The 227691-nt window shown below is 62.0% G+C and carries 208 protein-coding genes, 2 tRNA genes and 3 pseudogenes (2 of these 213 only partly in view); 94 read left to right on the top strand and 119 right to left on the bottom strand.

Annotated features, from left to right (window positions below; all coding sequences use genetic code 11):
* Together KO539_RS13835 and KO539_RS13830 are read left to right on the top strand one after the other, a co-directional pair.
* A protein-coding gene (locus KO539_RS13835; protein WP_219310172.1) for a hypothetical protein crosses the window boundary here: on the top strand, window positions 1-160 show its 3' portion. 59 nt of this gene lie to the left of the window's left edge; the window shows 160 of its 219 coding nt (coding positions 60-219); its start codon lies beyond the left edge, outside the window; its stop codon occupies window positions 158-160.
* A gap of 61 nt (window positions 161-221) precedes the next feature.
* Window positions 222-863 carry a hypothetical protein gene (locus KO539_RS13830; protein WP_219310170.1) on the top strand — a complete coding sequence of 214 codons (642 nt, stop codon included), beginning with the start codon at window positions 222-224 and terminating at the stop codon, window positions 861-863.
* Window positions 864-953: 90 nt separating this feature from the next.
* Here KO539_RS13830 and KO539_RS30700 read toward each other — a convergent pair.
* The 6 genes and pseudogenes from KO539_RS30700 to KO539_RS13805 form a co-directional block, all read right to left on the bottom strand.
* A pseudogene (locus KO539_RS30700) lies at window positions 954-1925 on the bottom strand (DUF3387 domain-containing protein); the annotation flags it as partial.
* Between the two features lie 66 nt (window positions 1926-1991).
* A pseudogene (locus KO539_RS13825) lies at window positions 1992-4115 on the bottom strand (type I restriction endonuclease subunit R); the annotation flags it as partial.
* Window positions 4116-4417: 302 nt separating this feature from the next.
* Window positions 4418-5830 carry an ATP-binding protein gene (locus tag KO539_RS13820; RefSeq protein WP_219310168.1) on the bottom strand — a complete coding sequence of 471 codons (1413 nt, stop codon included), beginning with the start codon at window positions 5828-5830 and terminating at the stop codon, window positions 4418-4420.
* Window positions 5827-7158 carry a restriction endonuclease subunit S gene (locus tag KO539_RS13815; RefSeq protein ID WP_219310167.1) on the bottom strand — a complete coding sequence of 444 codons (1332 nt, stop codon included), beginning with the start codon at window positions 7156-7158 and terminating at the stop codon, window positions 5827-5829. The genes KO539_RS13820 and KO539_RS13815 overlap by 4 nt, the downstream gene beginning before the upstream one ends.
* Window positions 7148-8713 (bottom strand): class I SAM-dependent DNA methyltransferase, encoded by a 1566-nt coding sequence (locus KO539_RS13810; protein ID WP_219310165.1) that lies wholly within the window; start codon window positions 8711-8713, stop codon window positions 7148-7150. The genes KO539_RS13815 and KO539_RS13810 overlap by 11 nt, the downstream gene beginning before the upstream one ends.
* Before the next feature lie 177 nt (window positions 8714-8890).
* Window positions 8891-8966 (bottom strand) — tRNA-Arg (locus KO539_RS13805).
* Window positions 8967-9165: 199 nt separating this feature from the next.
* Here KO539_RS13805 and KO539_RS13800 point away from each other — a divergent pair.
* Window positions 9166-9726, top strand: a complete 561-nt coding sequence (locus KO539_RS13800) for a cytochrome c5 family protein (protein WP_035823637.1) — start codon at window positions 9166-9168, stop codon at window positions 9724-9726.
* A 138-nt stretch (window positions 9727-9864) separates the two neighbouring features.
* On the opposite strand, the gene KO539_RS13795 is transcribed toward KO539_RS13800, so the two are convergent.
* Together KO539_RS13795 and KO539_RS13790 are read right to left on the bottom strand one after the other, a co-directional pair.
* The gene (locus KO539_RS13795) at window positions 9865-11934 is read right to left on the bottom strand and encodes a M13 family metallopeptidase (protein WP_374106406.1); all 2070 of its coding nucleotides are present in this window, start codon (window positions 11932-11934) and stop codon (window positions 9865-9867) included.
* A 181-nt stretch (window positions 11935-12115) separates the two neighbouring features.
* Window positions 12116-14191: a M13-type metalloendopeptidase gene (locus KO539_RS13790; RefSeq protein ID WP_219310162.1), complete on the bottom strand. Its 2076-nt coding sequence runs from the start codon at window positions 14189-14191 to the stop codon at window positions 12116-12118.
* 496 nt (window positions 14192-14687) lie between these two features.
* On the opposite strand from KO539_RS13790, the gene KO539_RS13785 reads away from it, so the two are divergent.
* From KO539_RS13785 to ybaL, 3 genes are all read left to right on the top strand, one after another.
* The gene (locus KO539_RS13785; protein ID WP_219310160.1) at window positions 14688-16130 is read left to right on the top strand and encodes a S41 family peptidase; all 1443 of its coding nucleotides are present in this window, start codon (window positions 14688-14690) and stop codon (window positions 16128-16130) included.
* A gap of 196 nt (window positions 16131-16326) precedes the next feature.
* Window positions 16327-17448 (top strand): beta-ketoacyl-ACP synthase III, encoded by a 1122-nt coding sequence (locus KO539_RS13780; protein ID WP_219310159.1) that lies wholly within the window; start codon window positions 16327-16329, stop codon window positions 17446-17448.
* A 209-nt stretch (window positions 17449-17657) separates the two neighbouring features.
* Complete coding sequence (ybaL, locus tag KO539_RS13775) at window positions 17658-19367, top strand: YbaL family putative K(+) efflux transporter (protein ID WP_219310157.1); 1710 nt, start codon at window positions 17658-17660, stop codon at window positions 19365-19367.
* Window positions 19368-19446: 79 nt separating this feature from the next.
* Here the strand turns inward: ybaL and KO539_RS13770 are convergent, their stop codons facing one another.
* Complete coding sequence (locus KO539_RS13770) at window positions 19447-21492, bottom strand: NADPH-dependent 2,4-dienoyl-CoA reductase (RefSeq protein ID WP_219310156.1); 2046 nt, start codon at window positions 21490-21492, stop codon at window positions 19447-19449.
* A 160-nt stretch (window positions 21493-21652) separates the two neighbouring features.
* Here KO539_RS13770 and KO539_RS13765 point away from each other — a divergent pair, with 160 nt between their 5' ends.
* Entirely contained in the window at window positions 21653-22234 is a 582-nt protein-coding gene (locus KO539_RS13765) for an SRPBCC family protein (protein WP_307789120.1), read from the top strand.
* Between the two features lie 2 nt (window positions 22235-22236).
* Here the strand turns inward: KO539_RS13765 and KO539_RS13760 are convergent, their stop codons facing one another.
* The 4 genes from KO539_RS13760 to KO539_RS13745 form a co-directional block, all read right to left on the bottom strand.
* The gene (locus KO539_RS13760) at window positions 22237-22692 is read right to left on the bottom strand and encodes a hypothetical protein (RefSeq protein ID WP_035823624.1); all 456 of its coding nucleotides are present in this window, start codon (window positions 22690-22692) and stop codon (window positions 22237-22239) included.
* A gap of 42 nt (window positions 22693-22734) precedes the next feature.
* Window positions 22735-23175 carry a DUF2721 domain-containing protein gene (locus KO539_RS13755; protein WP_035823621.1) on the bottom strand — a complete coding sequence of 147 codons (441 nt, stop codon included), beginning with the start codon at window positions 23173-23175 and terminating at the stop codon, window positions 22735-22737.
* A 112-nt stretch (window positions 23176-23287) separates the two neighbouring features.
* Window positions 23288-24244, bottom strand: coding sequence for a prolyl aminopeptidase (pip, locus tag KO539_RS13750; protein WP_219310155.1), 957 nt, complete (start codon window positions 24242-24244; stop codon window positions 23288-23290).
* 78 nt (window positions 24245-24322) lie between these two features.
* Window positions 24323-24805, bottom strand: a complete 483-nt coding sequence (locus tag KO539_RS13745) for an Lrp/AsnC family transcriptional regulator (protein ID WP_034752896.1) — start codon at window positions 24803-24805, stop codon at window positions 24323-24325.
* Window positions 24806-24957: 152 nt separating this feature from the next.
* Here KO539_RS13745 and KO539_RS13740 point away from each other — a divergent pair, with 152 nt between their 5' ends.
* Window positions 24958-25578 (top strand): LysE family translocator, encoded by a 621-nt coding sequence (locus KO539_RS13740; RefSeq protein WP_257626289.1) that lies wholly within the window; start codon window positions 24958-24960, stop codon window positions 25576-25578.
* Here KO539_RS13740 and KO539_RS13735 read toward each other — a convergent pair.
* The 5 genes from KO539_RS13735 to KO539_RS13715 form a co-directional block, all read right to left on the bottom strand.
* Entirely contained in the window at window positions 25515-26951 is a 1437-nt protein-coding gene (locus KO539_RS13735; RefSeq protein WP_219310154.1) for a hypothetical protein, read from the bottom strand. The two genes, KO539_RS13740 and KO539_RS13735, sit on opposite strands and share 64 nt — an antisense overlap.
* A gap of 117 nt (window positions 26952-27068) precedes the next feature.
* Window positions 27069-27809 carry an acetoacetyl-CoA reductase gene (gene phbB, locus KO539_RS13730; protein WP_099377910.1) on the bottom strand — a complete coding sequence of 247 codons (741 nt, stop codon included), beginning with the start codon at window positions 27807-27809 and terminating at the stop codon, window positions 27069-27071.
* A gap of 141 nt (window positions 27810-27950) precedes the next feature.
* On the bottom strand, window positions 27951-29129 hold the full coding sequence (locus KO539_RS13725; RefSeq protein ID WP_035823614.1) for an acetyl-CoA C-acetyltransferase: 1179 nt from the start codon (window positions 29127-29129) through the stop codon (window positions 27951-27953).
* Window positions 29130-29343: 214 nt separating this feature from the next.
* Entirely contained in the window at window positions 29344-29829 is a 486-nt protein-coding gene (locus KO539_RS13720; RefSeq protein ID WP_035823613.1) for a phasin family protein, read from the bottom strand.
* Window positions 29830-29958: 129 nt separating this feature from the next.
* On the bottom strand, window positions 29959-30867 hold the full coding sequence (locus KO539_RS13715) for a LysR family transcriptional regulator (protein WP_219310153.1): 909 nt from the start codon (window positions 30865-30867) through the stop codon (window positions 29959-29961).
* Window positions 30868-30985: 118 nt separating this feature from the next.
* Here KO539_RS13715 and KO539_RS13710 point away from each other — a divergent pair, with 118 nt between their 5' ends.
* The 4 genes from KO539_RS13710 to minE all read left to right on the top strand — a co-directional run bounded on the left by KO539_RS13710 (window position 30986) and on the right by minE (window position 34962).
* Entirely contained in the window at window positions 30986-32878 is a 1893-nt protein-coding gene (locus KO539_RS13710) for a 5-methyltetrahydropteroyltriglutamate--homocysteine S-methyltransferase (RefSeq protein WP_219310152.1), read from the top strand.
* A 228-nt stretch (window positions 32879-33106) separates the two neighbouring features.
* On the top strand, window positions 33107-33856 hold the full coding sequence (minC, locus tag KO539_RS13705) for a septum site-determining protein MinC (RefSeq protein WP_035828495.1): 750 nt from the start codon (window positions 33107-33109) through the stop codon (window positions 33854-33856).
* A gap of 37 nt (window positions 33857-33893) precedes the next feature.
* Entirely contained in the window at window positions 33894-34709 is an 816-nt protein-coding gene (gene minD, locus KO539_RS13700) for a septum site-determining protein MinD (protein WP_034752889.1), read from the top strand.
* A gap of 1 nt (window position 34710) precedes the next feature.
* Complete coding sequence (gene minE / locus KO539_RS13695; RefSeq protein ID WP_034752886.1) at window positions 34711-34962, top strand: cell division topological specificity factor MinE; 252 nt, start codon at window positions 34711-34713, stop codon at window positions 34960-34962.
* Window positions 34963-34965: 3 nt separating this feature from the next.
* Here the strand turns inward: minE and KO539_RS13690 are convergent, their stop codons facing one another.
* Window positions 34966-35469: a YcjF family protein gene (locus tag KO539_RS13690; RefSeq protein ID WP_219310151.1), complete on the bottom strand. Its 504-nt coding sequence runs from the start codon at window positions 35467-35469 to the stop codon at window positions 34966-34968.
* Window positions 35470-35637: 168 nt separating this feature from the next.
* On the opposite strand from KO539_RS13690, the gene KO539_RS13685 reads away from it, so the two are divergent.
* The 7 genes from KO539_RS13685 to KO539_RS13655 all read left to right on the top strand — a co-directional run bounded on the left by KO539_RS13685 (window position 35638) and on the right by KO539_RS13655 (window position 43241).
* Window positions 35638-36327, top strand: coding sequence for a response regulator transcription factor (locus tag KO539_RS13685; protein ID WP_099401159.1), 690 nt, complete (start codon window positions 35638-35640; stop codon window positions 36325-36327).
* A gap of 81 nt (window positions 36328-36408) precedes the next feature.
* On the top strand, window positions 36409-37683 hold the full coding sequence (gene hemA, locus KO539_RS13680) for a glutamyl-tRNA reductase (protein WP_219310150.1): 1275 nt from the start codon (window positions 36409-36411) through the stop codon (window positions 37681-37683).
* A 95-nt stretch (window positions 37684-37778) separates the two neighbouring features.
* Window positions 37779-38855 carry a peptide chain release factor 1 gene (gene prfA, locus KO539_RS13675; protein ID WP_219310149.1) on the top strand — a complete coding sequence of 359 codons (1077 nt, stop codon included), beginning with the start codon at window positions 37779-37781 and terminating at the stop codon, window positions 38853-38855.
* 183 nt (window positions 38856-39038) lie between these two features.
* Entirely contained in the window at window positions 39039-39509 is a 471-nt protein-coding gene (locus KO539_RS13670; RefSeq protein ID WP_099401432.1) for a disulfide bond formation protein B, read from the top strand.
* An 11-nt stretch (window positions 39510-39520) separates the two neighbouring features.
* The gene (prmC, locus tag KO539_RS13665; RefSeq protein ID WP_219310148.1) at window positions 39521-40351 is read left to right on the top strand and encodes a peptide chain release factor N(5)-glutamine methyltransferase; all 831 of its coding nucleotides are present in this window, start codon (window positions 39521-39523) and stop codon (window positions 40349-40351) included.
* A gap of 216 nt (window positions 40352-40567) precedes the next feature.
* On the top strand, window positions 40568-42169 hold the full coding sequence (gshA, locus tag KO539_RS13660) for a glutamate--cysteine ligase (RefSeq protein WP_219310147.1): 1602 nt from the start codon (window positions 40568-40570) through the stop codon (window positions 42167-42169).
* Window positions 42170-42197: 28 nt separating this feature from the next.
* Window positions 42198-43241 (top strand): histone deacetylase family protein, encoded by a 1044-nt coding sequence (locus KO539_RS13655; protein ID WP_219310146.1) that lies wholly within the window; start codon window positions 42198-42200, stop codon window positions 43239-43241.
* 82 nt (window positions 43242-43323) lie between these two features.
* On the opposite strand, the gene KO539_RS13650 is transcribed toward KO539_RS13655, so the two are convergent.
* Window positions 43324-44106 carry a LytTR family DNA-binding domain-containing protein gene (locus KO539_RS13650; RefSeq protein ID WP_219310145.1) on the bottom strand — a complete coding sequence of 261 codons (783 nt, stop codon included), beginning with the start codon at window positions 44104-44106 and terminating at the stop codon, window positions 43324-43326.
* Window positions 44093-45358, bottom strand: a complete 1266-nt coding sequence (locus KO539_RS13645; RefSeq protein WP_035823591.1) for a histidine kinase — start codon at window positions 45356-45358, stop codon at window positions 44093-44095. The genes KO539_RS13650 and KO539_RS13645 overlap by 14 nt, the downstream gene beginning before the upstream one ends.
* A 285-nt stretch (window positions 45359-45643) precedes the next feature.
* On the opposite strand from KO539_RS13645, the gene KO539_RS13640 reads away from it, so the two are divergent.
* Window positions 45644-46069, top strand: coding sequence for an organic hydroperoxide resistance protein (locus KO539_RS13640; protein ID WP_035823589.1), 426 nt, complete (start codon window positions 45644-45646; stop codon window positions 46067-46069).
* A gap of 68 nt (window positions 46070-46137) precedes the next feature.
* Here the strand turns inward: KO539_RS13640 and KO539_RS13635 are convergent, their stop codons facing one another.
* Window positions 46138-46980: a type 1 glutamine amidotransferase domain-containing protein gene (locus KO539_RS13635; protein WP_257626288.1), complete on the bottom strand. Its 843-nt coding sequence runs from the start codon at window positions 46978-46980 to the stop codon at window positions 46138-46140.
* Between the two features lie 120 nt (window positions 46981-47100).
* Here KO539_RS13635 and KO539_RS13630 point away from each other — a divergent pair, with 120 nt between their 5' ends.
* Genes KO539_RS13630 through KO539_RS13620 form a run of 3 tightly spaced genes read left to right on the top strand, consistent with a single transcriptional unit; the run spans window position 47101 to window position 49194 of the window.
* Window positions 47101-48009: a LysR family transcriptional regulator gene (locus KO539_RS13630; RefSeq protein WP_219310143.1), complete on the top strand. Its 909-nt coding sequence runs from the start codon at window positions 47101-47103 to the stop codon at window positions 48007-48009.
* Window positions 48010-48049: 40 nt separating this feature from the next.
* Window positions 48050-48526, top strand: coding sequence for a GNAT family N-acetyltransferase (locus tag KO539_RS13625; RefSeq protein WP_219310142.1), 477 nt, complete (start codon window positions 48050-48052; stop codon window positions 48524-48526).
* A complete protein-coding gene (locus KO539_RS13620; protein WP_219310141.1) occupies window positions 48523-49194 on the top strand; it encodes a diphthine--ammonia ligase in 672 nt (223 codons plus the stop codon). Before KO539_RS13625 ends, KO539_RS13620 begins: the two co-directional genes overlap by 4 nt.
* 66 nt (window positions 49195-49260) lie before the next feature.
* Here the strand turns inward: KO539_RS13620 and KO539_RS13615 are convergent, their stop codons facing one another.
* A complete protein-coding gene (locus tag KO539_RS13615; protein ID WP_257626287.1) occupies window positions 49261-49737 on the bottom strand; it encodes an FKBP-type peptidyl-prolyl cis-trans isomerase in 477 nt (158 codons plus the stop codon).
* 145 nt (window positions 49738-49882) lie between these two features.
* Window positions 49883-51760 (bottom strand): potassium transporter Kup, encoded by a 1878-nt coding sequence (locus tag KO539_RS13610; protein WP_035823576.1) that lies wholly within the window; start codon window positions 51758-51760, stop codon window positions 49883-49885.
* A gap of 237 nt (window positions 51761-51997) precedes the next feature.
* On the opposite strand from KO539_RS13610, the gene rarD reads away from it, so the two are divergent.
* A complete protein-coding gene (gene rarD, locus KO539_RS13605) occupies window positions 51998-52882 on the top strand; it encodes an EamA family transporter RarD (protein WP_219310140.1) in 885 nt (294 codons plus the stop codon).
* Between the two features lie 96 nt (window positions 52883-52978).
* Window positions 52979-54649: an energy-dependent translational throttle protein EttA gene (gene ettA, locus KO539_RS13600; protein WP_219310139.1), complete on the top strand. Its 1671-nt coding sequence runs from the start codon at window positions 52979-52981 to the stop codon at window positions 54647-54649.
* Window positions 54650-54721: 72 nt separating this feature from the next.
* Here ettA and KO539_RS13595 read toward each other — a convergent pair whose 3' ends face one another.
* Window positions 54722-55303 (bottom strand): porin family protein, encoded by a 582-nt coding sequence (locus KO539_RS13595; RefSeq protein ID WP_219310137.1) that lies wholly within the window; start codon window positions 55301-55303, stop codon window positions 54722-54724.
* A gap of 223 nt (window positions 55304-55526) precedes the next feature.
* Here KO539_RS13595 and KO539_RS13590 point away from each other — a divergent pair, with 223 nt between their 5' ends.
* On the top strand, window positions 55527-56108 hold the full coding sequence (locus tag KO539_RS13590) for a molybdopterin-dependent oxidoreductase (RefSeq protein WP_219310135.1): 582 nt from the start codon (window positions 55527-55529) through the stop codon (window positions 56106-56108).
* Window positions 56109-56123: 15 nt separating this feature from the next.
* Here KO539_RS13590 and KO539_RS13585 read toward each other — a convergent pair whose 3' ends face one another.
* From KO539_RS13585 to KO539_RS13550, 8 genes are all read right to left on the bottom strand, one after another.
* On the bottom strand, window positions 56124-56486 hold the full coding sequence (locus KO539_RS13585) for a hypothetical protein (RefSeq protein WP_035823566.1): 363 nt from the start codon (window positions 56484-56486) through the stop codon (window positions 56124-56126).
* A 386-nt stretch (window positions 56487-56872) separates the two neighbouring features.
* On the bottom strand, window positions 56873-57700 hold the full coding sequence (locus KO539_RS13580) for a Rossmann-like and DUF2520 domain-containing protein (RefSeq protein WP_099401144.1): 828 nt from the start codon (window positions 57698-57700) through the stop codon (window positions 56873-56875).
* Window positions 57701-57709: 9 nt separating this feature from the next.
* Window positions 57710-58327, bottom strand: coding sequence for a DUF924 family protein (locus KO539_RS13575; RefSeq protein ID WP_257626286.1), 618 nt, complete (start codon window positions 58325-58327; stop codon window positions 57710-57712).
* Entirely contained in the window at window positions 58314-59054 is a 741-nt protein-coding gene (locus tag KO539_RS13570) for an MgtC/SapB family protein (protein WP_034752834.1), read from the bottom strand. The genes KO539_RS13575 and KO539_RS13570 overlap by 14 nt, the downstream gene beginning before the upstream one ends.
* Window positions 59055-59303, bottom strand: a complete 249-nt coding sequence (locus tag KO539_RS13565; RefSeq protein ID WP_071079957.1) for a hypothetical protein — start codon at window positions 59301-59303, stop codon at window positions 59055-59057.
* On the bottom strand, window positions 59303-61114 hold the full coding sequence (locus KO539_RS13560) for an aminopeptidase P family protein (RefSeq protein ID WP_219310133.1): 1812 nt from the start codon (window positions 61112-61114) through the stop codon (window positions 59303-59305). Before KO539_RS13560 ends, KO539_RS13565 begins: the two co-directional genes overlap by 1 nt.
* A gap of 101 nt (window positions 61115-61215) precedes the next feature.
* Window positions 61216-63264 carry a DUF4132 domain-containing protein gene (locus KO539_RS13555; RefSeq protein WP_219310131.1) on the bottom strand — a complete coding sequence of 683 codons (2049 nt, stop codon included), beginning with the start codon at window positions 63262-63264 and terminating at the stop codon, window positions 61216-61218.
* Window positions 63251-63949, bottom strand: coding sequence for a Crp/Fnr family transcriptional regulator (locus KO539_RS13550; protein ID WP_219310129.1), 699 nt, complete (start codon window positions 63947-63949; stop codon window positions 63251-63253). Before KO539_RS13550 ends, KO539_RS13555 begins: the two co-directional genes overlap by 14 nt.
* Window positions 63950-64129: 180 nt before the next feature.
* Between KO539_RS13550 and KO539_RS13545 the strand changes: the two genes are divergently transcribed.
* The 9 genes from KO539_RS13545 (at window position 64130) to KO539_RS13505 (ending at window position 73557) form a co-directional block, all read left to right on the top strand.
* On the top strand, window positions 64130-66061 hold the full coding sequence (locus tag KO539_RS13545) for an AMP-binding protein (RefSeq protein ID WP_219310127.1): 1932 nt from the start codon (window positions 64130-64132) through the stop codon (window positions 66059-66061).
* A gap of 14 nt (window positions 66062-66075) precedes the next feature.
* Window positions 66076-66891, top strand: coding sequence for an ABC transporter ATP-binding protein (locus tag KO539_RS13540; RefSeq protein WP_029496076.1), 816 nt, complete (start codon window positions 66076-66078; stop codon window positions 66889-66891).
* Between the two features lie 19 nt (window positions 66892-66910).
* Window positions 66911-67807 (top strand): branched-chain amino acid ABC transporter permease, encoded by an 897-nt coding sequence (locus KO539_RS13535; protein ID WP_200880402.1) that lies wholly within the window; start codon window positions 66911-66913, stop codon window positions 67805-67807.
* 79 nt (window positions 67808-67886) lie between these two features.
* Window positions 67887-68945: a branched-chain amino acid ABC transporter permease gene (locus KO539_RS13530; protein WP_176387882.1), complete on the top strand. Its 1059-nt coding sequence runs from the start codon at window positions 67887-67889 to the stop codon at window positions 68943-68945.
* A gap of 58 nt (window positions 68946-69003) precedes the next feature.
* Window positions 69004-70323, top strand: coding sequence for an ABC transporter substrate-binding protein (locus KO539_RS13525; protein WP_099401138.1), 1320 nt, complete (start codon window positions 69004-69006; stop codon window positions 70321-70323).
* Window positions 70324-70447: 124 nt separating this feature from the next.
* Window positions 70448-71284, top strand: a complete 837-nt coding sequence (locus tag KO539_RS13520; protein ID WP_058049338.1) for an ABC transporter ATP-binding protein — start codon at window positions 70448-70450, stop codon at window positions 71282-71284.
* A 15-nt stretch (window positions 71285-71299) separates the two neighbouring features.
* Window positions 71300-71659 (top strand): MmcQ/YjbR family DNA-binding protein, encoded by a 360-nt coding sequence (locus KO539_RS13515; RefSeq protein WP_219310125.1) that lies wholly within the window; start codon window positions 71300-71302, stop codon window positions 71657-71659.
* Complete coding sequence (locus KO539_RS13510; protein ID WP_219310123.1) at window positions 71656-72912, top strand: phenylacetate--CoA ligase family protein; 1257 nt, start codon at window positions 71656-71658, stop codon at window positions 72910-72912. The genes KO539_RS13515 and KO539_RS13510 overlap by 4 nt, the downstream gene beginning before the upstream one ends.
* 63 nt (window positions 72913-72975) lie before the next feature.
* Complete coding sequence (locus KO539_RS13505) at window positions 72976-73557, top strand: hypoxanthine-guanine phosphoribosyltransferase (RefSeq protein ID WP_099377742.1); 582 nt, start codon at window positions 72976-72978, stop codon at window positions 73555-73557.
* Window positions 73558-73659: 102 nt separating this feature from the next.
* Here KO539_RS13505 and KO539_RS13500 read toward each other — a convergent pair whose 3' ends face one another.
* The 3 genes from KO539_RS13500 to KO539_RS13490 all read right to left on the bottom strand — a co-directional run bounded on the left by KO539_RS13500 (window position 73660) and on the right by KO539_RS13490 (window position 75872).
* Entirely contained in the window at window positions 73660-74613 is a 954-nt protein-coding gene (locus tag KO539_RS13500) for a nitronate monooxygenase family protein (protein ID WP_034752807.1), read from the bottom strand.
* A gap of 100 nt (window positions 74614-74713) precedes the next feature.
* Window positions 74714-75637, bottom strand: a complete 924-nt coding sequence (locus KO539_RS13495; RefSeq protein ID WP_219310121.1) for an MBL fold metallo-hydrolase — start codon at window positions 75635-75637, stop codon at window positions 74714-74716.
* 7 nt (window positions 75638-75644) lie between these two features.
* Complete coding sequence (locus KO539_RS13490; protein ID WP_219310119.1) at window positions 75645-75872, bottom strand: DUF1289 domain-containing protein; 228 nt, start codon at window positions 75870-75872, stop codon at window positions 75645-75647.
* Between the two features lie 278 nt (window positions 75873-76150).
* Here KO539_RS13490 and KO539_RS13485 point away from each other — a divergent pair, with 278 nt between their 5' ends.
* Window positions 76151-76564 carry a CopG family transcriptional regulator gene (locus KO539_RS13485; RefSeq protein WP_219310117.1) on the top strand — a complete coding sequence of 138 codons (414 nt, stop codon included), beginning with the start codon at window positions 76151-76153 and terminating at the stop codon, window positions 76562-76564.
* Between the two features lie 54 nt (window positions 76565-76618).
* Window positions 76619-77863 carry a PHB depolymerase family esterase gene (locus KO539_RS13480; protein ID WP_225243110.1) on the top strand — a complete coding sequence of 415 codons (1245 nt, stop codon included), beginning with the start codon at window positions 76619-76621 and terminating at the stop codon, window positions 77861-77863.
* On the opposite strand, the gene KO539_RS13475 is transcribed toward KO539_RS13480, so the two are convergent.
* From KO539_RS13475 to KO539_RS13465, 3 genes are all read right to left on the bottom strand, one after another.
* Window positions 77856-79007 (bottom strand): two-component system response regulator, encoded by a 1152-nt coding sequence (locus KO539_RS13475; RefSeq protein WP_035823533.1) that lies wholly within the window; start codon window positions 79005-79007, stop codon window positions 77856-77858. The two genes, KO539_RS13480 and KO539_RS13475, sit on opposite strands and share 8 nt — an antisense overlap.
* Before the next feature lie 31 nt (window positions 79008-79038).
* The gene (locus KO539_RS13470; protein ID WP_219310115.1) at window positions 79039-82086 is read right to left on the bottom strand and encodes a response regulator; all 3048 of its coding nucleotides are present in this window, start codon (window positions 82084-82086) and stop codon (window positions 79039-79041) included.
* A gap of 95 nt (window positions 82087-82181) precedes the next feature.
* A complete protein-coding gene (locus tag KO539_RS13465; RefSeq protein WP_219310113.1) occupies window positions 82182-82379 on the bottom strand; it encodes a cysteine-rich CWC family protein in 198 nt (65 codons plus the stop codon).
* Window positions 82380-82610: 231 nt separating this feature from the next.
* On the opposite strand from KO539_RS13465, the gene argB reads away from it, so the two are divergent.
* Both argB and KO539_RS13455 read left to right on the top strand, forming a co-directional pair.
* A complete protein-coding gene (gene argB / locus KO539_RS13460) occupies window positions 82611-83504 on the top strand; it encodes an acetylglutamate kinase (protein WP_010393729.1) in 894 nt (297 codons plus the stop codon).
* Window positions 83505-83569: 65 nt separating this feature from the next.
* A tRNA-Thr gene (locus KO539_RS13455) sits at window positions 83570-83644 on the top strand.
* 251 nt (window positions 83645-83895) lie between these two features.
* Here the strand turns inward: KO539_RS13455 and KO539_RS13450 are convergent.
* On the bottom strand, window positions 83896-84765 hold the full coding sequence (locus tag KO539_RS13450) for a TraB/GumN family protein (RefSeq protein ID WP_257626285.1): 870 nt from the start codon (window positions 84763-84765) through the stop codon (window positions 83896-83898).
* Between the two features lie 95 nt (window positions 84766-84860).
* On the opposite strand from KO539_RS13450, the gene KO539_RS13445 reads away from it, so the two are divergent.
* From KO539_RS13445 to pabB, 3 genes are all read left to right on the top strand, one after another.
* The gene (locus tag KO539_RS13445; RefSeq protein ID WP_035823526.1) at window positions 84861-85595 is read left to right on the top strand and encodes a pyrimidine 5'-nucleotidase; all 735 of its coding nucleotides are present in this window, start codon (window positions 84861-84863) and stop codon (window positions 85593-85595) included.
* Window positions 85596-85697: 102 nt separating this feature from the next.
* On the top strand, window positions 85698-86273 hold the full coding sequence (gene slmA / locus KO539_RS13440) for a nucleoid occlusion factor SlmA (protein ID WP_035823524.1): 576 nt from the start codon (window positions 85698-85700) through the stop codon (window positions 86271-86273).
* A gap of 20 nt (window positions 86274-86293) precedes the next feature.
* Complete coding sequence (gene pabB / locus KO539_RS13435; protein WP_219310109.1) at window positions 86294-88132, top strand: aminodeoxychorismate synthase component I; 1839 nt, start codon at window positions 86294-86296, stop codon at window positions 88130-88132.
* Here the strand turns inward: pabB and KO539_RS13430 are convergent.
* Window positions 88125-88487, bottom strand: coding sequence for a DUF1428 domain-containing protein (locus KO539_RS13430; protein ID WP_046681873.1), 363 nt, complete (start codon window positions 88485-88487; stop codon window positions 88125-88127). The genes pabB and KO539_RS13430 overlap by 8 nt on opposite strands.
* A 115-nt stretch (window positions 88488-88602) precedes the next feature.
* Window positions 88603-89196, bottom strand: coding sequence for a glutathione peroxidase (locus tag KO539_RS13425; RefSeq protein ID WP_219310107.1), 594 nt, complete (start codon window positions 89194-89196; stop codon window positions 88603-88605).
* Between the two features lie 181 nt (window positions 89197-89377).
* Between KO539_RS13425 and KO539_RS13420 the strand changes: the two genes are divergently transcribed.
* Window positions 89378-90511: a poly(3-hydroxybutyrate) depolymerase gene (locus tag KO539_RS13420; protein WP_219310105.1), complete on the top strand. Its 1134-nt coding sequence runs from the start codon at window positions 89378-89380 to the stop codon at window positions 90509-90511.
* Window positions 90512-90517: 6 nt separating this feature from the next.
* Here the strand turns inward: KO539_RS13420 and gabD are convergent, their stop codons facing one another.
* The 15 genes from gabD to KO539_RS13345 all read right to left on the bottom strand — a co-directional run bounded on the left by gabD (window position 90518) and on the right by KO539_RS13345 (window position 107558).
* Complete coding sequence (gabD, locus tag KO539_RS13415) at window positions 90518-91972, bottom strand: NADP-dependent succinate-semialdehyde dehydrogenase (protein WP_219310103.1); 1455 nt, start codon at window positions 91970-91972, stop codon at window positions 90518-90520.
* A gap of 92 nt (window positions 91973-92064) precedes the next feature.
* Window positions 92065-92907, bottom strand: coding sequence for a PPK2 family polyphosphate kinase (locus KO539_RS13410; RefSeq protein ID WP_219310101.1), 843 nt, complete (start codon window positions 92905-92907; stop codon window positions 92065-92067).
* Window positions 92904-93326 carry a CoA-binding protein gene (locus KO539_RS13405; RefSeq protein ID WP_219310099.1) on the bottom strand — a complete coding sequence of 141 codons (423 nt, stop codon included), beginning with the start codon at window positions 93324-93326 and terminating at the stop codon, window positions 92904-92906. The genes KO539_RS13410 and KO539_RS13405 overlap by 4 nt, the downstream gene beginning before the upstream one ends.
* A gap of 64 nt (window positions 93327-93390) precedes the next feature.
* On the bottom strand, window positions 93391-94044 hold the full coding sequence (locus KO539_RS13400; protein ID WP_219310098.1) for a bifunctional 2-keto-4-hydroxyglutarate aldolase/2-keto-3-deoxy-6-phosphogluconate aldolase: 654 nt from the start codon (window positions 94042-94044) through the stop codon (window positions 93391-93393).
* Window positions 94045-94057: 13 nt separating this feature from the next.
* A complete protein-coding gene (locus KO539_RS13395) occupies window positions 94058-94951 on the bottom strand; it encodes an SMP-30/gluconolactonase/LRE family protein (RefSeq protein ID WP_219310096.1) in 894 nt (297 codons plus the stop codon).
* A gap of 14 nt (window positions 94952-94965) precedes the next feature.
* A complete protein-coding gene (gene araD / locus KO539_RS13390) occupies window positions 94966-96696 on the bottom strand; it encodes an L-arabinonate dehydratase (RefSeq protein WP_219310094.1) in 1731 nt (576 codons plus the stop codon).
* Window positions 96693-97706 (bottom strand): 2-dehydro-3-deoxygalactonokinase, encoded by a 1014-nt coding sequence (locus tag KO539_RS13385; protein ID WP_219310091.1) that lies wholly within the window; start codon window positions 97704-97706, stop codon window positions 96693-96695. The genes araD and KO539_RS13385 overlap by 4 nt, the downstream gene beginning before the upstream one ends.
* 84 nt (window positions 97707-97790) lie before the next feature.
* Window positions 97791-98564, bottom strand: coding sequence for a hypothetical protein (locus KO539_RS13380; protein WP_219310089.1), 774 nt, complete (start codon window positions 98562-98564; stop codon window positions 97791-97793).
* Entirely contained in the window at window positions 98561-99760 is a 1200-nt protein-coding gene (locus KO539_RS13375) for a DNA-binding transcriptional regulator (RefSeq protein ID WP_219310087.1), read from the bottom strand. The genes KO539_RS13380 and KO539_RS13375 overlap by 4 nt, the downstream gene beginning before the upstream one ends.
* A 157-nt stretch (window positions 99761-99917) precedes the next feature.
* Window positions 99918-101060, bottom strand: coding sequence for a sugar ABC transporter permease (locus KO539_RS13370; protein ID WP_035823500.1), 1143 nt, complete (start codon window positions 101058-101060; stop codon window positions 99918-99920).
* Window positions 101057-102628, bottom strand: a complete 1572-nt coding sequence (xylG, locus tag KO539_RS13365) for a D-xylose ABC transporter ATP-binding protein (RefSeq protein ID WP_219310077.1) — start codon at window positions 102626-102628, stop codon at window positions 101057-101059. Before xylG ends, KO539_RS13370 begins: the two co-directional genes overlap by 4 nt.
* Window positions 102629-102691: 63 nt before the next feature.
* Window positions 102692-103666 (bottom strand): D-xylose ABC transporter substrate-binding protein, encoded by a 975-nt coding sequence (gene xylF / locus KO539_RS13360; protein ID WP_099377905.1) that lies wholly within the window; start codon window positions 103664-103666, stop codon window positions 102692-102694.
* Window positions 103667-103818: 152 nt separating this feature from the next.
* Window positions 103819-105606 (bottom strand): IlvD/Edd family dehydratase, encoded by a 1788-nt coding sequence (locus KO539_RS13355; protein ID WP_219310075.1) that lies wholly within the window; start codon window positions 105604-105606, stop codon window positions 103819-103821.
* Window positions 105603-106370 (bottom strand): SDR family NAD(P)-dependent oxidoreductase, encoded by a 768-nt coding sequence (locus tag KO539_RS13350; RefSeq protein ID WP_219310073.1) that lies wholly within the window; start codon window positions 106368-106370, stop codon window positions 105603-105605. The genes KO539_RS13355 and KO539_RS13350 overlap by 4 nt, the downstream gene beginning before the upstream one ends.
* Window positions 106371-106397: 27 nt before the next feature.
* On the bottom strand, window positions 106398-107558 hold the full coding sequence (locus KO539_RS13345; protein WP_219310072.1) for a fumarylacetoacetate hydrolase family protein: 1161 nt from the start codon (window positions 107556-107558) through the stop codon (window positions 106398-106400).
* A 429-nt stretch (window positions 107559-107987) separates the two neighbouring features.
* Between KO539_RS13345 and chvE the strand changes: the two genes are divergently transcribed.
* From chvE to mmsB, 3 genes are all read left to right on the top strand, one after another.
* Window positions 107988-109010, top strand: a complete 1023-nt coding sequence (gene chvE, locus KO539_RS13340; protein WP_223278970.1) for a multiple monosaccharide ABC transporter substrate-binding protein — start codon at window positions 107988-107990, stop codon at window positions 109008-109010.
* 113 nt (window positions 109011-109123) lie between these two features.
* On the top strand, window positions 109124-110665 hold the full coding sequence (mmsA, locus tag KO539_RS13335) for a multiple monosaccharide ABC transporter ATP-binding protein (RefSeq protein ID WP_219310070.1): 1542 nt from the start codon (window positions 109124-109126) through the stop codon (window positions 110663-110665).
* Window positions 110655-111872 (top strand): multiple monosaccharide ABC transporter permease, encoded by a 1218-nt coding sequence (gene mmsB, locus KO539_RS13330; RefSeq protein WP_219310068.1) that lies wholly within the window; start codon window positions 110655-110657, stop codon window positions 111870-111872. Before mmsA ends, mmsB begins: the two co-directional genes overlap by 11 nt.
* Before the next feature lie 68 nt (window positions 111873-111940).
* Here the strand turns inward: mmsB and KO539_RS13325 are convergent, their stop codons facing one another.
* Window positions 111941-113572 (bottom strand): NAD(P)/FAD-dependent oxidoreductase, encoded by a 1632-nt coding sequence (locus KO539_RS13325; protein WP_219310066.1) that lies wholly within the window; start codon window positions 113570-113572, stop codon window positions 111941-111943.
* The gene (locus KO539_RS13320; protein WP_219310064.1) at window positions 113572-115083 is read right to left on the bottom strand and encodes a polyamine aminopropyltransferase; all 1512 of its coding nucleotides are present in this window, start codon (window positions 115081-115083) and stop codon (window positions 113572-113574) included. Before KO539_RS13320 ends, KO539_RS13325 begins: the two co-directional genes overlap by 1 nt.
* Before the next feature lie 59 nt (window positions 115084-115142).
* Here KO539_RS13320 and KO539_RS13315 point away from each other — a divergent pair, with 59 nt between their 5' ends.
* The 7 genes from KO539_RS13315 (at window position 115143) to rsgA (ending at window position 120576) form a co-directional block, all read left to right on the top strand.
* Complete coding sequence (locus KO539_RS13315) at window positions 115143-115529, top strand: DUF350 domain-containing protein (protein WP_081922834.1); 387 nt, start codon at window positions 115143-115145, stop codon at window positions 115527-115529.
* 27 nt (window positions 115530-115556) lie between these two features.
* The gene (locus tag KO539_RS13310) at window positions 115557-116591 is read left to right on the top strand and encodes an SPFH domain-containing protein (protein WP_219310062.1); all 1035 of its coding nucleotides are present in this window, start codon (window positions 115557-115559) and stop codon (window positions 116589-116591) included.
* 21 nt (window positions 116592-116612) lie between these two features.
* On the top strand, window positions 116613-118076 hold the full coding sequence (locus KO539_RS13305) for a DUF4178 domain-containing protein (protein ID WP_219310060.1): 1464 nt from the start codon (window positions 116613-116615) through the stop codon (window positions 118074-118076).
* Window positions 118073-118243: a hypothetical protein gene (locus KO539_RS13300; protein WP_157814714.1), complete on the top strand. Its 171-nt coding sequence runs from the start codon at window positions 118073-118075 to the stop codon at window positions 118241-118243. Before KO539_RS13305 ends, KO539_RS13300 begins: the two co-directional genes overlap by 4 nt.
* A 2-nt stretch (window positions 118244-118245) precedes the next feature.
* A complete protein-coding gene (gene speD / locus KO539_RS13295) occupies window positions 118246-118617 on the top strand; it encodes an adenosylmethionine decarboxylase (protein WP_219310058.1) in 372 nt (123 codons plus the stop codon).
* Window positions 118618-118680: 63 nt separating this feature from the next.
* A complete protein-coding gene (locus tag KO539_RS13290; RefSeq protein ID WP_099401114.1) occupies window positions 118681-119235 on the top strand; it encodes a hypothetical protein in 555 nt (184 codons plus the stop codon).
* Window positions 119236-119511: 276 nt separating this feature from the next.
* Window positions 119512-120576 carry a ribosome small subunit-dependent GTPase A gene (gene rsgA, locus KO539_RS13285; RefSeq protein WP_219310056.1) on the top strand — a complete coding sequence of 355 codons (1065 nt, stop codon included), beginning with the start codon at window positions 119512-119514 and terminating at the stop codon, window positions 120574-120576.
* A gap of 56 nt (window positions 120577-120632) precedes the next feature.
* Here rsgA and KO539_RS13280 read toward each other — a convergent pair whose 3' ends face one another.
* The 13 genes from KO539_RS13280 to mnmG form a co-directional block, all read right to left on the bottom strand.
* A complete protein-coding gene (locus KO539_RS13280; protein ID WP_034752707.1) occupies window positions 120633-121052 on the bottom strand; it encodes a F0F1 ATP synthase subunit epsilon in 420 nt (139 codons plus the stop codon).
* Between the two features lie 62 nt (window positions 121053-121114).
* Window positions 121115-122515 carry a F0F1 ATP synthase subunit beta gene (gene atpD, locus KO539_RS13275; RefSeq protein ID WP_034752705.1) on the bottom strand — a complete coding sequence of 467 codons (1401 nt, stop codon included), beginning with the start codon at window positions 122513-122515 and terminating at the stop codon, window positions 121115-121117.
* A 29-nt stretch (window positions 122516-122544) separates the two neighbouring features.
* Complete coding sequence (gene atpG / locus KO539_RS13270) at window positions 122545-123420, bottom strand: F0F1 ATP synthase subunit gamma (protein ID WP_035823466.1); 876 nt, start codon at window positions 123418-123420, stop codon at window positions 122545-122547.
* Window positions 123421-123482: 62 nt separating this feature from the next.
* Window positions 123483-125024: a F0F1 ATP synthase subunit alpha gene (atpA, locus tag KO539_RS13265; protein WP_034752701.1), complete on the bottom strand. Its 1542-nt coding sequence runs from the start codon at window positions 125022-125024 to the stop codon at window positions 123483-123485.
* A gap of 78 nt (window positions 125025-125102) precedes the next feature.
* Window positions 125103-125648, bottom strand: coding sequence for a F0F1 ATP synthase subunit delta (locus KO539_RS13260; RefSeq protein WP_034752699.1), 546 nt, complete (start codon window positions 125646-125648; stop codon window positions 125103-125105).
* 2 nt (window positions 125649-125650) lie between these two features.
* Window positions 125651-126121 carry a F0F1 ATP synthase subunit B gene (locus KO539_RS13255; protein WP_034752697.1) on the bottom strand — a complete coding sequence of 157 codons (471 nt, stop codon included), beginning with the start codon at window positions 126119-126121 and terminating at the stop codon, window positions 125651-125653.
* 43 nt (window positions 126122-126164) lie between these two features.
* Window positions 126165-126443 carry a F0F1 ATP synthase subunit C gene (atpE, locus tag KO539_RS13250; protein WP_034752695.1) on the bottom strand — a complete coding sequence of 93 codons (279 nt, stop codon included), beginning with the start codon at window positions 126441-126443 and terminating at the stop codon, window positions 126165-126167.
* Between the two features lie 59 nt (window positions 126444-126502).
* A complete protein-coding gene (atpB, locus tag KO539_RS13245; RefSeq protein WP_051959258.1) occupies window positions 126503-127312 on the bottom strand; it encodes a F0F1 ATP synthase subunit A in 810 nt (269 codons plus the stop codon).
* 51 nt (window positions 127313-127363) lie between these two features.
* Window positions 127364-127732 carry an ATP synthase subunit I gene (locus KO539_RS13240; RefSeq protein ID WP_035823464.1) on the bottom strand — a complete coding sequence of 123 codons (369 nt, stop codon included), beginning with the start codon at window positions 127730-127732 and terminating at the stop codon, window positions 127364-127366.
* 269 nt (window positions 127733-128001) lie between these two features.
* Window positions 128002-128889, bottom strand: a complete 888-nt coding sequence (locus KO539_RS13235; RefSeq protein ID WP_219310054.1) for a ParB/RepB/Spo0J family partition protein — start codon at window positions 128887-128889, stop codon at window positions 128002-128004.
* Window positions 128890-128953: 64 nt separating this feature from the next.
* Complete coding sequence (locus tag KO539_RS13230; RefSeq protein WP_034752687.1) at window positions 128954-129724, bottom strand: ParA family protein; 771 nt, start codon at window positions 129722-129724, stop codon at window positions 128954-128956.
* 158 nt (window positions 129725-129882) lie between these two features.
* A complete protein-coding gene (rsmG, locus tag KO539_RS13225; protein ID WP_219310052.1) occupies window positions 129883-130527 on the bottom strand; it encodes a 16S rRNA (guanine(527)-N(7))-methyltransferase RsmG in 645 nt (214 codons plus the stop codon).
* Window positions 130524-132473, bottom strand: coding sequence for a tRNA uridine-5-carboxymethylaminomethyl(34) synthesis enzyme MnmG (gene mnmG, locus KO539_RS13220; protein WP_219310050.1), 1950 nt, complete (start codon window positions 132471-132473; stop codon window positions 130524-130526). Before mnmG ends, rsmG begins: the two co-directional genes overlap by 4 nt.
* 316 nt (window positions 132474-132789) lie before the next feature.
* On the opposite strand from mnmG, the gene sugE reads away from it, so the two are divergent.
* The 4 genes from sugE to KO539_RS13200 all read left to right on the top strand — a co-directional run bounded on the left by sugE (window position 132790) and on the right by KO539_RS13200 (window position 135559).
* On the top strand, window positions 132790-133110 hold the full coding sequence (gene sugE, locus KO539_RS13215) for a quaternary ammonium compound efflux SMR transporter SugE (RefSeq protein WP_046681846.1): 321 nt from the start codon (window positions 132790-132792) through the stop codon (window positions 133108-133110).
* A 10-nt stretch (window positions 133111-133120) separates the two neighbouring features.
* Entirely contained in the window at window positions 133121-133480 is a 360-nt protein-coding gene (locus KO539_RS13210) for an NADH-quinone oxidoreductase subunit A (protein ID WP_099403835.1), read from the top strand.
* 85 nt (window positions 133481-133565) lie between these two features.
* Window positions 133566-134723 (top strand): iron-containing alcohol dehydrogenase, encoded by a 1158-nt coding sequence (locus KO539_RS13205; protein ID WP_219310041.1) that lies wholly within the window; start codon window positions 133566-133568, stop codon window positions 134721-134723.
* A gap of 44 nt (window positions 134724-134767) precedes the next feature.
* Window positions 134768-135559 (top strand): EAL domain-containing protein, encoded by a 792-nt coding sequence (locus KO539_RS13200; protein ID WP_099403836.1) that lies wholly within the window; start codon window positions 134768-134770, stop codon window positions 135557-135559.
* 46 nt (window positions 135560-135605) lie between these two features.
* Here the strand turns inward: KO539_RS13200 and KO539_RS13195 are convergent, their stop codons facing one another.
* The 7 genes from KO539_RS13195 to KO539_RS13165 all read right to left on the bottom strand — a co-directional run bounded on the left by KO539_RS13195 (window position 135606) and on the right by KO539_RS13165 (window position 144336).
* Complete coding sequence (locus KO539_RS13195; protein WP_219310039.1) at window positions 135606-137669, bottom strand: D-(-)-3-hydroxybutyrate oligomer hydrolase; 2064 nt, start codon at window positions 137667-137669, stop codon at window positions 135606-135608.
* Window positions 137670-137745: 76 nt separating this feature from the next.
* Window positions 137746-138726: a branched-chain amino acid ABC transporter permease gene (locus KO539_RS13190; RefSeq protein WP_035823444.1), complete on the bottom strand. Its 981-nt coding sequence runs from the start codon at window positions 138724-138726 to the stop codon at window positions 137746-137748.
* A 31-nt stretch (window positions 138727-138757) separates the two neighbouring features.
* On the bottom strand, window positions 138758-139642 hold the full coding sequence (locus KO539_RS13185) for a branched-chain amino acid ABC transporter permease (protein ID WP_034783850.1): 885 nt from the start codon (window positions 139640-139642) through the stop codon (window positions 138758-138760).
* 157 nt (window positions 139643-139799) lie between these two features.
* On the bottom strand, window positions 139800-141008 hold the full coding sequence (locus KO539_RS13180; protein WP_176387850.1) for an ABC transporter substrate-binding protein: 1209 nt from the start codon (window positions 141006-141008) through the stop codon (window positions 139800-139802).
* Between the two features lie 76 nt (window positions 141009-141084).
* A complete protein-coding gene (locus KO539_RS13175) occupies window positions 141085-141807 on the bottom strand; it encodes an ABC transporter ATP-binding protein (protein WP_035823439.1) in 723 nt (240 codons plus the stop codon).
* Window positions 141807-142577, bottom strand: a complete 771-nt coding sequence (locus KO539_RS13170) for an ABC transporter ATP-binding protein (protein ID WP_035823437.1) — start codon at window positions 142575-142577, stop codon at window positions 141807-141809. The genes KO539_RS13175 and KO539_RS13170 overlap by 1 nt, the downstream gene beginning before the upstream one ends.
* Before the next feature lie 133 nt (window positions 142578-142710).
* Complete coding sequence (locus tag KO539_RS13165; protein ID WP_219310037.1) at window positions 142711-144336, bottom strand: GMC family oxidoreductase; 1626 nt, start codon at window positions 144334-144336, stop codon at window positions 142711-142713.
* 1470 nt (window positions 144337-145806) lie between these two features.
* Between KO539_RS13165 and KO539_RS13160 the strand changes: the two genes are divergently transcribed.
* Complete coding sequence (locus KO539_RS13160) at window positions 145807-146583, top strand: 5'-methylthioadenosine/adenosylhomocysteine nucleosidase (protein WP_257626284.1); 777 nt, start codon at window positions 145807-145809, stop codon at window positions 146581-146583.
* 75 nt (window positions 146584-146658) lie between these two features.
* Here the strand turns inward: KO539_RS13160 and putA are convergent, their stop codons facing one another.
* The gene (putA, locus tag KO539_RS13155; protein WP_219310035.1) at window positions 146659-150312 is read right to left on the bottom strand and encodes a trifunctional transcriptional regulator/proline dehydrogenase/L-glutamate gamma-semialdehyde dehydrogenase; all 3654 of its coding nucleotides are present in this window, start codon (window positions 150310-150312) and stop codon (window positions 146659-146661) included.
* Between the two features lie 206 nt (window positions 150313-150518).
* On the opposite strand from putA, the gene KO539_RS13150 reads away from it, so the two are divergent.
* Window positions 150519-150974: an Lrp/AsnC ligand binding domain-containing protein gene (locus KO539_RS13150; RefSeq protein ID WP_010393827.1), complete on the top strand. Its 456-nt coding sequence runs from the start codon at window positions 150519-150521 to the stop codon at window positions 150972-150974.
* A gap of 204 nt (window positions 150975-151178) precedes the next feature.
* Window positions 151179-152738, top strand: a complete 1560-nt coding sequence (locus KO539_RS13145; RefSeq protein WP_219310033.1) for a methyl-accepting chemotaxis protein — start codon at window positions 151179-151181, stop codon at window positions 152736-152738.
* A gap of 52 nt (window positions 152739-152790) precedes the next feature.
* Here the strand turns inward: KO539_RS13145 and KO539_RS13140 are convergent, their stop codons facing one another.
* Entirely contained in the window at window positions 152791-153771 is a 981-nt protein-coding gene (locus KO539_RS13140) for a LysR family transcriptional regulator (protein WP_034752642.1), read from the bottom strand.
* 206 nt (window positions 153772-153977) lie between these two features.
* On the opposite strand from KO539_RS13140, the gene KO539_RS13135 reads away from it, so the two are divergent.
* Entirely contained in the window at window positions 153978-154283 is a 306-nt protein-coding gene (locus tag KO539_RS13135) for a hypothetical protein (RefSeq protein WP_035823429.1), read from the top strand.
* A 61-nt stretch (window positions 154284-154344) separates the two neighbouring features.
* Here KO539_RS13135 and KO539_RS13130 read toward each other — a convergent pair whose 3' ends face one another.
* The 5 genes from KO539_RS13130 to KO539_RS13110 form a co-directional block, all read right to left on the bottom strand.
* Complete coding sequence (locus KO539_RS13130; protein ID WP_099403844.1) at window positions 154345-154941, bottom strand: chalcone isomerase family protein; 597 nt, start codon at window positions 154939-154941, stop codon at window positions 154345-154347.
* A 112-nt stretch (window positions 154942-155053) separates the two neighbouring features.
* Entirely contained in the window at window positions 155054-155317 is a 264-nt protein-coding gene (locus KO539_RS13125; RefSeq protein ID WP_035823425.1) for a YfhL family 4Fe-4S dicluster ferredoxin, read from the bottom strand.
* Window positions 155318-155331: 14 nt separating this feature from the next.
* Window positions 155332-155829, bottom strand: a complete 498-nt coding sequence (gene coaD, locus KO539_RS13120; RefSeq protein ID WP_034752633.1) for a pantetheine-phosphate adenylyltransferase — start codon at window positions 155827-155829, stop codon at window positions 155332-155334.
* A gap of 112 nt (window positions 155830-155941) precedes the next feature.
* A complete protein-coding gene (gene rsmD / locus KO539_RS13115; RefSeq protein WP_219310031.1) occupies window positions 155942-156601 on the bottom strand; it encodes a 16S rRNA (guanine(966)-N(2))-methyltransferase RsmD in 660 nt (219 codons plus the stop codon).
* A 70-nt stretch (window positions 156602-156671) separates the two neighbouring features.
* The gene (locus KO539_RS13110) at window positions 156672-157577 is read right to left on the bottom strand and encodes a DUF6279 family lipoprotein (RefSeq protein ID WP_219310029.1); all 906 of its coding nucleotides are present in this window, start codon (window positions 157575-157577) and stop codon (window positions 156672-156674) included.
* 25 nt (window positions 157578-157602) lie between these two features.
* Between KO539_RS13110 and glmU the strand changes: the two genes are divergently transcribed.
* Complete coding sequence (gene glmU, locus KO539_RS13105) at window positions 157603-158979, top strand: bifunctional UDP-N-acetylglucosamine diphosphorylase/glucosamine-1-phosphate N-acetyltransferase GlmU (protein WP_219310027.1); 1377 nt, start codon at window positions 157603-157605, stop codon at window positions 158977-158979.
* 649 nt (window positions 158980-159628) lie between these two features.
* On the opposite strand, the gene KO539_RS13100 is transcribed toward glmU, so the two are convergent.
* Complete coding sequence (locus KO539_RS13100) at window positions 159629-160102, bottom strand: Lrp/AsnC family transcriptional regulator (protein ID WP_035823420.1); 474 nt, start codon at window positions 160100-160102, stop codon at window positions 159629-159631.
* Between the two features lie 161 nt (window positions 160103-160263).
* Between KO539_RS13100 and glmS the strand changes: the two genes are divergently transcribed.
* On the top strand, window positions 160264-162093 hold the full coding sequence (gene glmS / locus KO539_RS13095) for a glutamine--fructose-6-phosphate transaminase (isomerizing) (RefSeq protein WP_219310026.1): 1830 nt from the start codon (window positions 160264-160266) through the stop codon (window positions 162091-162093).
* Window positions 162094-162627: 534 nt separating this feature from the next.
* Here the strand turns inward: glmS and KO539_RS13090 are convergent.
* From KO539_RS13090 to KO539_RS13080, 3 genes are all read right to left on the bottom strand, one after another.
* On the bottom strand, window positions 162628-162765 hold the full coding sequence (locus tag KO539_RS13090; protein WP_257626283.1) for a restriction endonuclease: 138 nt from the start codon (window positions 162763-162765) through the stop codon (window positions 162628-162630).
* Window positions 162766-163148: 383 nt separating this feature from the next.
* Entirely contained in the window at window positions 163149-163946 is a 798-nt protein-coding gene (locus tag KO539_RS13085) for a hypothetical protein (protein WP_158300271.1), read from the bottom strand.
* Window positions 163943-164266: a tyrosine-type recombinase/integrase gene (locus KO539_RS13080; RefSeq protein WP_099403846.1), complete on the bottom strand. Its 324-nt coding sequence runs from the start codon at window positions 164264-164266 to the stop codon at window positions 163943-163945. Before KO539_RS13080 ends, KO539_RS13085 begins: the two co-directional genes overlap by 4 nt.
* A gap of 100 nt (window positions 164267-164366) precedes the next feature.
* On the opposite strand from KO539_RS13080, the pseudogene KO539_RS13075 reads away from it, so the two are divergent.
* From KO539_RS13075 to KO539_RS13065, 3 genes and pseudogenes are all read left to right on the top strand, one after another.
* Window positions 164367-164845: pseudogene (locus KO539_RS13075) on the top strand (transposase); the annotation flags it as partial.
* A 645-nt stretch (window positions 164846-165490) separates the two neighbouring features.
* Window positions 165491-167173, top strand: a complete 1683-nt coding sequence (locus KO539_RS13070) for an anti-phage dCTP deaminase (protein ID WP_099403847.1) — start codon at window positions 165491-165493, stop codon at window positions 167171-167173.
* 176 nt (window positions 167174-167349) lie between these two features.
* Window positions 167350-167571, top strand: a complete 222-nt coding sequence (locus KO539_RS13065) for a hypothetical protein (RefSeq protein ID WP_158300272.1) — start codon at window positions 167350-167352, stop codon at window positions 167569-167571.
* Between the two features lie 303 nt (window positions 167572-167874).
* Here KO539_RS13065 and KO539_RS13060 read toward each other — a convergent pair whose 3' ends face one another.
* From KO539_RS13060 to KO539_RS13050, 3 genes are all read right to left on the bottom strand, one after another.
* Window positions 167875-168360: a toll/interleukin-1 receptor domain-containing protein gene (locus KO539_RS13060; protein ID WP_374106402.1), complete on the bottom strand. Its 486-nt coding sequence runs from the start codon at window positions 168358-168360 to the stop codon at window positions 167875-167877.
* 708 nt (window positions 168361-169068) lie between these two features.
* Window positions 169069-169950: a methylenetetrahydrofolate reductase gene (locus tag KO539_RS13055; RefSeq protein ID WP_219310023.1), complete on the bottom strand. Its 882-nt coding sequence runs from the start codon at window positions 169948-169950 to the stop codon at window positions 169069-169071.
* A 4-nt stretch (window positions 169951-169954) separates the two neighbouring features.
* Window positions 169955-170854 carry a LysR family transcriptional regulator gene (locus KO539_RS13050; protein WP_219310022.1) on the bottom strand — a complete coding sequence of 300 codons (900 nt, stop codon included), beginning with the start codon at window positions 170852-170854 and terminating at the stop codon, window positions 169955-169957.
* Window positions 170855-170981: 127 nt separating this feature from the next.
* On the opposite strand from KO539_RS13050, the gene msuE reads away from it, so the two are divergent.
* From msuE to KO539_RS13035, 3 genes are all read left to right on the top strand, one after another.
* Window positions 170982-171563: an FMN reductase gene (gene msuE / locus KO539_RS13045; RefSeq protein ID WP_219310020.1), complete on the top strand. Its 582-nt coding sequence runs from the start codon at window positions 170982-170984 to the stop codon at window positions 171561-171563.
* A 67-nt stretch (window positions 171564-171630) separates the two neighbouring features.
* The gene (locus KO539_RS13040) at window positions 171631-172608 is read left to right on the top strand and encodes a DUF1852 domain-containing protein (protein WP_219310465.1); all 978 of its coding nucleotides are present in this window, start codon (window positions 171631-171633) and stop codon (window positions 172606-172608) included.
* 28 nt (window positions 172609-172636) lie between these two features.
* A complete protein-coding gene (locus KO539_RS13035) occupies window positions 172637-173662 on the top strand; it encodes a methionine synthase (protein WP_219310011.1) in 1026 nt (341 codons plus the stop codon).
* 25 nt (window positions 173663-173687) lie between these two features.
* Here the strand turns inward: KO539_RS13035 and KO539_RS13030 are convergent, their stop codons facing one another.
* The 3 genes from KO539_RS13030 to KO539_RS13020 form a co-directional block, all read right to left on the bottom strand.
* Window positions 173688-174932 (bottom strand): type II toxin-antitoxin system HipA family toxin, encoded by a 1245-nt coding sequence (locus KO539_RS13030; protein ID WP_219310009.1) that lies wholly within the window; start codon window positions 174930-174932, stop codon window positions 173688-173690.
* On the bottom strand, window positions 174919-175218 hold the full coding sequence (locus tag KO539_RS13025) for a helix-turn-helix transcriptional regulator (protein ID WP_219310007.1): 300 nt from the start codon (window positions 175216-175218) through the stop codon (window positions 174919-174921). Before KO539_RS13025 ends, KO539_RS13030 begins: the two co-directional genes overlap by 14 nt.
* 199 nt (window positions 175219-175417) lie before the next feature.
* Window positions 175418-177085, bottom strand: coding sequence for a methyl-accepting chemotaxis protein (locus tag KO539_RS13020; RefSeq protein ID WP_219310006.1), 1668 nt, complete (start codon window positions 177083-177085; stop codon window positions 175418-175420).
* Between the two features lie 268 nt (window positions 177086-177353).
* On the opposite strand from KO539_RS13020, the gene KO539_RS13015 reads away from it, so the two are divergent.
* Entirely contained in the window at window positions 177354-179777 is a 2424-nt protein-coding gene (locus KO539_RS13015) for a DUF3772 domain-containing protein (protein ID WP_219310004.1), read from the top strand.
* Here the strand turns inward: KO539_RS13015 and KO539_RS13010 are convergent, their stop codons facing one another.
* Window positions 179778-180266 (bottom strand): DUF2938 domain-containing protein, encoded by a 489-nt coding sequence (locus KO539_RS13010; protein WP_219310002.1) that lies wholly within the window; start codon window positions 180264-180266, stop codon window positions 179778-179780. It lies immediately after the preceding gene.
* A 59-nt stretch (window positions 180267-180325) separates the two neighbouring features.
* Between KO539_RS13010 and KO539_RS13005 the strand changes: the two genes are divergently transcribed.
* The 4 genes from KO539_RS13005 to KO539_RS12990 all read left to right on the top strand — a co-directional run bounded on the left by KO539_RS13005 (window position 180326) and on the right by KO539_RS12990 (window position 184353).
* Complete coding sequence (locus tag KO539_RS13005) at window positions 180326-180970, top strand: metalloregulator ArsR/SmtB family transcription factor (RefSeq protein ID WP_219310000.1); 645 nt, start codon at window positions 180326-180328, stop codon at window positions 180968-180970.
* On the top strand, window positions 180970-181482 hold the full coding sequence (locus KO539_RS13000; RefSeq protein ID WP_219309998.1) for a ClbS/DfsB family four-helix bundle protein: 513 nt from the start codon (window positions 180970-180972) through the stop codon (window positions 181480-181482). Before KO539_RS13005 ends, KO539_RS13000 begins: the two co-directional genes overlap by 1 nt.
* 94 nt (window positions 181483-181576) lie before the next feature.
* On the top strand, window positions 181577-183292 hold the full coding sequence (locus KO539_RS12995) for an NAD+ synthase (protein WP_219309996.1): 1716 nt from the start codon (window positions 181577-181579) through the stop codon (window positions 183290-183292).
* A complete protein-coding gene (locus KO539_RS12990; RefSeq protein ID WP_219309994.1) occupies window positions 183289-184353 on the top strand; it encodes a bifunctional nicotinamide-nucleotide adenylyltransferase/Nudix hydroxylase in 1065 nt (354 codons plus the stop codon). The genes KO539_RS12995 and KO539_RS12990 overlap by 4 nt, the downstream gene beginning before the upstream one ends.
* 23 nt (window positions 184354-184376) lie before the next feature.
* Here KO539_RS12990 and KO539_RS12985 read toward each other — a convergent pair whose 3' ends face one another.
* Together KO539_RS12985 and KO539_RS12980 are read right to left on the bottom strand one after the other, a co-directional pair.
* Window positions 184377-185207: a hypothetical protein gene (locus tag KO539_RS12985; protein ID WP_219309992.1), complete on the bottom strand. Its 831-nt coding sequence runs from the start codon at window positions 185205-185207 to the stop codon at window positions 184377-184379.
* A gap of 116 nt (window positions 185208-185323) precedes the next feature.
* Window positions 185324-186226, bottom strand: a complete 903-nt coding sequence (locus KO539_RS12980; RefSeq protein ID WP_219309990.1) for a LysR family transcriptional regulator — start codon at window positions 186224-186226, stop codon at window positions 185324-185326.
* A 127-nt stretch (window positions 186227-186353) separates the two neighbouring features.
* On the opposite strand from KO539_RS12980, the gene KO539_RS12975 reads away from it, so the two are divergent.
* The gene (locus KO539_RS12975; RefSeq protein ID WP_219309988.1) at window positions 186354-187775 is read left to right on the top strand and encodes an MFS transporter; all 1422 of its coding nucleotides are present in this window, start codon (window positions 186354-186356) and stop codon (window positions 187773-187775) included.
* Window positions 187772-188179, top strand: coding sequence for a DUF4440 domain-containing protein (locus tag KO539_RS12970; RefSeq protein WP_219309986.1), 408 nt, complete (start codon window positions 187772-187774; stop codon window positions 188177-188179). Before KO539_RS12975 ends, KO539_RS12970 begins: the two co-directional genes overlap by 4 nt.
* Window positions 188180-188235: 56 nt before the next feature.
* On the opposite strand, the gene KO539_RS12965 is transcribed toward KO539_RS12970, so the two are convergent.
* Together KO539_RS12965 and KO539_RS12960 are read right to left on the bottom strand one after the other, a co-directional pair.
* On the bottom strand, window positions 188236-188700 hold the full coding sequence (locus KO539_RS12965) for a DUF2269 domain-containing protein (RefSeq protein ID WP_219309984.1): 465 nt from the start codon (window positions 188698-188700) through the stop codon (window positions 188236-188238).
* The gene (locus KO539_RS12960) at window positions 188688-189998 is read right to left on the bottom strand and encodes an SDR family oxidoreductase (protein WP_219309982.1); all 1311 of its coding nucleotides are present in this window, start codon (window positions 189996-189998) and stop codon (window positions 188688-188690) included. The genes KO539_RS12965 and KO539_RS12960 overlap by 13 nt, the downstream gene beginning before the upstream one ends.
* Before the next feature lie 78 nt (window positions 189999-190076).
* Here KO539_RS12960 and KO539_RS12955 point away from each other — a divergent pair, with 78 nt between their 5' ends.
* The 4 genes from KO539_RS12955 to KO539_RS12940 all read left to right on the top strand — a co-directional run bounded on the left by KO539_RS12955 (window position 190077) and on the right by KO539_RS12940 (window position 193079).
* Window positions 190077-190712 carry a hypothetical protein gene (locus tag KO539_RS12955; RefSeq protein WP_219309980.1) on the top strand — a complete coding sequence of 212 codons (636 nt, stop codon included), beginning with the start codon at window positions 190077-190079 and terminating at the stop codon, window positions 190710-190712.
* 29 nt (window positions 190713-190741) lie between these two features.
* Window positions 190742-191650 (top strand): manganese catalase family protein, encoded by a 909-nt coding sequence (locus KO539_RS12950; RefSeq protein ID WP_219309978.1) that lies wholly within the window; start codon window positions 190742-190744, stop codon window positions 191648-191650.
* An 87-nt stretch (window positions 191651-191737) separates the two neighbouring features.
* Window positions 191738-192589, top strand: coding sequence for a ZIP family metal transporter (locus KO539_RS12945; protein WP_374106417.1), 852 nt, complete (start codon window positions 191738-191740; stop codon window positions 192587-192589).
* 73 nt (window positions 192590-192662) lie between these two features.
* The gene (locus tag KO539_RS12940; protein WP_219309976.1) at window positions 192663-193079 is read left to right on the top strand and encodes a hypothetical protein; all 417 of its coding nucleotides are present in this window, start codon (window positions 192663-192665) and stop codon (window positions 193077-193079) included.
* An 18-nt stretch (window positions 193080-193097) separates the two neighbouring features.
* On the opposite strand, the gene KO539_RS12935 is transcribed toward KO539_RS12940, so the two are convergent.
* From KO539_RS12935 to KO539_RS12915, 5 genes are read right to left on the bottom strand one after another with little or no spacing between them, the layout of a single operon-like run.
* The gene (locus KO539_RS12935; protein WP_219309975.1) at window positions 193098-193673 is read right to left on the bottom strand and encodes a DUF1349 domain-containing protein; all 576 of its coding nucleotides are present in this window, start codon (window positions 193671-193673) and stop codon (window positions 193098-193100) included.
* 25 nt (window positions 193674-193698) lie between these two features.
* Entirely contained in the window at window positions 193699-195087 is a 1389-nt protein-coding gene (locus KO539_RS12930; RefSeq protein ID WP_219309973.1) for an efflux transporter outer membrane subunit, read from the bottom strand.
* A complete protein-coding gene (locus tag KO539_RS12925; RefSeq protein WP_219309971.1) occupies window positions 195084-198176 on the bottom strand; it encodes a MexW/MexI family multidrug efflux RND transporter permease subunit in 3093 nt (1030 codons plus the stop codon). Before KO539_RS12925 ends, KO539_RS12930 begins: the two co-directional genes overlap by 4 nt.
* Window positions 198177-198191: 15 nt before the next feature.
* Window positions 198192-199292 carry an efflux RND transporter periplasmic adaptor subunit gene (locus tag KO539_RS12920; RefSeq protein WP_219309961.1) on the bottom strand — a complete coding sequence of 367 codons (1101 nt, stop codon included), beginning with the start codon at window positions 199290-199292 and terminating at the stop codon, window positions 198192-198194.
* A 48-nt stretch (window positions 199293-199340) separates the two neighbouring features.
* Window positions 199341-199823 carry a DUF2165 family protein gene (locus tag KO539_RS12915; RefSeq protein ID WP_219309959.1) on the bottom strand — a complete coding sequence of 161 codons (483 nt, stop codon included), beginning with the start codon at window positions 199821-199823 and terminating at the stop codon, window positions 199341-199343.
* A gap of 125 nt (window positions 199824-199948) precedes the next feature.
* Here KO539_RS12915 and KO539_RS12910 point away from each other — a divergent pair, with 125 nt between their 5' ends.
* Window positions 199949-200608, top strand: a complete 660-nt coding sequence (locus KO539_RS12910) for a metalloregulator ArsR/SmtB family transcription factor (protein WP_219309957.1) — start codon at window positions 199949-199951, stop codon at window positions 200606-200608.
* Here the strand turns inward: KO539_RS12910 and KO539_RS12905 are convergent.
* The gene (locus tag KO539_RS12905) at window positions 200605-201864 is read right to left on the bottom strand and encodes an MFS transporter (protein WP_219309955.1); all 1260 of its coding nucleotides are present in this window, start codon (window positions 201862-201864) and stop codon (window positions 200605-200607) included. The genes KO539_RS12910 and KO539_RS12905 overlap by 4 nt on opposite strands.
* 112 nt (window positions 201865-201976) lie before the next feature.
* On the opposite strand from KO539_RS12905, the gene KO539_RS12900 reads away from it, so the two are divergent.
* Window positions 201977-202876: a LysR substrate-binding domain-containing protein gene (locus KO539_RS12900; protein ID WP_219309952.1), complete on the top strand. Its 900-nt coding sequence runs from the start codon at window positions 201977-201979 to the stop codon at window positions 202874-202876.
* 12 nt (window positions 202877-202888) lie between these two features.
* On the opposite strand, the gene KO539_RS12895 is transcribed toward KO539_RS12900, so the two are convergent.
* Window positions 202889-203926, bottom strand: a complete 1038-nt coding sequence (locus tag KO539_RS12895) for a methyltransferase domain-containing protein (protein ID WP_219309950.1) — start codon at window positions 203924-203926, stop codon at window positions 202889-202891.
* A 127-nt stretch (window positions 203927-204053) separates the two neighbouring features.
* On the opposite strand from KO539_RS12895, the gene KO539_RS12890 reads away from it, so the two are divergent.
* The gene (locus KO539_RS12890; protein ID WP_219309948.1) at window positions 204054-204950 is read left to right on the top strand and encodes an AraC family transcriptional regulator; all 897 of its coding nucleotides are present in this window, start codon (window positions 204054-204056) and stop codon (window positions 204948-204950) included.
* 57 nt (window positions 204951-205007) lie between these two features.
* Window positions 205008-205412 (top strand): VOC family protein, encoded by a 405-nt coding sequence (locus KO539_RS12885; RefSeq protein ID WP_219310463.1) that lies wholly within the window; start codon window positions 205008-205010, stop codon window positions 205410-205412.
* Between the two features lie 124 nt (window positions 205413-205536).
* Here KO539_RS12885 and KO539_RS12880 read toward each other — a convergent pair whose 3' ends face one another.
* On the bottom strand, window positions 205537-208407 hold the full coding sequence (locus KO539_RS12880; RefSeq protein ID WP_219309938.1) for an insulinase family protein: 2871 nt from the start codon (window positions 208405-208407) through the stop codon (window positions 205537-205539).
* A 307-nt stretch (window positions 208408-208714) separates the two neighbouring features.
* Here KO539_RS12880 and KO539_RS12875 point away from each other — a divergent pair, with 307 nt between their 5' ends.
* The 5 genes from KO539_RS12875 (at window position 208715) to KO539_RS12855 (ending at window position 213875) form a co-directional block, all read left to right on the top strand.
* The gene (locus tag KO539_RS12875; protein WP_219309936.1) at window positions 208715-210127 is read left to right on the top strand and encodes an ATP-binding protein; all 1413 of its coding nucleotides are present in this window, start codon (window positions 208715-208717) and stop codon (window positions 210125-210127) included.
* On the top strand, window positions 210124-210669 hold the full coding sequence (locus KO539_RS12870; RefSeq protein ID WP_257626282.1) for a hypothetical protein: 546 nt from the start codon (window positions 210124-210126) through the stop codon (window positions 210667-210669). The genes KO539_RS12875 and KO539_RS12870 overlap by 4 nt, the downstream gene beginning before the upstream one ends.
* Entirely contained in the window at window positions 210666-212033 is a 1368-nt protein-coding gene (locus KO539_RS12865) for a sigma 54-interacting transcriptional regulator (protein WP_219309934.1), read from the top strand. The genes KO539_RS12870 and KO539_RS12865 overlap by 4 nt, the downstream gene beginning before the upstream one ends.
* A 267-nt stretch (window positions 212034-212300) precedes the next feature.
* Window positions 212301-212663, top strand: coding sequence for a BON domain-containing protein (locus KO539_RS12860; RefSeq protein ID WP_034752546.1), 363 nt, complete (start codon window positions 212301-212303; stop codon window positions 212661-212663).
* A 207-nt stretch (window positions 212664-212870) separates the two neighbouring features.
* The gene (locus tag KO539_RS12855) at window positions 212871-213875 is read left to right on the top strand and encodes a bile acid:sodium symporter family protein (protein WP_176387810.1); all 1005 of its coding nucleotides are present in this window, start codon (window positions 212871-212873) and stop codon (window positions 213873-213875) included.
* On the opposite strand, the gene KO539_RS12850 is transcribed toward KO539_RS12855, so the two are convergent.
* Complete coding sequence (locus KO539_RS12850; RefSeq protein ID WP_219309932.1) at window positions 213872-214621, bottom strand: sterol desaturase family protein; 750 nt, start codon at window positions 214619-214621, stop codon at window positions 213872-213874. The two genes, KO539_RS12855 and KO539_RS12850, sit on opposite strands and share 4 nt — an antisense overlap.
* A 198-nt stretch (window positions 214622-214819) precedes the next feature.
* Here KO539_RS12850 and modA point away from each other — a divergent pair, with 198 nt between their 5' ends.
* Genes modA through KO539_RS12830 form a run of 4 tightly spaced genes read left to right on the top strand, consistent with a single transcriptional unit; the run spans window position 214820 to window position 217765 of the window.
* On the top strand, window positions 214820-215578 hold the full coding sequence (modA, locus tag KO539_RS12845) for a molybdate ABC transporter substrate-binding protein (RefSeq protein WP_219309930.1): 759 nt from the start codon (window positions 214820-214822) through the stop codon (window positions 215576-215578).
* Window positions 215579-215593: 15 nt separating this feature from the next.
* A complete protein-coding gene (gene modB, locus KO539_RS12840; protein ID WP_035823318.1) occupies window positions 215594-216265 on the top strand; it encodes a molybdate ABC transporter permease subunit in 672 nt (223 codons plus the stop codon).
* Window positions 216262-216972, top strand: coding sequence for a sulfate/molybdate ABC transporter ATP-binding protein (locus KO539_RS12835; protein ID WP_225243185.1), 711 nt, complete (start codon window positions 216262-216264; stop codon window positions 216970-216972). Before modB ends, KO539_RS12835 begins: the two co-directional genes overlap by 4 nt.
* A gap of 25 nt (window positions 216973-216997) precedes the next feature.
* A complete protein-coding gene (locus KO539_RS12830) occupies window positions 216998-217765 on the top strand; it encodes a TOBE domain-containing protein (RefSeq protein ID WP_051959231.1) in 768 nt (255 codons plus the stop codon).
* A 98-nt stretch (window positions 217766-217863) separates the two neighbouring features.
* Here the strand turns inward: KO539_RS12830 and KO539_RS12825 are convergent, their stop codons facing one another.
* Entirely contained in the window at window positions 217864-220944 is a 3081-nt protein-coding gene (locus tag KO539_RS12825; RefSeq protein ID WP_219309928.1) for a response regulator, read from the bottom strand.
* A gap of 239 nt (window positions 220945-221183) precedes the next feature.
* Between KO539_RS12825 and fnr the strand changes: the two genes are divergently transcribed.
* Window positions 221184-221942, top strand: coding sequence for a fumarate/nitrate reduction transcriptional regulator Fnr (gene fnr / locus KO539_RS12820; RefSeq protein ID WP_035823313.1), 759 nt, complete (start codon window positions 221184-221186; stop codon window positions 221940-221942).
* 3 nt (window positions 221943-221945) lie between these two features.
* On the opposite strand, the gene KO539_RS12815 is transcribed toward fnr, so the two are convergent.
* From KO539_RS12815 to KO539_RS12780, 8 genes are all read right to left on the bottom strand, one after another.
* Window positions 221946-222470 (bottom strand): FixH family protein, encoded by a 525-nt coding sequence (locus KO539_RS12815; RefSeq protein ID WP_219309926.1) that lies wholly within the window; start codon window positions 222468-222470, stop codon window positions 221946-221948.
* A gap of 54 nt (window positions 222471-222524) precedes the next feature.
* Window positions 222525-223907: a cytochrome c oxidase accessory protein CcoG gene (ccoG, locus tag KO539_RS12810; RefSeq protein WP_035823309.1), complete on the bottom strand. Its 1383-nt coding sequence runs from the start codon at window positions 223905-223907 to the stop codon at window positions 222525-222527.
* A 2-nt stretch (window positions 223908-223909) separates the two neighbouring features.
* Window positions 223910-224830: a cytochrome-c oxidase, cbb3-type subunit III gene (ccoP, locus tag KO539_RS12805; RefSeq protein ID WP_219309924.1), complete on the bottom strand. Its 921-nt coding sequence runs from the start codon at window positions 224828-224830 to the stop codon at window positions 223910-223912.
* Window positions 224823-225026, bottom strand: a complete 204-nt coding sequence (locus tag KO539_RS12800; RefSeq protein ID WP_035823305.1) for a cbb3-type cytochrome c oxidase subunit 3 — start codon at window positions 225024-225026, stop codon at window positions 224823-224825. Before KO539_RS12800 ends, ccoP begins: the two co-directional genes overlap by 8 nt.
* A gap of 1 nt (window position 225027) precedes the next feature.
* Window positions 225028-225642 (bottom strand): cytochrome-c oxidase, cbb3-type subunit II, encoded by a 615-nt coding sequence (gene ccoO / locus KO539_RS12795; RefSeq protein WP_035823296.1) that lies wholly within the window; start codon window positions 225640-225642, stop codon window positions 225028-225030.
* A 15-nt stretch (window positions 225643-225657) separates the two neighbouring features.
* The gene (gene ccoN / locus KO539_RS12790) at window positions 225658-227085 is read right to left on the bottom strand and encodes a cytochrome-c oxidase, cbb3-type subunit I (protein WP_035823294.1); all 1428 of its coding nucleotides are present in this window, start codon (window positions 227083-227085) and stop codon (window positions 225658-225660) included.
* A 235-nt stretch (window positions 227086-227320) separates the two neighbouring features.
* The gene (gene ccoS, locus KO539_RS12785; RefSeq protein ID WP_219309922.1) at window positions 227321-227497 is read right to left on the bottom strand and encodes a cbb3-type cytochrome oxidase assembly protein CcoS; all 177 of its coding nucleotides are present in this window, start codon (window positions 227495-227497) and stop codon (window positions 227321-227323) included.
* 2 nt (window positions 227498-227499) lie between these two features.
* On the bottom strand, window positions 227500-227691 hold the 3' end of the coding sequence (locus KO539_RS12780) for a heavy metal translocating P-type ATPase (RefSeq protein ID WP_219309920.1). The gene runs 2247 nt beyond the window's last position; the window shows 192 of its 2439 coding nt (coding positions 2248-2439); the start codon falls outside the window, past its right edge; the stop codon is at window positions 227500-227502.

The raw sequence follows: 227691 nt of genomic DNA, 5'->3' as shown, positions 1-227691 counted from the left end.
AGCGCAGGTATTGCTGGTGTTGTTGAAACAGGGAAAATACCGACAGCATGGCACGGCAATGCGGCGCCCGGGATTTCTTGACACGGCAATCTCAATCAAATGGGGAAAAGTGGCACATGCGCAAGTCAATACCGGCGTACCCTCCATATTGCCAATTTGACATGTCAATTACCAACCGTTACACTAGGTTTGCTCCCCTCACCTCTCTCCCGAAAGAATCTATGCATTCTGATTCATCACCAGCAGGCCAGCGAACTACTGTCGTATTGTGGGGCGTCTTGGCTGTGCTAGCCATCGCTTCAATCATTCTTGCAGCCCTGTACTACCAAGCAACTCGCGACCTTGAAGCGCAGAAAATCACCGTTGCTGCTTTGCAGTTGGAGATTGCGAAGGAAGTCGCACGTTCGGCGGAACTGAAGTCAGACCTCAATTCCTCCCGTACCGATGCCCAGACCTTAGCTGCGAAGTCAGCTCAGCTGTCGTCGGAAGTGAATAGTAAGGAACAGGCTCTTGCAGTGGAAAGGGATAATGTCGAAGCGGAGAAATCTAAGGCCGAGTCTGCGCAAATGGCGCTCGACCAAGAAAAATCGCGCCTCCCCGTCCTTCCAGTGCGTATCGAAATGCGACGTTCCGCGATGGGCCGTGGACTTGTCGCCATATTCACGAACACGTCAGCCTTGCAACTGTCGGTTGTGATGGAAACGCTTAATCCAACGACAAAAGCCGCCTCCAGGAAGTCAATGCAGATAGCCCCAGGAACAAAGTTAGAAATTGGCTACCTTGAAGGCATCCAATTTGCATCTGGCGATGAAATCCGGATGCACACTGCGGGATTTGAGGAAACACATTACACCGTGCCATAAACATTGGAGCGTATAGCAATAACGGTTGGCGGACTAGGCCAGTTTCCCCCGGCCACACCAAAACCGCCAACGATACCCTGTTGAGAGTGGTCAGCTCCACTCCACGCACAGCGACTCGGCCTGTTCCAGAATCAGTTGCACAGCCGTATCCTGCTTAACGGGCGGATATTTATACTTGCGCAAAATTCGCTTCACCAGCAAACGTAGCTTGGCCCGAACGCTATCGCGTACAGCCCAGTCGATGCTGACGTTCTGCCGCAGGCTCTCTGCCAGTTCATGGGCGATTTTCTTTAACGTCTCGTCACCCAGCTCGCGCGCCGAGTCCTCGTTCTCCGCCAAGGCATCATAGAAGGCCAACTCGTCGGTATTGAGGCCAAGGTCGCTACCCCGGCCGACCGCCTCCTTGAACTTCTTCGCCATCGCAATCAGCTCTTCCATGACTTGGGCGGTCTCGATGGAGCGATTCTGATAACGCTTGATCACGTTGACCAGCATCTCGCTGAACTTGTTGTTCTGCACCACATTGGTGGCGAAACGGGCCTTGATCTCGCCTTCCAGCAGACGCTCCAGCAATTCGACCGCCAGGTTGCGCTCGGGCAGGTTGCGTACCTCATTCAGGAAATCGTCATCAAGGATGCCAATATTGGGCTTCTCCAGGCCGGCGGCATTGAAGATGTCGACAACCTCGTTCGAGACCAGCGCCGAACCGATGATCTGCCGGACCGCCAAGTCACGCTCCTCGTCTGTTCGCTTTTTGCTACTGATTTCCTTCTTGGTCAGCAGCACCTTGACGGCCTGAAAAAACGCGACCTCGTCGCGCACGGCCTTAGCCTCGTCGAGCGTGCAGCACAGCGTAAAGGCTTTCGACATGGCCAGTGCAGTATCGCAGAATCGCTTCTTGCCATCCTTCAGCCCGAGTATGTGGTTGGCCGCCTTGGCCAGCATGCCGTGTCCACCCGTCAGAAAACCGCTGTAATCGATACCATGCAACATGGCACGCAGCACATCCATCATCTCATCCAGCACGGCATACGCCTCGTGCGAGTCGACAGTGGGGCGTCCCCGCCCCTTGCTAGCGGTATACTCCTTCAACGCCTGCTTCAGGTCGCTGGCAATGCCGATGTAGTCCACGACCAGGCCACCCTGCTTGTCCTTGAATACGCGGTTGACGCGCGCGATTGCCTGCATCAGGTTGTGGCCCTTCATGGGCTTGTCCACATACATGGTGTGCACGCAGGGAGCATCGAAGCCGGTCAGCCACATGTCCCGCACGATCACCAGCCGCATCGGATCATCCGGATCCTTGAAGCGCTTCTCCATGCGTTTCTTGATCTGTTTTGAGTAGATATGCGGCCGCAGCAGCGGTTTGTCGCTGGATGAACCCGTCATGACCACCTTGATCACGCCCTTCTCTGGATCGTCGTCGTGCCAATCGGGACGCAGGGCGATGATGGCCTTGTACAGATGAGCGCAGATGTCACGGCTCATGGCCACGACCATGGCCTTGCCGGATTGCGCCTTGTCGCGCTCCTCGAAATGTCGCACCAGATCAGCTGCGACCTGCTGAATGCGCGGCTCGGCACCGACTACTTTTTCCAGCGCGGCCCAGCGGCTCTTGAGCAATGCCTTCTGGTCATCGTCTTCTTCGTCCTCTGCCAGCTCATCCACCTCATCATCGATGCCGGCAAGTGACTCTTCCTTCAGACCGAGCTTGGCCAGGCGCGACTCGTAATAGATCGCCACCGTGGCGCCATCGTCGCGCGCCTGCTGCATGTCGTAGATGTGAATATAGTCACCGAACACGGCGCGCGTATCGCGGTCTTCGTTTGATACCGGGGTGCCCGTGAAAGCGACGAAGGTGGCGTTCGGCAGCGCATCGCGCAGATTTTGCGCATAACCTACCTGATACCGCTCCAGATACTGCGCTGGCGCCTCTGCGGCGCCCAGTTCCGTCGCGGGCAGTGTTCCGGTACCCAACATACGGGAAGGTATTTTGCGGGTCTTCAGCCTGGCTTCAAAACCGTATTGAGTCCGATGCGCCTCATCAGCGATAACCACGATGTTGTGGCGGTCCGACAGCAGCGGATAGGTGTCTTCATCCTCGCCCGGCATGAATTTCTGAATCGTGGCAAAGACAATGCCGCCCGATGGCCGGTTCGCCAGCTTGGCGCGCAAGTCCTGCCGTGTCGTACCCTGCACCGGTTGCTCGCGCAGCAAATCCTGCGACAGCGAGAAAACCCCGAATAACTGCCCATCGAGATCATTGCGGTCAGTGATGACGACGATGGTCGGGTTTTCCATTGCCGTCTCGCGCATCACGCGCGCGGCGAAACAGGTCATGGTGATGCTCTTGCCCGATCCTTGGGTATGCCACACCACGCCACCTTTCTGGCCGCCACCCGGGCGCGACGCGGCTACCACCTGCGCAATCGCCGCGCGCACGGCATGGAACTGATGATAACCGGCGATTTTCTTGGTCAAGGTACCGTCATCCTCGAACAGCACGAAGAAGCGCAGGAAGTCCAGCAGGTAGGCCGGCGCCAGCACGCCACGCACCAGAGTCTCCAGTTCATTAAACTGCCCCAGCGGATCGAGCGTCACGCCGTCGATGGTGCGCCAGGCCATGTAGCGCTCGGCGTTGCTGGACAACGACCCCATGCGTGCCTCGCTGCCATCGGCGATCACCAGCACCTCGTTGTACTGGAACACGTCGGGTATCTGTTCCTTGTACGTTTCGATCTGGTCGTATGCCTTCCAGATGTCGGCATTTTCATCGGCCGGGTTCTTCAGCTCCAGCAGTACCAGCGGCAAGCCGTTGATGAAGAGGATGATGTCAGGGCGCCGCGTATGCTTGCTACCCTTGATCGAGAACTGGTTGATCGCCAGCCACTCGTTGGCCGCCACGTCGGCGAAGTCGATCAGGTGCACAAAGTCGCCACGGGTCTCGCCGTCGCGCTGGTATTCGACAGGCACGCCATTCACCAGCAGTCGATGGAATAGCCGGTTCGCCGACAGCAATACAGGCGTATCGAGGTGCAAGACCTGCTGTAACGCGTCTTCGCGGGCCACCAACGGGACCGAAGGGTTAAGCCTGGCAATGGCGCTGCGCAGGCGCTCAACCAGTACCACCTGCGTGTAGTTGACGCGCTCGGGCGCATCGCCGTCCAACGCTATGTTCGGCCCATAGACGTGGCTGTAGCCGGTATCAACCAGCCAGGTCAGGGTTTCTTGTTCGAGTTGGTCTTCAGTCATCAAGCGGCCCGCATATGTCGTTGAAATCGACACGTTGATCAAATTGTTTAAAAACGGCGCCAAAATCGACACGTTCACCACACGCACTTTAATGATCGGAAAAGCAATGCTCAATGTGCATCGCTAAATCGTTCTTTTAAGCAACAATATTATTGCATAAATACCAAATTAAAAAGCTTATTCCGATAACAACAGCTGGACTATACAGCGCAGACGACATTAGCGATTGAATGAAAATTATGTTTATTTTCAAAGGTTTACGCGAAAATACAGAGAATAATCACGTTTGTAATTAAATGAGTTTATGTCCAATATGGAACGTATTTGACATATCGCTTGGACAGGCTTTCAGGATCGTCCGGTTTGATCTTGTTTTGCTCTACCGCAGTAGCAATAATTTGTGATACGGCAGACACCTTGGCCCGCGTATCGTCGAGCTTGAAGCGCTCCCTCAGACTTTGATTGCTCATCTTTTCATTGCTGACATACTTCAGGCAACAATGCATGTAGCAGGCATTGACACGCTCCTTGGCATCCATGTCCACGAACTCCTTGTGCGCGAACAAGACGGCCGTCGTATGCATTGGTGCAACACGAAACTCGGGCGCAGGCAATTGGTAATATTCAGTGCTGGACACCACCTTGTCGATGCCACTGCCTTTTTCTTCACAGATGCCAAGGCGGCGCATCAAATCGGCCAGTTTTTCATTGCGCGAACTGTATTCATCAACGAAGCGCTCGGTAGGAATCAATGGCTGGCCGGGATTGGTAATTTCAATCCTGTCCGCGTAAATCTCGATCATCACCGAACTGCCCGTGGCTTCGAAGTCCTGATGCACCAAGGCATTGGCAACCAGTTCCCGAATGGCCAGCTCGGGAAACATGCGCACTTCTTCACGCAGTGCCTGACCGATCACCTCGTTGACCGGCAGCTGGACATTGACATAATGAATCAGGCTTTCAAAGCCGACGGCATATCCCTTCTGTCCGATCAGGTCGCGTTCGGTGTGCAGCTTGTTATTGCCCCGGTACTTGATCACCCGCACCGTCTTGCGTGTCAGGGAATCGAACTGGCGCATGTCTTTCGCCAGCAGCAAGGCACCCAGGTTGGTGATCGCGTACTGCGCGGCGACCGGCCGCACCAGCTTTTCGCTGACCAGGCGCGCCAGGACGCCCTCGCGCGTCGCCGGCAACGGCAACTTGATCAGATCAAAAAACGTCTGGACATCAAGCGCCGCGACCACCTGATCCGCATCGATGACGGCCGAAGCATCAAGCGCGAGAAAGTCCGCCTTTCCTTCGGCAAAAATACGGCCCAGCTGGTCCGGCGACATCGGCACCAGTTCTTCGCCTGAGCGCATCAGATACATGCCGCCGACATGCCGGGGAGTGCCAATGGGCCGGCCGGGAATATCAAACACAAGAATGCGCCCATCGGGATGATGTAGCTCTTCAATCTCGACCCGGAACTGCAGCGCAGTAAGAATGCGTCCCTTGGTCGCGCCAGTATCCAGGAATGCCTGGGTTCCAACAACACGCCGCGGAGCCTTGTCGCTGATACCCAGCACCAAGTGCCCGCCACCTTCATTGGCAAGCGCCACGCAATACTTGAGCAGTTTGTCCGTGTCGTATTGCTGCTTCGCTTCCTTGAATTCCAGATGCTCGGTTTCAGGTGCGCCAGACAGCCAACGGTCAACTTGCTCAGGCGTGATCATGCGATGGCTTCCTCAAGGATGGTTTCGGCTTCTGGCAGGCGCAATTTACCGGAGATCAGGCGGGGAAGCAGGGTGTCGCGAAGCGCAGCTAGAGTACGCCCTGTTTTATGATTTACCGCAATGCTTTTTTGAATCACTTCCACAACTCGGGCAAATGCAAAAGCGACATTTTCATCCGGCACGGCAAGCATGTAGCGCCCAAGCACATCATTTTGAACGCGCTGGCGCCCGCTGGTGCCAGACATGCTCTGAATCGCGTACTCCCTGAATTCCGGGTGCCGGCACAGCAAGTAGCCGAAATATTCTGGAAGTGGTTTTTTTGGGCGCAGTACCAAGAACTCCGTTGATCCCCATCCGATCTGATCATCCGCGAGAAAATCAACAAACGCCGCCTTGCCATTCTCCAGGCAAGGCGTGATGCGCGCCAGCAAAGTGTCGCCATTGCGAAATTTTGCACCAGAACCCATGTCACGTTGGATAGGCGCTTCAACGCAGTGCCCACTGGTGGACAAGCTCGCCATGTCAAGGTACGGCGCGCTAACTGATTTCTTGAGAGAACGTTTTGGGTTGATGTCGAACGCGTCGGCTAAAGTCGCTATCTGCCATCCCTTTGGCACAGTCCCCAACTCCGACTCGTCAAAACTATCCGGGAACAGCGCCGCAGTTGCCTCGTCCATGCCCTCGGGCACACGCCCCTCCAGCTTGGCACGCACGGGATCGAAGTCCACGAACCACGACTTGAACAGGGCTTGGGCGATGGCTTCGAGGGTGGCGTTGGTTTCACGCAGAAGAGCTATGCGGTCGTCGAGGGAACCCAAAACGCTGGCAATCCCGTTCTGCTCTCGAAGGGACGGCAATGCGAACGCAAACTCACAAATTCGTCCAGGCGAAGTATGTTTCACTGTGGAGCCTGTAGCGGTTGACACAACCCAATGGCGATAGTCACTGGCCCGCATCAGGTACTGTAAATAACGCGGCCGGATTGGTGCTTCAGGCTTGATCTGAACTAACCCCACACGTTGATTATGTAGCCACGTAGTTCCAGATGTCATCGGCACAAACGCTGCAAAGCCAAGAGTATCGGCGGCTTTACTTAAGTCGGTCATTGTGACGATTACGTCGCCAGGCCGCAGGATATAGTCGTTGGATATCGGCCCTGAATAATATTTCCCTTTGCCTGGCCGAAACCCACCTCCAACCGAAAAATTTCCAGGTGTTGTAAGCTGATAAGGTGTCTGTTCGTCAGTGAAAAACTCGCCTTTAAACGCAAATCCGTGCTTGATATTGATCACGTCAGCTAAGCGACATTCGCTCCATTCAGATCTCATATCCCAGCCCTCCCAGCTTCTGGCGTATCAGTTGATCCAGCTCCGCCCCCTTGGCCATCTGCTCACCCAACGTCTCGGTCAGCATCCGCATTTTGTCGTCAAATGCTTCATCATCATCTTCGATGGCTTCTGCGCCTACATAGCGGCCCGGCGTGAGGACATGGCCATGTTCGGCGATTTCGGCCAGCGTGACGCTGCGGCAAAACCCAGGCATATCCTGATATTCGCCTGTCTCCGCTTCGCCACGCCACGCCGCCACAATCCCTGCGATCTTGTCGATCACTTCCTCGGCAAATTCGCACTGTACGCGACTGATCATGCTTCCCAGTTTGCGCGCGTCGATGAACAACACTTCGCCTTGTCGGGCACGCTTTTCCTTGACCAGGAACCACAGACATGCAGGAATCTGGGTATTAGAAAAGAGCTGACCCGGCAATGCAATCATCACTTCAACCTTATCGGCATCGACCATCGCGCGGCGGATTTCGCCTTCGCTATTCTGACTTGAGGTCATGGAGCCGTTGGCCAGCACGATGCCGGCTCGGCCGGTGGACTTGAGGTGGTACAACATGTGCTGCAGCCACGCGTAGTTGGCATTGCCTTGCGGCGGCGTACCGTAGACCCAGCGCGGGTCGCCTTCCAGGCTGCCGTGCCACCAGTCGGAAATATTGAACGGCGGATTGGCCAGCACGAAGTCGGCGCGCAGGTCGGCGTGCTGGTCGCGTACGAAGGTGTCGGCCGGCTCCTTGCCCAGGTTGAAATCGATGCCGCGAATGGCCAGGTTCATCGCTGCCAGCCGCCATGTGGTCGGATTCGCTTCCTGGCCATAGATCGACACGTCGCCGATCTTGCCGCCGTGGGCTTCGATAAAACGTTCCGATTGCACGAACATGCCGCCCGAGCCGCAACACGGGTCATACACCTTGCCGTGGTGCGGCGCCAACACGGCGACCAGGGTCTTGACGATCGACGCAGGCGTGTAGAACTGGCCGCCACGCTTGCCTTCGGCACTGGCGAACTGCCCCAGGAAATACTCGTACACCTGCCCCAGCAAATCACGCGCGTGGTTTTTCGCCGTGTCACCGGACTCGCCAAAGCCGATGCTCGAAACCAAATCGACCAGTTCGCCGAGCTTGCCGTCTGGAAGTTGTACCCGCGCGTAGCGTTTGTCGAGGATGCCCTTGAGCTTGGGGTTTTCCAGCTCGATCAGGGATAGCGCATCGTCGATGCGCTTGCCAATGTCAGCCTGCTTGGCTTGCGCGCGCAGCGTTTCCCAGCGCGCCGCTTCCGGCACCCAGAAGACGTTGACTTCCTTGTAGTAGTCGCGGTCCTCCAGTTCCTCGGCCAGCATGTCTGCGTCGACGTCATGCAGGAAATAGTCGTCAGCAGTGTCGGCAAAGCGGCGGGTCAATTCATCGCGGCGGGTCTGAAAGGTGTCGGAGATGTACTTGACGAAGATGAGGCCAAGGACGATGTGCTTGTATTCGGCGGCGTCCATATTGGCGCGCAGTTTGTCGGCCGTAGCCCAAAGTGTTTTTTTGATGTCTTCTATCATGTTGAAGCGAGGCTGATGGATCGTGGTGAGACGGTCATCTTATCCTATGTGCGATAGCAAAAAATTTGCCAGCGACCTTCCCATCGGAAACGCATGGACACTAGGCTAGATTCTCGAAATAATACGATTTTTGAATAGAAATACTACTGAAATCTGGCGGAGAGCCCTGATTTATCTTGGTGCGGCTGGCGGGGATCGAACCCACGACCCTTGGCTTCGGAGGCCAATACTCTATCCACTGAGCTACAGCCGCGTAGGGGGAATTTCTGAAGTGATGCGAAGGATACCGTTTTTCTTTACCTACGTCTACGGAAACTGTCGTATCGCTGGCAATTGCATGTCACTGCTCAATTTTTGTGCCTATAATTGTGGGTTTCATAAAGGTTTACATCCAAGCATGTAAAAATGCTACCTTACACGGCCATCAGTTTCAAATCTGGACTAAGGACATCATGAGCGACGCACATAACGAACAACAATCAGCGATCAAAACGCCTAAACAATTGCTTGCCGCCGTAGCTGGCTTCTTCCTCATCACCGTCATCGGCATCATCCTGCTGGTGCAGTTCGTCACGGCGCAAAAACTGACGGGCGCCGGTACGGACAGCCAGTCGCCGGAAGCCATTGCCGAGCGTTTGAGCCCGGTGGCCAACGCCGGCTTTACCTTCAAGGATGCCAGCGGTCCGAAAGTGCTGCAAAGCGGTGAAGCCGTGTACACGGCGACCTGCGTGGCTTGCCATGGCGCCGGCGTGGCCGGTGCACCGAAGTTTGGCGACGCGGGTGGCTGGTCGGCCCGCCTGGCCCAGGGTTACGATACGGTCCTGAAACACGCCATCGAAGGCTTGCGCGCGATGCCGGCCAAGGGCGGCAATCCCGACCTCGACGATGTGGAAGTGGCGCGCGCCGTCGTCTATATCGCCAACGCGTCGGGCGGCAAGTTCAAGGAACCGGAAGTGCCAGCACCTGCCGCGGCCGCTGATGGCGCTGCTCCTGCAGCCGAGCCTGCCAAATAATTCAGCCAGCGCGCTGAACCAGGAACCGCCCGGATGGGCGGTTTTTTTTCGTCCGCAGTTTGTGCCAGATCACACGGCGTGAAAAAGCCGCCCGGCTTGATAGCGGGGCGGCTCGATGCTAGCGCGTTAGCACAGCTGTTACCACATGATGACGCGGTCTTTCGGTGGCAGATACATCTTGTCGCCCGGTTTCACGTCGAAGGCTTGATAGAAGCCGGGCTGGTTGCGCATGGTGCCGTTGGCGCGGAACTGGCCTGGCGAATGCGGGTCCGTTTTCAGCAAGACCAGTTGCTGCGCTTCGCGCATCTTCATGCGCCAGACCTGGGCAAAGCCCGCATAGAAACGCTGCTCGCCCGTGAAACCGTCGATGACAGGGGCTTTCTTGCCGTTCAGCGACAATTTGTACGCTTTATACGCGATCGCCACGCCGGAATTGTCGGCGATGTTCTCGCCCAGGGTCAGTTCGCCGTTGACGAAGTGGTCCTTGACGGGGCTGAAGCTGTTGTACTGCGCCACCAACTGCTTGGTTTTCTTGGCGAAGTTTTTATGGTCAGCCTTGGTCCACCAGTCGCGCAGGTTGCCGTCGCCGTCGTACTGGGCGCCCTGGTCGTCGAAACCGTGGCTGATTTCATGGCCGATCACGCCGCCGATGGCGCCATAGTTGACGGCGTCGTCCGCGTTGGCGTCGAAGAACGGCGCTTGCAGGATGGCGGCCGGGAAGACGATTTCGTTCAGTTCCGGGTTGTAATAGGCGTTCACGGTCTGTGGCGTCATGCCCCACTCGTCGCGGTCGATAGGCTGACCCAGCTTGTTCAATTCGCGGTTGTAGTTCAGCAAGTGCGAACGCTGGATGTTGCCGATCAAATCGTCCGGCGCCACCGTCAGACCCGAGTAATCGCGCCATTTGTTCGGGTAGCCGATCTTGGTGGTGAACTTGGCCAGCTTGATTTGCGCCTGTTTCTTGGTGACAGGGCTCATCCAGTCGAGCTTGTCGATGCTTTGCTGGTAGGCCGTCATCAGGTTTTTCACCAGCGCTTCCATGCGCACCTTGCGCTCGGCCGGGAAATATTGTTCCACGTACAGCTGGCCCACGGCTTCGCCCAGCGCGCCTTCGACGGCGCCCACGCCGCGTTTCCAGCGCGGACGCATTTCCGTCACGCCCGTCAGGGTGGTGCCATAGAAGGCGAAGTTTTCATCGACATACGCTTTCGGCAGGTAGCCGGCGTTCGCGTGCAGCAAGTGCCACTGGAAGTATGCTTTCCACGTGTCCAGCGGCGTCTTGTTGGCGATCTCGGCAAAGCCCTTCAGGTAGCTGGGCTGGCTGACAATCACATAATTGACCTTGCCGGCGATGCCCGTGTCCTTCAGGTAGCGGGCCCAGTCGTAGCCTGGCGCCACGCTGGCCAGTTTTGCCAGTTCCACCTTGTTGTAGGTTTTGACGGGGTCGCGGTTCTGCACATTGCTCCATTGCGCCTTGGCCAGTTCCGTTTCCAGCGCCACGATGGCCTTGGCATTGGCGGCGGCATTCGCGTCGCCAGCCAGGCTCAGCATTTTTTCCACGTGAGCCAGGTACTTGGCGCGCGTATCGGCCTTGCCCGCTTCCAGGTAATAATCGCGGTCAGGCAAACCCAGGCCGCTTTGCACGATGTCGGCCACGTATTTGGTGGAATCCTTGGCGTCCTGGTGGATGCCGAAGTCGTAAGGCGAAGTCACGCCCAGCTTGCTGAAGTGGGCGATCACGGCCGGCAATTCCGCCTTGTCCTGCAGCGCGGCGATCTTCGCCAGTTCCGCGTTCAATGGGCTCAAGCCCAGGCTTTCCAGCTTGGCTTCATCCATGAAGCTGTTATAAAAATCACCGATTTTCTGTGCATTCGAACCGGCTGCGCGTGCCTTGTCGGCGGCGGCGCCTTCGACGATGCCGCGCAGCTGCGTTTGCGTATCGTCGGCCAGCTTGGCAAAGCTGCCCCAGCTCGACTTGTCGGCTGGAATGACGGTTTCCGCCAGCCATTTGCCATTCAGGTGCTGGAACAGATCGTCTTGCGCGCGCACGGCAGGGTCGACGTATTCGACGGCGATGCCGGACGTCAGCGCCGCGGCGGCGACGGCCGTGGCGGGAGCGGCTTTCTTGGCGCTATCAGCGGCGCCAGCCATGCCGAACACGCCGGCCAGCAAACTCAGGGTCAATGCACTTAACAAATAACGATTCACGGTTGTCCTCTATATTATATTGTGTGGAATATAAGGGTCAGAAGGCCCAAGGCTTCTGGCCCGGTTTTTGACTGTAGCATACCGGCCGAAACGACAGAAAAAACTTTGACCAGAATGCAAAAAAGACCACGCAAGTGGTCTTTTTTGTTGTGACAAGATAACGTTTACATGGATATGACGTTTACCAGATGATCACGCGGTTTTCCGGGGCAACATACATCTTGTCGCCCGGTTTCACGCCAAACGCTTCATAGAAACCAGGCTGGTTGACCATGGTGCCATTCGCACGGTACTGGCCCGGCGAATGCGGATCGGTCTTGATTTGCACGATCTGCTGCGCTTCGCGCATCTTGCTGCGCCACACCTGGCCAAAGCCCATGTAGAAACGCTGGTCGCCCGTCAAGCCATCGAGCACGGGCGCCGGCTTGCCGCCCAGCGAAATCTTGTAGGCTTTATAGGCGATCGCGACGCCCGAGTTGTCGGCGATGTTTTCACCCAGGGTCAGCGCGCCGTTGACGTGGTAGCCCGGCAATGGACTGTAGCCATCGTATTGCTTGGTCAGCGCGTCGGCCTTGGCGGCGAAATTCTTGCGGTCGGCCGGGGTCCACCAGTCGCGCAGGTTGCCGTCGCCATCGGACTGGCTGCCCTTGTCGTCGAAGCCGTGGCTGATTTCATGGCCGATGACGGCGCCGATGGCGCCATAGTTGACGGCGTCGTCCGCGTTGGCGTCGAAGAACGGCGGCTGCAGAATCGAGGCCGGGAAGACGATTTCATTCATCGTCGAGCTGTAATACGCGTTCACCGTTTGCGGCGTCATGCCCCACTCTTCGCGGTCGATCGGCTTGCCCAGCTTGGCCACCTGGCGGGCGGAACCGAAATTGGCGGCGCGCATCATGTTGCCCACCAGGTCGCCTTGGACGATTTGCAGCTTCGTGTAATCGCGCCATTTGTTCGGATACGCGATCTTCGGCGTGAACTTGGCCAGCTTGGCTTGCGCTTCCTTCTTGGTTTCCGGGCTCATCCAGTCCAGGGTGTCGATGCTGTCCTTGTAGGCGGCCAGCACGTTTTTCACCAGTTCCTGCATGTGCGCCTTGCGCTCTGCCGGGAAATATTGCGCGACATACAATTTGCCGACGGCTTCGCCCAGCACGCCTTCGACGGCGCCCACGCCACGCTTCCAGCGCGGCTGGTTTTCCGTCACGCCGCTGAGTACCGTGCCGTAGAAGGCAAAGCTTTCATCGACGAAATTTTTCGACAGGTAGCTGGCATAGCTGCGCAGCAACTGCCATTCGAAATACGCTTTCACGGTGTCCAGGTCGGCGGATGCGAGTACCTTGTTGTAGCCGCTCAGGTAGCTCGGCTGGTTGACGATGACGTAATCGACCTTGTTGGCGATGCCGAGTGCCGCCAGGCCGGACTTCAGGTCGTAACCGGGAGTGAGCTCGTTGAGCTTGTTGATATCGGTCTTGTTGTAGCGTTTGACGGGGTCGCGGTTCTCGACTTTGGTCCATTGCACTTCGGCCAGGGCCGTTTCCAGCGCCACGACAGCCTTGGCGCGGGCGGCGGCGTTCTTGTCGCCGGCCATGGCCAGCATTTTTTCCACGTGCGCCTGGTATTTTTCCTTGACGCCAGCCTGCTTGGCTTCGAGGTAGTAGTCGCGGTCGGGCATGCCCAGGCCGCTCTGGCTCACGTATGCCGCATATTTCGTCGAGGCACGCGCATCCTGGCCCACGTAGACGGCGTACGGGGTCGACACGCCCGTCTGGCTCAGGTGAGCGATCAGGGCTGGTACGCCCTTCTTGTCACGCAGCGAGCGGATGCGGTTCAGTTCGCCGGCCAGCGGCTTCGTGCCCAGCGCTTCGAGCTTGGCTTCATCCATGTAGCTGGCGTACAGGTCGCTGATTTTTTGCGCTTCGGAACCGGCCTTCTTGTTTTTGTCCTGTTGCGTGGCGACGATGATGCCGCGCAATTGCGGCGTCGTGTCATCGCGCAACTTGGCGAACGAACCCCAGCTCGACTTGTCGGCAGGAATCTCGGCCGTGGCCAGCCACTTGCCATTCAAATGGGTGAAAAAATCGTCCTGCACGCGCACGGCAGGGTCGATGTACTGCACGTCGATGCCGGAAACGACGCCAGCGGCGGCAGGTGCGGCGCTTGGGGCCACGGTCGGGGCGGCAGCGGCGGATACGGGTTCGGCGGCATGGGCAAACGCAGCCAACAGGGTCAGGGTCAGACTGCTCAAGAGATAGCGATTCACGGATTGTCCTTATGGGGCATGTCAAAAAGACCGGGCGGATGGCTTCGGCGGATAGCCTGCCGCGCCAGGCGCTGCAGGAATGTAGCACGTGAGCATGCCATTTGGCCATCCTTGCCCCGGAATCGCCCCTCAGTTACCCATGCTCACGCCCGCGCCTGCCATGCGAGGTCATGCGGGCTCCGGATAAAAAAAAGCCTGCATCCGTAGACGCAGGCAAAACCACTTCGGGTCGAGAATGCGAGTCCACTATAGGGCCGCGGCACACGCTTTTTTTCGACTCTTACAAATGCTTACTCCCCTCAAGAGTAACTATACATCGCATACAAAACCGCAACATATGGCAAGCTGGCAGCCCCGTTTTCGCGCGTAGACTGGGCCCAGGCACGCTTTTTCCATGGCCGGCCCACGCCGGCAGAGATTCAGGTCTATACTTTCAACAAAGCGCCGCTCCACGGGGACTGGCGCTTGTGCAAGACACGCTAGCTGCAAAGGTGCAATGATGGGCAAACTCAAAAATACCGGCTTGATCGGCCTGGGCGTGGTGGCCGGCGTCGCCGTGTCGCTGCAATTTTCCGCCATGGCGCAAAAAACCGTCGAGCCGCCCCTGCCGCTGGAAGAACTGCGCCAGCTGGCCGATGTGTTTGGCCTGATCAAGTCCGATTACGTGGAACCCGTCGAAGACAAGAAACTGCTGGAAGACGCCATTTCCGGCATGGTTGCCTCGCTCGACCCCCATTCCGCCTACCTGGACAAGAAAGCCTACGCCGAACTGCGCGAAGGCTCCGAAGGCAAGTTCGTCGGCCTGGGCATTGAAATTGGCCTCAGCGAAGACGGCTACATCAAGATCGTCTCGCCCATCGAGGATTCGCCCGCCTACCGCGCCGGCATCAAGGCCGGCGACCTGATCACCCGCCTCGACGGCCAGCCCGTGAAAGGCATGAGCCTGGACGACAACGTCAAGCGCATGCGCGGCGAGCCGGGCACCAAGGTGTCGCTGACGATTGCCCGCAAGGATGAAGCGCAGCCGCTGGCCTTTACCATCACGCGCGAGGAAATCCATCAAAAGAGCGTGAAGGCGAAGATGGTCGAGCCGGGCTACGCCTGGCTGCGCGTATCGCAATTCCAGGAACCCACCGTCGACGACATGGCCGCGCAGATCACGGCGCTATATCAACAAGATCCGAACATCAAGGGCATGGTGCTGGACCTGCGCAACGATCCGGGCGGCGTGCTGCAGGGCGCCATCGGCGTCTCGGCCGCCTTCCTGCCGAAAGACGCGGCCATCGTCTCGACGAATGGCCAGTTGCCGGACTCGAAACAGGTGTTTTATGGCCGCGCCGAATACTATACCTTCCGCTCGGAAGGCGACGCGCTGGCGAAATTGCCGGCCGCCATCAAGAAAGTGCCGCTCGTAGTGCTGGTCAACACGGGTTCGGCCTCGGCCTCGGAAATCGTCGCCGGCGCCCTGCAGGATTACAAGCGCGCCACCATCATCGGCACGCAAACCTTCGGCAAGGGTTCCGTGCAAACCATCCGCCAATTGACGGCCGACACGGCCGTCAAGCTGACGACGGCCCGCTACTACACGCCGAACGGCCGCTCGATCCAGGCCAAGGGTATCGTGCCCGACTTGCTGGTCGATGAAAATGCGGATGGCGACGGCCTGAACGGCTTGCGCATCCGCGAAGCGGACCTGACCAAGCATCTGAGCAACGACCGCGACAAGGAAAGCGCCAAGGCGGCCCCCGTCAACGACGAGATGGAAGAGCAATTGCGCATCATCGCCCTGGAAAAGACCCGCAAGCCGCTGGAATTTGGCAGCAAGGACGATTTCCAATTGCACCAGGCGCTGAACCACCTGAAAGGTTTGCCGGTGCAACTGGCCAAGGCCGAACCGGTGGTGGTGCAAGCCGACGTCAAGAAAGAACAGAAAAAGTAAGCAGTTTGGGGTCAGACCCGGCGGGTCTGACCCCATCACACGCAATACCCCCAGCACCGCTCCACGCGACAAAAATCAATCTTCCGCCACACTTCCCCTGCCCCGCAACACGAAACTCTCTACAGTCGAGCCTGTTTGTGTAAAATTTGCTTCACTTATCGGCGCCACGTCGATTGCCAAATTTGAAAGTTTAACCATGAAACAAGTCGTCATCAGCGGTACCGGACTGTACACGCCGCCATTTTCGATCTCCAACGAAGAGCTGGTCACCTGCTTCAATGCCTACGCGGAAAAATTCAATGCCGACAACGCCGACGCGATCGCCGCGGGCACAGTGACGGCGCTGGATCTGTCGAGCGTGGCCTTCATCGAAAAGGCGTCCGGCATCAAGTCGCGCTTCGTGATGGAAAAGGAAGGCATCCTCGATCCGGCGCGCATGGTCTCGCGCATTGCGGAACGGGGCGATGACGAACTGTCGCTGCAGGCGGAAATGGCTGTGGCCGCCGCGCACGATGCGCTGGCCCGCGCCGGCCGCACGCCGGCCGATATCGACATGGTACTGGTCGCTTGCAGCAATATGCAGCGCGCCTACCCGGCCATGGCCGTGGAAGTGCAGGATGCGCTGGGTATCGACGGTTATGGTTTTGACATGAACGTGGCGTGCTCGTCCGCTACCTTCGGCATCCAGCAAGCCGTGGCCGCCGTGCAAAGCGGCCAGGCGCGCGCCGTGCTGGTCTTGAATCCCGAAATCACCAGCGGCCACCTGAACTGGCGCGACCGCGACAGCCATTTCATTTTCGGCGACGCCTGCACCGCCATCATCGTCGAAGCAAAAGACACGGCCGTGTCCCAGCACCAGTTCGAGATCATCGGCACGGAACTGAAAACGCGCTTCTCGAATGCCATCCGCAACAATTTCGGCTTCCTCAACCGTTTTGACGAATCCGGCGTGGGCAAGGCGGATAAACTGTTCCGCCAGCAAGGCCGCAAGGTCTTCAAGGAAGTGTGCCCGATGGCCGCCGAGATGATCAAGGCAACCCTGGCCAAGGCCGGCGTGGAAGTGGCGCAAGTCTCCCGCTACTGGCTGCACCAGGCCAACCTGAACATGAATTTGCTGATCGCGCGCCTGATCCTGGGCCGCGACGCGCAAGAGAACGAAGCGCCCGTGATCCTCGACACCTACGCCAACACCTCGTCGGCCGGTTCCATCATCGCCTTCCATAAATATCAGGATGATATGGCGGCAGGCAGCACCGGCGTCATCTGCTCGTTCGGCGCCGGCTATTCCATCGGCTGCGTGGTCGTGCGCAAGCTCTGAGCGCATGGGTGTAACATCGCCTGACTCCTGAATTAGGCGATGTTCGAGGTGGATGACATGCGTTCGCGGCCACCTGGACGAAGATAGTGCACAGGTTTTTTGCAATAAAGCCGCAGGAAATTTTCCGGCAGGGGCTTTGATGCGTTTATACTTGGTCGCTGAGCAACATCTTTTTCTACCCGCACGTCCCCATAAGGAACCCCACACGCATGCCCCATGACATCAGCCTGATCACCACCATCGCCGCCGCCCTCGGGTTCGGCCTCATCTTCGGCTTCATCGCCGCGCGCCTGAAACTGCCGGCACTGGTCGGCTATCTGGCCGCCGGCATCATCATCGGACCGGCCACGCCCGGTTTCGTGGCGGATGCGGAAATAGCGGGACAATTGGCGGAAATCGGGGTGATGCTGATGATGTTCGGTGTCGGCCTGCACTTTTCCATCGAGGACTTGTGGGACGTGCGCAAGATCGCGCTGCCCGGCGCCATCCTGCAGATCGGCGTCGCCACGGCGATGGGCATGGGCCTGGCGCACTGGTGGGGCTGGACCCTCGGTGGCGGACTGATCTTTGGACTGGCCCTGTCCGTGGCCAGTACCGTGGTGCTGCTGCGCGCGCTGGAAGAACGGGGCATCCTCGACTCGCTGAATGGCCGCATCGCCGTCGGCTGGCTGGTGGTGGAAGACCTCGTCACCGTGCTGGTCCTCGTGCTGCTGCCGGCGTTTGCCGGCGTGCTGGGCGGCAAGGTCGCGCCGGATGCCGAGGCCGTCAGCCTGTGGCAAACCCTGGCCGTGACCTTGGGGCAAGTAGCCGGCTTTATCGTCTTCATGCTGGTGGTCGGCCGCAAGCTGTTCCCATGGATCCTGTGGCAAGTGGCGCGCACCGGCTCGCGCGAGCTGTTCACCCTGTGCGTGATCGCCGCCGCCGTCGGCATCGCCTACGCTTCGACCAAGCTGTTCGGCGTGTCGTTCGCGCTGGGCGCCTTCTTCGCCGGCATGGTGCTGCGCGAATCCGAACTGAGCCACCGCGCCGCAGAAGAGTCGCTGCCTCTGCGCGACGCGTTTGCCGTGCTGTTCTTCGTTTCCGTCGGCATGCTGTTCGAACCGAACATCCTCATCGACAAGCCCCTGCAAGTGCTGGCCGTGTGCGCCATCATTATCTTCGGCAAGTCGATCGCCGCCTTTTTGCTGGTGATGGCGCTGCGCTATCCGCCGAAAACGGCCATCATCGTCTCGGCCAGTCTGGCGCAGATCGGTGAATTCTCGTTCATCCTGGCCGCGCTGGGCCTCTCCCTGGGCCTGATGCCGCAGGAAGGCCAAAGCCTGATCCTGGCTGGCGCCATCCTGTCGATCGCCCTCAACCCGCTCGTCTTCAGCATGGCCAAGCCGCTGCTGCGCGTGATGAGCAACAGCGATTTCGCGCGCAAGTTCGAACGCACCACCGACCCGCTGGCCGAGCTGCCGATGACGGTGCCGCAGGAAAAGCTGTCGGGCCAGATCGTCCTGGTCGGCTATGGCCGCGTGGGCCGGCGCATCGCCGCCGCCCTGATGGAACGGGGCATTCATTTTGTCGTCGCCGAGGAGAACCGCGAAATCGTCGATCAGCTGCGCAAGCAGGGCATCCCGGCCGTGGCCGGCAATGCGGGCGAACCGGCCGTGCTGATCCAGGCGCACATCACGCACGCCACCATGCTCGTGATCGCCACGCCGGACACCTTCCACGTGCGCGCCATGATCGAGACGGCGCGCGCGCTGAACCCGGGCATTCTGACAGTGGTGCGCACGCACAGCGAGGAAGAGGCGGAATTGCTGCGCGCGGAAAACGCCGGCAAGGTCTTTATCGGCGAGCACGAGCTGGCCAATGGCATGGCCGAGCACGTGCTGCAGAGTTTTGAGACAGCGAAGAAGGGGCATGGCCATTAAGGTTCTTTGATGCCGAACCTCTGCCCCATGCAAATGCCGGGGTCGGACCCTGAGGGTCCGACCCCAGTTTTTCTCCGGGTTATAAACTCGCCGCCAGCTCCGCCCCTTCCCGTATCGCCCGCTTGGCATCGAGTTCCGCCGCCAGCGCGGCGCCGCCAATCTTGTGGAAGCGCGGGCCGCCTGCAGCCAGCGGCTTGCCATCCTTGCCGACGGGTGGCATGAGTTCCGTGAGGCTGTCCTGGCCAGCGCAGATGACCACGTTGTCCACCGCCAGCAGGCGCTGCTCGCCGCCCACGGTGATGTGCAAGCCCTGCTCGTCGATCTTGTCGTAACTCACGCCGGCCAGCATGGCCACGCCGTTTCTCGCCAGCGCCGCGCGGTGCACCCAGCCCGACGTCTTGCCCAGCCCAGCGCCCACTTTCGAGGTCTTACGCTGCAACAGGAAGATTTGCCGCACGGGATGGGGGGCTGCGGGCGGCACCAGGCCGCCACCGGTGGCCGCGTTCAAGTCCACGCCCCACTCGCCCGCCCACGTCGCCACGGGTTGCGGCAGCGGGTGCGCCGGGTCGTGCAGCAGATACTCGCCCACATCGAAGCCGATGCCGCCCGCGCCGATGATGGCCACGCGCGCGCCCACGGGCTTCTTGGCTTGCAGCACATCGAGGTACGACAGCACCTTCGGGTGGTCGATGCCGGGAATGGCCGGCAAGCGCACCTTGATGCCGGTGGCGACGATGACGTCGTCATAGCCGCCGGCCAGCAATTGCTCGCGCGTCACGCGCTGGCCCAGGCGCAGCTTGACGTCCAGCAGTGCCAGCCGGCGCGCAAAATAGCGGATGGTTTCCGTAAATTCTTCCTTGCCCGGTATTTGCATGGCCACCTTGAACTGGCCGCCCACGCTGTCGCTGCTGTCGAACAGGGTCACCGCGTGCCCGCATTCGGCGGCCACGCAGGCGGCGGACAGGCCGGCCGGTCCCGCGCCGACGACGGCCACCCGGCGCGGCACGGCCTTTTTCGCGTACACGAGTTCCGTTTCATGGCAGGCGCGCGGGTTGACCAGGCAACTGGCGCGCTTGTTGGCGAACGTGTGGTCCAGGCACGCCTGGTTGCAACCGATGCAGGTGTTGATTTCGTCGGCACGGCCCGAGGCGGCCTTGGCGACAAAGTCGGGGTCGGCCAGGAAGGGGCGCGCCATCGACACGAGGTCGCAGTCGCCCCGCTCGAGGATGGCGTTGGCTTCGTGCGGCATGTTGATGCGGTTCGACGCCACCACGGGTATCGTCACTTCGCGGCGCAAGCGGCCCGCCACGGAAGCGAAGGCGGCGCGCGGCACCGAGGTGACGATGGTGGGCACCCTCGCCTCGTGCCAGCCGAAACCCGTATTCAAAATCGTCACGCCGGCCTGCTCCAAGGCCTTGGCCACCGTTACCACGTCCTCCCAGGTGTTGCCGCCCTCGACCAAGTCGAGCAGGGAATGACGGTACATGATGATGAAGTTGGGGCCGACGGCGGCGCGGATGCGGCGCACGATCTCCACGGGCAGGCGCATGCGGTTCTCGATCGTGCCGCCCCAGCGGTCCTGGCGCAGATTCGTGCGCGCGCACAGGAACTGGTTCAACAAATATCCTTCGCTGCCCATCACTTCGATGCCGTCGTAGCCCGCCTTTTGCGCCAGGCGCGCGCAGCGCACGTAATCGCAGATGGTGCGTTCGATGCCCCGTTCGCTCAAGGGACGGGGACGGAACGGCGAGATCGGCGACTTTTTCGCGGAGGCGGAAACGACGAACGGCTGATAGCCATAGCGGCCCGCATGCAGGATCTGCATGACGATCTTGCCGCCCTCCTCGTGCACGGCGCGCGTCACCTTGCGGTGGTTCGGCACGTCGCCGAGGAAATTGAGGGTGCCGCCGAACGGCAGCAGCCAGCCCTGGCGGTTGGGCGAGATGCCGCCCGTGACGATCAGCCCCACGCCACCGCGCGCCCGCTCGCGGTAAAAGGCGGCCAGCTTGCCATAATGATAAAAACGGTCTTCCAGGCCCGTATGCATGGACCCCATGATGACTCTGTTGCGCAAAGAGGTAAAACCCAGGTCGAGCGGGGCCAGCAGGTGGGGATAGGCAGTCATGGTGATCGGTCCGGTAGAGGTGGTATGCAGGCCGTACGGTAGCAAGCATTACCGATCGCCGCAGCGTATTTCTCTAGACCGGGAGTTCTAAATCGCCCGGCGCGCGGGCCGGCGATGGGTACAGCTTGTGCCGGGCGCAAGTTTCCCGTAGGCTAGGTGCATGACGCGACTCTTCCTTTGCCTGCTGATGCTGTGCGCCGTCCCCGCGACCGCGCTGGCACAGACGACACGCCTGGACAAGCTGAAGGTCGACGTCAAGCGCATCGAGGTCGACGGGCAGCGCATGTATGAAGTCGATGCCAGCGGCAGCGTGCAGGCGCCGCCGGCGTCCGTCTGGAAGACCCTGACCACCTACGAGCGCATGAATGAGTTCGTGCCCGACCTCAGCTCCTGCCGCGTGCTGTCGCGCAACGGCAATGAAGTCATCATCGAGCAGCAGGGCATGGCGCGCTTCCTGTTCATGAACCACCCCATCCACCTGGTGGTGCGGGCCACGGAAACGCCGTTCACGGCCATCGACATCGCCCTGATCTCCGGCGACATGCGGCACTACGAATCGCGCTGGAATTTGTATCCGATCCCCGAGACGGGTGGCACGCGCATCGTCTTTTCCAGCCGGCTGATGCCGGGCTTCTATGTGCCCGGCATGCTGGGCACGACCATGATACGCGGCGATATCGAGCGCATGATGGCGGCAGTACTCACCCGCATCGACAGCCAGTACGCCGATAAATCGGGCTAAAATTACGCCAGATACGTGTCGCGGTCGCGGATTTCCGCGAAGTTCTCCAGGCTGCCCAGCTTGACCGTCACGGGGTTCAGGCTCGCTTGCGGCTGCATCGAGCGCCAGGCGAACAGCCATTCCTGCTCGGCTGCTTCGGCGCGCGTCTTGGTGAAAGCGGCGCCCAGGGCGGCGCGCTGGCCATACTCAACGACGCCATCGATGCCGGCCCAGCTGGGCAAGGTGCGCTGCACGGCGCGGTGCAGGCGTTCGCCGAATTCTTCCGTATTGTGGATGATCAGACAGGCGTCGGCCGGAGCGAACAGGTCGAACAATTGCTTGTCCCACACTTGCGAAAAGCTCAGGGTCAGACAATTGCCCGCAGGCGCCAGGCGGAACTGGCCCAGGCTCAGCGCCAGCTCGAGTTCGCTGCGCTGGCCGTAGCGGTGCAGGGTGGGGGGACGTTTGTAATCGTGCATGCTGGACTCGTTCTTCAATAGTAGGGTAAACCGGCGCGCCGCTTAGCGTGGCGGGCGGATATGGCGCCGGATGCGCTGGGCCGTCGCGGCCAAATAAATTTCGCGCAGTAAATAAATAAAACAGCCGATCAGGCAGATCACGGCCAGCACAAAGAAGGCCGCGATGTATTTGTCCAGGGTCAGGTTCAGAATATCGCCCAAAAACAGCATGGCGATGATGACGCAGACGAAGAAACCGCACGCCGTGCTCAGCGAAATCGAATAATTGATCAGATGGGTACGCTGATACAAGGTATCTAGCTCATCCATATAGAAATCGTTGTAGCCGATGTCGAGCCGGTCTTCCAGCACGCGCGTGCGGTCGATGATGCGGCCCAGGCGGTTGGTCAGCACCACCAGCATGGTGCCGATGCCGGTCAACAGGAAAACCGGCGCAATCGCCAGCTGGATGATATGGCCGATGTCGCCGATCTGTATGTTCATGGATAAAAAGTCGTGGGTTCACACCGGCGCCCGACCCTGGCGCCAGCACAGGCCATAGTGTAGCAGGTGGCGCACGCCGGCTGGCCGCTTTGCCAACCGGCGTGGTCACGGCTCATGCGAAGCCGCGCCCCGGCACGAAGCGCTCGGTGGCGCGCACCAGCGCCGAAGCGATGCCGTGTTCGAGCGCGCCATGGCCCGCGTCCGGGATCATTTCCAGCTGCGCGCCGGGCCAGGCCTGCTGCAAACGGTAGGCCGACAGCGGCGGGCAGATGGCGTCGTAGCGGCCCTGCACGATGACGGCCGGCAAATGCGCGATGCGCCCCATGTTGCGGATCAGCTGGTCTTCCTCGAAAAAGCCCAGGTTGGCCATGTAATGCGATTCGAGCCGGCCCACGCCCAGGTCCAGCGCATCGTTCGGCGCATCTTCCGGTTGCGGCATCAGGTACACGCGGCGCCCTTCGAAGCGGCTCCAGGCGCGCGCGGCCGGCCAGTACACGGCGGGATCGCTGCTGAGGATGCGTTGCACGTAGGCTGCCAGCAAGTCGCCCCGCTCCTCTGCCGGAATGGGCGCGGCAAATTCTTCGTACAGTTCCGGATAAAACCAGCGCACGCCTTCGATGAACCAGTCGATTTCCGCCTGCGTGCACAGAAAAATGCCGCGCAACACGAAACCGAGGCAGGCTGCCGGATGCGCCTGGCCATACGCCAGCGCCAGGGTCGAACCCCAGGAGCCGCCAAACACCAGCCATTGACTAATGCCGAACTGGGCGCGCAGGCGTTCGATGTCCTCGATCAGCAACTGCGTCGTGTTGTTGCGCCATTCCCCCAGCGGCGTGGACTTGCCGGCGCCGCGCTGGTCGAACAGGATCACGCGGTAGCGCTGCGGGTCAAAAAAGCGGCGGTGCTGCGGCGACAGGCCCGCGCCTGGGCCGCCATGCAGGAACAGCACGGGAATGCCGTCGGGATTGCCGCACTCTTCCCAATAAATGGTGTGGATGTCATCGACCGCCAGCATGCCGTGCCGGTTCGGCGACAGGGCGGGAAACAGGGGTGACAGTGTATCTGGCATGGCGGTCCTTGGAGTGGCGGTCAGGGCGCCAGGCGCGAGTCCTGGCAACTATTTCAATTATAGTGCGCCCCCGGCGCCTCAGGCCAGCAGCAAAGGCAGGCGGTTCGACGACTTGATTTCGCGCATCGACAGGCTGGACTGGATTTCCGCCACGCCGGGCAGCCGGCGCAGCACGGTCGAGACGAATTCGCCATACGCTTCCAGGTCGCGCGCCACCACTTGCAGGAAATAATCGGCTTCGCCCGCCACATTGTGGCACGACAAAATCTCGGGAATCGTCGCGATCGCTTGCTCGAACTGCGACGGCTGTTCGCCGCCATGGTTGGCAAACACGACCCGCACGAAGGCCACCAGGCCGATGCCCAGCTTCTTGCGGTTGAGCAAAGCCTGATAGCCGGTAATGAAACCTTCCTCTTCCAGGCGGCGCAAGCGGCGCCAGACGGGGGTTTCGCTCAGTTTCAAGCGCTCGGCCAGGCGCGCATTCGACAGCCGTCCTTCATCCTGCAACAGCCTGAGTATCTGCAAATCGGTGGCGTCGAGGCTAACTTCTGAAATTTTCATCTAATTTTTGTTTTTATACGAGTGGAATCTACCCGAATACTAGGGCATGCAGGGCAGGAAAAGCAAGCACATTTCATCGCAGCAAGAACATAATGAGCTCCGGCGAGCAGGCTGCACCGTGCGCATGCTCCCGCTTTCTTTTCGACTGGCCCATGTCCGATTCTACCTTCCTGATGTACCTGCTGGCACTGGCTGGCGCCTTTTTATTACCGGGCCCCGACATGGCGCTGGTGCTGGCGACAGGCGCCGCGCGCGGCGTGGCCACGGCGCTGGTGACGGCCGTGGGCATCGCCGGCGCGCGCGCCGTGCATGTGGCGCTGTCGGGCGCGGGCCTGGCGGCCTTGATGGTGACGCATCCGCAAGCCTTGCAGTGGGTCAAATGGGCGGGCGCCGCCTACCTGCTGTACCTGGCGCTGCGTTTGCTGCAGTCGGCCCTGTCGGCCAAAACGGTGCAGGACGAAACCGCTCCTGCCACGGCGCATGGCGCCCGCGCCAGCCTGGTGCGCGGCTTCCTGACGAATCTGCTCAATCCGAAGGCACTGCTGTTTTGCAGCATGTTCCTGCCGCAATTCGTCGTCGGCAGCGAGCAGGTCGGCATGCAATATCTGCGCCTGGGCGCCGTGCTGGTGCTGATGGGCCTGCTGTTCGATGCCCTGTATGCGGTCCTGGCCGCGCGCCTGGCGCGCCGCCTGCGCGGCAAACCCTCGCCTTACGGCAAGTTCGTGCTGCCCACCGTCTTCGTCTTGCTGGCCGGGCGGCTGGTGCTGGGCTGACCTTCAGGCGGAAGCGTCGCCCCGTCGGCAAAGAAGGCGGGATAATCGTGCAGCAGGCTGCGCTCCAAATCGTTGACCTTGCGAAATTGCCGCAGCGACGGCGCCATGGCCCGTCCCGCATCCCAGCTGCGCCAGGCATTCGGCGCATCGAACTGCGCTAGCAAGGCGTCGCCCAGGTCCTGGTACACGGCCGCCATGTGCGGCCTGGCCTGCAGCACTTGCAGATACAAGGCCGTCGCTGCCGGCCATTGCCCCAGCTTGGCACGCAAATTCCCCTCGAACAAGGCCAGGACGGGCTGCTCCAGCCCCGTTTGCTTCCTCAATTCCTGCACGGTGGCCAGCGCGTCCGCGATGCCCTCTTGGTTCTTGGCCAGCAGCCCCCGCGTCAGATCGTGGATGGGCTGGCATTCCTGCATGGCCCGTATCTGCTGGGGCGACAGCTTGTCGACCAGTTCGCCCGTGGAAAAATGGTCTTCCAGCATGGTCAAGAAAGCCTCGAAGGGTTTTTCCGCGGCAAAGAGCTTTTCCGCCTCGGCCCGCAGCGCGAGATGTGCCTGGGGACTCAGCGGCGGCAGCGACGCCGCCTGCGCCAGCACGCTTTCGAGCGGCGGCGCATCGGCCGCCAGCGGGCGAGGCCGGTAAGCGGCCAGGGAATACGTGGCGGGCGCCCCCACCGTCATGGCGCTGATGCGGAAATGGCGCGCGACCTTGCCGCCCACTTCCTCATAGTGCAAGGTGAAGTCGGCGGGAAGACGCTTGCCGTCGGCCAGCAGCTTCAGCACCAGCGGATGGCCGCCCCAGGTGTAGCGCAAGTACTGGGCAAACGCCGTCGCATCGTCGTTACTGACGGGGCTGCCGGCTATCCCCAGACGCAGCAGGGGCTGTCCGTCGAGCGCCCACAGCACGGCGCCGTCGAGCACTTGCGGCGCCAGCGCGTTGCGCCGCCTGGCCGCCGACACGGACAACGCCTGTTCTTCATACACGGGCGGCGTGACGTGGGCTTGCAAGCCGCCAGCCTGGAGCGCGCCAGCCATGCCCTGGCGATGCGCGATCTCGATGCGGCGAAAACCCGCCACGTCGAACAGTGAATAGCTATCGTAGGTGGACGCCGCCATGTCGATCAGGTGGCGGCGGCGCGTGGCAAAGTCGAGCACGGTCAAGCTTTTGCCATCACGCACGCTGAGGTAATGTTCGCCCAGCACGATGTCGCTGTCCTGCGTATCACGCGCGGGCAGGCTGGTTTTCACGCCGGGCTTGAGGATGCGCTCGGTCGTCACCGTGACGTGGAAGGCGACGCTGGCCTGGGCCGCGCCAGCGCCCAGGAAAAAGATGGCGGCCACGCTGGCGCGGCGCAAGGCAGGAACTAGGGTCATGGAATGATGCGGTGAGGAAATGCTGATTCTAAGGCAAATCCGGCCATCCCCTTGTTTTGCTGGCCAGCATAAAAAAAGACAGCCGCAGCTGTCTTTTCCGTTTTACCTCAACAACGATTACGACATGTGCTGGCCGCCGTTGATCGAGATGTTGGCGCCCGTGACGAACGCCGCTTCATCGGAAGCCAGGTAAGCGACCAGGCCGGCCACTTCTTCCGGCTTGCCCAGGCGCGCCATCGGAATTTGCGGGATGATTTTGCTGTCGAGCACTTCCTGCGGAATCGCCATGACCATCTTGGTGCCGATGTAACCCGGCGAGATGGTGTTGACGGTGACGTTCTTGCGCGCCACTTCCAGCGCCAGCGACTTGGTGAAACCATGCATGCCGGCTTTCGCGGCCGAATAGTTGGTCTGGCCGAAGGCGCCCTTCTGGCCATTCACGGACGAGATATTGATGATGCGGCCCCAGCCGCGTTCCACCATGCCGTCGCAGACGGGCTTGGTCATGTTGAAGACGGAATCGAGGTTGGTGCCCATCACGGCGTCCCAGTTCGGCTTGTCCATCTTCTTGAACGTCATGTCGCGCGTGATGCCGGCGTTATTCACCAGCACGTCGACAGGACCGATGTCCTTTTCCACGGCCGCCACGCAGGCGGCCGCCGAATCGTAATCGGCCACATCGCACGGGTAGGCCTTGAAGTCATAACCCATGTCCTTCGTCGTCGCCAGCCAGTCAGCGACCTTCGGATTGCCTGGGGAATATGTGGTCACCACGCGATAGCCGAGCGCCGCCAGCTTGAAACACACCGCTTCGCCCAGACCGCCCATGCCACCAGTTACCAATGCAACTCTTGCCATTTTCATCCCCTCAGTGTCGTTCTGTTGCTAAAAAGTTAATTATTTAAATAAAGCAGCACAAAACCGCCGCATGACGGCGGCGTACCGCATCGAACCAGGCCGCCGCGCGTATGCGCAACAGCCTGGGTTCGTGCCAGCTACTTAATCGCGCTCGATCGCGAGCGCCACACCCATGCCGCCACCGATGCACAGTGCTGCCAGGCCTTTCTTGGCGTCGCGGCGTATCATTTCGTGGATCAGGGTGACCAGAATGCGTGCGCCGGACGCGCCGATCGGGTGGCCGATGGCGATCGCGCCGCCGTTCACGTTGATCTTGCTGGTATCCCAGCCCATTTCCTTGTTGACGGCAATCGCTTGCGCGGCAAACGCTTCGTTGATTTCCATCAGGTCCAGCTCTTCATGCGTCCAGCCGGCTTTTTTCAGGCACAGACGCGATGCGGAAACGGGGCCCATGCCCATGACGGCCGGGTCCAAGCCCGACGAGGCGTAGGCCTTGATGCGCGCCAGCGGCTTCAAGCCCAGTTCCTTCGCTTGCGAGGCGGACATCATGATGACGGCGGCAGCGCCGTCGTTCAGGCCCGACGCATTGCCGGCCGTGACAGTACCGTCCTTGGCGAACGCGGGGCGCAGGCCGGACAGCGATTCCAGGGTCGAACCAGGCTTGATGTATTCGTCGCTGTCGAAGACGACGGTGCCTTTTTTGTTGGCGATTTCCAGCGGCAGGATTTCATCCTTGAACTTGCCCGCTTTTTGCGCCGCTTCCGCCTTCAGTTGCGACTGCAGCGCGAACTCATCCTGCTCGGCGCGCGTCACTTCGTATTTCTTGGCGACGTTTTCCGCCGTGATGCCCATGTGGTATTGGTTGTACACGTCCCACAGGCCGTCGACGATCATGGTGTCGATCATCTTGAAGTCGCCCATGCGGAAACCGTCGCGCGAGCCGTTCATCGCGTGCGGCGAGGCGCTCATGTTTTCCTGGCCGCCAGCGATGATGATGTTGGCGTCGCCGCACTTGATCGCTTGCGCCGCCAGGTGCGTGGCCTTCAGGCCGCTGCCGCATACCTTGTTGATGGTAAATGCCGGGATGGAGCTAGGCAGGCCAGCCTTGATGACGGCCTGGCGCGCGGCGTTCTGGCCGACGGCGGCCGTCAGTACCTGGCCCAGGATCGCTTCGCCGATCAGGTTCGGGTCGATGCCGGTTTGTGCCAGCAAGCCCTTGATTACATGCGCGCCCAGTTCGGACGCAGGAATCTTGGCCAGACTGCCACCGAATTTGCCGACTGCGGTACGGCCGGCGGCCACGATTACGACATCATCCATTTATTTCTCCGATATGCAGGCCACGAGGGCCAAGGTCAAGGTGCTAATAGAATCCAATGAGAATCCGGGGAAGACACAGCAAGCTGCGTTTCATTCTAGCGCGGCATGCGCCGCAGTTCCAGCGCCGCACCGCAGGCGGCGGCGATGACAACCTGCTTGCGGTACTGGCGGGCGGACTGGCGCGGCGGATAGCCGCTGCCGGGCCGCAACACGCTTACGCCTGGCGAGCAGGACGCGTATTTTTATTTTTATCATACCCTTCATCGGCGCCGCCGAAAGTGGTTTTTAGAAAATTATTGAAGGGAATAATCAAGGGCACGGGCGTTTGCTTTACCACCTGCAACAGCTCGCCAAATTTTTGACGCGATGCAGCAAACTCACCCTTTGTCACAGTCTCGAATTTCTCCTGGGTTTCTTGAGCAACATCCTTTGCCTGGCGGCCATATGCACCGATGCGCTCGATGGCCAGTTGCGACTGCGTGCGCGACAGTTGCAGCAGCGCTTGCGTATCCTTCACGGACAGCAGCTGATTGCCCGCTACCGTAGCGGCGGCCAGCGCCGAGCGGGCCGTATCGAGCTGCAATTCCAGCACGCTGGCACCGCTGTCGACGACGGCCTGGGCATACGCTTGCGCGCTGATCAATTGTGCTTCCACCACGGCCTTGCCGGCCAGTGCCCATTGTTCGGAAAATGAAAACATGTCGTTTCTCCCCAAAGAGTAGGCGACGCCATGTTGCGCCGCACAGTGCTCAACTGTAAGCGGTGGTTCATTGCTGAACCTTGATATTTATCAAGCTTTCCTGTTGGTTTGTTTCCAACTCAACGTTGATCAGGACAACAACTTGATACCGTCGAGCGAGGCCGCGCACTGCTCGCGTATCACGCTGACGAAATCGCGCACGTACGCCTTGTCCTGCAGATGGTCCGGCACGGACACGTACAAATCGCTCCACAGGCCGTGCTCGCCCACCGAACGCGCCACCACATAATCGTAATCGACGTAATTCTTGATGGCCCAGTTCGGCAAGGCGGCGATGCCGCGCCGGCTCGCCACCAGCTGCAGCACGGCGACCGTCAATTCGGCCGTGCGGCGTTCAAACTGGATGCCGGCGGGCCGCAGCACTTCGCGGATCAGGTCGATGCGCTCTTCCGGCACGGGATAGGTAATCAAGGTCTCGCCCGTAAAATCGGCCGCCACCAGCCGGCGCTGCGCCTGCAGCCGGTGCTTCTGCGCCATCACCACCAGCATTTCAAAGCGGAACAGGGGAAACACGGTGAAATCGGGGCCGTACGGCGAGCCGATCACGAGGTCCGCCTCGCCCGAGCGCAGCAAGTCCGCCGGTTCGCTGTGAAAGCCGGAGACAAGATCGATTTCCACTTCGGGCCAGCGCTGGCGGAACGCATCCATCACGGGCATGAGCCAGTCGAAACAGGTATGGCATTCGAGCGCCACGCGCAGCTGCCCCTTGTCACCCTGCGACAGGCGCGCCACGTCGCGCTCGGCCAGCTCGATCTCGGGCAGCAGCTTGTCGGCCAGCTCCAGCAACCGGCTGCCCGTGGCCGTAAAGGCGATCGGCATCGATTTGCGCTCGAACAAAGGCGCCTTGTAGCGCTCTTCGAGCAAACGGATCTGGTGCGACAGGGCCGACTGGGTCAGGTTGAGCAGCTGCGCGGCGCGCACCAGGCTGCCGGACGAACGCAGGGCACTCAGGGTGCGCAGGTGGCGGATTTCTAGCATCGGGAAGTGGGGGGATGTGCGTGAATTATTTTCATGTTATTCGATAAAATGTTTCGTTTTGATTATAGACCAAGTTGCCGCACACTCTAGCGCATTCACATTAAATCTCGATGACATCATGACCATTCGTACCCACACCCTGGGCTTTCCCCGCATCGGCGCCGCGCGTGAGCTGACATTGGCGCTGGAAAGCCACTGGCGCGGCGAGGTGTCGGAGGCGGCCCTGGAAGCGACGGCCCAGCAACTGCGCGCGCGCCACTGGGCCTTGCAACGCGATGCCGGGCTCGATTACGTGACCGTGGGCGACTTCGCCTTGTATGACCAAGTGGCCAACCATATCCAGCTGCTGGGCTGCGAACCGGCCCGTTTCAACTTTGCGCCAGAGCAATCGCCGCTGGCGCGCTATTTCACGATGGCGCGTGGTGAAGCAACGCATGCGGAGCACGCGGACTGCGGCCATGCGAACCATAGCAACGCCGCAGGCACTGCCGCGCTGGAAATGAGCAAGTGGTTTGACACCAATTACCATTATCTGGTGCCCGAATTGTCGCCGCAAACCCAATTTTCGCTGGCCTGCGAGCGCTTGCTGGCAGAAGTGGCCGAGGCGCAGGCGCTCGGTCACCAGGTCAAGGCGGCCCTGATCGGCCCCCTCACCTTCCTCTGGCTGGGCAAGGAAAAGACGCCAGGCGAGTCGAGCTTTGACCGTCTGGCCCTGCTGGAACAATTGCTGCCCGTGTACGGCGCCCTGCTCGACCGCCTGAAGCAGCAAGGCGTGGAGTGGGTGCAGATCGACGAGCCGATCCTGGGCCTGGACTTGCCCAGCGCGTGGCGCAGCGCCTTCGAGAGCACCTATTGGCAGCTGAACCAGGTGGGTGTGAATATCCTGCTGGCCACGTATTTCTCGCCGCTGGAAGAAAACCTCAGCCTGACGTGCCGCCTGCCCGTGGCCGGCCTGCACGTGGACGGCATCCGCGCGCCGCATGAACTGATCAGTGTGACGGACTGGCTGCCCGCGCATAAAGTGTTGTCGATTGGCATCGTCGACGGGCGCAATATCTGGCGCACCGACCTCGACGCGGCCCTGGCCGTGCTGCAGCCGCTGGCGGCCAAGCGCAACGGCCAGCTGTGGCTGGCGCCGTCGTGCTCGCTGCTGCACGTGCCATTCAGCCTGGAAGCGGAAACGGCGCTCGACGGTGAAATCCGGACCTGGCTGGCGTTCGCCACGGAAAAACTGACGGAAATCGCCGTTCTCAAGGACGCGCTTGAAGGCCACCCCGATGACAGCGCACTGGCCGCATTGGCCACTTCCCGTCAGGCCATTGCCCGCCGCCGCCGCGCCAGCCATAAGCGGGGCGAACGTGGATCCGCCGAGTATGAAGCACCGATGCGCGCTGAAATCGCCCACGCTGTGGGACGCCAGGAAGCGCTGGGCCTGGACGTGCTCGTGCATGGCGAGGCGGAACGCAACGACATGGTCGACTACTTTGGCGAGCAACTCGACGGTTTTATCTTCACGCGCCACGGCTGGGTGCAATCGTACGGCTCGCGCTGTGTGAAACCGCCCGTCATCTACGGCGACGTGCAGCGCCCGGCCGCCATGACGGTGGCCTGGACGGTGCACGCGCAAAGCCTGACGAGCAAACCTGTGAAAGGCATGCTGACGGGTCCGGTGACGATCTTGCAATGGTCGTTCGTGCGCGACGACCAGCCGCGCGCCGCCACGGCGCTGCAGCTGGCCCTGGCCATCCGCGATGAAGTCCAGGATCTGGAAACGGCCGGCATCGGCATCATCCAGATCGACGAACCGGCCATCCGCGAAGGCTTGCCGCTGCGCCGCGGCCAGTGGGACGCCTGGCTGGACTGGGCCACGCGCGCCTACCGCACCGCCGTGATTCCACCAGCCCAGTTACGGGTCGACCCGGACTGCGGCCTGAAGACGCGGGGCTGGGCGGAAACGGAAGCGGCTTTAAAGAATATGCTCGCGGCGGCGCGGCAGATGCGCGCAGCTTGATCTCGGACCGCACCCTCAGGGCGCATTCTCGGCTGCTTCCAGGGCGGCGCAGCGGTTTTCCGGGGCGCCGTCCGTTTTTTTTGACCTGAAGTAGGTGTTGCCCTGCGGAATAGCACGCGCCAGGCCCCTGATGCTGATTTTTTTGCAGTAGAATGCAAGAAATTTACTGCTCCCATTGTTGCCGTACGGAACATCTGGCCTGCCGCAGTTTCACTTTGATAAATGTTTATGTCCAAAAGCCCGTCGCAGAAGCCTATCGAAATCAAGATTTCCACCGTCGTTGCTGTCTCCGCCATTCTGCATAGCGCCGATACGCAGGCACTCGACGCCGCCCTGCGCGACATGACGGGAGGCGTGGCCGACTTTTTCGAGGACGACCTGGCCGTGCTGGACGTGGCGGCCTTGCCGCCCGGCAGCGTGCCCATCGACTGGGCCGCCCTCGTGGCCTTGCTGAAAAAATACCGCTTGAATGCCGTTGCCGTGCGCAATGCGCCGGCCGACATGCATGACGCCATCCTGGCGCAAGGCTTGAGCCTTGACAGCGGCAAGACGCGCGACGATGCGCCGCCCAAGGATGGCCCCAAGGATACGCCCACGGCCGCCGCCCAGTCCGGCGCCGACGCCCAGGTGATGGTGATCGACACCCCCGTGCGGGCCGGCCAGCGCATTTATGCGCGCGGCTGCGACCTAATCATCACCGCCGTCGTCAACAATGGCGCCGAAATCATCGCCGACGGCAGCATCCACGTATATTCCTCGCTGTACGGCCGCGCGCTGGCCGGCGCCTCGGGCAATGCCCAGGCCCGCATCTTCGCGCTGGCCATGGAACCGGAACTGGTCTCGATCGCTGGCGTGTACCGCACGTTCGAGGATGGTTTCCCCGCAGAAATGGCGCGCGGACCCGCGCAAATTCGTTTGGCTGGCGACAGAATCGATATACACTCTGTCAATCCGGTCACTCCCGTGAACCGCTCTTAAGCTGCACAATTCAAGAGATATCTGAAAAGGATTATTTGTGGCAAGAATTATTGTTGTGACGTCCGGCAAGGGCGGTGTCGGCAAGACGACCTCTAGCGCCAGTTTTTCCACTGGCCTGGCCATGCGCGGCCACAAGACAGCCGTGCTCGACTTCGACGTGGGCCTGCGTAACCTCGACCTGATCATGGGTTGCGAGCGCCGCGTCGTCTACGACCTGATCAATGTGATCAACAAAGAGGCCACCCTGAACCAGGCCCTGATCAAGGACAAGCACTGCGACAACCTGTTCATCCTGCCCGCGTCGCAAACGCGCGACAAGGATGCCTTGTCGGAAGAAGGCGTGGAACGCGTGTTGAACGACCTGATCAACATGGGTTTCGAGTTCATCATCTGCGATTCGCCGGCCGGTATCGAGCATGGCGCGCTGATGGCGCTGACGTTCGCCGACGAAGCCATCATCGTCACCAACCCGGAAGTGTCGTCGGTGCGCGATTCGGACCGCATCCTCGGCATCCTGCAAGCCAAGTCGCGCCGCGCGCAGACGGGCGGCGAGCCGGTCAAGGAACATTTGCTGATCACCCGCTACTCGCCGAAACGCGTGGAATCGGATGAAATGCTGTCCTACCAGGACGTGCAGGAAATCCTGCGCATCCCGCTGGTGGGCATCATTCCGGAATCGGAGCAAGTGCTGGCCGCCTCGAACCAGGGCAATCCGGCCATCCATTTCACGGGCACGGACGTGGCGCAAGCCTATGAAGACGTGGTCTCGCGTTTCCTCGGCGAAGAAGTCGAGTTGCGCTTTACCAACTATGAAAAGCCTGGATTACTCCAGCGCATTTTTGGGGCGAAGTGATATGGCCTTGCTTTCTTTCCTCTTCCCCCCCAAGCCGAAGACGGCCACTGCGGCCAAGGAACGCCTGCAGATCATCATCGCCCGCGAACGCAGCGGACGCGATGGTCCGGACTTCCTGCCCGCCCTGCACAAGGAATTGATCGCCGTCATTTCCAAGTACACCAAGGTGAATGCCGACGACATCAAGATCTCGCTGGACCGCCAGGGCAACCTGGAGGTGCTCGACGTCAACGTGGTGCTGCCGGACGCGTAATAGTTAATCCGGCCTGACCGCGAGCAATTCCTGCGCCACCGCGGCGCAGGCGTTCACGTGCTGGTTGCCGATCTGGCGGAACACGGCGTAGCCAATGGCTGCCGCCACCGCCTGGCCGGCGAACGGCACGAAGCGCGCCACCTGCTTGGTGGCTATCTTGACGCCACTGCGCTTGAGCAGGTGGAGGATCAGTTCGCGCGACACCAACTTTCCCACCAGCATGCCCCCCATGCCCACCGCCGCGCGGTAGGCCATCATCTTGAACTGCGGGTTCAGGCGCTCGATCTGCTCGGGCGTCAGGCCAAATTCGTGGTTGATATCATTGATCAGCATGGAAAACAGGCCGACATCCGACATCAGATCGATGCCGGGAATGGGAATGGCCGAGGCGCCCGCCGACATCATGGCACGCCGCTGCACCAGGCGCCGGCAACGCTCGCGCACTTGCTCGATGTCCGCACGGCTGGCCGGTATCAGGGTCCAATCGGTAGTGCTCTTGTCTGGCATGGCCGTTTCTCCGCAGTATGAGGTAGATGAACAAGTGTAACGTAAAGGCCTGCGCTGCCGATTTCACTGGACACAGTTGCAATCTCTGTTATATTTCACTTGAGCATTCCTTAACATTACGATAAGCAGAGCGGACCGTCTGTTTGTTGCTACACACTCCAGCCAATTATGCGAATTGCCGTACTCGATAGCGACCATAGCCAGGCAGAACTGATCTGCCAGGTGCTCACCGCCGCCGGCCACGCTTGCCACGAGTTTCAAAGTGGTAAGGAAATGCTGGGCCAATTGCGCAAGGACAGTTGCGACATGCTCATCCTCGACTGGCATGTGAGCGATCTGGACGGTGCCGAAGTCTTGCGCCGTGCCCGGGAAAAACTGGCGCCCAAGGCACCCGTGTTGTTTATGACCAACAGCTCGGGCGAAGACGACGTGGTGGCGGGCATGACGGCCGGCGCCGACGACTACATGATCAAACCCCTGCGGCGCAGCGAACTGACCTTGCGCACCCAGGCGCTGCTGCGCGTGGCGTACCCGGCCCAGAATGGCGCCGAAACCTTGCAATTCGGTCAATATACGTTTGAAACCCGCCCCGGCCGCCTGCTGCGCGATGGCGACGTGCTCGATGTGACGCACAAGGAATTCGCCCTGGCGCTGCTGTTTTTCCGCAACCTGGGCCGTCCCCTGTCGCGCGCCTACATCCACGAAGCCGTGTGGCAGCGCGACACGGCCCTGCCCTCGCGCACCATGGATACCCACGTCTCGCGCGTGCGCAACAAGTTGCAGCTGAAACCGGAACACGGCTACAGGCTCGTGCCCGTCTACAGCTACGGTTATCGCCTGGAAAAACTGGGCGGCTGAATGGCGGCAAACGGCTGACCTGCTCAAAGCGCGGGCACAAAGCGTTATAATGTCGGCATAAGTCACCCCAACAGCCCTGAAATGCAACTGCTCGCCGTCGGCCTCAACCATACCACCGCTCCAGTGTCGCTCCGCGAACAGCTGGCGTTTGCGCCTGAGCACTTGGGTTCGGCGGTGATGGCGGCGCGTACCTGGTTCCAGCGCATCGACTTGCGCGACAACGACGAAGCGGCCATCCTGTCGACCTGCAACCGCACCGAGCTGTATGCGGCCAGCCACGTGCCGAACCCGCTCGACGCGGGCGCGCATTTCCTGGCCGACTATCACAAGCTCAACTACAGCGAGCTGCGCCCCCACTTATATATGCTGCCGCAGCACGATGCCGTGCGCCACACCTTCCGCGTCGCCTCCGGGCTCGATTCGATGGTGCTGGGCGAAACGCAGATCCTGGGCCAGATCAAGGACGCCATCCGAACGGCCGACGAGGCGGGCGGCCTGGGCACGTATCTGCACCAGTTGTTCCAGCGCAGCTTTTCCGTCGCCAAGGAAGTGCGCAGCAGTACGGAAATCGGCGCCCACAGCGTGTCCATGGCGGCCGCCGCCGTGCGCCTGTCGCAGCGCATCTTCGACAAGATCGCCGAGCAGAACGTGCTCTTCATCGGCGCCGGCGAAATGATCGAATTGTGCGCCACGCACTTCGCGGCGCAAAACCCGAAAAGCATCACGATTGCCAACCGCACCATGGAACGGGGCGAGGAACTGGCGCACCGCTTCAACGGCAAGGCCATCCGCCTGGCGGACTTGCCGGAGCAGTTGCACCAGTTCGACATCGTCATCTCGTGCACGGCGTCGTCCTTGCCGCTGCTGGGCCTGGGCCTGGTCGAGCGCGCCATCAAGGCGCGCCGCCACAAGCCCATGTTCATGGTCGACCTGGCCGTGCCGCGCGACATCGAAGCGGAAGTGGGACGCTTGAACGACGTCTTCCTGTACACGGTCGACGACCTGGGCAAGGTCGTGCAGACGGGCCTGGAAAGCCGGCAAGCGGCCGTGGCGCAAGCCGAAGCCATCATCGAGACGCGCGTGCAATCGTTCATGAGCTGGGTCGACGACCGCGCCATGGTGCCTATCATCCAGCATTTGCATGAAAACAGCGAAGCGCTGCGCCTGATGGAAGTGGAACGGGCGCGCAAAATGCTGGCCAAGGGCGCCGATATCGACGCCGTCCTGGAAGCGCTGTCGAAAGGCTTGACGGCCAAGTTCCTGCACGGCCCGCAGCAAGCGCTGCACCATGCGCAAGGCGACGAGCGCAAGCAGCTCGTCACCCTGCTGCCGAAACTGTTCCGCCCCCGCCGTTAGCGCAGCCCCGCTGGCCGCCTGCGCGGCCGCCCCCTGCCCGCCTGCCGGGCTTGCCGGACCCGCATCATCCCTACACTCTTTTACCGCGAATCGCTATGAAACCATCCATGCTGGCCAAACTCGATCAACTGGCGAACCGCCTGGTCGAACTCGACGAACTGCTGATGCACCCGGACGCCACGTCGAACATGGACAGCTACCGCAAGATGACGCGCGAGCACGCCGAACTGGGCCCGCTGGTGGCCCTGTACCGTTCCTATCAGGAAGCGGGCAACGATATTACGACGGCGCAAGAGATGCTGGGCGATCCGGACATGAAGGAATTCGCCCAGGAAGAAATCGAAGCGGCCAAGGCCACCATGGCGCGGCTGGAACGCGAATTGCAGACCATGCTGCTGCCGAAGGACGTCAATGACGAACGCAATATCTTCCTGGAAATTCGCGCGGGCACGGGCGGCGATGAATCGGCCCTGTTCGCCGGCGACCTGCTGCGCATGTACACGCGCTTTGCCGAGCGCAACCGCTGGCAAGTGGAACTCGTGTCGGCGTCCGACTCCGACCTGGGCGGCTACCGCGAAGTGATCGTGCGCGTGGTGGGCAATGGTGCATATTCCAAGCTGAAATTCGAGTCGGGCGGCCACCGCGTGCAGCGCGTGCCGGCCACGGAAACGCAGGGCCGCATCCACACCTCCGCCTGCACGGTGGCCGTGATGCCGGAAGCGGATGAAGTGGAAGACGTCAACATCAACCCGGCCGACCTGCGCATCGACACCTACCGCGCCTCGGGCGCCGGTGGACAGCACATCAACAAAACGGACTCCGCCGTGCGCATCACCCACTTGCCGACCGGCATCGTGGTCGAATGCCAGGATGACCGCAGCCAGCACAAGAACAAGGCGCAGGCGATGAAAGTGCTGGCCGCGCGCATCAAGGACGTGCAGCTGCGCGAACAGCAGTCGAAGGAAGCGGCCACCCGCAAGAGCCTGATCGGCTCGGGCGACCGCAGCGAGCGCATCCGTACTTACAATTTCCCGCAAGGCCGCCTGACGGACCACCGCATCAACCTGACCTTATATAAACTCGACTTCATCATGGATGGGGATTTGACGGATTTGACGAATGCCTTGGCGGCGGAGCACCAGGCGGAGTTGCTGGCGGCGCTGGGCGACTAAATGCTGACGCCATTGCGTCGGCTTACGCTGCGCTAAGCCGACCTACGCCGACCTATGCCGCAGTGGTAGGTCGGCTTAGCGCGCAGCGCGTAAGCCGACAGCTTTAAGTAGCGGCTAAGCAATAAAAATCCAGCCTTGTGCGAAAATGACCAGCTCGATTCCATCCACCTCACCGTGTCGCCCATGAAAAATTCACGCACCGTCCTCCTGTCGATCGCCGCCCTATGTTTCCTGATGCTCGGCGTGGCCATGTATTTGCAGCATGCCATGAACATGGCGCCGTGCCCGCTGTGCGTGATCCAGCGCTACCTGTTCCTCGCTATCGGCATCGCCTGCCTGGCCGGCGCGGCGGCAAACAAACCGAAAATCGGCGCCAGCGTCGGCTTGTTGGCAGCCTTGGGCGGCCTGGGCGTGGGCGCCAAGCATTTGTACGTGCTGGCCAACCCCGGCTTCTCGTGCGGCATCGATCCGGTGGAAACGGCGCTGAACAAGGTCTTCACGGCCGAACTCATGCCCTTCATGTTTGAATCGTATGGCGCCTGCGAAAGCGCCGGCGAACCGTTCTTCGGCCTGTCGATCCCGCAATGGGCATTCGCCTGGTTCGCCATCTTCGCCATCGCCATGCTGTGGACCTTGCTGCGCCGTCAGAAATAATTGAAAGCACCATGACAGAAACCTTGATTCCCGCCGGCAGCACTGTCGGCGCCCTGCAAATCCGTCCACTGCTCGATCCGCTCGACAACCGCATTTTGCTGGGCCACGCGCTGGGCCTGTCGCGCGTGAGCCTGATCACGCAATCGGAGCGCGTACTCACTCCCGCTGAAGCCGAACGTTTATCCGGCTTGCTGGCGCGCCGCCTGCAGGGCGAGCCGATCGCCTACATCGTCGGCCAGCGCGAATTTTTCGGCCTGCCGTTCGAAGTGAACGACGCCGTGCTGATCCCCCGCCCTGACACGGAAGTGCTGGTGGAACTGGCGCTCGAGCGCCTGCCGCCCGGCGGACGGGTGCTCGACATGGGCACGGGCAGCGGCGCCATCGCCGTCGCGCTGGCGCATACGCGGCCCGACGCCGTCGTCACGGCCCTGGACGTCAGCAGCACGGCGCTGGCCGTGGCGCGCCGCAACGCCAGCGCCAACGGCGTCAACATCACCTTCATGGCCAGCGACTGGTTCGAAGCGCTGGGCACGGAAAAGTTCGACCTGATCGTCTCCAATCCCCCCTACATCGCCAGCGGCGACCGTCACCTGGCCGAAGGCGATTTGCGCTTTGAACCGGCGGGCGCGCTGACCGACCATGCGGACGGCCTGTCGGCCCTGCGCAGCATCGTCTCCGGCGCCGCGCGCCATCTGGCAACCGGTGCCTGGCTGCTGATGGAACACGGCTATGACCAGGCGGCATCCGTGCGCGGCTTGCTGACCGACGCCGGCTACAACAAAGTGCAAAGCTGGCGCGACCTGGCCGGCATCGAACGAGTCAGCGGCGCCCGCCTGGGCTGACCGCCGCCACCTGCGCAAAGCTTGATCCGGCGGCGCGCCAGATGCCATCGCAGTTTGTTAAAATATCAAGCGAATTCCTGACCGAAGCGCCGCCCCCGTTCCCCGGGGCGGACGCTGGCGACGCGGCGTTTTTTGGGCCGGCGCCGACGCATTTGCCAAAATTCGGTTAATCTCAGCACAAATTATTTATATGCTGCACAAGAAAGGAAGCTCAAATTGCCCAACCTGTTGACTCGCCGCCTGGCATTGCTGACTGAAGATGCCAACCGCGCGCTGCTGGGCGGCTTGCGCGGCATCGAGCGTGAAACCCTGCGCGTCGACCACGCCGGCCATCTGGCTTCCACGCCTCACCCGATAGCCCTGGGCTCGGCGCTGACGCACCCTGAAATCACCACCGACTACGCCGAAGCGCTGCTCGAATTCATCACCCCGGCCGAAGCCGACATCGGCGTCACGCTCGACAAGCTCGACACCGTGCACCGCCATGCCTACAGCCGCCTCGGCGACGAGTTGCTGTGGAGCCAGTCGATGCCGTGCCAGCTGCCGCCCGAAGCGGACATCGAAATCGCCAACTACGGCACGTCGAACATGGGCATGCTCAAGCATGTCTACCGGCGCGGCCTGGCCTTGCGCTACGGTAAAGCCATGCAATGCATCGCCGGCATCCATTACAACTACTCGCTCGACGAACAGCTGTGGCAAGTGCTGGCCAGCAACCCGGACACCAGCGCCAGCGCCACGCAGGCAGCTGCCACGCCGAAAGACGTGCAGTCGGAAAGCTATCTGGCAACGATCCGCAATTTCCGCCGCTACAGCTGGCTGCTGATGTATCTGTTCGGCGCCTCGCCGGCCCTGTCCGCCGGTTTCCTGCGCGGCCGCGCGCACAAGCTCGAGACCCTGTCCGACGACACCCTGTTCCTGCCCTACGCCACCAGCCTGCGCATGAGCGACCTCGGCTACCAGAACGATGCCCAGTCCGGCCTGCGCCCGCACGAAAACAGCCTGGAAGACTACGTCAACGCGCTCACGCACGCCGTCAACGACCCGTATCCGCCGTACGAAACGCTGGGAACCAAAAAAGATGGCGAGTGGATTCAGCTGTCCACCAACGTGCTGCAGATCGAAAATGAATACTATTCGACCATCCGCCCGAAACGCGTGATCCGCACGGGCGAGCGCCCGATCCAGGCCCTGTGCCTGCGCGGCGTGCAATACATCGAAGTGCGCTGCATGGATGTCGATCCGTTCGAACCGGTCGGCATCAGCCTGGAAACGGGCCGCTTCCTCGACGCCTTTTTGCTGTTCTGCGCGCTCGACGACAGCGGCCCCATTTCGGCCGAGCAAAGCGCCTGCTACACGAACAATTTCGCCCGCACCGTGAAGGAAGGCCGCAAGCCGGGCCTGACCCTGCACCGCGATGGCGAAGAGATCACCCTGCAGGCCTGGGGCGAGGAATTGCTGGCACGCATCGCCCCCGTGGCGGCCTTGCTCGACTCTCGCCATGGCGGCACGCAGCACGCGGACAGCCTGGCGGCGCAAGCCGTCAAGCTGGCCGACCCCGATGCGACGCCGTCGGCGAAGGTATTGGCCGAGCTGCGCGCCAATGGCGGCTCGTTTGCCGCCTTCGGCCTGCAGCAAAGCGAACGCCATGCGGCGTTTTTCCGCGCGCATCCGCCAACATCGGAACAAAGTGCGTATTTCGACGCGATGGCCGCCAGCTCGCTGGCCGAGCAGCGCGCCATGGAAGCGGCGCCAGCCGGCAGCTTCGACGCTTTCGTCGCCGCCTACCGCGCCAGCACCCTGTGTTCGCACACCTGATCCTGCCTGACTTTTCGCCTGGCGCCCCATGCTGACCTTCTACAATGAATTGCACGGCCAGCACCGGGGCCGCTTCGAATGGTTTCGCGGCGCCATGGTGCCCTGCTTCGAGGCACCGGAACGGGCCGACATGGTGGTGGCCGAACTGGGACGGCGCAACCTGGGCCGCATCGTCACGCCGCACGGCGTGCCGCTGACCTCGCTCGAGCGCATCCACACGCCCCGTTACCTGCATTTTTTGCGCCACGCCTGGCACGACTGGCTGGCGCTCGACCCCGACAACGCGGGCAAGGACGCCTTGCCATCCGTCTGGCCCGTGCGCACCTTGCGCAGCGACATCGAACCGGACGACTTCACGGCCAAGCTGGGCCTGTACTCGATGGACAACGGCACGCCGCTGACGGCCGGCACGTGGACGGCGGCCAAGACGGGCGCCGACTGCGCCGTCAACGCGGCCCACGCGCTGCGCCTGGGCGAGCGGGCCACGTTCGCCCTGACGCGCCCGCCGGGCCACCACGCGGGCAGCGACTTTTTTGGCGGCTACTGTTTCCTGAACAACGCGGCCCTGGCCGCGCAGCATCTGCTCGACGACGGCGCCCGCAAGGTCGCGATCCTCGATATCGATTACCACCACGGCAACGGCACGCAAAGCATCTTTTACCAGCGCGACGACGTGCTGTTCGCCTCCCTCCACGCCGACCCGCGCAACGAATATCCGTTTTACCTGGGCCACGCCGACGAGACGGGCAGCGGCGCGGGACTCGGCTACAACGTCAACCTGCCGCTGCCGGCCGGCAGCACCACGGCCAGCTGGTTCGCCGCGCTGGAAACGGCCTGCCTGCGCATCAATATGTATGCGCCCGACGCGCTGGTGGTCTCGCTCGGCGTGGATACTTTCGCCGGCGACCCGCTGTCGCACTTCGCCCTGCAAAGCGGCGACTACCTGCGCGTGGGCGAGCGCCTCGCGCATTTGAATTTGCCCACCGCCTTCATCCTCGAAGGCGGCTATGCGGTGAAGGAAATCGGCATCAATGTCGTCAATGTGCTGGAAGGTTTTGAGACGGCGGAGTAATTCTGGGGTCAGCCCCCCCCTCCACGTTGACGGTGAGCCTGGCGTTAGCGGTGTTGAGGGTCTGACCCCGGCTTTAGCAGCGCTACATATTCCGAAACAAACTCATGAACGGCTGGCTCACGGCCAGGGTTTCCGGCCGCGTCTTCAGGCGCAGGGCGCCGCGGCCCACCTCGTCGCGCGTGACCGACGCCACCATCTTCATGTTGACGATGGTGGAGCGGTGGATCTGTTTGAAGATGGCCGGATCGAGCACGTCGAGCAGTTCGCGGATCGGCTTGCGCAGCAGCGCCTCGCCTTCCGCCGTCATGACGGCCGTGTACTTGGTGTCGGACTGAAAATAGGCGATGTCTTCCACCATGATCAACCGCGTATCCTTGCCGCTGCTGGCCGTCAGCCACACCAGCGGCGGCGACTTGGCGGCGGCCGGCAAGGCACTGCTCAATTGCTGCAGCAGGCCGGCCAGCGCGCCATCACCCGCCCGGGTCTTGCCGGCCCGTGCCTGCACGCGCTGCAAGGTCGCCTGCAGGCGCTCGCGGGCGATCGGTTTCAACAGATAATCGACGGCGCCCTTGTCGAAGGCGTCGATCGCGTACTGGTCGTAGGCCGTGACGAACACCACCTGCGTGGCGGGACTCGCGTCGAGCACGCCGGCCGCCACTTCCAGCCCCGTCAAGCCCGGCATGCGGATGTCGAGAAAGGCGACGTCGGGCTTGTGCGTGGCGATGGCCTCGAGCGCCGTGCCGCCGTCGTCGCAGGCGGCGACGATGCGCAAGTTGGGCCACTCCTCGGCCAGCAGGGCCACCAGCGCATCGCGCAGCAGGGTTTCATCTTCGGCGATGACGCAAGTCATCTCAGGCTGATGCATGGGACACTCCTTGCGCCGTGCTGTCGGGCACCGTGATGGTGGCCGTCACGCCATCGGGGAAATTGGCGACGATGGCAAACGCGGCGGTATTGCCGTAGGTCAGGCGCAGGCGTTCGCGTACATTGCGCAGGCCGATGCCCGTGCCGGCGCCATCGTCGCTGAACCCCTTGCCGTCGTCGGCCACCGTAACGATCACCGTGCCATTGCCGCTGCGCGCCATGATCCAGATGGTGCCGCCGCCGCTTTTCGGCTCCAGGCCATGCTTGATGGCGTTTTCCACCAGGGTTTGCAGCATCATCGGCGGCAGCTCCGCCTGGCGCAGGTATTGCGGCACTTCGATCTGCAGGTTCAGGCGCCCGCCCATGCGGATTTTCAAAATATCGAGGTAGGCGCGCGCCCGTTCCAGCTCCGTGCCCAGGGTCGACATGGCTTGCTCCGTGCGCGGCAGCGAGTGGCGCAGGTACAGGATCAGGTTGCCCAGCATCTCGTCGGCGCGCACGGGGTCGCTGCGCGTGAGCAGCTGCGCGCTGGCCAGGGTGTTGTACAGGAAGTGCGGTTCCACCTGCGCATGCAGCAGGCTCAGCTTGGCCACCGTGAGTTCCTTTTCCGTCACCGTCTGGCGCGCCTCGGCCTGCTCGCCGCGCCGGCGCTGCGCCACACGGCGCGTCATCGCCCGCGTCACCGCTTCCGCGTTTTCCAGGTTGCTGCCATGGTCGACGAGGAACCAGTCCGTCCACGCGTTGCGCGCCGGTTCGCAGATCAGGGTCACGCTGCCCGCTTCGCCATTCGGCGTGACGGTGGCGAGGATCTGGTTCGGCCGCGGCTCGAGGAAACCCAGCAGGCGCATGCGGGGCAAGCCCGTGTGCGTGTACGGCGCCGCGCGGCGCACTCTAGCCTGTACCTGCAGGCTGTCGCGCGCGCTTTCGACCACTTCGCTGCCCGGCAGTTCGCGGATGGCCGCGTCGATCATGTCGAACGCCTCACCCGCCTCGAACGGAATCTCGATCTGGCGCCGCTGGCGGCTCGACAGGGTGCCGGCGTTGACGGTGCCGGCGATCAGGCGCACGCGCCGCACGTGCGAAAACGCATTCGTGATGACGGCGCTGGCCAGCAGCGCGCCAACGATGACAAAGAAGCCTTCCGTGTGCCCGAAGATATAGCGCAAGAAATTCTCGACCAGGATCGCCGTGGCGATGATGTAGGCGACCATCGTGGCCACGGTGATGCGCAGGATAAAGAAGAGGCTAGTCATGATTTTTCCTTGGGGTGTGAAGTGGAGCCAAGCATAACCATCGGCCCCACCGGCGGTGGCCATTATGCGATGGAAGCCAGGTAGTGGCGACAAAGGCATCAAAATAAAGCATCAATATGCGCCGCTCTGAAATAAAATCGCTTGCAATTAAATAGTACACGATATATATTGTGTACATGGACGCCGGCAAACGCTTCTGCAGACAGGCATCCTGGGGTGACAGCCCACGAAACAAGTAGCACACTATTTAGTCGTTAACTATTTAACTCACCGAGGAAAACCATCATGTCGATCAAACAAGTCCTGTACCGCGCTCAAGCTACCGCCACCGGAGGCCGCGAAGGCCGTGCCGTATCGTCCGACAATGTGCTGGACGTCAAGCTGACCACGCCAAAAGAACTGGGCGGCAATGGCGCCGTCGGCACCAATCCGGAACAACTGTTTGCCGCCGGCTACTCGGCCTGCTTCATCGGCGCCATGAAATTCGTCGGCGGCCGCGACAAGATCGCCCTGCCAGCGGACCTGTCCATCGAAGGCAACGTCGGCATCGGCGCCATCGACACGGGCTTCGGCATCGAAGTGGAACTGAAAATCTCGCTGCCAGGCATGGAACGCGCCGCCGCCGAAGCGCTGGTCGCCGCCGCCCACATCGTGTGCCCGTACTCGAACGCCACGCGCGGCAATATCGACGTCACCCTGACGATCGTGTAATCCCCGCTGCACGCACTGCCTCCCCGGCCGCGCCCTGGCGCCGCCGGGGATTTTTCGTTAACGAGACGTTAACGAGACACCTGCAGCGCCTGCAGCAGCTTGTCCGCCAGGGCCGGCGCCGAGGCGGGATTCTGTCCCGTGATCAGTTCACGGTCGACCACCACGTTGCTGCTCCACGGCGCCTGGTTCTGCACATACTGCGCGCCGGCCGCCTGCAAGCCCGACTGCGGATAGAACTTCATCGTTCCGCCCTGCAGCGCGCCCTGCGCCGCCAACTCTTCCTGATTGCTGATCACCGTCATGCGGTAGCCGCTGTAGATCCAGTCCGCCGGGGTGGGCGGCGTGCGGCCCGCTTCCAGCGCGGCCGCAAACGCTGCCGCCTGCGGCAAGGCCGACAGCAAAGCGATGGGGCCGTGGCACAGCAGCGCCGTCGGCTTGCCGTCCGCGTGGAACTGGCGCAGCAAGGCGCCCAGCCTGGCATCCTTCAACAGATCCTGCATCGGCGCGTGGCCGCCCGGCACCAGCACGGCCGCGTAGTGGCCATAGCCGATCTGCTCCACCCGTTTCAGGCTGATCACGGGCGAGCGGCCCGGCACCGTCAGCGCCAGCTGGTCCAGCAACGCCTTGTGCGCCGCGTGCGCGGCCGCGTCGCCGCCAAAGTAGTCGACCGTATCCGAGCTGGCGTCCAGCGTGGGCGCCTGGCCCTGCGGCGTGGCGAACGTCACCGTGTGGCCCGCGTCGAGCAGTTTTTTCACGGGCTGCATCAATTCATTCAGATAAAAGCCCGTCGGGAAGACCTTGCCGTCGCGCAAGTCGAGGTGATTGGCGTCCGACAGCACGACGAGGACCTCGGCCGCCTGGGCGGTGGAAAAGGCGGCCAGCAACAGGCTGCTGATCAGTATTTTTTTCATGGTGTGGCCTTTCTGTAGAGAGGTCACCAGCATATTCCGAATCAAAATGGAGAAAAATGATGAATAATGCACAGCACTGATGCGTAATACGACTGAATAAAATCTCTGACTGGAACCGACATGGACAAATTGCAGGCGATGCAGCTGTTTCGCCGCGTGGCCGAGCTGGGCAGCTTTCGCCGCGCCGCCGATGAACTGGACTTGTCGGCCTCCTATGTGAGCCGGCGCATCGGCCAGCTGGAGCAGGAACTGGGTGGGCGCCTGATGACGCGCACCACGCGCCAGCTGGCCCTGACGGAAACGGGCGCCGCCTACCTTGAGCATTGCCGCAAGCTGCTCGACGAACTGGCGCAGGCGGAAGACATGGTGGCACACTCGACGGCGCACGTGACGGGCCGCCTGCGCATCAATGCGCCGCTGACCCTGGGCGTGGGCGAGCTGGCCGAAGGCCTGGCCGATTTCATGGCCGACTGGCCAGCCTTGCGCCTGGACGTCGACCTGAAGGATGAATACGTGGACCTGGCGGCGGCCAACTACGACCTGGGTTTTCGCGTCACCACCGCGCTCAACGATTCGAGCTATGTGGCGCGCCACATCCACGACTACCGCCTGCACATCTGCTGCGCGCCGGCCTACCTGGAACGCCACGGCCCCTTGCGGGAAGCCACGGACTTGACGCGCCAGCGCTGCTTCATCTACAGCCACGCGCTGTTCGGCAGCCGCTGGCCGCTGCGCCATGCGGGACCGCACAGCGACATCGAAGTGCCGAACTGGGTGCGCACGAACAACACCCTGTTCATGCGCAGCCTGATCCTGCGCGGCCTGGGCATCGGCATCCTGCCCACCTTCGTCTGCCGCGAGGAACTGGCCAGCGGCGCCCTGGTCGAGCTGTTTCCGGACATCGAGCGCCCCAGCCTGGCGCTGTTCGCCATCTATCCGTCGCGCCAGCTGGTGGCGCCCCGCGTGACGCGCTGCATCGAGCACCTGAAGCAGTGGTATGCGCAGCGCTATCCCGCGCCGGCGGTCTGAAGCCGGTAAAATCATGGCCACTCTCAATCAAGGATGACCCATGATCAGCTGGCAATGGAACACGTTCGACGAACTCGGCCCCCACGATTTGTACCAGGTGCTGGCCTTGCGCCAGCGCGTGTTCGTCATCGAACAGCAGTGCATTTACCCGGACCTGGACGGCCATGACCAGCAAGCCATGCATTTGCTGGGCTGGCAAACGGTCGATGGCCAACGCCGGCTGGCCGCCTACCTGCGCGTGCTGGCACCGGGCGCCAAGTATGTGGAAATGTCGCTGGGCCGCGTGCTGACGGCGCCCGAGGCGCGCACCACGGGCGCCGGCAAGCAGCTATTGCTTGAGGGCATCGCGCGCGCCGAACGCCAGCACCCCGGCCACGCCATCCGCATCGGCGCGCAGCAGTACCTGGAGCGCTTCTATCAATCCTTCGGCTTTGTCACCGTCAGCGCACCGTACGACGAAGACGGCATTGAGCACGTCGACATGCTGCGCGCGGTGGCGCCGGGAGTGGCGGCATGACGACGGCCCTGATTTCCTGGAGCGGCGGCAAGGATTCCTGCCTGGCCCTGTGGCGCGCGCGCAACGCCGGCATAGCCGTTCCCCTGTTAATCACGGCCATGGATGAAGACGGCCGCAAGTCGCGCTCGCACGGCGTGCCGCCCGAGCTGCTTGAGGTGCAGGCGGCCAGCCTGGGCGCGCGCCTGCAGCGCTATCACGCCAGCTGGGCCAGCTACGAAGAGCAATTCATCGCCATGCTGCGCGCGGCCAAGGCCGAGGGCATCGATCATGCGCTGTTTGGCGACATCGACCTGCAGCCGCACCGCGACTGGGAAGAAAAAGTCTGTGCGGCCGCCGGCCTGACGGCCCACCTGCCCCTGTGGGGCGGGGATCGCCGCGCGCTGGTCGACGAATTTCTCGCCGCCGGCTTCAAGGCCATCGTCGTGTGCATCAACGGCCAGCACCTGCCGCGCGCATTTTGCGGGCGCGAGTTCGACGCCGCCTTTCTGGCCGACCTGCCGCCCGGCGTCGACGCCTGCGGCGAAAACGGCGAATTCCACACCTTCGTCTACGACGGCCCCGCCTTCAGCGCACCGGTGGCGCTGCGCCGCACGCAAGTGCTGCAATATGACGCACCAGCCAATCTGGGCGGCGCCACGTACTACTTCCAGGAACTGGCGCCCGCCTGACTCCGCCGCAAAAGCAAAAAGGGCGACTCCATGGAGTCGCCCTTTGTCCGTGCACCTTGCGCGTGCTTACTTTTTCTCTACTTTTCGCAGCGTGATGTCGAACACCAGGCCAGCGTAAGGCGGGATCACCACCGCACCCGTCGCGTCACGGGTGCCGCCAACGCCATAGCCCAGGTCATACGGAATGAGCAGGCGGCGCGTGCCACCCTCTTGCATGCCGACCAGGCCACGGTCCCAGCCCAGAATCATTTTGCCGATGCCGAGGATAAACGTAAAACTTTTGGGAGGGAGTGTCGCATCGAACTGCGCGCCTTTGCCATCCGGCTTGCTCGCGTCATACAGCCAGCCCGTGTAGACCACCGTCAAGGTATCGCCCGCGGCGGCGGCCGTGCCGGTGCCTTTCACCAGGTCAGGAAAAATGAATTCTTTGACTTGCGTGTTCGGGTCAAGCACGACCGGCTTCTCGGTGTTGGCAGCAGCGCCACAAGCGGTCAGGGCCACGGCGCAAGCGAGGGTGGCGATCATTTGAAATACCGATTTCATGGTTTCCCTTTAAATATTGGTGTGTGGCTAAGTCCGTACGGTGCGGACCGGTACGGGCTGGAGTTTAACAGGACTCGCGTAGCCCATTTGTAAGCAGACGTAAGCAGGGCAATAAATGTGTCTCGATGCAACATTGACACAATATCTATATTTCCACCTGCGTGCCCAGTTCGATCACCCGGTTGCTCGGAATCTGATAGTAGTCGGCCGCCGTGCGCGCATTGCGCGACATGGTGACGAACAGGTGTTCGCGCCACGGCATCATGCCGGCACCGGGCGTCGAGATGATGGTCTGGCGCGCGATGAAGAACGACGTCTCCATCATCTCGAAATCGAGTCCCTGCTGCGCGCACTGCGCCAGCGCGGATGGAATATCCGGTTCATCCTTGAAGCCGTAATGCACATTCACCTGGTAGCACTGGTGGCCCAGGTCCACCACGCGCACGCGCTCCGATGGCGCCACCCACGGCTCTTCATGCATGAAAACGGTCAGGAAGATCACCCGTTCATGCAACACCTTGTTGTGCAGCAAGTTATGCAGCAACGCATGCGGCACGCCATCCGTTTCGCCGCGCAGGAAGATGGCCGTGCCGGGCACGCGCAGCGGCGGCGCGATGAACAGCGACGAGAGGAAATCGTCGAGCGGAATCGCATGCTTTTCCAGGTTCTGGAACACCAGCTGGCGGCCGCGCTTCCAGGTCAGCATGACGATGAACAAAATCGAGCCCAGCAGCAGCGGGAACCAGCCGCCATGGAACAGTTTCAGGGCAGTCGCCGACACCAGGTTGACGTCGATGATCAGGAAAAAACCCGTGGCGGCCCAGCACAGGGCCAGGTTCATCTTCCAGCGGTAGCGGATGACGAAGAACGTCAGGATGGTGGTCGACAGCATCGTGGCCGTGACGGCGATGCCGTAGGCGGCGGCCAGGTTTTCCGAGGAACCGAAGCCGATGACAGCCAGCAACACCACGGCCAGCTGCAGCCAGTTCACGGCAGGGATGTAAATCTGCCCGATTTCGCTTTCCGACGTGTGGCGCACGCGCATGCGCGGCAAGAAGCCCAGCGCGATCGCTTGCTTGGTCATCGAGAAGGTGCCGGAAATGGTTGCCTGCGAGGCGATCACCGTGGCCATGGTCGACAGGATCACCAGCGGGTACACGCTCCACGCGCCCAGCTGCTGGTAAAACGGATTCGTGACGGCTTCCGGATGGGCCAGCAGCAGACCACCCTGGCCCAGGTAATTCAGCGCCAGCGCGGGAAAGGCGATCAGGAACCAGGCCAGGCGGATCGGCTTCTTGCCGAAGTGGCCCATGTCGGCGTACAGCGCCTCGGCGCCCGTCAGCGCCAGCACCACGGCACCCAGGGCAACGAAGGCAACGAAGCCGTTATTCATCAGGAAGGTCGCCGCGTGCAGGGGATTGAGCGCGGCCAGGATGGCCGGCGACTTGATGATGTTGACCACGCCCATGCCGGCCAGCGCGGCAAACCACAGCACCATGATGGGGGCAAAATAGCGGCCGATGCCGGCCGTGCCATGCGACTGCACCGAATACAGCGCCACCAGCACCACCATCGTCAGCGGTACCACATACGGACTGAAGGCGGGCGTGGCCACTTCCAGGCCCTCGATCGCCGACAGCACGGAAATGGCCGGCGTGATCACGCTGTCGCCATAGAACAGAGTGGCGCCGAAGACGCCGATCACCATCAGCGGGAAATGCCAGCGCGACAGGCGGCTGACGGACGACAGCACCAGCGCCATCAAGGCCATGATGCCGCCCTCGCCGCGGTTGTCGGCGCGCAGCACCAGGGTCACGTACTTGAGCGAGACGATCAGGGTCAGGCCCCAGAAGATCAGCGAAACGATGCCCAGCAGGTTCTCTGGCGACAGCAGCAGGCCGTGGGCCGGGTCGAAGACCGTTTTGAGGGTGTACAGCGGACTGGTGCCGATATCGCCGTAAACGATGCCGACGGCCGCCAGGGTCATGCCGGCAAGGCCGCTTTTTTTATGTTCCGACGTCAAGATTGCACCCGTTTTTGTTTTGTTGCATCGCACAATATGATAGGTATTAGCAAATAGCAAGAGTATTTTTGCATGGTCCCGGGCTGCCCCAAAGTCGTGGTTTTATGCCGCTCCGCCTTGCTGCGCGGGCTTGCGGCCATTGATTTGTTGCCATTCTACGCCTCGCCAGCGGCGCCGGGCAGCCCCCGATGTTTTCCGCCATAATGACAGACTGTCTACTCTCCAGCGAAGCCCATCATGAATCCAGGCATGTTGTACGCCTCCCTCGCCTTCCTGTGCTGGGGCCTGTTCCCCCTGTACTTTCACGCCATCGGCGAGATCGCGCCGCAGGAAATCCTGGCGCACCGCATGGTCTGGTCGCTCTTGTTCCTCGGTATCGTGCTGACCGTGCGCCGCCAATGGAGCTGGCTGGGCAGCCTGAAAGCGCAGCCCAGGGTGGTGGCCAGCTTCGTCGCCAGTGCGTTTTTGCTCTCCGCCAACTGGTTCATCTATATCTGGGCCGTCAACAACGGCCACGTGGTCGACGCCAGCCTCGGTTACTTCATTACGCCCCTGATCAATGTCATGCTGGGCTTTTTGCTGCTGCACGAACGCCTGCGCCGCCTGCAGTGGCTGGCCATCGGCCTGGCCGCCTGCGGCGTGGCCTGGCTCACCTGGCAGGCGGGGCAAGTGCCCTGGATCGCCCTGCTGCTGGCGGCCACGTTTGGCGGCTATGGCTTGCTGCGCAAGACGGCCGCGCTCGGTGCGCTGGAAGGCCTGTCGTTCGAAACATTGATTCTGTTCCCTCTGGCGCTGGCCTACATGCTGTGGCTGGGCTGGCATGGCCAGAGCGGCTTCGTCAATACAGATTCCACCGCCACGCGCGCGCTGCTGCTGGCGTCCGGCCCCATCACGGCCATTCCCCTGCTGCTGTTTGCCGCCGGCGCGCGCCGCCTGCCGCTGGCCGTATTGGGCTTGCTGCAATACATCGCCCCCACGGGCCAGCTCCTGATCGGCGTGTGGGTCTTTCACGAATCGTTCACCCAAGAGCGCATGCTGGGCTTCCTCGTCATCTGGACGGCGCTGGGCCTGTATGCGGCCGAAGGGCTGTGGACGGCCCGCAAGGCGCGCGCCAGCACTTAGTCTTCCCCTCGCGTCCGTTTCCGCAGCGCGCAGCGCTGGCCGGAAGCGGGCGTTTACCGTATCCTGTCCGTCTTTGTATATCACCCGAGATTTCTAATGGCAAATTACGTCTACACCATGAATCGCGTGGGCAAAATCGTCCCGCCCAAGCGCCAGATTCTGAAAGATATTTCCCTGTCCTTCTTCCCAGGCGCGAAGATCGGCGTGCTGGGCCTGAACGGCTCCGGCAAATCGACCCTGCTGAAAATCATGGCAGGCATCGACACCGACATCCAGGGCGAAGCCGTGCCGATGCCGGGCCTGAACATCGGCTACCTGCCGCAGGAACCGCAGCTGGACCCGGAAAAAACCGTGCGCCAGGAAGTGGAATCGGGCCTGGGCGAAGTGTTTGAGGCGCAAGCCAAGCTGGAAGCCGTGTACGCCGCGTATGCCGAGGAAGACGCCGATTTCGACGCCCTGGCCACGGAACAGGCACGCCTGGAAGCGATCATCTCGACGTCCGACGGCGGCAATCTGAATCTGCAGCTGGAAATGGCCGCCGACGCGCTGCGCCTGCCGCCATGGGACGCCAAGGTCGGCGTGCTGTCCGGCGGTGAAAAGCGCCGCGTGGCGCTGTGCAAGCTGCTGCTGTCCAAGCCCGACATGCTGCTGCTCGACGAACCGACCAACCATCTGGATGCGGAATCGGTCGACTGGCTGGAACAATTCCTGCTGCGCTTCCCCGGCACCGTGGTGGCCATCACCCATGACCGCTACTTCCTCGACAACGCGGCAGAGTGGATCCTGGAACTGGACCGCGGCAGCGGCATTCCATGGAAGGGTAACTACTCGACCTGGCTGGAGCAGAAGCAAGCCCGCCTGAAGCAGGAAGAATCGACGGAATCGGCGCGCCAGAAGGCGCTGCAAAAGGAATTGGAATGGTCGCGCCAGAACCCGAAAGCGCGCCAGGCCAAGTCGAAAGCCCGCCTGGCCCGCTTCAACGAGCTGTCCGAGCACGAATACCAGAAACGCAACGAAACGCAAGAGATCTTCATTCCCGTGGCCGAACGCCTGGGCAATGACGTCATCGAGTTCAAGAACGTGTCGAAAGCGTTCGGTGACCGCCTGCTGATCGACAACCTGAGCTTTACCGTGCCGCCAGGCGCCATCGTCGGCATCATCGGCCCCAACGGCGCCGGTAAGTCGACCCTGTTCAAGATGATCACCGGCAAGGAAACACCGGACAGCGGCGAAGTGGCCATCGGCCAGACGGCGCGCGTCTCCATCGTCGACCAGAATCGCGGCGACTCGCTGTCGGACGGCAAGACCGTCTTCCAGGACGTGTGCGGCGGCGCCGACATGTTGACGGTCGGCCGCTTCGAAATGCCGTCGCGCGCCTACCTGGGCCGCTTCAACTTCAAGGGCGGCGACCAGCAAAAAATCGTCGGCAATCTGTCCGGCGGTGAACGTGGCCGTCTGCACCTGGCAAAAACCCTGCTGATGGGCGGCAACGTCCTGCTGCTCGATGAACCGTCGAACGATCTGGACGTGGAAACCTTGCGCGCGCTGGAAGACGCCTTGCTGGAATTTGCCGGCAGCGTGATGGTCATCTCGCATGATCGCTGGTTCCTCGACCGTATCGCCACGCACATCCTGGCATTCGAAGGCGATTCGCAGGTCACCTTCTTTGACGGCAACTATCAGGAATACGAAGCCGACAAGAAGAAACGCCTCGGTGACGAAGGCGCGAAACCAAAACGTATCCGCTACAAGCCCTTGACCACGTAATTTCGGTCCGGCCATGCAAAAAGGCAGTTACCTCGCGGTAACTGCCTTTTTTTTCAGCAAACTTCCGGTGAATTAGAAGTTGTAGCGTGCGCCAAGGGCCAGGCCGGTAGCCTTGCGGCCCTGGTCGGCGCTCTTGCCGAAGTGTTCCACTTCCGCCGTCAGCGAGACTTTCTCGTTGATCGCGTACTGGGCGCCAACGGAAGCGTATACGCCCGTCTTGTCGTTGCCGCTGATGCCGGTCGACAGACCCGTGCCGCTCAAGCTGTTCTTGACCTTGGCCACGCCCAGCTTGCCGAATACGCCGACCTTGTCGGTCACGGGCATGGTGGCCTTGCCGGCCAGGTAGTAGCCGTGCGAGTCGCTTTTCACGGAACCGTTGCCGGCGCCGGTGACATAGCTGTAATCCTTGCTGCCGAAATCGGCATAGCCGCCCTCGACCGCCCAGGTTTTATCGAAATCGTAACCGGCGAAGATCTTGGCGCCAGCCTTGTAGCCGCTGTGATTATCGGCGCTGGTGGCGCCAGGAATATCGAAGTTATAGCGGTTGCCCGTGACGCCAGCACCCACATAGGCGCCCTCGGCGTGGGCGGCGCTCATGCCGGTGAATGCGGTAACGGAAGCGATCATTGCAAACAGGATTTTCTTCTTCATCATGTTCTCTCTCAAATTAGTGAATGGTGCCTGGATTCGCAGTTCAGCGAAGTGCGATGAGGACACAATAACAGCCGAAAAAAGCTACGTCTTTCTCCATTGCGTAAGAACTGTGACAAGATGTAAGCCAACATTCCAAACTGACAATAACCGTAAAATGCGCACCGTTGAGCGAACTTAAGATAGACTTAAGAACTTTAGCGATTTCAGCCCAGAGGAGAAGTGCATGCACAAACGCCAGTTTCTCGCCGCCGCCATGGCCAGCGCGGCCCTGCCCGCCATCGCCCGGGCGGCGCCCGCCGGCCTGCGCGGTCCTGCCTTGCTGACCATCACGGGCAGCATCGACAAGCCGAACCGGGGTCCGTTCGACGCCGTGCGCGACCAGATGATGCACAAGCAAAAGATCAGTTTTGAGCGGGCGCGGGCCTTCGACTTCGCGGCGCTGGCGAACTTGCCGGCGCGCACCATCCACCCCACCCTGGAATACGATGGCAAGACACACGCCCTGCGCGGGCCGTTGCTGGTCGATGTCTTGAAGGCGGCGGGTGCGCCCGAGGAAGATGCCGTACGGCTAGTGCTGCGTGCCGTGGATGGCTATGCGGCGGCGCTGACCATGGCGCAAGCGCGCACGCAGCGTTTTATCGTCGCCACCCACCTGGACGGGCAGGCGATGGCGCTGGGCGGCCTGGGGCCGCTATGGGCGATCCACGATGCGGACCGCATCGCGCCCGTGGCGGCCCTGCCCCTGGCCGAACGTTTCGCCAGCTGCCCATGGGCGCTATATCACATTGGCGTGGAGGCGGGTTGAAGCGGTTGAGGCAGATTAAGCGTAGGCTTCCGCCATCGACATAACCCGTGGCGTAATAACGATGCCATGCTCCTCGAACAGCGCCGTGATGGCCGCCAGGTTGTGCGTGCACTCCTCGGTTTTCCAGCCTTTGAAGATATCCGTGCCATCTTTCTGGAAATGCAGGTCCAGCACTTTGCCCCCATCCTTGTGCAGGTAGGGCGAACTATAGGTGTTCTCGAAGCCGAGCACCTTCAATTGCCCCAGCAAGGCTGATGGTGGCTGGTCGGGATCGGTGGCGAGGAAAATGCCGAAGGTCTTGCCTGGTGGTTTGGCGGCGATGTCGACCTCGTAGATGCCCGGGGCCTTGCTGACGGACGTACTCTTTAAAAATAACATACAACACTCCCTGCGCGTAATGTCCCGCGCCTGAAACGGGCGGCAAGACAGGGGCGATGCGCAATGATTCCCCTCAACAAATCTTATTGCTTATTTGCATCTTTGTCGACAAATCGGCACTTTTATTTGGTAAGTCGTGGTTATCTTGTCGCGTTCGCCAGCGTAAATTATCAAGAAAGCCAGTTATCATTGCGCCAATACCCGCCCTGCTGCATGCTTTTGGCTTGCGTCACGATTGCCTTTGCGCCGGCCGCCCCTCGTCTGCATGCGTCTTCTGTCGATCAAGTACCGCCTGCTCATCGTCCTGCCCTTGATCCTGGGGGCGGGTTACATGGCCACCAGCCAGGCCAAGGAGCAAGGCCGCAACGGTGGGCACGCCGCCTGAGTCATTTCCCGCGCTTGCGTCTGGCCAGATCCTGCGTGGGCGCCACCAGCGCCCGGTATAACTCGCCCGTGGCGGCATCCCAGCTTTGCACGGCCAGCTGCTGGCGTTGCACGGTGGCCGAATCACCGCGCGCGATGGGGCCGGACAGCGCCGGCGCGGCGCCCAGGCGGAATACATTGGCCACCGCCTCAGTCACCAGCGGCTGCGCCAGTTCGCGCGCCACCGGCTCGGGAATGCCGGCCGCCTGGTAGGCGCGCAAGGCGGCGTCGAGCACCGTCACCAGATAATTGCTGGCAAAGACGGCGGCGGCGTGATACAGGGTCTTGGCGGCCGGATCGATGGGCACGGGGCGCGCGCCGATGGCGTTCAAGGCCGGCGTGAGGAAGGCCAGCGCCAGCGGGTCGCCTTCGACGCCGCAAAACGTGCCGTCAAAGGTGGCGGCCACTTGTGCCGGATCGGCAAAGCTGCGGATCGGGTGGGCGCTGGCGACAAACGCGCCGGCCTGCGTGGCCGCCAGCAGCACGTTCGAGGCCAGCGCGCCGCTGCAGTGAAACACGATGGCGCCCGCTTGCCGTCCCTCGGCCACCAGCGCCGCGCAGGCCGGGCCGATCTGGTCGTCGGACACGGCCAGCAGGGTGACGTCGGCGTGGCGCAAGGCCGCATAGCTGTCGACGGGCGTGCCGGCGCCGATGAAAGCGACGGCCGCCTGCGCCGAGGCCAACGAGCGCGTGAGCACGTCCTGCACGGCGACGCCTTCCACGCCGGCGAACAGACGGCCCAGCACGCGGCCCACGTGGCCGGCGCCGATGATATTCAAAGTGACGTTCATGATGATTTTCTAGAAGCTCGATCCCGGCTGGCGCAGAAATTCCACCTCTTGTGGCGTGGAAGCGCGGCCCAGGATGGCGTTGCGGTGCGGGAAACGGCCAAAGCGGGCGATCACTTCCTGGTGCCGCTCGGCGTAGTCGAGCATGCCGTCAAAACCGGGCTGCGCCTGCGACAGCAGCTGGAACAGCTCGACGGCGCGCGCCTGCATGGCCAGGTCTTCCGCGTGTTCGAACGGCAGGTAGGCAAAGGCGCGCAGCATCGGCGGCAATTGCTGGTCCTGCGCCGCTTGCGTCAAGGCGATGGCCAGCGCCAGCGCCCTGGTGTCGCCGGCAAAGGCGCGCGGCGTGCCGCGGTACACATTGCGCGTGAACTGATCGAGCACGATGAGGCGCGCCAGCGCACCGTGCGGCGTCGCATCCCATTCACGCAAGCCGCCATCGATGGCGGCATCGATCAGCGCGCCGAAACGCGCGCGTATCTGCGCGTCGAAGCCGTCATCCTTGCGAAACCACTCCATGCGCGACTGGCCATAGTCAGGGTTATCCGGCGGCAAAAACCAGAAATCGAGTACCGCTTGCGCCTGTGCATCCATGTCCATCCTCTCGGCATCCGTATCAATTGCGGGCATGCGACAGCTGGAAGCCGGCGATGCCTTCGAAGGCGGCCAGTTCGGCCGACATGGCCGACAGGCTGGCGCCCGTGTTCTTGCCATGCGCGATGGCGACAAAGCGCCATTCCTGCATGCCTTCGTTGCTGCCGATGGTCAGCGAGCCGCCGGCGATGTCGTAGCCGCGCTTGGCGGCCATGCGCCGCAGCGCATCCTCACGGGGAATGAACCCTTGCTTGAAGCGCATGGTGATGGCCACCGCGTGGCGCGACGGCAGCCAGTTCTCCAATTTTGACAGAAAAATCATCGCCATCGCGCACAGGAAGGCCAGGCCCATGGCCGACAGATAAAAGCCGATGCCGACCATGATGCCGATCACGGACGAGGCCCAGATCGAGGCGGCCGTCGTCAGGCCGCTGATGTTGAAACCCTCGCGCATGATGACGCCGGCGCCGAGAAAACCCACGCCCGTGACGATGCCCTGGATCACGCGCGTGGGATCACTGCCGACGATGGCGCCATGGCCGCCGTACCAGAACTCGGGATAGCCGCCCAGCACCGTCAGCGCGGCCGAAGCCATGCACACCAGGCTGTAGGTGCGCATGCCGGCAGCGCGCCCGTGATACGAACGCTCGTAACCCACCAATAAACCCAGCAGCAGCGCGCCCAGCAGGTTCAGCAGGATCACGCCATTCGTCGCCAGCTCGGCCGGCGACCAGTAGGCGCGCAGAAAGTCGATGGTCGGCATCTAAGGCTTTTTCGTCAGCTGCTTTTCAAACGCCACATCGAGCTTGCTGACGCGGCGCGCCTTTTGCGGTCCCAGGCCATTGACGAAGGCGACAAAGGCATCCAGTTCCAGCGGCGGGCACAAAGGCGGCAAGCCTGGGCCTTCCGTGAGGAAGAACAGTTCATCGCCCGTGCGCGCCATCGTGTAGAGGCGGTGGCCGGTGCGTTCCTTGAGCCGCTCGATGGCGGAGGTGGCGCGGGTCGAGCGCATCAGATGGCTCCCGTGCGCTGTTCCAGCCACGCCAGCGCACCGCCGGCCAGGTGCGGCGCCAGGCGCGCGCGCACGGTGGCGTGATAGTCGTTCAGCCACGCCGCCTCGTCGTCGCGCAACAGCGAGCGTTCCACGCAGCGCGTGTCGATCGGGCACAGGGTCAAGGTCTCAAAACGTAAAAACTCGCCAAACTGCGTCGTTTCCGCAGGCACGTTCAGCACCAGATTCTCGATGCGGATGCCCCACTGGCCGGGGCGGTAGATGCCCGGTTCGATGGAGGTGATCATGCCCGCTTCCATGGCCGTCTGCGGCTCCGGCATGGCGGACTGGGAAATCGATTGCGGCCCTTCGTGCACGTTGAGGAAAAAGCCCACGCCGTGACCCGTGCCGTGGCCAAAGTCGATGCCTTCGGCCCACAGCGGTGCGCGGGCAATCGAGTCGAGCATGGGCGACTTCACGCCGCGCGGGAACTGCGCGCGCGACAGGGCGATCATGCTGCGCAAGACCAGGGTGAAATCGCGTTTGTGCTCGGCCGTGATCGTGCCGACGGGGACCACGCGCGTGATGTCGGTGGTGCCGCCCCAATACTGGCCGCCCGAGTCGATCAGCAGCAAACCGTCGCCTTCGATGGTGGCGGCCGAATCCGCATGCGCGTGGTAATGCATGATGGCGCCATGCGCATTGAAGCCGGCGATGGTGCCGAAACTGGGGCTGACAAAGCCGGCGCGGCGGGCGCGCGCGGCCGTCAGGTGTTCGTCGACGCCGATTTCCGTCAGTGGCGCGCGCTGCGGGTCGGCCAGGGTGGCGTCCAGCCAGCTGAAAAACTCGCACAGGGCGGCGCCATCCTGCTCCATGGCGGCGCGCACGTGCGCCGCTTCGCCGTCCGTCTTGCGCGACTTGGCCAGGGTGGTCGGGTTGATGGATTCGACCACGCGCACAGCCTCGGCCACGGCCTGGCGCGTGCCGAACGTGATGCGGCGCGGGTCGAGCAGCAAGGTGGCGCCGGCCGGCAAGGCGGCCAAGGCGGCCGCCGTGCGGTCGTACGCGGCCACGTCCACTCCTTCGCTTTCCAGGGTGGCGCGCAGGGCCATCGGCACCTTGCCGTCGGCGACGAACAGGGTGGCGCGCTCCGGTCCCACCAGCGCATGCGCGAGGAAGACGGGGTTGTAGTGCACGTCGGCGCCGCGCAAGTTGAACAGATACGCGATATCGTCGAGCGTGGAAATGACGTGGTGGCTGGCGCCGTACACCGCCATGCCGGCGCGCAGGGCCGCCAGTTTTTGCGTGCGCGACAGCGATGGATACGCGGGCGCATGTTCATATACGGGCGCGGCGGGCATGGCCGGACGATCGGGCCAGACGGCTTGCAGCACGTCGATGTCCGTGCGCAGGGTCACTTGCGCGCCCAGCGCCTGCTGCAGCAGGCGCGCATTGGCCAGGCCCAGCACGGCGCCATCGACGGCCACCGTCTGCCCCGGCTGCATGGTCTCGCCCAGCCAGTCGATATACAGCACGCTGGCGCCGGACGGGATTTTTTTCAGGGCGATGCCGCTGCCGGCCAGTTCCTCTTCCGCCTGTTCCCAGTAACGGCCATCGGTCCACACGCCGGCGACATCCTGCGTCACGACCAGGGTGCCGACGGAACCCGTAAAGCCCGACAGCCATTCGCGGCCCTGCCAGCGGGCCGGCAGGTACTCGGACAAGTGCGGGTCGGCCGATGGCACGATCAGGGCATCGATCTGCTGCGCGTGCATGGCGGCGCGCAGCAAGGTCAAACGGGAGGCGGGATTACTGTGAACGGATGTCTGCATGGCGGCGAAAAGGTGCTGTGCTGGGAAGCGCTCATGATACTCCGATTGCCGGCAATGCAGTACTCACGCAGCCCAGGCCAGGATCAGGATGCGGCTCGTCTTCAATGCTGGAGCAGCTGGCCGGCGAGGCCGACGATTTTTTCCAGCAGCGCCTCATCGTGCGGCAGCCACGGCACGGCGCCCAGCTTGCTCCCCTTCGCTGCCACCTCGCTCGCTACCTCGGCGCCGTCCAGCGTGACCCTGCCGGTGGTCAGGTGAATCGCATGCCTGCCGACCATCAGGTGGCGCGCTTCGAGCGCCATGCGCCCGTCCTCGATCTGCTCCGCGAATACCTGTTCCAGCACCGTGCGCCGCATGCCCGCCATCGGCCCCGGCGCCAGATTGGCCAGGTAAAACAGGCGCTTTGCGCGCTGCACGCTTTGCTCTTCTTCCAGCAGCGCCAGGGCGCTGGCGCTGACCAGCAGATCCACCGCGCGGCACGCTTCCGAATACGCCACCGGCGCCATCGGCATCATCTGCGCGGGCGCCAGCCCATTGGATGTGCAGGCGCCGCCCGCGCCTGGATAGACGTGTCCCCCGAGGCGCAGCAATACGCGCCAGGCGCCGAACTGGCGCGACAAGCCTTCATCGTCATCGAGCCGCCAGCCTTCGCGGCGGGCCAGTCCCAGCAAGGTAGGCAGCGACAACTGGTAGCCGGCAAATGGGGCGCCGCCGTCGCCGGGCGGTGCATATATTTCACGATACACCTGGCGCAGCGGCTGGCGCACACGCCGCCGCGCGAGCAGCGCCTGCCAGGCGGCGCGCTGCTCCCCGCTGCCGTGCAGAGGATGCCACAGGCCGATGTCGCCTTGCTCAGGCAAATCCACTGGCTGCCCCTGCGCATCGATGGCGCCCTTCCCGTCGAGCATGAAGGCCTGGCCATCGCCCGTACGCCAGACCAGCGCGCGCGCCACCGTCTCGATATCGGCATCGTCGCGCAAGGCGCGCCATTGGTCCAGGCCAAACCACACTTCGCTGGCGTAACCCGCTTCCAGGCGGCGCGCCAGCATGGCCTGGCGCCGCTTGCCCATGGGGCCTGGCATGCCGACCCGCCACGCGATATCGGGTCGTTCGGCCAGCGCCCGTTCGGCCGGTTTCAGATTGCGTTCCAGCTTCTTGCGAATGCCCGCATGGCGCACCTGCGCCAGCGCCGTGCGCAGGGCCAGCAAGCTTTCCGGCGTGGGGATGGTTTCCACCGCATGGCCCAGCGCCATCGCCAGCGACTGCGACGGCGCGCTTTTTGCCGCGCCGGGCGCGACGCAGGCCAAGGGCAGCAAGACGGCGATCACGGGACGGAACCATCCATCATCGCGATAGGCGGCGACCCGCGCGGCGCGCGCCAGCACCGGAGAGTCTGCCGTGGCAAAGGCGGCATCGGCCGCATACGGCACGCTGCCGTCATGGATGGCGGCGATATGGCGCGCCGCCTGTTCCAGTATCACCCGCGCAAAAGCGGCATACGCCGCATCGTCGGCCAGCACGGCGGCGGGATCCGCCTCGCCGATACTGTTGCGGTTCCAGAAGCTGCTATGGGGCGAACCGGCCAGCGCCAGCAGGGACGCTTGCGCCAGCTGCGGCAGCAGTGCCAATTCCTGCAAGGTCAGTGGCATCGGATAACGGGCGTGACGCTCCTCCATCAGCTGCGCGAATTGGGCAGGGGCGTCGCCGCCGGCAAGGCACGCCAGCAGCCAGGCCTGGTAGGGCCGCTCGACCCAGCCCGAGGTTTCGCCGAGAATGCGCCGCGCCTGCGCCGCCGTGCCTGCCGGTGCCTCGCCCTGCAGGCAGGCCAGGCAGCCGATGACATACTCCCATTCCCGGTTGTAATCAGCGGCCGCGTCGAGCGCGTCGAGGAACACGGCACCGGCCAGCAACGGCGCCAGTCCGGCCTCAGTCACCTGTTCCAGCAGCGTGTGCGCCAGATTAAACCGCGCAACATCATCATGGCCGAAGCGCGCCGCGCGGTGCAGCGCCCCCCAGACGGCGCCCAGTTCTTCCGGTGTCCAGTCGTTGAAATCGACGGGCGGCCCCGTGAAACGCGCATGGTCGACGGCAGCACCCTCGAGGCGTTCACGCAGCGCTGTGGCACGGCTGGAGATTTCAGTCGCCATCATCGGCCTCGTAGCGGCGCAAGCCTTCCAGGTCCAGCACGCGGATGCCGCCGTAATCGAGGCGTAATAGCCCCTTTTTTTCCAGCACCTGCAAGGCCTGGTTGGCGCGCTGGCGCGAAGAACCGGACAGCAGGCCGATTTCCTCCTGCGACAGCTGCACCAGGGTTTCCACGCCCGGGTACAAATGCGAGTTGAACATCGAGGCCAGGCAGCGCGCCACGCGCGTGTTCAGGTCCAGCAGGCGCTCGTTTTCCACCATGCCGATGAACTGGCCCAGGCGCTCGTTGAGCTGCATCAGCAAAAAGCGCGTAAACGGCAGGCTCGTTTCCAGCAGCCAGTGGAAGGTGGCGCCGGGCAGGCGCGCCACGCGCGTGTCGCGCAGGGCCATGGTGTCGTATTTGCGGATCTCGTTCTTCAGCAATGAACCTTCGCCGAACCAGCTGCCGGGCGGCACGCCGATGAAGGTCATGGCCTTGCCGGAAGCGGAAAAATTATTCATCTTGACCATGCCGCTGATGACGCCGATCCAGTTGTCCACCGGCTCGCCCTTGCGGCAGACAAAGCCGCCTTTCGGCACGAAGGTTTCAAACACATCCGCTTCGACCCGGGCCAGTTGAACGGGGTCGAGCAGCTGTGCCCAGTGGGCCGCGCGCACGGCATCCTTGAGACTGATATCAGGGTAGGTCATTGTGCGATGCACCATCGAAAAGTGGGTAAATGTCCCCGAAAAGACAACTTGGCAAACTAACGCAAGCTACTATCATTGCACAAACGCCTGACACATAAAAAACACAGAGCGCCATCCAACGAGGTGGGGCCTGAGACAAGCAACAGGGAGACACTGGTGCAAACGAATACCACAGCAGCAATGCCGACTTTTCCGCGGCGCTTATTGCAACACGGGACAGTACGATCCGACAAGCCCGCCTTTCGCGAAAAACACCTGGGCATCTGGCAAACCTGGACCTGGCGCGAGGTCAACGAAGAAGTGCGCGCACTGGCCTGCGGCCTGACCGCCATCGGCTTCCAGCGCGGCATGAACCTGGCCATCATCGGCGACAATCGTCCGCGCCTGTACTGGGCCATGCTGGCTGCGCAAAGCCTGGGCGGCGTGCCTGTGCCACTGTATCAGGACGCGCCGGCCGCCGACATGGCCTATGTGCTGCAGGATGCGGAAATCCGCTACGCCATCGTCGAAGACCAGGAGCAGGTCGACAAGCTACTCGAACTCAAAGCCCTGTATCCGCACGTCGCCCACATCGCGTATGACGATGAACGGGGCATGCGCCACTACCGCCAGCCGGAGCTGACGTCCTTTGCCGCCCTGCAGACGCTGGGCCGTGCCTACGACCGCGAACACCCGGGCTTTTTCGACGCCGCCGTGGCAGCGGGCCAGGGCAGCGACTCGGCCGTGATCCTGTACACCTCGGGCACCACGGGCAAGCCGAAGGGCGTGTGCCAGAGCCACACGGCGCTGCTGGCCGCCGGCGTTGGCGGCGTGGCCTTCGACAAGCTCACCGACGCGGAAGACATCCTGTCCTACCTGCCCATGGCGTGGGTCGGCGACTGCCTGTTCTCGCTGGCGCAGGCGATGGTGGCCGGCTTCACCGTCAATTGCCCCGAATCGGGCGACACGGTGATGATCGACATGCGCGAGATCGGCCCCACCTGCTACTTTGCGCCGCCGCGCGTGTTCGAGAACATGCTCACCAGCGTGATGATACGCATGGAAGACGCGAGCAGCATCAAGCGCCATATGTTCAGCCATTTCATGGACGTGGCCAAGCGCTGCGGCGCGCAGATCCTCGACGGCAAGCCAGTCTCGCTGGCGGACCGTCTCAGCTACAAGTTGGGCGAGCTGCTCGTCTACGGCCCCTTGAAAAACGTGCTGGGACTGTCGCGCGTGCGCGTCGCCTACACGGCCGGCGCCGCCATCGGCCCAGACCTGTTCCGCTTCTACCGCTCGATCGGCGTCAACCTCAAGCAGCTGTACGGCTCCACCGAAACCTGCGCCTATGTATGTCTGCAGCCGGACGGCAATATCAAATTCGACAGCGTCGGCTTGCCGGCGCCGGGCGTGGAAGTCAAACTGGCGGCCAATGGCGAAGTGCTGGTGAAGTCACCGGCCACCATGAGCGGCTACTTCAGGCGTCCCGAAGCCACCGCCGAAGTGATCGATGCCGACGGCTACTTTCATACGGGCGACGCGGGCGTATTCGACAGCGAAGGCCACTTGAAAATCATCGACCGCGCAGCCGACGTCGGCAAGCTGACGTGCGGCGCCATCTTCGCGCCCAACTACATCGAAAACAAGCTCAAGTTTTTCCCCTTCATCAAGGAAGTGGTGGCCTTCGGCCATGCACGCGACCAGGTGTGCGCCTTCATCAACATCGATATCGAAGCGGTGGGCAACTGGTCGGAGCGGCGCGGCATCGCGTATGCCGGCTACACGGACCTGGCGGGGCGCGCCGAAACCTACGGCTTGATCCGCGACTGCATCGAGCAGGTCAACGCGGAACTGGCGACCGATCCGCTGATGGACCGCACGCAGATCCACCGCTTCCTGGTGCTGCACAAGGAACTCGACCCGGACGACGACGAACTGACGCGCACGCGCAAGGTGCGCCGCAAATTCATCGCTGAAAAGTACGCGGTGCTCATTTCCGCCCTGTACGAGGGCAAGGCAACGCAATACATCGAGACCCAGGTGAAATTCGAGGATGGCCGCCTTGGCTCGACCAGCGCCGACCTGCAGATCTGGGACAGCAAAACGTACCGGCCCCAGGGCCTGGCCGCATGATGGAGCACAGCACGATGCAAATGAACGAACCCGACGCCCATTTCGGCACGGCCCGCAAGACGGGCCCCGTGATCCTCGACTTGAAAAATATTTCGCTGTCGTTCGGCGGCGTAAAAGCGCTGACCGACATCTCGTTCGACGTGAAACAGCATGAAATCCGCGCCATCATCGGCCCGAACGGCGCGGGCAAAAGCTCGATGCTCAACGTGATCAATGGCGTGTACCGCCCGCAACAGGGCGAAATCATTTATCGGGGCGAACACAGGCGCGGCATGGATTGTTATGCGGCCGCCAAATCCGGCATCGCCCGCACCTTCCAGAACATCGCCCTGTTCAAAGGCATGACGGTGCTGGACAACATCATGACGGGCCGGAACCTCAAAATGAAGTCGAATTTCCTGCTGCAGGCCCTGTACTGGGGACCGGCGCGGCGCGAGGAAATCGAGCACCGCAAGAAGGCCGAAGAGATCATCGACTTCCTGGAAATCCAGGCCATCCGCAAGACGCCCGTGGGGCGTTTGCCTTACGGTCTGCAAAAGCGGGTGGAGCTGGGCCGCGCGCTGGTGGCCGAACCCGAGATTTTGCTGCTCGATGAACCGATGGCCGGCATGAACGTGGAAGAAAAGCAGGACATGTGCCGCTTCATCCTCGACGTCAACGATCAGCTGGGCACGACCATCGTGCTGATCGAACACGACATGGGCGTGGTGATGGATATCTCGGACAGGGTGGTGGTGCTCGACTACGGCAAGAAGATCGGCGACGGCACGCCCGACGAGGTGCGCAGCAACCAGGATGTCATCAACGCCTATCTCGGCGTGGCGCACTAGACGAGGAATAGCAATGAATATCAATTTTTTCTTTGAAGTGCTGATCGGCGGCCTGCTGTCGGGCGTCATGTACGCGCTGGTGGCGATCGGTTTTGTGCTGATCTACAAGGCCTCGGGCGTGTTCAACTTCGCGCAGGGAGCGATGGTGTTTTTCGCCGCCCTCACCTGCGTCGGCATCATGGACAAGTTCGGCCTGTCACTGTGGCTGGCCATCCCGCTGACGATGGTGACCATGATCGTGCTGGGCATGGCGATTGAAAGGGTGGTCTTGCGCCCGCTCGTCAACCAGCCGGAAATCACGCTGTTCATGGCCACCATCGGCCTGACCTTTTTCATCGAAGGCCTGGCGCAGCTGATGTGGGGCTCGCAGGTGCACAAGCTGGACCTGCCCATCGAAGACGTGCCGATGCAGTTTTTGATGGACCGCTTCGACATCAACATCTCGCAGTTCGACCTGATGGCGGCCGGCATCTGCGCGCTGCTGGTGATCTGCCTGGCCTTGCTGTTCTCGAAAACCAAGGTGGGCCGCGCCCTGCGCGCCGTCGCCGACGACCACCAAGCGGCGCTGGCGGTCGGCATCCCGCTGCAGCGCATCTGGGCCGTGGTGTGGGGCGTGGCCGGCCTGGTCGCCATGGTGGCAGGCTTGCTGTGGGGCGCGCGCAACGGGGTGCAGTTCGCCCTCACCTTCATCGCCCTGAAAGCGCTGCCGGTGCTGATCCTGGGCGGCTTTACATCGGTGCCGGGCGCCATCGTCGGTGGCCTGATCATCGGCGCGTCGGAAAAACTGGCCGAAGTCTACCTCGGCCCCATGGTGGGCGGCGGCATCGAAGGCTGGTTCCCGTATGTGCTGGCCCTGCTGTTCCTGCTGGTGCGCCCGGAAGGCCTGTTCGGCGAGAAAATCATCCGCCGAATATAAGGCCCCAAGAGCATCGTAGGTCGGATTAGCCGAAGGCGTAATCCGACAAACACCCCAATAGCCAGCAAAGGAGCACCCCATGATTTACCGTGAAGCAGGACAATTCAAGACCAGCTACCAGGCTGACAACCAGATTTTCCCGATCCGGCAAGACCGCCTGGCGCTGACGGCCACGCTGCTTATCGCCGTCTTCCTCCTGCCGTATGTCGCCTCGCCCTACATGCTGTCGGCGATCCTGATCCCCTTCCTGATCTTCGCCCTGGCCGCGCTGGGCCTGAACATCCTGACCGGTTACGCGGGCCAGCTGTCGCTGGGCACGGCCGCCTTCATGGCCGTGGGCGCCTTTGCCTCGTATAACTTCATGGCCCGCCTGCCAGGATTGCCGCTGCTCGTGTCCTTCATCCTCGGCGGCCTGTGCGCGGCCATGGTGGGCATCGCCTTCGGCCTGCCTTCCTTGCGCATCCGCGGCTTTTATTTGGCCGCCTCCACGCTGGCGACGCAGTTTTTTGTCGTCTGGTGCCTGACCAAGATCCCGTATCTGACCAACTACAGTTCCTCGGGCGTGATCACGGTGCAGAAGATGACCATCCTCGGCTACCAGTTCGACACGCCGCAAAGCAAATACCTGCTGGTGCTGGCCATCGTTGCCGGCATGGCGCTGCTGGCCAAGAACATGATCCGCTCGAACGTGGGCCGTTCGTGGATGGCCGTGCGCGACATGGACATGGCGGCCGAGGTGATCGGTTTCAGATTGATGCGCACCAAGCTGCTGGCGTTCGCCGTCAGTTCGTTCTACTGCGGCGTGGCCGGCGCCCTGTATGCGTACGCCTACCTGGGCACGGTGGAACCGGAAGCGTACAACCTGGACCTGTCCTTCCGCATCCTGTTCATGATCATCATCGGCGGCGTCGGTTCGATTTTAGGTTCCTTCCTCGGCGCGGCCTTCATCGTGCTGCTGCCCGTCTTCCTGAACACCATCGCGCACGGCCTGTCGCTGCCGACCAGCGTGGCCTCGAACCTGGAGCTGATGGTGTTCGGCGCGCTGATCATTTTCTTCCTGATCGTCGAGCCGCACGGCCTGGCCAGGCTGTGGCAGATCGCCAAGGAAAAATTGCGACTCTGGCCCTTCCCCCATTAAGTTTTAGCAGTCGATGTCGGTTCACTTGAATACCAAATAAAACAAGAGGAGACACACAATGAAACACATCAAATCGCTCATGCTGGCCACCGCCATCGCCAGTGCCGCACTCACCATGGCCGGCAGCGCCCAGGCGCAGGACAAGGAACAGTACATCGCCCTGCCATCCTACCGCGTGGGTCCGTACGCGGCCGGCGGCTCCGGTTTCTACGGCGGCATCATCGATTACTTCAACCTGGTCAACCAGGCTGGCGGCGTCAACGGCGTGAAAATCAGCTGGGAAGAATGCGAAACGGAATACAACCCGTCGCGCGGCGTCGAATGCTATGAACGCCTGAAAACCAAGCAGGGCGGCGCCACCCTGGTCGAAACCCTGTCCACCGGCGTCGCCTACGGCATCCTCGACCGCGTGGCGCAAGACAAAATTCCCATGACGATGATCGGCTACGGCCGCTCGGACGCCGCCAACGGCAAGGTCTTCCCGTACGTGTATCCGCTGATCTCCAGCTACTGGAGCCAGGCTGCCGGCATGATCAAGTACCTGGGCGACAAGGATGGCGGCATGGACAAGCTGAAAGGCAAAAAGATCGTCCACCTGTACCACGATTCGGCCTTCGGTAAGGAGCCGCTGCCCGTGCTCGAAGCGCTGTCGAAACAGTACGGCTTCGAACTGGTCAAGATCCCGGTCGCGCCGCCCGGCAGCGAACAGCAATCGCAATGGCTGCAAATCCGCCAGGCCAAGCCGGACCACGTGATCCTGTGGGGCTGGGGCGTGATGAACTCCGTTGCCATCAAGACGGCGCAGCGCAACGGCTTCCCGCGCGACAAAATGCTGGGCGTCTGGTGGGCCGGTTCCGAGGAAGACACGATTCCATCGGGCGAAGCGGCCAAGGGCTACACGGCGATGACGTTCAATACGCCAGGCAACTACCCTGTGCTCGACGACATCCGCAAAAAACTCTACGCGTCCGGCAAGGGCAACCTGTCCGACCAGTCGCGCATCGGCTCCGTCTACCACATGCGCGGCGTGACGGCCGGCATCCTGTGGGTCGAAGCGATCCGCGCGGCGCAGGAAAAATTCGGCAAGGGCAAGCCGATCACGGGCGAGCAGATGCGCTGGGGCCTGGAAAACCTGAACGTCGACGATGCGCGCCAGAAGGCCGTCGGCGCGCTAGGCATGTTCCCCACCGTGAAAACCAGCTGCGACGACCATGAAGGCTCGGGCGCCGTGAAAGTGCAGCAGTGGGATGGCAAGAAGTGGACCGCCATCACGCCGAAATGGATCGTCGGCGACAAGGCCCTGGTGCGCAAGCTGGTCGAGGAATCGTCGGGCAAGTACGCCGAAGAGAAAAAGATCACGCCGGCGTGCATGAAGTAAGCGGCTCTCAAAGTGGTGTCGGATTACGCGCGTTGCGCTAATCCGACCTACGCCGCATCCACGTAGGTCGGATTAGCGTAGCGTAATCCGACAAGCACCAACATCACATGAAAACGAAGCAGCCATGACACCCACTGCCACGCAAACACCAGACACCGCGCCGCCCTACCTGTCGGTGAACAATATCGAAGTCATCTACGACCATGTGATCCTGGTCCTGAAGGGCGTGTCGCTGCAAGTCCCGCAGGGCAAGATCGTGGCGCTGCTGGGCGCCAACGGGGCCGGCAAGTCGACCACCCTGAAAACCATCTCGACCCTGCTGCGCGGCGAACGGGGCGACGTCACCAAGGGCGAAGTCCAGTTCAAGGGCGAGCGCGTGGATCAATTGACGCCGAATGAACTGGTCAAGCGGGGCCTGTCGCAAGTGATGGAAGGGCGCCACTGTTTCGGCCACCTCACGATCGAGGAAAACCTGCTGACGGGCGCCTACACGCGCAGCCTGTCGCGCGGCGAACTGAAAGACGCGCTGGACAAGGTGTATCACTATTTTCCGCGCCTGAAAACGCGGCGCAGCAGCCAGGCCGGCTACACCTCGGGCGGCGAGCAGCAGATGTGCGCCATCGGCCGTGCGCTGATGGCCAAGCCGTCGATGATTTTACTGGACGAACCGTCGATGGGCATCGCGCCGCAGATCGTTGAAGAGATCTTCGGCATCGTCAAGGATTTGAACCACAAGGAAAACGTGTCTTTCCTGCTGGCCGAGCAGAACACCAATGTGGCCCTGCGCTACGCCGACTTCGGCTACATCCTGGAAAACGGCAGAGTCGTGATGGAAGGGCAAGCGCAGGAACTGGCCAGCAACGAAGACGTCAAAGAGTTTTACCTGGGCGTCTCCAGCGCCGGGCGCAAGAGCTTTCGCGACATGAAGTTCTACCGCCGCCGCAAGCGCTGGCTGGCCTGACGCAGGAGGCAAATCATGGACCTGGAACGGGCGAAGCAAGTGTGCCGCGGCTTTCCCGGCGCGACAGAAGACATCAAATGGAGCAACGTGCTGGCGTTTTGCGTCGGTGGCCGGCTGTTCGCCCTGTGCGGCGCGGAAGCGCACAGCACGCGCGGCATGAGCTTCAAGGTCGATGCGGAACGCTTCCTGGAATTGACGGACCGCCCCGGCTTTCGCCCGGCGCCCTACCTGGCGCGGGCCAAATGGGTGCTGGTCGCCAGTCCCGACGCCCTGGACGACGATGAAATGGCCGCCCTGCTGCACCGTTCATACAGCCTGATTGTGGCGAGGCTGACGAAAAAAATGCAACGTGACATTGGAGAATCAGCAACATGACCGATACGCTCGACAGTCTGGAAGCACGCGCCCCCGAAGCGCGCGAACGCGAATTGATGACCGGCCTGCCGCAGCTGATCGCGCGCGCGCAACAGGCGCCGGGCTGGGCCCGCATCCTCGACGGGATCAACGCGGCCGATATCACCAGCCGCGCCGCGCTGGCGCAGCTGCCCGTGACGCGCAAGTCCGACCTCAAGCAGTTGCAGCACGACGCGCTGCCGTTCGGCGGCTTGAACACGACGCCAAAAAACGCCCTGTCGCGCGTGTTCGTCTCGCCCGGCCCCATCTTTGATCCGGAAGGCCGCGGGCCCGACTGGTGGCGCTTCGCGCGCCCCATGTATGCGGCCGGCGTGCGCGCCGGCGGCTTGCTGCAGAACTGCTTTTCGTATCACTTCACGCCGGCCGCCTTCATGGTCGAAGGCGGCGCCGCGCGCATCGGCTGCACCGTCATCCCGGCCGGCATCGGCCAGACGGAAATGCAGGTACAGGCGATGGCCGACCTGAAGCCCGACACGTATATCGGCACGCCGTCATTTTTAAAACTGATCATCGAGAAGGCGCGCGAAATGGGTGCCGACATCAGCAGCGTCACCAAGGCCGTGATGGGCGCGGAAGCCTTGCCCGAGTCCTTGCGCAGCTGGTTTGCCGAAAACGGCGTGCCGCACGTGTTCCAGACCTATGCCTCGGCCGATATCGGCAGCATCGCCTATGAAACGGCCAGCAATGGCAAGCTCAATCCGGGCATGGTCGTCGATGAAAACGTGCTGCTGGAGATCGTCCATCCGGGCAGCGGCATTCCCGTCGCGCCGGGCGAGGTGGGCGAAGTCGTCGTCACCCTCTTCAATGCCGACTATCCGCTGATCCGCTTCGCCACGGGCGATCTGTCCGCCGTGCTGGTCGATGCGCCGGAGTCGCCGTGCGGCCGCACGAATACGCGCATCAAGGGCTGGATGGGGCGCGCCGATCAAACCACCAAGGTGCGCGCCATGTTCGTGCATCCGTCGCAGGTACATGAAATCGCGCGCCGCCACCCGCAAATCAAAAAGGCGCGGCTGGTGGTGTCGGGGCGCATGGCCAACGACGAGATGGCTTTGCATTGCGAAGTCGACGATCCGACGGACGCCAGCAGCGTGGAAGCCATCATCGGCTCAATCCGCGAACTGACCAAGCTGCGTGGCGAGGTGCTGCTGGTGGCCGTAGGCAGCCTGGCGCAGGACGGAAAAATAATCGACGACATGCGCGATTACAAATAAGGCCGATTTGCGGGATAATACCCGCATTCATCATCAGCCCCATTCATCGCCATGCAAGAGTCCATGCAAGAATTTCATCACAATCGTGCCCGTGACCTGATCAAGAACGCGGAACTGCTGTTCGACCAAGACGCCGTGCAAGCGTCGATCACGCGCATGGCCGATGTGCTCAACACGCGCTTCAACGCCGAGGACTCGAAAGAGTTCCCGCTGGTGCTGGGCGTGATGGGCGGCGCCGTCGTATTTACGGGCAACCTGCTGCCACAGCTGAGCTTTCCGCTCGAATTCGACTACATCCACGTGAGCCGCTACGGCGACGACGACAAGGGTGGCGAAGTGGTGTGGAAAGTCATCCCCCGCTCGAATGTAGCGGGCCGCACCGTGATCGTGCTCGACGATATTCTCGACGAAGGCGAAACCCTGGCGCACGTCAAGCAGCGCTTGCTGGACATGGGCGCTTCGGAAGTGATCCTGGCCGTGTTCGCGGACAAGGCCATCGGCAAAAAGAAACCGGTACAAGCCGACATCGTCGGCCTGGTGATCCCGAACCGCTTCGTCGTCGGCTTCGGCATGGATGCGTATGGCTACTGGCGCAATCTGCCAGGGCTGTGGGCCATCAAGCCTGAGGATTTGAAGCAGGAGTGATGATTTGTCGGATTACGCGCTGCGCGCTAATCCGACCTACGTCACCGGGTTCGAGTAGGTCGGATTAGGCCAAAGGCCGTAATCCGACAACTACCACCAGCGTTACAGCTTCAACCGCGCGCGCGCCGCATCGTATTCGGCTTTCAGGCGCGCCACCATCTCTTCCACGCTCGGCACGTCATCCATCAAGCCCACGCCCTGGCCCGCGCCCCAGATGTCGCGCCAGGCCTTGGCGCTGCCCGAGCCGAAATTCATCGCGCTCTTGTCCGCTTCGGGCAAGGCTTCCGGATCGAGTCCGGCCGCTTCGATCGATTTTTTCAGGTAGTTGCCGTGCACGCCAGTAAACAGGTTGGTGTAGACGATGTCCGCGGCGCTGGAATCGACAATGGCGTCGCGGTAGCCATCGCTGACGTTCGATTCCTTGGTTGCCAGCCAGCGCGAGCCGATGTAGGCAAAATCCGCGCCCATTGCTTGCGCGGCCAGTACGGCGTCGCCCGTGGCGATGGAGCCCGACAGCGCCAGCGGACCGTCGAAAAATTTGCGCACTTCACCCACCAGCGCGAACGGCGACAGGGTGCCCGCGTGGCCGCCGGCGCCGCTGGCGACCAGGATCAAGCCATCGACACCCGCTTCCAGCGCTTTTTTCGCGTGACGGATCGAGATCACGTCATGCAGCACGATGCCGCCATAGCTGTGGATGGCGTCGAGCATTTCCTTCGGTGGCGCGCGCAGCGAGGAAATGATGATGGGGATCTGGTGTTTCACGCACACCTCCACGTCATGCGCGAGGCGGTCGTTCGACTGGTGCACGATCTGGTTGACGGCGATCGGCCCGACTTTTTTATCGGGATTGGCGGCCTGGAAGGCGGCCAGCTCGGCCTGCAGCTCCGTGAGCCACGTATCGAGCAATTCGGCGGGACGCGCATTTAAGGCCGGGAAGGAACCGACGATGCCGGCCTTGCACTGCGCCGCGACGAGGGCCGGGCCGCTGGCGATGAACATCGGCGAGGCGATAACGGGTAAGGAGAGGTTTTGCAACGCAACAGGCAATGCCATGGCGGACTCGCTGGAAAGTTGATCGGACGTGAAAGACACACTGAAGGTTGATTATAGTGCAGAAAAAGTACGATCGTGCTGAATTTATCGCCTGGCCGTTTCAGCCTTCGTTGAGCAAGTACTCACCTTCGACCCGTGCCGCTGCAGCCCTCACCAGTTGCGACACGGCCCACTCGGCCAGCGCGGCCGCTTCCTGGCGCAGGAAGCGCCGGTTGGCCTCTTCGAAGATGGGCATGCCGCGCAGCAGCGCCGGTATGGCGGCGAGGGCGATGCGCTGGCGTTCCAGCAGCAGGAATTTCAGCAGCACTTTCACGGCATTCTGCGCATTGCGCACGGGGTCGGAAGACAGGTAATCGAGGCGAGACCAGGCACGCTGCAGGGCGCCGGCGGCATCCGTGAAGGGCCGTCCGTGGCCGGGGATCACCACGCGCACGTCCAGGCCGGCGATCAGGTCCAGGGTGGCGCGCGCCTCAGCAAAACCGGAGCCGCCATCGAGTTCCGGGAAGATCACGCCAAAGCCGTTTTCCCACAAGGCGTCGGCGGAGATCAGGATGCCCTCGTCGGCACAATAAAAAATCAGCGAGTGCGGATCGTGGCCGGGCGCGCCCAGCGCTTGCCAGCGCATGCCGGCCAAGGTCAACGTGTCGCCGGGCGAGACGGTGGCGTCAAAACCGAAGCGCGGGCATTGCTGGCCCGTGGCCTGGAAACTCAGGGCGTCGACGTCCCAGGCGCGCACCTTGTCCGCTTCCGACACGGGAATGGCCGTATGGCAGCCGTATTCCTCTTGCAGCAGCGCGTTGCCGCCGCAATGGTCGGAGTGCAGATGGGTGTTGAGCAGGCGGTCCAGGGGACGGCCATCGAGACTGTGGCGCAGCAGGGCCAGGGTTTGCGGCGCATGCGTGACATAGCCGCTGTCGATCAGCGCCGTGTCGTCCCGGCCCTGGAACAGGATGTTATTCGACGACAGCCAGCCACGTTCGAACACCTGCATGGCCTCGGGGAACAGCGCTGGCGATTGCGGCATGGCTTCCTCAGTAGTCGGGCTCGAAATCGAGCAGGGATTCGCGTCCTGGCAATTCGGCCCACACGGCGCGCTTGAAGTCGTCGTCGGCCTTGCTCCAGGCGATGATTTCGTCGAGCGTGCGCAAACAGCCTTCGCACAAGCCGCTGTTACGGTTCATCTTGCACAGGCTGACGCAGGGCGACGGCACCGGCGAGGGGAGCGGAATGGCTGGCGGAGGTGGGGGAGCGACCATCATGGAGCGGCATCGGTAAACGTGTAGGCTTTCATTATGCCGCGAAACGGCGCCGGCGAGTCGGCTGCATCGCCATGCAATGTTTCTGTGAATATATTTTCTATGGCAAAAATGATTAAAAAAGCATCTTCGGGAAATTTATTTTGCAGCCCATTCTCACTCTGCGGGTGCCCGTCCTACAACACGATCCGGCCAAATCCTGCTTGACTTGAGATATTACACAACTATACTACCATCCATACAGATGGCAAATGGATGCCACGTGGAGTTTTTGGAGAGATATGGCCAAGCAAGACAGCAAGCCCAAAATTGGGGAATCCGAGAAAATCACGATCAACCTCGGCTTGATCGACCTGGGGCAGATCGATTTGCTGGTTCAGGAGGGATTTTATTCCAACCGCACGGATCTGATCCGTACGGCCATACGCAACCAGCTGGGTATCCACGCCGACGTGGTGAAACAAACCGTCGCCCGTAAAAGCCTGGTATTGGGCATGCAGCATTATTCGCGCACCGACCTGGAGGCGATCCAGGCAGCCGGCCAGCGCCTGCAGATACAGGTGCTGGGACTGGCCAGTATCGCCAGCGATGTCTCCGTGGAACTGGCACTGGCCACCATCGAGTCGATTTTCGTATTAGGTGCCCTGCACGCCAGCACCGTCGTCAAGACGGCGCTCGCAGGGCGAATTCACTAGCGTATTGGTTCGCGGCGATGACCCGGCCGATGCGCGGCACCGTTAAGGATGGTCATGAAACTACCTGTCAACATGCTGGCGCAGATGCGCGCCGCAACCCGTAATCTGATGGGCAGCGGTCCCGCCGCCGCCACCGAAGCAATCCAGCAGGCGCTGTCCGCCGCCGGTCTGGCGCCGCAGGCGGCAGCCACGCAAGCACCGCCCATGCGTGATATCAATCCTCCGCCGGCACCGGCGCAGGCCCCATCCGAGCCGCCGCAAGCTGACGCCGTACCACCCACGCCCGCGCAGGCGGCGCAGGACTTCGCGCAGGATTTCATGGCGCGCCTGGGCGTGCCGGCCGGCCTGGGCCAGCACAGCTTCGACATGCCCAGCTTCGAGCTGCCGAATTTCCACCCGCCCGGTTTCAACGCGCCCGCCGCCACGCCGGTCGATGTGCCGGCCGGTGCCCAATTCATCGACGGCGTGTACCGCAACCATGCGGGCACGCGCTCCTACAAGCTGTATATCCCCAGCAGCTACCACGGCCAGGCCATGCCGCTGATCGTCATGCTGCACGGCTGTACGCAAAATCCCGACGATTTCGCCGCCGGCACGCAGATGAATGCGCTGGCCGAAGAAAAGGAGTGTTTTGTCGTCTATCCCGCGCAAACGCAGGGCGCCAACAGTTCGCGCTGCTGGAACTGGTTCAACGCCATCGACCAGCAGCGCGACCAGGGCGAGCCGTCGCTGATCGCCGGCATCGCCCGGCAAGTGATCGACGAATATCCTGTGAATGAACGCGAAGTGTTCGTCGCCGGCCTGTCGGCGGGCGGCGCCATGGCCGTCATCGTCGGCACCTTGTACCCGGATTTGTTTGCCGCCGTCGGCGTGCATTCTGGCCTGCCCTTCGCCTCGGCGCAGGACTTGCCGTCGGCGCTGGCCGCCATGAAGGGCGGCGCCATGCCCAATGCCCAGCGCAAGGCGCCGGCCGGCGGCGTGCCCATCATCGTTTTTCACGGCGACCGCGACACCACCGTCAATCCGCGCAATGGCGATGAACTGATCGCCCAGGGCGTGCGCAGCCAGGCCGGCGACAAGGCGGCCAAGGCCGCATCCATCGACGGCAGCGTGCCGAACGGCCACCGCTACACGCGCACCACGCACAGCCAGGCCGATGGTTCGCCACTGGGCGAGCACTGGGTCATCCACGGCGCCGGCCATGCCTGGTCCGGCGGCAGCCATAACGGCAGTTATACGGACGGCAAAGGGCCGGACGCCAGCCGCGAGATGCTGCGTTTCTTCAAGACCGTCAGCTGAGGTTTTCGGTGTAGGGCGCGATCTGCCGCTGCTTGTCGGCGATTTCGCACACGCCGTCCGCATAGCGGTGGGAGATGGCGATGAACTGGTCCTGGATCTGCAAAAAGGCGTCAACGATCTCGGCGTCGAAATGCGAGCCGCGTCCTTCGACGATGATCCGCACGGCCTGCGCATGGTCCATGCCCTGCTTGTAGATGCGCCGGCTGATCAGGGCGTCGTACACGTCGGCCAGCGCCATCAGGCGCGCCGAAATCGGGATGGCTTCGCCGGCCAGGCCTTGCGGGTAGCCGCTGCCATCCCACTTTTCATGGTGGCTGTAGGCGATCTCTTTCGCGTACTTGAGAAAATCGACTTCGATGCCCAGCTCGTGCTCGGCCGCCAGGATGGCGTCGCGCCCCAAGGTGGTGTGCGTTTTCATGATGGCCATTTCGTGCGGCTCGAAACGTCCCGGCTTGAGCAGGATATGGTCGGGGATGCCCACCTTGCCGATGTCGTGCAGCGGCGCCGTCTTGAACAGCAGTTCGATATTCTTGTCCGTCAAAAAATCGCGGAAGCGCGGCAAGCCGCGCACCTTCTCGGCCAGCGCCTTCAGGTAGTGCGAGGTACGGCGGATATGGTTGCCCGTCTCGCTGTCGCGCGTCTCGGCCAGCGAGGCCATGGCGTGAATCGTGACGTCCTGCAGCGCCGCCACTTCCTGCACCCGGCGCTCCACTTCCGTTTCCAGGTAATGATTCTGGTCGCGCAAAAAATCCTGCATCTGCTTCATCGCCAACTGCGTCCTGATGCGCGCCAGTACGATGGGCGCCGAGATCGGCTTGGTGATGTAATCGACGGCGCCCAGGGCCAGGCCCAGCTGCTCGTCCGCCACTTCGCTCATGGCCGTGACGAAAATCACGGGAATGCCGGCCGTGGCGGGATCGGCCTTCAGCGCGCGGCACACATCGTAGCCGCTCATGCCCGGCATCATGATGTCGAGCAGGATCAGGTCCGGCTGGTCGCTGCCGGCGGCGATCTTCAGAGCCCGCTCGCCGTTCACGGCGATCTTGGTGCGGTAATCGTCTTCCAGCACCGCGCGCAGCAGATCGATATTGTCTGGCGTGTCGTCGACCACCAGGATGGTTGGCTTGCTTGCCGGCGCTCTCATGCCCGTCCTTCGCTCTGCATAGTTATCCTTGTCACAGTGTCAGCTCCAGCGCATCGGCCACCTCGCCCAGCTGCGCCAGCGCACCTTCGAAATCGTATTGTCCCAGCATGCGCTTCAACTGGCGCGCGTGTTCCGCCTGCCCCGCCGCGACCAGCACGGGGCCGATGCCGTCGAGGTGCTTGACGGCCTGCGCATCATCCTGCTGCAGCAGCTGCGACAGCTCGCGCAAGCCGGCCTCCAGCTGCGCCCGGTCCACCGGCACCACGTGCGCCACCGCCGCGCCGCCCGCCTCGGCCGCATTGCCGCGCGACTGCATCGCCAGCACGATCTTCGGCACCAGCTCGTCGAGCGCCAGGGTGCAGGCGGCCAGCGCCTGCGGCAGACCGTCGTGCGAACCCAGGCTGAGCAAGTGCTCGACCCGCGCGGCGCTGTCGGCCAGGCCGCCGGCGCCGATATTGCCGGCCAGGCCCTTCAGGGTATGCGCTTCGCGGATCGCCGTCTCGAGCTGGTTGTTCTCGATGGCGGCAACGATGCGCTGCATGGCGTCGAACTGGGTTTCCACAAAACGCTCCAGCAATTTTCGCATCAAAGCGGCATTGCCGCCCACGCGGCGCATGGCCTCCGCCATTTTCAGGCCGGCGATCACGGGCAGCTCCGCTTCCGGCTGCGCCACCACCGCCGCAACTTCCTGCGGCGTGGCCGGCGCGATCCAGCGCGCCAGGGTGCCGAACAGCTGCGCCACGTCGATGGGCTTGGCGATGAAATCGTTCATGCCGGCGTCCAGGCATTTTTCTTTGTCGCCCACCATGGCATTGGCCGTCATGGCGATCACGGGCAAATTCGAATAACGCGGATCCTGGCGCAGCTTGCGCGTCGCTTGGTAGCCATCCATCACCGGCATCTGGCAATCCATCAGCACGCCGTCATAGGCGTTTTCCTCGATCTTCGCCAGGGCGATGGCGCCATTGCTGGCGATGTCGACGCGGATGCCGGCGTCGTTGAGAATATGCTGCGCCACTTCCTGGTTCACTTCATTATCCTCGACCAGCAACAGCCAGGCGCCGCGCAGAGCGCGCTCATCGTCGCGGTAGCTGCTCTGGCGCTGCGTCTTGCGGCTCTGCCCCGTCACGCCGCCAAACACGAACGCAATCTGGTCGAGCAGGGTCGAGGCGCTGACCGGCTTGTTCAAGACGCCGTCGAGCGGCAAGTCGCGCTGGCGCGCCGCTTCCAGCAGCGCTTCGCGATGGAAGGCCGTGACCATGATGCAAGCCGGCGTCGCATCGATGCCGGCGCCATCGGCGCGGATGCCGGCCAGGGTATCGAGGCCGCTCATGCCCGGCATTTTCCAGTCCATCAGCACCAGCCCGTACGGGCGTCCCTCGGCGCGCGCCTGCGCCACGGCGCCGATGGCCAGCGCGCCGCCAAGCACGGCGCGCGCCTCGAAACCGAGCGCCGTCAGCATGCTGACGAAAATTTCACGCGCACTGGGGTTGTCGTCGACCACCAGCACGCGCAGGCCATGGAATTGCTGTGGCAATAGTAAATTATCGCGCGGCACGGCAGCCAGACCGAAGCGGGCCGTGAAGAAAAAGGTGCTGCCCACGCCCGCTTCGCTGACCAGGTCGATCTCGCCTTCCATCATTTCCACCAGGCGCTTGCTGATGGTCAGCCCCAGGCCCGTGCCGCCATGGTGGCGCGTAGTGGACGTGTCGGCCTGGGTAAAAGCCTGGAACAATTTGCTGCGCTGAGGCGGCGTGAGGCCTATGCCCGTGTCGCGCACGTCCACGCGCAGCACGGCCGCATGTTCTTCCAGCTGCTGCAGGCGGATGGTGACGACGATTTCGCCCTTCTCCGTAAATTTGATGGCGTTGTTGGTCAGGTTGATCAGCACCTGGCCCAGGCGCAGCGGGTCGCCCTGCAAGGCGTTCGGCACGTCGGGGGCGATGTCGAACAGCAGTTCCAGCCCCTTGTCCTGTGCCCGCATCACGGACAGGTCGGCGATCTGCGCCAGCACGTCCTCGAGGAAGAAATCGACTTTTTCAAAGGCCATCTTGCCCGCTTCGATCTTCGAGAAATCGAGGATGTCGTCGATGATGGCCAGCAGGTTCTTCGACGCCGATTCCACCTTCTCCAGGTAGTTGCGCTGGGTCGACGTCAGTTCCGTCTGCAGCGCCAGGTGGGTCATGCCGATGATGCCGTTCATCGGCGTGCGAATTTCATGCGACATATTCGCCAGGAAGTCCGACTTCATCTTGGTCGCATCCTCGGCCACTTCGACGGCGTGGCGCAGGTCCTGCTCGACGGCCAGGCTGGTGCTCATGTCCTTGAGCGCCTGCAGCAATTCGCCCGTCTCGTCGCGCGACGTCACTTCGATGACGGAACTGAGGTCGCCATTGGCCACGCGCGTGGCGATCGCCACCGCCTCGCCCAGCGGCCGCGTGATCGAGCGCGCCGACCAGGCAAAGGCCAGGCCCGTCAGCAAGGCCGCCAGGCCGATGCCGCCCATCAGCAGCAGCGAGGTGTCGATGTCATTGCGTATCCTGGCCGCGCTGTCGCGGATCAGCTGCTGCTGCAGGTCGTCGAGCTGGCCCACGTACAGCAGCACTTTTTCCAGCACCGGCAAGGTCTGCGTCTGTATGGCCTGCTCGGCGAGGGCATCCTCGCCGCGCTCGACCAGTTCGAACATCGCCTTGAGCGACACATAATAGTCGGCGCGGGCCAGGTGCATCTGTTCCAGCAGGCGCCGCTCCTCGGGCCGCGCATCGAGGCCGTCGAGGATGCGCACCTGCTCATCGATGCCCTGCTTGATCGCTTCCAGGCGCGCCTGGTTCGCCTGGCGCAGCGCCAGCTCGTGCTGGTTCGGCAGGTTGCCGATGCGCGTGGCCGCCTCGCGCGCCAGCCCGTGGATCTTGCTGGTGGCCTTGGCGGCGACCCAGTCGCGCTGCAGGATATCGTCGGTCTCGGCGCGGATGGCATAGATGCGGCTGCCGGACAGGACGATGACGACCAGCATCAGCACGATCAACATGGCATAACCGGCATTGATGCGCACGCCGATACTGATATCCCTGAAGCGCATAACTTTCCTATAAGAAATTCTTGAAAATCGAAGTCTGACCGTATTCCCCTACAAAATGCAAGGTCTTTTGCAAAGGAAAAAGCGTGCCGATGCGCTTATTTGGCCGGCGTTGCTGCCGGGCGCGTCAAGCTGGCGATATGGGCTTGCAGGCAGGCGGGGCACCAGCAGCTGATGGCGGCGCTGCCGGGCACGGGAACGGCCGGCGGCAGGGAGACGCACCAGCAGGGCTCCTTGACGTCCGGGTCAAGCTGGCCACACTGGAAAGTGGCACCGCACAGGCTGCACTGGCTCATGGCTGTGTGTGAATTGGCAAGTGTGTGTCATGCCGCGCCGGGATGGGACGCAGATGTAACTGGCAGTAAAAGGGCTGGCTGGGGAACATATCGGGCCAGACTATAGGATCATCAGGGAAAATACAACAAGATCGCCCTATAATGCCTCCAGGATTTTCTTCTTCCCTGTAAAATCGCACAAATCTATTTTCCGGACTCGCCATGAATCAACTAGCTAACTTGAACCTGGACATGAATGACGACTTGACGGCGGTGTCGCCGCAAATCAAGGCGCAGATTCTGGCCGAGGCCCTGCCATACATCCGCAATTTCCACGGCAAGACCATCGTCATCAAGTACGGTGGCAATGCCATGACGGACGAACGCCTGAAGCACGGCTTCGCGCGCGACGTCATCCTGCTCAAGCTGGTCGGCATGAACCCGGTCGTGGTGCACGGCGGCGGACCGCAGATCGACAACGCGCTGAAAAAAATCGGCAAGCAAGGCACTTTCGTGCAAGGCATGCGCATCACCGATGAAGAAACCATGGAAGTGGTGGAGTGGGTGCTGGGCGGCGAAGTGCAGCAGGATATCGTCATGCTGATCAACCATTACGGCGGCCAGGCTGTGGGCCTGACGGGCAAGGATGGCGGCTTGATCCGCGCGCGCAAGATGCAGATGCCGGACCGCGAACATCCGGGCGAATTCCTCGATATCGGTTTTGTGGGCGAGATCGACGCGATCAACCCGGCCGTCGTCAAGGCGCTGCAGGACGACGCCTTCATTCCCATCATCTCGCCGATCGGTTTCGGCCAGGATGGCCAGGCCTACAACATCAACGCCGATGTCGTGGCGGGCAAGATCGCGGAAATCCTGAAAGCGGAAAAGCTGATCATGATGACCAACATCGCTGGCGTCCAGGACAAGCAGGGCAACTTGGTGACCGACCTGTCGGCGCGCGAAATCGACGAGATGTTCGCCGATGGCACGATCTCGGGCGGCATGCTGCCGAAGATCTCGTCCGCGCTCGACGCCGCCAAGTCCGGCGTAAACACGGTGCACATCATCGACGGCCGTATCGAACACTCATTATTGCTGGAAGTGTTGACCGAGCAGGCTTTTGGTACTATGATCCGTTCGCACTAAAAAAATCGCAATGCATCACAGCGAGTAGTTTGGCGGCGCAGATCACCTGGCGCCGCTTTTAATTTGCCCTTGTAGCTCAGTGGTAGAGCACTCCCTTGGTAAGGGAGAGGCCACGTGTTCGATCCACGTCAAGGGCACCATCGACTTATCCCCGTATCTGAAAAATGTCCATGGCTGCGTTGCCTCGCCTCGCCGTACATGCGTACTGTCTTCGGCTCGGCGCCTTGCCCTGAACACTTTTCATCTACTCTGCCGTCATCTCCTCATAGTAAAAATGTCCATGGCGGCGTTGTCCTTCCTCGCCGTACATGCGTACTGTCTTCGTCAGTCCGCCTTGCCCTGAACACTCCCCATCTGCTCTGCTATCTGTAGCCCGCATTTACTCCGCGTTTCAATACACCCGTTCGACCTTCAAGCCCTTCTGACGCAACAACTCCGGCACGCTTTTCGTTCCGACCAGATGCAATACGCCGATGGCGGCCAGGCTGGACTTTTCACGCGCAAGCAAGTTGGCGATGCCGTCGGCCAGGGCCGGGTTGCGGCCATCTAACAACACCTTTTGCACGAACTGCGCGGCGAACGACGGGTCGGTTGCCGCCTTGGCGGCCAGCTTGTCGAAGGCGGCCGCGTCGGCGTTACGCCAGGCGTTGGCGATCTCGCGCGCTTCCTGGCTTTGTTCCTGCTCTTCGATCGACGCCACACCGTCTTCCAGGAAGCGGCATTGATCCAGCGGCGACATCGCGCCGAACAGCGCCATCTGGCCTTCCATCGATTCGAGTTCCAGCACGGGGATCTTGCGCGCCTTGGCCTGCTGCGACAGATAATTGTCGACGGCCAGGTCGGAGCGGTAGCCAAGCGTGGAAAATTCGCCGATGGCCAGCATGCTGGCCAGCATCCACGGCTTCATCGGCGCCACCGCTTCGGGCGCTATACCGTATTTTTGCAACAGCGGCGCCAGACGCGGCGCCAGCGTCTGACGGCAGTCAGGCGGTACTTTGCTGCCCGGCGCCTCCATGCCGTATTTCAGCACGGCGCTGATGGCCTTGCGCGGATCGGCGCCCGGATCGATCTCCAGCGCCAGCGCGCCAGCGCCTTCCAATGCCCGCGTCACGGTCGGCTCGAGCGGATAAAAATCGGGCGCGCCGACGTGGATGGTACCGAACAGATACAGGGTGTGGCTGGCGTCCTGCACCTTGAACAGGGCGCCGCGGTTTTGCGCCACGGGCGGCGCTTCGGCAAAGGCCGCCGGCAACGGCAGCAAGAATAATCCGCAAAACATCACTATAATCTGGCGTCGCATGGTTTTCCTGATTGTTGAATTTTTCATCCTGCTTATCCTCTTGCCTAAAGACTCCTGTGCCTGTGCCCCATCTTAACCGCTCGTCGCCGGTCTGGCTGTTTGACCTCGACAACACGCTGCACAATGCCTCGCACGCCATCTTCCCCACCATCACGGCCAATATGAACACGTATATTGCGCGCGTGCTGGGCGATGGCGTCACGCCGGCCGATGACGCCATCGTCAATGCGGCGCGCGCGGCCTACTGGCGCCGCTATGGCGCCACCTTGCTGGGCATGGTCAAGCATCACCAGGTGCAGGCCGCGCATTTTTTGCACGAGACGCACGCGTTCGACGATTTGCGCGCGATGATACGCGCCGAGCGGGGGCTGGGGGCTTTACTCAAACGCCTGCCTGGCCGTAAAATTTTACTCACCAACGCGCCGCTGCGCTATTCGAGCGACGTGATGCGCCACCTGGGCTTGCGCCAGCATTTTTCACACCACATCGCCATCGAAGCGATGCATGTGCACCGCCAGCTGCGGCCCAAGCCATCGACCCTGATGCTGCGCAAACTGATGCGCAAGCACCACATCCGCCCTGGCCGCTGCATCCTGGTGGAAGACACCCTGGCCAACCTGAAGGGTGCGAAAAAGCTGGGCCTGCGCACGGCCTGGGTCACGCAATACCTGAAAATGGCCGATCCGATCGGCGTAGCGAAGCTGCCCAAGGCGTTAAATCGCCCCGCTTACGTCGATGTCAAAGTAAAATCTGTCCGGCATTTGGCACGCCGCCTTCACCGTCTGCGTTGAAGGGGACTCCTGGGCTTACGGTTGACGCCGGAAGCCGCACCGCTAGCGGCGGTGACGGATATCCCCATCAAGGCAGCATTTTTTTTAACGACAAGAGAAAATATGGCAAGCACACCGCCGGGCCAACGCAGGCTACAAATTCTTCAGGCCCTCGCCGCAATGCTGGAGCAGCCGAAAGGCGAAAAGATCACCACCGCCGCACTGGCGGCCAGACTGACCGTGTCGGAAGCGGCCCTGTACCGCCATTTCGCCAGCAAGGCGCAAATGTTCGAAGGGCTGATCGAATTCATCGAGTCGAGCGTCTTCGGCCTGATCAACCAGATCGCGGAAAAACACAGCGACGGCATGACGCAGACGCGCGACATCATCGGCATGCTGCTCAATTTCGCCATCAGCAATCCGGGCATGACGCGCGTATTGATCGGCGATGCGCTGGTCAATGAAGACGAGCGCCTGCAAGTGCGCATGAACCAGTTCTACGACCGCGTGGAACTGGCGCTCAAGCAGGCCTTGCGCGTGGCCGCCGCCGAAGGCCATGGCAAGGAAAGCGAAGTGGCGGCGCGCGCCACCCTGATCGTCGGCTTCGTCATCGGACGCTGGCACCGCTACGCCAAGAGCGGCTTCAAGATCAATCCCTCCCAGGAAGCGGCGCTGCAAATCGCCATGCTGCTGGGGTAAGTCACCGCCGCGGCTGTCCCATGCACACCGACTGTTTCGCCCTGCTCGACGACGCCAGCACCCCGGGCGCCGGTTCGCGCCTGTACACGGGCCTGGCGGCAGTCTTGCAGTGCACCGAGGGGCAACGGTGGCCGGACCTGCTCGCAGGGCTGCAAGAGGCTTTACAACGCGGCCAGTACGCCGTCAGCGTGTGCAGCTACGAGCTGGGCGCGCATTTGCTGGCCATGCCGCCGCGCGCGGCAGGCATCAACGCGCCGCCGCTGGCGCAAGTGCTCGTCTTTGACCATTGCACGCAGCTGTCGCAGGACGAGGTGGCGCAGTGGCTGGACGCGCGCGTCAGCGCGGACGCCGCGCCGGCCGGCGTGGCCGATATCCGCGCGAACGTGGATCAAGCCGAATTTACGCGCGCGCTGCACCGCATCCACGACTACATCGTGGCCGGCGACACCTATCAGGTCAACTACACGTATCGCCTGCGCTTCGACGCCTTCGGCTCGCCCCTGGCCCTGTATGCGCGGCTGCGTGCGCGCCAGCCCGTGCCCTACGGCGCGCTGGTGATGCTGCCCGATGGCGGCGCCCTGCTGTCGCTGTCGCCGGAGCTGTTCGTGCGCCATGCGCAGGGCGAGTTGATGGCGCGCCCCATGAAAGGCACGGCGCCGGCCGCCCCAGCCGAACAGGTGGCAGAAAACGCACGCCGCGCCAGCGCCCTGGCCAGCGATCCGAAGAACCGCGCGGAAAACCTGATGATCGTCGACCTGCTGCGCAACGACATCGGCCGCATCGCCGTCACGGGTTCCGTCAAGGTGCCGGCCCTGTTCGAGGTGACGCGCTACAGCAGCGTGCTGCAAATGACCTCCACCGTGCAGGCGCGCCTGCGCGCCGACGCCAGCCTGGCCGACATCTTCCAGGCCTTGTATCCATGCGGCTCGATCACGGGCGCGCCAAAACGCCGCACCATGGAAATCATCGCCGAACTCGAACCTGCCGCGCGCGGCATCTACACGGGCGCCATCGGCTGGTTCGATCCGCCAGCCGCCAGCGCCGCGCACGCCGTGGGCGACTTCTGCCTGTCCGTGCCGATCCGTACTCTGGCCTTGCAGCCGGCGAGCCCTGACGGCATCCGGCGCGGCGAGATGGGCGTGGGCGCCGGTATCGTCCTCGACAGCGACCCGCACGAGGAATTTGCGGAATGCCAGCTCAAGGCCCGCTTCCTCACCGGCCTCACGAACGACTTCGAACTGTTCGAGACCCTGCATGCCAGCCGCAACGATGGCTGCCGCCAGCAGGAGCGCCACCTGGCGCGCCTGGCCGCCTCCTGCGCCTATTTTAATTTTGCCTGGGATGCAAACGCTGCCCGCTCCGCGCTGCACGCGGCCTGCGCGGCGCGGACCGACGATATCCCTTTTCGCCTGCGCCTGGCGCTGCGCCAGGATGGCCGGTTTACGACGCAAAGCGGCACCCTCAACGCCTTGCCGGAGACAGTCAACATCCTGCTGGCGCCCGACACAACGACTGCCTGCGACCTCTTCCTGCGCCACAAGAGCAGCGTGCGCGCGCGCTACGACTCTGCCTGGCGCGCGGCCGAAGCGCAAGGCGGCTTCGACATGCTGTTCTTTAACGAGCGGGGCGAGCTGACGGAGGGCGGGCGCAGCAATGTCTTCGTGAAACTGGACGGCCGCTGGCACACGCCCCCCCTGTCCTGCGGCCTGCTGCCCGGCGTGCAGCGCGCGGCCATGCTGGCCGATCCCGCCTGGGATGCGCAGGAAACCGTCATCACGCGCGCCATGCTGGCACGGGCCGAAGCGATCGTCGTGTGCAATGCGCTGCGCGGGGCGGTTCCCGCAAAGCTGGTTATTTGATATCTACCTGCATCTCGTAACCACCGTAGATCATCCGCTTGCCATCGAACGGCAGCTTGGCCGGGTCCATCATCTCGGCCAGGCGCGGGTCTTTCATGACCTTGTCGTTGATTTCATCGCGCTTGGCGCGCGACTCATACACGATCCAGGAAAACACCACCACTTCGCCATCCTGCAAATCCACCGCCTGCGGGAACGAGGTCAGCTTGCCCGGCTTGACATCGTCGCCCACGCATTCGCGAAATTCCAGCGCGCCGTACTCTCGCCAGACGGCGCCGCAACTGCGCGACATGGCCAGGTAGGCATCGAGCTTGGCTTTCGGTACGGGCACCACAAATCCATCGACATACGCCATGATGTTCTCCTTTGTTGTGACAAACGTGAACAACCAGCTTAGGACAATGATGGCAAGACGACAAGCGCGGCATTAAAAAAAAGCAGGCGATCAAGCCTGCTTGTGTGTTGGCAACTTACAGCGCCAGCGCTTTTTCCACCGCGCCAACGAGTTTCTTGTCGTCCGGCGTCACCTTGCTGGGGAAGCTTTCCACCACTTTACCGTGGCGGTCGATCAGGTATTTGTGGAAATTCCAGGCCGGGGTCTTGCCCGTCTGCTTGATCAGGTCCACGTACAGCGGGTTCGGCGCAGGGCCGGAGACGACGGACTTCGAAAACATGGGGAACTTCACGCCATAGGTGTTGTAGCAGAAATCGGCGATTTCCTTGCTGTTACCGGGCTCCTGCTTGCCGAAATCGTTCGACGGGAAACCCAGCACCACCAGGCCCTTGCTGCCGTACTTGGCGTACAGCGCTTCCAGCCCTTCATATTGATTGGTAAAACCGCAATAACTGGCCGTATTGACCACCAGCACGACCTTGCCCGCGTACTGGCACAGGTTTTGCGGCGCTTCATCCTGCAGGCGGTTGAAGGTCTGTTTCAGAATGGCCGGGCAGGCCGCTGTCGCGGCGGCAGCTGGCGCGGTGTCGGCGGCATGGGCCGGCATGGCCAGGCCGGCGCCGGCGGCAAGGGTGGTGAGCACAAACAGCTGGGCAAGGGTCTTGGACATGAAGGGCACCATGGTTGAACGGAAAAAAACCATTCTATGTCAAACGCCGCGCGTGCGTACAAGACGGACAACAACGACAATTGCTTGAGCGACATCAACGACCGTGCAGTACTTGCCCAGCGCACAGTTTTTTTACCTATGCTCGGCCTTCCTGTCCCTTTCCTTGCCTTCTGGAGTCGCCATGCCCTTCCCGCACCTGACCACACTAACCACCGCCGTGCTGGCCGCCAGCCTGCTCATCCTGGCGCCAGCAAGCGCGCACGCCGCCACGGCAGTCAAAGCCGTCAAAGCCGTCAAGCCCGCCGCGACCAAGGACGCGCCCGCCCTGCCCGGCTACCAGGCTGACCTGAGCCAGACCACGGTGTCCGGTCTGTCCTCGGGCGGTTTCATGGCGGCGCAGTTTGCCGTCGCCTACTCGGCCACGGTGGCCGGCGCCGGCATCATCGCGGGCGGTCCGTATTTCTGTTCGGGCCAGCCGGGCCGCTTCCCCTACATCCCCTACCTGACGAATGCGCTGACCACCTGCATGAATCCGGGCAGCACGCAGGTGGCGCCGCCCGTCGCCAGCGAATTGCTGCGCGCGGCGAACGATTTTGCGCGCGCAAATCTCATCGACGACACGGCCAACCTGAAGCGCCAGCGCGTGTATCTGTTTAGCGGAACGAAAGACCAGACCGTGACGCGGCCGGTGGTGGAACAGGTGGGGAAATTCTATCAACTGGCGGGCACGCCGGCGGCGCAGATCCGCTTCGTCGACACGCTAGGCGCGGGTCACGCCATTCTGACCGACAGCAACACCGACAAGCCTTGCGCCGTGACGGAATCGCCCTTCATCAACGATTGCGACTACGTGCAGGCGCGCGACATCCTGCAGCACCTGTACCAGAACCTGCAACCGTCGGCGACCACCCTGACGGGCAAGCTGATCGCCTTCAATCAGCGCAGCTTCATTCAGAACGCGTACTCGAGCATGAACAATACGGGCTACGCCTACATCCCGAAAGCCTGCGACAACGAGAGCTGCCGCGTGCACGTGGTGTTCCACGGCTGCCTGCAAACGACGCAGGCGATCGGCGACCGTTTCTATACGAGCACCGGCTACAACCAGGTGGCGGACGCCAACAAGATCATCGTGCTGTATCCGCAAGCCGAACCGAGCCCCGTCTACCCGTACAACCCGAAAGGCTGCTGGGATTTCTGGGGCTACACCAGCATCAATCCGATCGACCCGGATTTCTACCGCAAGAGCGGCACGCAGATGGAAGCGGTCAAGGGCATGCTGGACCGGTTGGCTGCGCGCCGCGGCTCACGTTAAGCGGCCTTAGATACCGCCCATGCAGATGTATTTGATGACCAGGTAATCTTCGATACCGTAGGTCGACCCTTCACGGCCCAGGCCCGATTGCTTGACGCCGCCGAAGGGGGCGATCTCGTTCGAGATCAGGCCCGTGTTGACGCCGACCATGCCCGTTTCCAGGCCTTCGGCCACACGCCAGATGCGGCCGATGTCGCGCGAATAGAAGTAGGCGGCCAGGCCGAATTCCGTGTTGTTGGCCAGGGCGATCACTTCGTCGTCCGTCTTGAAACGGAACAGCGGTGCCAGCGGGCCGAAGGTTTCTTCGGTGGCCACGCGCATGTCGTTCGTCACGTCGGCGATGATGGTCGGCTCGAAGAAGCCATTGCCCAGCGCATGGCGCTTGCCGCCGGCCAGCAGACGCCCGCCCTTGGCCAATGCATCGGCCACGTGCTCTTCCACCTTGGCGACGGCCTTGGCATCGATCAGCGGGCCTTGCGTGACGCCCGCTTCGATGCCATTGCCCACTTTCAGCTTGGCCACTGCCGCCACCAGCTTTTCGGCAAACGCGTCATACACGCTGTCCTGCACGTACAGACGGTTGGCGCACACGCACGTCTGGCCCGCATTGCGGTATTTCGAGGCGATGGCGCCTTCCACTGCCGCGTCCAGGTCGGCGTCGTCGAAGACGATGAACGGCGCATTGCCGCCCAGTTCCAGCGACAGTTTCTTGATCGTCGGCGCGCACTGCTCCGCCAGCAAGCGGCCCACCTGGGTCGAGCCCGTAAACGTCAGCTTGCGCACGATGGGGTTCGACGTCATTTCACCGCCGATGTCTTTCGGCGCGCCCGTGACGATGCTGAACACGCCGGCAGGCACGCCCGCGCGCTCGGCCAGCACGGCCAGCGCCAGCGCGGAAAACGGCGTTGCTTCCGCCGGTTTCAAGACCATCGGGCAGCCGGCGGCCAGGGCCGGACCGACCTTGCGCGTGATCATGGCGGCCGGAAAATTCCACGGCGTGATGGCGGCGCACACGCCGATCGGCTCTTTGGTGACGACGAGGCGGCGGTCCGGCCATGGCGATTGCAGGGTGTCGCCCGCGACGCGCTTGCCTTCTTCCGCAAACCACTCGATGAACGAGGCGCCGAACTGCACTTCGCCCTTCGCTTCCGGCAGCGGCTTGCCCTGCTCGGTGGTCATGATCAGCGCCAGGTCATCGGCGTTTTCCAGGATCAGGTCATGCCAGCGGCGCAACACGGCGGCGCGTTCCTTGGCCGTCTTCTTGCGCCAGGCGGGCCAGGCGGCATTGGCCGCTTCGATGGCGCGGCGCGTCTCGGCGGCGCCCATCAAGGGCACCGTGCCGATATGCTCGCCGGTGGCGGGATTGTTCACATTGATCGTCTGGCCACCATCGGCGTCCATCCAGGCTCCATTCACGTAAGCCTGGTGACGCAACAAGGTAGGATCTTTCAACTGCAGCATATGGATCTCCGGTCTGGTTTGAATTATCGACGAGGGATACTATGCCACAGCGCGGCCGATTCCGCAGGCGCGGCGCTGAATTACCCTGACCTTTACTCGACCTTGAAAGACGACAGTTTCGGGTCCGGCGCCGGGTATTCCAGCTTCATGCCCTGCAGGGTTTCCAGCAGCAGGGACGCGACCACCAGGTTGCGCTGCGTCTTGGAGTTCGATGGCACCACGTACCATGGCGCGTGGTCGGCATCGGTCTCGCGGATCGCCGTTTCATAGGCGCGCTGGTAGCCATCCCACTTCTTGCGCTGGGCGATATCGTTGGGGTCGAACTTCCACTGGCGGTCGGGATCGTCGAGCCGCTCCTGCAGCCGTCCTCTTTGTTCATCCTTCGAGATGTGCAGGAAGATTTTCAGGATGACGGTGCCCGTCTCGCTCAGCATGCGCTCGAAATCGCGGATCTGCGCGTAGCGGCGCTGGCATTCGGCCTTGTCGATCATGTCCTGCACGCGCGTGATCAGCACATCTTCGTAATGGCTGCGGTTGAAGATGGCGATCTCGCCCTTCACGGGCACGTGCTGGTGCACTCTCCACAGGTAATCGTGCGCCAGTTCGATATCGGTCGGGCCCTTGAACGCCACGGCGCGAATGCCCATCGGATTGATGTTGCTGAAGATGGCTTTGACCGTGCCATCCTTGCCCGACGTATCCATGCCCTGCAAGACCAGCAGCACCTTCTTTTTGTGCTGCGCGTACAGCATGCTCTGGCACTCGGCGATCTGCGCCGTCAGGGCCACGGTTTCCTCGCGGTCCAGGGCCTTGCACTGGGCCGGCGTCAGCTTCTTGTTGGCCGCCTTGGTGGCGGCGCCCAGCAGGCGCTTGCCGGCGAAATCCTCGCTCAGGTCAAACCCCTTGCCGGCGCGAAATTGCGTGCGCGCCTTCATGCCGCCACCGCCAGCTTGCGGTGCTCGATTTTTGTGCAGTGATCCATCACCACGTCCAGGCCCGCCGCCCGCGCCAGCTGCGCCGCCTGCTCGTTGACGATGTCGAGCTGCAGCCACAGGCAGCCAGCCTTGACGGCGATGGCTTCCCCGGCGATGGGCAGGATATCTTCCGACTTGCGGAAGCAATCGACGATGTCGATGCGCGCCGGTGCCACGGCAGCGGCAGCCTGCGTCAAGGTGGCGTAGGCGCGCTGGCCCAGCACCTCGCGCCCGGCGAGGGCCGGATTGACGGGCAGCACGCGGTAGCCATGGCGCAGCAGGTAGTCGGCCACTTCATGGCTGGCGCGTTCGGGCTTGTCGGACATGCCGACGATGGCGATGATGCGGCTGTCTTGCAGGATGCGGGCGATGTTGGACATATTCTGGTCTATGAGGCGTGCGACATTGCCCGCCTAGCGTAGCAGATTCCCGTCCCGGCGGGAGCTAGCCAGAAGACTTAGCCTTGCGCACGGCCGCCATCTTCGCCACGAAAGCCTGCGCGCGCGCCGTCACGGCCGCGTAGTCGCCCGTCGCGCCAGGGCCACTGAGGCTGCTGCCGATGCCCACGGCCACGGCGCCGCTGGCAAACCATTCATGCAGATTCTCCACCGTCACGCCGCCCGTCGGCATCAATGGCGCTTGCGGCAAGGGCGCGCGCAGGGCCTTGATGTAGGCGGGGCCGAACATCTCGGCGGGGAAGACCTTGACGATGTCGGCGCCCGCCTGCAGGGCCGTGACGATTTCCGTCGGCGTCATCGCGCCCGGCATGGACAGCACCTGGTAGCGCTGGCACAGCGCGATCGTTTCCACGTTAACGCTGGGCGAAATGATGAACTGGGCGCCAGCCAGGATGGCGGCGCGCGCCGTCTCCGTATCGAGCACCGTGCCCGCGCCCAGCAGCACGTCATGGCCATGGCGTTCGCGCAGGGTGCGCAGCACGCCCAGGGTATCGGGCGTGGTGAACGCCACTTCCAGCGCCGTGATGCCGCCGGCGATGCACGCCTCGGCGATCTGCACGGCCGCCTGCGCCGAATCGGCGCGCACGATGCCGACCATGCCCCGTTCGAGGATGCCATTGAAAACCGTGTTTTTTTGCATATGCTCTCTCCTGTCAGGCCGGCAGGGCGCCAAAGCGCACTTCCGGCAAACCGCGCACGCCCACCTGGCGCGCGTGGAACAATCCGCCAGCCAGCGGTTCGCCCGCCAGCTGTGCCGGGGTCAAGTTCTCCTGCGCCGTCGTGACGAACAATTCGTCGTAGTGCGGGCCGCCCAGGCTCACGCAGCTGGGCTGCGAGACGGGCAGGCTGACCTTGCGCTCGACGCTGCCGTCCGGCGCGAAGCGCAAGACCCTGCCGGCGCCCCACTGCGCGCTCCACAGGTAGTCATCCGCATCGATGGTGGCGCCATCGGCGGCGCCCGGTCCCGGATCGAGCACGGCAAACACGCGCACCCGGCTGACGTCGCCGCCCAGGTAATCGTCCCAGCGGTAGATCGCCTTTTTCATCGAATCGCAGAAGTACATGGCCGTGCCGTCGACGCTGAAGCAGATGCTGTTCGAGATGGCGATCTGCGGCAGCGGCAATCGCTCCAGAGTCAAGTCCAGGTTGAGGCGGTAAAAACTGCCGATGGCATCGCGGCACGGGCGCTCATCGAGCGTGCCGAAGACAAAACGTCCCTGGCGGTCGCAGCGGCCATCGTTCAGGCGCGTCATGGGCAAGTCGCCCTCCACCGTGTGCAAGCGCGTGACGGCCCCGCTAAGCGCGTCAAACCATGCCAGTCCGGAGGCCAGACCCAGCAATAGCACCTCGTCGCTGTCCGTCAGCGCGAAGCACGCCAGACGCTCGGGCATGGCCCAGCTCTGGCGCTCGCCCGTGGCCAGCACCAGCGCATGCAGCTGGCAGCCTTCGATATTCGTCCAGAAAACGCGGCCGCTGCGTTCGCACCAGCGCACGCCCTCGCCGAGAAAATTTTGTGCATCGACCAGTAATTGGGCTTGTGTTCCCATGTCCATACCTTCTTTCAATGTGATTCCCTCGGAACCGCCGAACCCCTGCAGCCAACGAGAAAATCGAGGTCCGCGCCTTCGTCGGCCTGCGTCACGTGCTTGATGTACATGGACTGGTAGCCGCCCTTCATGGCCGGCTCGGGAGCGCGCCACTCTTCGCGCCGGCGCGCCAGCTCCGCCTCGTCGACGTCCAGGTGCAAGCGGCGGCCCGCCACGTCCAGTTCAATCATGTCGCCATCGCGCACCAGCGCCAGCGGCCCGCCCACGGCCGCTTCCGGCGCCACGTGCAGCACCACCGTGCCGTAAGCCGTGCCGCTCATGCGCGCGTCCGAGATGCGCACCATGTCGCGCACGCCCTGCTCCAGCAGTTTTTTCGGCAAGCCCATATTGCCCACTTCCGCCATGCCCGGATAGCCCTGCGGGCCGCAGTTTTGCAACACCATCACGCAGCTGGCGTCGATATCGAGCGCGGGATCGTCGACGCGCTTTTTATAATGCTCGATGCTGTTGAAGACGACGGCGCGGCCACGGTGCTGCATCAGCTCGGGCGAGGCGGCGGAAGGCTTGATGACGGCGCCGCGCGGGGCCAGGTTGCCATGCAGGACGGCGATGCCGCCCTCGTCCTTGAATGGCTGCGCCAGCGGCGTGATCACCTCGGGATTGAAATTTTCCGCTTCGGCCACGTTGACGGCCATGGTCGCGCCCGTGACGGTGAGCGCCTCGCCGTGCAATTTGCCCAGCAGGTCGCGGATGATCACGGGCAAGCCGCCCGCATAGTAAAAATCTTCCATCAGGTACTGGCCCGACGGCATCAGGTTCAGCAGGCAGGGAATGTCGCGGCCCAGGCGGTCCCAGTCGCCCAGGCGCATGTCCACGCCGATGCGCCCGGCAATGGCCAGCAGGTGGATCACGGCATTGGTCGAGCCGCCGATGGCGCCGTTGACCATGATGGCGTTTTCAAACGCGTCGCGCGTGAGGATCTGCGACAGTTTCAGGTCTTCATGCACCATGTCGACGATGCGCCGGCCCGTCAGCTGCGCCTGCAGCTTGCGGCGCGCATCGACGGCGGGAATGGCCGCGTTGCCGGGCAAGGTCACGCCCAGCGCTTCGACCATGCTGGCCATGGTCGAAGCCGTCCCCATGGTCATGCAGTGGCCGGCGGAGCGCGACATGCACGATTCGGCCTGCTTGAATTCGGCGGACGTCATGCGCCCGGCCCGCACGTCTTCGGAAAATTTCCATACGTCCGTGCCCGAACCGATCGGTTTGCCCCGGTAATTCCCGTTCAGCATGGGGCCGCCCGACAGCACGATGGTGGGCAAGTCCACGCTGGCCGCGCCCATCAGCAGGGCCGGGGTGGTCTTGTCACAGCCCGTCAGCAGCACCACGCCGTCGATCGGGTTGGCGCGGATCGATTCCTCGACATCCATGCTGGCCAGGTTACGGAACAGCATGGCCGTCGGGCGCAGATTCGTCTCGCCCAGCGACATGACGGGAAACTCGACGGGGAAACCGCCCGCTTCGAGCACGCCGCGCTTGACCATCTCGGCCAGGTCGCGGAAATGGCCATTGCAGGGCGTCAGCTCGGACCAGGTATTGCAGATGCCGATGACGGGACGGCCATCGAAGGCGTCACTGGGATAACCCTGGTTCTTCATCCAGCTGCGGTGAATAAAACTGTCCTTGTCGTCGCCGCCAAACCACGATTGCGAACGCAAGGGACGCTTGTTCTTGTTGCTGCTCATACTGTCTCCTGCGGGGAAATCAAGCCGCGCGCGGCGGCGATCAGCAGCGCACCGTGACCGGCCAGATGGTCTTGCTGCTGGTCGTCGACGATGATGCGCTTGCCATAAAAAAATCCGTGTTCTTCGATCAGCAAGCCGAGCGCCTGGCGCAGCATGGGCTTGCCGGTTATGACGAGCGGGCTATCGGGCCGCATCTGGATGGCGGTGCTGTTGCGTAGCGCCAGCAGGTCGCCGCTGAGGACGGCGCCCATCAGGAAATTGGCCCGCTCATTGCATTCGATGGCGCTGAACTGGCCCAGGGTGCGCACGCTGAAGCAGGCGCGCGCCAGCCCCGTTTTTTGCGCCGCGGCCGCGCCGGCCAGCAGCATTTTCGGCACCAGGGTCTGCGCAAAACCGCCATCGACCGATTGCTTGATCAAGGTGTGCTGCGTGATCGCCTGCAGCAGCTCGCCCGCAATGGTGGTGCTGCAGCCGAGGATGCGGCGCTGTTCGTCAACACTGATCAGCTTGGTATGCGAGCCGGGCATGATCAGGGTCGCCGCGCCCCGCAACTGCAGCCGCTCGAGCAGCGCGACGACTTCCGTCTCTTCGCCGCGCATCATGTCCATCGCTTCGACGTTATGCAGGCCGACGGCGCCATGCTGGTTGCGCACGCCGGGAATCAGCCACAGGGGCTGCGCCAGCACGTCGGGCAAGTCCACCGCCTGCATGCCTTGCGCCAGCTGGGCCAGGCCGGCAGGCGCCGGCAAATGCGGCACTTCCCGCACGCCCATGGGCGAAGTGATCATGCCCGAGGCCACTGCCAGGTCCACCTCGGACGGCGCGATGCCGGCGCTGGCCAGCACGCTGGCGATGGTGTCGCGCAGCGCCTGTTTCAGCGCGCCGTTATGGCCATCGATGGCGGTATTGCGCACGCCCGTTTCCAGCTGCGCCTGCGCGACGACGGCGCCTGCGCGCCACAGCAAGGTACGCGTATTGGTGGTGCCGGCATCGATGGTGAGTATGTTCATGGGCAGGTTCGCAGCGTCGGTCAGGACAAAAATGAATGAGGGAAAAACTACCTCATGGTAGAACTGCCCCGCATATCTGACCAATCACTTATTTGACATCATTGATACCGGTTCAGATATGTCAAATGCATCGATATCCTGCACGCCCAAACGGTAGGCGAGCTTGAAGCGCATCACCTGTCCCGGCTGCAATTGCACGCCCTGCGCCAGCAGGGAAAAACAGCGCGCATCGGAATACAAATGGCAACTGTCCTGGGTACTGGAAAAACGCAAGACCCGGCCGGAAGCGGGGTCGGCCACCCGCGCCGCCTCGCGCAGCTGGCCGCTGCCCGTCCAGTAAAAGTCATGCCGGAATCCCGGTAAATGCACGAGCGCGGGCCAGGCCAGGCGTGTAGCGAGCGGCGCCGGCTGGCGGAAGTCGAAGGCGCTGCCCGCCACATCGAGCGGCGAGCCGTCCGTGCTACCGCCAGGCCAAGGCCGGTAACGGTCGGCGGCCAGGCGCAGCACATGGTCGCCCACGGCGGCGCGGCCGCCCTGCAGATTGAACAGGGGCGCGGCGAGCGCAAAACGGGAAAGCGTATCGGCCGTGGCGACGCAGTCGAGGTGCAGGCTGCCATCGTCGTCGAGCCGGTAGGCCAGGCGCACCGACAGGCCGTCGTGCGCCAGGTGCATCAAAAGGTGGCCGTCGTCCGGCGGCGCGCACCGCCAGCCCGTGGATGCAGGCGCCGCAGGGGGCGCGGCGCCCAGCACATCGGCCAGGCGGCCATAGCGGTCCGGCGCCCACCAGGACCGCACGCTGGCATCGTGCGCATCGATGGCCACGCGCATGCCGCGCGCGTTGTGCAGCAGATGCATCATGGCGCCTGCCCGGGGGCTGGCGGCGGCCGGCTGCGCTGCTGGAATTCGCGCGGCGTGCAACCGAGTTCGCGCTTGAAGACGGCATGCATGTACTGCACCGTGGTAAAGCCGCAACGCACGGCCACCTCGGCCACTTGCCCCGGCCCGCGCGCCAGCAGGGTCTTGGCCGCATCGAGCTTGAAATGCAGGATTTCATCGTGCACGCTGCGCCCCAGCTCGTGGCGGAAGTGCGCTTCGAGCGAAGAGCGCGACACGCCCACGTAATCGGCCACCTGCTCCGTCTTGATGCCCTGGCAGGCGTACTGGCGAATAAAATGGCGCGCCTGCATCACCTGCGGATGCTGGAAAGGCTGGTGGCGCGTGGACGCGAGCACGTTCAGGCCGGCCGGCGGCACGAGGATGCGCGTGCCGGACAGGCGCGCGCCATTCAACATCTGGTGCAGCAAATGCGCGGCCGTGCGGCCCATTTCCTCGGTGCCCTGGATCACGGAACTCAAGGGAATGCGCGTGAGCATGCGCGCCAGCGGGTCGTTGTCGATACCGATCAGGGCGACTTGCTCCGGCACGGCGATCCCCGCGTGCATGCACGCTTGCAGCAGCTGGCGCGCACGCGCGTCGCTGACGGCGATGATGCCGACGGGTTTTTCCAGGCTGTTGAGCCAGGCGATCTGCTGCTCCACCGCCTCGTCCCACGAAGGCGCGCTGGTGGCGACGCCCCGGTACACGTCGGCGCGCATGTGGTCGCGCTCCATCAGGGTACAAAACGCCGTTTCGCGCTCCTGCGCCCAGCGGTTGACGTCGGCCTCGGGCAGGCTGAAACACGCGAAACGCGTCAGGCCCGCTTCCACCAGGTGTTCATAGGCCAGCTTGACGATCTTGAAATTGTCGGTCGCCACGTACGGGATGCCGGCCGGGTAATCCTCGGCGCGCGCATACGAGCCGCCCACGGCCACCACGGGCAGGCGGCTGTGCGCCAGCGCTTCGCAGACGGCGGGATCGTCGAAATCGGCGATGATGCCGTCGCCCTGCCAGCGCTCGATGCCTGGCAGGCGGCAGCGAAAATCCTCTTCCAGGAACAGGTCCCACGACACGCGCGTGGTGTTCAGGTAGGCGGCGATGCCCGCGATGATGTCGCGGTCATAGATCTTATTCCCGTTAAACAGCAGCGCGATCCGGTGCGCGGTCGGCAATTTCATGCTGGTGTCTCCTCCATGTGGCAGCCAGGCCTTTCGGGGCCTCGAAAAACCGTAGCGAGCGGTCCAATATCGCCTTGAGTAGCGCAAGCGTACGGAGGTACGCTGAGCAACGCAGAGGCGATAGTGGGACGCGCAGTAGGTTTGTCGAGGTTCCCCGCTAGCGACGTCCGGCGCGCGTGCTAACATCGACCCACACGGCGAGGGTGAGGATACTGCCTTTCACGATCATCTGCCAGTAGGTGTCCACGTCCAGCATGGACATGCCGTTATCCAGGCTGGCCATCACCAGCGCGCCGATCAGGGCGCCGTACACGGTGCCCGAGCCGCCGCGCATCGAGGTGCCGCCGATGAAGCAGGCGGCAATCGCATCGAGTTCGCTGAAGGTGCCGGCCGAGGGTGAACCGGCCGCCAGGCGGCCCGTGTTGATCAGGCCAGCCAGCGCGCACATCAGGCCCATGATGCCGAAGATCCACAGCTTGACGGCTTTCACGTTGATGCCGGACAGGCGCGTCGCTTCCATATTGCTGCCGACGGCATAGATGCGCCGGCCGAACACGGTCTGGCTCGTGATGTAGCTGAACAGTCCCAGCAAGGCCAGCAGCAACAGCACGGGCAGCGGGATGCCTTCATAGCCGTTCAGGGTTTGCACGAAGGCATACAGCACGGCGCCGATGACGGCCAGGCGCAAGCCGTCGGCCCAGGACGCCGTCTGCGGCAAGCCATGCTGGGCGCGGCTGGCGCGCGCGCGCCACGTCAAAAAGGCGGCCAGCAGGAACAGGCCGATGCCCAGCACGATGCCGGGCACCGCGGGCAGGTAGCCCTGCCCCAGGTAGACCATCGGCTCGGAAACGGGTGCGATCGTGATGCCGCCCGTGATGCCCAGCAGGATGCCGCGATACGCCAGCATGCCGCCCAGGCCCACGATGAAGGACGGGATGCCGCGGTACGCCGTCAGGTAGCCATTGAGCAAACCGATCACCAGGCCGCAGCCGAGTACGGCCGCCAGGTTCAGCGCCAGCGGCCAGTGCTGCGTCACGTCCAGCACGGCGGCGATGCCGCCGAGCAGCCCCAGCAGGGAACCGATCGACAGGTCGATCTCGCCGGCGATAATCACCAGCACCATGCCGCAGGCAAGGATGCCGGTGACGGACATCTGGCGCAGCAAATTCGACAGGTTGCGCGGCGTGAGGAAACTGCCCTCCGTCTTCCACGAAAAGAAGGCCCAGATCAGCGCCACGGCGATCAACAGGGCCAGCATCTTGTATTGGGTAAACAGCTGTTTGATACTGTGCGGTTTCATGCTGCGGTTTCCTTGTTTGCGGTGTTGGCGGCGGGCGCCGGGCGCTGGTCGAGCGCCGCCGCCAGCACGGTTTCCTGGCTCAGGCCATCGTTGATAAAGTCGCCGCGCAGGCGGCCTTCGCCCATCACCAGCACGCGGTCGGACACGCCCAGCACTTCGGCCAGTTCCGACGAGACCATGATGATGGCTACGCCCTGGTCGGCCAGCGCCAGCATCAATTTGTAGATTTCATATTTGGCGCCCACGTCCACGCCGCGCGTGGGTTCGTCGAGGATCAGCACACGCGGGCGCGTCAGCAGCATCTTGGCCAGCACGGCCTTTTGCTGGTTGCCGCCCGACAGGCTCGTGATGGACAGCGACGGGCTGGCCGCCTTCAGTTCCAGCTTCGCGATCTCGCCGCGCACGGCCGTCAATTCCGCCTCGCCGTCGATGCGCGTGGCGCGCGCGAATTCCTCCAGCACGGCCAGGGTGATGTTCTGCCCCACGTCGAGGTCGGGCACGATGCCGTGATGCTTGCGGTCTTCCGGCACCATGGCCAGGCCCATGGCGATGGCCTTTTGCGGCGAGCGGGTATCGATCTTGCGGCCATCGAGCCACACCTCGGCCTGGCACGGCCCCTGGTAGGCGCCGAACAGGGCCGAGACGAGCTCCGTGCGCCCTGCCCCCACTAGGCCGGCGATGCCGAGGATCTCGCCCTTGCGCAGGGTGAACGACACATCGTCGACCCGCTTGCGCTGCGGGTTGTCGGCATCGATGCACGTTACGTGGCGCGCCTCGAACAGCACTTCGCCGATAGGTGCCGGCTGCGCGCGTTGCGGGTACAGCTGGCTCATTTCGCGGCCCACCATCTGCGCGATGATGCGCTCGACGTTCATCTGCGCCATCGGCGTAGTGGCGATATGCTTGCCGTCGCGGATGACGACGATGGTGTCGCAGATGGCCGCCACTTCATCGAGCTTGTGCGAAATGTAGATGCAGGTGACGCCCTTGGCTTTCAACGCACGCAGGATATCGAGCAGCACGGCGATTTCCGACGCCGTCAGCGACGACGACGGCTCGTCGAGGATCAGCAGGCGCGCATTCTTGTTGAGCGCCTTGGCGATTTCCACCAGCTGCTGGTGGCCGCCGCCGTAATTCATCACGGGCTGCGCCACGTTCAGTTCGGGAATTTTCAGTTCGCGCAGCAGCTCGTCGGCGCGCTTGTACATGGCCGCGTAATGCATGCGCCCGCCGGGCAGGGTCAGCTCGCGGCCCATGAAGATATTCTCGGCCACGGACAGCTGCGGCACCAGCATCAGCTCCTGGTGGATGATGATGATGCCCGCGTCTTCCGTGTCGCGGATCGATTGCGCGCGCAGGGGCTGGCCATCCCACAGGATCTCGCCATCCCAGGTGCCATGCGGGTACACGCCGGACAGCACCTTCATCAGGGTCGACTTGCCGGCGCCATTCTCGCCGCACAGGCCGATGCACTCGCCGGCCCGCACCTGCAGGTCGATGCCGTCAAGCGCGCGGACACCGCCAAACTGTTTGACGATGCCTTTCATTTCAAGCAGATAGTCGGACATGCTCACTCTCGTTGCGGATTAACAGAAATCAGGGGTCAGACCCGGCGGGTCTGACCCCAGCTTTTAGTTGCCCAACTGAGCTTTGGTATAAAAACCGTCGTCAACGAGAATGTTCACATTCGCCTTGGTCAGCGGCGTCGGTTTCAGCAGCACCGTGCTGACTTTTTTCAGGCCGTTGTCATAGCTGGAGTTGTAGGCCGGCTTTTCATTGCGCGCCAGTTGCACGGCCAACTTGGCCGCTTCCGCAGCGATCGTTTTCAACGGTTTGTAGACGGTCATCGACTGCGTGCCGGCGATGACGCGTTTCACGGCCGCCAGATCGGCGTCCTGGCCCGAGACCGGCACCTTGCCGGCCAGCTTTTGCGCGGCCAGTGCCTGGATGGCGCCGCCGGCCGTGCCGTCGTTCGAGGCGACGATGGCGTCGATCTTGTTGCCGTTGGCCGTCAGCGCGTTTTCCACGATGGACAGCGCTTCGGTGGCGCTCCAGTCCTTCACCCACTGCTGGCCGACGATCTTGATGTCGCCCTTGTCGATGAACGGTTTGAGTACCTTCATCTGGCCTTCGCGCAGCATCTTGGCGTTGTTGTCGGTCGGCGAGCCGCCCAGCAAATAGTAATTGCCCTTCGGCTGCAGCTTGGTCACGCCTTCGGCCTGCATCTCGCCCACTTTCTCGTTGTCGAACGAGATGTAGGCATCGATATCGGCGTTCAGGATCAGGCGGTCATACGACAGCACCTTGATGCCGGCCTTTTTCGCTTCCTTGACGGTGTTGTTGAGGACAGTGGCGTTGAACGGTACGATGACCAGCACATCCACGCCGCGCGAGATCAGGTTTTCGATTTGCGAAATCTGGCGCTGTTCGCTGGCGTCGGCCGATTGCACGAAGACTTTGGCGCCCTGCTTTTCGGCGGCGGCGATGAAGAAATCACGGTCGCGCGTCCAGCGTTCCACGCGCAGGTCGTCGATGGAAAAGCCGATCTTCGGGTTTTTGGCGTCAGCCAGGGCGGCGCTGCTGCTCAATGCCAGCATGGCGGTCATGATGGCTGCACTGATGATCTTGTTCATTGTGTGTCTCCTTGTGGATTTTATTAACAACGTTTTTTAACTACGGGTACTGCTGAAAAATTTTATGTCTGTGGTGGTGTCGGCTTACGCGCGGAGCGCTAAGCCGACCTACCCCGACCTGCCTGCTAATGGTTATGGCGTGGCAGGGTCTGGCCCACGGCGCGGTATTTCAGCGCCAGCTCCATGCAGGCGCCCGTTTCCAGCTGGCCCACGCTGGCGCGGTAAAGCTCCTGCCATGGCGTGGCGCTGTCGTTGACGGGCGGCGGCAGTTCTTTGGCGCGGCGCGCCAGCTCAATGGCATCGACCAGCATGTCGCACTGGCCCGCGTTCAAGTCCACGCGGATGATGTCGCCCGTACGCAGCAGCGCCAGGCCGCCGCCCACGGCGCTTTCCGGCGACGCGTTCAGGATCGACGGGCTGTCCGAGGTGCCCGACTGGCGCCCGTCGCCCAGGGTCGGCAGGTTCAGAATGCCGGCCTTGAGCAAGGCGTCGGGCGGCTGCATGTTGACCACTTCGGCCGAACCGGGCCAGCCCACGGGACCTGCGCCGCGCATGACCAGCATGCAGCTGTCATCAATTTGCAGGGCCGGATCGTTGATGCGCGCGTGGTAGTCGGCAGAACCATCGAAAACGATGGCGCGCGCCTCGAATACGCCTTCGCTGCCGGGACGCGACAGGTAGCGCTCGCGGAAAGCGGGCGAGATCACGCTGGTCTTCATGATGGCAAAATCGAACAGGTTGCCCTGCAAGGCCATGAAACCGGCCTTTTCCTTCAGCGGCGCGGCAAATGGGCGGATCATCTCGCGGTCCGCGCTTTCATGCCCCGCCAGGTTCGCCGCCATCGTCTGGCCCGTGACCGTCAACCTGTCCGCGTGCAGCAAACCCGCCTGCTGCAGCTCCCACATGACGGCCGGCACGCCGCCGGCGCGGTGGAAGCGCTCCCCCAGGTATTTTCCGGCCGGCTGCATGTTCAACAGCAGCGGCACGTCGTAGCCGTGCTCCATCCAGTCGCTCGAGTGCAATTCCACGCCCGCATGGCGCGCCATGGCCATCAGGTGCGGCTGGGCGTTGGTCGAGCCGCCGATGGCCGCGTTGACGATGATGGCGTCCAGGAACGCCTCGCGCGTGAGAATGCTCGACGGACGCACGTCCTCATGCGCCATGGCGACGATGCGGCGCCCCGTTGCATAGGCGATCTGGCCCCGCTCGCGGTACGGCGCGGGGATGGCCGAGCAGCCCGTCAGCGACATGCCCAGCGCCTCGGCCAGCGCATTCATGGTCGATGCCGTGCCCATGGTGTTGCAATGGCCGGCCGACGGTGCCGAGGCGGCGGCGATCTGCAGGAATTTGTCGTTGTCGATCAAGCCGGCCGACAGCTGGCGGCGGCCTTTCCAGATGGCGGCGCCGGAACCCACCAGTTCGCCGTCCATCCAGCCGTCGAGCATGGGACCGCCCGACAGCACGATGGCGGGAATATCCACCGTGGCGGCGGCCATCAGCTGGGCCGGCGTGGTCTTGTCGCAGCCCGTCGTCAGCACCACGGCGTCGATCGGGTAGCCGTGCAAAATCTCCACCAGGCCCAGATACGCGAGGTTGCGGTCCAGCGCGGCCGTGGGACGGCGGCAGTTTTCAAAAATCGGGTGCAGCGGGAATTCCATCGGGATGCCGCCCGCGTCGCGGATGCCGTCGCGCACGCGCTGCGCCAGCTCCAGGTGAATGCGGTTGCAGGGACTGATGTCGCTACCGCTTTGCGCGATGCCGATGATGGGACGGCCCGAGCGCAGCTCCTCGGCCGTGATCCCGTAGTTCATGAAGCGCTCCAGGTACAGCGCCGTCATGTCGATATGGTCGGGATTGTCGAACCAGTCCTGCGAGCGGAAGCGCCGCGCCGGGTGTTTGCCTGCGGTGCTCATGCGCCGTACCAGCCTGCGTCGACGTAGTATTCGCGTCCGGCGCACTTGGCCGCGTTGTCCGACGCGAGGAACAGCGCCAGCGCGGCCACGTCTTCCGGCTCCACGCGCAGCTGCAGGCATTGGCCCTGCAGGATCACGGCTTCCGCTTCCGGCGTATGCCACAGCTTTTCCTGGCGCGGTGTGCGCACGGCGCCGGGAATGATGCAGTTGACGCGGATGCCATCGATGCCCAGGTCACGCGCCAGGCCGCGCGTCAGGCCCTCGATGCCGGCTTTGGCCGTCATGTAGATCGACAGGCGCGCTTGCGCCAGATGCCAGGAAATCGAGCCCAGGTTGAGGATCACGCCGCTGCCCTTGGCGCGCATGGCGGGCGCCACGGCCTGGGCGCAGAAATACTGGTGGCGCAGGTTCACGGCCATGCGCTCGTCCCAGTAGGCGGGCGTGACGTCCTGCAGTTCGTGGCGGTCGTCATTGGCCGCGTTGTTGATGAGGATATCCGTGGCGCCCGCGCTGTGTGCGATCTCGGCGAAGGTGGCGGCCAGGGCGCCCAGGTCCGTCAGGTCGCAATAGCGGAAAACGGGCGGCTGCGGCAAGTGGGCCAGCTTGTCCTGCAGCGCCAGCGACGCCTCGCGGGCGATGTCGAGAAAGATGACGTGGGCGCCCTGGCGCGCGAACGCCTCGACGATGGCCACGCCGATGCCGGTGCCGCCGCCCGTGATGACGACGCGCTTGCCTGCCAGACTGGAATAAATTGCATGCTGCATGGTGTCTCTCTTTTTAAAATAATCGGATCAAAGCAAGCCACGCTGGGCCAGGTTCTGGTACAGCGCGCGCACGCCGAACGTCCAGGGAGTAATCGCATCGCAGCGCTGCACTTCGTTGACCAGCGCGCCCAGCGCAGCGCTGGCAATCGTCACGCGGTCGCCCAGGTGGTGTGTAAAGCCGCCGCCCTGCGCGCCGCGGTCCTTCACGGGCGAGAACATGGTGCCCAGGAACAGCATGAAGCCGTCCGGATACTGGTGGTACTGGCCTGCCGTCTGGCGCACCAGGTCGAGCGGGTCGCGGCTGATTTCGCGCATGAAGCTGGCGCCTTCGAGCACAAAGCCGTCGTCCGCGCCCTCGATCAGCAGCGACACTTCCGCCTGGCGCACGGTGTCGAGCGTGAAGTGCTCGTCAAACAGGCGGATGAAGGGGCCGATGGCGCAGGAACCGTTGTTATCCTTGGCCTTGCCCAGCAAGAGGGCGCTGCGCCCTTCGATATCGCGCAGGTTGACGTCGTTACCCAAGGTCGCCCCCAGCACCTCGCCGCGGCTGTTGACGGCCAGGACGATCTCGGGCTCCGGGTTGTTCCAGGCGGACGATGGCAGCAAGCCCACCTGCGCGCCGCAGCCGACCGACGACATCGGCTGCGCCTTGGTAAACACTTCCGCATCGGGGCCGATGCCCACTTCCATGTATTGCGACCAGGCGCCGCGCTGCTGCAGCTGCTGTTTCAGGCGCTGCGCCGCGTCCGAGCCAGGCTTCAATGCCGACAAATCGCCGCCCAGGGTCATTTGCAGGGCGGTGCGCAGGCTCGCCGCGCGCGCCGCGTCGCCGCCCGCCTGTTCCTCGATCACGCGTTCGAGCAGGCTGACGGCGAAGGTCACGCCGCAGGCCTTGACGGCCTGCAGGTCGCACGGCGCCAGCAGCAACGGCTGGCCGGCTGGCGCGGCCAGCGCCTGCGCCAGCAGCGCCTGCACGGAGCCGAGCGCGATGCCCGGCGCATGGCGGGCGATATCGAGCGCATCGCTGCGCTCGAACAGTTCGGCCACCGTCGCCACCGTCTGCGTGATGTCGACCACCTCGCCGCCGCGCACGGCGACGACGCACGGGCCGTCACGCCAGATGCGGCCGATGAGGACGGCCTGCGCCAGGTCGGCGGGCAACAGGGAGGCGGGAGAAATCGGCTGCATGGCTAGCTTTCAAAAGGTCATGACGGGATGGCGGGTCTTCAAGTCCGGACCGATTCTGCGCGCCGCCCTGTGTCGCCGCAATTACGAAAATCACCAAATTGAATGATGATTATTGGTATTGCAGTGCAGCATAAAAAGCCGCCACCCGCCCTCCATTTCCGCCCTGTGCGCAGGCGAAAAGGCAGGCCATGGCGCATTGCATCAATTGGCTTATCGATACCGTTTTGGATATCGCCAATGCGAAAAAAGTGATTGGTGAGGGATGGATGGACAAACTAGTATCAGCCGTGGCCTGCAATCGGCCATTCGCATGGAGCCCGCCCACTGGACGACGGCCCTGGCACATTCAACTATCGAAGACGGTGGAGACCTGAAATGAAAACAACAATGAAAATGCTGACCGCGAGCCTGGCGCTGGCCATCTCCGGCATGGCGGTAATGCCCGTGGCAAGCGCCGCCGACAAGGGCGCGATCGGCATCTCGATGCCAACCAAGTCGTCCATGCGCTGGATCGCCGACGGCGACAACATGGTCAAGGTATTCAAGGAGCGCGGCTACAAGACGGACTTGCAGTTTGCCGACGACGACATCCCGAACCAGCTGGCGCAGGTGGAAAACATGATCACCAAGGGCGCCAAGGTGCTGGTGATCGCCGCCATCGACGGCACCACCTTGTCGAACGTGCTGCAAAAGGCGGCCGACAAGGGTATCAAGGTCATCTCGTATGACCGTTTGATCCGCGGCACGAAAAACATCGATTACTACGCCACCTTCGACAACTTCCAGGTCGGCGTGCTGCAAGCGGGCTATATCGAATCGGCGCTGAAACTCAAGGAAGGCAAGGGTCCGTTCAATATCGAACTGTTCGGCGGCTCGGCCGATGACAACAACGCGCACTTCTTCTACAACGGCGCGCTGTCGGTGCTCAAACCGTACATCGACAGCGGCAAGCTGGTGGTGCGCTCGAAGCAGATGGGCATGGAAAAGGTTGCCACCCTGCGCTGGGATGGCGCCGTGGCGCAAGCCCGCATGGACAACCTGCTCAGCGCCTACTACGGCAATGCGCGCGTCGACGCGGTGCTGTCGCCGTATGACGGCTTGAGCATCGGCATCCTGTCCTCGCTCAAGGGCGTCGGCTACGGCACGCCGAAGCAGCCGTTCCCCGTCGTGACGGGCCAGGATGCGGAAATCCCGTCGGTGAAATCGATAATCCGCGGCGAACAGGCATCGACCGTGTTCAAGGACACGCGCGAGCTGGCCAAGGTCACGGCCAACATGGTCGACGCGATGATGAGCGGCAAGACGCCGACCGTCAACGACACCAAGACCTATAACAACGGCGTCAAGGTGGTGCCGTCCTACCTGCTGAAACCCGTCACCGTCGACAAGGCGAACTGGAAGCAGGTGCTCGTCACCGGCAGCGGCTACTACACGGAAGCGCAAGTGAAATAAGCATCGACGGTACTGAAGGCCCGGCGCTGCCGGGCCTTTCGCTTCATGCACGATCAAGAACAAGACTGCCGCACGACCGGCGCCAACCAGCGCGGCCGTGCCAGAGAGGTTATATGACGAACACTATCCTGGAAATGCGCGGGATACGCAAAACATTCCCGGGCGTCGTTGCGCTCGACAATGTCAACCTGCGGGTACGCAGCGGCGAGATCCACGCCATCGTCGGCGAAAACGGCGCCGGCAAATCGACCCTGATGAAAGTGCTGAGCGGCGTCTACGGCCATGGCAGCTATACGGGCGACATCGATTACCTGGGCCAGACGCGGCACTTCCGCGGCATCAAGGACAGCGAAGAAATCGGCATCATCATCATCCACCAGGAACTGGCGCTGGTGCCCCAGCTGTCGATCGCCGAAAATATCTTCCTCGGCAACGAACCGTCCAGCATGGGCGTCATCGACTGGGAATACGCGCAAAGCAAGACGCGCGAACTGCTGCAGAAAGTCGGCCTGAAAGAGTCCCCGGACACGCTGATCACCAACCTGGGCGTGGGCAAGCAGCAGCTGATCGAGATCGCCAAGGCGCTGTGCAAGGACGTCAAGCTCTTGATCCTCGACGAGCCGACGGCCAGCCTGAACGAAAGCGACAGCGCGGCCCTGCTCGACCTGCTGCTGGGCCTGAAAGCCCAGGGCATCGCCTCGATCCTGATCTCGCACAAGCTCAATGAAATTTCAAGAGTCGCCGATGCCATCACGGTGCTGCGCGACGGGAACACGGTCGACAGTTTCGACTGCCGCGTCGAACCCGTCAGCGAAGACCGCATCATCGAAAAAATGGTCGGGCGCGAAATGGCGGACCGCTATCCACCGCGCACGCCGACCATCGGCGAGACCATTTTCGAAGTGCGCGACTGGCGCGTCTTCCATCCCGAGCATGCCGACCGCCCCGTCATCAAGGGCATCAACATGCACGCGAAAAAGGGAGAGATCATCGGCATCGCCGGCTTGATGGGCTCCGGGCGCACGGAACTGGCGATGAGCATTTTCGGCCGCGCCTACGGCCAGCGCATCAGCGGCACGGTACTCAAGAATGGCCAGGAGATCGACGTCAGCACCATCGGCAAGGCGATCGCCCATGGCCTCGCGTATGTCACGGAAGACCGCAAGGGCCTGGGCCTGATCCTCGAGGAAGACATCCAGAAGAACACCAGCCTGGCCAACCTGGACGCGATTTCCAAACACATGGTGATCGACGAGCAGCGTGAATTCGGCGTGGCCGAAGAGTTCCGCCGCAAGCTCAAGACCCGCTGCTCGAGCGTGGCGCAGAAGGTGGTCAATCTGTCCGGCGGCAACCAGCAAAAAGTGGTGCTGGCGAAGTGGCTGTTTTCGCGCCCCGACGTGCTGATCCTCGATGAACCGAGCCGCGGCATCGACGTGGGCGCCAAATACGAGATCTACAGCATCATCAGCGACCTGGCCGCCGAAGGCAAATGCATCATCATGATTTCGTCGGAAATGCCGGAATTGCTGGGCATGTGCGACCGGATCTATGTCATGAACGAAGGCCGCTTCGCGGCAGAACTGAGCGCAGCAGAAGCATCGCAGGAGCGCATCATGCGCGCGATCGTTACACACGGAGAAAACAATGGACAATAAATTGACAGCAGGCGCGCCATCGGCAGCAGAGCCGGCGGCCGCGCCGCAAGCGAAAAGCTATGCCGGCTTTTTGAAGAACAATATGCGCGACTACGGCATGCTGCTCTCGCTGATCGTCATCATGGGCTTTTTCCAGTACATGACCGACGGCACCCTGATGCAGCCGCTGAACCTGACCAACCTGGTGCTGCAAAACAGCTACATCGTCATCATGGCGCTGGGCATGCTGATGGTCATCGTGGCCGGCCATATCGATTTGTCCGTCGGCTCGGTGGTCGGCTTCGTCGGCGCGCTGGCGGCCGTCCTGATCGTCAACTACAACATGAATTTTGTCGCCGCCAGCATCATCTGCCTGCTGGCCGGCGCCGTCATCGGCGGCGCGCAAGGCTATTTCGTCGCCTTCTTCAAGATCCCGTCCTTCATCGTCACCCTGGCCGGCATGCTGGTGTTCAAGGGCCTGACCCTGGCGCTGCTCGCTGGCCAGTCGGTCGGCCCTTTCCCGGAAGGCTTCCAGATGCTCAGCTCGGGCTTTTTGCCCGATCCGTTCGGCGGCGAAAACCTGCGCGGCCTGTCGCTGCTGCTGGGCGTGATCGCCGCCGCGGCGCTGATCATCACCTCGCTGCGCAGCCGCGCCAAGCAACTGAAACACGGCATGGAAAACGAGCCGCGCGCCTTCTTCCTGCTGAAAAACGCCATCTTCGCCGCCGTGATGGTGTATTTCAGCTACCTGCTGGCGTCCTACCGCGGTTTTCCCAACGTGCTGGCCGTGATGTCGCTGCTCATCGTCGCCTACACCTTCATTACCAACCGCACCGTGCTGGGCCGGCGCGTGTATGCCGTGGGCGGCAACGAGAAGGCGGCGCGCCTGTCCGGCATCAAGACGGAACGGGTCAGCTTCTACACCTTCGTCAACATGGGCATGCTGGCCGCGCTGGCCGGCCTGATCTTCGCGGCGCGCCTGAACACGGCCACGCCGAAGGCGGGAACAGGATTCGAGCTGGACGTGATCGCCGCCTGCTTCATCGGCGGCGCCTCGGCGTCGGGCGGCGTGGGCAAGGTGATGGGAGCCGTCATCGGCGCCTTCATCATGGGCGTGATGAACAACGGCATGTCCATCATGGGCATCGGTATCGATTACCAGCAAGTGATCAAGGGCCTGGTGCTGCTGGCGGCCGTCTTCATCGACGTCATTAATAAAAATAAATGAGAAGAACAAGGAAGTACAGGTTCGAGCCTTAGGGGGCTCTGGCCGGCGCTTGCGCCGGCCTTTTTCATTTATGTGATCGCCAGCCGCGCAGCGCGATCCCCCCACCACGCCGCCTCCTCAAACACGGAAAAGCCCGACAGATCCGCATGCGCGAACAGGATGGCGCCATCGTGCTCGCGCAAGGCTTTGAGGCCCGCATTGCTGCGAAAACCGGGCAACGGTGCCGCCATGGCGTGGCCGCGCACGGTGATGTCGACGCGTTCGACGCAATTGGCAAAATCGCGTCCATACGCCGTTTTCAGGTCGACACTGGCCAGCGCCAGCAATTCTTCAGGCGTGGCCACGTCTAACCATTTGCGCGCTTGCTGCGGCGTACGGTCGGACAGGGCCACGTAGGCGCTGAAGACGGTTTTCTCGGGCGGGCGCACGCGGATGTCCTGGTGCGTGGAGACGACATAGCCGAGGCCCGGCTCCTGGTACACGACGTTGTCCCAGCACAGGGGCGCATGCGGCAGTTCGTCGGGAAAGCGTTTCAGTAAAAAATTCGCCACCATCCACGGCGCATACGCGGGCGTATCGCGCTTCGCGTCAAAGCCATAGCCGGCGATATTCTTCACTACGCGCGCCGCCACATACAGCGGCATGGCGCAGATGGCCTTGCGCGCCTTGACCAGGTAGGTGCGCGGCTGGCCGTCGACCAGTTCCAGGCACAGCGCTTCGACGCCCTGGTCCGTCGTCTGCACGGAAACCACCGTGCCCGCATGACGTTTGACGCCCGACGCCTGCTCCATGGCCGTGGCGACCGGCTGCATGCCGCCCGGCCAGGTCAGCCAGGCGCCATTGCCCGCATTCGCCGCCTGGCCCCAGCGGCTGCAGTAGTAATGCAGACCGGCCCAGGCCGACACCTGGTCGTAGCGCGTGCCGTAGTCGTCGCGGCAGCAGTAGTTCAGATACCAGTGCAGGGTGGGCGAGGTGTATCCTTCGCGCTCCATCCACTGTTTTAACGTGATGGTGTCGAGCGCCTGCCAGGCCGGGTCTTGCGACGATTCCACGGTAGGAAAGACAAACACGCGCTTGCCGTCGTTGCCATGCGCCTGGCGCAGTTGCGCCACCTGCGCAAAGAAGCGCTCGTGCTGCGCCAGTTCCGCAGGCGGCACGCCTTCGGTGGGAATGAAGCCCTCCTGCCAGTGGCCGTTGAACAGCAAGCGCTCTTCCGGCGCGTGCAGGATGTAACGCTCATCGTAGTACGGCTTTTCCGCCTGCGGATCGCGCTGGATAATGCCCAGGTCGAACAATATCTCTCGCACATGCGTCGATTCAGGCGAAGGCAGCGGCAAATAATGGCCGCCCGTAGGATAGGCCAGGTCGCCAAAGTGGCCGCCGGCCGCGTTGCCGTAGGGCTGGGGACCGTCGACCATCAGGAAATCCTGGTGCCCCAGCTTGTTCAGACGCCAGGCGGCCGTCAGGCCGGCAATGCCGGAACCGAGGATGGCCACGTCCGTGGTGATGGTTGCCGAGGGCGCCGGCAGCGCCGTGCGCTCGCGCAGCAGCTTGCGCAGATAGTGTCCCTCGCTGCGGCCGGGATACAGCACCTTCGGCGTGATTTCCTGCCAGCGCAGATAGGCGGCGATGCTGCCGATGCCAGCGGCAGCCGCCGCCGTGCCGCCGGCGGCCCACAGCATGAAGGAGCGGCGCTGCATCAGCGGATCACCCGGTTCCAGTCCTGCTCGAATTCATGCACGAGCGACTGGGTATTCAGGCGATTTGGCGCCATCGGCAGCGGCTGCATATCGGGCGGGAAGATGAACATTTCGCGTGTGGTGTCCGCATTCAGGTAGCGCATCGGCAGGCGGTAGGTCGTCGGCGGTGTGTAGTCGAGCTGGGGCGAAGCGAGGATAAAACCCCATTCGCCGAACGAGGGCACGTAGGCGTGATAGGGCCAGGTGCGCATGCCCACTTCACGCAGGGTCGAATTGATGGTCCAGTAGGCGTGCGGGGCAAAAAACGGCGACGTCGATTGCACCACCATCAGGCCCTTGGCGGCCAGGTGCTTTTTCACCAGGTCGTAGAACGGCACCGAATACAGTTTGCCGAGCGCGAAGCTGGACGGGTCGGGGAAATCGACGATGGCCGCGTCGAACATGTCGCCGTTATTGCGCAGCCAGACGGCGGCATCGGCATTGACGACGGTGACGCGCTTGTCCGAGAACGAGTTGTTATTCAGCTTGGCCAGTTCCGGACGCGTGGTAAACGCGGCCGTCATGGCCGGATCGAGGTCGACCACGGTGACGTGTTCGATCTGTGGATAACGGAGGATTTCGCGCAGGGCCAGGCCATCGCCGCCGCCCAGCACCAGCACGCGGCGCGCCCACGGCAGCGCTTCCAGCACGGGGTGCACCAGCGCCTCGTGGTAGCGGTATTCGTCGCGCGAGGAAAACTGCAGGTTGCCGTTGATGTACAGCCGCGTATCGTCCTTCCAGCGCGTGATCACCAGGCGCTGGTAGGGCGTGGTGGTGGAATACACGATCTGGTCGCCGAACAGGCCGTGTTCTCCCCAGGCCACCATGCGGTCCGACATGGCAAAGCCGGCGATCAGCAGCAGCATCACGGCGCAGGCGCGCAGCAGACGCCCGGTGAGATTTTTCAGCTCGGCGCGGAACACATAAATGCTCCACAGGCCCACGCCCACGTTGAGCATGCCGAACAAAAAGCCCGTGCGCACCAGGCCCAGATACGGCGACAGCACCAGCGGGAACAGCAGGGAAACGGCCAGCGCGCCCAGATAATCGAAGGTCAGCACGCGGCTGACCAGCTCGGAAAATTCCGTCTGGCGCGTGTTCAGGGCGCGCATCACGAGCGGCACTTCCATGCCGACCAGTGCGCCGATCAGGAACACCATCACATACAATAAGGTGCGAAATGGCGCGGCCATCCACGAAAAGGTCATGAACAGGATGGCGGCCGACAGGCCGCCGATCAGGCCCACGGCCAGTTCGATATCGACAAAGCGCGACAGCACGTCGTCGTCCTTGACGTACTTAGAAAAGTGAGCGCCCACACCCATCGCGAACAGGTAGCAGCCAATGATGGTGGAAAACTGCAGGATGGAGTCGCCGAGCAGGTAGCTGGACATGGCGCCGGCGATCAGCTCATAGGCGAGGCCGCAGGAAGCGACCACGAAGACGGACAAAATCAGAATCTTTTTGTTCATTGGACTTTTTTTGTTCTAATATGCGTTGACGTTATCAAATGCTCATTGCGAGGAATGCCGTGCCCGACATCCTAAACTATCTGATCCACCTTTTACTGGCCGCCGCGCTGCTGATTGTATTTTTTATCATTTACACGCGCGTCACGCCGTATAACGAAGTACTGCTGATCCGCCAGGGCAACCAGGCAGCAGCCCTGTCGCTGGGCGGCGCGCTGCTGGGCTTTTCCGCCACCATCGCCTCGTCCCTGATGCACACGGCCGGCTACCAGCAATTTTTCGCCTGGGCCTTCGGCGCCATGGTGGTGCAATTGCTCGCCTATGTGGTCACCACGCGTTTGCTGCGCATGTCGAAGGACCAGATCGAATCGAACAACAGCGCTTTCGGCGGCCTGCTGGCCGCCATTTCCCTGTCGATCGGCGCCATCAACGCCGCCTGCATTTCCTGACGTTTTACCTCATTCAAGGACACCATCATGAGCCTCGGCAGCTTTATCAAGAAGCAGTTTATCGACGTACTGCAATGGAACGAAGAGACGGAAGGCGTACTGGCCTGGCGCTTCCCCATGCAGGATTTCGAGATCCAGAACGGCGCCATCCTGAATGTGCGCGAATCGCAGGTCGCCGTCTTCGTCAATGAAGGCAAGATCGCCGACGTCTTCGGTCCCGGCACGCACAAGCTGACGACGCAGACTTTGCCGCTGCTGACCAACCTGAAAAACTGGGACAAGCTGTTCGATTCGCCGTTCAAGTCGGACGTGTATTACTTCAGCACCCGCGTGCAGACGGGCCGCAAATGGGGCACGCCGCAGCCGATCACCATCCGTGACAAGGATTTCGACATGATCCGCGTGCGCGCCTTCGGCATGTACTCGTACCGCATCGCCGATGCCCGCACCTTCTTCACCGAGATCAGTGGCACGCGCGAAGTCTATACGCGCGACGAGGTGGAAGATCAATTGCGCGGCATTTTGATGTCGAGCATGGCCAGCTCGCTGGGCGGCGCGAATGTTCCCTTCCTCGACATGGCGGCCAACCAGGCGCTGATGGCGCAGGAAGTCAAGGATGGCCTGGCGCAGGCGTTTGCCCGCTATGGCGTGGGTCTCGATGAATTCAACGTGGCCAGCATCAGCCTGCCCGAGGAATTGCAGGCGGCGCTCGACGAGCGCATCTCGGCCGGCATGAAGGGCGGCCTGGGCGCAGACAAGATGAGCGGCTTTACGAAATTCCAGGTGGCCAATGCGATTCCGCTGGCGGCGCAAAACGAAGGCGGCATGGCCGGTATCGGTGCGGGACTGGGCGCCGGGCTGTCGATCGGCCAGGTGATGGCGCAAAGCATGGGCGGCGCGCTGCAGCAGCAGGCACCGGCGCCGGCGGCGCCACCCGCGCCAGTGGAAGAGCCGATCGAGGCGCGCCTGGAAAAACTCAAGGGCCTGCTCGACAAGGGTCTCATTTCGCCAGCCGACTACGACGGCGCCAAGGCTGAACTGCTGAAAAAACTGATCGGCTAAATATTAGCGAAATACGACTGCATGCAAACTGTTTCCTGTCCCAGCTGCGGCGCGGAAGTTCACTTCCGCTCGCACGCTTCCGTGCTCGCCGTGTGCGAGTACTGCCACAGCACCATCCTCAAGGACGCCGACTCCGTCAGGGACATGGGCAAGATGTCGGCCGTCCTGGAAGACTATACGCCGATCCAGATCGGCACGGCCGGCGTGCACGATGGCGTGCACTTCACCGTCGTCGGCCGCATCCAGCAGCGCTACAGCGCCGGCACGTGGAACGAGTGGTATCTGCTGTTCGACGACGCCAGCACGGCGTGGCTGGGTGACTCGTCCGGCCTGTACACCTTGACGCGCGAGCGCAGCACGCAAGATACCTTACCCGTCTTTGGCGAGCTGGCGCCGGGCAAGCGCTACACGATCTGCGGCGAGCCATACACGGCGGCCGAGATCCGCAACGCGGAATGCATCGCCGGCCAGGGCGAACTGCCGTTCAAGGTGGGCGCCGGCTGGCGCATCCAGGTGGCGGACTTCCGCAACTACGCCAGCTTTGTCACGCTCGACTACACGGATGGCCCGCAACCGGTCGTCTACCAGGGCGTCGCCGTCACCCTGGACGGTTTGCAGTGCCAGCTGCTGCGCGATGATGACGCCATCGCCAGGAGCGCCGGCAAGTACCGCGGCAAGCTCGATGCGCTCGACTGCCCGTCCTGCGGCAGCGGCATCAAGTACGTACCTGGCGCGGCGGCGCAACTCGTGTGCCCCGCCTGCCATGCGCAGCTCGACGCCAGCGGCCCGGAAGCGCAGGTGCTGGCCATCGGCAAGCAGGTGCACGACAACGCCGACATCACGCTGGAACTGGGCGCCAGCGCAAAGATCAGCAATGTCGATTTCACGGTGATCGGCATGATGCGCCGCGCCGACGACGAAGGCAGCGAGTGGAACGAATACCTGCTGTACAACGCGCGCGCCGGCTTCTTCTGGCTGGTGGAAACGGACGATGGCTGGTCGCGCTCGAACGTGCTGCCGAACTGGCCCAACTGGGCGTCGCTGGACGCCGCTACCTGCACGCTCGATGGCGCCACCTACCGCAAACTGTATGACTACGGCTCGCAGGTCGTGTATGCGGCGGGCGCCTTCAACTGGAAAGTGGCCGTCGGCGACAGCACGCATGTGCATGAATTCGAGCAGGGACAGACCAAACTGGCGGCGGAACTGACCGGCGAAGAAATGACCTGGTCGCGCTCCGTGCCCGTCGCCTATGATCAGATGGCCGCCTGGTTCGGCGCCGCCTTCCATGGCGCCAGCAAAACGACGAATATCCAGCTGAGCCACCGCGGCATCGCCAAGGTCTTCATCGTCATCGTGCTGGTGCTGAATGCGATCCCCATGTTTGTCTCGTTCTCCAGCACCCTGATGTGGAGTTTGCTGGGCTGCCTGGCGCTGTTCCTGCCTGCCGCTTTTCTCGACAAGAATGCAAAGAATCCCCCATGAGTAAATACGTGATCTATGCCCTGATGGTGACCTTCAGTGTCACGGCCGCCAACTGGGTGCGCATGTTCAAGGTGGCCGGCAGCAGCAGCGGCAGCAGCTGGAGTTCGCGTACGGGCAGCGGCGGCGGCAGCTATGGCGGCGGCTCCAGCGGCGGCAGCCACAAGTAAGCATGGCAGCCACACCGCATCTGCCCCTGGGCACCCATTTGCTGGCCGATTTGTCGGGTATCGCGCCGGAACGCCTGCGTGACTGCGCCGCGCTCGAGCGCCTGCTGCGCGATGCGGCCATCGCGGCTGGCGCGCAAGTACTGCACAGCCATTTCCACAGCTTTGGCGCCGGCCAGGGCGTCACCGGCGTGGTGCTGCTGGCCGAGTCGCATATCTCCATCCACACGTGGCCGGAATGCGGCTTTGCCGCCGTCGATATCTTCATGTGCGGCGCGGCGCGGCCGCAACTGGCGCTGGACGCCATCAAGGACGCGCTGCAGGCGGCGCACTGCCAGCTGCAGTCCGTGCGGCGCGCGCCACCCGGGCAAGCATAAGCCCGCTGGTGGATCGCGGGGGGATCGCTTACACTGTCGGCTCATCTCCCAACCGTGACTTCCATGCGCCGTTCCGCCCTGCTTGCCCTGCCCCTGCTGCTGCTGGTCTCCGCCTGCAACGACTACACGGCGCCCAGCCTGTACCAGGCCACCACGCCCGAGTGCAAGACGTGGACGGAGGGTTCACGCTTCGAGCTGCCGCGCGGTATCAGCGTGTATGCCACGCCACCCGTCACCCTGAAGGAAGGCGGCACGGAGCTGGCGCTGATTTTTACGCTTCCCATCGGCACGCAAGCCAGTTTCACGCGCCTGTCCTTCCTGCTGGAAGAGCCGAAAAAGCCCCCCTTCGCCGAAGCGAAAGTGCTGACCATCTACCAGCGCGGCATGAACCGCAAGGCGGAAATCGTCGACGTCATCGAGCAGCTGCCCATCATGTTTTCCGCCGTCGGTTCAAGCGCCGAAACCCAGTGGCGCTTGCGCCTGCAACTGCCGCGCCAGCTGCCGCAGCGCTTTGACCTGTCCATGCCCGACATGCTCGTCGCCGGCAAGCGCTATCCGGTGCGCACCTTTACCTACCGCTACTTCCCCGAGCGTCAGGCTTACGGCATGTGCAGCTAAGCCACACCTTCCGTTGACGCCGGCGCACGCCGCTGGCACACTGGGGTTTTCCATCACACTTGAGGAGTAGACAACATGCGCCATTCGGATACTGCCGTGCTGTCGGCTGCCTGATCACTGTTTTCCCCTGCTAAGCCTTTTTAGCTCGACATTCCCCTTACGCGTGATCGCGTAGCCGACTTCCCCTTCTTTCGTGCCAGTCATGGCGACTGGCGGTGCCTGCTCGCGCAGGCTGCATGTCCGCACGCGGACGACAGAATCTGGAATCACGCTACCATGATCGCATTCGATTTTGCGCAACTACGCCTTATCGGGCTGCAGCAGGCCATCGCCAGCGCAGCCACCCAACTCGAACTCTCTTCCCCCGCCACGCAGCTGCTGCGCGTTTGCGCCGTACACCGCGACAGCATCGGCGTGCACGACGGCATCCGGGAACACCCGGCGTACATCGTGCCGCGCCTGCTGCATCAGCTGCAGGCGCAAGACAATATTCTTACTGTCGGCGACTGGGTCGCCGCCGAACCCGACGCGCACGCTACGCTGTGGATAACGGCGCACTTATCCCCAGTCACGCAAATCGCGCGGCGCGGTAATGACGGCCGGCGCCAACTGCTCGCCAGCAATGTCGATACGGCCCTGCTGGTGATGGGACTGGACGAGGACTTTAATCCGCGCCGCCTGGAGCGCTATCTGGCCATCGTGCTGGCCGCGCAAGTGACGCCCGTGGTGGTGCTGAGCAAGGCCGACGTGGCCGACGACGTGCCGGGCAAACTGGCGCAGCTCAGACAGCGCCTGCCGCCTCACGTGCCGCTGTTTGCCATCGATACGCGCCATGCGTATGACGTGGCCATCCTGGAACCGTGGTTGAATGCTGGCCAGACCCTGGTGCTGCTCGGGTCATCGGGCGCCGGCAAGTCCAGCCTGACCAATACCTTGTGCGCGGCGGATCAAACGACCAACGGCGTGCGCCATGGCGACGGGCGCGGCCGGCATACGACGACGGCCCGCTCGCTGCACCTGTGCGCCAGCGGCGCCTGCATCATCGACACGCCGGGCTTGCGCAGCTGGCGCGCCGATGCCGATGCGGATACCCTGGCGGCCACGTTTGACGACATCGCGGCGCTGGCGGCGACGTGCCAGTTCCGCGATTGCCGGCATGCCAGCGAGCCCGGTTGCGCCGTGCGCGGCGCCGTCGATGCGGACCGCCTGCGCAATTATCACAAGCTGCTGCGCGACGCGCGCCGTATCGAGGAGACGCCGCTCGAGCGCATCGCCGCGCGCGCCAGGTGGAAGACGGTATTGAAGGCGGGACTGGAAAGGGGCAAGGACAAGCGCCGCTGATTTCTGCATAAAAAAAGGCAGCCCGAAGGCTGCCTTTCTTGTGCGGCGCAGATGAATTACATCTTGCGCAGCTTCTGGATCGCTGCCAGTTGCGCAATCGCGCTGGCCAGCTCGGCTTGCGCTTGCGCGTAGTCGATGCCCGAATCCTTGTTGTGGATATTTTCTTCCGCCAACTTCTTCGCTTCCAGCGCTTTCGCTTCGTCGAGGTCGTGACCGCGGATCGCGGTATCGGCCAGGACGGTCACGGTATCCGGTTGCACTTCCAGCAGGCCGCCGGCAACGAAGACGAACTCTTCTTCAGCCTGGCCGACTACCTTGATGCGGACCGCGCCCGGACGGATGCGGGTAATCAAAGGCGTGTGGCGTGGGTAGATACCCAGCTCGCCTTGTTCACCCGGCAACGCGACGAATTCTGCTTCACCTGAAAAAATCAGTTCTTCAGCGGAAACCACGTCAACGTGAATTGTGTGTGCCATGTGTGTCCTATCGGGTTGAAGAACCCCGCCTTGTAAGGGGCGGGGTTAGGCCCAGACTTAACTTAGTTAAGTTTCTTGGCTTTTTCGATTGCTTCTTCGATCGTGCCGACCATGTAGAACGCTTGTTCCGGCAGGTGATCGAGTTCGCCCGAAGCGATCATTTTGAAGCCCTTGATCGTGTCTTTGAGCGAAACGTATTTACCAGGCGCGCCGGTAAAGACTTCAGCGACGTGGAAAGGCTGCGACAGGAAACGCTGCATCTTACGTGCGCGGGCGACCAGCAGTTTGTCTTCCGGTGCCAGCTCGTCCATACCCAGAATCGCGATAATGTCGCGCAATTCCTTGTAGCGTTGCAGGGTCGTTTGCACGGCACGCGCGGTGTCATAGTGCTCTTGACCAACGATCAACGGATCGAGCTGACGCGAGGTCGAATCGAGTGGGTCCACGGCTGGGTAGATACCCAGGGAAGCGATGTCACGCGACAGCGCAACGGTCGAATCCAAGTGAGCAAACGTGGTAGCAGGCGACGGATCGGTGTAATCATCGGCTGGAACGTAGACGGCCTGGATCGAGGTGATCGAACCGGTCTTGGTCGACGTAATACGCTCTTGCAGACGGCCCATTTCTTCAGCCAGGGTCGGTTGGTAACCCACAGCCGACGGCATACGGCCCAGCAGTGCCGAGACTTCGGTACCAGCCAGCGTAAAGCGGTAGATGTTGTCGACGAAGAACAGAACGTCTTTGCCTTCATCACGGAACGATTCAGCGATCGTCAGGCCGGTCAGCGCGACGCGCAGACGGTTACCTGGCGGTTCATTCATCTGACCGTAGACCATCGCCACTTTGGAGTTCTCTGGATTTTCCAGATCGACCACTTTCGCGTCAGCCATCTCGTGGTAGAAGTCGTTACCTTCACGCGTACGCTCACCAACACCGGCGAACACGGACACGCCGCTGTGCGCTTTGGCGATGTTGTTAATCAGTTCCATCATGTTGACGGTCTTGCCTACGCCAGCGCCGCCGAACAGACCAACTTTACCGCCTTTTGCAAACGGGCACACCAGATCGATCACCTTGATGCCGGTTTCCAGCAGTTCTTGCGAAGGCGACAGTTCGTCGTATGCAGGAGCGGTGCGGTGGATCGACGCGATCTGCTCGTGCGACACGGGGCCGCATTCGTCGATCGGGTTGCCCAGCACGTCCATGATGCGACCCAGGGTTGCTTTACCGACTGGCACCATGATAGGTTTGCCGGTGTTCTGGATCATCATGCCGCGACGCAGGCCATCGGACGAGCCGAGTGCAATGGTACGGACAATGCCGTCGCCCAACTGCTGTTGTACTTCCAGGGTCAGTTCCGAGCCTGCCATCTTCAAGGCATCAAATACCTTAGGCATCGCGTTGCGGGGAAACTCAACGTCCACCACAGCGCCGATACACTGAACGATTTTGCCATCAGCCATGTTCGTTCCTTCAATATAGTTAAATTCGTTTAAACCGCAGCCGCACCGGCGACGATTTCGGAGAGTTCTTTGGTAATCGCAGCTTGGCGGGTCTTGTTGTAGATCAGCTTCAATTCGCCGATCACACTACCCGCGTTGTCGCTTGCAGCTTTCATCGCGACCATCCGTGCCGATTGCTCGGACGCCAGATTCTCCGCGACTGCCTGGTACACCAGCGCTTCTACATAGCGCTCCAGCAATTCGTCGATGATGCTTTGTGCATCCGGCTCGTAGATGTAATCCCACGAGTGTGCGCTCTTGTCGGCGACCATTTTGTCAGCCGTCAAAGGCAGCAGCTGTTCGACCACTGGTTCCTGCTTCATCGTGTTGATGAATTTGGTGTAGCACAGGTACACTGCGTCGAGCTTGCCAGCCTGGAACTCTTCGAGCATGACCTTGACGGGTCCGATCAATTTTTCCAGATGGGGCGTATCACCAGTTTGAATGGCAGAAGCGACGATCTTGACGCCGATGCGATTCAAAAAACCCAAACCCTTGTTACCGATGGCAACTGCTTCAATCCGGTTGCCAGCTGCTTCCAGCTCGCGCGACTTCGACGTCACCTGGCGCAGGATGTTGGTATTCATGCCGCCGCACAGACCCTTGTCGGTCGTCACAACGATGAAACCTACTGCCTTCGCTTGCGTACCCTGGGCAGCTGCCAGGAACGGGTGCGTGTATTCCGGATTGGCATTCGCCAGATTGGCGGCGATATTCCGAATCTTGTCACTGTAGGGACGAGCGGCCCGCATCCGGTCTTGCGCCTTGCGCATTTTGGACGCGGCGACCATTTCCATCGCCTTGGTGATCTTCTTCGTATTCTCTACGCTCTTGATCTTGCCTCGTATCTCTTTGCTTGATGCCATGAGTCCTTACTCCTTCTGCGCGTAGGGCGGCGCCTCACTCAAGGTGGGCGCCGCCTGGCCGCTTAATATGCGCCGGATTTCTTGAAATCAGCAATGGCCGCCGACAGAGTTGCTTCGCTGTCTTTGTCGAGTTGCTTGGTTTCTTCGATCTTGGCCAGCAGAGCAGCTTGCTTGGTCTTCATGTAAGCGTGGACACCAGCTTCGAACGACAGCACTTGCTTGACTGGCACGTCGTCCATGAAGCCTTTGTTCACCGAGAACAGCGATACGGCCATCAGCGAGATCGACAGTGGCGAGTACTGGGCTTGCTTGAGCAATTCCGTGACGCGGGCACCACGGTCCAGCTGCTTGCGGGTCGATTCATCGAGGTCCGAAGCGAACTGCGCAAACGCGGCCAGTTCACGGTACTGCGCCAAGTCGGTACGGATACCGCCGGACAGGTTTTTGATGACCTTGGTCTGGGCGGCACCACCGACGCGCGATACGGAAATACCGGCGTTAATCGCAGGACGGATACCGGCGTTGAACAGCGAGGTTTCCAGGAAGATCTGACCGTCGGTAATCGAAATCACGTTGGTTGGAACGAATGCGGACACGTCGCCAGCTTGCGTTTCAATGATCGGCAGTGCCGTCAGGGAACCGGTCTTGCCTTTGACGGCGCCGTCGGTGAACTTCTCGACGTAGTCGGCGTTCACGCGTGCTGCGCGTTCCAGCAGGCGGCTGTGCAGGTAGAACACGTCGCCTGGGTACGCTTCGCGACCTGGTGGACGGCGCAGCAGCAGCGAGATTTGACGGTATGCAACAGCTTGTTTGGACAGATCATCGTAGACGATCAGTGCATCTTCACCGCGGTCACGGAAGTATTCGCCCATGGCGCAACCGGAGTACGGCGAGATGTATTGCATGGCGGCCGATTCCGAAGCGGAAGCGGCGACAACGATGGTGTATTCCATCGCGCCGTGCTGTTCCAGCGAGCGCACGATGTTCTTGATCGACGAGGCTTTTTGGCCAATCGCGACGTAGATACATTTCATGCCCTGGCCTTTTTGATTGATGATCGCATCAATCGCCACAGCCGACTTGCCGGTTTGACGGTCGCCGATGATCAGTTCGCGCTGGCCGCGGCCAACTGGAACCATCGCATCGATCGACTTCAGGCCGGTTTGCATTGGTTGCGAAACGGATTCACGGGCGATCACGCCCGGTGCGATTTTTTCAATCGCGGCCGTCAGTTTGGTCTCGATGGCGCCTTTGCCGTCGATCGGCTGGCCCAGCGCGTTGACAACGCGGCCGAGCAGCTCAGGACCGACTGGCACTTCCAGAATGCGGCCGGTGCATTTCACCGTGTCGCCTTCGGAGATGTGCTCGTAGGCACCCAGAATCACGGAACCGACGGAGTCGCGTTCCAGATTCATTGCCAGGCCAAACGTGTTGCCTGGGAATTCCAGCATCTCGCCTTGCATCACGTCCGACAAACCGTGGATGCGGCAGATACCGTCGGCGACGGAAATAACCGTGCCTTGATTACGCACTTCAGCGCCGCCGTCAAGACCTTGGATCCGGCTCTTGATCAACTCGCTGATTTCAGATGGGTTGAGTTGCATACTAACTCCTAAAAGTGTTTCTCTCAGCTTGCGCGAGGGGTAAGGGTCTGTCTAAGCTGGCCTGCCGAAGCGCGTGTCTTACGACACCAGTGCAGCGTGCAGTTGCTGCAGCTTGGCGCGCACCGAGGTATCGAGCACTTGGTCGCCAACGACCACGCGCACGCCGCCGAGCAGCGATGGATCCACTGTGACGGCAGGGTTGAGCTTACGACTGAATTTCTTTTCCAGCGTTGCGACCAGCTCGGCCGTTTGGCCTTCGCTCAGATCGAAAGCGCTCGTGATCTCGGCGTCAGCCGCACCTTCCAGGCCATTTTTCAGGGCATGGAATTGCGCGCCGATTTCCGGCAGCAGGCTGATGCGGCCATTTTCGATCAACATCGTGACGAAGTTTTTCACTTCCTCATTGAGCGGCGATTTCAACAACGACAGGATGGTGGCGGCGACGTCGCTTTCCGAAACTTTCGGATTGCGCGCGTACGCCTGTACCTCGGGGTGGCTACCGATCTGTGCCAGTTCGGACACCAGCTCGGACCACGCCGCGAGGTTGCTTGACTCCTTACCAGCTTGGGCTACGCGGAACAAAGCTTCCGCGTAGGGACGGGCGACGGTTGCGAGTTCTGCCATGATTACAGCTCGACAGCAAGACGCTGCAACATTTCGGCGTGAGCCGTAGCGTTAACTTCACGCTTCAAGATCTGCTCGGCACCCTTGACAGCCAGGTCAGCCACCTGAGCGCGCAATTGTTCGCGTGCTTTCGACAGTTGCTGTTCGGCGTCCGACTGGGCTTGCGCAATGATACGCGCAGCTTCAGCTTGTGCATTTTGCTTGATCTCTTCAGCAACCAGCTGCGCGCGCTTTTCAGCGTCCGCAACGCGTTGCGACGCTTCTTCACGTGCACTGTTCAATGCCTCTTGCGCACGCTTTTCAGCGACTGCCATCGAAGCCTGACCTTGATCGGCCGCAGCCAATCCATCCGCGATTCGTTTGGCACGCTCATCCAGCGCGTTGTTCAGCGCTGGAAATACGAACTTCATCGAGAACCAGACCAACACCGCGAAGGTGATCATCTGGCCGATGAGCGACATATTGATGTCCATACCTTTGCTCCTAACTAAAAGTTTCTCCTAGGGTTGGAGCGAATTACTGAGCAACAGCCGTCAGAGCGGACAGGAACGGGTTAGCGAACGTGTACAGCAGAGCAACACCAACGCCGATCATCGAGATAGCATCCAGCAGACCAGCGATAACGAACAGTTTGGTTTGCAGTTGTGGCATCAGTTCTGGTTGACGTGCCGAAGCTTCCAGGAATTTGCCACCCAAGATAGCGAAGCCCAGAGCGGTGCCGATTGCGGCCAGGCCGATGATGATTGCTGCTGCCAGAACGGTCATGCTTTGTACTTGTGCGATCAGAGCTTGCATAAAATTCTCCTAAATTTAAAAACGAAAGATACTAAAAAAACAAAATATAAAGTTAATGATTAATGTTTCTCAACCGCGAGGCTCAGATACACAACCGTCAACGCCATAAACACAAAAGCTTGCAAAGTTACAATCAAGATATGGAAAATTGCCCATGGACCACCCAACGCCCACTGTGCCCACCAAGGCAACAACGCGATCAAGATGAAAATCAGTTCGCCGGCATACATATTGCCGAACAGTCGCAGCGACAGGGAGATCAGTTTTGCAACCAGCTCAACCATTTGCAGCAAGAAATTGACAGGTGCCAGGGCGATCGTGGCGATCAGGCCATTCGCATGGAACGGTGCCGTGAACAGTTCCTTGATCCAGCCGCCCAGGCCCTTGGCCTTGATCGAGAAGGCGATCACGCACAGCACGACCGACAGCGACATGGCGAAGGTGTGGTTGACGTCGGCGGTCGGCACGGCGCGCAGTTTATGCACGCCAAACCAGCTCAGGATCTTCGGCAACAGGTCAACCGGCAGGAAGTCCATCGCGTTCAGCAACCAGACCCACACAAAAATAGTGATGGCCAGCGGCGCGATGACCTTGCTTTTCGCGTGGAAGGCCCCATTAATAGTGTCATTGACGATTTCCATGACCATTTCGACGAAGTTTTGCAACTTGCCAGGGACACCAGCCGTCGCGCGGCGCGACGCCATATAGAAAACAGCCAGGAAAACAAAGCCCAGAATGGCCGAAATCCAGAACGTATCCAGATTGATCATGCCGTCGGCACTTCTCAGGTGGGCCAGATGGTGACTGATGTATTCTGTGGCGTTGGCCGGGGCAGCATGGCCCGCTTCAATAGCGTGTTCTGTGGTCATAATGAATTTAGATTTGTCGTTTCAGAGCTCAACAGGCCCCAAAACCAATGATTAAACAGCGAGCAATGAAAACCAGTATGCTAAGGTTGCCACCGCGAAACCCAAGATCAGCCATAACCAGGCGGCCGACTGAAACAACACCAGTGCCAATATAAACAGCACCGCTGTGATAAATATTTTCACCACTTCTGCGCGCAAATGCGCCCGGAATGCCTTGTTGGCGTCGCTAGAACCGCGAACCACCAACAGGGCATACACCAGGCTACCGATGACTGCGATAGCGCCGCCGTATGCGGCGGACCAGCCTCTGACATTGCCACCAAAAAACAGGGTGACCGTGGCAAAGCTGATAGCGATTGCTAGCTGCAATGCAACTACTTTGTAGACTGGCTTGGCAATACTTTGTTGTGAATCACTCAATTGCCAAGTTCCCAGAAAAATCTACACACGCAAAGACACGGGATTATAGTTGGCTTTGATCTATAGAGTCAAACGTTGCTGCACCGCAGCAGGGCAATTGCGGCGTGAAACTGACGCTTTACCGACTATTCGCCGCCTTTTGCACCACTATATGGCAAAGCCGCTTGTCTGGCCGCTTCCAGCCGTGTTATCAAGGAATCACGTGGTCCATCCGGAAAGCATGGCCGGATTGTCCACACCGCAGGTCCCCTGTCTTTGCAGCTTGCTATTTAACCACGCAAGCGGGTCAACAAACCATCGAGCACGTCAAGATCGGCAAAATCAATCACCAATTGGCCACGGCCCTTGTTGCCCATCTTGAACACCACGGGGGTGGCCAGCGCATCGGACAGCTCTTCTTCCAGGCGCGCGATGTCGCCCGATTTTTCCTTCTGACGCGGCTCGACCGGGTTGGCCGCTTCCTCGACCGTGCGCGTCACGAGCTTTTCCGTTTCGCGCACGGACAGGCGCTTGGCCACGACCTGGTTGGCCAGCGTGATCTGGCTGGCCGCATCGACGGCCAGCAGCGCGCGCGCATGGCCCATGTCGATATCGCCGGCCATCAACATGGTTTGCACGGGACTGGCCAGGTTCATCAAACGCAACAGGTTCGACACGGCGCTGCGCGAACGTCCCAGCGCAGTGGCCGCTTGCTCATGCGTAAAATTGAAGTCGGCGATCAGGCGGTGAATGCCCTGCGCTTCTTCCAGCGGATTGAGGTCTTCGCGCTGGATGTTCTCGATCAGCGCCATGGCCGCGGCGGCCAGGTCGTCCACGTCGCGCACCAGCACCGGCACTTCCGTCAGGCCGGCCAGTTGCGACGCGCGGAAACGGCGTTCGCCGGCGATGATTTCATATTTGACAAGCCCGCTCAAGGTGTCTTGCCCGATCGGGCGCACCAGGATCGGCTGCATCAGCCCTTGCGCCTTGATCGAGGCGGCCAGTTCGTTCAAAGCCCCCTCGTCCATGCGCGTGCGCGGCTGGTATTTGCCGGCTTGCATTTGCGACACGGGCAAGTTCGACGGTTGATGCGTGTCCGCACTGGCAAAGTCGCCACCGCCGCCGCCCAACAGGGCGTCGAGTCCGCGACCCAGTCCTTTTAATTTTTTCGTAGCCATGCTGTCCTAATCGTGTTTTCAGAGTAAGCGCTTACATCTTGATGTGCAGACGCTCGCCCCTTGTTTACATATGTTTGATGCGTTCGACCATCTCGGCGCCGAAGGCGATATACGCCTGGGCACCTTTCGAGCTGGGGTCGAAGGTCACGCCGGGCAGGCCGTACGATGGCGCTTCGGCCAGGCGCACATTGCGCGGGATGATGGTATTGAACACCTTGTCGCCGAAGTGCTGTTCCAGCTGCGCCGACACTTGTTGTGATAATGTCATGCGTGGATCGAACATCACGCGCAGCAAGCCGATGATCTTCAGATCCGGGTTCAGGTTGGCATGCACCTTCTTGATGGTATTGACCAGATCGGACAAGCCTTCCAATGCGTAGTACTCGCACTGCATCGGGATGATCACGCCATGCGCGGCGCACAGGCCGTTCAGGGTCAGCATCGATAATGCCGGTGGGCAATCTACCAGGATGAAATCGTATTCGCCGTCCACTTCGGCCAGCGCATCCTTCAGGCGGCGTTCGCGGTTGTCCAGCTCGACCATCTCCACTTCGGCGCCGGCCAGCTCGCGGTTCGACGGCAAGACGTCGAAGCGTCCCGCTTCCGAACGCTGGCGTGCCGTTTTGACATCGGACTCGCCCAACATGACTTCATAGGTCGACGCCTTCAGGCCGGCCTTGTTGATGCCGGCTCCCATGGTCGCATTGCCCTGCGGGTCGAGGTCGACCAGCAGCACGCGCTGGTTCAATTTGGCCAGACCGGCGGAGAGGTTGACGCTTGTTGTGGTTTTACCAACACCACCCTTTTGATTTGCTACACAAAAAATTTTGGCCATGTATCTTCTAGTTGTAAAGAGATGCAAACTTCATCGTGCGCTCCGGCATCTGGCCGAAACGATTTATACTGTTTATTTCATTTATATGATATAAATCGTTTATACGGTTTATATAATTTATACCGTATAAATTGTTTATATCATTTATTTTTCGGCTTTTAAATTCTTGCTATAAAGACCAGATGACGCTCTGCATTTAGCCCTGGCACCTGAATCGCGCGTAATTGCGTCACTTGCCAGTCCGCCGGCAGTCGCTCTCTCTCTTCTGGCGGTGCCACCCCTTTCAAGGCGATGAATTGCCCGTCCTCGGCCAGCACGTGATTCGACCAGTTGACGAAGTCGGACAGGTCGGCAAAGGCGCGCGAGGTGATCACGTCGAATTTCTGTTGCACTTCCAGCTGTTCCACCCGTTTCGTGTACACGGTGACGTTGCTCAGGCCGAGTTCCGCCTTCACTTGCGTCAAAAATGCCGTCTTTTTATGCACCGTGTCGATCATCGACACTTTAATATCAGGCCGCGCGATGGCCAGAACCATGCCCGGCAAGCCGCCGCCGGCGCCCACGTCGAGTACATTCTTGGCGTCCGCGAACGCCGGCACGGCGGCCAGCGAATCGAGCACGTGCAGGGTCAGCATCTGCAGTGGATCGCGCACCGACGTCAGGTTGTACACGCTGTTCCATTTGGCCAGCAAGGCCAGGTAATCGAGCAGTTTTTCCGTCTGATCCGCGCTCAGGTCGAGCCTCAGCGCGGCGATGCCTTCATTCAAAATAGGGGCCAGTGCGGCCCGGTCAAACTGCTTCATTCAACAACCTCGTCCTTTAAAGTGGTGGTCTGTATTTCGGCCTGACCTGCACCAAAGCCGCGCTTTTTCAGGTGCACCAGCAGCAGCGAAATGGCCGCCGGCGTCACGCCGGAAATGCGCGAGGCCTGGCCCAGGGTTTCAGGGCGCTGCTTGTCGAGTTTTTGCCGCACTTCGACCGACAGCGCGCCGATATCCAGGTAATTGAAACCTTCCGGCAAAGCCAGGTTTTCATAGTGTTCGTGGCGCTCGATTTCCTTGCTCTGGCGCTCGATGTAACCCGCATATTTGAGCTGGATTTCCACCTGTTCGCGCACGGCGGGGTCCTCCACGCCGGGGCCGGCCAGGGCCTGGCCTTCCATGCCCGTCATGCTCATCAGGGTGTCGTAGGCGACGTTCGGACGGCGCAGCAAGTCCGCCAGCGAATACTCGCGCTCGATGGCCTGACCAACGATGCGTTCCGATTCGGCGGCCGCCAGGATGCGCGGGTTGACCCACGTGGAACGCAGGCGCTCAAGTTCGCGCGCCACCGCTTCGCGCTTGGTCTCGAAGGCTTGCCACTGGGCGTCGCCGACGCAGCCCAAAGCGCGGCCGATTTCCGTCAAACGCATGTCGGCATTGTCTTCGCGCAGGCTCAGGCGGTACTCGGCGCGGCTGGTGAACATGCGGTACGGCTCCTGCACGCCCTGGGTGATCAAATCGTCGACCAGCACGCCCAGATAAGCCTCGGAGCGGCCCGGTACCCAGGCTTCCTTGTCCTGCGTCAGCAAGGCCGCATTCAGGCCCGCCAGCATGCCTTGCGCGGCCGCTTCCTCGTAGCCGGTGGTGCCGTTGATCTGGCCGGCGAAGAACAGGCCGGCGACGGCCTTCGTTTCCAGCGACGCCTTCAAGCCGCGCGGGTCGAAATAATCGTATTCGATGGCGTAGCCGGGACGCAGGATGTGGGCGTTTTCCATGCCCTTCATCGACTGCACCAGGGCGATCTGCACGTCGAACGGCAGGCTCGTGGAAATACCGTTCGGATAGAACTCATGCGTCGTCAAGCCTTCCGGCTCGAGGAAGATCTGGTGCGATTCCTTGCCCGAGAAACGGTGGATCTTGTCTTCGATCGAGGGGCAATAACGGGGGCCGACGCCTTCGATGACGCCCGTGTACATGGGGCTGCGATCGAGGCCGGCGCGGATGATGTCGTGCGTCTGGCTATTCGTGTGCGTGACCCAGCACGGCACCTGGCGCGGGTGCATGGACGTGTTGCCCATCACGGAAAACACGGGCACGGGATCGAGGTCGCCCGGCTGTTCTTGCATCACGGAAAAGTCGATCGTGCGGCCATCGATGCGCGGCGGCGTGCCCGTTTTCAAGCGGCCCTGCGGCAGCTTTAATTCCTTCAAACGGGCCGACAGCGAAATGGCGGGCGGGTCGCCGGCACGGCCGGCCGAATAATTATTCAAGCCCACGTGGATCTTGCCGTCGAGGAAAGTACCGGCCGTCAGCACCACGGCGCGCGCGAGAAACTTCAGGCCGATCTGCGTCACGGCGCCAACGACGCGGTCGCCTTCGACGATCAGGTCATCGACCGCTTGCTGGAACAGCCACAGGTTAGGCTGGTTTTCCAGGCGCGTGCGGATGGCGGCCTTGTACAAAATACGGTCGGCCTGGGCGCGCGTGGCGCGGACTGCCGGGCCTTTCGAGGAATTCAGGATGCGGAACTGGATACCGGACTCGTCGGTGGCAATCGCCATCGCGCCGCCCATGGCATCGACTTCCTTGACCAGGTGGCCCTTGCCGATGCCACCGATGGAAGGGTTGCACGACATCTGGCCCAGTGTCTCAATATTATGCGTGAGCAATAGCGTCTTCTGCCCCATGCGGGCGGAAGCGAGGGCCGCCTCGGTACCGGCGTGACCACCACCGACAACGATGACGTCGAATTCTGTAGGAAATAACATGATAAATAGGTAACAGTGCAAGTAAAAATGCGGGAAGAGAGCTCCGATTATAGAGTCTTTTTGCAAGCGCAACCTTGCGACGGCCAATTTTTGCTTAATTTTTACTCAGCACGGGCAAGTCAACGCTGTTTTTTGTTTCACGTGGAACACGAATCGCATCCAGGATGGAGGCGCGGCACTGGACAATGTTTGCTACAATTGCCGCATCGTCTGCATTCGTGGTCACGCCTGTGGCCAGCGGGACGATCATCCAGGAGGACGGCCTCCCCCATCATGGGAACACACCGGGACGGCCCGCTCTGTATAAGGAGCCGCCATGGCCTGGATACTCTTACTGATTGCTGGCATGTTTGAAGTCGTGTGGGCATACTCGATGAAACTCTCCGAGGGTTTCACCAGACTCACTCCCTCCATCATTACCATCGTCATGATGATCGCCAGCTTCGGCTTGCTGTCGCTGGCCATGCGCACCCTGCCCCTCGGCACGGCCTATACGATCTGGACCGGCATCGGCGCCGTCGGCGCCTTTATCGTCGGCATCGTCTTTCTGGGCGAGCAAGTCAACACCATGCGCGTGTGCGCCGCCGTCCTCATCGTGTGCGGCATCGTGCTGATGAAACTGTCGTCCAGCCACTGAGAGGAATCCCATGCTCCTCGAAAACTATTTTCCTGTCCTGCTGTTCATTCTGATCGGCGTCCTCGTCGGCATCGTGCCCATGCTGCTGGGTCGCGCGCTCGGTCCGCACAAACCCGATGCGCAAAAACTGTCGCCGTACGAATGCGGCTTCGAGGCGTTCGGCGACGCGCGCATGAAGTTCGACATCCGCTTCTACCTGGTCGCCATCCTCTTCATCCTGTTCGATATCGAGGTGATCTTCCTGATGCCGTGGGCGGCCAACGTCAACGAACTGGGCCTCGTCGGTTTCTGGGCCGTCATGGGCTTTCTCGCCGTGCTGACCATCGGACTAATCTATGAGTGGAAGAAAGGCGCGCTGGAGTGGGAATAACTCCCGCTTCTGGTTTCACGTGAAACAAACGCGGGGCGGGAAAGCGGAGTAAGCTTGGCTTCTGTCCTTATCGTCAGGAGTCCGCATGTCCGCCTTCGAGTTCCGCACCGTGCCGCACCTGATCGTCGAAGCGGGCGCCGCCGCCCAGCTGGGCGTACACATCGCCCATCACTTCCCCACCGTGCGCCGCGCCCTGCTCGTCACGGACGCAGGCTTTTTGCGCACGGGCCTGGCGGATGCCTCCCTGCGCAGCTTGCAAGCCGCCGGCATCGAAGTCCACGTGTTTTCCGACGTGCAAGCCGATCCGCCCGAAGCCATCGTGCTGGCCGGCGTGGCCCAGGCGCAGATGTTTCACGTGGAACTGATTATCGGCCTCGGCGGCGGCAGCTCGCTGGATGTGGCCAAGCTGATCGCCGTGCTGGCGCCGGGCCACCAGGAACTGGCGCAACTGTATGGCATCGGCAATGTCCATGGCCAGCGCCTGCCCCTGGTGCAATTGCCGACCACGGCCGGCACGGGCTCGGAAGTGACACACATCGCCATCGTCACCACGGGCGCCACCAGCAAGATGGGCGTGGTCGCGCCGCAACTGTATGCGGACCTGGCCATCCTCGACGCCAGCCTGACCCTGGGCTTGCCGCCCGCCGTGACGGCCGCCACCGGCATCGACGCCATGGTGCATGCGATCGAAGCCTATACGAGCCGCCTGCTGAAAAACCCTTTGTCCGACATGCTGGCCATCCAGGCGCTGTCGCTGCTGTCGAGCAACCTGGTCACCGCCTGCCGCGATGGCAGCAACTTGCCGGCGCGCCAGGCCATGCTGCTCGGTGCCATGCTGGCCGGCCAGGCGTTTGCCAATGCGCCCGTGGCCGCCGTGCACGCGCTCGCCTATCCCATCGGTGGACTGTTTCACGTGCCACATGGCTTGTCGAATGCGCTGGTGTTGCCGCACGTGCTGCGCTTCAATTTGTCCCACGCGACACCCCTGTATGCGCAGCTGGCGGCCATCCTGCAGCCCGGCATCGCGGGCAGCGAGGAAGCACGCGCCGTGGCCCTGATCGATACGATGCAGGAGATAGCCCTGGCCACGGGCATCGCGCGCACCCTGCGCGAGGTCGGCATCGCGGCCAGCGACCTGGACCGGCTGGCCGATGAAGCCATGCTGCAGACGCGTTTACTGGGCAACAATCCCCGTCCCGTCACGCGCAGCGACGCGCGCGCCATCTATGCGGCCGCACTGTGAGCCAGCAAACGGAGCCAGTTCCTCCACCCTGCTACACTGCCGCCATGACGCCTCCCGACATCCCCATTCATCCTGACAGCACCAGCTTTCCGCACGGTGCCTGTGCCGGCTGCCATGACGGCACGCCGCTGCCGTTTGCCTTCGAGTATGCCTATCAGCCCATCGTTGACCTGGCCACGCGCAGCATCTACGCGCACGAGGCGCTGGTGCGCGGCCCCAACGGCGAAAGCGCGGCCAGCGTGCTGGCGCAAGTGAACGACGCCAACCGCTACCGCTTCGACCAGGCGTGCCGCGTCAAGGCCGTGGCCGGCGCCGCCAGGCTGGGCATGCAGGGATTTCTGTCGATCAACTTCCTGCCCAACGCCGTCTACCGTCCCGAAGTGTGCATCCGCAGCACCCTGGAAGCGGCCAGGCTGCATCGCTTCCCTACCGATAAAATCATCTTTGAAGTAACGGAAGGCGAACGGGTGCAAGACCGTCCCCATCTGGTCGAGATCTTCCGCGCCTACCGGCGCTTCGGTTTCCAGACGGCCATCGATGATTTCGGCGCCGGCTATGCGGGTTTGAACTTGCTGGCCGAATACCAGCCCGACATCATCAAGATCGACATGGACCTGGTGCGCGGCATCGATACGCACGCACCGCGCCAGGCTATCGTGCGGGCCATCGCCAGCCTGTGCCGCGAGCTCGGCATCCGCGTGCTCGCCGAAGGCATCGAGACACGCGCCGAGCGCGATTTTCTTTCCGGCTGCGGCATCTCGCTGATGCAGGGCTACTGGTTTTCCAAACCCGTCTTCCAGGGACTGGGCGATATCCCGGATACGGCCTGGGCATAAAAACGGCCACGTGAAACGTGGCCGCAGCGTCCACAGACGCTACAGCCTAGTTGGGTATATCGACGACAGTTCCCGTCACGCCGATGACATTGCCGGGCGCCGGCGTTGCCGCAATCGCCGGCACGTTGACATTCGTGATCAAGGTCGATGCATCGGCACGTGTCACCGTGCGCACCACCTGCGATGGCGGCAAGGCTTGCTTGGCATGCAAGTGCGCATACATGGCATCTAACGCCCGGTTCAGGTACACGTGCAGCGGCACGATGAGGGTCGGCAAGGCGCTGCTGAAGGAATCGAAGTGGTTGGCATTGGTCACCTCGATGTAGCGCAACTGGCTGTTCCCTTCTACGGCAGCGTTCAGCCCGACATAGGCGCGCGAGGCGTGATTGACGGGAATCAGGGTGTCACTGCGGCCGTGCACGATGATGGCCGGCTTGCCATTCAATTTGCCGCTGGCCGCGACCTCGGCCATGCCTGCCCGCACGCGCACGCTTTGCGCAGCCAATGTCCCCTGCAAGTTGGCGCCGCTGACGGTGTCACGCCCCGTCGCCAGGCTGCGCAGGCACAGGAAGCCGTCGAGCGACTGGTCCGCCAGGCTGTTTGACGGCGACACGCCGGCCGTGTACACCCTGGCGCCGCCCACGCTGTTCTCGTACACAACATTACCGAGGATACCGTTTTGCGCGGCAAAGCTGACTGCCTTTTGCGCGGAGGTGAACGCGATCGGATTGCCGCCGCCATCCGTCTGCGCAAACGTGAAACCGCACACTTTATCGGCCACAGAGAATTTCCCGTAGGCATATGCATACGTGACGGCCACGAGGATGTTCGTGCCCGCGTGCGCCGCCTGCAAGGGATCGGAATCGACCAGCCAGCCATACGCGCGCAAGCGCTGCCTGGCGTCCGCCTGCTGCGCCGCCAGGTCGGCGCCGTTCAATAGCCCCTTGGCCACCAGCGCCGTGCAGCGTCCCGCATTGCCCGCCACCGAGGCGATGCACGGCTGATACAAGGCCGCATAGGTGGCGTAGTCGAACAGCGCACGGCCGGGATTGGCGACCGCCGCCCCGCCCTGGCGCACAGTGTAGGCGCTCGACGCCGCCGGCTGGATTTGCGGCTCGCTGACCGCCACGCCGCCGATCAAACCCTTGCTATCCTGTTCCGCCGCCAGCAAGGCCGAGCCAGCGCCGTTGGAAATGCTCGAGGCAATCGTGATGGTGTTCTTTGGCGTCAGCCGCACGACGCGCGCACTGCCATCGCGGGCCAGCACGCCGTAGCGCTCGTTCAACACGTAATACGCCATCTCGACGGCCTGCAAGGTGACCTTGCCCCAGTCCTTTTCCGGATTTTGCTGTGAGTGCGCATGCTTGAAGGCGATGCGGTTCGGATTGCTGCCCACCCAGGCCAGCCGCTCGGCGTCGCTCAAGTCCGGCGCGAAGAGCGCGCTCTTGCTGGCGGCCACCCTGCCCGCGCGCAGGCCGTTCTGCAGGTTGACGCTGTCGTCCTCGAACACGTACAAGCCCGTGCCGGAGCCCTTGTCGGCATACGCCACGGCGCAGCCTTTTTTCAAGCCCCATTCGCCCGAGCTGCCGATGGCGCCGTAGATGCCGCGCGAGCCGCTCGACGTGCCCGTGACGATGCACGCATGGTCGGGATCGAAGCTGGCCGGCACCTGCACCATCAAGGTGACGTTCTTCTTGCCCGAGCCATCGTCGGCATAGGCGATGTATTCGCTGCCCGCGACCAGACCCTCGCCCGTGCCCACGTTCCCGGACGCATCCACGTTCGGTCCGTACAAGGTGCCGTAGCCGCTGTTGGCGGCAATGTCGAGCACGGCCCGGTAATTGGCGTAGATGGCATTGCGGCGCAGTTCGAGCGGCGTCGGCTGTTCCACGTTCGCATACGCGGGAGTTGCTCCCGCCAGCCCCGTCTTGCCCAGGCCAGCCGTGAGTAAGTCGTTCGTCTTGCCGTCGTAGTCGGCGCGCGTGATGGTGCCCAGGTAGCCGGGCATCTGGTTCAATTCTTCCGGCGCATGGTTGCTGCCGCAGGCTGCCAACGCCAGCAGGGTGCACAGGCTTGCGCCAGTGCCTGCGCGCGTGATCGTCATTTGCATGGTGGTTCTCTCCGTTGAGGTAACAGTGGACGCACAATGAAAAACGCCGGACGATCCGTCCGGCGTTGCTTGAAAATCAGACCGCGGCTTTGGCTGGCCTGCCGCCGAAGCGCGCGATGGCTTCGCCGACGATGCCGCGCCGGAACATCAGCACGCAGATGACGAAGATCACGCCGGTCACCATGCCCACCGATTCGCCCAGGGTGCCGAACCACTCGATGCCCGTATGCGTGGCCAGATAGGTACCGACATCGCCCAGCTTGTTTTCCAGCGCGATGATCAAGACGGCGCCGAGGATGGGACCGGACAAGGTGCCCATGCCGCCCACCAGGGTCATCAGCACGACCAGACCCGACATGCCCCAGTACACGTCGGTCAGCGTTTCAAAGCCCAGCACCAGGGTCTTGGTGGCGCCGGCCAGTGCGGCCAAGGAAGCGGACAGCACGATGGCCATCAGTTTGTACTTGTTGACGTCGTAGCCGAGCGAGATGGCGCGCGGCTCGTTTTCCTTGATGGCCTTGAGCACCTGGCCGAACGGCGAGTGGATGGTGCGCACGATCAGGGCGAAGCCGGCAACGAAGATGGCCAGCACGACGTAGTACAGGACGGTGTCGTTGCCCAGGTCTATCGTACCGAGCAAGGTTCCACGTGGAACACCCTGCAAGCCATCCTCGCCGCCCGTGAACGGCAGGCGCAAGGCCAGGAAGTACACCATCTGCGCCAGCGCCAGGGTGATCATCGTAAAGTAGATGCCCTGGCGGCGGATCGCCAGGCCGCCGATCACCAGGCCCAGCAAGGCGCCCGTGGCGACGCCAGCCAGCAAGCCCAGTTCCGTTGGCCAGCCCCAGGTGCGCAGTGCGTAGCCGGTGACATAACCGGCGCCGCCAAAGAAGGCAGCATGGCCAAACGACAGCAAGCCCGTGTAGCCGATCAGCAAGTTGAAAGCGCAGGCAAACAGGGCAAAGCACAGCAACTTCATCAGGAAGACGGGATAGCCGTAAAACGGGGCCGCCAACGCCAGCAGCAAGGCAATGGCGTAGCCTACATTCTTATTCATCGTGGTAGCTCCAATACATGACTGATGAGGATTACTTTTCTTTGCCGAACAGACCGGCGGGACGCAGCAGCAGCACGATGACCATCACCACGAACACCACGGTGGCCGAGCCTTCCGGGTAGAACACGCGGGTCAGGCCCTCGATCACGCCCAGGCCCAGGCCCGTCAGGATGGAACCCATGATGGAACCCATGCCGCCAATCACCACCACGGCGAACACGACGATGATCAGGTTCGAGCCCATCAGCGGCGAGACCTGGATGATCGGTGCGGCCAGCACGCCGGCGAAACCGGCCAGGGCCACGCCGAAGCCGAACGTCAGGGTGACCATCAGCGGCACGTTGATGCCGAACGCTTCCACCAGTTTCGGGTTTTCCGTGCCGGCCCGCAGGTAGGCGCCAAGCTTGGTTTTTTCGATGACGAACCAGGTCGCCAGGCAGACGGTGAGCGAAGCGATCACTACCCAGGCGCGGTAGTTCGGCAAAATCATGAAACCGAGGTCCGTCGCGCCGGCCAGCGCTTCGGGCACGGCATACGGCTGGCCCGAGACGCCATAGAAGGAGCGGAACACGCCTTCCATGATCAGGGTGATGCCGAAGGTCAGCAGCAAGCCATACAGGTGGTCGAGTTTATACAGCCAGCGCAGCATAGTCTTTTCAATCAGGATGCCGACCAGGCCGACGAGGATCGGGGCGATGACCAGCATGGCCCAGTAACTGATGTCGAAATAACTGAGGCCCATCCAGGCCAGGAAGGCGCCCATCATGTACATGGCGCCGTGCGAGAAATTAATAACGTTAAGCAAGCCGAAGATGACGGCCAGACCGAGGGACAACATGGCATAGAACGAGCCGTTGACGAGACCCAGCAGCAGCTGGCTCATCATCGCTTGTATTGGAACGCCGAAAATTTCCATGGCATCACAGTATAAAAAGCACCGCCGGACAGCGGTGTGGTATCAAGGGAAACGCGCCGCCGCAAACGGGTGCGGCGGCGCAAGGCGTACCCTGCGGGCGAAGTGCAGGACGGAGCGCCCGCGCAGCGGCGAGCACTCCGTGGATGTTGCTACAGCATTACTTCCACAGCGAACACTTCGATTCAGCCTTGGTCACATACGCCTGTGCGCCGGGCACGGTGGCGACCACCTTGTAGTAATCCCATGGGTACTTCGACTCGGATGGTTTCTTCACTTCCATCAAATACATATCGTGCACCATGCGGCCATCGGGACGCACTTCGCCATTCTGGGTGAACATGTCGTTGATCTTGGTCTTTTTCAGGTAGGCCATGACCTTCTCGGTGTCATCCGTGCCGATCGCCTTGACTGCTTTCAGGTAATTCGCCGCGGCCGAATAATCGGCCGCCTGCAGCATCGACGGCTCTTTCTTCATCTTGGCAAAATAGCGTTTCGACCAGGCGCGCGTTTCAGGATTCAAGTCCCAGTACCAGCCATCCGTCAGGTACATGCCCTGCGTCAGGTTCAGGCCCAGCGAATGGATGTCATTGATGAAAATCAGCAAGCCGGCCAGTTTCATCGATTTCGTCAGGCCGAACTCGTTGGCCGCCTTGATGCTGTTGATGGCATCGCCGCCGGCATTGGCCAGGCCGAGGATTTGCGGCTTGGACGATTGCGCCTGCAGCAGGAAGGAAGAGAAGTCCGAGGCGCCCAGCGGATGCTTGACGCTGCCCAGCACCTTGCCGCCGGCTGCCTTGACGACCTCGGCCGTGTCTTTTTCCAGCGAGTGGCCGAACGCATAATCTGCCGTCATGAAGTACCAGTTCTTGCCGCCCTGCTTGACGATGGTGCCGCCCGTGCCACGCGCCAGCGCCACCGTGTCGTAGGCGTAATGCACGGTGTAAGGCGTGCACTCTTCATTCGTCAGGCGCGAAGAGCCGGCGCCGATGGCGATGAAGATTTTTTTCTTTTCCGCCGCGACCTTGGCCATGGCCAGGCTGGCGCCGGAATTGGTGCCGCCGATCAGCATGTCGACGCCCTGCTGGTCGAACCATTCGCGCGCTTTCGAGGCGGCGATGTCAGCCTTGTTTTGATGGTCGGCGGAAATGAATTCCACCTTCTTGCCGGCCAATACGACGCCAGCATCGGCGATCGCCATCTTGATGGCTTCCGCGCCGCCGAGGCCGTCGACGTCGGAATACACGCCCGACATGTCGGAAATAAAGCCGATCTTGATGGTGTCGCCCGATACCTGGGCATGCGCGGCGGCGGACAAGCCCAGTGCGCAAAGAGTGGCGGTGGCAATGGCGATAGCGTTACGTTTCATAGTGTCTCCGTTGGGATTATTGTTTGCTATTCAGTCGATTGCTGGACGATGACGAGTACAACAGACTACATGGGGACTACACGCCAAGCAGCTCGGTCAGTACCGGCATCTTGGCCTCCAGTTCGGATGCAGCAAAAGTCTCGACGATCTGACCGTGCTCCATCACATAAAACCGGTCCGCCAGCGGTGCGGCAAACCGGAAATTCTGTTCCACCATGACGATGGTGTAACCCTTCGCTTTCAAGGTGGTGATCATGCGCGCCAGCCCTTGCACGATGACGGGCGCCAGGCCTTCGGAAATTTCATCGAGCAGCAGCAAACGCGCGCCCGTGCGCAGGATGCGCGCCACGGCCAGCATCTGCTGCTCGCCGCCCGACAGGCGCGTGCCCTGGCTGTGGCGGCGTTCCTGCAAGTTCGGGAACATGGCGTAGATTTCCTCCACCGACATGCCCTTCTCGCCGCTGGCCAGGGTCGGCGGCAGCAGCAGGTTTTCCTCGGTCGATAGCGACGAGAAAATGCCGCGCTCTTCGGGACAATACCCGATGCCCAGGTGGGCGATTTTGTGCGTGGCCAAACCTATCGCTTCGACGCCGTTGACCTTGATGGAGCCCGTGCGCGCGCCCGTCAAGCCCATGATGGCGCGCAAGGTGGTGGTGCGGCCGGCGCCATTGCGGCCCAGCAAAGTGACCACTTCGCCCTGCTCCACTTTCAGGTTCACGTCGTGCAGGATGTGCGACTCGCCATACCAGGTGTGCAGCTGTGCGATTTCCAGCGCGGGTGCCTTGTTGCTAACGGTCATCAATGTGCCCCTTCCAGTTCGGCGTGGGTGGTGCCCATGTACGCTTCCATCACTTGCGGATTGCGCGACACTTCCGCGTAACTGCCTTCGGCCAGCATGGCGCCGCGCTGCAGGACAGAAATCTTGTCGCAGATGCCCGAGACCACGCTCATATTGTGTTCCACCATCAAAATCGTGCGGCCAGCCGACACTTTTTTAATCAGCTCGGTCACGCGGTGCACGTCTTCGTGGCCCATGCCCTGCGTCGGTTCGTCGAGCAGCATCATTTCCGGTTCCATCGCCAGGGTGGTGGCAATTTCCAGCGCCCGCTTGCGCCCGTAGGGCATGTCGACCGTAATGGTGTCGGCAAACTCCGTCAGGTCGACCTCGGCCAGCAAGGCCATGGCGCGGTCGTTGAGCTGGTTCAATGCCCGTTCGCTTTGCCAAAAGTGGAACGAGGTACCGAGCTGGCGCTGCAAGCCGATGCGCACATTTTGCAGCACGGAGAGATGCGGGAAGACGGCGGAAATCTGGAAGGAACGGATCACGCCCATGCGCGCGATCTGGGCCGGTTTGGCGGCCGTGATATCTTTCCCATTGAACAGGATCTGTCCGGAAGTGGGGACCAGGAATTTGGTGAGCAAGTTAAAACACGTGGTCTTGCCGGCGCCGTTCGGACCGATCAAGGCGTGGATATGGCCCCGCTCTACCTTCAGGTTCACTTCGCTCACAGCGGTGAAACCCTTGAATTCCTTGGTCAAATTTCTTGTTTCCAAGATTACGTTTGACATCGTGTCTCCTAGTTGTACTTTTTGTACTACTTAGTCATTTTTATAATACACAACTTAAATTTAACGCACAATACAGTATAACTACGGGGATTTTTCGCCAGCCCGAATGGCGCAAACTCGCACGCTTGCCCGGCTATTTCCACGCCGCATGTATCATTTGCGCCGCTTTTTCCGCGATCATCACGGTGGGCGAATTCGTATTACCAGAAGTAATGTACGGCATGATCGAGGCATCGACGACGCGCAAACCCGCCACGCCGATCACGCGCAACTGGCTGTCGACCACGCTCGACGGATCGCTGGTCTGGCCCATGCGGCAAGTACCCACCGGGTGAAAGATGGTGGTGCCGATCTGGCTGGCCGCCTGCGCCAGCTCTTCCTGGCTCTGGAATTGCACGCCGGGCTTGTATTCTTCCGGAGAGAATTGTTTCAGGGCCGGCGCGGCGGCGATGGCGCGCGTCAGCCGCAAGGCATCGGCCGCGACCTTGCGGTCCTGCTCGGTACTCAGGTAATTGGGCACGATCTTCGGCGCCGCGTAGCTGTCGGCCGACGCGATATGGACGTGGCCGCGCGAAGTGGGACGCAGATTGCAGACGCTGGCCGTAAACGCGGGAAACGCGTGCAAGGGTTCGCCGAATTTGTCGAGCGACAGCGGTTGCACGTGATATTGCAGGTTCGGCGTGGCTTGCAGCGGATCGGACTTGGCGAACGCCCCCAGCTGCGACGGCGCCATCGACATGGGCCCGCTCTGGAACAGCGCATATTGCAAACCGATCTGCATCTTGCCCAGCATATTGCCCGCCATGATGTTCAGGGTTTTCACGCCCTGCACCTTGTATACCATGCGCAGCTGCAGATGGTCCTGCAAATTGCCGCCCACGCCGGCGGCATCGACCACGGGAACAATCCCATGCTGCTGCAGCAAGGCGGCCGGGCCGACGCCGGACAGTTGCAGCAATTGCGGCGAACCGATGGCCCCCGCCGTCAGCAGGGTTTCCCGTTTGGCCGTCGCCTGCCATTGCGTGCCGCCGCCCGTAAACACGATACCCGTGCAACGCGGTCCCGACTCCGAAGCTTCAATCAATAAACGTTCCACGTGGCAGCCCGTCATGATGGTCAGATTCGAGCGGCGCGATGCCGGTTTCAAAAACGCTTTCGAGGTATTCCAGCGGATGCCGCGGCGCTGGTTGACGTCGAAATACGCGCTGCCGCTGTTGTCGCCGCCATTGAAATCGCTGGTTTTCGGAATGCCGACCTGCTGCGCCGCATCGCGGAAGGCGTTCAAAATATCCCACGACAGCCGCTGTTTTTCCACGCGCCACTCACCACCGACGCCATGGTTTTCCGAGGCGCCGCCGTAGTAATCCTCGCTTTGCTTAAAGAGCGGCAAGACCTTGTCCCAGCGCCAGGAAGCGTCGTCCGTCAAGTCGGCCCAGTGGTCGTAATCGCCGGCCTGGCCGCGCATATAGATCATGCCGTTGATGGAAGAGCTGCCACCCAGGACTTTTCCGCGTGGATAGATCAGGCTGCGCCCGCCCAGTCCCGCGTCCGCCTGGGTGGAATACAGCCAGTCCGTGCGGGGATTGCCGATGCAATGCAGATAGCCGACGGGGATGTGGATCCACACGTAATCGTCCTTGCCGCCCGCTTCCACGAGTAAAACGTCGGCATCCTTGTCGCGCGTGAGCCGGTTGGCCAGCACGCAACCTGCCGTGCCGCCGCCCACGATGATGTAGTCGTATTCGCCTGCCGATTCCAATGAAGCTCCTTTCGGTATGCCATCAAGCTGTCGCGCGGCGTGTCTCCCCGCCGCGTTCCGCTACCAGAGTCTGTCTTTCTTCATGCATGCATGGCTGCTGAGCCGCCTTGAGATTACCACCAGTGCCGGGCCAGGGCGACATTAATCGTTGCCACGGATACGGACAAGCGTCACGGCCAGGTAAAAAGAGCACAAAACAAGGGGCTGCAAGCTGTGGATAACCGTATGGATATCCACAGGGACGATATGTGTGTAAACGAAAAATTTTTTCAGCGGCTTTTTTTTGTCCAGAAACCGTCCCAGGCAGATACAACGCTTACTCAGCGCTTATCCGCACGCCAAGCGATTGTTTACAAGGATAAATCAGCACTTATCCACAGAAGATGCACCCGTTAACTACTATTACTATTCTTGTATACGATCTTGTTAAGGTAAACCCGACAACGCACGCTTTGCCTGCCCTGCCCCTTCGGGAAGGTTCGCAAGCCTGTCTTCAAAAAAAAAAAGCCGACGAGCTACTTTGGCTGACAAAAAAAAATCGCGCCAACAACTGAGCGACGAAAACCGGCACGGCCGGCATCACGGGCACTGCACTGCCAAACCGTTTTGCAAAATGGAAACGTCAACCGACCTGGACAGGCACAGTGCCAGCAAGCGCTTCGATGTCGAAAAGAAGGGGAATTTACAACGATTGTGGATAAGTCACTTGATATCCACAGGATGACTTGTGAGTAAGCACGAAGTTATGCGCAGGCCCGCATTTTATACAATTTTGCTCCTCGCCTGATACAGCGATTATGCACGCTTTATTTTGCGCGTAAACGATTGATCCTGTTGAAAAAAAGCGACTTATCCACAGAAAAAAACGCGTTTACTATTACTACTATTTTTATATATGGATCTATTGTAAACCGACAAAAAAAGCGGAAGTCCGGGGATATTTCCAAAAAGCATGCAAAACCGTCAAAAAAAAAGCCAACGGCAACTTCACGAGCCACTGCCAAACCGTCTTCCAGGAATCACCTTGATGCCGGCCTCGGTGAAAGAACAACGCTCGTGGCCGCTGACTGTTGATTGCCAGACCTGGGTCCATGCTGACGAAGCACGTCAAACATGCCACGACAGCAAGAAAATCCGCGACTTTTGCTTGCAGGTGTGGATAAGTGCCTGCATATCCACAGGATGAGATGTGGGAAAAGTCGATCTTTGTCCACAAGCCGATTTTTATCCCAAACAAGTCCTGCGTAGATACAATGCTTGTGCGCCTACTTTTTTGTGCGCTAAGTTGATGATTTTTCGATGGTATACCGACTTATCCACAAAAAAATGGCCGTTTACTATCACTACTATTTTTATGTATACATCTTTATTTAAAACACAGAGACAAACGCGAACGGTGGAAAAGTCGCCGAAACGGCTGTTTTCACCATGTAAACCGTTTTGCAATCCCCAAAACCTGTAAAAAACAGCATGAATTCACACAAAAATATGCGTTTAGGCATCATCAGTGCCTTGCACGAAGAACAGCAGGGGCTGGTAGAAGCCATGCAAGGCCCCCAGAGGCGTTCGCACGGCATGCGCGACTACACCCTGGGGACCCTGTGGAATATCGACGCTGTGTGCGTCCTGTCGCGTCTGGGCAAGGTTGCCGCTGCCATGACAGCTTCTATCCTTGTGGAAAAGTACGGAGTTACCCACATCGTCTTCACCGGCGTGGCCGGTAGTGGGGATAAACGCGTGAAAGTCGGCGATATCGTGGTGGCTGAAGCGCTACTGCAGCACGATATGGACGCTCGCCCTTTGTTTCCCCGCTTCGAAGTGCCGCTGACGGGCTTGCAGCGCTTTGCCACCGACCTGGAACTGAGCACGCAACTGGCTGGCGCTGCGGAAGATTTCCTGCGTGACGATGTGTCCAGCGTGCTCAAGGCGGCCGATATTGCGCAATTCGGTCTGCAACATGCGCAAGTGCACCGCGGCCTGATCGCCAGCGGCGACCAGTTCATCAGCAGCGCCGCTCATGTGAACCAGCTCAAAGCTGATATCCCCGACCTGCTGGCCGTCGAAATGGAAGGCGCCGCCGTGGCGCAAGTGTGTTTTGAACTGGGCGTGCCGTTTACGGTCATGCGCACCATTTCCGACAACGCCAACGAAGAGGCGGCCGTCGACTTCATGCGTTTCGTGCAAACCGTCGCTTCGCCGTATGCATTGACGGTGATTCAGCAATTGTGCCACCGCCTGGCTGGCTGATTTTTCATCTAGCGTGCATAAAAAAAGGGCAGAACCATTGGTTCTGCCCTTTTGCGTTGACTGCCTGCTTACATGTTAGACACTGAGCATCATCAAACTGGCGTTACCGCCGGCTGCCGTCGTATTCACGCACAGCGCCCGCTCAGCGACCAGGCGCCACAGGGGGATGGCAGCCTCCTGCGTGGTGGCGATGGTGCCCACCAGGGCCCCTTCCCGTGCCGCCAGCAGCGGTTTGAGTTGCGCATCGAGGCTAGGCTCGATCATGGCGATCTGGAAATCATGCTTGACCGACTCCAGGCTGCTGACGACCTGGATGCGATCTTTCAGCGCCGCCGGCAAGTCGCCTGGGATCAGATCCGGCGTTTGCGCCAGTACCAGGGCCTGGTTACCCGTGGCCAGCACGGCTGCCAGCTGGTTCATCAAGGTGCCGGACGTGGCGGCAGCGCACAGTATCGTGCCGCGCGCGGCAAAGCTCAGGGTATTGCGCTCGCCTGTCGGGCCTGGCAAGACGGTGGTGCTGCCCAGCAAGGTCGTGCGCGCATAGTCCTGCGCCAGTTGCTCGACCTTGTCGTGGCCGTGCATCTTGGCCCACACGGTCAGCGCATCGAGGGCCGGCGGCGCCTGGCGCTGGTGCTGCGTGCCGGCCGGTGCATTGCGCTGCAGGCGTTTCAGGTACAGGGGACCGCCCGCCTTGGGGCCGGTTCCCGATTTGCCTTCGCCGCCGAACGGCTGCACGCCGACGACGGCGCCGACGATGTTGCGGTTCACATAAATATTGCCCACGTGTGCGCGCTTGGTAATGAAATCGATGGTTTCATCGATGCGCGTATGGATGCCCAGGGTCAGGCCGTAACCGCTGTCGTTGATCGATTGCACCAGTTGCGGCAGTTCGGACCGCTTGTAGCGGATCACGTGCAGCACGGGGCCGAAGACTTCCTGCGTCAATTGCGCCAGCGACTTGATTTCCAGCACGGTCGGGGCGACAAACGTGCCTTTGACGGTCGGCAAATCGAGCGAATAATGGTCGATGGCCATGGTTTTCATTTTGTTGATGTGCGCCAGCAAGTTACTTTGCGCTTCCGCATCGATGACGGGACCGATATCGGTCGCCAGACGGTCAGGATTACCGACGCGCAATTCCTGCATGGCGCCCTTGAGCATGTGGATGGTCTTGTCGGCGATTTCCGTTTGCAGGAACAGCACGCGCAAGGCCGAGCAGCGCTGGCCGGCGCTGTCGAAAGCGGACGACATCACGTCCTGCACCACTTGTTCCGGCAAGGCGGACGAATCGACGATCAGGGCATTCTGGCCGCCCGTCTCCGCGATCAGCGGAATGTCGATGCCTTCGGCCACGGCGCGCGCGGACAAGTTGCGGTTGATCAATTGCGCCACTTCCGTCGAGCCCGTGAAAATCACGCCTTTTACGCGCGTGTCATTGCACAGGCCGGCGCCAACGACCTCGCCGCTGCCGGGAAGGAATTGCAGCGCGCCGCGCGGCACGCCGGCCGCATGCAGCAATTGCACGGCGCGGTGGGCGATCAGCGGCGTTTGCTCGGCCGGCTTGGCCAGCACCACGTTGCCGGCGGCCAGGGCGGCGGCCAGCTGGCCCGTGAAGATGGCCAGCGGGAAGTTCCACGGACTGATGCAGGTGACGGGACCGAGCGCCAGGGTGTTCGGCGCGTGTTCCACCTGCGCCGCGTAGTAGCGCAGGAAGTCGACGGCTTCGCGGATTTCCGCGATCGCGTTCGGCAGGGACTTGCCCGCTTCGCGCACGGCCAGGGCCATCAGCTCGATGTGATGCTCTTCAAACAGGTCGGCCGCGCGCAACAAGGCTTGTGCGCGGATCGACGGTTCCGTCGTTTGCCAATCCATGGCGTAAGCGCTGGCGCTGGCCAGGGCCGTTTCCACGTCGGCCGGACCGGCTTCCATGACCTTGCCCACGACATCGTCGTGCTGGGCCGGGTTGTGCAGCATGTGCGTGGGGCCATTCAGGCTGACGGCGCCATCGATCAGCGGCGCCGCCTGCCATGTCTGCTGCTGCGCAAGGCCGGTGGCCAGGGTGCGCAAGGTGTCTTCATTAGACAGGTCCAGGCCGGCCGAGTTCTTGCGTTCATTGCCAAACATGTCCAGCGGCAGCGGAATCGACGGGTGCGGCAAGCCGCCCTGCAGGCGCGCCTGCTCGAGGGGATCGCGGATCAGGCTATCGATGGCCACGCTTTCGTCGACGATCTGGTTGACGAATGACGAGTTGGCGCCGTTTTCCAGCAGGCGGCGCACCAGGTAGGCCAGCAGGGTTTCATGCGAGCCGACAGGGGCGTAGATACGGCACGGCTTGTCGAGGTTATCGCGTCCGACGACCTGGTCGTACAAGGTCTCGCCCATGCCGTGCAGACACTGGAATTCGTAGTCGGTAATGCCGTCGCGTTTCGCCCAGGTATAAATGGTCGACAGGGTTTGCGCGTTGTGCGTGGCAAATTGTGGGTAGATATCCTTGCTGGCGGCCAGCAGTTTTTGCGCGCACACGAGGTAAGAAACGTCCGTGTAAACCTTGCGCGTGTAGACGGGATAGCCTTCCTGGCCATCGACTTGCGCGCGTTTGACTTCCGCATCCCAATACGCGCCTTTTACCAGGCGCACCATGAACTTGCGGCCGCTGCGGCGCGCCAGGTCGATCAGGTAATCGATGGCGTACGGGCAGCGCTTCTGATACGCCTGCACCACGTAGCCGATGCCTTCGAAGCCGGCCAACTCTGCATCAAAGGCCAGTGCTTCCATCAGGTCGAGCGACAGTTCCAGGCGGTCCGTTTCTTCCGCATCGATGTTGAAGCCGATGTTGTACTGTTTGGCCAGCAACAGCAGCGCTTTGACTTTCGGCAGCAATTCTTCCATGACACGGGCGCGCTGGGCACGGCTGTAGCGCGCGTGCAGGGCCGACAGTTTCACGGAAATGCCGGGGCCGTTCTTGATGCCGCGGCCGTTCGAGGCCTTGCCGATGGCGTGGATCGCCGTTTCGTACGAGGCGTAGTAATTGGCCGCGTCCTGCTGCGTCAGGGCCGCCTCGCCCAGCATGTCGTACGAGTAACGGTAGCCGCGCGTTTCATTCTCGCGGCTGTTCTTCAGCGCTTCTTCGATGGTCTGGCCCGTTACAAACTGGTTGCCCAGCATGCGCATGGCCAGATCGACACCCTTGCGTATCAGCGGTTCGCCGCCTTTGGCGATGAGCTTGGTCATGGCCGAACCGAGGCCCGATTCGCTGCTGGTACTGACCAGTTTGCCCGTGATCAGCAAGCCCCAGGTGGCCGCGTTGACGAACAGCGACGGCGATTCGCCCAGGTGTTTTTTCCAGTCACCCTTGCTGATTTTGTCGGCGATCAGGCGATCGGCCGTTTGACTGTCGGGTATACGCAACAGCGCTTCAGCCAGACACATCAATGCAACACCTTCTTCCGACGACAGCGAGAACTCGTGCATCAGTGCATCGACGCCGGAGGCGCGTGTGCGTTTTTGGCGCACGTTCGAGACCAGACGGTGCGCCAGCGCTTGCCCTTCGGCCGTCGTTTCGGTGCTGCTGGGGCGCACTTGTTGCAACAGCCACTGCACGGCGGAAACCTCATCGCGCCTATAGGCGGCGGTGATGGCGGCGCGTTGTGGTGTCGCTTCGGGCAGGATTTCTGCCTGGAACGCAGCAAAAGGAATCGGGGTAAAAGCCGAGGGGCCTGCAGGGTGCATAAGTGCTCTTTACAAGGAAAAGGGGACGAAAACTGACGTAATTCTTGCTCTTTTTTGGTGCAAAAAAATACAGAAAGTCGGACGTTAAGATGATTCGATTGTAAAGGGGATTCTTATGGATTAATTCTGGTAATACAGGGGACTAGCAATAGATAGTTTTTGATGCGACAATTTAACCAAATAATATTAATTTGGGGGTGATGGTAATGCTGGACAAGATCAGTAAGAAAATCTTGATGGAATTGCAGAGCGATGGACGCATCAGCAATGTGGAGCTGGCCGCGCGCGTGAACTTGTCGCCGGCGGCCTGCCTGGAGCGCGTGCGCAAGCTGCACGAATCCGGTTACATCATGGGCTATACGGCCCAGTTGAACCCGCAGCTGCTCGACGTGTCGCTGCTGGTGTTCATCGAAGTGGTGCTCGATCGCACGACACCGGAAGTGTTCGACGCCTTCAAGCATAGCGTACAAATCATTCCAGAGGTACTGGAATGTCATATGGTCGCTGGCGGTTTCGATTACCTGGTCAAGGCGCGCGTCAAGGATATGGCCGCCTACCGCGAATTCCTGGGCAAGACCTTGTTGCAGAAAGGTGTGCGGGAAACCCACACTTATGCCGTCATGGAAGAGGTCAAAAACACCACCAAATTGCCAATTAAGTGACCCTGGTGTAGTGGTCCCGTTTTTCTGATTGAGCTATCGGAACAAATGTTGTAGGGTAGAACTACAATTCTGCTATCCGGTAGCCGGCCTGAAAACGACGCGCAGACGTTGTATTCAGGGTGCAAGGTGGGCAATCGTGCCCACCCGCATACGGCCACAGCACGTCCCTCCCGGGACGTGACGGGTTCGCGCAGCGGGGGACAAATGAAGCAGTTGCAGCATCAGCTGGTGCGTTTCTTTGTATTCACGATCCTGGCCATGGCCGTCGCCTGTTGCCTGGCCTATTTGCTGCTGCTGTCGGGCGGCGAGCATCCCTATCTGATTGCCTGCGTGGGCGCCGCCATCGGCGCCGCGCTGCTGGCGTTTGCCGGCCGTCCGCGCGGCGAACCGGGCTTGCACCAGTTCGCCGACACGGTGGGCAACGCCATCGATGCCATCATGATCGGCGCGGCGGAAACCTCGTATTTTGTCGATTCCGTCAAACAGAAGGTGGAACTCGACGTGCGCACGGCCAGCGACATCGCCGACAGCTCGGTACAAAATGCCGCCATGACGGAAAAGATCGCCGCCAATGCGGAACGGGCCGCCAAGGTGGCCGCCGGCGTGCGCGTGGAAAGCGTGGCGGCGCGCGCCGAAGTGGACCAAGGCTTGCGCCGCATCAATAGCGCCCGCGAAGAAGCGCAAGGCGCTTCCAGCAACATGCTGAGCTTGCAGGAAAAATCCAAACGCATCACGGGCTTTACGGAAGCCATTTCCGATATTTCCGCGCGTACCAACTTGCTGGCGCTGAACGCCGCCATCGAAGCGGCGCGCGCCGGCGAACACGGCCGCGGTTTTGCCGTGGTGGCCGGGGAAGTGCGGCAATTGGCGCAGCGCACCAAGGAAGCCTCCGATGAAATCAGCGTGATGGTGCGCGAAATCAATGAACAGGCGGAAAAAGCCGCGCGTGGCATGAGTTCGCTGGCGGCCGGTGTCACGGAAGCGGCGCGCAACGTGGAAAGCGTGCATGCCTCGCTCAGCCATATCGAGGAATCGTCGGGCGAGTCGGAAGACGAGATCGGGCAGATCGCCCGCGCCTCGCGCGAGCACGTCGACACGACGCAAGTGATCGCCGATGCCATCCTGCAAATCCGCGACAGCATGCTGTCGACGAATGCCGAATTGCCGCGCGCCACGCAGTCGGCCATGGCCCTGGCCGAGCGGGCCGAAGTGATCGCCGGGGCCCTCGGCGAATCGAGCGTGGCCACGCCGCACGACGAGATCCGCGAGGCGGCCCAGCGCGCCGCGCGCGAGGTGGGCAAACTGTTCGAGCAAGCGATCGCGTCGGGGCGCATCACGCGCGAAGCCCTGTTCGACCGCCACTATCGCCCCATCCCGAATACCAATCCGCCCAAGCACAACACGAAGTTCGACGCCTTTACGGACAAGGTGTTGCCCGACTTGCAGGAAGGCGTGCTGGCCGCCCTGCCCCACCTGGCCTACGCGGGCGCCGTCGACAACAATGGCTATTTTCCGACGCACAACAAGAAGTTTTCCCAGCCGCTGACGGGCGACTACGCCACCGACATGGTCAATAACCGCACCAAGCGCATCTTCAGCGACCGCACGGGCAAGCGCTGCGGCAGCAACACCAGGGCTTTCCTGTTGCAGACGTATAAACGCGACACGGGCGAGGTCATGCACGATTTGTCCGTGCCCATCCACGTCGAGGGCAAGCACTGGGGTGGATTTAGAATCGGTTACCGCTCCAGCAATCACGCATAGCAAAACGCCTGATGAGAGATCATCAGGCGTTTTTTCTTGCGCAGGCTACGGTTTATTCAATATGCGGTTTCGGCGCCACGCCGCCGCCGGCCGCCGTCGCCGTCCGTAAAGTCGGCGTGTTCATGCTTTCCAGATGATTGCGCAGCCATTTGTGGGCGGGGCTGCGGGCGTCGCGCTCGTGCCATAGCATGTCCAAGTGGACGGCCGGCAAGGTCAATGGCAAATCCTTGTACAGCAAGGACTCCGTCATGCCCGTCGAGGCGATCAGATGGCGCGGCAAGACCGTGATCAGGTCGGAATTGGCGACCACTCTGCCTGCCGTGAAGAACTGGTTCACCGTCAGCAAAATGCGCCGTTCGCGGTGGATCTGCGACAGCGCCTCGTCGATCAAGCCATGCGCGCGGCCGGAAAAACTGACAAGTAAATGGTTCGCCGCGCAGTAGTTATCCAGGGTCAATTCCTTGTCGGCCAGCGGATGGCCGCGCCGCATCACGCACACATACTTGCCGGAATACAGGCGTTCGTGGCGGATGGGCGAACCCGTTTCGCTCGACAATTGCGCCGCCACGCCGGGAAAGAAGCCGACGGCCAGGTCGATATCGCCGCGCAGCAGCATCGGGCGCGGTTCGCGCGTGGTCAGCGGCATCATGCGCACATTGACGCCCGGTGCTTCGCGTTCGATCGAACGCATCAATGACGGTAGCCAGAACGCGGCCGTCGCATCGGCCATGGCCATGCGGAAGGTGGCGTGCGTTTTCGACACGTCGAAGGTTTCCGGCGTGACGGCCGCTTCCAGGCTGGCCAGGGCCGAGCGCACGGATGGCCACAGGGCTTCGGCGCGGGGCGTGGGTTTCACGCCATACGCCGTGCGGATCAGCAATTCGTCACCGAGGCTCTCGCGCAGGCGTTTGATGGCGTTCGATACCGCCGGCTGCGTCATCGCCAGGTGGCCAGCTGCGCGCGTCAGGTTTTGTTCCGTCATGACGGCGTCGAAAACACGCAGCAAGTTCAGATCCAGCGTCAGAAAACTCATGGAAAGCCCAAGATAAAAGTTGAATTGATTACTTAAAATTGATTACTTAGGAGTGTAAACCGCGCCGGGCACGAATATTTTCACTCGTCAAAAAATATTACAGTTTTCCATTCACGATTCATATAATTGGTATCAAGAAATGGAATTAGATTTATATGTTGCACTGCACTATAGTACTGGCAAATTCTATAATGCACTGGAACACTATGTCTACCTTCGCCTCCGCCCTGTACGCAGTATCCGCACCCGTGCTGGAGATTTCCCTGCTGAACACCCTGCAACTCGTGCTGGTGATCGTTGCCGTGGGCGCCTTCGCCCTGCTGTTCAAGCCTTTGCTGGTGGGCATCGCCCGCGCCATGATGCTGGTGGTGCGTCCCAAACTGAGCCGCGAAGAACGCCTGGCGCGCCAGCAGATGCGCGAAGCGCAAGCCTTGCAGCGCACCTTGGGCAAGATGGACGGTGTGTCGCCAAGCAATGCCGCTGAATTGCGCGCCCTGTCGACCCGCGCATAAGCTCGCTTTTGCAGAAAGACAAGCCGGCGCGAGCCGGCTTTTTTTACGCCCGCGTTTTGCTTCAGGCCATGTCACCCAGCAAATGCGCGCGCAACACCGTGTCGGCCGGATGGGCGCCGATCCAGATTTTCAGCAGCGCATTGTAAAAGGCCAGGTCCGGCACCGTGTCGCCCACCTGCTTGCCGTTCAGCTTGCACAACGTTCCCTCTTCCGGCAGCCAGTCCACGGTGAGAATGTCGCCCTTTTTCAGGCCGGGCACCATTTCGAACATGGCGCCGAATTGCATCGTCTGGCTCAGCAGGCGTGTGCGGTCGGCCTGCTCGGAGCTGCGCTTCAAGCCCTGCATGAAGGCTTGTCCCAGTTCGTCGGAAGTGATGTCGCGCAGCATGACGATTTCCAGGCGGCGCGGTCCGGGCAGGGCCAGGATGTCGGCCAGCTGGGTTTTCTTTTCAGGCAGGTACAGCGCGATCGTGTAGACCTTGAAGATGACCTTGTAGCGCACGCCGGCGCCGTTGAGTTTTAATTCGCGGCTGGCCAGCTGCACCGTGTCGTCCAGCTTGACGCCGCCGATCTCGACGGCCAGCGCCGGCTGTGCCAGGACGGCGCTCAGGCAGGCGGCCGCGAGGGAGCGGCCCAAACGGGATGTGCTTATTTGCATCTTCTACCTCCGTGGAAACCATGGGCTGTGGATAAGTCAGCACACAGTGTAGAACAGTTGGCAGAAGCTGGCGCCACGCAGAAGTGGCCTGGATGTGGCGCGGGAGAAAAGCTTAAGTCTTGGCGGGAAGTTCCGCCTGCAGGCGTTCGTACTTGGCCATCAATTGCTCCGGGCTTTCGCGCCAGGCGGGATTGAAGGGGATGCAGCTGACGGGGCACACTTGCTGGCATTGCGGCTCGTCAAAGTGACCCACGCATTCGGTGCACTTGTTGGGATCGATTTCGTAGATTTCCGCGCCCATGTAGATCGCGTCATTCGGGCACTCGGGCTCGCAAATATCGCAATTGATGCATTCGTCGGTGATCAGTAATGCCATGATTTCACTCTTACTTATTGCGATGAAGCAGCGTTGGCGGCAATCTTGTTTTGCAGCCAGCGGTTCACCGAGGGGAAGACAAACTTGGAGACGTCGCCGCCCAGCGCCGCGATTTCGCGCACGATGGTGCCCGAAATGAACTGGTACTGGTCGGATGGCGTCAGGAACATGGTTTCGACATCGGGCAGCAGGTAGCGGTTCATGCCCGCCATCTGGAATTCGTACTCGAAATCGGAAACGGCGCGCAAGCCGCGCACGATGACACGCGCCTCATGCTTGCGCACGAAATCCTTGAGCAAGCCGGAAAAGCTTTCCACTTGCACGTTCGGGTAATGGCCAAGTACTTCGTTGGCGATTTCCAGGCGTTCGTCGAGCGAGAAAAACGGTTGCTTGTTCTTGCTGTCGGCGACACCGACGATCAGCTTGTCAAACAGACCCGATGCGCGGCGCACCAAATCTTCATGACCGCGCGTGAGCGGATCGAATGTTCCTGGATAAACGGCTACAACCATTGCGGCTCCCTGACGATGCACCAATATAGACGCGCATTATGCCTGAAATTGGTGACCACCTTGGTGCAGCGCCTCGGGGCAGGGAGCTTTTTTGCCTCATTTATAGGCAGATTCAGGCAGTTGCCGGCACTTTGTTGTAAGTTAGCAAATGATAATAAACGGTGCCCGCCTTGTCGGCGCGGATGACTTCCCATGGCGCCATCCACTCCGGTTTTTCCAGTGCGCTGGCTTCATCGAAGACCAGCGGCAAGCCCGATTCCGCGTACACCATGCCGCCTTCCTTGAGCAGGTTGGCGCACAAGGGCAACACTTTTGCGAGGAAATCCTGCTGGTAGGGCGGATCGAGGAAAATCAGGTCGAAACGCTGGCCGCGCGCTGCCAGGCCTTGCGCCGTCAGCAGGGCGTCGCCGCGCAGCAGTTGGACATTGTCGGCACGCAATTTCGCCTTGTTCTCTTCCAGCTGGCGGATCACGGGCGTGTGCGTGTCGACCATGGTGACGGAGCCTGCGCCGCGGCTGGCCGCTTCAAAACCGAGCGCGCCACTGCCGGCGAACAGGTCCAGCACCTGGGCGTTGGACCAGTCGCCGTCACGCAAGTGATTGATCCAGTTAAATACGGTTTCACGCACGCGGTCCGGCGTCGGGCGCAAGCCGAGTGCCTGCAAAACAGGCAGCACGGAGCGCTTCCACTGGCCGCCGATGATGCGCACCTGGTTCGGTGGCGGCGCGTGGTGGACGGGGACTTTGGCGGGTTTTTTAATCTTTTTTTGCATGGGGGATTTCTTCAATTCGGTGTCGGCCACTATAGCATATGGCCCCCTCCCCCCTGCTGGCGCTGCCTGTCTATTTGGCTTGCGTGACCAGGGAATTGAAATCGTCGATCCAGCCCTGCATGCGCTTGACGGCGTGGGTCTTTTGCGCCGGCGTGGCGCTCTTGATCACCGTCATGACCATCTGCGCCGTGCTGTTTTCGTAGGCATCGAAGAAGGCTTTGCGCTCGGAATGCTCGAGGCGCTCGAAACTGTCCTTGATCAGGGTCGTGATCAAGCCCACGGTCGCTTCCTTGCCGAGTTTTTCCTGGTGGACTTTCTTGACCAGGTTCAACACGTTCTGCTGGCGCCGCATGCGTTCGTCGAGCCAGATCTCATTGTTCAGCGGACGCGCGTCGGACGCCTTGCGGATGAGGGCTTCCTGCTCGCTGCTGAAGCTGCCGAACCACAGTTCGAATTGCTCCATGGCTTTCTTGTAGCGCAGCTTCTGGCGCTTCTCCTGGTCGCCGCTCAGGTATTTCTTGCGGTAATCCTCATTGTTCGACTTGAACTTCTTTTCCATCTGTGCGATCTGCTCGGGCTTGAGCGAGCGCGCCAGGTCGGCCAGCTCGGGCGCCGCCTTCAGCAACAGCGCCTGGGTGCGCTGCTTGATCTCGCTGTAGTCGGCCATCAGGTCCGCCTGCGTGATATTGCCTTGCAACTGCTTCTGGCCCGTGTGCAGGATTTCCACGTAATCCTTCAATTGGGTCTTGCGGTGCCAGTCGAACAGCTTGTCGATATCGTCGCGCACCCAGCCTTTCTGGTCGCGGTCCAGGTCGACATACGCGTTCAGCCACCAGTACAGCACGGTATCGCCATTGTTGTAGGCCAGGCGCAAGCCGCTGCAGCCGGCCATGACGACGAGCAGTAAGGCCAGCACGGCATAAGTAAAGCGGTTGAAGGGCGTGGAAGACGGGGCCTGCGTGTTAAACTTTTTCATATTCTTAACTTATAAAAGACGGTCTATGAACGTTGTCATTCTCGCTGCCGGTATGGGCAAACGCATGCAGTCGGCACTGCCCAAGGTATTGCACCCGTTGGCGGGCAAGCCGCTGTTGTCGCACGTCATCGACACGGCGCGCGGCCTGGCGCCGTCCCGATTATGCGTGATTTACGGGCATGGGGGCGCAGCGGTGCTGAAGTTGCTCGACGGCTACAAGGTGAACCATGCAGTGCGGATCGACGCCGCCGAGCAGGCGCAGCAACTGGGCACCGGTCATGCCGTGCAACAAGCGCTGCCTTTGTTCGATGACAGCGTGCCGACCCTGATCCTGTACGGCGACGTGCCGCTGACCAGCGCCGCTTCCCTGCAACAACTGGTGCAGGCGGCTGGCAACGACAAGCTGGCCATCCTGACCGTGGAACAGGACGATCCCTTTGGCCTGGGCCGCATCGTGCGCGAGCATGGCGCCATCGTGCGCATCGTCGAGGAAAAAGATGCCACGCCTGAAGAGCGCGCCATCAAGGAAATCAACAGCGGCATCATGGTCGCGCCTACCGTGCAGCTGAAACAATGGCTGTCGGCCTTGTCGAATGACAATGCGCAAGGGGAATACTATCTGACCGATATCGTTGCCCAGGCCGTCGCCGACGGCGTGGCCGTCACCTCGGCCCACCCGGCCGCCGTGTGGGAAGTGGCGGGCGTCAACAGCAAGGTGCAGCTGGCCCAGCTGGAACGCATCCACCAGAACAATATCGCGCAAGCCTTGCTCGAGCGGGGCGTGACCCTGCTGGATCCAGCGCGCATCGACGTGCGCGGCGAACTCATCTGCGGCCGCGATGTCACCATCGACGTCGGTTGCGTGTTCGAAGGCAAAGTTGAACTGGGCGACGGCGTGCGCGTGGGCGCCAACAACGTCTTCATCAACGCCACGGTGGCCGCTGGCGCGTACATCAAGCCGTTCTGCCATATCGAGGACGCCGTCGTCGGCGCCGCCTCCATCATCGGCCCGTACGCGCGCTTGCGCCCGGGCACGGTCCTGGCGGAAGACGTGCACATCGGTAACTTCGTCGAAGTGAAAAACAGCCAGATCGCCGCGCACAGCAAGGCCAACCACCTGGCCTACATCGGCGACGCCACCATCGGCTCGAAGGTCAACATCGGCGCCGGCACGATTACCTGTAACTACGATGGCGTGAACAAGTTCCGCACGGTGATTGAAGACGACGCTTTTATTGGCAGCGACAGCCAGCTGATCGCGCCCGTCACCGTCGGCAAGGGCGCCACCCTGGGCGCCGGCACGACCTTGTCGAAAGATGCGCCGGCCGGCAAGCTGACGGTCTCGCGTGCGCGCCAGGTGACCATCGACGGCTGGACGCGTCCCGTGAAAATCAAGAAATAAGCGCACCGCCCTCGGTACGCATGACGCCGTCAGCCTGTCCGGCTGGCGGCGTTTTTTTGCGCCTGTGGATAATCCTGTGGAGAGTTGGCTAGCAACCCGGGATAAGTCCGACCATTTTTCCCATCCCGTACTTTCTCCGTATTGTTGTGTGTGGATAAACATGTGAACAAGCATGCGAACAAGTGATGGATAAGCCCGGTATAAGCTGCGTATAAACGGTAAAGAAGCTGTGGAAAAGACGGGATAAGTTATCGGGCCCAGCTTGCCAATCCAGCATACAAGCCAGTTTGAGCAGGCTGAAAAAGTATCGTTGGTTTTTGCTTACCTGGACTGTGGATAAGCTTGTGCGCAATCTGAGAATAAGTGATGAATAACTTATAAGTCATTGTATTGTAAGGATATTCAAGAGTTGTTCGTCAATGCGGGTTGTGGATAAGGCTGTGCAAAAGCCTGTGCTTAAGGCATGGACAAGCCATGGATAAGCCGGGATAAGTTTTATCTTGGAGGTCATGTATATTTATTCAGGGGCCTCATGCGAGGCCGGATGTGGCGGCTGTGGAAATCTGGAATTTTTTGTGTTGTGGATAAGCTTGTGCATAAGCAGGCGAAAAACCAGGGATAAGCCGGGATAACTTGTCTGCAGCCTGCTTCACACGGCGATGCGCGTCTCGAATTTGCTGCGGAACGTGGAAAAATAGCTTTTTACGTTGCGCACATTGGCGTGCGCGGCGAACAGGCGGTGCGCCAGCGCGTGATATGCGGGCATGTCGGCCACCTGCACCATCAGCACGAAGTCGGGCCCGGGGGAGACGCGGTAGCATTGCAGCACGGCAGCTTCTTGCGCAACCAGCTCTTCGAATTCCGCCATGCGTTCCGCCGCCTGCACATCGAGCGTGATTTCCACGATGGCCGTCAGGCGCGCGCCCACCAGCTGTGGCGCGACGATGGCCACTTGCCGCTCGATGACGCCGCTTTCGCGTAAATGCTTGACCCTGCGCAAACAGGTGGGCGCCGAGACGTGCACCGCTTGCGCCAGCTCGCTGTTGGTTTGCGATGCATCAATTTGCAGGGCGTTCAGGATGCGACGATCGATCTCGTCGAGAGTAATGTTGCTATTGTTCATGATTTTGATGAATTGGGAAATATATAGAGTTTAAATGAAATAATATTTCATCATAAAATAGTCGTGAAATATTCAGTCAAAAATACACAGATTTAGAAAGCATATTTCATACACTCTGCATTAGCATGCATGCATTGATTAAATTTTAAACAGAGGTTTCCATGTGCGGCATCGTCGGCGCGGTAGCGCAACGTAATATCACTCCCATCCTGGTCGAAGGCTTGAAGCGCCTGGAATACCGCGGCTACGATTCCTGCGGCATCGCCCTGCATGCGGATGGCCGTTTGCAGCGTTCGCGCTCCACCTCGCGCGTGGCCGAGCTGGAAAAGCAGATCGCCGAAGAAGGCTTGAGCGGTTTTACGGGCATTGCCCACACGCGCTGGGCCACGCATGGCGCCCCTGTCAACTTCAATGCCCACCCGCACTTTTCCCCAACGGAAGAGAACGCCAGAGTGGCGCTGGTGCATAACGGCATCATCGAAAACCACGACGAACTGCGCGCCGAACTGACGGCCCTCGGTTACGTCTTCCAGAGCCAGACGGACACGGAAGTGATCGCCCATCTGGTCGAGCACATGTATAACGGCGACCTGTTCGAGACCGTGCAGCAGGCCGTGAAACGCCTCGACGGCGCGTATGCGATCGCCGTGTTCTGCCGCGACGAGCCCCACCGCGTGGTCGCCGCCCGCCAGGGCTCGCCCCTGATCGTCGGCCTGGGCAATGGTGAAAACTTTGTCGCGTCCGACGCCATGGCCCTGGCCGGCACGACGGACCAGATCATCTACCTGGAAGAAGGCGACGTGGTCGACCTGCAACTGTCGCGCTGCTGGATCGTCGACGTCGACGGCAAGCCCGTCGAGCGCGAAGTGAAAACCGTGCACGCCCACACTGGCGCGGCCGAGCTGGGCCCGTACCGCCACTACATGCAGAAGGAAATTTTTGAGCAGCCGCGCGCCATCGGCGACACCTTGGAAGGCGTGACGGGCATCATGCCGGAACTGTTCGGCGACAACGCCTATGCCATCTTCAAGCAGATCGACCGCGTGCTGATCCTCGCCTGCGGCACCAGCTCGTATGCGGGCATGACGGCCAAGTACTGGATCGAGTCGATCGCCAATGTGCCCGTCAGCGTGGAAGTGGCCAGCGAATACCGCTACCGCGACAGCGTGCCGCACCCGAACACCTTGGTGGTGACCATTTCGCAAAGCGGCGAAACGGCCGACACCCTGGCCGCCCTGAAACATGCGCGCAGCCTGGGCATGCAGCACACCTTGACCATCTGCAACGTGGCCACCAGCGCCATGGTGCGCGAATGCGCGCTGGCCTACATCACGCGTGCCGGTGTGGAAGTGGGCGTGGCATCCACCAAGGCGTTCACGACGCAGTTGGCCGGCCTGTTCCTGCTGACCCTGTGCCTGGCGCAAGTCAATGGCCGCCTCTCCGAAGAACAGGAAGCGGCGCACCTGAAAGCCATGCGCCACCTGCCCGTCGCCATCGCGTCTGTGCTGGCGCTGGAACCGCAAATCATCGCCTGGTCCGAGGAATTCGCGCGCAAGGAAAACGCCCTCTTCCTGGGCCGCGGCATGCACTACCCAATCGCTCTGGAAGGCGCGTTAAAGCTGAAGGAAATTTCCTACATCCACGCCGAAGCGTATCCGGCCGGCGAACTGAAACACGGCCCGCTGGCCCTGGTGACGAATGAAATGCCGGTCGTCACCATCGCACCAAACGACGCCCTGATCGAAAAGCTGAAATCGAACATGCAGGAAGTGCGCGCCCGTGGCGGCCAGTTGTACGTCTTCGCCGACGTGGATTCCCGCATCAGCTCCGGCGAAGGCCTGCACGTCATCCGCCTGCCCGAGCACTACGGCGACCTGTCGCCGATCCTGCACGTGGTCGCGCTGCAACTGCTGGCCTACCACACGGCACTGGCACGCGGCACGGATGTGGACAAGCCACGCAATCTGGCGAAGTCGGTGACGGTGGAGTAAGCGGGGCGGATTCGGCCTTTCTTATTCCTGCTCAATAAAGTCGTAAATGGCTCATTAAAGTCGTAAATGAGTCATTAAAGTCGTAAATTGAGTAGGCGAGCGGGAGACTTGATCGAACCCTGATGTTCTTACCCTTGGAGCCAAGCACTATTTTATTCATGGACGACACAAGGATTGAAAATCTTTGTGTCGGTGGTTCGATTCCGCCCCGGGCCACCAAGAACATCGTTCACGCAACGCCAATCCATCGAGATTGGCGTTGTCGTTTCCGGGGTTTGCAGTCCTCGTGTCCGGTCCATTTCTGGTTCCGCCGGGGGGACTGATAGCTAGCGATTAGGTCATATATTCATTCATAGGCGGAAGACTCTTCACAATGCGGACGCTTTCAAGACTTACGCGGACAATTCGTTTTAGCAAGTCCACAATGTAACGCGGATTCGAATTTTCAGCACACCAGCCGTTAGGATCGTTTTTGTCGGTGGTGGAGATGATCAAACGATGGGAGAAGGAGCGTTCGCCAGCAGATGTCGCGAATCATTTTCCCGACGCCGTGAAGAAAGAGTCGATGTCGCCCTTCTGGAGTGCGTGGTCTGGGTCGTAAAACTTGCATTGGATAGCCCAATAGTCCCCGGTCCCACGTTTTCGAGCGACGAGGTCAATTCCCACATCCATCCCAGAGCGATCGGTGCCAAAACACCCATCCAGGCGCTCAAAGAATGGCAGCAAAAGAAGCCGGAGCTATTCGTAAAGCGCGTTTATGATCAAACGGGACTGGACACCAAATGGCTGCCGAGTTGAATCAACTTGGCATTCTCGCCGTCATGGGTATTGTGACTTCCAACCCAATGAGGTAATATCGGATCAGTGCGGTAGTTTATATTAGTTAAAACGCTTACTTCATAAGTAAGAGAAGAGGGAGCAAAGCCCTCCTGCAAATTTCCAAAACCTTGATGTACCAACAACAAATTAGCTTTTTCCTTCCGAAATATGAATAAAGCTATTGGCCAAAGCCAACTTGAATTTTAATTCAAGAAAAAATTTGACCAACGCATTTCTCAAGCTTTCGGTTGTTTCTTGGCTCCAATCACTAGTTGGTTCTGTTTCGGGTCCCATCTTTCGAAATTTTCGTTCTTCCATTCATTTATTCCAGAAAACAAATCTGGAGCTTGAACTGGTAATCCAAGAACGCGATTATCTCCATTTTTGTTAATGCCGAGCAATAAGCAATGGCCATTTCGCCGGATCGTTACTACTTGTGGCACACCTCCGACACTCGGCAAATTAACATCATCTATGCATTCGCAAAATCTATGGAACGCTTGATAAGTTGTATCTGGTGGCACTTTTCCCCTAAATGTTGAAGCGCCACTGCCCCTTATAATTCTATCTGTTCGTTCTTTTTTCTCTGACGGTTTTACATTTCTAGTAAACTCGATTTTATTAATTGTTACAACCATTTCTTTAGAAATTATTATTTCAAAAACGTTGTAACTATTGATATGTCGCTGTATATAAATGATACTTGAGGACGAAACAATTTGTTCTTTAGGATAGCTGATCAAGGCATCTTTAATTAGATCTGCATACAATTCCACGCGATTCAGAGTGGTCGGAAGACTATTAAATCCTCCTAGGTTACCAAGTTGCACAATCTGACTGAGTGTTTGTGTCACGCACATGACGTCACCGCAGTAACCAAATATTTCTTTGGTTATCGGAATGCAAAAAACTTTTTGCGCATAATCCCACGTAGAGTTGTTTCCCCACGAAATTCGGCTGTCTGTAGTAATGTAGACCGCCGATGGATCAGTTTTTCCGTCATCAAAGGCCGCCCAGGCTAGCAGTAATGTCATAAGTTTACGCCCAAGTTAAAATTGAAGTTTTCGAATAAAACTATCTCGAATCTCGGCAGAAGATTCCATACTTCTAGTGGTGGATGGTACTTATAAAATGTCGGCTTCCGTTTTGCAGCATCCCTTACGTTCCAGTAAACGTGTCCGGTGATCAATTGAGCTTCATGACCAACGATCTTAGCTACTGCATGTTCAGGAACGTCGTGATCAAACAGTGCCGATATGAAGGTGTGCCTGAAGCTATGAAATACCTTTGTGAGCTTGCCATCTATACCACAACGCTTTTTATAGCGCTGAAACCAATTTGATGCAGCGTGCACGAATCCTTCTCTCCGCTGGCTAAGCTCAGGAAATAGTGTAGTGGTTTAATGTACCCGGACACTGATTTAGGCGAGAATGCTCGCCATGGAGAGGTGTTTGATGAGTAAGCAAAGACGTACGTTTTCCCCTGAGTTCAAACAGCAGGCGGCATGCCTGGTACTGGATCAAGGATATAGCCATACGGAGGCAAGCCGGTCGGTCGGCATCGGCGAATCAGTGCTGCGCCGCTGGGTGCAGCAGCTTCAGTTGGAGCGGCAAGGCATCACGCCACAGAGTAAGGCAATGACGCCTGATCAGCAGCGAATACAGGAACTCGAAGCGCGCATTGAGCGTCTCGAGCGGGAGAAGTCCATTTTAAAAAAGGCTACCGCGCTCTTGATGTCGGGAGGGACCGAACGTACGAGGTAATCGATCAGATTTGTGGTGACGAATCAATCGAGTTGATCTGCGCGGTGTTCGACGTAGCGCGGTCATGCCTGTATGAGCATCGGGAGCGCACCCGGCACATTGATGTTGAGCGCATGGCATTGCGTAGCCGCGTGCACGAGCTGTTCGTCGAGAGTCGCAGTTCGGCGGGAAGAAACCTACGAGTCCGATTGGTTCAGCGTTTCGAGCAGGACGAATACCCGCCAAACGGCTTCGAGGACATCGACCTGGGGTGGCAATGGGTGCTGAAATTCGTCACCTGGTACAACGGCGAGCTATTTGCATAGCGGCCTGGTTTTCGTGAAGCCGGAACAGCGCCACAGTGGCGTGGCCGACGCCATTCTGCAACAGCGGAGGGTGGTCTACGCGCAGGCGCGGGAGCGCCATCCGTTATGCTGGAAACGGCCGCCACGCGCGTGGGGGGTAGCCGACGAGGTTTGGCTCAACCCGCCGTCCAGAGTTGAGCAGCGCCGTGCTGCATGACTTGGTGAGGAAAGGACAAAATCGACACATTCTAAAATAGATTTATACGACAACTATCTTGACGCGTACCGTAAATGCCGCATTGTCATACTTCTTTTAGACTCACCACGTGACCGCTACCGACGCGTGGCGAATGATCAATTCGTCGAGCTGGCCCGTTTCTTCCGTTCAATCAAATCTAGGAAGTCTGCCATCGACGCCATGAATGCAATTTTAATGATTCTTGTCAATAAATTACGGTAGAATTGTTTTAGTTATTGATAATTAACAAATTTCCGACGTCATCGTCGCCTTAGAATTTTACAGAGAAATTGATGAGCGCCCAGATTAAAGAATCCCCGCAGAGAACGAGCAACATACCGCGCGGATCCGTCGTGGGCCTTCTTGAAAGTCGCGCGTCCAAGGAGTTTGTGATTGGAGTAATGGGCGCGGTAGGCTCCGGCTTGCCGAGCATTGTCACTGAATTCGAAGAGCAGTTGGTCAAGCTAGGATACCAAGTTGTTCGCGTGAAGATGAGTTCCTTTATAGCCGCTCAGATCGAAAATAAAACGGTGACAGTGCCTGTATCGGATATGGATGATCGGTATCTCAAATATCAGAGTGGCGGCAACGAACTTCGTAGACTTTACGGCCATGACATCATGGCCAAGTACGCCATCAATCAGATAGGCCGAAACCGCTTAGCGATTGATCCAGAGTTAAAGGATCTGACCAAAGAGCCGCCAAGGATTGCTTACCTCATCGACCAGATTAAGCATCCTGATGAGGTTGTCTTGCTCCGAACGGTTTACCGGAATAATTTCTATCTCGTCGGCGTCATGAGTTTGGAGGCCAATCGAAGAGCGCGGCTCAAGGACGATGGCATGAAGCCGGATTTGATCGACCAGGTCGTCAACCGTGACCGTAAGGAAGGCTACAAGTTTGGTCAGCAATTAGAGAAGGCATTCAAACTCGCCGATTACTTTATCCATCATCCGTTTGGAGTGGAGAAACTGGTTACCGACCAGGTCGAGCGCTTTATCCATTTGACGCACGGTGATAACGCGATCACGCCCACTAAGCATGAACATGCCATGTACGTAGCATACTCAACAGCCATGAAGTCAAGTTGCCTGTCACGTCAGGTTGGCGCCTCGATTACGGACGTTTCGGGCCGACTGATCGCGGTGGGCACCAATGACGTCCCACAGTATAAAGGTGGCCTCTATAGCTCTGAAAATCCCACGGATGATCGTTGCTTTAAGACGCACAAGATTTGTGAAAACAACGCTGAAAAAAACCGTCGATTTGCGAAAATTAAACTGGGGATTGAAACCAAGTTTGCTGAGGTCTTTAAGGACGCGGACATGGCGAAGATTGCGGAAGCGAATGTCGCAGCGATTGCAGACTTCGTCTACGAGCAGTCGGGTATTCCTGATCTAATAGAATTTTCGCGAGCAGTGCACGCCGAGATGGACGCGCTTATTTCTCTGACTCGCGGGGGCGGCGGGTCGACAGTGGGAGGAAGCCTTTACGCAACAACCTTCCCTTGTCATAACTGCGCTCGCCACATCATCGCGGCGGGAATAGACAAGGTCTACTATATTGAACCCTACGAGAAAAGTCTTGCGCCGGAAGCGCACAAGGATGCGATCGAGGTTCTAGATCACGACAATGATTCTGTCCCCGCCAATCCGCCCGTGCAACACACCAGACTAAGATTTGTTCATTTTTCCGGCGTCGGCCCCCGCATGTACACAGATTTTTTTCAACGGGACACGCGGAAAAATGATAACGGCGATTTCGTGCCCAACAGGACGATCAGTGGCGAGTTCCCGATTAAAATTATTCATGAATACATCGACCCACATCGTGTTTTTGAAGTGAAAGTAGCGACGCTGTTTGATGAGGTCTTCCCGATCACTACGCCGGCGCCTGTCGTCGCCTCACTCGCAGCGGCACCGGTCGCCCCACCTGGTCTTGGCACCAAAGGTTCGGGTGCAGCAAACGAGGGTTGATGTCGTCCTCTCCGACGATGGCGTCGAGGATATGTTGCGTAGACTATAATTTTTTTTGTAACGAACGAGCACGAAATTAGCATTCTGCTAGACTGAATTCCGGTGACAAGGTCATGTATAATCTATGACTTTTAGAAATTTGCGCAGGTAAGTGTGCTTACACAGGGGGAGCTTACATGTTCAACAATGTTCACGACGACAAGCAATTATCGCTGAACTTCGAGTTCAGCCAAGTGGAAGAATGCCCGGCAAAGACGGCGCCGGTTTCCATGGCAATGTCAGTTCGCTCGCGTTTGGAACTGGTTGTAAACAATCGCACTAACGTATCCCGTCTCTCTCCTGATTCGGTAGAGATCACTCGGATTCTGGCTGGTCAAGCTAAGACGTTAGGCTGGTAATCAACAGCATCCCGCGTAACTTCCCTGGCCACACTTGTGGCCTGGTTTAACGTATCCGAGTAGCCGTAGCCATCGCTCTTCCGTCCCGATTGGTAGCCATCTGGCAGTCGCGCATTCTGCTCCATCCCAAAAAAGTACTCTGTCTTATAGTCCCCCAGTCTAGTCTTTAGAATTCGGGCGAATTACGTCGGCGAAAGTCCACATTCCCACGACCTGACCTGTTGGATCCGTCCCAGCAGTTAGTGGTGCGCATACTCGCTGAAACACCCGGAAGCCCGGAAAAGCTTGGTGTGAAAAATGAAATTAGATCGTGACCAATTCGGAGATTTTTTTCGCGACCGCCGCCATTGACTCTTCTGCAGTGTCCAAGCCGGTTCGAGAGGCGAGCATTGGGCTGACATTGCGGAGATCTGCATACGTGGTGTTGTGAACGATGGGAATGATCTGGTTGCCCGCCAGGAGCACTGAAAGTTCCTTGTCAGCGACGCTCTCTTTCGGGAGGCGAGCCAGCAGCGCAGGGGTCACCAGCACAAGCCCGATGCGCGAATTGGCTAACCCTTTGTCGATGGCGCGCATCATCGGCACGCCGAGGCCAAGGTCTTTCTCGCTGAACCATACTTTGACACCAGCCGCCACAAGCAAATTGTGAAGCTCTTTGGCGGCCCCATTGCGGTCGTCCCACGCGTGGCAAAGGAAGACGTCACGCAGGTCGGGTTGCTCCACTGCTCGTTTCTCGACGTATTCGCGGACTGGTGTCAGTGTCTGCACCTCGGCGGCCGTGTACACCACGGACGAACCCGTGCGGGACCAGCGCGGCCTAGGACTGCTGGACCCGCTAACGCTGCTTCGGCCGCCACCGCTGCTTCCCGCCGAGGAGTACGACGAAGGTGGATATGAATACGAACCATAGCCGCTAGAGCGGCTACTACATGCTGGGCATTCCGCTCTTGCGCTAGCCGTGCGATGGCCTCTTGTTGGTGCGGTACATCTCGACATGTTGTAAGCCTTCCATTGATAAATGCTTTTTCAAGCAAAGGGTAAAGCAACTGGTCGGTGGAGTGCCATTCTGGTTGCGTCGACTCGGGCTAGGAACGAATTGCTTTTCCACCCATAGCGGAACGTCGCAGTAGCAGTGTACATCAGCAAGGTTGGATACCCAACGACAAGATCAGCTTCATATTGGTTCGCAGGAAAGCATCGGTTTCTGGATGTCCGTAGCCGCCGAGGAGCTTTTCAAGATGACGCTGTTGATGCGCGGGCGTTCTGAATCGCCATGAGTTTGCTAGATGCTCGACAGCCTCAGAAAGTATCACTTTACGACTTTATTTTGCAACCTCGCTATAGATTGGTATATGGTGGGCTGCCAATTTACGACTTTATCAAGTTCCGCGCCGTGACAATTCTGGGTTTTTGCCCTTGATCAATTTACGACTATATTTGGCAAGAATATCTCTGGTGGCACGCTGCCGCCAGAGAGGCGGTCGTCACACAGGATGCTCAAGGGGCCGGGGCGGTGCTAGAACGGTACTGCTCCACCCACTTCACCGACTGCGCGATGCCGCCAAACGGAAAGAAATGCAGGCTGACCTTGCCATGTGCTTCTGTCAGCCCGGCGGCCAGGCGATCAACAAACACATCCGGCCCCGCCGTGCCGAACAGCTTGCCGATGGAAACCCCGTACTTGGATAACATCGATGTGCAGGCGCCCACGCCGCACACTGCGGCATAGCGCGCCAGCACCGCGATGCTCGCGGGGCCCGGCACGCCCACGCGCACGGGATGGTTGATGCCACGCGCGCGCAGCGCTTTTAACCACGTCAACACGATGTCGGCATCAAAGGCGAATTGCGTGACGATCAAGGGCGTCATGCCGCGCTTCTCGATGCTGTGACACTTGCGTTCAAGCACATCCCACTGCTCGGCCGTGCTCATCACTGGATGGCCTTCCGGGTGACCGCCCACGCCGATCACCTGCATGCCCGCGCGCTCGAAAACGCCTGTGTCGATCAGCGAGGCACTGTCGGAAAACGGCCCCATCGGGGTCGACGGATCGCCAGCGATCACGAAGCAGCGCTCGACGCCGGCTTCAGCGGCCGCGCGCTGGACGAATGACTCCAAGCCGGCGAGCGAGACGATACGGCGCGCAGACAAGTGCGGCATGGGCTCAAAGCCTAGCTTGCGCACGGCGTGCGCCGCGGCCAGCCGCGCGTCGTCGTCCTCGCGTGCCAGGTAGGGAATGGCAATCGTGGACCCAGGCAATATCCGGGGCGCCGCCGCGCTCAAAGCAGCAATGTCCTTCGTACTGGCTTCCAGGGAATAGGCATCAGTGATGTTGTCAGCGGGCCAGGGCTGAGCGGGATGCATCAAGTGGCCGACCATAGCCTCACTGCGCATGAGCGCTGGCAGGCTGGCGCGCCAATGCGATGAAGGCCTTCACGTAGTCGATGGCGATGTCCGTCTCGCGTGCGCCCAGGAAGATTTGCTTGGCGATGCCGCGCGCGCCCAGCCGTACCGGCACCACATCCATCTTGGCCGCGTATTCCTCGACCAGCCAGCGCGGCAGGGCGGCCACGCCGCGGCCGCTGGCCACCATCTGCAGCATGATGTCGGTGGTTTCGATGGCTTTGTGGCGCTTGGGCGTGACGCCGGCCGGCAACAGAAACTGGTTATAGATGTCCAGACGCTCGATGTCGACGGGGTAGCTGATCAGTACTTCCTGGGTCAGTTGCTGCGGTTTTACATAGGCCGCCGACGCCAGGGCATGGCCCTTGGCCACGACCAGCACCTGCTCGTAGTCGAACACGGGTTCGAACGTCAGCCCCGGCTTGTACAGCGGGTCGGGCGTGACCAGCAGGTCGATCTCGTAGCCGAACAGCGCGCCGATGCCGCCGAACTGGAACTTTTGCTTGACGTCCACATCCACGTCGGGCCAGGCGGCCAGATAGGGAGACACCACTTTCAGCAGCCACTGGTAGCAAGGGTGGCATTCCATGCCGATGCGCAACGCACCGCGCTCGCCCTGCGCGAACTGGCCCAGGCGCTCTTCAGCCAGGTCCAGTTGCGGCAGCACCCGGTTCGCCACCGCCAGCAGGTACTGGCCGGCCTGCGTCAGGCGCAGGTTGCGCCCTTCGCGCAGCCAGACGTCGGTGCCCAGTTGCTGCTCCAGTTTCTTCATGCTGTGGCTCAGGGCCGACTGGGTCAGGTGCAGCACGCTGGCGGCGGCCGTCAGCGAGCCTTGTTTTTCGACCTGCTGGACGATGCTGAGGTGGATGCGTTCAAGCATTGAAATGAGCCATATTCATGGATGTATGAAATAAGACCATTATACTTCATCGATTCCCCCCGCTATCATCCATCTCCTTGTTGTTGGCATTCTTCGCCCTCGCGCATCACTCCCTATGAAAGCAAACATGACACGTCCACTTCGCTTAGTCGCGGTTTCCGGCGGGCTGCAACGTCCTTCCAAGGCGGCAGCCCTGGCAGAGCACCTGATGGATCTGATCGCCGAGGAAGTGCTGTGCGAACAGCGCCTGGTCGAGCTGGGCCAGCTCGCACCGCAGCTTGCCGGCGCGACCTGGCGCTCCCACCTGCCCGAGACGGTGGAGCGCGAACTTGCGGCGGTCGAGCAAGCCGACATTGTGGTGGTGGCAACGCCGGTCTTCCGTGGTTCCTACACTGGGCTGTTCAAGCACTTCTTCGACTTCATTGACCAGGATGCCTTGATCGACAAGCCGGTCTTGCTGGCGGCCACCGGCGGCAGCGAGCGCCATGCCCTGATGATCGACCACCAGTTGCGGCCGCTGTTCAGTTTTTTCCAGGCACGCACCTTGCCGCTGGGCGTCTACGCGACCGACAAGGATTTCCTCGACTACCGTCTGCAGGACGAGGCCCTGATTCAGCGGGCCGCGCTGGCCGTCCAACGGGCATTGCCCTTGGTCGGCTTGACGCGCCATGCGAGACATGCCGCCGCTGAAGCGCTGGTCGCGGCCTGATACGCATCGCCACGGTCACCAGGCAAGCAACACATTCAACTTTTCGCAGACTTCAGGACAGATCACCATGAGCAAAGATTTTGTATTCAGCATCAAGAGCATTGTTTTCGATGAAAACTATCACCCATCGGACAGCACGCGCTTGACGACCAACTTTGCCAATCTGGCCAGGGGAGAGCGTCGCCAGGAGAACTTGCGCAACACCCTGAAAATGATCGACAGCCGTTTCAACAGTCTGGCGCATTGGGACAATCCGAAGGCAGACCGCTACTCGGTGGAACTTGAAATCATTTCCGTCGAGTTGAATATCGGTGCCGAAGGCGACAATATTCCATTGATCGAGATATTGAAGCCGAATATCCTGGATAAAAAAACCAATGAGCGCATCGATGGCATCGCCGGCAATAACTTCTCCTCGTACGTGCGCGATTACGACTTCAGCGTGCTGCTGCCAGAGCACAACAATAATCAATCCACGTTTGGCACGCCGGACAATTTCGGCGATTTCCATGGCAAGCTGTTCAAGCACTTTGTCAAATCAACTGCTTACAAAGCGCGCTTCAGCAAGCCGCCGGTGATCTGCATCAGCGCCTCGAGCAGCAAAACCTATCAGCGCACTGAAAACCAGCACCCCATCCTGGGCGTCGAGTATCAGCAAAATGAGTTCTCGTCGACGGATGAATATTTCGAGAAAATGGGGATGCAGGTGCGCTATTTCATGCCGCCAAACAGCTCCGCACCGCTGGCCTTCTACTTTATCGGCGACCTGCTGGGTGATTACAGCAATCTTGAGCTGATCGGCACCATCAGCACGATGGAAACATTCCAAAAGATTTACCGGCCCGAGATTTACAACGCCAATTCCGCGGCAGGGAAGTTGTATCAGCCTAGCCTGAAGAACCAGGATTACTCACTGACACAGATTGTCTATGACCGCGAAGAGCGCAGCCAGCTGGCTGTCAAGCAGGGCAAATATACGGAAGAGCACTTCATCAAGCCCTACAAGCATGTTCTTGAACAATGGTCTGCGAACTACGCTCTCTGATTAATCACAATACACGACATCAATCATCATGAAAAAATTATTGCCTACTTCCACCGCCGGCAGCTTGCCCAAACCTTCCTGGCTGGCGCAGCCTGAAAAACTCTGGTCGCCGTGGAAATTGCAGGACGAGGAATTAATCGAGGGCAAACAGGACGCCTTGCGTTTGTCACTGCAGGAACAGCAGCTGGCAGGCATCGATATCGTCAGCGATGGCGAACAGACCCGCCAGCATTTCGTCACCACGTTCATCGAGCATTTGAGCGGCGTGGATTTTGACAAACGCGAGACCGTCAGGATTCGTGACCGCTACGATGCGAGCGTGCCGACCGTCGTTGGTGCGGTGAGCCGTCCGAAGCCGGTTTTTGTGGAAGACGCCAAGTTTTTACGTCAGCAAACCAAGCAGCCGATTAAATGGGCGCTGCCAGGCCCGATGACGATGATCGATACGCTGTATGACAGCCATTACAAGAGCCGCGAAAAACTGGCCTGGGAATTCGCCAAGATCCTTAATCAGGAAGCGAGGGAACTGGAGGCGGCTGGCGTCGACATCATCCAGTTTGACGAACCTGCATTCAATGTTTTCTTTGATGAGGTCAATGACTGGGGTATCGCCACCCTGGAACGGGCCATCGAAGGACTCAAATGCGAAACGGCCGTGCATATTTGCTATGGCTACGGCATCAAGGCCAATACGGACTGGAAAAACACGCTGGGCTCCGAGTGGCGCCAATATGAAGAGTCTTTCCCGAAGCTGCAGAAATCGAATATCGACATCATCTCGCTCGAATGCCACAACTCGCGTGTGCCCATCGACCTGATTGAACTCATTCGCGGCAAGAAGGTGATGGTCGGCGCCATCGACGTGGCCAGCAATACCATTGAAACCCCGGAGCAAGTGGCCGACACCCTGCGCAAAGCGCTGCGCTTTGTCGATGCCGACAAACTTTACCCGAGCACCAACTGTGGCATGGCGCCCTTGTCGCGTCAGGTAGCAAGAGGCAAGTTGAATGCGCTCAGTGCAGGTGCGGAAATCATCCGGAGAGAACTTTCCTAATCGGCTGGTGACGTTACGCCTGCGCCTAAGCCAGGCGCAGCAGCATTATTCGCAAGCGCTCCGCCATCCGTGCCCGCAAGGCCGCGTTCAGCAGCGGCGCCACCTGCGCAAAAGCGTTCGCGATGCGCACCATCAAGGCATCGAGATACTCTTCCGCCTGCCCGCGTGTGGCGAAGCCAAAACGGGTCACATCGCGCAGCATGGCGTCGCGCGTGATGTCGCGGCGGCCGGCGCTCACTTGCATGACCAGTGATTGCGGCTCGTCTTCCGTATCCGGTACGACATCGAAGGCGGGCGAGAGGCGCCAGTGTTGCTCGTCCAGATCGAACAGCACGGCGTGGTTGCGCGGATGGTCGTCGTTGTTGCCGACGACGCCATTGAAGACCATACGGCCAAACAGTTCGATGCCGTCTTCTGGTGGCGCGCCGATGCGCCGCAGTTCTTCGGCCAGGCGTGGATAGCTTGCACCATCGCTGTCGGCCGCTTCCACCGGTGGATATTGCACTTGCAGCAGCGAGGCCGCGCTGGCCGTCATGATGCGTCGTGCGCCACGCCGGTCGTAGCGCAGGATGCGTACCACGCTGCGTTCGGCCGTCAATGCATGGTGGCGCGTGTCGGCGAAACGCAGGCCGGCCGCCCTGCCCCATTGCATCGTCGCGTGTTCCAGCAGTGCCAGGTCGACCGTATCGGTCATCAAGCCCGGTTTCACCAGCCAGTAATCTTCACCGTCCTGCACCGTGGCTTTCGGGCGCGCGCCGCCCATGCTCGGGGTGGCGAACAGGCGCTTGCGCAAGGGCGCATTGAGTGGTGGCCGGCTTTCCGCGATGGCCAACAGTTCTTGCACCAGCGCGTCCAGGCGATGCAGCCTGGGACTGGCCAGCTGCGCCATGTTCGGTTTGGGCGTGTCGCCCACGGCCAGCGCACCCCAGCGGTCACCATTGCCCGATAGGCGCAAGAACTGGATCGCCGTGGCTTTTTCGCCCAGCTGGTGTTCGCGGCGTATCAGCATCTGTCCCCAGGAATCGGGACTGGCGTCGCGCAGCACGTCATGCAGGCCGTCATAGCGGCGCGCCAGGTGTTCCATGCCGGGAATGAAAGGCAGATTGACGGGATCGATGGCCCAGGACAAGCCTGCATCGGCATAGCTGGGCGCGTACAGAAAGCTGCCGATGCCGGTGCGTGCATTGAGCACATAGCGGCCGGCCACCACCCATTCGCCGTTGTCGGGCCGTTGCAGATAGACAAACAGGGGACGGCTAGAAGTAGCCATCGTCGCCCCCGTTCAAGGTGGGGCGGCTGCGGATGTTGGCGCTGTCCATTTGCCACAGCGCCGCGTCCGGTTCCGGCGCCGTGATGGCAAGGATGCCGAGCACGTGGAAGGCGGCCAGGAACAGCCCCACGTTGACGGATGCCTCGCCCCGTTCCATGCGTTGCAGGGTGGGGTGCGAAATGTCGAGGCGGGCGCACAGGTCGCGTGCCGTGATGTTTTGCTGCACCCGCTGCTTGCGCACGCACTGGCCCCATATCCTGAGCCGCTCGTTGACGAGCGTCGGCATGGCATCTTCCGGGCGGGCACGTTTTGTCATAATCAGGAAGTGAACATGGAAGTGAACATATTTTTTATATTGTAGTCCTTAATTGCAAGAATATGTACGCAGCAATTGAGCTAGCAGTTGAGCTTTAATGTAAACATAAAATTGAATTTAATACGACTAAATTCAATCTTATGTTCATGGTACACCCCGTCGCGCTATTCTAAAATTCCTCCCACTGCGCCGGTGCGCTGGCGCGTTGCGGCGCCGCTGTCACGCTCACGCGCATTGCCGTGCCGGTCGCTGGCCGCGCGGTAGCCGTCGGCAAGGTCGTCGCTGCCGCGCCGTCCAGTTTAAATACGCTCACCACCTGCGCCAGGGTCGCCGCCTGCTCCTGCATGGCAGCGGCCGCGGCGGCCGATTCTTCCACCAGGGCCGCATTTTGCTGGGTGACATTGTCCATTTCGCTGATGGCCTGGTTGATTTGCTCGATGCCGGCCGTCTGTTCCGCGCTGGCCGAGGTGATGTCTTCCATGATGTCGGTCACGCGGCGCACGCTGTCGACCAGGTCGGTCATGGTGTCGCCGGCTTGATGCACGAGCTCGCTGCCGGCTGCCACGCTCCGGGTCGAGTCGTCGATCAGGGTCTTGATTTCCTTGGCGGCCGCTGCCGAGCGATGCGCCAGGCTGCGCACTTCCGTGGCCACGACGGCAAAGCCGCGTCCCTGTTCGCCTGCGCGCGCCGCTTCCACGGCCGCGTTCAAGGCCAGAATGTTGGTCTGGAAGGCGATGCCATCGATGACGCCGATGATGTCGGCGATTTTGCTCGACGAGGCGTCGATTTGCCGCATGGTCGCCACCACTTGGGCGATGACGGCGCCGCCGCGTTGCGCCACGCCCGAGGCCGTGTCGGCCAGCACATGCGCCTGGCGCGCATTGTCGGCATTCTGCTTGACGGTCGAGGTCAGCTCTTCCATGGAGGACGCCGTCTCTTCCAGCGAGCTGGCTTGCTGCTCCGTGCGCGCAGACAGGTCCAGGCTGCCCGCCGCCACTTCGGACGAGGCCGAGGCGATCGTTTCCGTGCCGGCGCGCACCGTGCCCACCGTGTGCGCCAGGCTGTCGTTCATGCGCTTGAGCGCCTGCAACAGTTGCCCCATTTCATCGCGCGACTGCACGGTGATCTGGCTGCGCAGATCGCCTGCGGCCACCGTGTTGGCCACTTGCAGCGCCGTGGCGACGGGACCGGTGATCGAGCGCGTGATGCCATATGCTAAGGCCGCTGCGATGGCCAAGGCCGCCAGCGACATGCCGATCAGCAAGGTGCGCGTGTTGGCATACGTGGCATTGGCATTGTCGCCCGCCGTGGTGGCCAGGGTGTTTTGCAAGCTGATCTGTTCAGCGATCAATTGCTTGTAGACCAGCAAGACGGGACGCAGCTGGCCGTACAGGTAGGCGCTGCTGTCGTCCGGCGTGCCGCTCCTGATCAGTTCAAGCAAGGCCTCCTGCCCCTGCGCGTAGCGCGTGTTGGCGTCGTTCATCTTCGCCAGCAACGCGCGTTCACGGTCGGAATCGAGCATGCTCGCGAGCTTGCCGAGATTGCCGGCCGCCGCCTGGCGCGCGGCCAGGATGGCGTCCGTTTGCTTGCGCTGGTCGGCTGGATCGGCGCTGAGCATCATGTTGCGCAGGGCAATGGCGATGTCGTTGATGTTGGCCGAGACGCTGTTGGCGAGCTCGATCTTCGGCATGCTGTCATGCACGATATGGCCGGTGCCCTGGTTGATCTTGCCCAGCATGGCAATGCCCAGGCAAGAGATGATGATCAGCATGGCGCCGATGGCGCCAAAGCCCACTGCAAGGCGTGTGCCGATGGTCAGGTTGGATAAAAACTTCATGGCTGTCTCAATACGGAGGGAATGGTGAAAAGGTCGGCGGCGTGCAGATGGCTGCCGCGCCGCCAAGCGGACGACGATCCTAGACCTTTTTGAATCATATTTCCATAGGGCAATATGCCTAGTTTCCTTCCGGGGCACACGCCGGTTCCGCTTATCCTGCGGCTTGGCGGTGTTTTCAGCTATATTGGCAGGCACCCGCCGGGCGGCACGCCTTGACCGGCGGCGCCGCCAATCCGGCCGTTTTTCTCATTTTCAGCCATAGGTCCGCATGACTTCTTTCCGTCTCCGTTTCTTTCCCTTCCTGCTGGCGTTGTTGCTGGCCTGCTCGCTGGCTCCCCCGCCCGCCTGGTCGCAGCCCGTCGATGACGCCGCCACGGCCGACCAGCGCCTCGATGGTTTGCGCAAGCAGATTACTGGTATCCAGAAGGCGCTCGATGGCGAGGCGGAGCTCGATGACGCGACCCTGTCGCAGATGCGCGCCGATGCGCTGGCAGCCAGCGCCGAGGCGGACAAGGTGGCCGACGCGCTCGCGCCCACGCTCTCCAGCGTGCAGGCGCGGCTGGCCGAGCTGGGCAAGCCGGCGGCGGGCACGAAAGATGCTCCTGATGTGGCGGCGCAGCGCAGCCAGCTGGACCGCACCAGCAGCGCGCTCGATGCGCAAGTCAAACTGGCGCGCTTGCTGGCCGTGGAAGCGACGCAGGCGTCAGAACAGGTGTCGACGGTGCGTCGCGCGCAGTTGCAGGCACGCCTGGGCGAACGCACGGCGTCGATACTGGCCGGCTCGTTCTGGAAGCAGTTGCATGCGGAATTGCCGCAGAACCTGCAGCGCCTGCGGGCGCTGGAGCTGGAATTGGCGAATGCGGCAAGCGCCACGCCGTGGTCGGCCTGGGGCGGCCTGCTGGCCGCCATCGTGGCCGTGATCGGCGCCAGTGTCTGGATTTCGCGCTATTTGCTGGTCGTCACTTCCACGCGCGTGCCGCACGGCCGCTTGCGCCGCTCCCTGCATGCGCTGGCCGTGCTGGTGCTGGCGCTGGCCACGCCGGGCCTGGTGGCGGAATTGCTGGCCATGGGGCTGCGCTGGGAGGGCGGCTTGTCCGAAAAGACCTCGACTTTCCTCAGCAGCTTGATCGGCATCATCTGTTTTGCCGGTTTCACGGCGGGACTCGGCCACGCGCTGCTGTCGCCGCGCCGCGTGTCGTGGCGTTTGCTGCCCCTGCCCGACGCGCTGGCGCACCGCATGCGCAATTTTCCATCGATGTTTTCCTTCATCGTCGTGCTCGTGTGGGCGACGGAAAGAGTCACCATCGTCATCAATGCGGGCTTGTCGACGGCCGTGGCCGTCAATTGCATCGTCGCCCTGGTGATGAGCACGACCATCGCCTATGGCCTGATGCGGGCCGAGCGCTGCTGGCGCCAGTTGCGCGAGGCCGATCCCGCCACCCTGGTCACGCCGCTGTGGCTGCGCTGCGTCACGGTGCTGCTGTGGCTGGCGCTGGCGTCCAGCGTCATCAGCTTGCTGATCGGCTATGTGGCCTTTGGCAGCTTTGTCGCCAAGCAAATCGCCTGGGTCATCGTGGTGCTGTGCAGTACCTATCTGCTGACGGTGCTGGTCGACGATATCTGCATGCTGCTGGCCTCGACGCCGCCGCCGCCGGACGCGGCCCATCCTGTGCTGGCCACGCCGAAGGCGCGCGACCAGGCGGCCGTGCTGCTGTCGGGCATCGGCCGCGCCATCGTCGTGCTGCTGGCCCTGATGTTGCTGCTGGCGCCGTTCGGTGAAGGTCCGGGCGAGCTGTTCCAGCGGATCGGCAAGCTGCAGGATGGCCTGGCCATCGGCGAGGTGGCGATCCGCCCTGCCGCGCTGATCCAGGCCCTGCTGGTGCTGCTCGTTGGTTTTGTTGCGCTGGGCCTGTTCAAGCGCTGGCTGCAAAACAGTTATTTGCCGACCACCAATCTCGACAAGGGCATGCAAGTGTCGTTCATCACCCTGTTCGGCTATATTGGCGGCGTGCTGGCCGTGGCGCTGGCCCTGTCGGCGGCCGGCATCGGCCTGGAACGCATCGCATGGGTGGCGTCAGCCTTGTCGGTGGGTATCGGTTTTGGCTTGCAGGCGGTGGTGCAGAACTTCGTGTCCGGCCTGATCCTGCTGGCCGAACGTCCCGTCAAAGTGGGCGACTGGGTGTCGCTCGGTGGCGTGGAAGGCGACATTCGCCGCATCAATGTGCGCGCCACGGAAATCCAGCTGAGTGACCGCTCGACGGTGATCGTGCCGAACTCGGAATTCATCACCAAGACGGTGCGCAACGTGACCCTGGCCAATCCGCTGGGCCTGGTGCAGGTCAAGCTGCCGCTGCCGCTGGGCACGGATGCGCAGGCGGCACGCGCGCTGATCCTGTCCGTCTTTGTCGACAATCCTGATGTGCTCGACACGCCCGCACCCAGCGTGCAGCTCGACGGCATCGACAATGGCTTGTTGCTGTTCAATGCCACCGGCTTTGCCTCGTCGCCGCGCCTGACGTCGGGCATCCGCAGTGCGCTGCTGTTCGAGCTGCTCAAGCGCCTGGACGATGCGCACATCGCGATTGCCAAGCCCAGCACGATGGTGCTGAGCACTGTGCCGGCGCAGCCCGAGGCGCCGGCCATGTCAGCCGTTGCACCGGCACCGGCTCCCGTGCCGCCGCTGACGAGCTGATCAGCGGATAGTCGACCACAGCAGGGCCGCCAGGTACAGGCCGACGCCGAACGCCGTGTGGGCTATCAGGCTGCGCAGGCGGGCGGCGTTTGGGTGCGGCGTCTTGCTGGCGGCCAGACCGGCGCCCATGCCCGGCTGCAAGATGCAAAATGGCGCGGCCACGCTCACCAGGCCCGCCAGCAGGGCCGGCACGAACGTCGGCTGTTGCACCCACTCCTGCCCCACCAGCGCCAGCAGCATGGCCGCAAACAGCACGCCGATGACGTAATGGGCCGTCCAGCCCAGGATGGCTTCATCGCGCACGGGCGCCGCCTGGGCAATATTTGTGTGCGTCATGGTGCCGCGCGGCAAATGGCCGAGCCAGCGCCCCACCATCGCAAAGTTCAGCGAGGGAATGCACCAAAAGCGTTTCAAGGCCACCGCCCACACATCCATCACCGCCGTCGCGCCCACGCCGATCGCCAGCGCATCAAGCCAGAGTATTTGCATTGCTGCTCCTAACATTCAATTGATTGCTTGAATGTTATAAGGGTGCTAGCATCGTGTCAATGAAAAATGCTGATATCGAATTGCTGACCGGTTCCGCCGGGTTTGCCCATATTTTAGGCAGCGCGCCCCGTTTGCGCCTGCTCGAGCAGATCGCGCATGGCGAGTATGCGGTGGAGCAACTGGTCGAGTTGACGGGTCTGTCCGTGGCGAATACGTCCCAGCATTTGCAGCAGTTGCGGCGCGCCGGTTTCGTGCAGGCGCGACGCGACGGCAAGCGCGTGCTGTACCGGCTGGGCAGCGGCCCCATCGTGCAATTGCTGGCCTCGCTGGAGCTGTATGCGCAGCACCAGCGCAGCGAGTTGCAGGCGCTGGGCCGGGGTGACCACGTGGAAGCGATCACGGGCGACGAGTTGCAGGAGCGCATGCGCGAGGCCAGCATCACCGTGCTCGACGTGCGTCCCGCGCAGGAATTTGCCGCCGGCCACTTGCCCGGTGCGATCAATATTCCTTTTGATGACTTGCAGCGCCGCCTCGGCGAATTGCCCGCGAACGCAGAGATCGCCGCCTACTGCCGCGGACCATATTGCGTGCTGTCCGTGCAGGCCGTGGCGGCCCTGCGCCAGCACGGCTTGCAGGCGCGCCGTCTCGGCAGCGGCTACGACGACTGGCAGGCGGCCGGCTTGCCTGTCGTGAAGGCGGCGTGATGGCGATCCCCGACAGCAAGCAGGAACTGCTCGACGCCATCAACAGCACCTACGCGAAACTGGCGCAAGAGCTGGCGCGCGTGCCGCCGGCGCTGGCGCGTGCACCCGTGCTGGAAGGACAAGTGGCGGGTACGCGCATGAGCGTGTGCGACTTGCTCGCCTATTTGGTCGGCTGGAACGAGCTGGTCTTGCACTGGCACGCGCAGCTGCGCGATGGCAAACGCATCGAGGACATCGCTTTTCCCGCCGAAGGTTTCACGTGGAACGCTCTGGGAAAACTGGCGCAGCGCTTCTATGCCGACTATGCTGAACTGGGCATGGATGACTTGCTGCTGCGCCTGGAGCAGGCCAAAAACCAGCTGCTGGCGCTGATCGAAAGCCATGATGACGCGCAATTGTATGGCCAGCCCTGGTACACGCATTACACGATGGGGCGCATGATCCAGTTCAACACGTCGTCGCCGTATGCGAACGCGCGCACGCGCTTGCGGGCCTGGCTCAAGACCGTGTAGCACAGTGAGCTACGGGCTTGCACGATTGCATCAGTACGTTCAGTAAAATTTCAGGCAGGATAGTGGTTTCAAGCGTAACCAATGAAGGATCGCCATGCTGACCATCGCCCTCGCCCAGCTCAACCCAACCGTGGGCGACTTTGACGGCAATGTCGCCGCCATCATCGCGCGCATGCAACGCGCCAGCGAGGATGGCGCGGATCTGCTCGTGTGCCCCGAATTGTCGCTGTGCGCGTATTACCCGGGCGACCTGTTCGAGGACGCCGCCTTCCTGCGCGGCATGCAACAGGCGCTGAATCAGCTGCTGGAAGCGTCCACGCGTTGGCCGGCGCTGGTCACCGTCATCGGCACGGCGCGGCCCAATACCGGCGTCGGCAAGCCCCTGTACAACGCCTTGCTGGCGATACGCGACGGGCGCATCGTCGCCGAATACTACAAGCAGCTGCTGCCCACTTACGGCATCTTTGACGAAGGCCGGCATTTCGAGCCGGGCCCGCCCGGCGCCTGCACCCTCGCTATCGCCGGCTGCAAGGTCGGCTTCATGATTTGCGAGGATGGCTGGAACGACGACGGCCGTGCCTACGCCGTCAATCCCTTCGATGCCCTGCACGCGGCGCAGCCGGATCTGGTCGTCAGCATCAACGCCAGCCCGTCCGACATCGGCAAGCGCGCGCAGCGCCACGCCGTGTTTGGCGCCGCCTGCGCGCGCGTCAACCTGCCCCTGCTCTTCGTCAATCAGGTGGGCGGCCAGGACCAGCTCGTGTTCGACGGCGCCTCGTTCGCCATGTCACCGAGCCAGGGCGTGGAATTCGAGGCGGCCCGCTTCGTCGAAGATTTTCAACTGCTGCGCTTTGCCGATGGCCGTTTCGCGCGGCCCGATGGTCAGCCTTTCCCCGTACCGGACCCGGATGGCATCCCCGCCGTGGAATTTGCGCGGCGCCAGATCGTGCTGGGGTTACGCGACTACGCGCGCCGCTGCCGCTTTACGAAAGTCGTCGTCGGCTGCTCGGGCGGCATCGATTCGGCGCTGACCCTGGCCCTGGCCGTCGAAGCGCTGGGCGCGCCCAACGTCGTGGGCATCACCATGCCATCCGTGTTTTCCAGCGCCGGCTCCGTCACCGATTCCGTCGCCCTGTGCGCCAACCTGGGCATCGCCCTTTACACGCATCCGATCCGCGACATCGTGGCGCAATACGAAACGGGCTACGCGGCCGCCTTCGACGGCAAGCTGCAGGGACTGCCGCTGGAAAACCTGCAGGCGCGCGTGCGCGGCACGATATTGATGGAGTACTCGAATGCCTTCGGCGCCCTGCTGCTCACCACCGGCAACAAGAGCGAAATCTCGGTGGGCTACTGCACCCTGTATGGCGACACGAACGGGGGCCTGGGCCTGCTCGGCGACTTGTATAAAACGGAGGTCTTCGCCCTGTCGCGTCACCTCAACGCCAGCGCCGGGCGCGAACTGATTCCCGTCGCCGTGCTCGATAAACCGCCGTCGGCGGAACTGGCGCCGGGCCAGCGCGACACGGACAGCTTGCCGCCCTATCCCGTGCTCGATGAAATCCTCAAATGGCATATCGAGGGACGCCGTTTGCCCGCGGCCGAAAGCGCGCAAGCGTTGACCCTGGTCGACCAGCTGCGCGAGACGGATGAGGGACGAATTCTCGTCACGCGCATCCTCGGCATGGTCGCCCGCAATGAATACAAACGGCGCCAGGCGGCGCCCATCATCCGCGTGCGTTCGCGCGCCTTTGGCAGCGGGCGCCAATTGCCGATCGCCGCCCACTACCCTACCGGAGACGACGCATGACCTTATCCTATTCCGCCTATTCCGCCGACGCGGCCATCCTGATCGGCCGCTTCCAGCCTTTTCACAATGGCCATGCGGGCTTGCTGCAAAAGGCGCTGGCGACGGCCGCGCAAGTGGTGGTGGTGCTCGGCTCGGCCTTCCATGCGCGCAGCCCGAAGAACCCGTTTACGTGGCAGGAACGGGCCGCCATGATTGCCGCGACCTTACCCGAGGCGCAGCGCGCGCGCGTGCATTACGTGGCCGTGCGCGATTACTACGACGATGGCCTGTGGGCCGATGCCGTGCGGCGCGCCGTGACGGGCGCCGTGCCCAAGGCCCAGCGTGTGACTCTGGTGGCCTGCTTCAAGGACGCCACCAGTTATTACCTGCACCATTTCCCGCACTGGCAGTTGCTCAATCTGGAGATCGATCCCGGTGCGCCCATCGGTGCGACGGCGATTCGCAACGTGCTGTTCGAGGCGCAAGACGTGGACGTGTCGCTGAGCGCCGTGGCGCAGCTGCTGCCGGCCGCCATCGGCCAGTATGTCAAAGCGTGGACCTTGCTGCCGTGGTATGCGCCGCTGGTGCAGGAATACCGCGCCATCGAAGCCTATAAAGCGCGCTGGCGCGCGGCGCCGTATCCGCCCATCTTCACCACCGTCGACGCGCTGGTGCAGACGGGCGGCCACGTGCTGCTCGTGCGCCGCGGCGGCTATCCGGGCAAGGGCTTGTGGGCCTTGCCAGGCGGCTTCCTGGAGCCGCGCGAACGCCTGCTGCAAGGCGCCTTGCGCGAGCTGGCGGAGGAAACCCAGCTGGGCGTGCTGGCGCCCACCCTCGTCGAGGCGCTGGTCGGCGTGGCCGTGTTCGACCACCCGGACCGCAGCCAGCGCGGGCGCACCATCACGCATGCGCATTATTTTGACTTGAAGACGCGCCAGTTGCCGGAAGTGACGGCGGCCGACGATGCGGCGCTGGCGCAGTGGGTGCCCGTGGCGGCGCTGCCGGCCATGGAAGAGCAATTCTTCGAAGACCACTTTCACATCCTGAACCACTTCCTCAAGCTCACGCACGAGGGGCGCTGAGGGGCTATTCCCCTCAGCGCGCATCAGGACGTGATGCGTTCCCAGCCGTGCCGGACGGCCGCCTTGAAGTTGTCCCACGCCGATTGCGGATACGTGTGCTCCCACGTGGAACGCAGATCCGCTTCCACGTCGTCCCACGGGCGGCCCCGGTAGCTGTCGCTGCTGGCCATTGAATGGCCATAGCGGTAGGCGGGATCGTAGTCCTCGAAGCGCGCGCCGGTGGCGACATAGGTGGTGCTCCAGTGGCTGCGGTAGTACTGCTCGTCGTCGTAACTGGTACCGGGCAGGTTCTCGGCGCCGGGATAGCGGCGCGCGTTGGCGCCCACGCTGGACGGCGGCGGGGGCGTCATGTCGCTGGCAAATTGCTGCGACCCTGGCGACTCGTTCATATTGCTGGCGGACATGCCCTGCTGCGATGGCGCATCCGACTGCATGCTGGCGCCCTGGCGCCGCGCGCTGTCGTCCTGCGGCGCGCCCTGCCAGCCGCCGGCGCGCCAGTGCTCGGCGTGCGCATCGATGTCGAGCGGCGCGTAGCGTTCGACGATGTCGGTGGCGCGCTGGATATCGGCGTCGCTCGCGCCTTCCAGGGTCAGCACGACATGTCCGCGCCGCACGGCTTCCGCATAGATGTGGCGGTCGGCGTGGTTGCCGAACAGGTCCGTAAAGAAATGCTTGACGCTGTCGAGCAGGCTGTCGCTGTCGTCGCGGCGGATGTTTTCCGTGGCGGAAGTGTCGTCACTGCCCGCATCGTGCAGGCGGATGCTGGCGCCGGGAAATCCCGCCGTGATCAGGTCGTGCCGGGCGCGCTCGGCCATGTCGCGCAGGGCGAAAACTGCTGCCAATGTATGTGCCATGATGGTCTCCAATCGGTGAACAACGTCCTTCCAGTGTAGGCCGTGAAACACGAAAGGGGCGCCCGTTTGCCCCTCGGAAACCGTTGTCTTCGTCAAATATTGAAGAAGGGGAAACTTCAGTCGGGTGTGCCCACGAAGGCGCGCAAAAAGTCGATAAAGGCGCGCACCTTTTCCGCGATATGCTGGGTGTTCGGATACACGGCATACACGCCCTGCTGCGGAAAGACGACGTCGGGCAGCAGGCGGCGCAGGCGTCCCGCGCGCACTTCCGCCTCCACCTGCCATTGCGGCAGCAGGGCCACGCCGCAGCCGCCCAGGGCAAAGCCCAGCAGGGCCGAGGCGGAGTCGGAATGGATGACGGCGTCGTCCTGCGCCGTGAAGGCGGCGGCACCGTCTGGTGTCTGCACGTCCCAGCGCAGCGGCGTGGCCAGGCGGCTGTGCGCCAGCCAGCGCGCGCGCTGCAAGTCGTCCAAGGTGGCGATGCCCTTGGCAGGCAGGCTGGCCAGGTAGGCGGGCGAGGCGACGGGCCAGATCGCATACGGCTCGATCAGCGCGGCGCGGTAGCTCGAATCGTTGAGGGAACCCATGCGGATGGCCAGGTCGTAGCCGCCCGAGATCAGGTCTTCATGCGAGGACGACGACGAATGCTGGATCTGCAGTTGCGGGTGGGCGGCGGCAAAGGCGATCAGCGCGGGGATCACCGTGCGGCTGCCGTATTCGACGGTGGTGGTCAGGCGCAGGGTGCCGCGCAAGCCCTGGTGGCCCTGGCGCGCCGTTTCGATGGCGCCCTGCGCTTCGCTGAGCACGCGCTGGCAATCCTCGTAAAAGCGCCGCCCCACGTCGGTCAGTGCCAGGCTGCGCGTGCTGCGCGTCAGCAGCGACACGCCCAGCTCCGCCTCCAGCTGTTTCAAATTAAAACTGACGACGGCCTTGCTCTGGCCCAGCACGGCGGCCGCCGCCGTCAGCGAACCGGCGTCGACGATGGCGATGAAAATACCCAAACGGTCAAGACTGATCATAAATAAGAATGAGGAGGCATGCGGGTTGTAGAGGTTTGTCAAAATTTGTTTGACAGTGTAATCGGGGCTGGCCCGTTACGCAAATGGCGATGGACGCTTAAGCTGGCCGTTTGCCATTCGGAGCACCATGGACTATCGCAAAAAGGTGGCGGCCATCTATCTGCTGGGGTTTTTCGTCGACCTGATCAACATGTTCATCACCAGCGTCGCCTATCCCGACATCGGCCATGCCCTGCACGCTTCGGTGGCGCAGCTGGCCTGGATCAGCACCGCCTACATCCTCGGCCTGACCATCGTCATCCCGGCCAGCGCCTGGCTGGCTGCCTATTATGGCAGCAAAACCGTGTTCATGGCATCGTTGCTAACTTTTTTATGCGCCAGCATCGGCGCCGGCCTGGCGCCATCGATTGAAGCGCTGATCGCCTGGCGCTGCGTGCAGGGCCTCGGTGGCGGCTTGCTCATTCCGCTGGGGCAAAGCATGACCTACCAGCTGTACCAGCCTGCCGAGCGTCCCGGCCTGTCCTCCGTCATCATGCTGGTGGGCTTGCTGGCGCCGGCCCTGTCGCCCGCGCTGGGTGGCGTCATCGTCGACAGCCTGTCGTGGCGCTGGATTTTCTATTTGAACGTGCCGTTTGCCGCGCTGGCGCTGCTGCTGGCCGCCTGCTGGCTGCGTCCCGACCCGCCGCGCGCACAAGTACCCCGTCTCGACACGGGCGGTCTGCTGGCGGGCAGCACAGCCATCCTTTTGCTGTTGCTGGGCCTGACCATGCTGGGCACGCCGGACGAGCTGCTGGCCGGCGCCGGCGTGCTGGCGCTCGGTGTTGCCTGCGCCTGGGGCTATGTGCACGGCGCCCTGCGCAAATCGACGCCGCTGCTGAACCTGCGCCTGGCCAGTGAGCCGCTGCTGCGCATCGCCATGCTGATGTATCTGCTGGTGCCGGGCGTTTTCATGGGCGTGAGCCTGCTGGCCATGCTGTACCTGCAGGGCGTGCTGGGCATGTCGGCATCGACAGCCGGTGCGCTGATGCTGCCTTGGGCGCTGGCCTCGTTTGCGGCCATTTCGCTGACCGGCAAAAGCTACCGCCGCGTGGGTCCGCAACCGCTGTTCATCGCGGGCGCCCTGCTGCAGGCGGCGGGCATGCTGATGCTGCTGCGCGTGGAGGCGGCCGATCAGCTGTTCTGGCTGGCCGGCGCGTACGCCGTGATGGGCTTTGGCGGCGGTTTGTGCAGCAGCACGGCGCAAAGCACGGCCTTCTTGCGCACGCCGGATGGGCAGCTGAGCCAGGCCAGCGCCGTGTGGAATATCAACCGCCAGCTGGGCTTTTGCCTGGGTGTCGCGCTGCTCAGCGTACTGCTCAATGGCTTGCTGGCGGCGCAGGGCATCGCATCGCTGGACGACCCCGCCCAGCACCTGCGTGCGGCGCAGGTTTTCCACTGGTGCTTTGCGCTGGCCGCAGCGTCGTGCGTACTGCCCCTGGCACTGTGCCTGCGTATCGACAACCGCGCCGTTCTCGACCTTTTACATCACCATGGAGTAGCAAAAAAATGACTGCAACGAATCCCTATTTTGACGACGTTTTATCCACGCATGTGCTGATCCGCGAGTGGCTGTCCGGCGAGGCGGCATCAGCGGAACATTGCGCCGATTTACTCGCGCGTTTTTCGCCCGATTTTACGATGGTGGCGCCGGGCGGGATGCGCCTCGATCACTTTGGCTTGACCAGGTTTTTCCAGGGCGCCGGCGGCAGCCGCCCTGGCCTCGCCATGCGCATCACGGACTTGCAATTGATACAGAAAAGCGCCGCCGGCGCCACCGTGTCCTACCGCGAATTCCAGTCGCTGCCGGGCGCGGAAAACACCGAGCGCTGGTCCACCGTCGTGTATGAGAAAACGCCCGATGGCGCTTTGCTGTGGCGCCACCTGCATGAAACGTGGGCCGCGCGGGCGGATTGATCCTGCAGCGTGGCGGCAAGAAGCAGGGCCGCAAACACTGAAAGGCGCCGGCGCGCTCACGCCGGCTTGGCCGTCATCAGGTAAAACACGACGATGAGAGCGAAGAAGGCGGGCACGCCCAGCGCCGCCCAGATGCGCAGGTAGCGCCAGTACAGCGCGGGCAAGGCGACGCCGTCGCGCGCGCTGGCCTGCGCCATGTCGCGCATGCGCATCTGCAGCCACACGACGGGCAGCCAGCAGGCGCCGGCCACCAGGTACAGCACCACGGACCAGACGATCCAGCGGCTGCTCAAGGGATATCCGGCCAGGTGGGCCAGGTAAAAGCCGCTCAGGGGCTGGAACACCACCGTGGTGGCCGTAAACAGCCAGTCGGCGCGCACCACGTGGCGGCTGACGACGGCGATGGCGCGCACGTCGCGGCTCAGACTGGTGAACAGCATGTAGAAGGCCGAGCCGATGCCGGTGCCGAACAGCAGGGTTGACGAGACGATGTGCAGCCATTTGACGATCAGGTATTCCATGGCTTTTCCTCCAGTTGGTACAGCAGCCACAGGGCCGCCAGCATGGGCAGGTTTTTCGTCAGGGGCCCGTACGGATGCCACAGGAATTCGGGCAGGAACACGGCGATCCAGATGCTATAGAACACGATGAGGGCGGCTTGCAGCGGCCATAGCCAGCGCCGCCACGGTGGGCGCAGCGCCAGGGTGGCCATGCCCAGCAGCAGGTCGAACAGGCAGGCGCCGGCCAGCAGCGGCGGCGCCCAGGCTGGCGGCACGCCGCTGCGCTCAAGCAGGCCGATACTGTCTTCGAGCGGATAGACGCCGGCCGAGACGATGGCCGTGGCGATCCACACGATGGCCATCGACAGGCGCAGCACGGGCAGCAGCCAGTCCAGCTGGGCGCGCACGGCCGCGCCGCGCGCATCGCTGATGAACTGTGCCACGGGCCGCGGCGCGCGCCCCAGCAGGCGCCGCGTGAGCCCCGCATCGGCGGCATTGCCGCGATCAAGCATGCCCAGGGTGGCGCGGTCCGGCATGGCAAAGCCCAGCAGCCTGGCCAGCAGCAGCATGGGCGGCAGCAGTAGCCGCGGTAGCGGCGCGACGCGCAGCCGCCCCAGCCCCATGGCCGCGCGCAGGGCCGCCAGGTAGGCCGCAAACGGCAGCGCCTGCGGCCCCACGACGGGCACGCGGCGCGTTTTCTGGCCGCCCAGCGCGCCCGCGCCGCGCACCAGCGCCACGATGACATCGGTCAGGTCGTCCACGTGCACGGGTTGCACCGGCTGCGGCGCGCGGCCGAAGCGGGGATACACGGGCAGGCTGGCCAGCATGCGGAACAGGCGCGCGCTGCCGCCGTCGTCACCATACACGAGCGAAGGCTGCACGATGACGGCGCGCAGCGGCAGGCTGGCGAGAAAATCGTCGGCCGCCTTCTTGCTCAGGTGGTAGGGCGAGACGGCGCCTGCGTCCGCGCCCAGGGCCGACAGCTGTATCACCAGCTGCACCTCGCTCTCGGCGCAGGCGGCGAACAGGGCGCGCGGCGCCTGCGTGTGCAGGGCCGCGAACGTCTGCGCGCCATGCTCGGCGATGATGCCGACGCAGTTGATGACGACGTCGATGCCGTCCAGGCGCGGCAACCACACGGCCTTGGCCGTGTCGCGCGCAAAATCGGCTTCGATCAGGTGCACGCGCTGCTCCTTGCCGCCGCGCGAATGCGGCGGCGCGCGGTGCGTCGTGCACGCGAGCTGGAAACCTTCGGCCAGCAGCGCGGTCGAAACATGTGTTCCGATGAAACCGCTCGCTCCCGTCAGCAGTATGCGCATGCATGCCTCCTCTTGACGGGATTGGATAGGTCTTTTGCGTTTCAGTTCACTGTGCGATCACACCACTGGAGAAAAACCATGCCCGCCCTGCCCCCTTCCCTGCGTCATGGCGCCCTGTCGGGCAGCCTCGCCTCCCTCCTGTCCGCCGCCGCCCTGGCCCTGTGTGGCCGGCGCGAAACGGGCAGCGTGTTCGCCGCCGTCAACGCCGTCAGCCACTGGCTGTGGGGCGACCAGGCGGCGCGCCGCGACGATGCCTCGCTCAGGCACACCCTGGTCGGCTATGTCATCCACCATTGCAGCGCCATGTTCTGGGGCGTGCTGTTCGAGCGCTATGCGGCGCGCATCCTCGACCGCCGCCGCGTGGCGTCCACCGTGGCGGCGGCGGCCGGCGCCACGGCCGTGGCCTGTTTCACGGATTACCAGCTGACGCCGCACCGTTTGCAGCCCGGCTACGAGATGCGCCTGTCGCGCCCCTCGCTGCTGCTGGTGTACGGCGCCAACAGCGGCCACTGGGCCAATGACGTCATCACGCCGCAGGGCGGGCTTGACCCGGTGGAGCAGGAAAACCTGCCCACCCTCACGCAACCCGATGGCAACGCTCACGTCAAGGGCGCGGCGCAGCGGCCGCAGAGCGAAGCGGGCAAGCTGGCCGATGACCGGCCGGGCCGCAACGAGTCGAAGGACATCCACAGATCACTGAATCAGCACGAGTAGACCGGCGTGCTGCGAACGAGGAGAGCACCATGTTTGCACACAACAAGCGACTGCAATACACGGTCAGGGTGGAGCAGCCCAATCCCGGGCTGGCCAACCTGATGCTGGAACAATTCGGCGGCCCGCAGGGCGAGCTGGCCGCCGCCTGCCGCTATTTCACGCAAGCCTTGTCGGAGGACGATCCGGGCCGCAAGGACATGCTGTTCGATATCGCCACGGAAGAACTGAGCCACCTGGAAGTGATCGGCAATATCGTCGTCATGCTCAACAAGGGCGCCAAGGGGCGGCTGGCCGAGGGTGTCGACCAGGCGGCGGAGCTGTACCGCAATATCACGGGCGCTGGCAACGACAGCCACGTGACGCAGGTGCTGTACGGCGGCGGCGCCCCGCTGGTCAATTCGGCCGGCGTGCCGTGGACGGCCGCCTACATCGACACCATCGGCGAACCGACGGCCGACCTGCGCTCGAATATCGCCGCCGAGGCGCGCGCCAAGATCGTCTACGAGCGCCTGATCAACCTGACGGACGATCCGGGTGTGAAGGAAGCGCTGGGTTTCCTGATGACGCGCGAAGTGGCGCACCAGAAGTCGTTTGAAAAAGCCCTGTATTCGATCGAGCCCAATTTCCCTCCTGGCAAATTGCCGGGCGATCCGCAGTATGCGGACGTGTATTTCAATATGTCGCAGGGGCCGGGCGAGGAACGGGGGCCGTGGAACCAGGGCGGCAAGTGGCAGTACATTTCCGACCCGCGCCAGCAGATGGCCGTCGATGGCGGCACGGGCGAGGCGGAAGTGAAATTGTCGCAGGACGAACTGGCGACCGTGCAGCAGATGGGCGCGCGCACGGCATCGAATCCCGATGCCGACCCGTTGACGGGCGCGGAACTTGGGATGCGCCCCAACGGCCGCGATGGCGGCAGCTCGTCCATGCCCTTGTAGCGCGGCAGGCCGGGTACCGCCAGCGTGAACACGCCGCGCGCGCTGCAGGCCCTGGCCAGGCACTGGTCCTGGTCTTGGTCTCATGCACTGGGCTTTGCCCTGTGCGGCGGCGCATTGCTGCTCCTGTTGCTGTGCTTGCTGTACGCGCTATCGGCCCAGCTGGCGCTGCGCCATGCCCATCTGGCGCCGGGCCTGATCGGCGGCGGCATGGCGGCCGCCGCCACGGCGTTGGGGACCGTGCCGGTGCTGCTGTCGCATAAATTTTCGCAACGCAGCTATGACTGCTTCCTCGGTTTTGGCGCCGGCGTGATGCTGGCGGCCACCGCTTTTTCTCTGGTGTTGCCGGCGCTGGCAGCGGCCAGGCAGCGCGTGGCAACGCCCATGGATGCCAGTTTGCTGGTGGCCTTTGCCATGGGCCTGGGCATGCTGCTGATCGTCGCGCTCAACCTGGTGGTGCGCGAACGCGTGCGGCATGGCGCGCCCGTCGCCGCCAGCAGCCTGAAAAGAGTGTGGATTTTTGTGCTGGCCGTCACCTTGCACAACCTGCCCGAGGGGCTGGCGATCGGCGTCGGCTATGCGGGCATCGACTTGGACAAGGCCAACGCGCTGGCGGCCGGCATCGCCATCCAGGACGTGCCCGAAGGCCTGGTGGTGGCGCTGGCGCTGCGCAGCGTGGGTTACAACCGGCGTCTGTCGGTGGCCATGGGCGCCGCCTCCGGCCTGGTCGAACCGGTGGCGGCGCTCGCGGGTCTGGCCCTGATCGGCCTGTCGTCCGCCCTGCTGCCGTGGGGCCTGGCGGCGGCCGCCGGCGCCATGCTGTTCGTCATCGTGCACGACGCCATTCCCGAGGCGCAGCGCAGCGGCAATGGCGGTTTTTCCAGTATCGCGCTGGTGTTTGGTTTTCTCCTGATGATGGTGCTCGATACGGCCTTGAGCTGATGGCGCTGTGCGTGTGCGCTGCCGGAAGCACGATGTGCGTATCATGCGGTTCTTGCATTCGGAGAAAACAAAGATGCGCATAGACACGACATCGGACTCGCCAAGCTGGACCAAGGTCTTTGACATTGGTCATGAACTGCGGCAGCTTGGTCCCTTGATGGAAGAAAAATATCCTGCCCTCGACTGGGAATTGTTTGTCTGCCTGCGCTGCGTGCCGAAAGACTTGCAGAGAAAAACCTTTTGCCGCTACTACGCCAGCGACAACATGTTCGGCCTCGATATCGCCATGGATGAGGAAGACTTCGTGCCGGTGAAAAAAGACACGCCTGGACAACGCAAATTGATCGGCGCCGCTTTCTTCACATTTTTTGCAGCCAGCATCCGGAAATACGAGAAAAAACTCCCGGCACTCCAGCCGGTTTCAGCACAATTGACCGCCGACGTGCGGCAATGGTGTGTCGAGAATCAGTGGCTCGATTCCACCGCCTGATCCACCACGCACGGCCACTCAACTGAGATCGTGCAAATCCTTTTGCAGTGCGGGACCGGTGGAAAACTGCGAAAACACGACCTCAAGCCCCGCGCGCTCCGGCGTGCAGCACATGGGGCCGACGAGGTAGCGCGATGCCGTGGGAAACGGCGCCAGGCGCAACAGCGGCCACAGCTTGCCATCGGTCGAATACTGCACCCGGATCACGCCGTTTGCCACCGTCACGCGCAGCCAGAAACCGTCCGGCATGGCGGGCGCGATGCTGACGGCCCAATCGGAGGTATCGACCGTCAGCACGGTGCTCAACAAGAGCTGGCCGTCGGAAAATTCGACGCCGCACTTGATCCAGTTGTCCCCATCGATGCGCACCATCATGCCCGCCTGGTCGTACAGCGCCGCATACTGCGCCGCCACATGCAGCTGCGCCGTGAAATCGCCTTTGACTTCCGTGCCGAAAAAGTGGCCGCTGTCGCGGATAAAACCGTATGAGGTCTTGCGCCAGAAATCCGTGTTGGCGTCCGTCGTCACGCGCAATTGCGCGCCGTCGGCGGACCAGTTTTCCGGTGGATTGAGCCAGCTGCCTTGCTTGAACATCGCGTGCCTTTCCGAGCTAAAAAGATCACATAGTTTGCCCCCATCCCAGCGCCTTGTACAGGGCAATCGCATCGATGTAGGACGCCGTTTCCGCCAGCAGCGCTTCGCGCCGGATATCGTACAGGGCGCGCTGGTTTTCCAGCACCGCCTGGTACCTGCCGGAACCACCCTGATAGCGCGTGCTGGCGACGCCAAGGGCCGCGTTGCCGTGGCGCGCCGACTGCAGCAATGACGCCAATCGCGTCTGGTTTTCCGCCAGTTGCGTGACGGCGTTTTCCACGTCTTCCTGCGCCATCAGTATCGTTTGTTCATAGCGCGCCAGCGCGCCCTGTGCCTCGGCTTGCGTGCCGCGCAAGCGTGCCTTGACGCTGCCCAGGCGGAAGGCAGGATAGCTGACGGATGGCGCCACCTCGAAGGCGCGCGCGCCGCCGTCGAACACGCCGCTGCCGCGCAGCGCGAAGAAGCCCAGGAAACCGCCCAGGCTCAGGCGCGGATACAGGTCCGCCGTGGCGGCGCCCACGTCTTCGCTGGAGGCGGCCAGCAGGCGCTCGGCGCGCACCACGTCGGGACGCCGCTTGATCAGGCGGTTCACGTCGCCGAGCGGCAACTGGCCCGCCAGCGGCGCCTGCTGGCGCGGCGTGGTGGCCAGCGCGATGGCGCCTGGCGCTTGTCCGCTCAGCACATCGAGCCGGTACTGCGCCTGACGCAGTCCCGCTTGCAACGGCGGCAGCATTGCCTCGCTGCGCGCCAGGTTGGCCAGCGCGTTGTGGCGCTCTTCCGGCAAGCCGCCGCCGGCGCGGATGCGCGCGTCGGTCAATGCCACCGTATCGCGCCAGCTGTGCACCTGTGCCTGCGTCAGCGCCAGGTTGTGCTGGTGGCCCAGCGCCTCGTAGTAATTGCGCGCCACCTCGGCGGCGATCGTCAGCTGCACCTGCCGCAAGTCCGCCTGCGCCGCGTCGGCGCGCGCCTGCGCCGAACGGCTCATGTGCGCCAGGCGGCCGAACAGGTCGATCTCCCATTGCGCGTCGAAGCCCACGCGCGTGCTGGCGCTGGCGGCGCGGCTGTCTGGCGTGTCCTGTTGCACCGTGCGCTGCCATCCGGCCTGTCCCGTGACGGCAGGCAGTTCATCGAGGCGGCGTTCGTCGAAGACGGCGCGCGCGGCCAGCAGGTTCGCCTGCGCCTGGGCGATATCGAGGTTGTGTTCGAGCGCGCTGGCGATCAGTTGCGACAGGCGCGCATCGTCGAAAAACGTCCACCAGGCGGCCTCGTTGACGGTGCTCGCGCCGGGTGCGAATTGCGCCTGCTGCGGGCTGGCCAGGGTGATGGCGGGCGTGCCAGGTGCGACATAGGCGGGGCTGACGGCGCAGCCGGCCAGCACGGGGAAAAGAGAGACAAGATAGCGGTAGTTTTTCATGGGGTTTCCTTCAGCGCCTGCGACAAATCGCGTGCGCGCGGCGTGGCATGGTCGGCCGTGTGGCGGCGGGCCAGAAAGGTGTACACGGTGGGCAGCACGAACAGGGTAAAGAAGGTGCCGATCAACATGCCCGAGACGATCACCACACCGAGGCCGAAACGGCTGTTGGCGCCCGCGCCCGAGGCGAACAGCAGCGGCACCAGGCCCACCACCATGGCGGCCGTCGTCATCAAAATCGGACGCAAGCGGATTTGCGCCGCCTTGCGGATGGCCGTGATGCGGTCGAGCTGTTCATGCACCTGCAATTCATTGGCGAATTCCACCATCAAGATGCCGTGCTTGCTGATCAAGCCGATCAAGGTCACGAGACCGATCTGCGTGTAGATGTTGACGGTGGCGTAACCGAGGGCCAGCGGAATCAGCGCGCCGCAGATCGACAGCGGCACGGTGATCAGGATGATCAACGGGTCCGTCAGGCTTTCATACTGCGCCGCCAGCACCAGGTAGATGACGACAACGGCGGCCAGGAACGCCAGCAGCAGCGCATTGCCTTCCGTGGCGAACTGGCGCGCGTCGGACTGCCAGTCATAGCTGAAGCCCGGCGGCAGGGTCTTGGCCACGCCATCGAGGAAGGCCACGGCGTCGCCCAGGGTCACGCCCGGCGCGGGCACGCCCTGGAAGGTGGCCGCATTCTGCTGGTTGAACTGGGTCAGCATGTTCGGTTCGATCTGTTCGCTCACCGACACGACGGCGGACAGGGGCAGCAGGCTGCCGTCGTCGGCGCGCACGTACTGCTGCGTCAGGGCTTGCGCCGTGAGCCGCTGTTCGCGCGGGCTTTGCGCGATGACGTCATAGGCGCGGCCATCCATGCCGAAGCGGTTCAGATAATTTTCACCCACCAGCACGGCCAGCGATTCGCCGATGTCCTGCATGCGGATGCCCAGGCTGTTGGCTTTTGAACGATCCACACGCACTTTCACCACCGGGTTGTTGTAATCGAGGTCGCTGTCGACGACGGCAAACAGGCCGCTTGCGCGCGCGCGCTGCTTGACGTCTTCCATGGTGCGGAACAGGGTGGCGTAATCCTGCGCGCTGCGCAGCACCATTTGCACGGGCAGGCCGCCGCTCGATCCGGGCAAGGGCGCCAGCTGGAAGGCGAAGATGCTGGTGCCTTCCACGTCGCCCACGGCGTGTTGCAATTCGGCCTGGATGACGGCCGCATTGCGCGAACGTTCCGCCCACGGCGTCAGGTTGATGCCGCCGATGCTCGATGCCGGACCTTCGCCACCATTGATGATCCAGCGCGACGCCGTTTCGGGGATATTTTTGTAGATGGTATCGAGCTTGTACGAGAAGCGCTCGACGTAATCGAGGTTGGCGTGTTGCGGCGCCTTGATCGCCGTCAGCACGCTGGCCTGGTCTTCCGCCGGCGCCAGTTCGCGTTGCGGCAGCAGGTACAAAAACGGCAAACTGACCATCACCAGCGCGGCGAAACCGGCACTGAGCCAGCGGTGGTGCAGCGAGCGGTCCAGCAGGCGCGCATAGCGCGAGGTCAAGCCCTCGAAGAAATGCTCGGCGGCGCGCGCCATGCGCCCTTCCGATTGTTTCGGCTGCAGCAGCAAGGAGCTCATCACGGGCGACAAGGTCAGCGCCACCACGCCCGAGACCACCACGGCGCCGGCCAGGGTCAGCGCGAATTCCTTGAACAGCGCGCCCGTGAGTCCCCCCATCATGCCGATCGGTGCATACACGGCGGCCAGGGTGATCGTCATGGCGATCACGGGGCCGGCCACTTCGCGCGCACCGACCAGAGCGGCCGCCACGGGCGTCTTGCCTTCCTCGATATGCCGGTGCACGTTTTCCACCACGACGATGGCGTCATCGACCACCAGGCCCACGGCCAGCACCATCGCCAGCAAGGTCAATAAATTGATGCTGAAACCGAAGGCCAGCATCAGCACCGCCGCGCCCAGCATCGACAAGGGAATCGTCACGACGGGTATCAGCACGGAGCGCAAGGAACCCATGCACAGGTAGATGACGATGACGACGATCAGCAGCGCTTCGAGCAGGGTATGCGCCACCTCGTCGATGGACGACTGGATGAAGCGCGCCGTCTCGAACGCCAGCTCGACTTTCACGCCGGGCGGCAGGGTTTTCTGGATCTCGGGCAGCAGCTTCTTGATGCCGTCGACGATCACCAGCGGGTTGCCGCCGGGCGTGGGCGACAGGCCCAGGTACACGGCCGGCACGCCGTCCATGATGCCGCTCGTCTCCGTGGCGGCCGCACCCAGTTCCACCGTGCCCACGTCCTTCAAACGCACGAGGGCGGTGCCGTCATCGCCGCCCTGCTTGACGACCATGTCGCGGAACTCCGCCACGCTGGTCAGATCCGTGTTGACGCTGATGTTCGAGACGACGAATTGTCCCTTCACCTTGCCGGGCGCGGCCTGGTAGTTATTGCGCCGCACGGCGTCGGCCACGTCGGCGGCCGTCAATCCCCGCGCCGCCAGTTTCGCCGGGTCGATCCACAAACGCATGGCCAGCTGCTGGCCGCCGTACACGTCGACTTTCGCCACGCCGTCGATGGTGGCGAACATCGGTTGCACCACGCGCGCCAGGTAGTCCGTCAACGCGGGCGCGGACACGCTCTCGCTGGCAAAGCCGACATAGGCGACGGCCGAGGAGTCGCCAGCCGAGCGCTCGATGACGGGGTCAAACGCGCCTTCGGGCAGCTTGTAGCGTACTTGGTTGACCTTGGCCATGACTTCCGTCAAGGCTTGCGTGGAATCGCGGTTCAGTTCCATGCGCACGGTCACCGTGCTGCTGCCTTGCACCGACGACGAGGTGAGGTAGTCGATGCCTTCCACCGACGATACGGCTTGCGCGATCGGCTGCGTGACAAAACCCTGCATCAGTTCCGCCGAGGCGCCCGGATACGTGGTTTTCACGGTGATGGTGGACGATTCGAGCATCGGATACTGGCGGATCGGCAGCTGCAGGAGGGCGATCACGCCCAGCATCAGAATCAAGGTGCTGATCACCAGCGCCAGCACGGGGCGGCGTACGAATAAATCGGTAAATTTCATGGTGATGTCTTTCCTTTACGAGCCGGCCTTGGGCGCGGCGCGTTTTACTTCGTCCAGGGTATTGGCGACGGCTTGCACGGCCATGCCGTCGGCCAGTTTCAGCTGGCCCGAGGCGACCACGCGCTGGCCTTCGCGCAAGCCGTCAAGAATGGCCACGCGGCCCCCTGCCCGCTCGCCCAGTTTCACGCCCACGCGCTTGACGGTGAGCGGCTGTTTTCCTTCCTGCTGCGCGACGAAGACCGTGTCGCCATACGCGCTGTAGGTGACGGCCGTTTCCGGTACCGTCAGTTGTTGTCCTGCTTCGCGCGCCACGCGCACGTTCGCGTACATTCCCGCCTTGAGCGCACCGCGCGGATTGGTCAGCGCCGCTTGCACCTGCACCATGCGCGAGCGGGCGATCAGCGGATCGATGGCGTTGATCTTCGCCGTGAAAACGTCGCCGGGATAGGCGTCCACCAGCACTTGCACGGCCTGGCCCGGCGCCAGTTTCGCGCTGCTCTGTTCATCGAGGGCGAAGTTCACCAGCAGCGCCTTTGTGTCGATCAGGCTGGCCACCGTATCGGCTGCGTTCAGGTACTGGCCCGCGTGTACCTTGCGGATGCCCAGCTGGCCGGCGAACGGCGCGCGGATGGTCTTTTGCGCGATCAGCGCTTGCGTCTGGCGCACGTCGCCCAGCGCCGCATCGCGCGCGGCCAGGGCGCTATCGAGCTGCTCCTGCGTGGCCGCTTTTTCCTTCACCATCTGCACCGTGCGGGCATGGCTGCTTTCCGCGTTTTTCAGTTGCGCGCGCTGGCGCAGCAGCATTGCCTGTTCCTGCGCGTCATTCAGTTGCACCAGCACGGCGCCGGCGGGCACGGTCTGCCCCGACTCGAAGCGGATCTGCGTGACGCGCCCGCCCGTCTCAGCCGCCACCTGCACCTGGCGCGCCGCTTCCAGTTCGCCCACGCCAGTGAAGTAGCGTTCCTGCGTGCCCAGCACGACGGGGACCAGCGCCACCTTGGTGGCGGGATAAGCGGCGGCATCGGCCGCATGGGAGTCCGCGCGCGGATAGAGGGCGGCGCCGGCGACGGCCAGGGTGATGGCCAGCGCGGAAGCGCCGACGAGTTTCGTATGCATGATGAAGTCCTTTTTACAGCGGGGAAGAAGAGGCGCAGCGGAGGCTGATCAGGTCCGCTGCGCGTTGAAAAGTACAAATAGCGCGATGGTCCACAGCAGCAGCACCAGGTGCGTCGTCTGCAAGCCTTCCTGCGCGATCCAGTAGCCGAACCACAGGCCGCCCAGGTGCATCAGCAGCAAAAAGGCGGCCATGGCGCACAAGGCCAGGTTCAGCCAGGGCAAGGCAGCGGCCAGGCCGCCGCCGAGAAACAGTGCCACGCCGGTCCAGGCGGCGATGGCGGCCAGCAGCTGCAAGGCCAGCACCACCCCCAGCGCCAGCCGGTGCAGGGTCAAGGACGTGAGCGCGCGGCGCAGCAGCGGCGTCTGGATGGTGGGGTCCTGGCGCAATGGATCCATGCGCATGGTGTTGCCGATGGCCCAGACGGAGCCGTGGAAGGCGTGCAGATTGTTGATGGCGGCCAGGGTCAGCCAGGTGGCCAGGCCGGTGGCGAGGATGGCGTGAAACAGCCAGATGGAGTGCTGCAGCTGCATGAGAAATCCAGTCCAAGAAAGTGTCTTGCCGGCACGCGGACGTGGAAACTCCTCGACAGCGGGGAGCTACCGGCCTATTATGCAAGCAATTAGTTGGTTAACTGGCCCCATGATAGTTGAGCGAAATGAATTACACAAGTAAACGTTTGGATAATAGCGAGGTGCCGCAAACGACGGAGCGCATCCTGTATTTCATCAAGACCAAGGGCCCCGTCTCCACGGCGACCCTGGCCAAGACCCTGGACATGACAGGCGAGGCGGCGCGCCAGCAAGTGCAAAAGCTGGTGGCGGCGGGTCTCATCGAAGGGCGCCAGGAAGCGCAGGCGGGCGCCGGCCGGCCGCGCCAGAACTGGGTCTTGACGGAAGCGGGCAATGCGCGCTTTCCCGACACGCATGCGCAGCTGACGATCAAGCTGATCGGTTCCGTGCGCCAGCTGTTCGGCGAAGCGGGGCTGGACAAATTAATTACCCAGCGCGAAGAGGAAAGCCGCAGCGCGTATGCGCTGGCGTGCTCGGCGCCAGACTTGCCCACGCGGCTGCGGCAACTGGCGGCCGTGCGCGATGAAGAGGGCTATATGGCGCGCGTGGAAGCGGACGGCGACGACTGGCTGCTGATCGAAGACCACTGCCCCATCTGCGCCGCCGCACGCACTTGCCAGGGCTTTTGCCGCTCCGAACTGCAGCTGTTCCAGGAAGTGGTGGGACCGCACGCCAGCATCGTGCGCGAGCAGCATGTGCTGGCCAACGCCATGCGCTGCGTGTACCGGATCAGGGCGCTGCCCTAGTCTTTCGGAAACAGGGGGCGGGTAGCAAGCGCCACCAGCCCCGCCAGCCACCACACGACGGACCAGTTGCTGGCCGCCAGCAAATGCGGGATGGCAATCGGTGTGAGGAACAGGCCCGCATATACGGCCGTGTTCGCCATGCCCAAGGCCGTGCCCGCGTTGGCGCCGCCCGCTTCCGTGGCCAGCTCCGTGTAGGCCACGCCATGCCAGGCGGACACGGCGATGCCGGCGAGCACCACGGCCGCCATCAACAGCCAGCCCGGCGCCTGCAGCCAGGCGATGCATCCGAGCAAAATGAACGAGGCCAGCGCTACCAGGGCCGAGCCGCGCAGGTAAGCGGGCCGGTTCGCGTGGCGGTCCGTATGGCGCCCGCTCCAGATGCGCATCACCATGGCGCCCGCCTGCAGGGCCACCATCACGGCCGTGATGGCTGCCAGGCCCAGGTGGCCATGGTCGTGCAGGAACACGGTGGCATAGCTGAGCACGGCAAATTGCGGCACGCACAGCAAGCCGATGGCGGCCACCATGCGCCAGACTTTACGGTTCTGCAGCGGCGGCTTCACTGCAGATAGGCCCGTGGACGCGTTGTGCGGCCCTGTGGCGGCCTCGGCAGAGAAATCGGGCTCATGCATCCAGCGCCACGTAAAAAACGCCGACAGGCCGCATACGAGGGCCAGGGCGCCAAACACGGGCATGAAGCCGTAGCGCGATGCCAGGCTGGGCAGGACGAGGGCGCCGAGGCCGCCGCCCATGGGCACGGCCGTCTGGCGGATGCTCATGGCGAAACCCCGTTCGCCGGCGCCAAACCAGCGCATCACGGCGCGACCGCTGGCGCCATTCACGCTGCCGCCCAGCACGCCTACCAGCGCCAGCCCGGCCGCCAGCGCCCACAGGGGCGGCACGGCGCCGTCAGCCGGCGTGATCCACAGCAGCAGGGTCAATAAGGCCAGCATGGTGCCCAGCAAGCCGGTCAGCAGCACGGGCCGGTCGCCCCAGCGGTCGGTAGCCATGCCCCATGGCAATTCGGTCAGGGCCACACCCAGGCCCATGGCGCCCAGCGCCACTCCCAGTTGCGTATTGCTCAGGTGATAGCCGCTGCGCAGCCAGATGGCCGTGGTGGGCATGCCGTTGGCGGCGGCGGAAAAGCTGGCATTGGCCGCCACGCCGACGGCCAGCACTTTCCAGCGGTGGGCATTGCCCAGTGCGGGCGCAGTGACGGGGACAGGAACAGGAACGGCTGGGCAATTGGTGCTCATGGCAGGGAGGGGAAAGTGGTTGACCCTGACAGTGTTGCGCAGTACGATCGTTCTGAATATCAGATAATTTACTAGTCACCATCCCACAAAACCGGACGATTGTATTGATGCCATGAGCCTGCTGAATTTCGACATCGCCTTTTTGCGCAGCTATGTGGCTGGCATCGAACTGGGCAGCTTTGCCCGCGCGGCCGACAAGGTGGGACGTTCTACCTCGGCCGTCAGCGCCCAGCTGAAAAAACTCGAGGAGCAGGCCGGCATGCCCCTGTTCCGCAAGGATGGCCGGGGACTGGCGCTGACGCCGGCCGGCGAAGTCCTGCTCGGCTATGCGCGCCGCCTGCTGGAACTCAACGACGAGGCGGCCGTCGCCTTGCGCGGCGCGGAACTGGAAGGCTGGATCAGGCTCGGTTTGCAGGAGGATTTTGGCGAAGCCTTGCTGCCCGACGTGCTGGGGCGCTTTGCCCGCGCGCATCCGAAAGTGCGCATCGAGGCGCACGTGGCGCGCAACACGGCCTTGATGCAAGGGCTGGCCATGGGGCAGCTGGATCTGGCCCTGCTGTGGGGCGGCGCCTGCATCGCCGACGTGGCCGAGTATCCGCCGCAGCAGCGCCAGCATATTGCCGAACCGGCCATGCGCTGGATCGCCTCGTCCAGCCTGGCGTGGCGGCCCGAATCGGGCGAACCGCTGCCGCTCATTACGTTCGACCGCGACTGCCTGTTCCAGCGCTGCGCCACGCAGGCGCTGGACCATGCCGGCATCGCCTGGCGCACAGCGTTTACCAGCCCCAGCCTGGCGGGACTGTGGGCGGCGGCCGCCGCCGGGCTGGGCGTGACGGTGCGCACCGGCCTGGGCTTGCCCTCTTCCGTGTGCGCGCTCGATCACGTGGCGGCCGGTTTGCCCGCCCTGCCCCCGTTGTCGCTGGAACTGCTGCGCGCCTCCAGCGTGTCCAGGCCGCCCGTCGAGCGCCTGGCCGGCCTGATCATCGAATCGCTGCAGCAAGATGCGGCGTAAAACGCCTGCCATTCACGTGCGCGCAATCAGCACTTGCACGGGCGCCATGGGAAAATCGCTGGCGCCGTACTGCTCCACTTGCCGCCATCCCGTGTCGCGCAGCAATTGCGCCAATTCCCCCTGGCGCGTCACCGTGCGGCCCAGCATGCGCATCGGCAAGTAATACGGCAGCACGCGCGCCGCGTCAACGGCTGCCGGAGCGATTTCCGCTTGCACGCAAACGAAGACGCCACCGGGTTTCAAGGCCGCATGGATCTTGCGCAAGGCCGCCGCCATGTCGGGCACGAAATGCAGCACGGACGAGCACCAGATGAGGTCGTAACCGTTGCCGATATCGTCGCCGTCCAGGTCGCCGCCCACCGTCTCCAGACGGTCAGAGAGTTGCGCATGGGCGATGTTGGCGGCGGCCACAGCCACTGTTTCCGGCCAGTCGAAAACGCAGCCGTGCAAACCCGCATGGGCTTGCGCCAGCGCAATGGCAACCCAGCCTGGCCCGCCGCCCAGGTCGAGCAGGCGCAGCGGCGTGTTGCCGTCTGCAAACGGGGCGATCCGTTGCATCACGGACAGGGCCGCGCGCATGGTGACGGCGCGTTGTTCCTGGCCGATCTGCTGCTGCGCGGCAACGGCCCAGTTGACTCCATTCGCCGTGCTGTAGGGCGCGGCCTTGCCCCCCTGGCGCACCAGCGTACCGAGCTGGGTGGCGAAGTGGCGCAGCGCATGCAGCCGGTACAGCCAGGCGTCGCCGCAAAAGGCCACCGAGTTGCGGCAGAAGTACTGCAAAGTGGCGGCCGTGCAGCGGTAGCGCTGTGTGTCTGCATCGGCATCGGCTGTATCGCGTTCCAGCACCTGCATGCTCCAGAGCAGTTCCAGCAGCAGGGCCGTGTGCGGCGCATGCAGCGCCAGGGTGTCGGCCAGCTGCACCGGCGTGTGTGGCGTGGCCAGCACCTCGAAAATACCCAGTTCCAGGGCGGCGGCCAGCCCGTCCGCCTGGACGGGCGCGACGGCCAGGTCCCAGTACGGTTGCAAGGCATGTTGCGTGGTAAACGGCATGGCATTTCCTTTCGGCGAGGTGGGCAAGAACGCCTATTTTATGCAACAATGAGAATAATTATCATTTGCATTTGTATGCGGCACGGCGCATTTCGTATGCGCGACGGCGCGGAAAACAGGGGGAGCGATGAGGGAACAGGACCGGGAAGCGGCAGGCTGGACGCGGCGCCAGCTGGACCCCGGAATGGGTGCGTGCCGCGCGGACCAGCGCCAGGTCGACCAAGGCTTGCTGCTCGTGCATTCCGATTACCGCCCGCGCCTTGCCCTCGTCGAGCCATCGAAGCATGACGACGCGGGCGGCATGGTCATTACCATCGGCCTGGAAGGCGCATCCGGCTACCTCACGCGCGATGGCGAACAATTGCGTTTCCTGGGCGGCCATACGACGGTGACGGCGTTTCACCACGTCAGCGGCGAACGTCGTTTCGAGGCGCATCAACGGGCGGCGCAATTGCGCGTGCTGGTGGGCGAAGACGCGCTGGCGCGCTACTGGCCGGAAGGCCTGACTTCATTGTTACCGAACGGTGGCGCGCGCCAGCTGGCGCATGCGGCCACGACGCGCAGCAGCGCTCTGCACGCGCGCGCGTTGCTGCGCGCGACGGATCCGCTGGCCGTGCATATCGGCGTGCTCAGTATCCTGGCGGAACAGTTGCGGGCGCTGCGTCCGGCGCCCGCACCCGCTGCCTTGCCGCGCTGGTCCGAGACTGATATCGCCAAACTGGAACGCGTCCACGCGCTGATGCAGGAGCAGATGGCGCAAGACCTGACGCTCGATTACCTGTGCGCGCAAGCGGGATTGAGCTTGTTCAAACTCAAGCAGGGATGGCGCTACCGCTACAATGACAGTCCGCAGCGCACCCTGCTGGCGCTGCGCATGCAGCGGGCAAAGTTACTGCTGGAAAATGGGTGTCAGGTGGCGCAGGCGGGCTGGCAAACGGGCTATCGCCATCCGTCCAATTTCAGCGCCGCGTTCAGCCGTTATTTCGGCTTCGCGCCGAAGACCGTGGGACGCGCTGGCACGTAAAAAGCCGGTGTAGAATCGGCGGGCAGCACATACTCATACGACCCACAAGGAGACATGATGGCCCGTAAAATCTTTGTCAATCTGCCCGTCCAGTCGCTGGAACGCTCCGTCGCGTTTTTTACGGCGCTGGGCTTCAGCTTCAATGCCCATTTCACCGATGAAACGGCAACGTGCATGATCGTTGCCGACGACATCTTCGTGATGCTGTTGACGCACGACAAATTCAAGCAATTTACGCCCAAGCAACTGTGCGACACCACCGTGGCGACGGAAGTGCTCGTGTGCCTGTCGGCCGAGAGCCGCGGCGAAGTCGATGCGCTGGTGGCGAAGGCCGTCCAGGCGGGCGGCAGCATCTACAAGGAGCCGATGGATTTCGGCTTCATGTATGGACATAGTTTTCAGGATCCTGATGGGCATCAGTGGGAGTTGATGTACATGGAACCTAATTCTGTCCCCCAATAGCATCGTAGGTCGGATTAGCGGCGGCACGTCGCGTAATCCGACAATATTGTTGGCCGGTGGTGGTGTCGGATTACGCGCGGCTTCGCCACGCTAATCCGACCTACCCGGCTGTTAAACTTGCGCCTTAGCTGGCCAGCGCCAGCAAATCCACCACTTCCAGCCCCGCCAGGTCTTGCGTCGTGTTGCCCGCAAACGCGGCGCGGCTCGGCTGGCCGTTTTTCAGCCAGGTGCGCGTGACGTCCTTGATCTGCGCCAGGGTGCAGGTCAATACGCCGGTGCGGAATTGCTGGCGCACGGCTTCCGTCGTGCCGCGCTGCTGCATGTTCCACGCGGTCAGCGCTTCCGCATACGGCGAATGCGGCTTGTCGAGGCCCTTGATCACGCAGATGATGGCTTCTTCCACTTGCTCTTGCGAGAAATCGCCGTCGAGGATTTGATCCAGGGTCGTGCCGAAGTCGGCGAACGTGCCGGCCAGGCGTGGATCGCGGTAGGAACTCAATGTAAATGTTCCTGCGCCGGCCGCATAGCTGGCGCTGCCGCCATAGGCGCCGCCTTTTTCGCGCAGGGCCGTATGCAGCACCTGGTTGGTCATCAGTTCAGCGGCGACAGCCAGGGCCGAAGCATCCGGATTGTGCACGCCAGGCACGGCCCAGGAAACGAAGCAATGGTTGATCTGGCTCGTCGCATGCAGGGCCGTGTTGGCCAGCGGCAAGGCAGCAGCTGCGACGGCAACGGCCGGTGCATCCGTCTGCGTGCTGGCTGCCGGCAATTCCAGCAAACGGGCCAGGGTGATGCCATCCTGCTCCAGGCCGGCGCACAGCACGGTTGGCTGCTGGGCGATGATGTGCGCGTGCAGGGTGTCGAGTTCACGCGCGATTTCCTGCAAGCCTGCCGACGTCTTGCTCAGCTGCTGCAAGCGGCGGTAGAACGGCAAGGCTGCCGGGCCGCCGACGATGTCGTCGAAGCGGCGCGTCGGCGACAGCGGCGCTGCCGAGGCCAGCATGGCGTAGCGGTTGCCGGACTCGGCCAGGCTGGAGAGTTTGTCTTGCACCAGACTTTCAATCAGGAAAGCCAGGCGTTCTTCTTCATCGAAGCGGGGCTTGGCGATCCAGGCTGACAGCACGGCGGCAATCGCCGCGTGTTCTTCGCGCAAGCCGCTGGCCGAGAACGACAATTCCACGCGCATCGCTTGCTGCGGGCGGGGAATCGCTTCCAGGCCGATGTGGAACGATGGCACCATGCTCTGGCGCCAGGCGCTGGCGTCGTCGAACGACATGTCGCCCACGCCCAGTTCCGGCGCCAGGTCCGTGTACAGGCGCAGCCATGGCCACGACGCTTCCGGCAAGTTCGACACGTCGTACAGCACGTTGGCATAGCTGATGCCGTTCGAGGCGATGCTGAACGCCACGGCGCCGTCGATGGCGGCTGGGATCGGCAAGGCCGGGCGCGGCAAGGCGCTGACGTCGCCAGGGCGAATGCGCGGCAAGACTTCGGAATTCGATGGCAGTTGCTGATGCGCTTCCAGCGCGGCGGACTCGGCCACGATGTGTTCGCGCTCGGCATCCGTCAGCGTCGCTTGCAAGGCCGCCAGCTTGGCGTCTTCCTGGGCGGCGCGGTCAGTGAAGTAGGCGCTGTCGGGTACCACGTGGGTCGTCAGGCGGGTCGGGTTGGCGATCAGCTCACGCACCAGCTGCTTGAAGAATGCCGGATCGTCGATCTGCTGTTCCAGGGTTTCCAGAATCGCCGCATTGTCGAACGCATCCATCACGTCGCCGCCATACATGGCCAGCGGCAAGGCGTGCAGCAAGCGGCCCAGGCCGTAAGGCATGCGGCCGCTGCTGATTTCGCGCTGGCTGTATTTGATGTCGCGCAAGGCCGCGTGCAGCACGGCGGCGGGAATGCCCTCTTCCGCCGTTTCTTCCAGGGCCGTCCAGATGCGCTGGTGCGCATCGGCGATCTGTTCTTTGGTTAAACCTTCCATGCCGATGTGGAATACCATCTGGCGGATGCCCGCGTCGCGGCCGTTCATGTCCGATGGGCGGCCATAGCCGGCCGATTCCATGGCGCGCATGACGGGCGCCGACGATTCACCGAGCAAGCCGTGCGACAGCAGATGCGCGTGGTAGTAGGCGATGGGGTCGCTCGATTCGCCCATCAGCCAGGCAAATTGCAGACCGAATTCATCGTCGCGCGCTTCCTGCGAAGGAATTTTGACGATGTTTTCCTGCGGCGCCGTCCACGCGGGGGCCAGCTGCGGCAGGCGGCGTTCGGAGAAGCCGCTGAGCTTGGACAACACGCGCTCGCTTACCTGTTCCTGCACGGCCGACGCTTCGATATTGCCGGCGGTCATGATCACGGCTTGCGACGGGTGATAATGGCTGGCGTGGAATTCTTTCAGCATGTCATGCGTCAACTCGGGGATATTCAGCGGATCGCCGCCCGATTCCACTTCATACGTCGTGCCTTTGAGCAAGGCGCTGGCGATGCCGCTGTCGAGCGCGCGCATGGGACTGTTGAAAGCGCCCTTCATTTCATTGAAGACGATGCCCTGGTACACGAGCTTGTCGCCTTCGAACGCGTGGCGCCAGCCTTCCTGGCGGAAATTCAGGTAATCGAGGTTGGGGAAGAAGGCCGCATCCAGGTAGACGTCGAGCAGGTTGAAGAAATCCTTGCGGTCGGTGCTGGCGAACGGGTACACGGTGCGGTCCGGATAGGTCATCGCATTCATGAACGTGGCCGTCGAGCGGCGCAGCATCGAGAAGAAGGGGTCGCGCACCGGGTAGCGCGACGAGCCGCACAAGGCCAGGTGCTCCAGGATGTGGGCGCGCCCGTCGCTCACTTCGGGCACAGTGGGAAAGGCCACCAGGAACACCATCTCAGCCTGCTCGGTATGCATGTGGATATGGCGCATGCCCGTTGCTGGCTCGACATATTGTTCGATGGTTGCCTGCAAGACTGGAATGAAGTTGCTGCTGACTTTTTCAAATGTGCTCATGCGGTATGGGATCTCTGCGGTAGGTGATTCGGAGTGTCGGTGGAGCTGCATCACATGTGGGGGCAAAGTGGCGCAATGCCAGGGCCTGTCGCCAAGCGGGGTGTCAAGGCCAGGCCACTTTGATGCCTGCGTGAAGTTTTTCCCTATTGTACTAGGAGTATTCGCGCGCCGCCGCCGGGGCCTTGCTGGCGGCCGGAAAAGCGACAGTCTTGCTAAATTGATCATTCTCGGGTGGGTGGCGTCTCCGAATGAACGCTTAGCGTACCATGCGCCTTTTGTCATCCAGACTGAACCGAAGGCGCCTATCTTGTCCCGACTTTCCTTTCGCCAACTGTTATTTGCCGCCTTCATTTTGACGACGGGCATTTTGACGGCCACCTCCGTGCAAGCCCTGCTGACCCTGGAACACCTGGCGCGGCTGGGGCGCGAGACGGCGGCGCAGGCGATTGCCCTGACGGAACAGTCGCAGCGCCTGTCCGAGCGCACCCTGGCCATGGAGCGCAGCGCGCGCCAATTTCTTGTGCTGGACGATCCCGTGTTCCGCGAGCGTTACGCGGCGGCCCGCGACGAAGCGACGGCGGCGCTGCAAGTGCTGAACCGCGCCACGCCCGAGTTCGCCACGCAATTGGCCGACGAATGGACGGTGCAGGCGCAAGCGGCGTGGGAAGTTTTACAGGCCGGCAAGCGCCGCAAGCGCGATGGCCACGCTGTTGTGTACCGCGCGTTTGCCCGCATGACGCAAATCAATGACAGTCTGGCGCGCGAAAGCAAGACGGAAATCGGCAGCCGCAACGACGCCCTGCTGGCCGAGCTGGAACGCCAGCGCCGCCTGCTGGGCGTGCTGGTCGGTGGCGCCGTGCTGCTGGCGGCCGTGCTGGCCACCTGCTTCGGCTTCCTGCTGTCGCGTCCGCTGCGCCGCATCGAGACGGCCATCGGGCGCCTGGGCGACAAGCGCTACGACCAGCCCATCGTCGTCGGCGGACCGGCCGACACGCGCCGCCTGGGCCAGCAGCTCGACTGGTTGCGCCAGCGTCTGGCGGATCTTGATGCCGACAAGGAGCGTTTTCTGCGCCACATTTCCCACGAGCTGAAAACCCCGCTGGCGGCCCTGCGCGAAGGCGTGGCTCTGCTGGAAGATGAGGTGGCCGGCAAGCTCAGCGACAGCCAGCGCGAAATCGCCGGCATCCTGCAGCAAAACACGGCGTCCTTGCAAACCCAGATCGAGGACTTGCTGCGCTACAATACCGCCGCTTTTGACGCCCAGCATCTGGCGCACAGCAAGGTCGACTTGCTCGTCTTGCTGCAAGATGTGGTGGCCGGGCAGCGCCTGCAATGGCTGGCGCGCCGGTTGACGGTCGAGGTGCAGGGCGAGTCCCTGATCGTGCAGGCCGACCGCGACAAGCTGGCGACGGCCCTGGCCAATTTGCTGTCGAATGCCGTGCGCTTCAGCCCGGAAGGCGGCACCGTGCATTTCACCCTGTCTTGCGAAGGCGGCCGTGTACGCATCGACTGCATCGACGAAGGCGCCGGCGTGGCGCCCGAGGATGCCGCGCGCATTTTTGAACCGTTTTACCAGGGAGTGCGCCAGGCGGCCGGCGCGCGCAACGGCAATGGCATCGGCCTGTCCATCGTGCGCGAATATATCGCCGCCCACGATGGCAGCGTCACTCTTTTACCGCGCCCCGCCGGCGCGCATTTTCGGATAGAACTGCCCTTATGATAACGAGAATTCCCCTGGCCGGCATGGCCGCCTGCGCATTGCTCTTGGGTGCTTGCGCCGCCAAGCCCCCCATCCAGACGCCCGTGCTGGTGCAAACGCCGCCGCGCGTGGTGGTGGTGGTGATGGACCCCCAGCTGACGGAACTGCTGGCGTATCAAAGCGCCTTGCGCCTGATGACGCCGTCGGAACTGGTGAAAGCGCAGCTGGATCTGGCGAAAGCCGACCATGCGCCGCACAACACGCTGCGCCGCGCCATGCTGCAAGCGGCCTTGCGCGGTCCCGGCGACCTGGCTCGCGCGCAAGCCTTGCTGGAACCGTTGGCCACGGCCACGGGCAAGGATGCGCAACTGCTGGCGCCGCTGGCGCAATTGCTGGGCAGCCAGTATGCGGAACTGCGCCGCCAGGAAGAGAGCATCGACAAGCTCAACACGCAGCTGCGCGACGCCCAGCGCCGCAACGACTTGCTCAATGAAAAACTCGAAGCATTGAAAAACATTGAGCGCAGCCTGTCCGTGCGCCCCGCCGCGGGAGCGCCGAAATGAGCGAACACGCCCACATCTTATTGGTCGACGATGACCCCGACCTGCTGCGCCTGCTGACCATCCGCCTGAAGGCGGGCAATTACCGCGTGACGGCCGTGGGCAGCGCGGAAGCGGCGCTGGCGCGCCTGGCCGTGGAATTGCCGGCCCTGGTCATTACCGACGTGCAATTGCCGGGCCGCGACGGTCTGGCCCTGTTCGATGAAATCCGCCGCCAGCATGCGGCCCTGCCCGTCATTTTGCTCACAGCCCACGGCACCATCCCCGACGCCGTCGACGCCACGGCGCGCGGCGCGTTTGCGTATCTGACGAAACCGTTCGACGGCAAGCTGCTCATGGAAAAAGTGGCATATGCCATTAACTTGTCCACCGTCATGCCGGCGCCCGCGTCCGGCGACGAGAGCTGGCGTGCCGAGTTGATCAGCCGTAGTTCACAGATGGCCGAGTTGCTGGCCGAAGCCAAGCTGGTGGCCGGATCCGATGCCAGCATCCTGATCCGTGGCCCCAGCGGCACGGGCAAGGAATTGCTGGCGCGCGCCCTGCACAACGCCAGCCGCCGCGCCAAGGCGCCGTTCATCGCCGTCAACTGCGGCGCCATTCCCGAGCAGTTGCTGGAATCGGAACTGTTTGGCCACGTGAAGGGCTCGTTTACGGGCGCCGTCGGCAACCGCGAAGGGCTATTTCAGGCGGCCGATGGCGGCACCCTGTTTTTAGATGAGATCGGCGACATGCCGCTGCCGCTGCAGGTGAAACTGCTGCGCGTGCTGCAGGAGCGGGCCGTGCGCCCCGTCGGCGCCGACCAGACGCGTCCGGTGGATGTGCGCTTGCTGTCCGCCACGCACCGCGACCTCGACGTGGCGATGACCGAGGGGCAATTCCGCGAAGACTTGTATTACCGGCTCAATGTGGTGACCTTGACCCTGCCGCCGCTGGCCGAGCGCCGCGAAGATATCGCCCTGCTGGCGAACCATTTCCTGCAAAAGCTGGCGGCCAAGTACCAGAAACCGTTGAATGGCTTCGCGCCAGACGCACTCACGGCCTTGGTCAGCGCGCCATGGCCTGGCAATGTGCGCCAGCTGGTCAATGTCGTCGAGCAAGTGTGCGCGCTGGCGACGGCGCCGCTGGTGCCCTTGTCGCTGGTGCAGCGGGCCTTGCGCGTGCCGTCGCTGGAAGCGCTCAGCTACAACGAAGCCAAGCAGCGCTTCGAGCGCGACTACCTGATTCAGCTGCTGCGCCTGACGGATGGCAACGTGGCCGACGCAGCCCGCCTGGCCGACCGCAACCGCACGGAGTTCTACCGTTTATTACAGAAATACGAGCTGACGCCGGCCCTGTTTCGGGGCGATGGCGACCCTGTCGCTGAATAGCGACAAAAATAAAGTATTCATAATCAACGACTTATCTGGAAACATTGATATTGTTGCCATACCTTGTCGCTGTCTGGCGACAAAAAGCCCCGTTTTTTCGGCCAGATCGCCGTGAAACGGGCTGGAAAAATCGAGTTTGAATCTAAGTCGTTGATTTTAAATGAAATTTAAAAGCTGGCACGGCGCTTGCTGTATGGGTAGATGTGACGCTTCAAAGTGTTACTTTATCCAAGTAAGAAGCTTTTAACTTCATTGAGAGGAACTACCATGCAAACATCGAAACTGTTCAATACCCTGGTCGCCGCTATCGTACTGTCGGGCGCCTCGATCACCGCTTCGCATGCCGCTGACTCCGCACCAAAAGCACAAGCTCCTGCTGACACCGTCGTGGCTGCCAATGCCGCCGCCGCCGTCCCTGATGAAACCATCACTTCCTCGGCCAAGGCCGCCCTGAGCGCCGATGCGCAAGCCGCTGCCCTGCCAGTCAAGGTTGCAACCCAGCAAGGCGTGGTCGTTCTGTCGGGCGACGTGCCGAGCGCCGAAGCGGGTGACCGCGTCGTGCAGATCGTCGCTTCCGTGAGCGGCGTGAAAGAAATCAAGAACGAGCTGAAAGTCAAAGCCGCCGGCTAATCCCCTCGCGCTGTACTTTACTCCGGGTTGCCCTGTCTGCGGACGGGGCATTTTTTTGCCCGCGCGGTTTTACCGGGCAAGCCATGCCATCGGGCAATGAGCCGGACAATGCAGGTAGAATAGCCAGCACTGGCGCTGCTCCCGGCGCTGTTTGTCATCCCCGGCACAGCATGCTGTTGCAAGGCTGCGCCGTTACCAGGCTACCGCATGTCCTCTTTTTCTCCCGCTGCCCTGCTGCGCAATCTGAAACCCGATAACTTCACCCTCGCCCTGCTCGTCACCGTGGCGCTGGCCACTTTCCTGCCCTGCACGGGCCAGACGGCCGTGGTCTTCGGCAACATCACCACCGTCGCCATCGGCGCCCTGTTTTTCCTGCATGGTGCCAAGCTGTCGCGCGAAGCCGTGGTGGCCGGCGCCATGCACTGGCGCCTGCACTTGCTGGTGCTGGCCAGCACTTTTGTCCTGTTTCCGCTGCTGGGTCTGGCCCTGCGCCCGCTGGCGCTGACGTTTCTCACGCCCGACCTGTACATGGGCATCTTGTTTTTGTGCGCCCTGCCGTCCACCGTGCAATCGTCGATCGCCATGACGGCGATGGCGCGCGGCAACGTGCCGGCCGCCATCTGCAGCGCCTCGGCCTCGAACTTCATCGGCATTTTCCTCGCCCCCATCCTCGTCGGCTTGCTGGTGGCCAAGGGCGCGGAAAGCAAGTCGTCGGTGGACGCCGTGCTGTCCATCGTCATGCAACTGCTGCTGCCATTTTTGGCCGGCCAATTCCTGCGCCGCTGGATCGGCCGCTGGGTCGACCGCCACAAAGCCACCCTGAAATACGTCGACCAGGGTTCGATCTTGCTGGTGGTCTACACAGCCTTCAGCGAAGCCGTCAGCGAAGGCCTGTGGCATACGATTTCGGTGGAAACGCTGGTCGCCCTGGGCTTGATCAGCACCCTGCTGCTGGCGCTGGTGCTGGGCATTTCCACCTTTGTCAGCCGCCGCCTGGGGTTCAACAAGGAAGACGAAATCGCCATCGTCTTTTGCGCCTCGAAGAAAAGCCTGGCCAGCGGCGTGCCCATGGCCAAGGTGCTGTTTTCCACGCGTTCGCTGGGCATGGTGATTCTGCCGCTGATGCTGTTCCACCAGATTCAGCTGATGATTTGCGCCGTGATTGCGCAAAAGTATGCGCGGCGCGACGAGGCGGCGGTGGCGCGCGTCTAGGGGGTGGACGGGGCCTTGCTGCGCACTGGCCACGTCAGCGCGTCAAGCAAGGTTCCCGGCGCCTTGCCCGTGTCCAGACCCGTCGGTGGATACTCTCCCGCGCGGGGAATATGGTGGGTGCCGAACAGCCGGTCGAAGACGGGGAACAGCCCGGCGAAATTACGGTTGAAATGTTCCGCTTGCACAGAGTGATGAACGCGATGGTACTGCGGTGAATTGAACAGCATCCAGCAGCGGCCAAAGCCGACCCGGACATTCATATGCGGGAAAACATGATACAAGCCCAGGATTCCGTACATTCCCAAAATCACCATATTGGTCTTGAACAAGATCCCCGCAAGCAGATAGATACTCAGTGCCTTGATACCCGCTTCGGCCCAATAGTGCCTGGTCGTGGTGCTGGCATTCATGGCCGCATCGCTGTGATGGAAGGAATGCATGGCCCACAAGGCGGGTATGCGATGTTGCACGCGATGAAAGGCGTATTCCAGAAAATCCATGCAGAAGGCATACACGATGAATGCCGGCGCCAGCATCGAGCCTGACGCGTCGAGATCGATGAGCCCGCCGCCGGCCGCATTGACCAGCCGCACCGTGACGATGGCCGTGAGCGGAGCCAGCATGGCGCCGCTGGCGGCATAGATGACCATATACGCCAGATTGAAGCGCGACGCGCCCGCAGGCTGCTGTTCCAGGGGATGGCGCTTCTCGATGGCCAATGCCAGAAGAATGACCGCCAGCAGCATCGAGGGACCAAGCAGTATCGCCGCATATCCCATCGTTTAACCCTGGAAAATAGTGGATATTCTTCTATTCTTAAAAATAGTCCGGCTATCCCCAACTGTCAATGCCATTGGTATTGCCTTGACCTGGGCAATGGCAGAACGCTATATATCCGTGTATATTACGCTCCTTGTCACCGTTCACTTTACAAGGATACGATCATGCGCCTCACCTCCCTCGCCCGACTCATCGGCACCGCTCTTCTCGCCACCGCCGCCACCTCCGCCCTTGCCGGCGAAGTGGTCGTATCGGCCGCGGCCAGCCTGACGAATGCGTTCAAGGATGCGGCGCAAAGCTACGAGGCGCAGTATCCGGGCAGCAAGGTGTCCCTGAACTTTGCCGCCTCGGGCGTGCTGCTGCAGCAGATCGTCAAGGGTGCGCCCGTGGACGTGTTTGCCTCGGCCGACCAGGAAACCATGGATGCGGCGCAAAAGCAGGGCTTCGTCTTGCCGGTCGACCGCATGGACTTCGTCGGCAACAGCCTGGTGCTGATCGTGCCGCAAGATAGCAAGCTGGGCATCAAGAGCCTGACGGATCTGACGCACAAGGATGTGACCCGCGTGGCCATCGCCAACCCGGCCAGCGTGCCCGTCGGCCGTTACTCCGAAGGCGCGCTGAAGAAGGCGAAACTATGGGACGCCGTGCAAGCGAAGGCCATCGGCACGCAGAACGTGCGCCAGTCGCTCGACTACGTGGCGCGCGGCGAAGTCGATGCGGGCTTTGTCTACGCCACCGACGCGGCCATCATGAAAGACAAGGTCAACGTCGTGCTGGACGTGCCATTGGACGCGCCCGTGCTGTACCCGATCGCCACCATCAAGGGCAGCGGCAATGGGGCCGAAGCGAAGCGCTTCGTCAGCTATTTGCAGACGGCGCCGGCGCAAGCCATCCTCGCCAGGTACGGTTTCAAGAAACCATAAAGCAAACGACTGCGCATGGATATCGCCTGGACCGCGCTGGCCCTGTCGCTCAAAGTGGCGGCGTGGGCCACGGCGCTCAACTTGTTGCTCGGCATCGGTACGGGCTATCTGCTGGCGCGCACGCGTTTTCCCGGGCGCGAGTTGCTCGACGCCCTGTTGACCCTGCCGATGGTGATGCCGCCCACCGTGCTCGGCTATTACCTGCTGGTATTGCTGGGCCGGCGCGGTACCCTTGGCATCTGGCTGCAGGATAACTTCGGCATCAACCTCATCTTTACGTGGCAGGGCGCCGTCATCGCTTCCACGGTGGTGGCCTTTCCCCTCGTCTTCAAGCCTGCGCGCGCCGCCTTCGAGGCCGTCGACGGCCAGCTGGAGCAGGCGGCCCGCGTGCTGGGCATTTCGGAAATGGCGATCTTTTTCCGCGTCACGTTACCGCTGGCCTGGCGCGGCATCCTCGCCGGCGTGCTGCTGGGTTTTGTGCGCGCGCTGGGTGAGTTCGGCGCCACCCTGATGGTGGCCGGCAGCATTCCCGGCAAGACGCAAACCCTGTCGGTGGCCGTGTTTGAAGCCGTGCAGGCGGGCAAGGATGACTTGGCCAATACGCTGGTCTTGATCACCTCCCTGGTCTGTATCGTGGTGCTGCTGACTGCTGGTCGCCTGGCGCCCGGGCGCGTCGCTCATAAATGACCACTATGCAACTCGACCTCGACCTCCGCGCCACCTTGCGCTCCGGCAAACGCCGTTTCGACCTGCAGGTGCGATGCACCTCCGGCAGCCAGCGCATCGCCATGTATGGCCCGTCCGGCGCCGGCAAGAGCATGACCCTGAAAGCCATTGCCGGACTCTTCACGCCTGATGCAGGCCATATCCGCCTGAACGGGCGCACCCTGTTCGATTCGGCCGCCGGCATTAATCTGCCGCCGCAGCAGCGCAACGTCGCCTACCTGTTCCAGGATTACGCGCTGTTCCCGCATCTGACGGTGCGCCAGAACGTGGGCTTCGGCCTGGCGCGCGGCTGGTTCAACCCGCGCGCGCGCGAAAAATTGCAGAAAGTCGAGCATTGGCTCGATGCCTTCCACTTGCAGGAACTGGCGCATCAGTTCCCCGACGAGTTGTCCGGAGGCCAGCGCCAACGGGTGGCGCTGGCGAGGGCACTCGTGGCCGAGCCGAGCGCGCTGCTGCTCGACGAGCCGTTTGCCGCCCTCGATCCGGCCCTGCGTGTCAAAATGCGGCTGGAACTGAGCCAGTGGCAACAGCGCCTGGACGTGCCCATGATCCTGATCACGCACGATCCGGAAGATGCGCGCATCCTGGGCGAGCACGTGCTGTACTTGCGCGACGGACAGATCGATAACAGGGAAGACCACATGGCATTGGGTGAACGCATTGGATAAAATCGGCTTGCAAGGCTCGGTATGGATGACGGTGGGCGGAGAAAACCTGGGCGGCGCCGGCCGGGTGGAATTGCTGGGCGCCATCGCCGAATGCGGTTCCATCACGCAGGCGGCCAAGCTCGTCAAGATGAGCTACAAGGCGGCCTGGGACGCCATCGATGCGATGAACAACCTGGCTGGCGAACCGCTGGTCGAGCGCCTGACGGGCGGCAAGGGCGGCGGCGGCACGCGGCTGACGCCACGGGGGCGCCAGCTGGTCGACAATTTCCGCATCATCGAGCGCGAGCATGCCCGCTACCTGCGCCAGTTGGGCAGCCAGGCCGAAGGCATCGCCGACGACCTTTTACTCATACGGAGAATGGCCATGAAAACGACGGCACGCAATCAATTCCTGGGCAAGGTGGCCGAACTGAAACAGGGCGCCGTCAACGACGAAGTCACCCTGGAATTGCCCGGCGGCCAGCACATCGTGGCCATCGTCACGCAGGGCAGCAGCGCCAGCCTGGGCCTGGTGCCGGGCGCGGAAGCGTTCGCGCTGATCAAGGCTTCGTCCATCATCCTCGTGGCCGACAGCGAAGGCGCGCGCTTTTCCGCGCGCAACCAGCTGGCCGGCACGGTCACGCGCGTGCAGACGGGGGCCGTCAACACGGAAGTGGTGCTGGACTTGCCGCGCGGCGGCACGATTGCCGCCATCATCACGAATCAGAGCAGTACCGACCTGGGTATCGCGCTTGGCAGCAGCGTGACGGCGATGTTCAAGGCGTCGAGCGTGATTCTGGGCGTACCCGCATAAGTGCGTAGGTCGGATTAGCGCTTGCGCGTAATCCGACATGATCCGCCAACAATGTTGTCGGATTACGCGGCGTGCCGCCGCTAATCCGACCTACCTTTTTAATCTTTTAGCCTCGACAACCAATCCGCCGCAGCCGCCAGCGCCAGTTCCAGCTCCTGCGCCGTGTGCGCCAGCAGGCTTGGGACTTCGTCCAGGCGGCCAGCATCGATGGCTTCCTCGGTGGCGAACGCGGCGCGGATCAGGCGTTTCGTGCCCAGGGTGCCGACGGAGCCGCGCACGCTGTGCAGGATGCGCGCCACGTCGCTGTGGCGGCCAGCCTGCAACGCCGTTTCGGCGTCGCGCACGGGCGTCATGCCCTTGTTCAGCGCGTCTTCCACCATGCGCCGCAGCACGCCGCGCCCCTTCGCGTCGCGTCCCATCACGCGCATCAGCGGCGCCATGGAAAACACTTCCTCATCGGCAACTGTCACCGGCTCGGCCGTCTGCACTGGCGGGCGCTTGGGCAGGTGGCGCAGGATGACTTCCATCATCTCTTCCACCACGACGGGCTTGGCGATGAAATCGCTGATGCCGGCCGTCATGCAGCGCTCGCGCTCGGACGCCAGCACGCCGGCCGTCATGGCGATCACGGGCAGGCCCAAGCGCAGTTCCGTGCGGATGATGTGGGTGGCGCTGAAACCGTCCATGACGGGCATCTGCATGTCCATCAGCACGATGTCGTAGCGCAGCGCTTCCGTGCGCAGCCGTTCCACGGCTTGCAAGCCGTCGCCCACCACGTCCAGGGTGGCGCCCATGTGTTCGAGGATGCCGCGCGCCACGGCCTGGTTCAAATGATTGTCTTCCACCAGCAGGAAATGCACGCCGGCCAGTTCCGTGCCCAGCGGCTGGTGCAAGATGCGCTGTTCGCCGCCGTCGTCCTTGGCGATCAGCGCCTGGTGCAGGGCATCGAACAGGCTCGATCCCGTGATCGGCTTCATCAGCACGACGTCGGCCTCGGCCGCGCTGGAGATTTCCTCCAGGTGGTTGCGGGCGAAGGCGTTGACCATCACCACGATGGGCTGGCGCTGGCCGCTGGCCGCCTGGCGGATGGCCTTGGCCGTGGCCAGACCGTCCATGACGGGCATGTGCCAGTCGGCCAGCACCACGTCGTACGGTTGCTGCTGCGCCAGCCGTTCGCGGTACAGTTCGATGGCGGCAAAGCCGGAGTCCACTTCGTCGGCCAGCCAGCCCCACGCCTCGATCAGCTTGACGATCAGTTCGCGCGTGGTGCGGTTGTCGTCGGCCACCAGCAGGCGCAGCTGTCCCAGAGCCGGCGTGCGCCGCGTTTCCGCCGGTTGCGCCAGCATCTCGAAGGGCACGCTGAACCAGAAGCGGCTGCCCTTGCCTTCGCTGCTGGCGACGGCGATGTCGCCGCCCATCATGTGGATCAGCTGCTTGCTGATGGCCAGGCCCAGGCCCGTGCCGCCGAAGCGCCGCGTGATGCTCTGGTCACCCTGCGAAAACGCGGCAAACAGCTGCTGTTGCTGCAGTTCCGTCATGCCGATGCCCGTGTCGCGCACTTCGAAGCGCAGCCAGGCGCGGCCGCTCTCGCTCTTGCTCTCGGCCAGGCTGACGGCCACTACCACTTCGCCGCTCTCGGTAAATTTGATGGCGTTGCCGGCCAGGTTGACGAGGATTTGCTGCAGGCGCTGGGCGTCGCCCACGAGGCGCCGCGGCACGTCGGGTTCGACGGCGATGGCCAGTTCCAGCTCTTTTTCGCCCGCATTCATCGTCATCGTCGTGGCCAGGGTATTCATGACTTCGTCGAGGTCGAATTCGACGGGCGACAATTCCATGCGGCGCGCCTCGATCTTCGAATAGTCGAGCACGTCGTTGAGGATGCCCAGCAGCGACTGGCCCGCCACGCGCACCATGGTCAGATACTTGCGCTGTTCCGTGTCGAGCCTGGTATTGCCCAGCAAATACACCATGCCCAGCACGGCATTGAGGGGCGTGCGGATTTCATGGCTCATGTTGGCCACGAAATCGCTCTTCGCGCGGTTGGCCGCCTCGGCCCGGTCGCGTTCCTGCTCCAGCTCCGCCGCGCGCGCTTCGAGTTCCTGCTGCAGGCGGTCGCGTTCGCTCATCAGGCCGTTGAACGCTTCCGTCAGTTCGCCGATCTCGTCGCGCTGCTGCACCGGCACGGGGGTAAAACGGCTGCCGCTGGTGCGCAGGGCCAGCAGGGTGTCGCGCAGGCGCACCAGCGGCGACAGCAGGCGCACGGTGACCCAGCCCAGAACAAAGGCGGCCAGCAGCGAGGCGAGGATGCTCCACAGCACCAGCCGGTACAGCACGCCATCGAATGGTTCGAAGGCATCGTCGACGGGCAGCGAGCTGGCCAGCAGCCAGTTCACCGATTTCAGGCGCTTGAAACTGTTGACTGCCGTGATGCCGCGGCTGTTGGTGCTGACCATGCTGCCTTCGCCATCTTCCTTCAGCAGCTGGGTCGTCGTCAGGTTGGCGTTCGGCTGGCGCGGCTGCAGCAAGCGGCTCGTATCGGGGTGCAGCACGTAGCGCGGCACGGCGCCGCGCGTGAGGATGAAGTAATAGCCGCTCTTGCCGACCTTTTCCGAGCGCAAACGCCCCAGCAGATTGTCCTTGTACAGGCGCAGCACGCCGATCACCACGCCGGCCACCTGGCCATCGGCGGTGAGCACGGGCGCCACCATCTGCACGATGGGCATGCCGCTCGACTTGCCCAGCATCGGTTCGGTGATCATGGGCTGGTGCGTGCGCAGCACGGTCTGGAAATACTCGCGCTCGGCAACATTGATGCCGGCGCGCCCCGGCACTTCCGGCATGTCGGCCACGACGGCGCCTTGCGCGTCGAGCACCAGCACGTCGTCGAACAGCACCAGCATCGAGCGGCGCGAATAGTATTCGCGCAATTGGGCGGGCCGGGCGATCAGTTCCGGCGGCTGCTGCCGGGCCGTCAGGGTGACGATTTGCAGCAGCATGCCCAGCTTGTCGTCGAGCTCGGCAGCGGTGCGGCTGATCAGGGATGACTGCTGGCTCAGCAGTACTCGGGTGAAGTCGTCGCGCATGTGCTGCACCTGGATCATGGTGACCAGCGCGATCATGGCGATCGAGGTCAGGCTGGTGGCCAGCGCGACTTTTGCTTTGATGCCGAGAGGCTTCATGATTTCCTTTTCAGTACCGGACGGCACAGGCGGCAAGTAATGCTGTCAGGAATTTTCCTATCAATACCCCAGCTTGGCAAGCGGCGCCGCGCAAATTGCCCTCCCCGCATGGGCTTTTGACGATGTTGCCATATAATTAAAGGCTGGACGTCGTTTATTCAGCGAAATTGCGGTGAAATTGGCACACGGCAACCCTGTATGCAGTAAACTTGTTGTTGCATTTTCTAAAAGGTACCGACATGACTGAAGCGCTACTCACTCCAACCTTGCCTACAGTGAACGTGGAAGCGTTGCGTGCGCGATGCTCGACCTGCAGCATGCATCAATTGTGCCTGCCGATGGGCCTCGATATGGGCGACATGGACAGGCTGGACCAGATCATCGGCCGCCGCCGCAAGATCGTGCGCGGCGCCTCGCTGTTCCGCATCGGCGACTCGTTCCAGAACCTGTACGCGATCCGCCTGGGGCACTTCAAGACGTACCAGATCAATCCCGGTGGCGAAGAGCAGGTGACGGGTTTTCAGATGGCCGGCGAACTGCTGGGCATGGACGCCATCAGCGCCGACCGCCACCACTGCAATGCGGTGGCGCTGGAAGACAGCGAAGTGTGTGAAATCCCGTTTTCCAGCCTGGAACAATTGCTGGGCAATATGCCGACCCTGCTGCGCCATTTCCACCGCATGATGAGCCAGGAAATCACGCGCGAGCAAAGCGTCATGCTGTTGCTGGGCAATATGCAGGCGACGCAGCGTTTTGCCGCCTTCATCGTCAACCTGGCGTCGCGCTATGAAGCGCGCGGCTATTCGAGCAGCAAATTCCAGCTGCGCATGTCGCGCGAGGAAATCGGCAACTACCTGGGCCTGACCATCGAAAGCGTCAGTCGTTTATTGTCGAAATTCAAGAAGGAAGGCTGGCTGCGCGTCTCGAACCGAGAAATTGAAATCTTGCAGCCGGCAAAACTGAAGGCCATCACGGCCGGTACCGACGTCTGCAAATAAGGCCTACAGCTCTTCATCGGCGTGCAGCGCGATGCTGCGTTGCAGCGGCCAGGTCCAGATGCCGGACAGGCGCCACTCGCGTTTGTCGTTTTCCACCAGCACTTGCCAGCGGCTGCGCTCGAGCATCGGCAGCGCCACCGAGAAATTGCCGGCCGCATCGGGCCGCACCAGCAGCTTGATGTCCTTTTCCGGCAGGGTCGCATGCGCCAGGTGCAGCTGCAGCGGGCCCTGGTATGCCTTGCCGAAGCTGTGCACGGAACCACTGAGGCGCGCTGACGCCACGTCGTAGGACAAGCTGGTAGCCATCGCCAGGTCGCTGGCGATCGTGTCGCGCTTCAAATCCTGGTTGATCGCCTTGCCCTGCTTGTAATAATCGCCCACCACCAGCGCATCGGGCTGCGTAAACGCGATATAGCCCATGAAGCTGCCGACGACCACGGACAGGCCGGGGCCGATCATCAGCAGCCATGGCCAGCGATGCTTGTACCACGGTGCAACGGGGGCTTGCAGTTTCAGACTGTCGGACATGGTATTTCTCCTGTGTAAACGGCCAGTCCCCATGCGGGAACCGGCCTTCCTGCTTTAACGCGGCACGATGAATACCGCGCTTTCGCGCACGTGCAGCGAGGGATTGTCCAGCGATTGCAATTCGATCGCAATCTTGTTCGAACCCTTCTCGCCGACGCCGTGCGGCACGCGCAGGCGGATCGGCCAGCCCAGCGTTTCCGTCGGCTGCAAGGTCACTTCTTCGCGCGTCAGCAAGGTCAGGCCCGGCAAGCCGGAAGCGCTGATCTTGAAATGCTGGCTTTGCTCCGAGGTGTTCATGATCTGCAGGCGGTAGACGTTTTCGATCATGCCGTCTTCCACTTCGCGTCCCATCGAACCGCGGTCGCGGATCACGTCCATTTTCAGGGGCGTGCGCAGGGCCAGCGACGTACATACGGCGATGATGATCAGGGCCAGGATGGAAGTGTAGATCAGGACGCGTGGGCGCATGGCGCGCTGGCGTATCTGCTTCGAATTGAAGTTGTTTTCCATCGCATGGTCGGTGCTGTAGCGTATCAGGCCACGCGGCCGCTCGACCTTGTCCATCACGCTGTTGCAGGCATCGACGCAGGCGGCGCAGCCGATGCATTCATACTGCAGGCCGTTGCGGATATCGATACCGGTCGGACACACCTGCACACACAGGGTGCAGTCGATGCAGTCGCCCAGCTTGTCGTTGTTGCCGGCCTTCTTGCTCATGGCGCCGCGTGGTTCGCCGCGCTTGGCATCGTAGGTGATGATCAGGGTGTCCTGGTCGAACATGGCGCTCTGGAAGCGCGCGTAGGGGCACATGTATTTGCACACCTGCTCGCGCAGCCAGCCCGCGTTGCCGTAGGTTGCCAGGCTGTAGAACAAGACCCAGAACCATTCCCAGGGACCGAAATTCAAGGTGGTCACCGACTGCGCCAGTTCCTTGATCGGCGTGAAGTAGCCGACAAAGGTAAAGCCCGTCCACAGGGCGATGGCGCCCCATGCCAGGTGCTTGGCCGTCTTCTTGAACGCCTTGCGCACGGAGGGGCCCTGCTTGTCGAGGGCCATGCGCGCGCTGCGCGTACCCTCGATGCGGCGTTCGACCCACAGGAAAATTTCCGTGTATACCGTTTGTGGGCAAGAGAACCCGCACCACACCCGCCCGGCAATGGCCGTGACGAGGAACAACAAATACGCACAGATGATCAGCAGGGCCGCCAGATAGATGAAATCCTGGGGCCACAGCACGACGCCGAAAATGTAGAACTTGCGCGTGGTCAAATCGAACAGCAGGGCTTGCCTGCCATTCCAGGTCAACCACGGCAAGCCGTAGAACGCCAGCTGGGTAAGCCATACGCATACCCATCGCCAGGTAGCGTAGCGTCCTTTGGCCTCGCGAGGGTAGATTTGCTCGCGGGCCGCATACATCTTGATGACTTGAGGTTCCATTTTTACTTGGCGGGTGCCTGCGGATTCGACAGGCTCCAGACATACGCCGACAGCACGTGTACCTTGGATTCGCCGAGGAAATCGCTGAAGGCCGGCATGGTGTTGCTGCGTCCCTTGCGTACGGTTTCCATGATGGTGTCGGCGCTGCCGCCGTACAGCCAGGTCTTGTCCGTCAGGTTCGGCGCGCCGAGCATCTGGTTACCCTTGGCATCGGCACCATGACAGGCCATGCAGGCGCCAAACTTGGCCTTGCCCAGCACCGACTTGACGGGATCCGAGGTCGAACCGGACAGGCTCAGCACATAATGGGCCACGTTCTCGACATCCTTTTCGGAGCCCAGGGCGGCGCCCATCGGTGGCATCTGCCCATTGCGGCCGTGCAGGATGGTGGTCTTGATGATGTCGGGTTCGCCGCCATACAGCCAGTCCTTGTCCGTCAGGTTGGGGAAGCCCTTGTTGCCGCGCGCATCCGAACCGTGGCATTGCGCGCAGTAGGTCAGGAACAGACGCTGGCCGATGGCTTGCGCCTGCGGATCGGCGGCCACCGTCTTCAAGTCCTGGCTCAGGTACTTGTTGAACAGGGGACCGTAGTCGGCTTCCGCCTTCTTCAGCTCTTCCTCGTACTGGCCCGTCGATTTCCAGCCCAGGCTGCCGGCATAGGTGCCCAGGCCCGGATACAGGAACAGGTAGGCCAGGGCGAAGACGATGGTGATGTAGAACAACCACATCCACCAGCGCGGCATCGGCGTGTTGAGTTCCTTCAAGTCCTCGTCCCAGACGTGGCCCGTGGTGCCGTCGGCAGGGGCGCCCTCGACCACTTTGATTTTCGACTGCGAGTACAGCAGCACGCCGCAGCCGATGATGCCCAGCAGGGACAGCACGACGATGTAGATATTCCAGAAGCCATTGGTAAAGTCAGCCATGGTGATGCTCCTTCGCCAGGTTCATCTCGGCCTCGGCCGGATAGTCGAGCGCGTCATCGGCGAACGGCAGGCGTGCCGCCGCGTCGAAGTCGCTGTTGCTGCGGCTGAACGTCCACCACAGGATGCCCACGAACGTCGTAAAGGAAACCACCGTCATGACGCTGCTGGCGCTGTCAAACAGGTTTTCGATTGCCATGCTAATTCCTTGTTTTGATTAATGTACCGAGGCCTTGCAGATAGGCGACCAGGGCGTCTTCTTCCGTCTTGTCCTGCAGCTGCGCGGGGCCGGCGGCGATCTCTTCATCGCTGTACGGCTGGCCCAGGCGTTTCAGGGCGCGCATCTTCGGCATGATTTCGTCAGGCACCAGCTTGGTCTTCGCCAGCCAGGGGTAGGACGGCATGTTCGACTCGGGCACCACGTCGCGCGGGTTGTTCAAGTGCGTGCGGTGCCATTCGTCGCTGTAGCGCGCGCCCACGCGGGCCAGGTCGGGCCCCGTGCGCTTGGAACCCCACTGGAACGGATGGTCGTAGACGAATTCGCCAGCGACCGAATAGTGGCCATAGCGTTCCGTTTCCGCGCGCAGCGGACGCACCATCTGCGAGTGGCAGTTGTAGCAGCCTTCGCGCACGTAAATGTCGCGGCCCGCCAGGCGCAGCGGCGAATACGGCTTCAGGCCGGCGACCGGCTCCGTCGTGCTCTTCTGGAAGAACAGGGGAACGATCTCGACGGCGCCGCCGATGCTGATCACTACCGTGACCAGGGCGATCAGCAGCCAGGGGTTTCTCTCAATCCATGCATGTGAAAATTTCATTTGCTTATGCTCCTATCAGGCGTGCGCCGCGTTCAGTTCCGGAATGCGGGCGACGGGGAGTTTGCTGCCGCGCAAGGTCATCCAGGTGTTGTAGCCCATGATGCACATACCCGACAGGTACAGCAGGCCACCGGCCACGCGCACCACGTAGTACGGATACGTCGCTTTCACGCTCTCGACAAAGGTGTAGGTCAGGGTGCCGTCCGGATTGACCGCGCGCCACATCAGGCCCTGCATCACGCCGGCGATCCACATGGCGGCGATGTACAGCACGATGCCGATGGTGGCCACCCAGAAGTGCACGTCGACCAGGCGCGTGCTGTGCATCTGCGTGCGGCCCGCCAGGCGTGGCAGCAGATAGTAGATCGAACCCATGGTGATGAAGCCCACCCAGCCCAGAGCGCCCGCATGCACGTGGGCAACGGTCCAGTCGGTGTAGTGCGACAGCGAGTTGATGGTCTTGATCGACATCATCGGACCTTCGAAGGTGGCGATGCCGTAGAACGACAGCGAGACGATCATGAATTTCAGGATCGGATCGGTGCGCAGCTTGTGCCAGGCGCCCGACAGGGTCATGATGCCGTTGATCATGCCGCCCCAGCTTGGTGCCAGCAGGACCAGCGAGAAGACCATGCCGATCGATTGCGTCCAGTCAGGCAATGCCGTGTAGTGCAGGTGATGCGGGCCCGCCCACATGTAGGTGAAGATCAGCGCCCAGAAGTGGACGATCGACAAACGGTACGAGTACACGGGGCGCTCGGCCTGTTTCGGGATGAAGTAGTAAACCATGCCCAGGTAGCCGGCGGTCAGGATGAAACCCACCGCATTATGGCCGTACCACCACTGGATCATGGCGTCCTGCACGCCCGCATACGCGGAATACGACTTGGTGAACGAGGCTGGCATGACGGCGCCATTGACCACGTGCAAAATCGTCACGGCCAGGATGTAGGCACCGAAGAACCAGTTGGCCACGTAGATGTGTTTTACCTTGCGCTTGATCAGGGTGCCGAAGAACACGATGGCGTAGGCGATCCAGACGATGGCGATGAGGATGGCGATAGGCCATTCCAGTTCCGCGTATTCCTTGCCGCGTGTCATGCCCATGGGCAGGGTGACGACGGCGCACAGGATCACCGCTTGCCAGCCCCAGAAGGTGAAGGCGGCCAGTTTGTCGGAAAACAGGCGCACCTGGCAGGTGCGTTGGACAACGTAGTACGAGGTAGCGAACAGGCCGCAGATGCCGAAGGCGAAAATCACCGCATTCGTGTGCAGCGGACGCAAGCGTCCGTATGTCAGCCATGGTATATCGAGGTTCAGGGCAGGCCAGGCCAACTGAGCGGCGATGATAACGCCAACCAGCATGCCGATGATGCCCCATACCACAGTAGCGACCGCGAATTGCTTCACGATCTTGTAGTTATAGTTCAGCGATTGATCCACAAAGACTCTCCCTGGAATTACTATTTATGATGGTGGCCAGAGAGTAAGTGTTTGACCGAGAAAAAACTTTGATGTGGATCAAAATTCCCCGGATGAAATAAGCGTAGCGAACTGGCATCGAAATAAAGTGATATTTCGGTCAAATTCCGCTCAAAAAAGCCATGCAAGATCCCTGCAACAGGAGGAATGTGGGGCAGACGCGCCGGCCATGGGGACGCCGGCCGGGCTGATGCGCTCAGGGATGCGGTTCGTTGGGCGCCGGCGTGGCCGTCGTATCGTCGTCCTGCAAGACGCGCAGGCCCGGTCCGACGAGGTCGTCGAACTGGCCGCTGTCCGAGGCCGTGAAATACACCCACAGGGCGATGAAGACGACGACGACGCTCAAGGGGATGAGGAGATACAGTGCTTCCATGTTCAGGCTTTCCGCAGGCGCAGGGCGTTGGCGATGACGACGGCCGAGCTGGCAGCCATGCCGACGCCGGACAGCCAGGGGTTCAAAAAACCCAGCGCGGCGGCCGGGATGGCCGTCAGATTGTACAGGGTTGCCCAGCCCAGGTTTTCGCGGATGATGCGCATGCTGCGCGCGGCCGTCTTCGCCGTGTCGAG

The sequence above is a fragment of the Janthinobacterium sp. NKUCC06_STL genome, from assembly GCF_019345455.1.
Classification (GTDB): Bacteria; Pseudomonadota; Gammaproteobacteria; order Burkholderiales; family Burkholderiaceae_D; genus Janthinobacterium; species Janthinobacterium rivuli.
Note: the sequence above shows the minus strand (reverse complement) of the source record. Positions and strands in the feature narration are given on the sequence as shown.

What these genes read in the sequence shown, in the direction of transcription:
- KO539_RS12830 (WP_051959231.1), top strand. Translation starts at nt 216,998, where the DNA reads ATGACGGTGGGCGGAGAAAACCTGGGCGGCGCCGGCCGGGTGGAATTG.
- KO539_RS13410 (WP_219310101.1), bottom strand. Translation starts at nt 92,907, where the DNA reads ATGAAGGCGCGCACGCAATTTCGCGCCGGCAAGGGGTTTGACCTGAGC.
- KO539_RS13280 (WP_034752707.1), bottom strand. Translation starts at nt 121,052, where the DNA reads ATGGCACACACAATTCACGTTGACGTGGTTTCCGCTGAAGAACTGATT.
- KO539_RS13800 (WP_035823637.1), top strand. Translation starts at nt 9,166, where the DNA reads ATGAGCGACGCACATAACGAACAACAATCAGCGATCAAAACGCCTAAA.
- KO539_RS13625 (WP_219310142.1), top strand. Translation starts at nt 48,050, where the DNA reads ATGATCAGCTGGCAATGGAACACGTTCGACGAACTCGGCCCCCACGAT.
- rsmG (WP_219310052.1), bottom strand. Translation starts at nt 130,527, where the DNA reads ATGAAGCAGTTTGACCGGGCCGCACTGGCCCCTATTTTGAATGAAGGC.
- KO539_RS12800 (WP_035823305.1), bottom strand. Translation starts at nt 225,026, where the DNA reads ATGGCAATCGAAAACCTGTTTGACAGCGCCAGCAGCGTCATGACGGTG.
- KO539_RS13190 (WP_035823444.1), bottom strand. Translation starts at nt 138,726, where the DNA reads ATGAATAAGAATGTAGGCTACGCCATTGCCTTGCTGCTGGCGTTGGCG.
- KO539_RS13305 (WP_219310060.1), top strand. Translation starts at nt 116,613, where the DNA reads ATGCAAACTGTTTCCTGTCCCAGCTGCGGCGCGGAAGTTCACTTCCGC.
- KO539_RS13480 (WP_225243110.1), top strand. Translation starts at nt 76,619, where the DNA reads ATGAAACTACCTGTCAACATGCTGGCGCAGATGCGCGCCGCAACCCGT.
- KO539_RS13320 (WP_219310064.1), bottom strand. Translation starts at nt 115,083, where the DNA reads ATGAACAAAAAGATTCTGATTTTGTCCGTCTTCGTGGTCGCTTCCTGC.
- KO539_RS13640 (WP_035823589.1), top strand. Translation starts at nt 45,644, where the DNA reads ATGTCGATCAAACAAGTCCTGTACCGCGCTCAAGCTACCGCCACCGGA.
- KO539_RS13200 (WP_099403836.1), top strand. Translation starts at nt 134,768, where the DNA reads ATGACGCCTCCCGACATCCCCATTCATCCTGACAGCACCAGCTTTCCG.
- KO539_RS13385 (WP_219310091.1), bottom strand. Translation starts at nt 97,706, where the DNA reads ATGAACATACTCACCATCGATGCCGGCACCACCAATACGCGTACCTTG.
- mmsB (WP_219310068.1), top strand. Translation starts at nt 110,655, where the DNA reads ATGGACAATAAATTGACAGCAGGCGCGCCATCGGCAGCAGAGCCGGCG.
- KO539_RS13085 (WP_158300271.1), bottom strand. Translation starts at nt 163,946, where the DNA reads ATGACATTACTGCTAGCCTGGGCGGCCTTTGATGACGGAAAAACTGAT.
- KO539_RS12975 (WP_219309988.1), top strand. Translation starts at nt 186,354, where the DNA reads ATGGACTATCGCAAAAAGGTGGCGGCCATCTATCTGCTGGGGTTTTTC.
- KO539_RS12890 (WP_219309948.1), top strand. Translation starts at nt 204,054, where the DNA reads ATGAGGGAACAGGACCGGGAAGCGGCAGGCTGGACGCGGCGCCAGCTG.
- KO539_RS13110 (WP_219310029.1), bottom strand. Translation starts at nt 157,577, where the DNA reads ATGAAAAAGTTTAACACGCAGGCCCCGTCTTCCACGCCCTTCAACCGC.
- KO539_RS13570 (WP_034752834.1), bottom strand. Translation starts at nt 59,054, where the DNA reads ATGCCGACCATCGACTTTCTGCGCGCCTACTGGTCGCCGGCCGAGCTG.
- coaD (WP_034752633.1), bottom strand. Translation starts at nt 155,829, where the DNA reads ATGGTTGTAGCCGTTTATCCAGGAACATTCGATCCGCTCACGCGCGGT.
- KO539_RS13505 (WP_099377742.1), top strand. Translation starts at nt 72,976, where the DNA reads ATGCAAGAATTTCATCACAATCGTGCCCGTGACCTGATCAAGAACGCG.
- KO539_RS12935 (WP_219309975.1), bottom strand. Translation starts at nt 193,673, where the DNA reads ATGTTCAAGCAAGGCAGCTGGCTCAATCCACCGGAAAACTGGTCCGCC.
- KO539_RS13720 (WP_035823613.1), bottom strand. Translation starts at nt 29,829, where the DNA reads ATGTTTTCATTTTCCGAACAATGGGCACTGGCCGGCAAGGCCGTGGTG.
- KO539_RS13740 (WP_257626289.1), top strand. Translation starts at nt 24,958, where the DNA reads ATGTCCGATTCTACCTTCCTGATGTACCTGCTGGCACTGGCTGGCGCC.
- KO539_RS13575 (WP_257626286.1), bottom strand. Translation starts at nt 58,327, where the DNA reads ATGCCCGCAATTGATACGGATGCCGAGAGGATGGACATGGATGCACAG.
- minE (WP_034752886.1), top strand. Translation starts at nt 34,711, where the DNA reads ATGGCCTTGCTTTCTTTCCTCTTCCCCCCCAAGCCGAAGACGGCCACT.
- KO539_RS13065 (WP_158300272.1), top strand. Translation starts at nt 167,350, where the DNA reads ATGTTCAACAATGTTCACGACGACAAGCAATTATCGCTGAACTTCGAG.
- KO539_RS13540 (WP_029496076.1), top strand. Translation starts at nt 66,076, where the DNA reads ATGCAAATGAACGAACCCGACGCCCATTTCGGCACGGCCCGCAAGACG.
- KO539_RS12860 (WP_034752546.1), top strand. Translation starts at nt 212,301, where the DNA reads ATGCAAACATCGAAACTGTTCAATACCCTGGTCGCCGCTATCGTACTG.
- xylG (WP_219310077.1), bottom strand. Translation starts at nt 102,628, where the DNA reads ATGTCCGACTATCTGCTTGAAATGAAAGGCATCGTCAAACAGTTTGGC.
- KO539_RS13300 (WP_157814714.1), top strand. Translation starts at nt 118,073, where the DNA reads ATGAGTAAATACGTGATCTATGCCCTGATGGTGACCTTCAGTGTCACG.
- KO539_RS13380 (WP_219310089.1), bottom strand. Translation starts at nt 98,564, where the DNA reads ATGATGCATCTGCTGCACAACGCGCGCGGCATGCGCGTGGCCATCGAT.
- KO539_RS13635 (WP_257626288.1), bottom strand. Translation starts at nt 46,980, where the DNA reads ATGAAAAAAATACTGATCAGCAGCCTGTTGCTGGCCGCCTTTTCCACC.
- atpD (WP_034752705.1), bottom strand. Translation starts at nt 122,515, where the DNA reads ATGGCTGATGGCAAAATCGTTCAGTGTATCGGCGCTGTGGTGGACGTT.
- glmU (WP_219310027.1), top strand. Translation starts at nt 157,603, where the DNA reads ATGAACGTTGTCATTCTCGCTGCCGGTATGGGCAAACGCATGCAGTCG.
- speD (WP_219310058.1), top strand. Translation starts at nt 118,246, where the DNA reads ATGGCAGCCACACCGCATCTGCCCCTGGGCACCCATTTGCTGGCCGAT.
- KO539_RS13375 (WP_219310087.1), bottom strand. Translation starts at nt 99,760, where the DNA reads ATGAAATTGCCGACCGCGCACCGGATCGCGCTGCTGTTTAACGGGAAT.
- KO539_RS12895 (WP_219309950.1), bottom strand. Translation starts at nt 203,926, where the DNA reads ATGCCGTTTACCACGCAACATGCCTTGCAACCGTACTGGGACCTGGCC.
- KO539_RS12905 (WP_219309955.1), bottom strand. Translation starts at nt 201,864, where the DNA reads ATGAGCACCAATTGCCCAGCCGTTCCTGTTCCTGTCCCCGTCACTGCG.
- mmsA (WP_219310070.1), top strand. Translation starts at nt 109,124, where the DNA reads ATGACGAACACTATCCTGGAAATGCGCGGGATACGCAAAACATTCCCG.
- xylF (WP_099377905.1), bottom strand. Translation starts at nt 103,666, where the DNA reads ATGACCGCCATGCTGGCATTGAGCAGCAGCGCCGCCCTGGCTGACGCC.
- sugE (WP_046681846.1), top strand. Translation starts at nt 132,790, where the DNA reads ATGGCCTGGATACTCTTACTGATTGCTGGCATGTTTGAAGTCGTGTGG.
- KO539_RS13395 (WP_219310096.1), bottom strand. Translation starts at nt 94,951, where the DNA reads ATGGGAACACAAGCCCAATTACTGGTCGATGCACAAAATTTTCTCGGC.
- KO539_RS12880 (WP_219309938.1), bottom strand. Translation starts at nt 208,407, where the DNA reads ATGAGCACATTTGAAAAAGTCAGCAGCAACTTCATTCCAGTCTTGCAG.
- KO539_RS13735 (WP_219310154.1), bottom strand. Translation starts at nt 26,951, where the DNA reads ATGACCCTAGTTCCTGCCTTGCGCCGCGCCAGCGTGGCCGCCATCTTT.
- KO539_RS13555 (WP_219310131.1), bottom strand. Translation starts at nt 63,264, where the DNA reads ATGATGGCGACTGAAATCTCCAGCCGTGCCACAGCGCTGCGTGAACGC.
- KO539_RS13495 (WP_219310121.1), bottom strand. Translation starts at nt 75,637, where the DNA reads ATGCCGCAATCGCCAGCGCTGTTCCCCGAGGCCATGCAGGTGTTCGAA.
- KO539_RS13725 (WP_035823614.1), bottom strand. Translation starts at nt 29,129, where the DNA reads ATGGATGATGTCGTAATCGTGGCCGCCGGCCGTACCGCAGTCGGCAAA.
- KO539_RS13670 (WP_099401432.1), top strand. Translation starts at nt 39,039, where the DNA reads ATGAAAAATTCACGCACCGTCCTCCTGTCGATCGCCGCCCTATGTTTC.
- prfA (WP_219310149.1), top strand. Translation starts at nt 37,779, where the DNA reads ATGAAACCATCCATGCTGGCCAAACTCGATCAACTGGCGAACCGCCTG.
- KO539_RS13780 (WP_219310159.1), top strand. Translation starts at nt 16,327, where the DNA reads ATGAAACAAGTCGTCATCAGCGGTACCGGACTGTACACGCCGCCATTT.
- atpG (WP_035823466.1), bottom strand. Translation starts at nt 123,420, where the DNA reads ATGGCATCAAGCAAAGAGATACGAGGCAAGATCAAGAGCGTAGAGAAT.
- KO539_RS12885 (WP_219310463.1), top strand. Translation starts at nt 205,008, where the DNA reads ATGGCCCGTAAAATCTTTGTCAATCTGCCCGTCCAGTCGCTGGAACGC.
- msuE (WP_219310020.1), top strand. Translation starts at nt 170,982, where the DNA reads ATGACACGTCCACTTCGCTTAGTCGCGGTTTCCGGCGGGCTGCAACGT.
- KO539_RS13430 (WP_046681873.1), bottom strand. Translation starts at nt 88,487, where the DNA reads ATGGCGTATGTCGATGGATTTGTGGTGCCCGTACCGAAAGCCAAGCTC.
- KO539_RS13490 (WP_219310119.1), bottom strand. Translation starts at nt 75,872, where the DNA reads ATGATGGTCGCTCCCCCACCTCCGCCAGCCATTCCGCTCCCCTCGCCG.
- KO539_RS13830 (WP_219310170.1), top strand. Translation starts at nt 222, where the DNA reads ATGCATTCTGATTCATCACCAGCAGGCCAGCGAACTACTGTCGTATTG.
- pip (WP_219310155.1), bottom strand. Translation starts at nt 24,244, where the DNA reads ATGCCAGATACACTGTCACCCCTGTTTCCCGCCCTGTCGCCGAACCGG.
- araD (WP_219310094.1), bottom strand. Translation starts at nt 96,696, where the DNA reads ATGAGCAGCAACAAGAACAAGCGTCCCTTGCGTTCGCAATCGTGGTTT.
- KO539_RS13025 (WP_219310007.1), bottom strand. Translation starts at nt 175,218, where the DNA reads ATGCCGACGCTCGTCAACGAGCGGCTCAGGATATGGGGCCAGTGCGTG.
- KO539_RS13595 (WP_219310137.1), bottom strand. Translation starts at nt 55,303, where the DNA reads ATGATGAAGAAGAAAATCCTGTTTGCAATGATCGCTTCCGTTACCGCA.
- KO539_RS13685 (WP_099401159.1), top strand. Translation starts at nt 35,638, where the DNA reads ATGCGAATTGCCGTACTCGATAGCGACCATAGCCAGGCAGAACTGATC.
- KO539_RS12990 (WP_219309994.1), top strand. Translation starts at nt 183,289, where the DNA reads ATGACCTTATCCTATTCCGCCTATTCCGCCGACGCGGCCATCCTGATC.
- KO539_RS13745 (WP_034752896.1), bottom strand. Translation starts at nt 24,805, where the DNA reads ATGAAAATTTCAGAAGTTAGCCTCGACGCCACCGATTTGCAGATACTC.
- KO539_RS13210 (WP_099403835.1), top strand. Translation starts at nt 133,121, where the DNA reads ATGCTCCTCGAAAACTATTTTCCTGTCCTGCTGTTCATTCTGATCGGC.
- prmC (WP_219310148.1), top strand. Translation starts at nt 39,521, where the DNA reads ATGACAGAAACCTTGATTCCCGCCGGCAGCACTGTCGGCGCCCTGCAA.
- KO539_RS12970 (WP_219309986.1), top strand. Translation starts at nt 187,772, where the DNA reads ATGACTGCAACGAATCCCTATTTTGACGACGTTTTATCCACGCATGTG.
- KO539_RS13170 (WP_035823437.1), bottom strand. Translation starts at nt 142,577, where the DNA reads ATGTCAAACGTAATCTTGGAAACAAGAAATTTGACCAAGGAATTCAAG.
- KO539_RS13230 (WP_034752687.1), bottom strand. Translation starts at nt 129,724, where the DNA reads ATGGCCAAAATTTTTTGTGTAGCAAATCAAAAGGGTGGTGTTGGTAAA.
- KO539_RS13465 (WP_219310113.1), bottom strand. Translation starts at nt 82,379, where the DNA reads ATGAGCCAGTGCAGCCTGTGCGGTGCCACTTTCCAGTGTGGCCAGCTT.
- KO539_RS12850 (WP_219309932.1), bottom strand. Translation starts at nt 214,621, where the DNA reads ATGCTGCTGGCGGTCATTCTTCTGGCATTGGCCATCGAGAAGCGCCAT.
- KO539_RS13690 (WP_219310151.1), bottom strand. Translation starts at nt 35,469, where the DNA reads ATGCCAGACAAGAGCACTACCGATTGGACCCTGATACCGGCCAGCCGT.
- KO539_RS12925 (WP_219309971.1), bottom strand. Translation starts at nt 198,176, where the DNA reads ATGAAATTTACCGATTTATTCGTACGCCGCCCCGTGCTGGCGCTGGTG.
- KO539_RS13475 (WP_035823533.1), bottom strand. Translation starts at nt 79,007, where the DNA reads ATGAGAGCGCCGGCAAGCAAGCCAACCATCCTGGTGGTCGACGACACG.
- KO539_RS13070 (WP_099403847.1), top strand. Translation starts at nt 165,491, where the DNA reads ATGAGCGCCCAGATTAAAGAATCCCCGCAGAGAACGAGCAACATACCG.
- KO539_RS12835 (WP_225243185.1), top strand. Translation starts at nt 216,262, where the DNA reads ATGACCACTATGCAACTCGACCTCGACCTCCGCGCCACCTTGCGCTCC.
- ccoP (WP_219309924.1), bottom strand. Translation starts at nt 224,830, where the DNA reads ATGGCTGACTTTACCAATGGCTTCTGGAATATCTACATCGTCGTGCTG.
- KO539_RS13010 (WP_219310002.1), bottom strand. Translation starts at nt 180,266, where the DNA reads ATGCAAATACTCTGGCTTGATGCGCTGGCGATCGGCGTGGGCGCGACG.
- KO539_RS13485 (WP_219310117.1), top strand. Translation starts at nt 76,151, where the DNA reads ATGGCCAAGCAAGACAGCAAGCCCAAAATTGGGGAATCCGAGAAAATC.
- KO539_RS13515 (WP_219310125.1), top strand. Translation starts at nt 71,300, where the DNA reads ATGGACCTGGAACGGGCGAAGCAAGTGTGCCGCGGCTTTCCCGGCGCG.
- KO539_RS13710 (WP_219310152.1), top strand. Translation starts at nt 30,986, where the DNA reads ATGACCATTCGTACCCACACCCTGGGCTTTCCCCGCATCGGCGCCGCG.
- KO539_RS13550 (WP_219310129.1), bottom strand. Translation starts at nt 63,949, where the DNA reads ATGACCTACCCTGATATCAGTCTCAAGGATGCCGTGCGCGCGGCCCAC.
- KO539_RS13815 (WP_219310167.1), bottom strand. Translation starts at nt 7,158, where the DNA reads ATGAGATCTGAATGGAGCGAATGTCGCTTAGCTGACGTGATCAATATC.
- KO539_RS13050 (WP_219310022.1), bottom strand. Translation starts at nt 170,854, where the DNA reads ATGCTTGAACGCATCCACCTCAGCATCGTCCAGCAGGTCGAAAAACAA.
- KO539_RS12825 (WP_219309928.1), bottom strand. Translation starts at nt 220,944, where the DNA reads ATGAAGCCTCTCGGCATCAAAGCAAAAGTCGCGCTGGCCACCAGCCTG.
- KO539_RS13565 (WP_071079957.1), bottom strand. Translation starts at nt 59,303, where the DNA reads ATGCGCTCGACCCGCGCCACCTCCGCCATCGAGCGGCTCAAGGAACGC.
- KO539_RS13310 (WP_219310062.1), top strand. Translation starts at nt 115,557, where the DNA reads ATGAGCCTCGGCAGCTTTATCAAGAAGCAGTTTATCGACGTACTGCAA.
- KO539_RS13810 (WP_219310165.1), bottom strand. Translation starts at nt 8,713, where the DNA reads ATGATAGAAGACATCAAAAAAACACTTTGGGCTACGGCCGACAAACTG.
- KO539_RS12855 (WP_176387810.1), top strand. Translation starts at nt 212,871, where the DNA reads ATGTCCTCTTTTTCTCCCGCTGCCCTGCTGCGCAATCTGAAACCCGAT.
- KO539_RS13205 (WP_219310041.1), top strand. Translation starts at nt 133,566, where the DNA reads ATGTCCGCCTTCGAGTTCCGCACCGTGCCGCACCTGATCGTCGAAGCG.
- ettA (WP_219310139.1), top strand. Translation starts at nt 52,979, where the DNA reads ATGGCAAATTACGTCTACACCATGAATCGCGTGGGCAAAATCGTCCCG.
- KO539_RS12950 (WP_219309978.1), top strand. Translation starts at nt 190,742, where the DNA reads ATGTTTGCACACAACAAGCGACTGCAATACACGGTCAGGGTGGAGCAG.
- KO539_RS13140 (WP_034752642.1), bottom strand. Translation starts at nt 153,771, where the DNA reads ATGAGTTTTCTGACGCTGGATCTGAACTTGCTGCGTGTTTTCGACGCC.
- KO539_RS13520 (WP_058049338.1), top strand. Translation starts at nt 70,448, where the DNA reads ATGACACCCACTGCCACGCAAACACCAGACACCGCGCCGCCCTACCTG.
- atpB (WP_051959258.1), bottom strand. Translation starts at nt 127,312, where the DNA reads ATGACCACAGAACACGCTATTGAAGCGGGCCATGCTGCCCCGGCCAAC.
- KO539_RS13145 (WP_219310033.1), top strand. Translation starts at nt 151,179, where the DNA reads ATGAAGCAGTTGCAGCATCAGCTGGTGCGTTTCTTTGTATTCACGATC.
- KO539_RS13175 (WP_035823439.1), bottom strand. Translation starts at nt 141,807, where the DNA reads ATGACCGTTAGCAACAAGGCACCCGCGCTGGAAATCGCACAGCTGCAC.
- KO539_RS13655 (WP_219310146.1), top strand. Translation starts at nt 42,198, where the DNA reads ATGCTGACCTTCTACAATGAATTGCACGGCCAGCACCGGGGCCGCTTC.
- KO539_RS12955 (WP_219309980.1), top strand. Translation starts at nt 190,077, where the DNA reads ATGCCCGCCCTGCCCCCTTCCCTGCGTCATGGCGCCCTGTCGGGCAGC.
- KO539_RS13125 (WP_035823425.1), bottom strand. Translation starts at nt 155,317, where the DNA reads ATGGCATTACTGATCACCGACGAATGCATCAATTGCGATATTTGCGAG.
- fnr (WP_035823313.1), top strand. Translation starts at nt 221,184, where the DNA reads ATGACTGAAGCGCTACTCACTCCAACCTTGCCTACAGTGAACGTGGAA.
- ccoS (WP_219309922.1), bottom strand. Translation starts at nt 227,497, where the DNA reads ATGGAAGCACTGTATCTCCTCATCCCCTTGAGCGTCGTCGTCGTCTTC.
- KO539_RS13585 (WP_035823566.1), bottom strand. Translation starts at nt 56,486, where the DNA reads ATGTTATTTTTAAAGAGTACGTCCGTCAGCAAGGCCCCGGGCATCTAC.
- KO539_RS13000 (WP_219309998.1), top strand. Translation starts at nt 180,970, where the DNA reads ATGGCGATCCCCGACAGCAAGCAGGAACTGCTCGACGCCATCAACAGC.
- glmS (WP_219310026.1), top strand. Translation starts at nt 160,264, where the DNA reads ATGTGCGGCATCGTCGGCGCGGTAGCGCAACGTAATATCACTCCCATC.
- KO539_RS12985 (WP_219309992.1), bottom strand. Translation starts at nt 185,207, where the DNA reads ATGGCACATACATTGGCAGCAGTTTTCGCCCTGCGCGACATGGCCGAG.
- KO539_RS13015 (WP_219310004.1), top strand. Translation starts at nt 177,354, where the DNA reads ATGACTTCTTTCCGTCTCCGTTTCTTTCCCTTCCTGCTGGCGTTGTTG.
- KO539_RS12960 (WP_219309982.1), bottom strand. Translation starts at nt 189,998, where the DNA reads ATGCGCATACTGCTGACGGGAGCGAGCGGTTTCATCGGAACACATGTT.
- minC (WP_035828495.1), top strand. Translation starts at nt 33,107, where the DNA reads ATGTCCAAAAGCCCGTCGCAGAAGCCTATCGAAATCAAGATTTCCACC.
- KO539_RS13755 (WP_035823621.1), bottom strand. Translation starts at nt 23,175, where the DNA reads ATGAACATACAGATCGGCGACATCGGCCATATCATCCAGCTGGCGATT.
- chvE (WP_223278970.1), top strand. Translation starts at nt 107,988, where the DNA reads ATGGCGGTAATGCCCGTGGCAAGCGCCGCCGACAAGGGCGCGATCGGC.
- rsgA (WP_219310056.1), top strand. Translation starts at nt 119,512, where the DNA reads ATGATCGCATTCGATTTTGCGCAACTACGCCTTATCGGGCTGCAGCAG.
- putA (WP_219310035.1), bottom strand. Translation starts at nt 150,312, where the DNA reads ATGCACCCTGCAGGCCCCTCGGCTTTTACCCCGATTCCTTTTGCTGCG.
- KO539_RS13020 (WP_219310006.1), bottom strand. Translation starts at nt 177,085, where the DNA reads ATGAAGTTTTTATCCAACCTGACCATCGGCACACGCCTTGCAGTGGGC.
- hemA (WP_219310150.1), top strand. Translation starts at nt 36,409, where the DNA reads ATGCAACTGCTCGCCGTCGGCCTCAACCATACCACCGCTCCAGTGTCG.
- KO539_RS13100 (WP_035823420.1), bottom strand. Translation starts at nt 160,102, where the DNA reads ATGAACAATAGCAACATTACTCTCGACGAGATCGATCGTCGCATCCTG.
- KO539_RS12920 (WP_219309961.1), bottom strand. Translation starts at nt 199,292, where the DNA reads ATGCATACGAAACTCGTCGGCGCTTCCGCGCTGGCCATCACCCTGGCC.
- KO539_RS13005 (WP_219310000.1), top strand. Translation starts at nt 180,326, where the DNA reads ATGAAAAATGCTGATATCGAATTGCTGACCGGTTCCGCCGGGTTTGCC.
- KO539_RS13345 (WP_219310072.1), bottom strand. Translation starts at nt 107,558, where the DNA reads ATGCAGCCGATTTCTCCCGCCTCCCTGTTGCCCGCCGACCTGGCGCAG.
- KO539_RS12815 (WP_219309926.1), bottom strand. Translation starts at nt 222,470, where the DNA reads ATGTCCGACAGTCTGAAACTGCAAGCCCCCGTTGCACCGTGGTACAAG.
- KO539_RS13040 (WP_219310465.1), top strand. Translation starts at nt 171,631, where the DNA reads ATGAGCAAAGATTTTGTATTCAGCATCAAGAGCATTGTTTTCGATGAA.
- KO539_RS13645 (WP_035823591.1), bottom strand. Translation starts at nt 45,358, where the DNA reads ATGACTAGCCTCTTCTTTATCCTGCGCATCACCGTGGCCACGATGGTC.
- KO539_RS13255 (WP_034752697.1), bottom strand. Translation starts at nt 126,121, where the DNA reads ATGGACATCAATATGTCGCTCATCGGCCAGATGATCACCTTCGCGGTG.
- argB (WP_010393729.1), top strand. Translation starts at nt 82,611, where the DNA reads ATGAATGACGACTTGACGGCGGTGTCGCCGCAAATCAAGGCGCAGATT.
- KO539_RS13130 (WP_099403844.1), bottom strand. Translation starts at nt 154,941, where the DNA reads ATGCAAATAAGCACATCCCGTTTGGGCCGCTCCCTCGCGGCCGCCTGC.
- KO539_RS13425 (WP_219310107.1), bottom strand. Translation starts at nt 89,196, where the DNA reads ATGTCCAAGACCCTTGCCCAGCTGTTTGTGCTCACCACCCTTGCCGCC.
- KO539_RS13185 (WP_034783850.1), bottom strand. Translation starts at nt 139,642, where the DNA reads ATGGAAATTTTCGGCGTTCCAATACAAGCGATGATGAGCCAGCTGCTG.
- gabD (WP_219310103.1), bottom strand. Translation starts at nt 91,972, where the DNA reads ATGCTGCAGTTGAAAGATCCTACCTTGTTGCGTCACCAGGCTTACGTG.
- KO539_RS13765 (WP_307789120.1), top strand. Translation starts at nt 21,653, where the DNA reads ATGACGCGACTCTTCCTTTGCCTGCTGATGCTGTGCGCCGTCCCCGCG.
- KO539_RS13820 (WP_219310168.1), bottom strand. Translation starts at nt 5,830, where the DNA reads ATGATCACGCCTGAGCAAGTTGACCGTTGGCTGTCTGGCGCACCTGAA.
- KO539_RS13150 (WP_010393827.1), top strand. Translation starts at nt 150,519, where the DNA reads ATGCTGGACAAGATCAGTAAGAAAATCTTGATGGAATTGCAGAGCGAT.
- KO539_RS13715 (WP_219310153.1), bottom strand. Translation starts at nt 30,867, where the DNA reads ATGCTAGAAATCCGCCACCTGCGCACCCTGAGTGCCCTGCGTTCGTCC.
- KO539_RS12995 (WP_219309996.1), top strand. Translation starts at nt 181,577, where the DNA reads ATGCTGACCATCGCCCTCGCCCAGCTCAACCCAACCGTGGGCGACTTT.
- KO539_RS13760 (WP_035823624.1), bottom strand. Translation starts at nt 22,692, where the DNA reads ATGCACGATTACAAACGTCCCCCCACCCTGCACCGCTACGGCCAGCGC.
- atpA (WP_034752701.1), bottom strand. Translation starts at nt 125,024, where the DNA reads ATGCAACTCAACCCATCTGAAATCAGCGAGTTGATCAAGAGCCGGATC.
- KO539_RS13545 (WP_219310127.1), top strand. Translation starts at nt 64,130, where the DNA reads ATGCCGACTTTTCCGCGGCGCTTATTGCAACACGGGACAGTACGATCC.
- KO539_RS13500 (WP_034752807.1), bottom strand. Translation starts at nt 74,613, where the DNA reads ATGGCATTGCCTGTTGCGTTGCAAAACCTCTCCTTACCCGTTATCGCC.
- atpE (WP_034752695.1), bottom strand. Translation starts at nt 126,443, where the DNA reads ATGCAAGCTCTGATCGCACAAGTACAAAGCATGACCGTTCTGGCAGCA.
- KO539_RS13400 (WP_219310098.1), bottom strand. Translation starts at nt 94,044, where the DNA reads ATGCAAAAAAACACGGTTTTCAATGGCATCCTCGAACGGGGCATGGTC.
- KO539_RS13630 (WP_219310143.1), top strand. Translation starts at nt 47,101, where the DNA reads ATGGACAAATTGCAGGCGATGCAGCTGTTTCGCCGCGTGGCCGAGCTG.
- rarD (WP_219310140.1), top strand. Translation starts at nt 51,998, where the DNA reads ATGAATCCAGGCATGTTGTACGCCTCCCTCGCCTTCCTGTGCTGGGGC.
- KO539_RS12940 (WP_219309976.1), top strand. Translation starts at nt 192,663, where the DNA reads ATGCGCATAGACACGACATCGGACTCGCCAAGCTGGACCAAGGTCTTT.
- KO539_RS13560 (WP_219310133.1), bottom strand. Translation starts at nt 61,114, where the DNA reads ATGCAGACATCCGTTCACAGTAATCCCGCCTCCCGTTTGACCTTGCTG.
- KO539_RS13090 (WP_257626283.1), bottom strand. Translation starts at nt 162,765, where the DNA reads ATGGATGTGGGAATTGACCTCGTCGCTCGAAAACGTGGGACCGGGGAC.
- KO539_RS13525 (WP_099401138.1), top strand. Translation starts at nt 69,004, where the DNA reads ATGAAACACATCAAATCGCTCATGCTGGCCACCGCCATCGCCAGTGCC.
- KO539_RS13180 (WP_176387850.1), bottom strand. Translation starts at nt 141,008, where the DNA reads ATGAAACGTAACGCTATCGCCATTGCCACCGCCACTCTTTGCGCACTG.
- KO539_RS12965 (WP_219309984.1), bottom strand. Translation starts at nt 188,700, where the DNA reads ATGGAATACCTGATCGTCAAATGGCTGCACATCGTCTCGTCAACCCTG.
- KO539_RS12910 (WP_219309957.1), top strand. Translation starts at nt 199,949, where the DNA reads ATGAATTACACAAGTAAACGTTTGGATAATAGCGAGGTGCCGCAAACG.
- KO539_RS13590 (WP_219310135.1), top strand. Translation starts at nt 55,527, where the DNA reads ATGCACAAACGCCAGTTTCTCGCCGCCGCCATGGCCAGCGCGGCCCTG.
- modA (WP_219309930.1), top strand. Translation starts at nt 214,820, where the DNA reads ATGCGCCTCACCTCCCTCGCCCGACTCATCGGCACCGCTCTTCTCGCC.
- KO539_RS13325 (WP_219310066.1), bottom strand. Translation starts at nt 113,572, where the DNA reads ATGCAGCGCCGCTCCTTCATGCTGTGGGCCGCCGGCGGCACGGCGGCG.
- slmA (WP_035823524.1), top strand. Translation starts at nt 85,698, where the DNA reads ATGGCAAGCACACCGCCGGGCCAACGCAGGCTACAAATTCTTCAGGCC.
- KO539_RS13530 (WP_176387882.1), top strand. Translation starts at nt 67,887, where the DNA reads ATGATTTACCGTGAAGCAGGACAATTCAAGACCAGCTACCAGGCTGAC.
- KO539_RS13615 (WP_257626287.1), bottom strand. Translation starts at nt 49,737, where the DNA reads ATGAAATCGGTATTTCAAATGATCGCCACCCTCGCTTGCGCCGTGGCC.
- pabB (WP_219310109.1), top strand. Translation starts at nt 86,294, where the DNA reads ATGCACACCGACTGTTTCGCCCTGCTCGACGACGCCAGCACCCCGGGC.
- phbB (WP_099377910.1), bottom strand. Translation starts at nt 27,809, where the DNA reads ATGGCAAGAGTTGCATTGGTAACTGGTGGCATGGGCGGTCTGGGCGAA.
- KO539_RS13420 (WP_219310105.1), top strand. Translation starts at nt 89,378, where the DNA reads ATGCCCTTCCCGCACCTGACCACACTAACCACCGCCGTGCTGGCCGCC.
- rsmD (WP_219310031.1), bottom strand. Translation starts at nt 156,601, where the DNA reads ATGCAAAAAAAGATTAAAAAACCCGCCAAAGTCCCCGTCCACCACGCG.
- KO539_RS12865 (WP_219309934.1), top strand. Translation starts at nt 210,666, where the DNA reads ATGAGCGAACACGCCCACATCTTATTGGTCGACGATGACCCCGACCTG.
- KO539_RS13030 (WP_219310009.1), bottom strand. Translation starts at nt 174,932, where the DNA reads ATGGCTACTTCTAGCCGTCCCCTGTTTGTCTATCTGCAACGGCCCGAC.
- KO539_RS12915 (WP_219309959.1), bottom strand. Translation starts at nt 199,823, where the DNA reads ATGCAGCTGCAGCACTCCATCTGGCTGTTTCACGCCATCCTCGCCACC.
- KO539_RS12900 (WP_219309952.1), top strand. Translation starts at nt 201,977, where the DNA reads ATGAGCCTGCTGAATTTCGACATCGCCTTTTTGCGCAGCTATGTGGCT.
- KO539_RS13370 (WP_035823500.1), bottom strand. Translation starts at nt 101,060, where the DNA reads ATGAAACCGCACAGTATCAAACAGCTGTTTACCCAATACAAGATGCTG.
- ccoO (WP_035823296.1), bottom strand. Translation starts at nt 225,642, where the DNA reads ATGAAATTTTCACATGCATGGATTGAGAGAAACCCCTGGCTGCTGATC.
- KO539_RS13510 (WP_219310123.1), top strand. Translation starts at nt 71,656, where the DNA reads ATGACCGATACGCTCGACAGTCTGGAAGCACGCGCCCCCGAAGCGCGC.
- KO539_RS12980 (WP_219309990.1), bottom strand. Translation starts at nt 186,226, where the DNA reads ATGATCAGTCTTGACCGTTTGGGTATTTTCATCGCCATCGTCGACGCC.
- KO539_RS13195 (WP_219310039.1), bottom strand. Translation starts at nt 137,669, where the DNA reads ATGCAAATGACGATCACGCGCGCAGGCACTGGCGCAAGCCTGTGCACC.
- modB (WP_035823318.1), top strand. Translation starts at nt 215,594, where the DNA reads ATGGATATCGCCTGGACCGCGCTGGCCCTGTCGCTCAAAGTGGCGGCG.
- KO539_RS13470 (WP_219310115.1), bottom strand. Translation starts at nt 82,086, where the DNA reads ATGCGCTTCAGGGATATCAGTATCGGCGTGCGCATCAATGCCGGTTAT.
- KO539_RS13035 (WP_219310011.1), top strand. Translation starts at nt 172,637, where the DNA reads ATGAAAAAATTATTGCCTACTTCCACCGCCGGCAGCTTGCCCAAACCT.
- KO539_RS13135 (WP_035823429.1), top strand. Translation starts at nt 153,978, where the DNA reads ATGTCTACCTTCGCCTCCGCCCTGTACGCAGTATCCGCACCCGTGCTG.
- KO539_RS13160 (WP_257626284.1), top strand. Translation starts at nt 145,807, where the DNA reads ATGAATTCACACAAAAATATGCGTTTAGGCATCATCAGTGCCTTGCAC.
- KO539_RS13620 (WP_219310141.1), top strand. Translation starts at nt 48,523, where the DNA reads ATGACGACGGCCCTGATTTCCTGGAGCGGCGGCAAGGATTCCTGCCTG.
- KO539_RS13770 (WP_219310156.1), bottom strand. Translation starts at nt 21,492, where the DNA reads ATGACTGCCTATCCCCACCTGCTGGCCCCGCTCGACCTGGGTTTTACC.
- KO539_RS13785 (WP_219310160.1), top strand. Translation starts at nt 14,688, where the DNA reads ATGATGGGCAAACTCAAAAATACCGGCTTGATCGGCCTGGGCGTGGTG.
- KO539_RS13580 (WP_099401144.1), bottom strand. Translation starts at nt 57,700, where the DNA reads ATGAACGTCACTTTGAATATCATCGGCGCCGGCCACGTGGGCCGCGTG.
- KO539_RS13350 (WP_219310073.1), bottom strand. Translation starts at nt 106,370, where the DNA reads ATGCAGCATGCAATTTATTCCAGTCTGGCAGGCAAGCGCGTCGTCATC.
- KO539_RS12930 (WP_219309973.1), bottom strand. Translation starts at nt 195,087, where the DNA reads ATGAAAAACTACCGCTATCTTGTCTCTCTTTTCCCCGTGCTGGCCGGC.
- KO539_RS13650 (WP_219310145.1), bottom strand. Translation starts at nt 44,106, where the DNA reads ATGCATCAGCCTGAGATGACTTGCGTCATCGCCGAAGATGAAACCCTG.
- KO539_RS12870 (WP_257626282.1), top strand. Translation starts at nt 210,124, where the DNA reads ATGATAACGAGAATTCCCCTGGCCGGCATGGCCGCCTGCGCATTGCTC.
- KO539_RS13405 (WP_219310099.1), bottom strand. Translation starts at nt 93,326, where the DNA reads ATGTCCAACATCGCCCGCATCCTGCAAGACAGCCGCATCATCGCCATC.
- KO539_RS13290 (WP_099401114.1), top strand. Translation starts at nt 118,681, where the DNA reads ATGCGCCGTTCCGCCCTGCTTGCCCTGCCCCTGCTGCTGCTGGTCTCC.
- KO539_RS13055 (WP_219310023.1), bottom strand. Translation starts at nt 169,950, where the DNA reads ATGGTCGGCCACTTGATGCATCCCGCTCAGCCCTGGCCCGCTGACAAC.
- KO539_RS13235 (WP_219310054.1), bottom strand. Translation starts at nt 128,889, where the DNA reads ATGGCTACGAAAAAATTAAAAGGACTGGGTCGCGGACTCGACGCCCTG.
- KO539_RS13260 (WP_034752699.1), bottom strand. Translation starts at nt 125,648, where the DNA reads ATGGCAGAACTCGCAACCGTCGCCCGTCCCTACGCGGAAGCTTTGTTC.
- ybaL (WP_219310157.1), top strand. Translation starts at nt 17,658, where the DNA reads ATGCCCCATGACATCAGCCTGATCACCACCATCGCCGCCGCCCTCGGG.
- ccoG (WP_035823309.1), bottom strand. Translation starts at nt 223,907, where the DNA reads ATGGAACCTCAAGTCATCAAGATGTATGCGGCCCGCGAGCAAATCTAC.
- KO539_RS13355 (WP_219310075.1), bottom strand. Translation starts at nt 105,606, where the DNA reads ATGAGCACCGCAGGCAAACACCCGGCGCGGCGCTTCCGCTCGCAGGAC.
- mnmG (WP_219310050.1), bottom strand. Translation starts at nt 132,473, where the DNA reads ATGTTATTTCCTACAGAATTCGACGTCATCGTTGTCGGTGGTGGTCAC.